Origin of the sequence: Streptomyces sp. NPDC060366, assembly GCF_042725135.1 — a bacterium.
Classification (GTDB): Bacteria; Actinomycetota; Actinomycetes; order Streptomycetales; family Streptomycetaceae; genus Streptomyces.
Genome location: NZ_JBHXDC010000001.1, coordinates 346988 through 577673, shown reverse-complemented (window position 1 = coordinate 577673; position 230686 = coordinate 346988). Strand labels below are relative to the sequence as shown.

At 70.8% G+C, this 230686-nt stretch carries 195 protein-coding genes, 1 tRNA gene and 2 pseudogenes (2 of these 198 cut by a window edge); 123 read left to right on the top strand and 75 right to left on the bottom strand.

Annotated elements, in window-relative coordinates:
* Window positions 1-362, bottom strand: the start of a protein-coding gene (locus tag ACFWHU_RS02395) for a LacI family DNA-binding transcriptional regulator (RefSeq protein ID WP_385799448.1). Its footprint begins 673 nt before the window's first position; the window shows 362 of its 1035 coding nt (coding positions 1-362); its start codon is at window positions 360-362; its stop codon lies beyond the left edge, outside the window.
* Between the two features lie 251 nt (window positions 363-613).
* On the opposite strand from ACFWHU_RS02395, the gene ACFWHU_RS02390 reads away from it, so the two are divergent.
* Both ACFWHU_RS02390 and ACFWHU_RS02385 read left to right on the top strand, forming a co-directional pair.
* Window positions 614-1357 (top strand): VOC family protein, encoded by a 744-nt coding sequence (locus ACFWHU_RS02390; protein ID WP_387223352.1) that lies wholly within the window; start codon window positions 614-616, stop codon window positions 1355-1357.
* Between the two features lie 98 nt (window positions 1358-1455).
* Window positions 1456-2640: a winged helix DNA-binding domain-containing protein gene (locus tag ACFWHU_RS02385; RefSeq protein WP_387223350.1), complete on the top strand. Its 1185-nt coding sequence runs from the start codon at window positions 1456-1458 to the stop codon at window positions 2638-2640.
* A gap of 23 nt (window positions 2641-2663) precedes the next feature.
* On the opposite strand, the gene lysA is transcribed toward ACFWHU_RS02385, so the two are convergent.
* The 3 genes from lysA to ACFWHU_RS02370 all read right to left on the bottom strand — a co-directional run bounded on the left by lysA (window position 2664) and on the right by ACFWHU_RS02370 (window position 5441).
* The gene (gene lysA / locus ACFWHU_RS02380; protein ID WP_387223348.1) at window positions 2664-3995 is read right to left on the bottom strand and encodes a diaminopimelate decarboxylase; all 1332 of its coding nucleotides are present in this window, start codon (window positions 3993-3995) and stop codon (window positions 2664-2666) included.
* A complete protein-coding gene (locus ACFWHU_RS02375) occupies window positions 3992-4378 on the bottom strand; it encodes an SAV_915 family protein (protein WP_387223346.1) in 387 nt (128 codons plus the stop codon). The genes lysA and ACFWHU_RS02375 overlap by 4 nt, the downstream gene beginning before the upstream one ends.
* 232 nt (window positions 4379-4610) lie before the next feature.
* Window positions 4611-5441, bottom strand: coding sequence for a response regulator transcription factor (locus tag ACFWHU_RS02370; protein WP_385799534.1), 831 nt, complete (start codon window positions 5439-5441; stop codon window positions 4611-4613).
* 154 nt (window positions 5442-5595) lie between these two features.
* On the opposite strand from ACFWHU_RS02370, the gene ACFWHU_RS02365 reads away from it, so the two are divergent.
* Window positions 5596-7332, top strand: a complete 1737-nt coding sequence (locus ACFWHU_RS02365; protein WP_385799440.1) for an AMP-binding protein — start codon at window positions 5596-5598, stop codon at window positions 7330-7332.
* 18 nt (window positions 7333-7350) lie between these two features.
* Here the strand turns inward: ACFWHU_RS02365 and ACFWHU_RS02360 are convergent, their stop codons facing one another.
* Together ACFWHU_RS02360 and ACFWHU_RS02355 are read right to left on the bottom strand one after the other, a co-directional pair.
* Complete coding sequence (locus ACFWHU_RS02360) at window positions 7351-7866, bottom strand: GNAT family N-acetyltransferase (RefSeq protein WP_385799439.1); 516 nt, start codon at window positions 7864-7866, stop codon at window positions 7351-7353.
* Between the two features lie 73 nt (window positions 7867-7939).
* Window positions 7940-8560, bottom strand: a complete 621-nt coding sequence (locus ACFWHU_RS02355; RefSeq protein WP_387223344.1) for a hypothetical protein — start codon at window positions 8558-8560, stop codon at window positions 7940-7942.
* Between the two features lie 237 nt (window positions 8561-8797).
* Between ACFWHU_RS02355 and gcl the strand changes: the two genes are divergently transcribed.
* The gene (gene gcl / locus ACFWHU_RS02350) at window positions 8798-10585 is read left to right on the top strand and encodes a glyoxylate carboligase (protein WP_387223342.1); all 1788 of its coding nucleotides are present in this window, start codon (window positions 8798-8800) and stop codon (window positions 10583-10585) included.
* 69 nt (window positions 10586-10654) lie between these two features.
* Here the strand turns inward: gcl and ACFWHU_RS02345 are convergent, their stop codons facing one another.
* The 3 genes from ACFWHU_RS02345 to ACFWHU_RS02335 all read right to left on the bottom strand — a co-directional run bounded on the left by ACFWHU_RS02345 (window position 10655) and on the right by ACFWHU_RS02335 (window position 13319).
* Window positions 10655-11005 carry a hypothetical protein gene (locus tag ACFWHU_RS02345; RefSeq protein ID WP_387223340.1) on the bottom strand — a complete coding sequence of 117 codons (351 nt, stop codon included), beginning with the start codon at window positions 11003-11005 and terminating at the stop codon, window positions 10655-10657.
* Between the two features lie 464 nt (window positions 11006-11469).
* Window positions 11470-12360 (bottom strand): 2-hydroxy-3-oxopropionate reductase, encoded by an 891-nt coding sequence (locus ACFWHU_RS02340; RefSeq protein WP_387223339.1) that lies wholly within the window; start codon window positions 12358-12360, stop codon window positions 11470-11472.
* A 92-nt stretch (window positions 12361-12452) separates the two neighbouring features.
* Entirely contained in the window at window positions 12453-13319 is an 867-nt protein-coding gene (locus ACFWHU_RS02335; protein WP_387223337.1) for a TIM barrel protein, read from the bottom strand.
* Between the two features lie 125 nt (window positions 13320-13444).
* On the opposite strand from ACFWHU_RS02335, the gene ACFWHU_RS02330 reads away from it, so the two are divergent.
* From ACFWHU_RS02330 to ACFWHU_RS02300, 7 genes are all read left to right on the top strand, one after another.
* Window positions 13445-13696, top strand: a complete 252-nt coding sequence (locus ACFWHU_RS02330; RefSeq protein WP_164253454.1) for a hypothetical protein — start codon at window positions 13445-13447, stop codon at window positions 13694-13696.
* The gene (locus tag ACFWHU_RS02325) at window positions 13693-14061 is read left to right on the top strand and encodes a helix-turn-helix domain-containing protein (RefSeq protein ID WP_387223334.1); all 369 of its coding nucleotides are present in this window, start codon (window positions 13693-13695) and stop codon (window positions 14059-14061) included. Before ACFWHU_RS02330 ends, ACFWHU_RS02325 begins: the two co-directional genes overlap by 4 nt.
* 119 nt (window positions 14062-14180) lie before the next feature.
* Entirely contained in the window at window positions 14181-14699 is a 519-nt protein-coding gene (gene uraD, locus ACFWHU_RS02320) for a 2-oxo-4-hydroxy-4-carboxy-5-ureidoimidazoline decarboxylase (RefSeq protein ID WP_387223332.1), read from the top strand.
* Between the two features lie 4 nt (window positions 14700-14703).
* On the top strand, window positions 14704-15156 hold the full coding sequence (gene uraH / locus ACFWHU_RS02315; protein WP_387223330.1) for a hydroxyisourate hydrolase: 453 nt from the start codon (window positions 14704-14706) through the stop codon (window positions 15154-15156).
* A 3-nt stretch (window positions 15157-15159) separates the two neighbouring features.
* Window positions 15160-16092: a factor-independent urate hydroxylase gene (pucL, locus tag ACFWHU_RS02310; RefSeq protein ID WP_387223328.1), complete on the top strand. Its 933-nt coding sequence runs from the start codon at window positions 15160-15162 to the stop codon at window positions 16090-16092.
* A 167-nt stretch (window positions 16093-16259) separates the two neighbouring features.
* Entirely contained in the window at window positions 16260-17636 is a 1377-nt protein-coding gene (locus ACFWHU_RS02305; protein ID WP_385799419.1) for an 8-oxoguanine deaminase, read from the top strand.
* 325 nt (window positions 17637-17961) lie between these two features.
* Window positions 17962-19416 carry a nucleobase:cation symporter-2 family protein gene (locus tag ACFWHU_RS02300; RefSeq protein WP_387223326.1) on the top strand — a complete coding sequence of 485 codons (1455 nt, stop codon included), beginning with the start codon at window positions 17962-17964 and terminating at the stop codon, window positions 19414-19416.
* Between the two features lie 477 nt (window positions 19417-19893).
* Here ACFWHU_RS02300 and ACFWHU_RS02295 read toward each other — a convergent pair whose 3' ends face one another.
* Window positions 19894-20505, bottom strand: coding sequence for a DUF998 domain-containing protein (locus ACFWHU_RS02295; protein WP_387223323.1), 612 nt, complete (start codon window positions 20503-20505; stop codon window positions 19894-19896).
* A gap of 405 nt (window positions 20506-20910) precedes the next feature.
* Here ACFWHU_RS02295 and ACFWHU_RS02290 point away from each other — a divergent pair, with 405 nt between their 5' ends.
* From ACFWHU_RS02290 to ACFWHU_RS02280, 3 genes are read left to right on the top strand one after another with little or no spacing between them, the layout of a single operon-like run.
* Entirely contained in the window at window positions 20911-21291 is a 381-nt protein-coding gene (locus ACFWHU_RS02290) for a hypothetical protein (protein ID WP_387223321.1), read from the top strand.
* A gap of 32 nt (window positions 21292-21323) precedes the next feature.
* Window positions 21324-22466: a polymorphic toxin type 44 domain-containing protein gene (locus tag ACFWHU_RS02285; RefSeq protein ID WP_387223319.1), complete on the top strand. Its 1143-nt coding sequence runs from the start codon at window positions 21324-21326 to the stop codon at window positions 22464-22466.
* 20 nt (window positions 22467-22486) lie between these two features.
* Window positions 22487-22774: a hypothetical protein gene (locus tag ACFWHU_RS02280; protein ID WP_387223317.1), complete on the top strand. Its 288-nt coding sequence runs from the start codon at window positions 22487-22489 to the stop codon at window positions 22772-22774.
* Window positions 22775-22977: 203 nt separating this feature from the next.
* Here ACFWHU_RS02280 and ACFWHU_RS02275 read toward each other — a convergent pair whose 3' ends face one another.
* Complete coding sequence (locus ACFWHU_RS02275; protein ID WP_387223315.1) at window positions 22978-24339, bottom strand: hypothetical protein; 1362 nt, start codon at window positions 24337-24339, stop codon at window positions 22978-22980.
* A gap of 97 nt (window positions 24340-24436) precedes the next feature.
* Complete coding sequence (locus tag ACFWHU_RS02270) at window positions 24437-25294, bottom strand: chitosanase (RefSeq protein ID WP_385799416.1); 858 nt, start codon at window positions 25292-25294, stop codon at window positions 24437-24439.
* A 149-nt stretch (window positions 25295-25443) separates the two neighbouring features.
* Between ACFWHU_RS02270 and ACFWHU_RS02265 the strand changes: the two genes are divergently transcribed.
* On the top strand, window positions 25444-25821 hold the full coding sequence (locus ACFWHU_RS02265) for a VOC family protein (RefSeq protein ID WP_355179998.1): 378 nt from the start codon (window positions 25444-25446) through the stop codon (window positions 25819-25821).
* A gap of 27 nt (window positions 25822-25848) precedes the next feature.
* Here ACFWHU_RS02265 and ACFWHU_RS02260 read toward each other — a convergent pair whose 3' ends face one another.
* A complete protein-coding gene (locus ACFWHU_RS02260; protein WP_387223311.1) occupies window positions 25849-26679 on the bottom strand; it encodes a chitosanase in 831 nt (276 codons plus the stop codon).
* A 171-nt stretch (window positions 26680-26850) separates the two neighbouring features.
* Here ACFWHU_RS02260 and ACFWHU_RS02255 point away from each other — a divergent pair, with 171 nt between their 5' ends.
* Entirely contained in the window at window positions 26851-29130 is a 2280-nt protein-coding gene (locus ACFWHU_RS02255) for a hypothetical protein (RefSeq protein ID WP_387223309.1), read from the top strand.
* A gap of 56 nt (window positions 29131-29186) precedes the next feature.
* Here ACFWHU_RS02255 and ACFWHU_RS02250 read toward each other — a convergent pair whose 3' ends face one another.
* The 6 genes from ACFWHU_RS02250 to ACFWHU_RS02225 all read right to left on the bottom strand — a co-directional run bounded on the left by ACFWHU_RS02250 (window position 29187) and on the right by ACFWHU_RS02225 (window position 34978).
* Complete coding sequence (locus ACFWHU_RS02250; protein ID WP_387223306.1) at window positions 29187-29801, bottom strand: TIGR03086 family metal-binding protein; 615 nt, start codon at window positions 29799-29801, stop codon at window positions 29187-29189.
* A 77-nt stretch (window positions 29802-29878) separates the two neighbouring features.
* Entirely contained in the window at window positions 29879-30496 is a 618-nt protein-coding gene (locus tag ACFWHU_RS02245; protein ID WP_387223304.1) for a GNAT family N-acetyltransferase, read from the bottom strand.
* Window positions 30497-30593: 97 nt separating this feature from the next.
* Window positions 30594-31253: a peptidoglycan recognition family protein gene (locus ACFWHU_RS02240; protein WP_387223301.1), complete on the bottom strand. Its 660-nt coding sequence runs from the start codon at window positions 31251-31253 to the stop codon at window positions 30594-30596.
* Window positions 31254-31372: 119 nt separating this feature from the next.
* Window positions 31373-32239, bottom strand: coding sequence for a lysozyme (locus tag ACFWHU_RS02235; protein ID WP_385799404.1), 867 nt, complete (start codon window positions 32237-32239; stop codon window positions 31373-31375).
* Between the two features lie 292 nt (window positions 32240-32531).
* Complete coding sequence (gene aceB, locus ACFWHU_RS02230; RefSeq protein WP_385799402.1) at window positions 32532-34154, bottom strand: malate synthase A; 1623 nt, start codon at window positions 34152-34154, stop codon at window positions 32532-32534.
* A 212-nt stretch (window positions 34155-34366) separates the two neighbouring features.
* On the bottom strand, window positions 34367-34978 hold the full coding sequence (locus tag ACFWHU_RS02225) for an NTP transferase domain-containing protein (RefSeq protein ID WP_385799400.1): 612 nt from the start codon (window positions 34976-34978) through the stop codon (window positions 34367-34369).
* A gap of 295 nt (window positions 34979-35273) precedes the next feature.
* On the opposite strand from ACFWHU_RS02225, the gene ACFWHU_RS02220 reads away from it, so the two are divergent.
* Window positions 35274-35558, top strand: a complete 285-nt coding sequence (locus ACFWHU_RS02220) for a DUF5955 family protein (protein ID WP_385799399.1) — start codon at window positions 35274-35276, stop codon at window positions 35556-35558.
* Between the two features lie 170 nt (window positions 35559-35728).
* Here the strand turns inward: ACFWHU_RS02220 and ACFWHU_RS02215 are convergent, their stop codons facing one another.
* Window positions 35729-36550 carry an IclR family transcriptional regulator gene (locus ACFWHU_RS02215; RefSeq protein WP_385799397.1) on the bottom strand — a complete coding sequence of 274 codons (822 nt, stop codon included), beginning with the start codon at window positions 36548-36550 and terminating at the stop codon, window positions 35729-35731.
* A 389-nt stretch (window positions 36551-36939) separates the two neighbouring features.
* On the opposite strand from ACFWHU_RS02215, the gene allB reads away from it, so the two are divergent.
* Together allB and alc are read left to right on the top strand one after the other, a co-directional pair.
* Complete coding sequence (allB, locus tag ACFWHU_RS02210; RefSeq protein WP_387223957.1) at window positions 36940-38304, top strand: allantoinase AllB; 1365 nt, start codon at window positions 36940-36942, stop codon at window positions 38302-38304.
* Window positions 38305-38306: 2 nt separating this feature from the next.
* Window positions 38307-39497 (top strand): allantoicase, encoded by a 1191-nt coding sequence (gene alc, locus ACFWHU_RS02205; RefSeq protein ID WP_387223295.1) that lies wholly within the window; start codon window positions 38307-38309, stop codon window positions 39495-39497.
* 25 nt (window positions 39498-39522) lie between these two features.
* On the opposite strand, the gene ACFWHU_RS02200 is transcribed toward alc, so the two are convergent.
* Window positions 39523-40278, bottom strand: a complete 756-nt coding sequence (locus tag ACFWHU_RS02200) for a 3-oxoacyl-ACP reductase family protein (protein ID WP_385799396.1) — start codon at window positions 40276-40278, stop codon at window positions 39523-39525.
* Between the two features lie 409 nt (window positions 40279-40687).
* On the opposite strand from ACFWHU_RS02200, the gene ACFWHU_RS02195 reads away from it, so the two are divergent.
* The 4 genes from ACFWHU_RS02195 to ACFWHU_RS02180 are packed head-to-tail and all read left to right on the top strand — an operon-like array spanning window position 40688 to window position 44321.
* Window positions 40688-41914, top strand: a complete 1227-nt coding sequence (locus tag ACFWHU_RS02195; RefSeq protein WP_387223292.1) for a sensor histidine kinase — start codon at window positions 40688-40690, stop codon at window positions 41912-41914.
* The gene (locus ACFWHU_RS02190; RefSeq protein WP_385799393.1) at window positions 41911-42585 is read left to right on the top strand and encodes a response regulator; all 675 of its coding nucleotides are present in this window, start codon (window positions 41911-41913) and stop codon (window positions 42583-42585) included. The genes ACFWHU_RS02195 and ACFWHU_RS02190 overlap by 4 nt, the downstream gene beginning before the upstream one ends.
* A gap of 58 nt (window positions 42586-42643) precedes the next feature.
* Window positions 42644-43855 carry a cytochrome P450 gene (locus ACFWHU_RS02185; RefSeq protein ID WP_387223288.1) on the top strand — a complete coding sequence of 404 codons (1212 nt, stop codon included), beginning with the start codon at window positions 42644-42646 and terminating at the stop codon, window positions 43853-43855.
* A gap of 43 nt (window positions 43856-43898) precedes the next feature.
* Window positions 43899-44321 (top strand): PaaI family thioesterase, encoded by a 423-nt coding sequence (locus ACFWHU_RS02180; protein ID WP_385799389.1) that lies wholly within the window; start codon window positions 43899-43901, stop codon window positions 44319-44321.
* Window positions 44322-44352: 31 nt separating this feature from the next.
* On the opposite strand, the gene ACFWHU_RS02175 is transcribed toward ACFWHU_RS02180, so the two are convergent.
* The gene (locus ACFWHU_RS02175) at window positions 44353-45357 is read right to left on the bottom strand and encodes a Gfo/Idh/MocA family oxidoreductase (RefSeq protein ID WP_385799387.1); all 1005 of its coding nucleotides are present in this window, start codon (window positions 45355-45357) and stop codon (window positions 44353-44355) included.
* 253 nt (window positions 45358-45610) lie between these two features.
* On the opposite strand from ACFWHU_RS02175, the gene ACFWHU_RS02170 reads away from it, so the two are divergent.
* From ACFWHU_RS02170 to ACFWHU_RS02120, 11 genes and pseudogenes are all read left to right on the top strand, one after another.
* Window positions 45611-46330, top strand: coding sequence for a GntR family transcriptional regulator (locus ACFWHU_RS02170; protein WP_385799529.1), 720 nt, complete (start codon window positions 45611-45613; stop codon window positions 46328-46330).
* A 155-nt stretch (window positions 46331-46485) separates the two neighbouring features.
* Window positions 46486-47496 (top strand): sugar ABC transporter substrate-binding protein, encoded by a 1011-nt coding sequence (locus ACFWHU_RS02165; protein WP_385799385.1) that lies wholly within the window; start codon window positions 46486-46488, stop codon window positions 47494-47496.
* A 181-nt stretch (window positions 47497-47677) separates the two neighbouring features.
* Window positions 47678-48673, top strand: a complete 996-nt coding sequence (locus tag ACFWHU_RS02160) for a sugar ABC transporter substrate-binding protein (RefSeq protein ID WP_385799384.1) — start codon at window positions 47678-47680, stop codon at window positions 48671-48673.
* Window positions 48670-49749, top strand: a complete 1080-nt coding sequence (locus tag ACFWHU_RS02155) for an ABC transporter permease (RefSeq protein ID WP_385799383.1) — start codon at window positions 48670-48672, stop codon at window positions 49747-49749. The genes ACFWHU_RS02160 and ACFWHU_RS02155 overlap by 4 nt, the downstream gene beginning before the upstream one ends.
* A gap of 23 nt (window positions 49750-49772) precedes the next feature.
* Window positions 49773-50687, top strand: coding sequence for an ATP-binding cassette domain-containing protein (locus ACFWHU_RS02150; protein WP_387223955.1), 915 nt, complete (start codon window positions 49773-49775; stop codon window positions 50685-50687).
* A gap of 274 nt (window positions 50688-50961) precedes the next feature.
* Window positions 50962-52107, top strand: a pseudogene (locus tag ACFWHU_RS02145) (ROK family glucokinase); the annotation flags it as partial.
* 224 nt (window positions 52108-52331) lie between these two features.
* Window positions 52332-52901 carry a hypothetical protein gene (locus ACFWHU_RS02140; protein ID WP_385799379.1) on the top strand — a complete coding sequence of 190 codons (570 nt, stop codon included), beginning with the start codon at window positions 52332-52334 and terminating at the stop codon, window positions 52899-52901.
* Window positions 52902-53057: 156 nt separating this feature from the next.
* Window positions 53058-54377: an alpha/beta fold hydrolase gene (locus ACFWHU_RS02135; RefSeq protein WP_385799378.1), complete on the top strand. Its 1320-nt coding sequence runs from the start codon at window positions 53058-53060 to the stop codon at window positions 54375-54377.
* A gap of 111 nt (window positions 54378-54488) precedes the next feature.
* Window positions 54489-55121, top strand: a complete 633-nt coding sequence (locus tag ACFWHU_RS02130) for an MBL fold metallo-hydrolase (protein ID WP_385799376.1) — start codon at window positions 54489-54491, stop codon at window positions 55119-55121.
* 75 nt (window positions 55122-55196) lie between these two features.
* Window positions 55197-55976 (top strand): exodeoxyribonuclease III, encoded by a 780-nt coding sequence (locus tag ACFWHU_RS02125; protein ID WP_385799374.1) that lies wholly within the window; start codon window positions 55197-55199, stop codon window positions 55974-55976.
* 111 nt (window positions 55977-56087) lie between these two features.
* Window positions 56088-56528, top strand: a complete 441-nt coding sequence (locus ACFWHU_RS02120) for a DUF6278 family protein (protein ID WP_385799372.1) — start codon at window positions 56088-56090, stop codon at window positions 56526-56528.
* 653 nt (window positions 56529-57181) lie between these two features.
* Here ACFWHU_RS02120 and ACFWHU_RS02115 read toward each other — a convergent pair.
* Window positions 57182-57925: a hypothetical protein gene (locus ACFWHU_RS02115; RefSeq protein ID WP_147874931.1), complete on the bottom strand. Its 744-nt coding sequence runs from the start codon at window positions 57923-57925 to the stop codon at window positions 57182-57184.
* 201 nt (window positions 57926-58126) lie between these two features.
* On the opposite strand from ACFWHU_RS02115, the gene ggt reads away from it, so the two are divergent.
* From ggt to ACFWHU_RS02080, 7 genes are all read left to right on the top strand, one after another.
* On the top strand, window positions 58127-59956 hold the full coding sequence (ggt, locus tag ACFWHU_RS02110) for a gamma-glutamyltransferase (RefSeq protein WP_385799370.1): 1830 nt from the start codon (window positions 58127-58129) through the stop codon (window positions 59954-59956).
* Window positions 59957-60024: 68 nt separating this feature from the next.
* Entirely contained in the window at window positions 60025-60405 is a 381-nt protein-coding gene (locus tag ACFWHU_RS02105) for a PPOX class F420-dependent oxidoreductase (protein WP_385799368.1), read from the top strand.
* 226 nt (window positions 60406-60631) lie between these two features.
* Window positions 60632-62257, top strand: a complete 1626-nt coding sequence (locus ACFWHU_RS02100; protein ID WP_385799366.1) for a hypothetical protein — start codon at window positions 60632-60634, stop codon at window positions 62255-62257.
* Window positions 62258-62512: 255 nt separating this feature from the next.
* A complete protein-coding gene (locus ACFWHU_RS02095) occupies window positions 62513-63355 on the top strand; it encodes a nitrilase-related carbon-nitrogen hydrolase (RefSeq protein WP_387223279.1) in 843 nt (280 codons plus the stop codon).
* An 86-nt stretch (window positions 63356-63441) separates the two neighbouring features.
* A complete protein-coding gene (locus ACFWHU_RS02090; RefSeq protein ID WP_385799527.1) occupies window positions 63442-64713 on the top strand; it encodes an aspartate aminotransferase family protein in 1272 nt (423 codons plus the stop codon).
* 61 nt (window positions 64714-64774) lie between these two features.
* Entirely contained in the window at window positions 64775-66178 is a 1404-nt protein-coding gene (gene hydA / locus ACFWHU_RS02085) for a dihydropyrimidinase (RefSeq protein WP_385799363.1), read from the top strand.
* Between the two features lie 20 nt (window positions 66179-66198).
* Window positions 66199-67197: a TIGR03842 family LLM class F420-dependent oxidoreductase gene (locus ACFWHU_RS02080; RefSeq protein ID WP_387223276.1), complete on the top strand. Its 999-nt coding sequence runs from the start codon at window positions 66199-66201 to the stop codon at window positions 67195-67197.
* Between the two features lie 334 nt (window positions 67198-67531).
* Here ACFWHU_RS02080 and ACFWHU_RS02075 read toward each other — a convergent pair whose 3' ends face one another.
* The 3 genes from ACFWHU_RS02075 to ACFWHU_RS02065 form a co-directional block, all read right to left on the bottom strand.
* On the bottom strand, window positions 67532-68584 hold the full coding sequence (locus ACFWHU_RS02075) for a biotin/lipoate A/B protein ligase family protein (protein WP_387223274.1): 1053 nt from the start codon (window positions 68582-68584) through the stop codon (window positions 67532-67534).
* Window positions 68585-68690: 106 nt separating this feature from the next.
* On the bottom strand, window positions 68691-69368 hold the full coding sequence (locus tag ACFWHU_RS02070) for a permease prefix domain 1-containing protein (protein ID WP_387223272.1): 678 nt from the start codon (window positions 69366-69368) through the stop codon (window positions 68691-68693).
* Window positions 69365-69715: a helix-turn-helix transcriptional regulator gene (locus tag ACFWHU_RS02065; RefSeq protein WP_359807211.1), complete on the bottom strand. Its 351-nt coding sequence runs from the start codon at window positions 69713-69715 to the stop codon at window positions 69365-69367. Before ACFWHU_RS02065 ends, ACFWHU_RS02070 begins: the two co-directional genes overlap by 4 nt.
* A gap of 84 nt (window positions 69716-69799) precedes the next feature.
* Here ACFWHU_RS02065 and ACFWHU_RS02060 point away from each other — a divergent pair, with 84 nt between their 5' ends.
* From ACFWHU_RS02060 to ACFWHU_RS02035, 6 genes are all read left to right on the top strand, one after another.
* Window positions 69800-70258, top strand: a complete 459-nt coding sequence (locus tag ACFWHU_RS02060) for a DUF2269 family protein (RefSeq protein ID WP_385799356.1) — start codon at window positions 69800-69802, stop codon at window positions 70256-70258.
* A 232-nt stretch (window positions 70259-70490) separates the two neighbouring features.
* A complete protein-coding gene (locus ACFWHU_RS02055) occupies window positions 70491-72302 on the top strand; it encodes a gamma-glutamyltransferase family protein (protein WP_387223268.1) in 1812 nt (603 codons plus the stop codon).
* Window positions 72303-72392: 90 nt separating this feature from the next.
* Window positions 72393-73271, top strand: coding sequence for an inositol monophosphatase family protein (locus ACFWHU_RS02050; protein WP_387223265.1), 879 nt, complete (start codon window positions 72393-72395; stop codon window positions 73269-73271).
* Between the two features lie 109 nt (window positions 73272-73380).
* Complete coding sequence (locus ACFWHU_RS02045) at window positions 73381-74796, top strand: phytoene desaturase family protein (RefSeq protein WP_385799350.1); 1416 nt, start codon at window positions 73381-73383, stop codon at window positions 74794-74796.
* A 298-nt stretch (window positions 74797-75094) separates the two neighbouring features.
* On the top strand, window positions 75095-76579 hold the full coding sequence (locus ACFWHU_RS02040) for an AlkA N-terminal domain-containing protein (protein WP_385802030.1): 1485 nt from the start codon (window positions 75095-75097) through the stop codon (window positions 76577-76579).
* Between the two features lie 13 nt (window positions 76580-76592).
* Window positions 76593-77114: a methylated-DNA--[protein]-cysteine S-methyltransferase gene (locus ACFWHU_RS02035; protein WP_385802032.1), complete on the top strand. Its 522-nt coding sequence runs from the start codon at window positions 76593-76595 to the stop codon at window positions 77112-77114.
* A gap of 45 nt (window positions 77115-77159) precedes the next feature.
* On the opposite strand, the gene ACFWHU_RS02030 is transcribed toward ACFWHU_RS02035, so the two are convergent.
* The 3 genes from ACFWHU_RS02030 to ACFWHU_RS02020 all read right to left on the bottom strand — a co-directional run bounded on the left by ACFWHU_RS02030 (window position 77160) and on the right by ACFWHU_RS02020 (window position 79986).
* Window positions 77160-77885 carry an NAD-dependent deacetylase gene (locus ACFWHU_RS02030; protein WP_387223261.1) on the bottom strand — a complete coding sequence of 242 codons (726 nt, stop codon included), beginning with the start codon at window positions 77883-77885 and terminating at the stop codon, window positions 77160-77162.
* 65 nt (window positions 77886-77950) lie between these two features.
* Window positions 77951-79306: a hypothetical protein gene (locus ACFWHU_RS02025; protein WP_387223258.1), complete on the bottom strand. Its 1356-nt coding sequence runs from the start codon at window positions 79304-79306 to the stop codon at window positions 77951-77953.
* Window positions 79307-79485: 179 nt separating this feature from the next.
* Window positions 79486-79986, bottom strand: coding sequence for an NUDIX domain-containing protein (locus ACFWHU_RS02020; RefSeq protein WP_387223255.1), 501 nt, complete (start codon window positions 79984-79986; stop codon window positions 79486-79488).
* A 174-nt stretch (window positions 79987-80160) separates the two neighbouring features.
* On the opposite strand from ACFWHU_RS02020, the gene ACFWHU_RS02015 reads away from it, so the two are divergent.
* On the top strand, window positions 80161-81315 hold the full coding sequence (locus ACFWHU_RS02015; RefSeq protein ID WP_385802040.1) for a glycerate kinase: 1155 nt from the start codon (window positions 80161-80163) through the stop codon (window positions 81313-81315).
* Between the two features lie 373 nt (window positions 81316-81688).
* Here ACFWHU_RS02015 and ACFWHU_RS02010 read toward each other — a convergent pair whose 3' ends face one another.
* Window positions 81689-82888 (bottom strand): PucR family transcriptional regulator, encoded by a 1200-nt coding sequence (locus tag ACFWHU_RS02010; RefSeq protein ID WP_387223252.1) that lies wholly within the window; start codon window positions 82886-82888, stop codon window positions 81689-81691.
* Between the two features lie 219 nt (window positions 82889-83107).
* On the opposite strand from ACFWHU_RS02010, the gene ACFWHU_RS02005 reads away from it, so the two are divergent.
* Genes ACFWHU_RS02005 through ACFWHU_RS01985 form a run of 5 tightly spaced genes read left to right on the top strand, consistent with a single transcriptional unit; the run spans window position 83108 to window position 88079 of the window.
* Window positions 83108-83908, top strand: a complete 801-nt coding sequence (locus tag ACFWHU_RS02005; protein ID WP_385802044.1) for an ABC transporter ATP-binding protein — start codon at window positions 83108-83110, stop codon at window positions 83906-83908.
* On the top strand, window positions 83905-84810 hold the full coding sequence (locus tag ACFWHU_RS02000; protein ID WP_387223248.1) for an ABC transporter ATP-binding protein: 906 nt from the start codon (window positions 83905-83907) through the stop codon (window positions 84808-84810). The genes ACFWHU_RS02005 and ACFWHU_RS02000 overlap by 4 nt, the downstream gene beginning before the upstream one ends.
* Window positions 84807-85697, top strand: a complete 891-nt coding sequence (locus ACFWHU_RS01995; RefSeq protein WP_385802048.1) for a branched-chain amino acid ABC transporter permease — start codon at window positions 84807-84809, stop codon at window positions 85695-85697. The genes ACFWHU_RS02000 and ACFWHU_RS01995 overlap by 4 nt, the downstream gene beginning before the upstream one ends.
* Window positions 85690-86799: a branched-chain amino acid ABC transporter permease gene (locus ACFWHU_RS01990; RefSeq protein ID WP_385802050.1), complete on the top strand. Its 1110-nt coding sequence runs from the start codon at window positions 85690-85692 to the stop codon at window positions 86797-86799. Before ACFWHU_RS01995 ends, ACFWHU_RS01990 begins: the two co-directional genes overlap by 8 nt.
* Complete coding sequence (locus ACFWHU_RS01985) at window positions 86796-88079, top strand: ABC transporter substrate-binding protein (protein ID WP_385802052.1); 1284 nt, start codon at window positions 86796-86798, stop codon at window positions 88077-88079. The genes ACFWHU_RS01990 and ACFWHU_RS01985 overlap by 4 nt, the downstream gene beginning before the upstream one ends.
* A 72-nt stretch (window positions 88080-88151) precedes the next feature.
* Here the strand turns inward: ACFWHU_RS01985 and pssA are convergent, their stop codons facing one another.
* The 10 genes from pssA to ACFWHU_RS01935 all read right to left on the bottom strand — a co-directional run bounded on the left by pssA (window position 88152) and on the right by ACFWHU_RS01935 (window position 101636).
* Window positions 88152-89006 carry a CDP-diacylglycerol--serine O-phosphatidyltransferase gene (gene pssA, locus ACFWHU_RS01980; protein WP_385802054.1) on the bottom strand — a complete coding sequence of 285 codons (855 nt, stop codon included), beginning with the start codon at window positions 89004-89006 and terminating at the stop codon, window positions 88152-88154.
* Entirely contained in the window at window positions 88993-89640 is a 648-nt protein-coding gene (locus ACFWHU_RS01975; RefSeq protein ID WP_385802056.1) for a phosphatidylserine decarboxylase, read from the bottom strand. Before ACFWHU_RS01975 ends, pssA begins: the two co-directional genes overlap by 14 nt.
* A 169-nt stretch (window positions 89641-89809) precedes the next feature.
* Window positions 89810-91015, bottom strand: a complete 1206-nt coding sequence (locus ACFWHU_RS01970; RefSeq protein WP_385802058.1) for an acyl-CoA dehydrogenase family protein — start codon at window positions 91013-91015, stop codon at window positions 89810-89812.
* Window positions 91016-91018: 3 nt separating this feature from the next.
* Entirely contained in the window at window positions 91019-91531 is a 513-nt protein-coding gene (locus ACFWHU_RS01965; protein WP_387223242.1) for a MaoC family dehydratase, read from the bottom strand.
* Window positions 91532-91534: 3 nt separating this feature from the next.
* Complete coding sequence (locus ACFWHU_RS01960; RefSeq protein ID WP_387223239.1) at window positions 91535-92527, bottom strand: HpcH/HpaI aldolase/citrate lyase family protein; 993 nt, start codon at window positions 92525-92527, stop codon at window positions 91535-91537.
* Window positions 92524-94566, bottom strand: a complete 2043-nt coding sequence (locus ACFWHU_RS01955) for a protein meaA (RefSeq protein WP_387223236.1) — start codon at window positions 94564-94566, stop codon at window positions 92524-92526. The genes ACFWHU_RS01960 and ACFWHU_RS01955 overlap by 4 nt, the downstream gene beginning before the upstream one ends.
* A 1-nt stretch (window position 94567) precedes the next feature.
* Window positions 94568-95905, bottom strand: a complete 1338-nt coding sequence (gene ccrA, locus ACFWHU_RS01950) for a crotonyl-CoA carboxylase/reductase (protein WP_387223234.1) — start codon at window positions 95903-95905, stop codon at window positions 94568-94570.
* Between the two features lie 363 nt (window positions 95906-96268).
* Window positions 96269-98866 carry a hypothetical protein gene (locus ACFWHU_RS01945; RefSeq protein ID WP_387223231.1) on the bottom strand — a complete coding sequence of 866 codons (2598 nt, stop codon included), beginning with the start codon at window positions 98864-98866 and terminating at the stop codon, window positions 96269-96271.
* Window positions 98867-98908: 42 nt separating this feature from the next.
* The gene (locus tag ACFWHU_RS01940; RefSeq protein ID WP_383839966.1) at window positions 98909-99748 is read right to left on the bottom strand and encodes a TetR family transcriptional regulator; all 840 of its coding nucleotides are present in this window, start codon (window positions 99746-99748) and stop codon (window positions 98909-98911) included.
* Between the two features lie 97 nt (window positions 99749-99845).
* Window positions 99846-101636, bottom strand: a complete 1791-nt coding sequence (locus ACFWHU_RS01935) for a 3-hydroxyacyl-CoA dehydrogenase family protein (RefSeq protein WP_387223227.1) — start codon at window positions 101634-101636, stop codon at window positions 99846-99848.
* Between the two features lie 483 nt (window positions 101637-102119).
* Here ACFWHU_RS01935 and ACFWHU_RS01930 point away from each other — a divergent pair, with 483 nt between their 5' ends.
* Entirely contained in the window at window positions 102120-102731 is a 612-nt protein-coding gene (locus tag ACFWHU_RS01930) for a HEAT repeat domain-containing protein (protein ID WP_387223953.1), read from the top strand.
* Here ACFWHU_RS01930 and ACFWHU_RS01925 read toward each other — a convergent pair.
* From ACFWHU_RS01925 to ACFWHU_RS01915, 3 genes and pseudogenes are all read right to left on the bottom strand, one after another.
* Window positions 102715-103002: pseudogene (locus ACFWHU_RS01925) on the bottom strand (GNAT family N-acetyltransferase); the annotation flags it as partial. The gene ACFWHU_RS01930 and the pseudogene ACFWHU_RS01925 overlap by 17 nt on opposite strands.
* Window positions 103003-103193: 191 nt before the next feature.
* Window positions 103194-103700 (bottom strand): O-acetyl-ADP-ribose deacetylase, encoded by a 507-nt coding sequence (locus tag ACFWHU_RS01920; protein WP_385802072.1) that lies wholly within the window; start codon window positions 103698-103700, stop codon window positions 103194-103196.
* A 24-nt stretch (window positions 103701-103724) separates the two neighbouring features.
* Entirely contained in the window at window positions 103725-104762 is a 1038-nt protein-coding gene (locus ACFWHU_RS01915) for an Rv2578c family radical SAM protein (RefSeq protein WP_387223225.1), read from the bottom strand.
* A gap of 130 nt (window positions 104763-104892) precedes the next feature.
* On the opposite strand from ACFWHU_RS01915, the gene ACFWHU_RS01910 reads away from it, so the two are divergent.
* From ACFWHU_RS01910 to ACFWHU_RS01835, 16 genes are all read left to right on the top strand, one after another.
* Entirely contained in the window at window positions 104893-105351 is a 459-nt protein-coding gene (locus tag ACFWHU_RS01910; protein WP_385802157.1) for an SRPBCC family protein, read from the top strand.
* A 278-nt stretch (window positions 105352-105629) separates the two neighbouring features.
* The gene (locus ACFWHU_RS01905; RefSeq protein ID WP_387223222.1) at window positions 105630-108062 is read left to right on the top strand and encodes an MFS transporter; all 2433 of its coding nucleotides are present in this window, start codon (window positions 105630-105632) and stop codon (window positions 108060-108062) included.
* A gap of 170 nt (window positions 108063-108232) precedes the next feature.
* The gene (locus ACFWHU_RS01900) at window positions 108233-110707 is read left to right on the top strand and encodes a SpoIIE family protein phosphatase (protein WP_387223220.1); all 2475 of its coding nucleotides are present in this window, start codon (window positions 108233-108235) and stop codon (window positions 110705-110707) included.
* 50 nt (window positions 110708-110757) lie between these two features.
* A complete protein-coding gene (locus ACFWHU_RS01895) occupies window positions 110758-111477 on the top strand; it encodes a class I SAM-dependent methyltransferase (RefSeq protein ID WP_385802080.1) in 720 nt (239 codons plus the stop codon).
* A gap of 32 nt (window positions 111478-111509) precedes the next feature.
* Window positions 111510-112340, top strand: coding sequence for an IclR family transcriptional regulator (locus tag ACFWHU_RS01890; protein ID WP_385802082.1), 831 nt, complete (start codon window positions 111510-111512; stop codon window positions 112338-112340).
* A gap of 171 nt (window positions 112341-112511) precedes the next feature.
* Complete coding sequence (locus ACFWHU_RS01885; RefSeq protein ID WP_385802084.1) at window positions 112512-113381, top strand: ABC transporter substrate-binding protein; 870 nt, start codon at window positions 112512-112514, stop codon at window positions 113379-113381.
* A gap of 14 nt (window positions 113382-113395) precedes the next feature.
* Window positions 113396-113521 carry a hypothetical protein gene (locus tag ACFWHU_RS01880; protein ID WP_385802086.1) on the top strand — a complete coding sequence of 42 codons (126 nt, stop codon included), beginning with the start codon at window positions 113396-113398 and terminating at the stop codon, window positions 113519-113521.
* A gap of 259 nt (window positions 113522-113780) precedes the next feature.
* Window positions 113781-114806 (top strand): ABC transporter substrate-binding protein, encoded by a 1026-nt coding sequence (locus ACFWHU_RS01875; protein ID WP_387223216.1) that lies wholly within the window; start codon window positions 113781-113783, stop codon window positions 114804-114806.
* A gap of 7 nt (window positions 114807-114813) precedes the next feature.
* A complete protein-coding gene (locus ACFWHU_RS01870; RefSeq protein WP_387223213.1) occupies window positions 114814-115686 on the top strand; it encodes an ABC transporter permease in 873 nt (290 codons plus the stop codon).
* Entirely contained in the window at window positions 115683-116417 is a 735-nt protein-coding gene (locus ACFWHU_RS01865; protein WP_385802092.1) for an ABC transporter ATP-binding protein, read from the top strand. Before ACFWHU_RS01870 ends, ACFWHU_RS01865 begins: the two co-directional genes overlap by 4 nt.
* A gap of 112 nt (window positions 116418-116529) precedes the next feature.
* Window positions 116530-117435: an ABC transporter substrate-binding protein gene (locus tag ACFWHU_RS01860; protein ID WP_387223211.1), complete on the top strand. Its 906-nt coding sequence runs from the start codon at window positions 116530-116532 to the stop codon at window positions 117433-117435.
* A gap of 138 nt (window positions 117436-117573) precedes the next feature.
* Window positions 117574-118728, top strand: a complete 1155-nt coding sequence (locus tag ACFWHU_RS01855) for an MFS transporter (protein WP_387223208.1) — start codon at window positions 117574-117576, stop codon at window positions 118726-118728.
* Between the two features lie 45 nt (window positions 118729-118773).
* The gene (locus ACFWHU_RS01850; protein WP_385802098.1) at window positions 118774-119607 is read left to right on the top strand and encodes a M55 family metallopeptidase; all 834 of its coding nucleotides are present in this window, start codon (window positions 118774-118776) and stop codon (window positions 119605-119607) included.
* Window positions 119608-119689: 82 nt separating this feature from the next.
* Complete coding sequence (locus ACFWHU_RS01845; protein WP_387223951.1) at window positions 119690-120997, top strand: M20/M25/M40 family metallo-hydrolase; 1308 nt, start codon at window positions 119690-119692, stop codon at window positions 120995-120997.
* 12 nt (window positions 120998-121009) lie between these two features.
* Window positions 121010-123025, top strand: a complete 2016-nt coding sequence (locus ACFWHU_RS01840; protein WP_387223205.1) for a prolyl oligopeptidase family serine peptidase — start codon at window positions 121010-121012, stop codon at window positions 123023-123025.
* A complete protein-coding gene (locus ACFWHU_RS01835) occupies window positions 123022-123987 on the top strand; it encodes an LD-carboxypeptidase (RefSeq protein WP_387223202.1) in 966 nt (321 codons plus the stop codon). The genes ACFWHU_RS01840 and ACFWHU_RS01835 overlap by 4 nt, the downstream gene beginning before the upstream one ends.
* A 14-nt stretch (window positions 123988-124001) precedes the next feature.
* Here ACFWHU_RS01835 and ACFWHU_RS01830 read toward each other — a convergent pair whose 3' ends face one another.
* The gene (locus ACFWHU_RS01830) at window positions 124002-124349 is read right to left on the bottom strand and encodes a DUF6204 family protein (RefSeq protein ID WP_387223199.1); all 348 of its coding nucleotides are present in this window, start codon (window positions 124347-124349) and stop codon (window positions 124002-124004) included.
* Between the two features lie 67 nt (window positions 124350-124416).
* Between ACFWHU_RS01830 and ACFWHU_RS01825 the strand changes: the two genes are divergently transcribed.
* Together ACFWHU_RS01825 and ACFWHU_RS01820 are read left to right on the top strand one after the other, a co-directional pair.
* Entirely contained in the window at window positions 124417-125313 is an 897-nt protein-coding gene (locus ACFWHU_RS01825) for an arginase family protein (protein WP_387223196.1), read from the top strand.
* 107 nt (window positions 125314-125420) lie between these two features.
* Window positions 125421-127406, top strand: a complete 1986-nt coding sequence (locus tag ACFWHU_RS01820; RefSeq protein WP_387223193.1) for a DUF5107 domain-containing protein — start codon at window positions 125421-125423, stop codon at window positions 127404-127406.
* Between the two features lie 49 nt (window positions 127407-127455).
* Here the strand turns inward: ACFWHU_RS01820 and ACFWHU_RS01815 are convergent, their stop codons facing one another.
* From ACFWHU_RS01815 to ACFWHU_RS01800, 4 genes are all read right to left on the bottom strand, one after another.
* Window positions 127456-127815, bottom strand: coding sequence for a VOC family protein (locus ACFWHU_RS01815; RefSeq protein WP_385802110.1), 360 nt, complete (start codon window positions 127813-127815; stop codon window positions 127456-127458).
* 58 nt (window positions 127816-127873) lie between these two features.
* Window positions 127874-128683 (bottom strand): class I SAM-dependent methyltransferase, encoded by an 810-nt coding sequence (locus ACFWHU_RS01810; protein WP_387223190.1) that lies wholly within the window; start codon window positions 128681-128683, stop codon window positions 127874-127876.
* Window positions 128684-128803: 120 nt separating this feature from the next.
* A complete protein-coding gene (locus ACFWHU_RS01805) occupies window positions 128804-129361 on the bottom strand; it encodes a GNAT family N-acetyltransferase (RefSeq protein WP_387223188.1) in 558 nt (185 codons plus the stop codon).
* Between the two features lie 78 nt (window positions 129362-129439).
* Window positions 129440-130942, bottom strand: coding sequence for a bifunctional phosphatase PAP2/diacylglycerol kinase family protein (locus ACFWHU_RS01800; RefSeq protein WP_385802116.1), 1503 nt, complete (start codon window positions 130940-130942; stop codon window positions 129440-129442).
* 117 nt (window positions 130943-131059) lie between these two features.
* On the opposite strand from ACFWHU_RS01800, the gene ACFWHU_RS01795 reads away from it, so the two are divergent.
* On the top strand, window positions 131060-131647 hold the full coding sequence (locus tag ACFWHU_RS01795; RefSeq protein WP_387223185.1) for a TIGR03086 family metal-binding protein: 588 nt from the start codon (window positions 131060-131062) through the stop codon (window positions 131645-131647).
* Between the two features lie 54 nt (window positions 131648-131701).
* Window positions 131702-132952 (top strand): aminotransferase class I/II-fold pyridoxal phosphate-dependent enzyme, encoded by a 1251-nt coding sequence (locus tag ACFWHU_RS01790; protein WP_387223182.1) that lies wholly within the window; start codon window positions 131702-131704, stop codon window positions 132950-132952.
* Window positions 132953-133187: 235 nt separating this feature from the next.
* Here ACFWHU_RS01790 and ACFWHU_RS01785 read toward each other — a convergent pair whose 3' ends face one another.
* Both ACFWHU_RS01785 and ACFWHU_RS01780 read right to left on the bottom strand, forming a co-directional pair.
* Window positions 133188-133883 (bottom strand): DedA family protein, encoded by a 696-nt coding sequence (locus tag ACFWHU_RS01785; protein WP_385802161.1) that lies wholly within the window; start codon window positions 133881-133883, stop codon window positions 133188-133190.
* Between the two features lie 11 nt (window positions 133884-133894).
* Complete coding sequence (locus ACFWHU_RS01780) at window positions 133895-134686, bottom strand: MBL fold metallo-hydrolase (RefSeq protein WP_385802122.1); 792 nt, start codon at window positions 134684-134686, stop codon at window positions 133895-133897.
* 289 nt (window positions 134687-134975) lie between these two features.
* On the opposite strand from ACFWHU_RS01780, the gene ACFWHU_RS01775 reads away from it, so the two are divergent.
* From ACFWHU_RS01775 to ACFWHU_RS01760, 4 genes are all read left to right on the top strand, one after another.
* A complete protein-coding gene (locus ACFWHU_RS01775) occupies window positions 134976-135380 on the top strand; it encodes a hypothetical protein (protein ID WP_385802124.1) in 405 nt (134 codons plus the stop codon).
* Between the two features lie 140 nt (window positions 135381-135520).
* Window positions 135521-137647 carry a phage holin family protein gene (locus tag ACFWHU_RS01770; protein ID WP_385802126.1) on the top strand — a complete coding sequence of 709 codons (2127 nt, stop codon included), beginning with the start codon at window positions 135521-135523 and terminating at the stop codon, window positions 137645-137647.
* Between the two features lie 142 nt (window positions 137648-137789).
* Window positions 137790-138161 (top strand): hypothetical protein, encoded by a 372-nt coding sequence (locus ACFWHU_RS01765; RefSeq protein WP_387223178.1) that lies wholly within the window; start codon window positions 137790-137792, stop codon window positions 138159-138161.
* 77 nt (window positions 138162-138238) lie between these two features.
* A complete protein-coding gene (locus ACFWHU_RS01760; protein ID WP_387223176.1) occupies window positions 138239-138412 on the top strand; it encodes a hypothetical protein in 174 nt (57 codons plus the stop codon).
* 59 nt (window positions 138413-138471) lie between these two features.
* Here the strand turns inward: ACFWHU_RS01760 and ACFWHU_RS01755 are convergent, their stop codons facing one another.
* Window positions 138472-139299 (bottom strand): helix-turn-helix domain-containing protein, encoded by an 828-nt coding sequence (locus ACFWHU_RS01755; RefSeq protein WP_387223174.1) that lies wholly within the window; start codon window positions 139297-139299, stop codon window positions 138472-138474.
* Window positions 139300-139503: 204 nt separating this feature from the next.
* Between ACFWHU_RS01755 and ACFWHU_RS01750 the strand changes: the two genes are divergently transcribed.
* The 4 genes from ACFWHU_RS01750 to ACFWHU_RS01735 all read left to right on the top strand — a co-directional run bounded on the left by ACFWHU_RS01750 (window position 139504) and on the right by ACFWHU_RS01735 (window position 142944).
* Complete coding sequence (locus tag ACFWHU_RS01750) at window positions 139504-141348, top strand: transketolase (protein WP_387223171.1); 1845 nt, start codon at window positions 139504-139506, stop codon at window positions 141346-141348.
* 71 nt (window positions 141349-141419) lie between these two features.
* Window positions 141420-141953 (top strand): type 1 glutamine amidotransferase domain-containing protein, encoded by a 534-nt coding sequence (locus tag ACFWHU_RS01745; protein WP_385802136.1) that lies wholly within the window; start codon window positions 141420-141422, stop codon window positions 141951-141953.
* Between the two features lie 124 nt (window positions 141954-142077).
* Window positions 142078-142350 carry a DUF5133 domain-containing protein gene (locus ACFWHU_RS01740; RefSeq protein ID WP_385802138.1) on the top strand — a complete coding sequence of 91 codons (273 nt, stop codon included), beginning with the start codon at window positions 142078-142080 and terminating at the stop codon, window positions 142348-142350.
* Window positions 142351-142398: 48 nt separating this feature from the next.
* The gene (locus ACFWHU_RS01735) at window positions 142399-142944 is read left to right on the top strand and encodes a bacterioferritin (protein ID WP_385802140.1); all 546 of its coding nucleotides are present in this window, start codon (window positions 142399-142401) and stop codon (window positions 142942-142944) included.
* 137 nt (window positions 142945-143081) lie between these two features.
* Here ACFWHU_RS01735 and ACFWHU_RS01730 read toward each other — a convergent pair whose 3' ends face one another.
* Entirely contained in the window at window positions 143082-143696 is a 615-nt protein-coding gene (locus ACFWHU_RS01730; RefSeq protein ID WP_385802142.1) for an LAETG motif-containing sortase-dependent surface protein, read from the bottom strand.
* A 337-nt stretch (window positions 143697-144033) separates the two neighbouring features.
* On the opposite strand from ACFWHU_RS01730, the gene ACFWHU_RS01725 reads away from it, so the two are divergent.
* The 6 genes from ACFWHU_RS01725 to ACFWHU_RS01700 are packed head-to-tail and all read left to right on the top strand — an operon-like array spanning window position 144034 to window position 149777.
* Window positions 144034-145431, top strand: a complete 1398-nt coding sequence (locus tag ACFWHU_RS01725; protein ID WP_385802143.1) for a PQQ-dependent sugar dehydrogenase — start codon at window positions 144034-144036, stop codon at window positions 145429-145431.
* Window positions 145421-146374 carry a LamG-like jellyroll fold domain-containing protein gene (locus tag ACFWHU_RS01720; protein WP_385802145.1) on the top strand — a complete coding sequence of 318 codons (954 nt, stop codon included), beginning with the start codon at window positions 145421-145423 and terminating at the stop codon, window positions 146372-146374. Before ACFWHU_RS01725 ends, ACFWHU_RS01720 begins: the two co-directional genes overlap by 11 nt.
* Before the next feature lie 40 nt (window positions 146375-146414).
* Complete coding sequence (locus ACFWHU_RS01715; protein ID WP_387223166.1) at window positions 146415-147743, top strand: NAD(P)/FAD-dependent oxidoreductase; 1329 nt, start codon at window positions 146415-146417, stop codon at window positions 147741-147743.
* A 3-nt stretch (window positions 147744-147746) separates the two neighbouring features.
* Window positions 147747-148049: a 4a-hydroxytetrahydrobiopterin dehydratase gene (locus ACFWHU_RS01710; protein WP_385802149.1), complete on the top strand. Its 303-nt coding sequence runs from the start codon at window positions 147747-147749 to the stop codon at window positions 148047-148049.
* Between the two features lie 45 nt (window positions 148050-148094).
* The gene (locus ACFWHU_RS01705) at window positions 148095-149057 is read left to right on the top strand and encodes an AraC family transcriptional regulator (protein ID WP_385802151.1); all 963 of its coding nucleotides are present in this window, start codon (window positions 148095-148097) and stop codon (window positions 149055-149057) included.
* A 57-nt stretch (window positions 149058-149114) separates the two neighbouring features.
* Window positions 149115-149777 (top strand): hypothetical protein, encoded by a 663-nt coding sequence (locus tag ACFWHU_RS01700; protein ID WP_387223162.1) that lies wholly within the window; start codon window positions 149115-149117, stop codon window positions 149775-149777.
* A gap of 67 nt (window positions 149778-149844) precedes the next feature.
* Here ACFWHU_RS01700 and ACFWHU_RS01695 read toward each other — a convergent pair whose 3' ends face one another.
* From ACFWHU_RS01695 to ACFWHU_RS01685, 3 genes are all read right to left on the bottom strand, one after another.
* On the bottom strand, window positions 149845-150684 hold the full coding sequence (locus ACFWHU_RS01695; RefSeq protein ID WP_385804024.1) for an aldo/keto reductase: 840 nt from the start codon (window positions 150682-150684) through the stop codon (window positions 149845-149847).
* A gap of 113 nt (window positions 150685-150797) precedes the next feature.
* Window positions 150798-152597, bottom strand: a complete 1800-nt coding sequence (locus ACFWHU_RS01690; protein ID WP_385804027.1) for an AMP-dependent synthetase/ligase — start codon at window positions 152595-152597, stop codon at window positions 150798-150800.
* Window positions 152598-152939: 342 nt separating this feature from the next.
* Window positions 152940-153857, bottom strand: a complete 918-nt coding sequence (locus ACFWHU_RS01685) for a LysR substrate-binding domain-containing protein (protein ID WP_387223949.1) — start codon at window positions 153855-153857, stop codon at window positions 152940-152942.
* A gap of 146 nt (window positions 153858-154003) precedes the next feature.
* On the opposite strand from ACFWHU_RS01685, the gene ACFWHU_RS01680 reads away from it, so the two are divergent.
* Window positions 154004-155116 carry a bile acid:sodium symporter family protein gene (locus ACFWHU_RS01680; RefSeq protein WP_387223159.1) on the top strand — a complete coding sequence of 371 codons (1113 nt, stop codon included), beginning with the start codon at window positions 154004-154006 and terminating at the stop codon, window positions 155114-155116.
* A gap of 122 nt (window positions 155117-155238) precedes the next feature.
* On the opposite strand, the gene fdhD is transcribed toward ACFWHU_RS01680, so the two are convergent.
* From fdhD to ACFWHU_RS01655, 5 genes are all read right to left on the bottom strand, one after another.
* On the bottom strand, window positions 155239-156078 hold the full coding sequence (gene fdhD / locus ACFWHU_RS01675; protein WP_385804033.1) for a formate dehydrogenase accessory sulfurtransferase FdhD: 840 nt from the start codon (window positions 156076-156078) through the stop codon (window positions 155239-155241).
* Between the two features lie 57 nt (window positions 156079-156135).
* Window positions 156136-156996 (bottom strand): 2Fe-2S iron-sulfur cluster-binding protein, encoded by an 861-nt coding sequence (locus tag ACFWHU_RS01670; RefSeq protein ID WP_385804036.1) that lies wholly within the window; start codon window positions 156994-156996, stop codon window positions 156136-156138.
* The gene (locus tag ACFWHU_RS01665; RefSeq protein WP_387223156.1) at window positions 156993-159044 is read right to left on the bottom strand and encodes an NAD(P)H-dependent oxidoreductase subunit E; all 2052 of its coding nucleotides are present in this window, start codon (window positions 159042-159044) and stop codon (window positions 156993-156995) included. Before ACFWHU_RS01665 ends, ACFWHU_RS01670 begins: the two co-directional genes overlap by 4 nt.
* Window positions 159045-159050: 6 nt before the next feature.
* Entirely contained in the window at window positions 159051-161009 is a 1959-nt protein-coding gene (locus ACFWHU_RS01660) for a molybdopterin oxidoreductase family protein (protein ID WP_387223153.1), read from the bottom strand.
* 274 nt (window positions 161010-161283) lie between these two features.
* Window positions 161284-162255, bottom strand: coding sequence for a 2-dehydropantoate 2-reductase (locus ACFWHU_RS01655; protein WP_376501434.1), 972 nt, complete (start codon window positions 162253-162255; stop codon window positions 161284-161286).
* 187 nt (window positions 162256-162442) lie between these two features.
* Between ACFWHU_RS01655 and ACFWHU_RS01650 the strand changes: the two genes are divergently transcribed.
* The 20 genes from ACFWHU_RS01650 (at window position 162443) to ACFWHU_RS01555 (ending at window position 190347) form a co-directional block, all read left to right on the top strand.
* Window positions 162443-163852: an OFA family MFS transporter gene (locus ACFWHU_RS01650; RefSeq protein WP_387223151.1), complete on the top strand. Its 1410-nt coding sequence runs from the start codon at window positions 162443-162445 to the stop codon at window positions 163850-163852.
* Entirely contained in the window at window positions 163815-163961 is a 147-nt protein-coding gene (locus tag ACFWHU_RS01645) for a hypothetical protein (RefSeq protein ID WP_381792294.1), read from the top strand. The genes ACFWHU_RS01650 and ACFWHU_RS01645 overlap by 38 nt, the downstream gene beginning before the upstream one ends.
* A gap of 137 nt (window positions 163962-164098) precedes the next feature.
* The gene (locus tag ACFWHU_RS01640) at window positions 164099-165046 is read left to right on the top strand and encodes a beta-ketoacyl-ACP synthase III (RefSeq protein WP_385804049.1); all 948 of its coding nucleotides are present in this window, start codon (window positions 164099-164101) and stop codon (window positions 165044-165046) included.
* A gap of 90 nt (window positions 165047-165136) precedes the next feature.
* On the top strand, window positions 165137-165820 hold the full coding sequence (locus tag ACFWHU_RS01635) for a GntR family transcriptional regulator (RefSeq protein ID WP_385804052.1): 684 nt from the start codon (window positions 165137-165139) through the stop codon (window positions 165818-165820).
* 320 nt (window positions 165821-166140) lie between these two features.
* Window positions 166141-167322: an ROK family transcriptional regulator gene (locus ACFWHU_RS01630; protein WP_078074231.1), complete on the top strand. Its 1182-nt coding sequence runs from the start codon at window positions 166141-166143 to the stop codon at window positions 167320-167322.
* Between the two features lie 196 nt (window positions 167323-167518).
* Window positions 167519-169051, top strand: coding sequence for a sugar ABC transporter ATP-binding protein (locus ACFWHU_RS01625; RefSeq protein WP_385804055.1), 1533 nt, complete (start codon window positions 167519-167521; stop codon window positions 169049-169051).
* Window positions 169048-170118 carry an ABC transporter permease gene (locus tag ACFWHU_RS01620; protein WP_385804057.1) on the top strand — a complete coding sequence of 357 codons (1071 nt, stop codon included), beginning with the start codon at window positions 169048-169050 and terminating at the stop codon, window positions 170116-170118. Before ACFWHU_RS01625 ends, ACFWHU_RS01620 begins: the two co-directional genes overlap by 4 nt.
* Before the next feature lie 93 nt (window positions 170119-170211).
* Entirely contained in the window at window positions 170212-171243 is a 1032-nt protein-coding gene (locus ACFWHU_RS01615; protein ID WP_385804060.1) for a substrate-binding domain-containing protein, read from the top strand.
* 52 nt (window positions 171244-171295) lie between these two features.
* Window positions 171296-172522, top strand: a complete 1227-nt coding sequence (locus ACFWHU_RS01610) for a Gfo/Idh/MocA family protein (protein WP_385804062.1) — start codon at window positions 171296-171298, stop codon at window positions 172520-172522.
* Window positions 172523-172534: 12 nt separating this feature from the next.
* Complete coding sequence (locus ACFWHU_RS01605) at window positions 172535-173539, top strand: sugar phosphate isomerase/epimerase (protein WP_078074226.1); 1005 nt, start codon at window positions 172535-172537, stop codon at window positions 173537-173539.
* A gap of 351 nt (window positions 173540-173890) precedes the next feature.
* Complete coding sequence (locus ACFWHU_RS01600) at window positions 173891-177595, top strand: ThuA domain-containing protein (protein ID WP_385804065.1); 3705 nt, start codon at window positions 173891-173893, stop codon at window positions 177593-177595.
* A 273-nt stretch (window positions 177596-177868) separates the two neighbouring features.
* Window positions 177869-181546 carry a ThuA domain-containing protein gene (locus tag ACFWHU_RS01595; RefSeq protein ID WP_387223947.1) on the top strand — a complete coding sequence of 1226 codons (3678 nt, stop codon included), beginning with the start codon at window positions 177869-177871 and terminating at the stop codon, window positions 181544-181546.
* A 130-nt stretch (window positions 181547-181676) separates the two neighbouring features.
* Window positions 181677-182804 carry an inositol-3-phosphate synthase gene (locus tag ACFWHU_RS01590; protein ID WP_385804070.1) on the top strand — a complete coding sequence of 376 codons (1128 nt, stop codon included), beginning with the start codon at window positions 181677-181679 and terminating at the stop codon, window positions 182802-182804.
* Window positions 182801-184339: a UbiA family prenyltransferase gene (locus ACFWHU_RS01585; RefSeq protein WP_387223142.1), complete on the top strand. Its 1539-nt coding sequence runs from the start codon at window positions 182801-182803 to the stop codon at window positions 184337-184339. Before ACFWHU_RS01590 ends, ACFWHU_RS01585 begins: the two co-directional genes overlap by 4 nt.
* Window positions 184336-185181 carry a sugar phosphate isomerase/epimerase family protein gene (locus tag ACFWHU_RS01580; protein ID WP_387223139.1) on the top strand — a complete coding sequence of 282 codons (846 nt, stop codon included), beginning with the start codon at window positions 184336-184338 and terminating at the stop codon, window positions 185179-185181. The genes ACFWHU_RS01585 and ACFWHU_RS01580 overlap by 4 nt, the downstream gene beginning before the upstream one ends.
* Window positions 185178-185828, top strand: coding sequence for an EboA domain-containing protein (locus ACFWHU_RS01575; RefSeq protein WP_387223137.1), 651 nt, complete (start codon window positions 185178-185180; stop codon window positions 185826-185828). Before ACFWHU_RS01580 ends, ACFWHU_RS01575 begins: the two co-directional genes overlap by 4 nt.
* Window positions 185828-186676 (top strand): TatD family hydrolase, encoded by an 849-nt coding sequence (locus ACFWHU_RS01570; protein WP_385804079.1) that lies wholly within the window; start codon window positions 185828-185830, stop codon window positions 186674-186676. The genes ACFWHU_RS01575 and ACFWHU_RS01570 overlap by 1 nt, the downstream gene beginning before the upstream one ends.
* A 4-nt stretch (window positions 186677-186680) precedes the next feature.
* Window positions 186681-187850, top strand: coding sequence for a metabolite traffic protein EboE (gene eboE, locus ACFWHU_RS01565; protein WP_385804082.1), 1170 nt, complete (start codon window positions 186681-186683; stop codon window positions 187848-187850).
* Window positions 187847-189268 (top strand): alkaline phosphatase family protein, encoded by a 1422-nt coding sequence (locus ACFWHU_RS01560; RefSeq protein WP_387223134.1) that lies wholly within the window; start codon window positions 187847-187849, stop codon window positions 189266-189268. The genes eboE and ACFWHU_RS01560 overlap by 4 nt, the downstream gene beginning before the upstream one ends.
* Window positions 189269-189285: 17 nt before the next feature.
* On the top strand, window positions 189286-190347 hold the full coding sequence (locus ACFWHU_RS01555) for a sugar phosphate isomerase/epimerase family protein (protein WP_387223131.1): 1062 nt from the start codon (window positions 189286-189288) through the stop codon (window positions 190345-190347).
* A 66-nt stretch (window positions 190348-190413) separates the two neighbouring features.
* Here the strand turns inward: ACFWHU_RS01555 and ACFWHU_RS01550 are convergent, their stop codons facing one another.
* The 4 genes from ACFWHU_RS01550 to ACFWHU_RS01535 all read right to left on the bottom strand — a co-directional run bounded on the left by ACFWHU_RS01550 (window position 190414) and on the right by ACFWHU_RS01535 (window position 197162).
* Window positions 190414-191802 (bottom strand): OFA family MFS transporter, encoded by a 1389-nt coding sequence (locus tag ACFWHU_RS01550; RefSeq protein ID WP_078074216.1) that lies wholly within the window; start codon window positions 191800-191802, stop codon window positions 190414-190416.
* Window positions 191803-192049: 247 nt separating this feature from the next.
* Complete coding sequence (locus ACFWHU_RS01545; protein ID WP_387223945.1) at window positions 192050-194149, bottom strand: acetate--CoA ligase family protein; 2100 nt, start codon at window positions 194147-194149, stop codon at window positions 192050-192052.
* Between the two features lie 47 nt (window positions 194150-194196).
* A complete protein-coding gene (gene frc, locus ACFWHU_RS01540) occupies window positions 194197-195468 on the bottom strand; it encodes a formyl-CoA transferase (RefSeq protein ID WP_385798929.1) in 1272 nt (423 codons plus the stop codon).
* 11 nt (window positions 195469-195479) lie between these two features.
* Window positions 195480-197162 (bottom strand): thiamine pyrophosphate-binding protein, encoded by a 1683-nt coding sequence (locus ACFWHU_RS01535; RefSeq protein WP_078074214.1) that lies wholly within the window; start codon window positions 197160-197162, stop codon window positions 195480-195482.
* A 181-nt stretch (window positions 197163-197343) separates the two neighbouring features.
* Here ACFWHU_RS01535 and sucC point away from each other — a divergent pair, with 181 nt between their 5' ends.
* The 6 genes from sucC (at window position 197344) to ACFWHU_RS01505 (ending at window position 202489) form a co-directional block, all read left to right on the top strand.
* Complete coding sequence (gene sucC, locus ACFWHU_RS01530; RefSeq protein WP_387223127.1) at window positions 197344-198477, top strand: ADP-forming succinate--CoA ligase subunit beta; 1134 nt, start codon at window positions 197344-197346, stop codon at window positions 198475-198477.
* Between the two features lie 51 nt (window positions 198478-198528).
* On the top strand, window positions 198529-199416 hold the full coding sequence (gene sucD / locus ACFWHU_RS01525) for a succinate--CoA ligase subunit alpha (RefSeq protein WP_387223124.1): 888 nt from the start codon (window positions 198529-198531) through the stop codon (window positions 199414-199416).
* Between the two features lie 280 nt (window positions 199417-199696).
* Window positions 199697-201238 (top strand): aldehyde dehydrogenase family protein, encoded by a 1542-nt coding sequence (locus tag ACFWHU_RS01520; RefSeq protein WP_385798935.1) that lies wholly within the window; start codon window positions 199697-199699, stop codon window positions 201236-201238.
* Window positions 201239-201398: 160 nt separating this feature from the next.
* Window positions 201399-201839: a helix-turn-helix transcriptional regulator gene (locus ACFWHU_RS01515; RefSeq protein WP_387223121.1), complete on the top strand. Its 441-nt coding sequence runs from the start codon at window positions 201399-201401 to the stop codon at window positions 201837-201839.
* 10 nt (window positions 201840-201849) lie between these two features.
* The gene (locus ACFWHU_RS01510; protein ID WP_387223118.1) at window positions 201850-202260 is read left to right on the top strand and encodes a VOC family protein; all 411 of its coding nucleotides are present in this window, start codon (window positions 201850-201852) and stop codon (window positions 202258-202260) included.
* 141 nt (window positions 202261-202401) lie between these two features.
* Window positions 202402-202489 (top strand) — tRNA-Leu (locus ACFWHU_RS01505).
* 125 nt (window positions 202490-202614) lie between these two features.
* Here the strand turns inward: ACFWHU_RS01505 and ACFWHU_RS01500 are convergent.
* The 9 genes from ACFWHU_RS01500 to ACFWHU_RS01460 form a co-directional block, all read right to left on the bottom strand.
* Complete coding sequence (locus ACFWHU_RS01500) at window positions 202615-206079, bottom strand: CARDB domain-containing protein (protein WP_387223116.1); 3465 nt, start codon at window positions 206077-206079, stop codon at window positions 202615-202617.
* 187 nt (window positions 206080-206266) lie between these two features.
* On the bottom strand, window positions 206267-208540 hold the full coding sequence (locus ACFWHU_RS01495) for a DEAD/DEAH box helicase (protein WP_387223114.1): 2274 nt from the start codon (window positions 208538-208540) through the stop codon (window positions 206267-206269).
* Between the two features lie 104 nt (window positions 208541-208644).
* Window positions 208645-209793, bottom strand: a complete 1149-nt coding sequence (locus ACFWHU_RS01490) for a ricin-type beta-trefoil lectin domain protein (protein ID WP_387223111.1) — start codon at window positions 209791-209793, stop codon at window positions 208645-208647.
* A 240-nt stretch (window positions 209794-210033) separates the two neighbouring features.
* Window positions 210034-211329, bottom strand: a complete 1296-nt coding sequence (locus tag ACFWHU_RS01485) for a D-arabinono-1,4-lactone oxidase (RefSeq protein ID WP_387223108.1) — start codon at window positions 211327-211329, stop codon at window positions 210034-210036.
* A 103-nt stretch (window positions 211330-211432) separates the two neighbouring features.
* Window positions 211433-211567 carry a hypothetical protein gene (locus ACFWHU_RS01480; RefSeq protein WP_387223998.1) on the bottom strand — a complete coding sequence of 45 codons (135 nt, stop codon included), beginning with the start codon at window positions 211565-211567 and terminating at the stop codon, window positions 211433-211435.
* 57 nt (window positions 211568-211624) lie between these two features.
* Window positions 211625-214516 carry an NHLP bacteriocin export ABC transporter permease/ATPase subunit gene (locus ACFWHU_RS01475; protein WP_387223943.1) on the bottom strand — a complete coding sequence of 964 codons (2892 nt, stop codon included), beginning with the start codon at window positions 214514-214516 and terminating at the stop codon, window positions 211625-211627.
* Between the two features lie 109 nt (window positions 214517-214625).
* On the bottom strand, window positions 214626-216746 hold the full coding sequence (locus ACFWHU_RS01470; protein ID WP_387223941.1) for an NHLP family bacteriocin export ABC transporter peptidase/permease/ATPase subunit: 2121 nt from the start codon (window positions 216744-216746) through the stop codon (window positions 214626-214628).
* 200 nt (window positions 216747-216946) lie between these two features.
* Entirely contained in the window at window positions 216947-217753 is an 807-nt protein-coding gene (locus tag ACFWHU_RS01465; RefSeq protein WP_387223106.1) for a hypothetical protein, read from the bottom strand.
* A gap of 168 nt (window positions 217754-217921) precedes the next feature.
* A complete protein-coding gene (locus ACFWHU_RS01460; RefSeq protein ID WP_385798952.1) occupies window positions 217922-218149 on the bottom strand; it encodes a type A2 lantipeptide in 228 nt (75 codons plus the stop codon).
* 954 nt (window positions 218150-219103) lie between these two features.
* On the opposite strand from ACFWHU_RS01460, the gene ACFWHU_RS01455 reads away from it, so the two are divergent.
* The 3 genes from ACFWHU_RS01455 to ACFWHU_RS01445 all read left to right on the top strand — a co-directional run bounded on the left by ACFWHU_RS01455 (window position 219104) and on the right by ACFWHU_RS01445 (window position 224124).
* A complete protein-coding gene (locus ACFWHU_RS01455) occupies window positions 219104-219874 on the top strand; it encodes an antibiotic biosynthesis monooxygenase (protein ID WP_387223103.1) in 771 nt (256 codons plus the stop codon).
* Window positions 219875-219985: 111 nt separating this feature from the next.
* Complete coding sequence (locus tag ACFWHU_RS01450) at window positions 219986-221287, top strand: hypothetical protein (protein ID WP_387223100.1); 1302 nt, start codon at window positions 219986-219988, stop codon at window positions 221285-221287.
* A 167-nt stretch (window positions 221288-221454) separates the two neighbouring features.
* Window positions 221455-224124, top strand: a complete 2670-nt coding sequence (locus ACFWHU_RS01445) for an ATP-binding protein (RefSeq protein ID WP_387223098.1) — start codon at window positions 221455-221457, stop codon at window positions 224122-224124.
* On the opposite strand, the gene ACFWHU_RS01440 is transcribed toward ACFWHU_RS01445, so the two are convergent.
* Together ACFWHU_RS01440 and ACFWHU_RS01435 are read right to left on the bottom strand one after the other, a co-directional pair.
* Entirely contained in the window at window positions 224109-224336 is a 228-nt protein-coding gene (locus ACFWHU_RS01440; RefSeq protein ID WP_387223095.1) for a hypothetical protein, read from the bottom strand. The genes ACFWHU_RS01445 and ACFWHU_RS01440 overlap by 16 nt on opposite strands.
* Before the next feature lie 30 nt (window positions 224337-224366).
* Window positions 224367-225749, bottom strand: coding sequence for a D-alanyl-D-alanine carboxypeptidase family protein (locus ACFWHU_RS01435; protein ID WP_387223093.1), 1383 nt, complete (start codon window positions 225747-225749; stop codon window positions 224367-224369).
* A gap of 414 nt (window positions 225750-226163) precedes the next feature.
* Between ACFWHU_RS01435 and ACFWHU_RS01430 the strand changes: the two genes are divergently transcribed.
* The 5 genes from ACFWHU_RS01430 to ACFWHU_RS01410 all read left to right on the top strand — a co-directional run.
* Complete coding sequence (locus ACFWHU_RS01430) at window positions 226164-227936, top strand: sensor histidine kinase (protein WP_387223090.1); 1773 nt, start codon at window positions 226164-226166, stop codon at window positions 227934-227936.
* Window positions 227933-228340 carry a roadblock/LC7 domain-containing protein gene (locus ACFWHU_RS01425; protein ID WP_078074197.1) on the top strand — a complete coding sequence of 136 codons (408 nt, stop codon included), beginning with the start codon at window positions 227933-227935 and terminating at the stop codon, window positions 228338-228340. Before ACFWHU_RS01430 ends, ACFWHU_RS01425 begins: the two co-directional genes overlap by 4 nt.
* The gene (locus ACFWHU_RS01420; protein ID WP_385798964.1) at window positions 228337-228708 is read left to right on the top strand and encodes a DUF742 domain-containing protein; all 372 of its coding nucleotides are present in this window, start codon (window positions 228337-228339) and stop codon (window positions 228706-228708) included. The genes ACFWHU_RS01425 and ACFWHU_RS01420 overlap by 4 nt, the downstream gene beginning before the upstream one ends.
* On the top strand, window positions 228689-229300 hold the full coding sequence (locus ACFWHU_RS01415; protein ID WP_385798966.1) for an ATP/GTP-binding protein: 612 nt from the start codon (window positions 228689-228691) through the stop codon (window positions 229298-229300). The genes ACFWHU_RS01420 and ACFWHU_RS01415 overlap by 20 nt, the downstream gene beginning before the upstream one ends.
* 127 nt (window positions 229301-229427) lie before the next feature.
* On the top strand, window positions 229428-230686 hold the 5' portion of the coding sequence (locus ACFWHU_RS01410) for a cytochrome P450 (protein WP_387223087.1). It continues 331 nt past the right edge of the window; the window shows 1259 of its 1590 coding nt (coding positions 1-1259); its start codon is at window positions 229428-229430; the stop codon falls past the right edge of the window.

Genomic DNA, 230686 nt, shown 5'->3' with positions numbered 1-230686 from the left:
CGCCGGCGCTCGTTCTCGTTCCGTACGAGCGTGAGCAGCAACTGCATCTCGGTGTCGGCGAGACCGGTGCCGACGCCGTGGAGCACGTCGGAGAAGTACGGCTCCGCGAAGAACCGCTTCTCGGTCTCCGGGATCACCAGCGCCACCGCGTCGGTACGGCTCCCGGCGAGCGCGCGGGCCGCCCGGTTGGGTACGTAGCCCAGCTCGGCTATCGCGTCCTGGACGAGCTGCCTGGTGGTGTCCCGCACGCGCGGCGAGTTGTTGATGACGCGGGAGACGGTGCCGCGCCCCACGCCGGCGAGCGCCGCCACCTCTTCGAGCGTGGGCTGGCTGGGCCGGGTCGTGCGTCCCCTTGCCACCATCGTGCGACCTCCGTCCACGCTTCGTCGGGACCTTCATCCAACCACTGGGAGCGCTCCCACATTAAGTGGTTGATCATATCGCGGACACTCCCCGTCCGCCGCGCTGCATTACCTTCAAATACATTCAAAGGTGTCTGGCGTGCACGTAAGGGCACTAGCCTTCCGGTGCGGTCGTACCGGATCGCGGTTGAGTCGCTATGAAACGGAGTGGAATGCCGAAAGCACAGGGAGTCGCGGGAGCACCATGCTGGGTGAGCCTGCTCGCACGTGAACTGCCGGGCGCCCAGGACTTCTACGGCAAGGTCCTCGGCTGGACCTACCGGCGGGCCGGGCTCGGCGACGACTTCTCCGTGGCACTCATCGACGGCCTGCCCGTCGCCGGTATCGGAGCACTCGCCTCCTCGCTCCAGGTGGCCGTCTCCTGGACGCCGTACTTCAACGTCACGAACGTGGACGAGGCGGCGGCCCGCATCAGGGAGCGCGGCGGAACGGTCGGCGTCGGCCCGCTCGCGTTCCACACCGGCCGCGCGGCGCTCGCCGTCGACCCGGACGGCGCCGTCTTCGGGATCTGGGAAGGTTCGGTGCGCTCGGACTGGTCCGTGGGGCGCGGCAGCGGCTCCGCCTCGCTGGAGCTGCGGACCAGGGACGCGGTCACGGCGGGGCGCTTCTACTCGCTCACGCTCGGCTGGGAGCCGGAGGGCGAGGGGAAGCTGCGCCTGGCGCGCGAAGAGGACCGGTCGGTGCTCCTCGACGGCGACGAGCCGCTGGCGCTGATCAGGGGCGGGGCCGTACAGGCGGCGCCCGACCCGCAGATCCGGCCGCGCTGGCACGTGCACTTCAGCGTGAAGGACGTGGAGGCGGCCGTCGAGACGGCGCTGGCCTCCGGCGGCTCGCTCGTGCCACGCCCGGACGCCTCGGCCGAGGTGGACGATGCGGCCGAGGCGACGCTCCGGGATCCGGACGGGGCCCTGTTCACGGTCACCGCCGCGGCCTGACCACTCGGGTTCTTCCCGGTCGCCGGACGGGCCGTATTCACGGCCCGTCCGGCGGTTGAGGACAGAAGGTGTCCGCAAGTCTGAGTAACGTGCGGAGCATGGCTTCGAAGACGACGCACCCGCTCCCGCACCCCGTGCTCAGTACCCGTGCGCTCAACCGCGCCACCCTGGCGCGGCAGCTCCTCCTGCGGCGCGCGGCCATGTCCGCCAAGGACGCCGTGACACATCTGGTCGGGCTCCAGGCGCAGAACGTGAAGCCGCCGTACGTCCAACTCGCCGCCAGGCTCGACGCGTTCGACCCCGAGGAGCTCTCCGGGCTGATGGCATCCCGCGAGGTCGGGCGGATGGTCACGCTCCGCTCCACCATCCACACCCACACCGCAGAGGACTGCCTCGCGTTGCGTCCGTTCGTCCAGCCCCTGATCGAGCGGGAGTTGCGCATCTTCCGCGACGGTCTCGTCGGGGTGGACCTGGACCGGCTCGCCGCCCTCAGCAAGGAACTCGTCGAGGAACGGCCCGTGCCGCTCAAGGAGTTGAAGGCGTCACTGGTCGAGCGGTGGCCCGACGCCGACCCGCTCGCCCTCTCCGTCGCCGCGCGGTGCCTGCTGCCGCTCGTACAGGTCACACCGCGCGGGCTCTGGGGCCACAGCGGTCAGGTCACGCTCACGACGGCACAGAAGTGGTTCGGTGCCGAAGCGGCCGAAGCGGCCGACGGCCGCGACGCGGCGACATCGCCGGGCATCGCGCCGGAGGCCGCCGTCCTGCGCTACCTCGCCGCCTTCGGACCCGCCTCGGTCAAGGACATGCAGACCTGGTGCCGGCTGACACGCCTCGGCCCGGTCTTCGAGCGGCTGCGGGACCAACTCCTCACCTTCCAGGACGAGTACGGCGTCGAGCTGTTCGACCTCCCCGACGCGCCCCGGCCGGACGCGGACACCCCCGCCCCGCCGCGCTTCCTCCCCGAGTACGACAACCTGCTGCTTTCGCACGCCGACCGCACCCGCGTCGTCCCCTTCGAGTACCGCAAGCGCACCTGGAACGGCAACCAGGGCTACCGCACCTTCCTCGTCGACGGATTCCTCGCCGGAATCTGGCGGTTGGAGGACGGCGCGGAGGGCGACGGGCACGGGACGCTGACCGTGCAGGCATTCGGCGGGCTCACCCGCGCACAGCGCGACGCGGTGGCCGAGGAGGGCGTCCGGATGCTCGGATCCCTCTCCTCGGCCGCCTCCCCCTCGTACGCCGTGCGCTTCGCGGAATTCTCCGGACCGGCCGCCAAGTAGCTTCAGGCGGCGGCCGGTTGAGATCAGAGACCCACGTCGCGCCGCCGCTGGTCCTCGAACGTCTCGCGCCGCACCAGCAGGCGCGGGAGTCCGTCGGCGACGGCCACCACCGGCGGCCGGCCCGTCATGTTGTAACCCGAGGCCATCGACACCTGGTACGCCCCCGACGCGGGCACCGCGAGTACGTCGCCGGGCCGTACGTCCTCCGGCAGCTCCACCCCGTCCGCGAGCACGTCGCCCGCCTCGCAGTGCCTGCCGACCACCGTGGCCGTCCGCATCGGCGCCGCCGAGGCGCGCCCGACACGGCGGACCGTGTAGCGGGCGCCGTACAGCGCCGGGCGCGGGTTGTCGCTCATGCCCCCGTCGACCGCCACGAAGACCCGGCAGCCCGAGCGCTTCACCGCGAGCACGCGGTACAGCGCGATCCCGGCCGGCGCCATGATCGAGCGGCCGGGCTCCACGGTCAGCCGCGGGACCGGCAGGCCCGCATCGGCGCAGGCGCCGGTCAGCGCCCGCCTGATCCGCCGCCCGTAGACGGCGGGCGCCGGGGCCGCGTCGCCCGGCAGGTACGCCGCGGCGAAGCCGCCGCCCAGGTCCAGCTCGGGCAGGACGACGCCGAACCGGTCCCGTATCCGTACGAAGAAGGAGACCAGCTCCCGTACGGCCCGCTCGTACGGCTCGGGAGAGCTGATCTGCGAGCCCAAGTGACAGTGCAGACCGGTCAGTTCGAGCTGGAGCTGGCCCAGGATCCGGGCCACGGCGTCCTCCGCGTCCCCGTTCGCGATCGACAGCCCGAACTTCTGGCCCTCGGCCCCCGTACGGATCTTCGGATGGGCGCCCGCCTCGATCCCGGGCAGTACCCGCACCATCACCCGCTGCGCGTCGTGCGCCGGCACCTGCGCGGCGAGCCTGGCTATCTCGCAGTCCGCGTCGATGACGATCCTGCCGACGCCGAGCCGCAGCGCCGTCCCCAGATCCCGCGGCGATTTCGCGTTCCCGTGCAGCACGATCCGCTCGACCGGGAAGCCCCGGGTGGCCGCCAGCTCCAGCTCGCCCGCCGAACAGACGTCGAGCCCCAGGCCCTCCTCCTCCATCCAGTCCACGACCGCGCGGCACAGGAACGCCTTCGCCGCGTAGACGATCTCCGCCTCGGGCAGCGCGCGCAGCCAGGCCCGCGCCCGGGAGCGCACCTCGCCCTCGTCGAGTACGTAGGTGGGAGTGCCGTAGCGCTCGGCCAGCTCCAGGAGGGAGACGCCCGCGACGCTCAGGTCACCGCCGGGCGCGGAGACGGCCGACGCGGGCCAGACCGAAGGGGTGCTCAACTCGTTGACGACGAGCAGCGGTTCGGTGGTCACGCGCCCACCGCCAGCGGCATCCCGCCGGTGTGGCGCAGACACGGCCTGACCGTCGCTCGGGCCGGGGCGGTCGGCGCGGGCGCGGGCGTCCGGTCGACCGGCGGGGCCGCGAGCTGGGGATCGATCGTCACGAGGACGACGCCGAGCGGTTCCGAGAGGGCCCGCAGGCACGGTTCGGCGAGTCTGATGTACGGCTGCCGCGCGCCGAGCGCGGCCGTCAGCCGCCGGACGTCGGTGAAGCCGACGGCGGTCCGTGCGCCGAGCGGGGTGCGCATGAAGCGCAGCTGCCGGCCTCCGGCGGAGCCGAGCCGTACGGGTACGTACAGCGGACCGGCCGGCCCGCGTTCGTCGGGGTCCGCGTCTTCGGGAGTGGTGCTGTCCATGGTGTCCTCCGCAGGGGAGTCGTCGCTGTCTGACACCAGGAAGCTATGCCCGGCCCGTGGTGGTTCGGGTGCTTCATGACGCGGCGTTGATCGGTCGGCCCGATTATTTGACGCCGCCCTGACGCCGCCCCCGACGCCGCCCTGACGCCCCTGACGGCGCCGCGCCACGGGCCCGACCGCCGCAGCCTCCCCGTCTTCCGTCACCTGCCCCGCGAAGATCCGCCGGACAGGTCTACGGCAGCAGTCCCGCCCGGCGGGCCGCCACCACCGCCTCCAGACGGTTGTGGGCGCCCAGCTTGCGCATCGCGGCCCGCAGATACCCCTTCACCGTCTCCGGCCGCAGCCCCAGACGCTCGGCCGCCGCCGCGTTCGTCGAGCCCGCCGCCACGCACGCAAGCACGTCCACCTCGCGCGGAGCCAGCGCCACGGCCCGTCGCTCGCGGTGCCCGCCCTGGTCGCGCCAGTCCTGCGGGGCGCCACCAGCGCCCGCCAACCGGCCGCAGACGGCGTGCAGTTCGCTCCGCAGCCCGGCGTCCACGATGCGCGGCGCGAGCGCCCGCAGTTCGCTGTGCGCCTCGCGGACCTCCTCCCACGCCTCGGGCCGCCCCCGCACCGGCTCGCGGGTCACGGCGAGCAGCCGCTGCACCTCGTCCCGTACGGCCAGCGACTGCTCCACGTCGCGGGCGGCGGCCACGGCGGCGTCGAAGACCCGCTCGCCCATCGGCAGCGGATCGCGCAGCGCGCCGTACAGCACGCCACGGACCCGGCGCCGCACGATCACGGGAACGGCGACCACGGAGCGCAGGCCCTCGGCGGCCACCGCCGCGTCGTACTCGTGGCTGATGTGCCGCGCCTGCCGGTAGTCGGTCACCGCGCACGGCCGCAGCAGCGCGATCGACTTGCCGCCCAGCCCGTTCCCGACGGAGATCCCGAGCCCGCGCAGCGCACCCGTCGCCGTGCCGTTCAGCTCCGCGATGCGTACCTGGCGCGCATCGTGCAACAGCCCGCCGAACGCCACGGGCAGCCCGGTCGTACGGCGCAGCGTCAGCAGCGCAGTCCGCATCTCGACCGCTTCGACCGCCTCAGTCACAGCGCCTTCCTTCTCTTCGGCTCGTTCCGCCGGTACGACGAGTTCGGTTCACCCCCGTCAGGGGGTGGTGAGACGTACGTCACCGGTTACACGATGCTAGTGAACGTGCGAGTGATGAGGAGGGCACATGAGAGCAGTCGACGCGACCGAGCGGTTCCGCGCCGCCAGGGATTTCCTGCTGCGACACCGGGAGGACTACTCCGCGGCGTACGAAGGCTTCGTCTGGCCCCGGCCCGCGCTGTTCAACTGGGCGCTGGACTGGTTCGACGTGATCGCCGAGGGCAACGACCGGCCCGCGCTGCACATCGTCGAGGAGGACGGCACCGAGTGCGTCACCTCCTTCGCCGAGATGTCCGGGCGCTCCGCCCAGGTGGCCAACTGGCTCCGCGCCCAGGGCGTGGTGGCCGGTGACCGCGTTCTCGTCATGCTCGGCAACCAGACCGAGCTGTGGGAGACGGCGCTCGCCGCGATGAAACTCAGGGCCGTCGTCATCCCGGCGACGCCGCTGCTCGGCCCCCTGGACCTGCGGGACCGGATCGAGCGCGGTCAGGTGCGACAGGTGATCGTCCGGGCCGGTGACACCGCGAAGTTCGCCGACGTGCCGGGGGAGTACACCCGGATCGTGGTCGGTGGCGACGGTGCCCAGGTTGACGCCACTGGCCCGGACGGCGGCCCGCACGACGGCTCGCGCCCCGACGGGACCGGTTGGCGGGCGTACGAGGCGTCCCACCAGCACTCCACGGTCTTCGAGCCCGACGGGGACACCCGCGCCGACGACACCCTGATGCTCTACTTCACCTCCGGCACGACCGCCCACCCCAAGCTGGTCGAGCACACCCATGTCTCGTATCCGATCGGCCATCTCGCGACGATGTACTGGATCGGGCTGGGGCCCGGCGACGTGCATCTGAACATCTCCTCACCCGGCTGGGCCAAGCACGCCTGGTCCAATCTCTTCGCGCCCTGGAACGCCGAGGCGACCGTTTTCATCCACAACTACACGCGCTTCGACGCCGTCCGGCTCATGGCCGAGATGGACCGCGCCCGCGTCACCAGCTTCTGCGCGCCGCCCACCGTGTGGCGGATGCTGATCCAGGCCGATCTCAAGCTGCTGCGCAACCGCCCCCGCGAGGTCGTCGCCGCCGGTGAACCGCTCAACCCCGAGGTCATCGAGACCGTCCGCAGGGAGTGGGGCGTGACGATCAGGGACGGCTTCGGCCAGACCGAGACGGCCGTCCAGGTCGCCAACTCGCCGGGGCAGCTGCTGAAGGCCGGATCGATGGGCCGGCCGACGCCCGGCTTCGTCGTGGAGCTGCTCGACCCGGTCACCGGCGCGCCCGGCGCGGCCGAGGGCGAGATCTCGCTGGACCTCGCCAACGCCCCGGTCGGACTGATGACCGGCTACCACGGCGACCCGGAGCGCACGGCCGAGTCCATGGCGGACGGGTTCTACCGCACCGGCGACATCGGCTCACGCGACGCCGACGGCTACATCACGTACATCGGGCGCAGCGACGACGTATTCAAGGCGTCCGACTACAAGATCTCGCCGTTCGAGCTGGAGAGCGCGCTGCTGGAGCACGAGGCCGTGGCCGAGGCCGCCGTCGTCCCGGCGCCCGACGCGCTGCGGCTCAACGTGCCGAAGGCGTACGTCGTCCTGGCGGACGGCTGGGAGCCGGGACCCGACACGGCGAAGCTGCTCTTCGAGCACTCGCGCGCGGTCCTCGCCCCGTACAAGCGCGTGCGCCGCATCGAGTTCGCCGAACTGCCCAAGACGGTCTCGGGCAAGATCCGCCGTATCGAACTGCGCGAGCGGACGGCCGAGGGCTCGGGCGCGGAGTACGAGGAGGGCGACGGGCGCTGACGTCCCGGCGCCCGCCGGTCAGCCGACGGCCGTGGCGCGGCGCATACAGACGCGGGGCCAGTGGTCGAGACCGTGCGCGGCCTCGGCGCGTCTGATCTCCCGCAGCCCGTCGGTGAGTTCGTTCTCCGCGAGGGTGCGGAAGCCGAGCCGGGTGTAGTACGGCGCGTTCCACGGCACGTCCGCGAACGTGGTCAGGGTGAGCCCGGCCAGACCGGCGCTCTGTGCCCGTCCGGCCAGATGCTCGATGAGGGCGCGGCCGACCCCGCGCCCCGCCGCCGTGGGGTGGACGGAGACCTGCTCGATATGGGCGGCGCCGTCGACCTCGTCGTAGATCAGATACGCGACCGGGTGCCCCGTGGCGTCCTCGCTAACCCAGGCGTGGCCCGCGCGCAGATAGCGGTCCAGGAGATCGATGGCCGGGGGTTCGTCGTCGGCGATCGCCGCCATGCCGACGGCGCGGAAGGGTTCACCGGCGGCCCTCTCGATGTCCTGGAGTAGGGGGAGATCGGCGGGGACCGCGGGGCGGATTCGCATGGAGAAAGTATGCCCGCGCGGTGCGCGCGCGGTTCGGAGTTCGGGGTTCGGGGTTCGGGGTTCGCGGTTCCGCTCAGGCGTGTGAGCGACCCAGGTCGGCGGCGGGGCCGTTGACCGGTCGCGGGACGCCCGTCGGGTCCAGGAGGAAGAGCGGCACCCCGAGGGTGTCGGCGCGCTCGCGCGCCTCGTCCGCGTAACCGGCCAGGGAGAAGAACGCGCTCACCGCCGACTCGGTCAGCGCGCTCAGCCACAGACACTCGACGGCGCGCGAATCGGCGGGGCGGGTGCCCAGGTCGACCTGGGCCACGATCCCCGGCCCGCGCAGGTCCACGCCGGCCTCCGGCCGCTCGCCGGACCGAAGGACGTCCGGGAAGCCGATCCCGCGCAGATAGAGCGCGGCGGCGTGCACGGCGTCACGCCCGCTCCCGAACGTCACCGGCCTGACCGGTATCCGCAGCATCGCCCCGCACGGGCAGCCCAGCTCCGGCTGCGGCCACTGATCCCGCCGTCCGCACCCGGTGCAGCTGACGGTCACCCACTCCTCGTCCCAGGTCCGGCGCAGTATGCGGGTGGGAGGCGCGCCCGCGACCAGGGGCGCCGTGACGGCCGATCCGCAGGGGCAGGGGTAGGCCGACGCCGTGAACACATGGCTGTGTCCGCAGTCGGGACAGCGGACAGGAACGCTCTCTCCCACTCGCCGTACCCCCTTGTGCCGCCCTCGCGCGCCGCGCCTGCCCGCCCATCGTCCATCACCGGCGGGGCCTTGGGGAGGGTCTTCCGCCATCCCTTGACGGCAGGTGGCAGGCACTTTAGATTGATTCCACATAGCAGAACATGCTTTTCGCATTGTGGAAAGAGTGGAATCGACGGAATCGACGCTCTCAGGTGGCGCGACAGAGCCCGAGTCCACCAGCCGAAGCAGGAGCACTCCATGCCTCGTATGACCGCTGCCCGAGCGGCAGTTGAGATCCTCAAGCGCGAAGGCGTCACCGACGCGTTCGGTGTGCCGGGCGCGGCGATCAACCCCTTCTACAAGGCCCTCGAAGAGGCCGGTGGCATCGACCACACGCTCGCCCGCCATGTGGAGGGCGCCTCCCACATGGCCGAGGGCTACACCCGCGCGAACCCAGGCAACATCGGTGTCTGCATCGGCACTTCGGGCCCGGCCGGCACCGACATGATCACCGGCCTGTACTCCGCGATCGGTGACTCCATCCCGATCCTGTGCATCACCGGTCAGGCACCGACCGCGGTGATCCACAAGGAGGACTTCCAGGCCGTCGACATCGCGTCGATCGCCCGTCCCGTCAGCAAGGCGGCCACCACCGTCCTGGAGGCCGCGCAGGTCCCCGGCGTCATCCAGCAGGCGTTCCACCTGATGCGCTCCGGCCGTCCCGGCCCGGTCCTCGTCGACCTGCCGATCGATGTGCAGCTGACCGAGATCGAGTTCGACATCGAGACGTACGAGCCGCTGCCGGTCTACAAGCCGTCCGCTACCCGCGCGCAGATCGCGAAGGCGCTCACCATGCTGGCCGCCTCCGACCGTCCGCTGATCGTCGCCGGCGGCGGTGTCATCAACGCCGACGCGTCGGACCTGCTGGTGGAATTCGCCGAGTTGACCGGCACGCCGGTCGTACCGACGCTGATGGGCTGGGGCACCATCGCCGACGACCACGAACTGAACGCCGGCATGGTGGGCATCCAGACGTCGCACCGCTACGGCAACGAGACGTTCCTGGCCTCGGACTTCGTCCTCGGTATCGGCAACCGCTGGGCCAACCGGCACACCGGCGCGCTCGACGTCTACACGGCGGGCCGCACGTTCGTCCACGTCGACATCGAGCCCACCCAGATCGGCAAGATCTTCGCGCCGGACTACGGGATCGCCTCGGACGCCAAGGACGCGCTGAAGCTCTTCGTCGAGGTGGCGAAGGAGCTGAGGGCGGCGGGCGAACTGCCCGACCGCACCGAGTGGATCGCGTCCGTGCTGGAGCGCAAGGGCAGCCTGCACCGCAGGACGCACTTCGACAACGTGCCGATGAAACCGCAGCGCGTGTACGAGGAGATGAACCGCGCCTTCGGTCCCGACACCCGGTACGTCACCACCATCGGTCTCTCGCAGATCGCCGGCGCGCAGATGCTGCACGTCTACAAGCCGCGGCACTGGATCAACTGCGGTCAGGCGGGCCCGCTCGGCTGGACGATCCCGGCCGCGCTCGGTGTCGCGAAGGCCGACCCGGACACCACGGTCGTCGCGCTCTCCGGCGACTACGACTTCCAGTTCATGCTCGAAGAGCTGGCCGTCGGCGCGCAGCACCGGATCGGTTACGTCCATGTGCTGGTGAACAACGCCTACTTGGGGCTGATCCGGCAGGCACAGCGCAATCTCGACATCAACTTCCAGGTCAACCTGGAGTTCGAGAACATCAACTCACCGGAGCTGGGCGTCTACGGGGTCGACCATGTCAAGGTCGTCGAGGGCCTTGGCTGCAAGGCGATCCGGGTCACCGATCCCGACCAGCTGCTGCCGGCCTTCGAGCAGGCGAAGAAGCTCGCCGCCGAGTACCGGGTGCCGGTGGTGGTCGAGGCGATCCTGGAGCGGATCACCAACATCTCGATGGGCGTGCGGATCGACCAGGTGAACGAGTGGGAGGAGCTCGCGACCGAGCCCGGCCACGCGCCGACCGAGATCAGGCCGCTTGTCCGACCCATCGTTTGACGGTCCGTCACAGCACCGTGCCCCCGTCCGGAACTCCGGGCGGGGGCCGCTGTCGTGTACGCGCTGGCGTCAGCCGCCGCAGCCGCAGCCTCCACAACCCCCGCACCCGCCGCCGTCTCCGCCCCCGCCGTCTCCGCCGCCGTCCCCACCGCTCGCGTCCGCCGTGTCACCGCCGTGCGTGTGCCCGTCGGCCCACCAACTGGCCGCCGCGACAGCCCCGGTGGCGCCGACGGCGGTCCCCGCGGCGGCGGCGCCGCCGGACGGCCGCCGTACCGCCTTCGGGGCCTTGGGCGACCCGAACGGAGAGAGCCCGAGGAACAGGAACACGGAGACCGGGGCGATCAGCCAGGAATAGTCCTTCTGGACGATCGCGAGGGCGACGGAGGCGGCGGTCAGGGCGAGGAACGCGGCTAGACGCATGCTTTTCAGTGTGCCGACGCGGTGACGGCGCACAAGAGCCCGGCCGAAGAAACGGCCGGGCTCTTGTCGGGTATCGGCGGGTCGGGCTGGAGACCGTCCGGCGGTGCGAGGCCGGCGCGACTGGGCGTTCGCACCGCCGGACGGCGTTCTGCGGAGCCTCGGGAGAGGCTGTTGGGACCGTGGCGACGGCGACGGTGAACGCCGGACGGCCTTCCCTCTGGTCAGGAGGGCCGCCGTCGCTCCCCTCACCACCGCACTGGCTCGCGCGCCGCCACGGTCCCGGGGATGTCCCTCCCACCGGCCACCCCTCACGAGGGCCGTTGGAAGAGACGGCTGTTGGCCGCTCGCCGCCGGAGGCCGGTCCTCGCTCCGGGGCGCGCGGGTGGTTCCCGGGCTGCGGCGGCGCCTGGGCGCGACAGGACAGTTGTCAGCGCCGCCACAACCCGGAGTCGGGTGGGTCCGGGTCAGACCTGTTGGCCGGACAGCCGCTCGACGGCACGCAGCAGCGCCGAGTGGTCGAGACCGCCGTCGCCCTGCGCGCGCAGCGAGGCGACCAACTGCGCGACGACCGCGCCGACCGGCAGCGCGGCACCGACATTGCGGGCGGCGTCGGTGACGATGCCCATGTCCTTGTGGTGCAGGTCGATCCGGAAGCCCGGAGCGAAGTCGCGGTTGATGAAGTTGTCCTTCTTGCGGGTCAGGACGGTCGAGCCGGCCAGACCGCCGTTCAGCACGTCCAGCGCCGCGCTCAGGTCCACACCCGACTTCTCCAGGAAGACGACGGCCTCGGCGCACGCCTGGATGTTGACGGCGACGATCAGCTGGTTGGCCGCCTTCACCGTCTGGCCCGCGCCGTGCGGACCGCACAGGACGATGGTCCTGCCGAGCGCCTCGAAGACAGGCTTGGCCTGGTCGAAGTCGGCCTGCTCGCCGCCGACCATGATGGAGAGAACCGCCTCGACGGCCCCCGCCTCGCCGCCGGACACCGGCGCGTCGAGGACACGGACGCCCTTCTCCCGGCCCGCACCGGCGAGATCGATCGAGGTCTGCGGGGTGATCGACGACATGTCGATCAGGAGGGCGCCCTTCCTGGCGTTCTCCAGGATGCCGTCCTCGCCGTAGGCGATGGCCTCGACGTGCGGGGAGGCGGGCACCATCGTGACGATGACATCGGCGCCCTCGACGGCCGCGGCGATCGACGGCGCCACGGTGCCACCGTTGGCCGCGAGCCGGTCCAGCTTCTCCCGCTCCAGGGTGAAGCCGGTGACGGAGTATCCGGCCTTGATCAGATTCTCGGCCATGGGGGACCCCATGATGCCGAGGCCGATCCAGGCCACCTTGGGAAGAGTGCTCATCGGGGGTGCCTCTCTCGCATACGTGTTTGCGTCGTCTCCGCGTGGTGCCGGCGGCCGGCGGTGTGGGCGTCGGCCGGGCCCTGGAACCTGTCCTAGCGCGCCGCCCGTGCGTCGGCGGGCAGCCACTCGAAGGACTCGGCGCTCGGGCGGTCGCCGGGCTTGTACTCCAGGCCGACCCACCCCTCGTAACCGGCCTTGTCGAGCCGGTCGAGCAGGTCCTGGAGCGGCAGCGTGCCGGTGCCGGGCGCGCCCCGGCCGGGGTTGTCGGCGATCTGTACGTGTCCGGTCCTGGCCGCGTACGTGTCGATGACCTCGGTCAGCGCCTCGGCGTCCAGACCGTTCATCGACAGGTGGTAGATGTCCAGGAGGAACGCGGCGTTGCCGAGGCCCGTGGCCTCGTTGACCCGGTCCACGACATCGATCGCGGCCTCGGCGCTCACCAGCGGATAGTGCGGCGACTCCGGCCTGTTGAGCGCCTCGATCAGCAGGGTCGCCCCGATCCGGTCGGCCGCGCGGGCGGCGAGGACCAGATTCTCCAGGGCGAGCGCGTCCTGCGTCCGCGCGTCGACACCGTCGACGCGGTTTCCGTACAGCGCGTTGAGCGCCGTGCAGCCGACCGACGCGGCGAAGTCGGCCGCCACGTCGATGTTCGCGCGGAAGCGGTCCGACTCCTCGCCGGGCAGCGACAGCGCCCCGCGGTCGGGGCCGGGCAGTCGGCCGGCGTAGAAGTTGAGTCCCACGAGCTGGGTGCCCGCGTCGTCCAGGGCCTTCTTCAGGGCGTCGAGCTCGGCCCGCGGCGGAGTGGGGGTCTCGATCCAGGGCCACCACAGCTCCACCGCGGTGAAGCCCGCCGCGGCGGCTGCCGCGGGGCGCTCCAGGAGCGGGAGTTCGGTGAAGAGGATCGACAGGTTCACATCGAAGCGCTGCTCGGAGCCGGGCTTGTTCGTGAGGGGGGCCATGAGAGGTTCTGCGCTCCTTCCGTATTGCGGAAGTTAGTTTCTGCTTAATGGAAGATTGCCTGGGATTCGGGAGGGCTGTCAAGAGGGCGGCCCTGATTTCGCCCCTCGCGCAGTAGGTTGTCCGCGTGCGACTGAGAGTGGAATTCACGACCGAGCCGTTCGATCTGGACGAGGCCCCCGGCCATGCCGTGGTGGCCCGGGAGGTCATCCAGGCGGCCGAACTGGACGCCGTGGACGTCGGGCCCTTCGGCAACACCGCCGAGGGCGGCGCCGACGCCGTCATCTCGGCCGTCGACGCCCTGCTCCGCCGCTCCCTGGAGGCGGGCGCCACTCGTGTCTCGCTCCAGGTGAACGTGATCGCGGAGGACGAGCGGTGACCGAACCGTCCGACCACCCGCTCCTCGCGGCGGTGAAGCCGCTCGTCGACGCCATGGGGGCCGAGACGGTGGCGCCCGGCCTGGCCGAGCCCGACGACGTCGTGCTGAGCTGGGAGGGCGAGGAGGTCGTCGCCGTACGCCTCCCGCAGCTCTCCGAATCGCTCGACCACATCCTCGTCGCGCTGGAGCGCCGGCACGGCATGCCCCTGTCGGAGCTCGACCGCAAGGCCAAGCAGTCGGTGGTGCGGTCGCTGGAGGCGCGCGGGGCCTTCTCCGTACGGCACGGTGTGGAGACCGTCGCGAGCGCCCTCGGGGTCAGCCGGTTCACCGTCTACAACTATCTGAACCGGTCCGAGACGAGCTGACGGGGCCGGGCCGGGGCGACGGCGGTCCGCCGGACAAAGAATTCAACAAAGTGTTGACGTGATGTTCGTGAAGGCGTTAGCTGTCCCGCAGCCCGTCAAGCACAGCCACGGAGGCTCCCGTGACGACCGACCCGCCGCCGGGTCTCACCCGGTTCAACACATCCTCCGACAGCGCGGCGCTGACCGCACTGCACGAGGTGTGCGCCAGTACGGCATGGGGGAGCGCGCTGCTCGCCCACCGCCCGTACGCCACCGCCGACGCGCTCCTCTCCGCCAGTGACACCGCGACGGCCGAACTGACCGCCGACGATCTGGCGCAGGCGATGGCGGCGCACCCGCCCATCGGCCGCCCGAAGCCGGGCGACCCGACCTCGGCCCGCGAACAGCGGGGCATGGCCGGGGCGTCCGACGCACTCAGGGCGGAACTGCTCGAACTGAATCTGGCCTACCAGGACAGGTTCGGCCACGTCTTCCTGATCTGCGCCACCGGCAGGACCGGTGAGCAGATGCGGGACGCGGTCCGCATACGGATCGGCAACTCGCCCGAACAGGAGCGGGCCGTCGTCCGCACCGAACTGGGCAGGATCAACCGCATCCGGCTGACCCGTCTCGTAGAAGCAGCAGAAGTAGGGGAGTGAACCCGTGAGCACGGAATCCACCGCATCGGTGTCCACGCACATCCTGGACACCAGCGTCGGACGCCCGGCCGCCTCCGTCGCCGTATCGCTCTCCGCCCGCAGCGGCGCCCGGGAGCTGTGGGTGGTACTGGGCCGGTCGGCGACCGACGCGGACGGGCGGTGCAGAGACCTGCCGGCGCTGCCGGCGGGAACGACCCACGTACGTCTCGACTTCGAGACTGAGGCGTACTTCCACAGCCACAGCCACAGCCACAGCCACAGCCAGAACCAGAACCAGAACCCGAGTCAGCGACAGAGTCAGAAGCAAGCCGAGGCACAGCAGGACGCCCCCGCGCCACGGGACAGCGGTGCGTTCTTTCCGGAGGTGGCGATCACGTTCGCCGTCACGCCCGGCGAGCACTATCACGTACCGCTGCTGCTCAACCCGTTCGGCTACTCCGTATACCGAGGGAGCTAGCAGATGCCGACCATTCTCGGCCAGAACCAGTACGGCAAAGCGGAGAACCGCGTCGTCAAGATCGTGCGGGACGGCGACACCCACCACATCAAGGACCTGAACGTCTCCGTCGCCCTCTCCGGCGACATGGAGGAGGTCCACTACTCCGGCTCCAACGCCAACGTCCTGCCGACCGACACCACCAAGAACACGGTGTACGCGTTCGCCAAGGAGCACGGCATCGAGTCCGCCGAACAGTTCGGCATCCATCTCGCCCGGCACTTCGTCACCAGCCAGGAGCCGATACACCGGGCGCGGATCCGGATCGAGGAGTACGCCTGGGAGCGCATCGCGGCCCCGGACGCCGGCTCCGAGGCCGTCGGCGCCGAAGAGATCAAGCACTCCTTCGTACGCAAGGGCCAGGAGACCCGCGTCTCGCAGATCACCTTCGACGGCGAGAAGTGGGAGATCATCTCCGGCCTCAAGGACCTGACGGTGCTGAACTCGACCAACTCCGAGTTCTGGGGCTACGTCAAGGACAAGTACACGACGCTCCGCGAGGCGTACGACCGCATACTCGCCACCGACGTGTCCGCGAGGTGGCGCTACAACTGGACCGACGACACGGCGCCGATGCCCGACTGGGATAATTCCTACGAGCAGGCGCGGGGGCACCTGCTCCACGCCTTCGCGCAGACGTACTCCCTCTCGCTCCAGCAGACGCTCTACCAAATGGGCTCGCGGATCATCGACAGCCGCGGCGAGATCGACGAGATCCGGTTCTCGCTGCCCAACAACCACCACTTCCTGGTCGACCTCGAACCGTTCGACCTGAAGAACGAGACCCCCGACGGAGCCGTCTACTTGGCCGCCGACCGCCCGTACGGCCTCATCGAGGCCACCGTGCTGCGCGACGGCGTCGAACCGCGGATCCCGCTCGACATGACCAACCTCTAGCACCCAGCCGTACCCCCGACGCGCGCGCCGGCGTCAAGTCCCCGAAGAAGAGGGCGATACGGGGGAAGAGCGGGGGCATCTGCGCACCGACACCACCGCGGACCCGGTCGTCACCCCGCTCGACCCCCGGATCCGTCCACCCCACATGGGAAGAACGAGGACCCGCCATGGCGGCTTCGCGCATCGTCATCGAGAACTGTGCCATCGCGACAGTGGACGCGAACGACACCGAGTACGCCTCCGGGCACGTCGTCGTCGCGGACAACCTCATCGAATCCGTTGGCGCCGGCCGCGCCCCGGCCGGGCTGGAGAACGTCGTACGGCGGGTCGACGGCACCGGCCATCTCGTCACCCCCGGCCTGGTCAACACCCACCACCACTTCTATCAGTGGATCACCCGCGGACTGGCCACCGACCACAACCTGTTCGACTGGCTGGTGGCGCTCTACCCGACCTGGGCGCGCATCGACGAGTCCATGGCACGCGCCGCCGCCCAGGGGTCACTGGCGATGATGGCGCGCGGTGGAGTCACCACCGCGATGGACCACCACTACGTGTATCCGCGCGGCGCCGGCGATCTGTCCGGCGCCATCATCGGGGCCGCATCGGAGACGGGCGTACGGTTCACCCTCGCCCGCGGCTCCATGGACCGCGGCGAGTCGGACGGCGGTCTGCCGCCGGACTTCGCCGTCGAGTCGCTGGAGGACGCGCTCGCCGCCACCGAGGCGACCGTCGACCGGTACCACGACGCGTCGTTCGGCGCGATGACCCAGATCGCCGTCGCGCCGTGCTCGCCGTTCTCCGTCTCCACCGAACTGATGCGGCAGGGCGCGGAGTTGGCGCGCCGTAAGGGCGTACGGCTGCACACCCACGGCAGCGAGACGGTCGAGGAGGAGCAGTTCTGCAAGGAGCTGTTCGGGATGGGTCCCACCGACTACTTCGAGTCGACGGGCTGGCTCGGCTCCGACGTATGGATGGCCCACTGCGTCCATATGAACGACTCGGACATCGCCGCCTTCGGCCGCACCGGCACGGGCGTCGCACACTGCCCGTCCTCCAACGCCCGCCTCGCGGCCGGAATCGCGCGCGTACCCGACATGCTGAAGGCGGGTGTTCCCGTCGGCCTCGGCGTGGACGGCACCGCGTCCAACGAATCGGGCGAACTGCACACCGAGTTGCGCAACGCGCTGCTCATCAACCGCCTCGGCGCGCACCGCGAGTCCGCCCTGACCGCCCGTCAGGCGCTTCGTCTGGGTACGTACGGTGGCGCCCAAGTCCTCGGCCGCGCCGACCAGATCGGCTCGATCGAGACCGGGAAACTCGCCGACCTGGTGCTGTGGAAGCTGGACACCCTGGCCCACTCCTCCATCGCCGACCCGGTGATCGCCCTGGTCCTCGGGGCCGCCGCGCCCGTCACGCTCTCCCTCGTCAACGGCAGGACCGTCGTCGAGGACAACCACCTGACCACGGTGGACGAAGACGCCGTCGCCCGCTCCACGCGGGCCGAGGCGCGTCGCCTGGCGCGGATCGCGGCGGCGGGCTGACGCCTGACCGTGGCGAGCCCGACCGCTGCGAGTCCGTCGCGCCGAGCCCGGTCGCGACGGCGGGCCGAAGTTCCTTACAGATCCCGCGTGTTCACGGACCCGACCGGTCCGGCCGTGGATCTTCCCGGAAGTCCGGTCGAGGGGGACGGCCCTCGACCGGCGGCCACGGGACCCGAGCGGGGTTCCTGGCAGCCGCGTCCGGGTGGTGGCGTACCGCACGGCGGTGCCCCACCACCCGGGACGGTGACTCGTGTACGTAACCGATCTTCCGCACCTCCCTGACACCCGCGTCGCCGCCGACGCGTAACCGACCGGAGGAACACCCGTGGCAGCCGAGCCCAGGCTTCGCAAAGACGTGCCCGCTCCCGACGAGATACCCGAGCAGGACCCCAGGCACCCGGTCGACCGGACCCTGCCGCCCTTCAAGATGTTCACCAGCGGCCTTCAGCACGTGGCCGCCATGTACGCGGGCGTCGTGGCGCCGCCGATGATCGTCGGTCCCGCCGTCGGCCTGAACGCCCGTGACACCGCCTTCCTGATGGGCGCCAGCCTCTTCACCGCCGGCATCGCCACGCTGCTCCAGACCCTCGGCTTCTGGAAGGTCGGCGCGCGGCTGCCGTTCGTCAACGGCGTCTCCTTCGCGGGCGTCACGCCGATGGTCGCGATCGGCCGCGAACGCGGTGCGGAGGGCATCACCGTCATCTTCGGCGCGATCATCGTCGCCAGCGTGCTCGGGTTCATCCTCACGCCGTACTTCTCCAAACTCGTGCGGTTCTTCCCACCCGTTGTCACCGGCACCGTCATCACCCTGATCGGTGTCTCACTGCTCCCGGTTGCCTTCAACTGGTCCCAGGGCGGCGATCCCACGGCCGACGGCTACGGCTCCATGAAGAACATCGGGATGGCCGGTCTCACCCTGCTGATCGTGCTGGTCCTGCGGAAGGTGCTGCGCGGCTTCCTCCAGCAGATCGCCATCCTGCTGGGGCTGGTCGTCGGCACCGTCGTGGCGGTCCCGATGAACATGACCGACTTCGACGCGATCAAGGACGCCGGCCTCGTCGGCTTCCCGACGCCGTTCCACTTCGGCGCACCGCAGTTCGAGATCGCCGCGATCATCTCCATGTGCATCGTGATGCTCGTCTGTATGACGGAGTCCACGGCCGACATGCTGGCACTCGGCAAGATCGTGGACCGGCCGGCGGACGAGCGCGTCATCGAGGGCGGACTGCGCGCCGACACGCTGGGCAGCGCCATCAGCCCCCTGTTCAACGGATTCATGTGCAGCGCCTTCGCGCAGAACATCGGGCTGGTCGCCATGACCAAGGTCCGCAGCCGCTTCGTCGTCGCGGCAGGCGGCGGCATTCTCGTCCTGCTCGGCCTGTGCCCGGTGCTGGCCTCGGTGATCGCGCTCGTACCGCTGCCGGTCCTCGGCGGCGCGGGCATCGTGCTCTTCGGCTCGGTCGCGGCGAGCGGCATCCAGACGCTGGCGACCGCCGCGCTGGAGAAGGGCGAGAACGCGCTGATAGTCGCAGCCGCCGTCGGTATCGGGCTGATACCGATCGCGGCGCCGGAGTTCTACCACGCGTTCCCGCAGGACCTGCTGGTGGTGCTCGACTCCGGGATCAGTACGGGCTGTGTGGTGGCGATCGTGCTGAACCTGGCCTTCAACCACTGGGGCAGAAAGGGAAGTTCGGGTACCCCGGGCACTTCGGAGACGGAGACGGAAGCCGATGCCCCCACCGGAGCCGACCGGGCACCGGCCCCCGCGCCACCGCACTGAGCACCGCCGGGCGCGAGCGCGAGTGACGGCCCGGCACCGGGCCGTTGACCGGACTACCGCAGGACATGCCGGGAGCGGGTGCGTCCCACGCTTTGCGTAGTCGGGAGATGTTGCGCATCCGATTGACGAGGGAGCGCGGCGACTTGAACGAGTGCCGTGACATCCGGGCCATCCAGTTGCCGAAGTGGGGATGGGTGGCCGCCGATCCCGGGGTCGTGCCCTGGCTGGTCTTTGATGAGGAGGGGAAAGCTGTGCTGCCGGTCCGCAGGTTCCTGATCGACTTCATCGCCCGGGACAACGCGGTGATTCGCAACTGTAGGACTTCTGGATCGAGTCCGGCGACGGACCGCTGGTCAATCCTGTGCCGCTTGCGCGGAGCGACGGCCGCCGCCCGCGCGCCCACCTCAATCCTCTGGAGCCAGGTCACCGGCGAGGCGGTCGATGTCCGAGGGCGGACCAGGGCCTACACGGCAACCATCAGGTGTGCAGGATGCGCAGGGCGAGCAGTGTCTGCCAGGTCCAGCCGATCGTGAGTGAGAGGCGCTGGATCAGTCCGCCGAGGTCGACCCAGCGTTGATGCTGGCTGAACGCGGCACTGGCCAGGGCCATCGTTGCTGCGAAGAGCACGCCGCTGGCGATCGAGTAGATGGCCCACCCGGGCGAGTAGGACAGGGCGAATACGAAACAGGCCACCGTAAGGGCGAGGAATCCGATGAGCGAGAACAGGTCATGCAGCGCCCCTGCGCGGGTGTGGTGCTGGAGCTGATCAGGGGTGCCGGGAGGGTAGCCGCTCACCGGATCCGTCCGGAAGGCGCCCGCACCCAACAGGCCCACCGCCCACACCCCCATCAGCAGAGCACCCCAATGGGAAGGCCCTGCACGCCACAGGCCCACCGTGAAGATCAGCGACAGTAAGCCCGTGAGGAGGAAGTTGACGGTCTGCGCCCACCCGGCGCGGCCGAGGGAGAGCGAACTGACGGGATGACGGAACGGTTGGTAGTCCACACGGCTGGCACCTTCCAGTAGATACGTGACGGTGAACACAGGGCCAGCGGCCATCCCGCAGGCAAGAAGCGCTTGATTACCCATCGTGTCAACATAGGTTGACGAGGTGGGCGTGTCAACCTATGTTGACATGAGGGTGGCTCGTGGGGAGCGGGAGGCCGCCCATGATGTGGGCGATGTCGACGTAGTAGGCGTAGTCACCGTCGCGGGTCAGGTCACGGAGCCGGGCGATACCGGCCGTCAGGCCGTCGTGCGTACCTCGGACCGCATGGTGGTAGCGCCCGGCCAGGTCAATCAGGTGGAGGTGGCTGCCGTCCGCTGGACTCCCTGCTCACGCCGGATCATTGGGGCGATGACCGACGCCGCTTCCTCCCGTTCGCGACGGCTACTTTGCCTGGGTGGTGCACTTTCGGCCTTGGCGAATAACAGGGACTGGGGCACCAGTCGTTCTGCATATGATCTGAGCCGGGTTCAGGAAGGGGGCTGATCGTGGCATGGGATGAGAGCGGCGCGGGTGGTGCACCGGTCGGCCCGTTGGCTCCGGGTGGCGGGGATCTGTTCGGCTCGTCACCGGCGGAGAAGAAGTCGGCGGCCAACGACATCGAGACTGAGTTGGAGCCGGACACCAAGAGGGCCTCGGGTGGGGCGAAGGAGAGCACGAACACCGCGGCCAGGACGCTTGACGGCTGGGAGACTGCCTCCGGCCTGAAGAAAGTAGTGGGGACCTGGGACCAGCAGGTGAAAGTGTTGATGGGACGACTCGGCGCGGAAAAGGCCTCTCTACGCAGCGCCTCTGGCGTGTTCTTCCAGATCGATGTCGGCACGGGCGACGAACTCCGACGTGTCAGATCCAATCTTGACGAGCTGTAGAGGGTCGGCCCGTGTTGACCTACCAGGAAATCATGACGACCGATCTCAGCGTTCTGACGACGGCTGCCGAGAAATGGGAAACCATGGCTGCCGAACTCGCGAAGGTCGAAAAGCGTTACGGGGAGACCGTTCAGAAGATCACGCTGGGACAGAACTGGCATGGGCTCAGCTTGGAAGCGGCGCACACGAAGTTCGCGACGACCCGACGCGAATACAAGTCCGCGCAGACCGAGGCAAAGTCGGTAGCCAAGATTCTGACAAACGCGCACGCCAGTTTCGCGGACCTGAAGAAGAAGGTCGAATCGGCCCGGGACGACGCAGTGGCCGCAGGCATGGCGGTCTCGACAGCAGGACGCGCAGCCTTCGACTTCACACGGCTCCAGGAGCCTGCTCAGGAACAGGCCCTGCGACGCGACCCGGAACTGAAGAGTGTGGAGGAGTCCTGGACCTCGCATATCGCTTCGGCGGTGCGCGCCATGGACGAGTTCGACAAGGCCGTCAAGCAAGCGCTCGAAGCCGTGGTTGTGGACGGAAACCTGATCGACGGCACGATCGGAGGCTTCAACGCCACCGCCACGCCTGTCATCCCCCCGACAGGGCAGGCGCGCAGTGAGCAGAAGTTCACCGACGCGGAGAAGTGGATCTTTGAGGAGATGAAGCGGAACGCGAAGTCGGACACCGTCGGCAACATAAAGACCCTGCTCGATGAGCCTGAATGGTATGAGTTCGGGCGGAATTATGGATCCGACATCAACACGGCGATGGTGATGTGGGGCGCGAAGGTGGCCCCGGGCCAGGACTGGGACCACAAGCCCCAACTCCAGCAGCGGTACGACCTCCAGACCATCGACGACTACTACTTCAAGCAGCCGGGAACGAACCGCGAAGTCTTCTACGACATCTACTCCAACGTTCACTACGGATACGTGGGTCGGGCCGCCGGCTTTGACACGGACACCCTGATCCAGGGGGCCTCTCTCGGAGAAACAGTACTCACGGGAGACGACGACCAAGGCGATCAGATCACGATGCGGGTTGGGGTCGACCTCTACGAGAAGTACGGAGACGACCTGACCGAGGAACAGCTCCGGCAAGGAATCAACGACGCGATGGACCAGATGGAGCAGGCGCAGCGCGACGGCGAGAACGTCCCGCAGGTCAGGACCCGGAAGTGACGCGCGGGCAGTGGGGCTGCGTGGCCGCCCCCGTAGGCGGCCTGGCCACGGGCGTGCTCGGGTCTGTGCTTCTCGCGGCTGCCTGGCGGGCATGCGACGTCGGAGTGAACGGGGCGGCCAACGGCCTTGCCCTGATTTTCTACGGGGCTCTGCTCGCGATCATCTCGGCGGTGTGGTGGGGTGTGCTCATCGGCTACGTAGGACGTTGGAACCTCGCGGTTGCCCTCCTTGGTGGCACGGTCGGCGCCGCGGTCATCGTCTGGATCTTCGTCGCCCTTCTCCACGTTCCGAACGGCTACCGCTGCTGACTACCGGGGTGTACGAGAGCTGATCAGCACGGCAAGCAGGTCAGCCTCGACGCCGCCACCACCAAGCTCAACAGCCTCGGTCGGGCCCCGGCCGACGGCCGACCCCAGCTGGTCCACCTCGGCATGCCCGTCCTCACAGACCCCGCACCGCAGCTCCGCGAGAACCGGGAGAACACGGGCCCGGACCTGCGGCTCTTCTGGAGTCACAAGCCGGAAGCAGTGAGGATTCGGTACATCTGGGGCGGCCGCAGGGCGGAGTTGGCAGCGGCATCGTCGGCTACCTGGGGGTCTGGGTCAGAGAGCAGATGCTCCAGCAACGCGTCCGTGATGTTGGGGTGACGGGCGACCCCGCGGCGGAGGAAGGACTCGGCAGCGGCGGCGAGTTGCTGAAGCTCTGGCATAGGTAGTTCTGGGTCTTGGAGGGCGAGGTAACGCACGTTCGGGCTTGGTTCGTCGACGAACGTGCGCAGCGTGTGACGGGGGAAATTGGGGTGGTCGACGAGTGGCGGTCGGATGTGGAATACGTCGCTGTGTGCGCGTACCAGCCCTTCCAGGACGTCCGGTGGTGTGTCCGGCCGACGGGCGGCAGCACGACGGACCAGGAGTTCCGGGTCGTTGTCCAGCCGGCGCCATGCCTCTTCAGGTAGGTCGTGACAGGAGGCCAGTACGCGCCGGAATGTTGGGTACTGGCAGTCCAGGTAGGTCATCCTCTCGTTGAGGGGCGCTTCGCGCAGCCAGTCCGGTTCGGCGAAGTTCCAACTCAGCGCTACCTCGGCCTCGATGCTTCCGTCCGCGCGTTCGGCTTCTACGAGCGCATACAGCCGGTCCCGGGTTTCGGCGTCCACATGGCGACTCTGCGCGGCCGCGACCCGCACGAGCGGGTCGTCGATGTCCAGTAGCCGGGCAACCATCTCTGTCGATAGATGAGGGTTCCCGGCGACGGCCTGTTGGACCTCCTCTTCCTCGCTCCGCATGAGCTGCGCAAACTGCTCTGACGTGAGCGGGACGTAGCGCGCCACGTTGATGCGCACGGCAGGGTCGGCAATGCAACGCTCCCTCCACTCAGGCGGGACACCCGGTTGCCTGTGCTCGGTGGCGGCTGCACGGACCTGCGGGTCCGGGTCGGCGAGTAGTTCTACTTGCACGGCGAGAGGCCGGTCGTACCAGGTTCGCGCGACCGCTGCGCGCAGGCTCGGACTCGGCGCGCTGACGAGCGCCGTCCGAGGCCGGCCGTAGGCTTCCTCCAGGTCATCGATGCCGATCGGCACCTTGCGCTCCACCATGTCGCGGACAAAGTCTGCGTACGCGTCACGGATCGCCGGATCGGGATGCTCGGCGATCCTTCGGCGCATCTCCGGGGAAATCCGGTCCCCGTGAAGGCTCACCGCGGTGTCGTCGTCGCCATGCGTCAGCAGAGCCTCGACAACAGCGTCCTCCAGCCGCCCGCGACGCAGCGACATCCCGTGTCGGCCGGCCTTGTGTGTGGCCAGGCGTATCAGGATGTCCTGAGGGGCTGTTGGGTTCCGCCCCAGCCCGGACAGCTGGGGGTGATCGAGGCTTGTCATGCGCTCAACCTAGACGGACCGCTGCGTGCCGGCCTTCCGTCGGTCCTCAGTCCGGAAAAGGACCGCCACTCACACCGAAGGTCTTGCGCGGGAGCGGTCAGCCGATGTGGAAGTCCTCCCCGTACACCTTCCAGTCGAGCGGTGGGTCCAGGTTCAGATTGCCGGCGTCGAGGAAGACGCGTTGCGCGGTGTCCACCCGGCTGGTGTCCTCGTGTGCCTCCTCCTGCTTCATCGCCCAGACCCGCGCGTCGAGGAAGGCGTTCAGATACGCGGTCTCGTCGCCGCCCTCCGACGGCGGCCGGGCCTCGTTCAGGGCGCGCTCGCGGATCCCGCTGAAGCTGGTGTCGGAGTTCCCGTCACCGTGCATCACGATGGCGTCGTAGTAGGCGAACTGCCCGAGTGTGCCGACGCCGTCCTCCTTGCCGCGGTTGAGGGCCGGGTTGAAGTAGACGCGGTCGCGCTCGTCGTTCTGCGCGGTCCGGAACGCGGGATCCGCCGCCGCCTCGCGCCACGCGTCGGGGTAGCCGGGGTCGAGCCCTTCGTGCGAGTCCGTGCCGTCGACGGCACGCAGGGCGGGGAGGTAGGAGGCGAGGGGATTGTCCGGCGAGCGCTCCGTGTAGAGCTCGACCAGATCCAGCATGTCGCTGGTGCCGGAGCAGAAGCCGATGATGCCGGCGGTGTAGCCGCGGCCGTCGCCGATGTCCTCGATGTAGCCGTACTGGCCCTTCCAGTCGAGCGAGGAGTTCTCGGCGCTGGAGACCAGTTGCATGGCGATCTCCTTCTTCGCCGGGTCGTCCAGACCGGGGGCGGCCGGGACGGATGCCGTGGCGCCCGCCCGGTCCGCTCCGGGCGCCGCGTGCGCGACGGCCGTGACGGGACCGGCGACGAGGACGAGACCGAGCAGGACGCGGGGAACGAGTCCGAATGTGCGGGTGCGCGCGTGGGGGGTTGGCACCGGACCTCCATGGGGGGAGTTGATCGAAGCCGATCGGTTCGGTTTCTGTTAGGAAGCTTTCCTACCGAAAGTTGAGGGTGACGTACACCCATGGCGCGTCAAAGAAATCGATGATGCGCGGAGGAACGGGCCGGGCGCATACTGCCCCAATGCCCGTGACCCTGCACCACATCGTCGTCGACACGCACGATCTGCCCGGCCTCGCACGCTTCTGGGCGGCGGCGCTGCGCTGGCGGGTGCTCTCCGAGCGCGAACGGGAGGTGGTCATCGGGCCCGACGAGTCCGCGCCGGTCGGGATGTGCTTCATGCCGGTGCCCGCGACGGAGCGCAAGACCGTCAAGAACCGCCTCCATCTCGATCTGACGACGGGCGCGGAGGACCGCGAGGCCGAGATCGAACGGCTGATCGCGCTCGGCGCGCGCCGGGTCGACGTCGGCCAGAGCGGCGAGGAGTCGTGGACGGTGCTGGCGGACCCGGAGGGGAACGAGTTCTGTGTGGTGCGGCCGAAGGCGACCCTGATCGGCTAGCGAGGGGGTGGGCCAGGGCCGCAGGTGTCAGCCGCCGTCGATGCGGTAACTGTCCCCGTACAACTGCCACTTGAGCGGCGGGTCCAGGTTCAGATTGCCCGCGTCGAGGAAGACACGCTGCGCCGTCTCGACGCGGCTGGTGTCCGAGTGCGACGGCTCGCGTCCCATGGCGGCGACCCGTGCGTCGAGGAAGGCGTTCAGATACGCGGTCTGGTCCCCGCCCTTCGCCGGTGACTCGGCCTTCTTCAGGGCCTGTTCGCGGATCGTACGGAAGCCGACCGAACCGCGCGCGTCGCCGAACCCGTGCATCACGTAGGCGTCGTAGTAGACGAACTGCCCCAGCGCGCCCAGCCCGTCGGCCTTCGCCGCGTCCACGGCGGGGTCGAAGTAGATCCGGTCACGCTCGTCGTTCTGCGTCTTCCTGAACACCGGATCGTCGTCGGCCGCCCGCTGCCAGGCGGTGGTGAACGCGGCTCCGAGTCCGTCGTGCGAGTCCCCGCCCCGGACCGCGCGGAGCGCCGGGAGGAACGGCTCGAGTACGTTGCCGTCCTTGCGCTCGGTGTAGCGCTCGACCACCTTGAGGAGATCGCCGCAGCCGGTGCAGAAGCCGACGATGCCCGCGGTGTAGCCGCGGCCGTCGCCGATGTCCTCGATGTAGCGGTACTGCGCCTTCCAGTCGAGCGAGGAGTTCTCGGCGCTGGAGACCAGCTTCATCGCGATCTCCTTCTTCGCCGGGTCGTCCAGAGCCGTGGGGTCGCCCTCCCGCGCGGAGGCGCCGCACGCCGTGCACAGCGCGGCGAGCGCCAACAGCAGTGCGAGCAGCGGCGCGAGCAGCGGGCGGCGGAGCGCGTACGGCATGGAGCGGCCTTTCCTCATGGCCCGCGGTCCGGCACGGCCCGGCCCCGGTCACACCGCCCAGTCAACAGCCCCGGCGGCGCCGACGCACAGGTGATCCATGTCCGTCTACCTCGACCGACCGCCCGGACCGCGTGGATCCCGTTGTCAGAGGCTCGTGCCAGGATTCTCACCATGGATCTCGCACAGATTTTCGTTGACCTCGACACGCAGCCATGGGCGGAGTGGGAGCACGCCTACGGAAGCGCCGACGATGTCCCGGGCCAACTGCGGGCGTTGGCGAGTGACGACGCCGAGGAGGCGGAAGAGGCGCTGTACGAGCTCTACGGAAACATCATTCACCAGGGGTCGGTCTACGAGGCCACGGCCTACGCCGTGCCGTATCCCGCCCGGCTGGCGGCCGCGGGGATCAGGCCGGCCGACATGCTCATGCTGCTCGGCTGCATCGCGGAGAGCGAGGACGAGCGCAGTGACACACCGGGCGTGTGCCGGGTCGCCGTGACCGCCCAACTTCCCCTGATACTCCCGCTGATCGAGGCGACCGACACCGCCGTACGGCAGGCGGCGGTCTGGGCGGCTGCCAGGACGGGCGCCGCCGAGCAGGTGCTTCCGGCGCTGCGGCGGTGCTGGGAGAGCGAGTTGGACCCGCTGGTGCGGGTGGAAGTGCTCGCGGGGACGGCATGGCTCGACCCGGCGGGCGCGGAGGAGTTCGAGAAGGCCGTGCTGGGGGAGACGTCCGCGGGCGCGGGCGACGGTGCGCATGATGCCGGGCACGGGGTGGAGGCCGCGCCGGTACGGCTGGCGGCGCTGCTGGCCTGCGTGGACGCGGACCTGCCATGGACCCCGGTCCATCACGGCGCGCTCATCTCCCTGCTGCCGGCCGGTCCACTGGTCGCGGGCCGGTTCGACCAGGAGCAGACCGAGCCGTTCCGGTACGTGGTCGAGGGGCTCCTGGAGCGGGACACGGACGAGGCGCGAGAGGCCGCGTTCACACTGATCGAGGCCGGGCTGCGGCACCCGGACGCCGACGCGCGCGGCGAGGCGGTCGCGGCGGCCGAGCACGCCTGCCAGGTCTCCCGCGCCGCGACGGGCCGTCTCGCCGGGCCGTTGACCGTACTGCTCGACGATCCGTCGTCGGCGGGCGCAGCCCTCTCGGTCGTCGATCAGCTCGGCCGCCGGGCGGCGCCCGCCGTCCCCGCGCTCGAAACCATCGCCGCCGAAGGGGGCGAGCTGGCCGACCGCGCGCTGGCAGCGCTCGTCCTGACGGACCCGGAGCGGGCGGCCCCGCTGCTGGCGGCGGACCTGACCCGGCGGCCGAAAGCGCTCGACGCCGCGGCGAAACTGAGCCCCGCGTCGAGGACCGGGGACGCCCGCGCCGGGGACCCCGACCCGTTCCCGTACACACCGGAACTGCTGGACGCCGTCCGGGCCCGGCTCGCGGACGACGACATCGACTGGAACGGGTCGATCCACCTCGGCCTGGTCCTGTCCGGCTGGGGGCACCGCGCGGCAGCGGCCGTGCCCGACCTGCTCGCCGCGCTGGACCGGTATCCCTTCGTCGTCCTGCGCACCCTGCCCGCCGTCTGCCCGCCGGAGGAACGGGCCCGCGCGGTCACGGCGCTGCGCGACGCGGACCTCAGCGGGCAGAACCCGGTCGACATCGGCTCGGCGCTGCACCGGCTCTCGGGCGGAACGGACGGCACGGGAGACAGGGGCGACACCGGGGCGGTGCTGTCGGCCGTCGTCGAGGCGCTGGCCTCCGGCGGCCGGGACATGACCGAGGCGGCGAAACTCGCCGGAGAGCTGGGCGGTTCGGAGACATCGGCCTCACTGCTCCCACACCTGCGTGCCGCGTTGAGCGATACCGCCCGCAGGACGACCGACCCGGCTTCCGACACTTCAGGAGCGGGGCGCACGAACCCCGACCTCGACAGCGACACCGAGATCGCCCGCGCGCTGTGGCGGCTCACGGGAAGCGCGGACGAGGCCCTGCCGATCATCGCCGGTGTGCTGGAGGAGGCCGACGGGGACTGGCACCGCTGGCAGAACGTACGCGCCGCGCGGGCTGCCGGCGCGCTCGGCGAGCGGGGCCGGCCGCTCGCCCCGCTCCTGGAACGCAAACTCGCCCATCGCGAGCACGCGGCGGCAGCCGCGCTGGCCCTCCTCGCCGTCGACCCGGCCGGCCAGGACCACGTCCGGCTGGCGGACGCGGCCCTGGCATCGGCCGAGACCGACTCCGACCCGCTCACCGCCCTGGACGTCCTACGGGCGGTCGGCACAAGCGACTTGACGGATGATCAGCACCGTCGGCTGACCCGCCTGGTGGAGCGGGACGCCCACGTCTTCATACCCGGCTTCCCGCACGCCCCGGCGGCGGCGGACGCCCGCTTCCGGGAGGAGGCACGGGCGCTGCTGCGCACCGATCCGCAGAGCGCGCCGACCCGTCCGGCCTGACAAGGGCCTGTCCGGCAGTTCTTCGTGGATCAGCCCGCCGAGACGGGTGCGTCGGCCTACGCTCCGGGCCGCCAGTCCGGCCGGCGACCGCTCAACCCGATCACCCGGTCGAGCAGCGGCGCGTCGGCCGGTACGGGGACGGGCCGGCCGAACAGCCCGTCCGGTCCCTCACCCGTCTCCGCGCTCGCCGCCGCCGGTTCGAGGAAGGGGATCACCGCCTCCAGGCTCGCCGTGTCGACCTCGTACGCCTGGCCCGTGCTGCGCGCCAGGTCCCAGCCGTGCACCAGCAGCTCGTTCAGTGCCACGAGTCCCGCCACCTCGGCCGGCAGGTCCACGCCGCCGGCCCGGGTGAACCCCTGCCAGGCGTCGGGCGAACGCCAGGTCTCGGCGAGTTCGTCGAGCTGACCGGGGAGCGCGGTCCGCCAGCCGTCCTCCAACTGGGGCAGCCCCTCGGTGGGCGGGCTGTCGGTCGTCGGCCCCAGTGCCTTCTTGCCCGCGTCGCGGAAGGCGACGGTCAGCCCCACCAGATGCGCGAGCAGTTCCCGCACGGTGTAGTCCGGGCACGGCGTGGGTCCCGCGAGGTGCCTCTCCTCGATGCCGTCGATCAGTCCGGCCACGCTGCGAGAGACGGGGCCGTGGTCGGGAAGTTTCGGATCGGTGTCGGTGTCCATGACGGGTAGACCTCCCGGACCACGAGAACTCATCGGTCCGGTGAGCCCGGCAAGATCCGCAAGACACGCTCAAGAGGTCAGCGCGTCGTGCCACGCCCCAGATACGTGATGTCGTCCGCCGCGTCCGGCACGGTGATCTCGTGGAAGCCGACGCGGTCGTAGAACGCGCGCGCCCCGGTGTTCGCGATCAGCATCGACAGATGCAGGGCTCCGACGCCCTTGGCGCGCAGCGCGTCGAGGAGCGTGTGGATCAGCGACCGGCCGTACCCCCGCCCCTGCCACTCCGGCAGCAGATCGATGTGCAGATGCGCGGGATACGCCGTGAGTTCGGCCAGCACCATCCGCTCCGGATCGTGCAGCAGACCGGCCATGACCTCGCTCGGTGTCCGCTCCCCGTCCCCTTCCGGCACGGGGTACCTGTCGCCGACGGCCGGCAGCCACTTCTCCCGGAACGCCGTCACGAACCGCCCGGTGTCCGCGACCCCGAGCACATATCCGACGGGCCGCCCCTCCCCGTCGTCGAGCACGAACGCCAGGTCCGGCTCCAACTCCACGTAGGGACCGGCGAAGATGCTGGGCACCAGTTCGCCGTCGGGGTACAGCTGCCGTGAGTCCCCGCCCGCGTCGGCGGTCCGCACACAGATGTCGTACACGGCGTCGCGATCGCCCAGACGGTAGGAGCGTATGAAGGCCATGCCCCGAGTCTGTCGTGCCTGAGAGCGCTCTCGCAACGGTCTTCCCGGCCGACCGGGCCCTGGTCTGGCGGTTCGGGTGGTTCGGGTGGTTCGGGCGTCAGCCCATGCTCGCGGCCACCTCGCTGCGCAGTTGCGGCAGCTTGTCGTGGATGACGCCGGGGCAGAGCGTCGTGCCGAAGTCCTTGTGGCCGAAGATCTGGCTCGGTGCGATGCCGTACTGCCCGCACACGTACGCGCAGAGGGTGACGAGCACGTCCCACTGTGCCGGCGGCGGCTGCGCGCCGTCGTGGTACGCGCCCTCGTTGGCGATGCCGATGGACTGCTCGTTCTGCCCTGACGTGTGCGAGGCGAGTACGAAGCTGCTGCCCCCTCGCAGGGTGCTGAGGCTGCGGTGCCGCCCCTCGGTGATCCAGCCGCCCCGGCTGACGACGAAGTGGTAGCCGCTGTCCAGCCACCCGTTGTCGTCCATGTGCAGGTCCTGGACCCAGTGGGCGTGCGTATGGGCCTGGGCGCGGGAGAAGACGGAGGTGTTCGCGCTCACGGTGTGATGGACGACGATCTTGACCGGGCGCTTGTTCAGCACGCTCACGGGGCTTCGGGGCGGCCGGGCGTTCCACTGCGCGGTGGTGTCGATGTCCGGCTCGACGCCACGCGCGGCGCGGGCGGTGGCGTGCGCGGTGGCGGGCAGCGCGGCGGCGACCAGCCCGCCGGAGCCGGCGAGCAGGATGTGACGGCGGCTGGGCTTGCGAGAGCTCATGGTGGTGCCTCCTGGTCCGCGGTGTCACCGAGTGTTCGGGGGCGGGGGCCACCCGGTGCCGGGAGTCGCGCTGTGGGGGCTTCCCGGCACCGAGTGGCATCGTGAGGAGGTGGGGGCGGCTATGTGTTGTTGGCGAGAGCCACGAGCCGGTCCATGGAGCCGTTGAACTTGTTGCGGTCCACATCACCCGAGACACCGCTGACCCGGCCGGTCGCCGTGTACTGCCAGATCGTCCAGGTGGGGAAGCCGGCCGGGATGTTGGGGCTGGTCGTGCCCCAATGGGCCACCCACAGGGGCGACTTGGCGGCCATACCGGTCCAGTTTCCGGTGCAGCTGTTCCACCAGCTGGCCGTCGTGTAGATGACGACGTCCCGGCCCGTGCGGGCCTTGTAGGTGTTGTAGAAGTCGTTGACCCAGGTGCGCATCTGGGTGGTGGACAGGCCGTAGCAGGAGGCGCCCGAGGGGTTGCCCTCGATGTCGAGGACGCCGGGGAGCGTCTTGCCGTCCTTGGACCAGCCGCCGCCGTTGCTGGCGAAGTAGTTCGCCTGGGTGGCCCCGTTGGAGGAGTTCGGGCGGGCGAAGTGGTACGCCCCCCGGATCAGGCCGGCGTTGTAGGAGCCGGTGTAGTTCGCGCTGAAGCGGGCGTCCTTGAAGTTCGTGCCCTCGGTGGCCTTCATGTAGGCGAAGTCGATACCCGCGGCCTTCACCGAGGTCCAGTTGATCGCGCCCTGCCAGTGGGACACGTCGATGCCCTGCACGCCGCTGGTGTCCATCGGGGCCGGGGCGGGCGTGGGGCCCTGCTCGAGGCGGGTTCCCGCGCCCATCCACGCCTGGCCGGGCCGCACGGTCTCCTCGGGGCCGGGAGGTGCGGCGGACGCCGGTCCGGCGCCGGTCATGAGCAGCGCGGCGACGGTGGCGAGAACGCCTGGGACCAGGACGCCCTTGGATCTGATGAGTCGTCGGTACGGAGAGCTGTGCACGGACATGGCTGCCTCCGGGACGTGGTGGGGGTGTGGGTGCCCGGCCTCCGTCTCTCCGGAATGCCATGGACACGACATGAGTAACGCACGCGTCAACTACGCGCGTAAAGGGGGTACGGGAACGGCCCGTGGTGTAGTCCTGTGACGCCGCGCATGAGCTGCGCCGACGCGCCGTGGCGGCAATAACTTTCACTCCTGAAGCCACCCGAACCACCCGGCGGGGACACGCCGCACCCCCGGCGCCGTGGAGCGGTGCCGGGGGTGCGGGGGTGGGGTGCGCCTGGGTGAACTACCTTGCTCAGCCCCGCAGTTGTTCGTAGGCCGGGAGCGTCAGGAATTCCTCGTAGTTCTCGTCCAGCGCCACCGTCAGCAGCAGGTCGTGGGCCTGTTGCCACCTGCCGGCCGTGAACGCCTCCTCGCCGATCTCCTCGCGGATCGCGGCCAGTTCCCCGGACGCGATCTTGCGGACCAGGTCGGCGGTCGCCGTCTCGCCGTTCTCGAAGACGACACCCGCGTTGATCCACTGCCAGATCTGGGAGCGGGAGATCTCGGCCGTCGCCGCGTCCTCCATCAGGTTGAAGATGGCGACCGCGCCGAGGCCGCGGAGCCAGGCCTCGATGTAGCGGATGCCGACCTGGACCGCGCCGATCAGGCCCTGGTAGGTGGGCTCGGCTTCGAGGGAGTCGACCGCGATCAGTTCGGCGGCCGTCACCGAGACGTCCTCGCGAAGGCGGTCCTTCTGGTTGGGACGTTCGCCGAGGACGGCGTCGAAGGAGGCCAGCGCGATCGGGACCAGGTCGGGGTGGGCGACCCAGGAGCCGTCGAAGCCGTCCGCCGCCTCACGGTCCTTGTCGTCCTTGACCTTGGCGAAGGCCACCTTGTTGACCTCGGGGTCGCGCCGGGAGGGGATGAAGGCCGCCATGCCGCCGATCGCGTGCGCGCCGCGCTTGTGGCAGGTGCGCACGAGGAGTTCGGTGTACGCGCGCATGAACGGGGCCGTCATCGTCACCGCGTTGCGGTCCGGCAGTACGAACTTGGGACCGCCGTCGCGGAAGTTCTTGACGATCGAGAACAGGTAGTCCCAGCGGCCGGCGTTCAACCCGGAGGCGTGGTCGCGGAGTTCGTAGAGGATCTCGTCCATCTCGTACGCCGCGGTGATCGTCTCGATCAGTACGGTCGCGCGGACGGTGCCCTGGGGGATGCCCACGTAGTCCTGCGCGAAGACGAACACGTCGTTCCACAGCCGTGCTTCGAGGTACGACTCGGTCTTCGGCAGATAGAAGTACGGGCCCTTGCCCAGCTCGATGAGCCGCCGGGCGTTGTGGAAGAAGTAGAGACCGAAGTCGACCAGCGCGCCGGGGACCGCGCGGCCCTCGAACTGGAGGTGGCGCTCGTCCAGGTGCCAGCCGCGCGGACGGGTGACGACCGTCGCGAGTTCGTCGGCGGCCTTGAGGGCGTACGACTTGCCGGACACCGGGTCGGTGTAGTCGACCTTCCGGGCGTAGGCGTCCATCAGGTTGAGCTGGCCGTTGATGACGTTCTCCCAGGTGGGAGCGGAGGCGTCCTCGAAGTCGGCGAGCCAGATCTTCGCGCCGGAGTTGAGCGCGTTGATCGTCATCTTGCGGTCGGTGGGCCCGGTGATCTCCACCCGGCGGTCGTTCAGCGCGGGAGGGGACGGCGCGACCCGCCAGGAGTCGTCCTCGCGTACGGCCGCGGTCTCCGGCAGGAAGTCCAGCGTCGAGGTGCGGGCGATCTCCGCTCGGCGTTCGTGCCTGCGGGTCAGGAGTTCGTCACGCCGGGGGGTGAACCGCCGGTGCAGCTCGGCCACGAAGGCGAGAGCCGCGGGGTCGAGGACCTCGTCCTGCCGGGGCAGGGTGTCGGCATCGACGACGGCCAGCGGGGACGGCGCTGGTGCGGACATGAGCTGTCACTCCTTACGGGCGGTGCCGGCGACCGCCGGGTCACCGTCGGCGGCACTGGGTGCCGCGGCTCCGGACTGCGGTCGCGGGCGCCTTCCGGTGGATCGGGCGCTTCTGACCTGTGGATAGTAGTTTCCTCATGGTGGAACTTCAATGGTTTGTTGATGTCGAGATTCTCCGGGTCGACAGACCGCGGCGCTCAGTGCCAGGGCTCTCACTCAAGGTGCGACAGATCCTCCTCCGTGTCGATGTCGTACCCATCCGCGACATCCCCGCACTCGACGAAGGCGATGTCCCGCGCACGGGACCTCAGATACCCACGTGCCCCCTGATCGCCCGTCGCATCCGCCGCGACCGCGGCCCAGTGGCGCGCACCGAAAAGCACCGGATGGCCGCGCTCGCCTCCGTAGGAGGCCGCGGCGAGCGTGTCGGGGGAGCCGTACGCGGCCAGCACCCGCGCCACCGCCGCCGGGCCGATTCCCGGCTGGTCCACCAGCGTCACCAGGGCCGCGGAGTGGATCGAGGCCGCGGTCAGCGAGGCCAGCCCCGCCCGTAGCGACGAGCCCATGCCGCTTCGCCACTGCGGGTTGTCGACCAGTACGCAGCCCGGCAGTTCGGCACGGGCCCGCACCTCGTCGGCCGCGGCGCCGAGCACCACATGGACCCGCTCGCAGCCGCCCTCCCGCAGTGACCGCACGGCGTGCTCCACCAGCGGGCGCCCCCGGTGCGGCAGCAGCGCCTTCGGCCGCCCGCCCAGCCGGCGTCCGCCGCCCGCCGCGAGCAGCAGCCCCGCCACCGGCGACTCTGCGTGATCGTTCTCGTCCATGGGTTCTCCTTACCTCACAGGCCCCCTCGCGCGCCCGCGCGCCCCTGCCGCGCGCCGTCCATCGGACGGACCGTCAGGTCGTACTGCGGCCCCGACCTGGCGATACGTCAGTTGGACAGTTGAATATTGTCCATCCAGTGGCGCACGGCCGCTCAGGTGGCGTTTACTGTCCCGCGTCTCGCGGCGCCTGGCGTGTGAGAAGAGAGGCGCCGGAGGGGCGAGCACCATGCCGAAGGCACATGCACCATGGCGTGCGAGGGGGAGAACTTTGTTGCGGAGCGTGGGGCATACGCGAGTGACAGAGAAGGTTGAGGATCCAAGACTGACCGGCCTGCGGTTCGCCGTGGCCCGGCTCAGACGTGAACTCGCCTCGTATCCGAGTGAGTTCAGGGACAGAGGAATCGCGGAAGAGGAACTGGCCGCGCTGGCCGCGATGGTGGCGGGAGGCGATCCGGAGATTCGGCGGATGCGTCGCTCGCTCCTGCTGATCGTGGGCTCGATCGGTTCGGTGAGCGCGTTGGCGCCCACCCTGATGGATGTCAGGAGGGCGGTCGACCTCTTCGGAGAGTTAGCGCACTGAGTACGACCAGGGCCGGGCACCAGTAGCCCGGCGGGCGCCGCCAACCCGGTCTTTCAGGTACCGGGTACCGGAGCCGATCGGTCCGGGCGCCGTACGTCCCAGGGGATTGGGACGTACGGCGCCCGGACCACGAATGGACGGCGGACGGACCGGGCCCGCGAGCGCCGGTCTCACCCCTGCTGGTGCGCAGCCGCCGTGCTCGCCAGTGCCTCGGAGAGATCCCGTGCCACTTCCTGGAGTATCGGCACGATCCTCTCGGTGGCCGTCTCCGTGACCCGCCCGGCCGGTCCCGAGATCGAGATCGCCGCCGGGGTGGGGGAGTTGGGAACCGGCACCGCCAGGCAGCGGACCCCCATCTCCTGTTCGTTGTCGTCCACCGCGTAACCGGCGCCGCGCACCAGCTCGAGCGCTTCGAGGAAGCCGTCGGGCGTCGTGATCGTTTTCTCCGTGGCCGCCGGCATGCCCGTACGTCCGAGCAGTGCCCGCACCTCGTCGGCCGGCGCGTCCGCGAGGAGGGCCTTGCCCACGCCCGTCGAGTGCGGGAGCACCCGTCGGCCGACCTCGGTGAACATCCGCATCGAGTGCTTGGACGGCACCTGCGCGACGTACACGACCTCGTCGCCGTCGAGCAGCGCCATGTTCGCCGTCTCGCCGGTCTCCTCGACCAGCCGCGCCAGATACGGCCGCGCCCACGTACCGAGCAGCCGCGACGCCGACTCGCCGAGCCGGATGAGGCGCGGGCCGAGCGCGTAACGGCGGTTCGACTGCTGGCGTACGTAGCCGCAGGCGACGAGCGTCCGCATCAGCCGGTGGATGGTCGGCAGGGGCAGACCGCTGCTGGCCGAGAGTTCGCTCAGGCCGACCTCGCCGCCCGCGTCCGCCATCCGCTCCAACAGATCGAACGCGCGCTCAAGGGACTGGACGCCGCCGCTCGCGGATGCGGGCTTGGCTGCGTCGGTGGCGCTGGCGCTGGCGGCGCTGGACGTCGGCACAACAACGGTCCTTTCGGGACGTAGGGACGACAGATGGGCGAGTCAGCAGTTTACCGGGCGGTCCATGGGGCGCCCGGCGGTCGGACCGGCAGCTCCGTGCCACGTTTTCGCCGGTCAGGGGGTGTCTGTCCGGGTGTCGTCCGTCACCCGCCGTGATCGGTTTGTACGGTGGGCGAGTGGGTCGGCTTCTGTCTTGCGAAAGTCGATTTTCACTGTGTGGAAATACTTGAGTGTAGTGCAGGGTGCCCGTTCCGGGGCGGAGCGGCCTTGACGGACCCCGGTCCGGCATGAAGACTCCTTCAACAGTTCGTTGAATTTTCGTGCGGACATGACGACGGAGACGACGGAAGTGAGGGCTGCCGGTGACCGACCTGGACCCGGACCTGGGCATGGACCGCGCCGTGGACCTGGTGCTGCGCTCGACGCGCGTCGTCACCCCCGAGGGCACCCGCCCCGCGTCGGTCGCCGTCGCGGACGGCACGATCGCGGCGGTCCGCCCGTACGAGCGGCCCTACGGACACGCGGACGGCTCCGGACCGCCGCCCGGCGCCCGGCTGGTGGACGTCGGCGACGATGTCGTCCTCCCCGGCCTCGTCGACACCCATGTGCATGTGAACGACCCCGGCCGCGCCGAGTGGGAGGGCTTCTGGACCGCGACGCGAGCGGCGGCGTCCGGCGGCATCACCACGCTGATCGACATGCCTCTCAACTCCCTGCCGCCGACCACCACGACGGCCCATCTGCTGATCAAGCGGGCGGTCGCGAGCCGCAAGGCGCACATCGACGTGGGCTTCTGGGGCGGCGCGCTTCCCGACAACGTCGGGGACCTCAAGTCCCTTCACGACGCCGGGGTGTTCGGCTTCAAGGCGTTCCTGTCACCGTCCGGGGTGGAGGAGTTCCCCGAGCTGGACGCCGCACAGCTCGACCGGTCCCTCGCCGAGATCACCGGCTTCGGCGGGCTGCTCATCGTGCACGCCGAGGACCCGCGTGAACTGGCCGCAGCGCCGCAGCGCGCAGGCGCGAAGTACGCCGACTTCCTCGCCTCCCGCCCCCGCGACGCCGAGAACGCCGCGATCGGGGGGCTGATCGCGGCGGCCCGCCGGCTGGACGCCCGCGTCCACGTCCTGCACCTGTCGTCCGCCGACGCGCTGCCGCTGATCGCCGCCGCCAAGCGGGAGGGCGTACGGCTGACCGTCGAGTCCTGCCCGCACTTCCTCACCCTCACCGCCGAGGAAGTCCCCGACGGCGCTACCGAGTTCAAGTGCTGTCCGCCCATCCGCGAGGCGGCGAACCAGGACGCGCTCTGGCGGGGGCTGGCCGACGGGACGATCGACTGCGTCGTCTCCGACCACTCGCCCTCCACCACCGACCTCAAGACCTCGGACTTCGCGACCGCGTGGGGCGGTATCTCCTCCCTCCAGCTCGGCCTGCCCGCCATCTGGACGGAGGCCCGCCGGCGCGGTCACTCGCTGGACGACGTGGCGCGCTGGATGTCGACGGCCCCCGCCGCGCTGGCCGGACTCGACAGGAAGGGCGCCATCGAAGCCGGCCGCGACGCCGACTTCGCGGTCCTGGCGCCCGACGACTCGTTCACCGTCGACCCCGCCGCGCTCCAGCACCGCAACCGCGTCACCGCGTACGCGGGCAGGACGCTGTACGGCGTCGTCAGGTCCACCTGGCTCCGAGGCCGGCGGATCGTCGCCGACGGAGCCATCGCCGAGCCCTCCGGCCGACTGCTCGAAAGGAACAACTGATCGTGGTCACAAACCCCTTGTCCGCCCCTGAGGCTTCCTCCGCCGCCCCTGCCGCGCCCTTCTCCGCCGTGCCCTCCTTCACCGGTGACGCGAGCCCGTACGGAGGCGGCGACCCGTACCGCGACTACCGCTCCGCCGACCTCCCCTTCACCCACCTCGTCGACCTCGCCGACCGCAGGCTCGGCGCCGGGGTCGTCGCCGCCAACGACGAGTTCTTCGCCGAGCGCGAGAATCTGCTCAAGCCCGGCCCCGCCGAGTTCGACCCGGAGCGCTTCGGACACAAGGGCAAGATCATGGACGGCTGGGAGACCCGCCGCAGGCGCGGCGCGTCCGCCGCCCGGCCGCACCCCACCGACGACGACCACGACTGGGCACTCGTACGGCTCGGCGCCCCCGGCGTCGTACGCGGAATCGTGGTCGACACCGCCCACTTCCGGGGCAACTACCCGCAGGCCGTCTCCGTCGAGGCGACGTCGGTACCCGGCTCCCCGTCCCCGGACGACCTGCTCGCCGACGACGTCAAGTGGACAACGCTCGTACCCCGTACGGCCGTTGGCGGTCACGCGGCCAACGGGTTCACCGTCGGCACCGAGAAGCGCTTCACCCATCTGCGGGTCAACCAGCATCCCGACGGCGGCATCGCACGCCTGCGGGTGTACGGCGATGTCGCCCCCGACCCCGGATGGCTCGCCGCGCTCGGTACGTTCGACCTCGTCGCCCTGGAGAACGGCGGCCGGGTCGAGGACGCGTCCGACCGCTTCTACTCACCCGCCACCAACACCATCCAGCCGGGCCGCTCGCACCAGATGGACGACGGCTGGGAGACGCGCCGCCGCCGCGACAAGGGCAACGACTGGATCCGCTACGAGCTGGCGGAGCAGGCCGAGATCCGGGCCGTGGAGATCGACACGGCTTATCTGAAGGGCAACTCGGCGGGCTGGGCGGCGCTCTCCGTACGCGACGGAGAGCCCGGAACCGGATCGGAGGCGGCGGGCTGGACCGAGGTCCTCCCCCGCACCCGCCTCCAGCCCGACACCAACCACCGCTTCGTCCTCGACAGCTCCGTGACGGCCCGTCAGGTCCGGATCGACATCTTCCCCGACGGCGGCATCTCCCGACTGCGCCTCTTCGGCTCGCTCACCGATGAGGGAGCGGCCCGACTCTTCCTGCGGCAAAGGGAGTTGGGCGGCTGACCGCGCGGGCAGGGCAGGTCGCCCGCTACGCCGCGTGCCCGCCGTCCACCGAGAACTCGGCGCCCGTCACGTACGCCGCGTCGTCACTCGACAGGAACGCCACCATCGACGCCACCTCGTCGGCGGCCCCGAACCGGCCGAGCGCCGTCATCGCGCTCTGACCCGCCGCGTACGGGCCGTCGGCCGGGTTCATGTCCGTGTCGATCGGACCCGGGTGGACGATGTTCGCCGTGATCCCCCGCTCACCCAACTCGCGCGCCAGCGCCTTGGTCAGCCCGATCAGCGCGGCCTTGCTCGTCGCGTAGAGCGTCCCGCCGGGACCGGGCACCCGCTGGGCCATGCAGCTGCCGATGGTGACGATCCGGCCGCCGCGTGTCAGCTTCGTGGCCGCGGCCTGGGTGGTGAGGAAGACCCCCTGGACGTTCACGGCCAGTAGTTGGCCGACATCGGCCACCGGGAAGGAGTCCAGGGGGCCGAGCAGACCGATCCCCGCGTTGTTCACGAGGATGTCGAGCCGCCCGCCGAGACCGGCCACGGCTTCCTCCACGACGCCCGCCGCCTCGGCCGGGTCCGCCGAGTCGGCGCGCAGCGCGAGGCCGCGCCGACCGGTCGCCTCGATCTTCCGTACGACCTCCTGAGCGGCCTCCTCGTTCGCGACGTACGTGATCGCGACATCAGCGCCCTCCTGAGCGAGCCGCAGGGCGATCGCCGCGCCGATACCCCGGCTGCCGCCGGTGACCAGCGCGGTGCGGCCGGCCGGCGCGGAACTCGTTACAGACATGTGGTGCGTCCTTCGGTCGATCGCCCGCGAGGGGCGGGCGATGAGTGGGTGCGGATGTCTTCGATCAAACCGGCGCGGCCCGTGCGCCACCGGCGGGAATCGGACGACGACGACCGGCGGGGGTTGTCCTCGATCGCCGGACGGGCTGAAGTGCTGCCCTCAATCGCCGGGCGGGCTCAAACGCTGCCCTCAATCGCCGGGCGGGCTGCATTTCCAGCCCGTCCGGCGGACATCTCAAGCCCGTCCGGCGATTGAGGACGCCGCCGGACGCGGCGGAACGCATCCAGCCCGTCCGGCGATTGAGGACGCGCCCTCCGGCCGGTGACCTAGGTCGATGACCCCGTGACTTTGGTAGCCGTCGTTGCCCACGACGCGCCACCCCACCCGCCACCTGCATAGATTGGTCCGTATGACCCGTACGGAATACCCCTGGCTGCTGCCGTCGGCGATGGCGGCACCCGACGATCCCGGCCCCGCCGGGAATCCGGGCGGGCGGCGTCGGCCGCGGCGTACCGTGCGCGACTGGGTCGTGGACCTCCTCGCCTTCCTCTTCGCCGTCTTCATCGGCATGGTCGCGCTGGACACCGCCGACCAGGCCGGCAACAGCGAAGGCCTGCTCATGGCCGACATGCTGGTCGGCCTGGCGGCCTGCTGCACCCTCTGGTCGCGGCGGCGCCGGCCGGTCGGACTGGCCGTCGGCCTCAGCGTGGTGCAGGTCGTGTCGCCACTGGCGGGCGGCGCCGCCCTGGTGGCGCTCTTCAGCCTGGCCGTCCACCGGCCGTTCAAGCCCGTCGCCGTCGTCGGGGCCGTGGGCCTGGTCGGCATGGTCGGCCAGGCGTATCTGCCACCCGACCCGACCCTGTCGCATCTGACGGCGATCATCCTCGGAGCGCTGGTCGTCCTGCTCTTCGTCGCCGCGGGCATGCTCGTACGGGCCCGCCGGCAGCTCGTCGTGGCGCTGCGCGAGCGCGCCGTACGAGCGGAGAACGAGGCGGCGCTCCGGGCCGAACAGGCGCAGCGCCTGGCCCGCGAGGCCATCGCGCGCGAGATGCACGACGTACTGGCCCACCGCCTCACGCTGCTCAGCGTCCACGCGGGCGCGCTGGAGTTCAGACCCGACGCGCCGCCTCCCGAGGTGGCGCGGGCGGCGGGTGTGATCCGCGACAGCGCGCACGAGGCGCTCCAGGACCTGCGCATGATCATCGGCGTGCTGCGCGCGCCCGGCGACGAGGGCGAGCGCCCCCAGCCCACGCTCGTCACCCTGGACGCCCTGGTCGCCGAGTCCCGTGACGCCGGGATGAAGGTCACCCTCGACAGCGGCGTCGACGACCCGGCCGCCGTACCGCCCACCACCGGCCGCACCGCCTACCGCATCGCGCAGGAGGGTCTGACCAATGCCCGCAAGCACGCGCCGGGCACCGGCACGACGGTCCTGGTGAGCGGCGGCCCGGGGGACGGTCTCACCGTCGAGGTACGCAACGAGGCGCCCATCGGCCCGGTCCCGAACGTGCCCGGATCCGGCCAGGGGCTGATCGGACTGACCGAACGCGCCACCCTGGCCGGTGGCCGGTTCGAGCACGGCCCGACGGACGACGGCGGATTCGCCGTCCGGGCGTGGCTACCGTGGTCCCCATGACCACCACGATCATCCGGCTGCTCATCGTCGACGACGACCCGCTCGTGCGCGCGGGACTGACCTTCATGCTGGGCGGTGCGGACGACATCGAGATCGTGGGGGAGGCGTCCGACGGCTCCGAGGTCGACGCGCTCGTCCGTGAACGCACGCCCGACGTCGTGCTCATGGACATCCGGATGCCCGTCATGGACGGCCTGACCGCCACCGAACAGCTGCGGGCCCGCGCCGAAGCGCCCGAAGTCCTCGTCCTGACCACGTTCCACGCCGACGAGCAGGTGCTGCGGGCGATGCGCGCGGGCGCCGCCGGATTCGTCCTGAAGGACACACCGCCGGCCGAGATCGTCGCGGCGGTACGGCAGGTGGCGGCGGGCGAACCCGTGCTCTCCCCGGCGGTCACCCGCCAGTTGATGCACCATGTCGCGGGGGCGCCGACCGGCGTGCGCAAGGACACGGCGACCGGCCGGCTGGCCCGGCTCGCGGAGCGCGAACGGGAGGTGGCGCTCGGCGTGGGACGCGGCAGCTCCAACGCGGAGATCGCGGCGGAACTGTTCATGAGCGTCCCCACGGTCAAGGCGCACGTGTCCCGCATCCTGGCCAAGCTCGACCTCAACAACCGTGTGCAGATCGCCCTGTTGGTGCACGACGCGGATCTGGTGACGGACGGCGACTGAGGGGCGGGCCCGGCCACCGCGGTCGGTGGCGTACGCCGGAGCGACGTAACCTGACGCGATGACCGTTGTCGATCTGGGCGTGTATGGGCCCGATTTCACCGCCGACCCGTACCCGTACTTCGCGAAACTGCGCGAGTCGGGCCCGGTTCATGAGGTGCGTACGCCGCACGGTGAACGGCTCTGGCTGATCGTCGGGCACCGGGAGGCGCGGGCCGCGCTCGCCGATCCCCGGCTCTCCAAGTCACCGGCCACGGTGGGCGCCACCATGCTCGACGAACGGGTCATCGGACCGAATCTGCTGCTCGTCGACCCGCCGGACCACACCCGGCTGCGCAAGCTCGTCGCCAGCGAGTTCACCGCCCACCGAGTCGCCGGACTGCGGGAGCGGATCCAGCACATCACGGACGAGCTGATCGACGCGATGCTTCCCGCGGGCCACGGCGACCTGGTCGAGTCGCTGTCGTATCCGCTGCCCATCACCGTCATCTGCGAACTGCTCGGTGTGCCCGCCGCCGACCGTGCGGTCTTCCGCGCCTGGTCGACGGAGATCGTCGCACCCACCGACCCCGGCGGCGAATACACCGCCGTGCACGAACTCGGCTCTTACTTCGACGAGTTGATCGAGGACAAGCGCTGCGCCGGCCCCTCCGGCGATCTGCTCTCCGCCCTGCTGCGCACCCGTGCCGAGGACGGCGACCGGCTCTCCGCCCCCGAACTGCGCGCCATGGCCTACCTGTTGCTGATCGCCGGTCATGAGACGACGGTCAATCTCATCACCAACGGCATGCGCGCCCTGCTCTCCCACCCCGATCAACTGGCGGCCCTGCGGGCCGACTTCGGCCTGCTCGACGGCGCCATCGAGGAGATGCTGCGCTACGAGGGCCCGGTCCTGAACAGCACCGTCCGCTTCACCGGCGAGCCCGTGACGGTCGGCGACACGGTCATTCCCGCGTGCGAGGCGGTGCTGGTCGGTCTCGGCGCGGCGGGCCGGGACCCCGCGCGCTACCCGGAGCCGGACCGCTTCGACATCCGGCGTACGGCGACGGCCACGGCGACCGGCGCCAAGGGCCGCAACCACGGACATCTCGCCTTCGGACACGGCATCCACCACTGCCTCGGCGCGCCGCTCGCGCGCCTGGAGGCCCGGATCGCGGTCCGAACCCTCCTCGAACGCTGCCCCGGCCTGACCCTCGACCCGGATACGGGGCCGCTCGACTGGCTGCCCGGAATGCTGATCCGCGGGGTGCGGGGTCTGCCGGTGCGGTGGTAGGGATAGAGAGTGCCGTGCGGGTACGTTCCGGAGGAGTTCGACCATGCAGGAGTTCGACATTGTCCTGGCGCGGAAGGTGCTGGACAGCCAGCCCTTCAGCAGCCTGCTCGGTACCCGGGTCATGGTCTTCGGTGACGGCGAGGCGGAGCTGGAACTGGACATCCGGGAGGACCTTCAGCAGCAGAACGGCTATCTGCACGGGGGAGTGCTGGCGTACGCGGCGGACAACAGCATCACGTTCGCGGCGGGCTCGGTGCTCGGTCCCGCCGTGCTGACGGCGGGCTTCTCCATCCAGTACATGCGCCCCGGCACGGGCCGCACGCTGGTCGCCCGCGCGTCCGTCGTCCACGCGGGCCGGCGGCAGGCGACGGTGCGCTGCGATCTGTTCACGGTGGCGGACGACGGTACGCAGACGCTGTGCGCGGTGGCGCAGGGCACGGTGCTCCCGGTGCCGAAGCCCGCCTGAGGGGTCGTCCCCGATCGCCGGGCGGGCTCGTTCAGCCGCCCGGGATCTCGTCCAGCCGTACGGGCCGGTGCTCCAGCCGGGACAGCTCGCACGCCTCGGCGATCCGCAGGGCGTGCAGCGCCTCGTGGCCGTCGCAGGGATTCTCCAGCTCGCCGCCCACGACGCGGATGAAGGCGTCCAGCTCCGCCTCGTACGCCGGGGCGAACCGCTCCAGGAAGCCCGGCCACGGGTTGTCGCAGCGCGGCGGGCCCTTCGGTTCGGTCGAGGTGATCGGCGTACGGTCGTCGAGGCCGACCGCGAACTGGTCGAGCTCGCCCGCCAGTTCCATCCGTACGTCGTACCCCGCGCCGTTGCAGCGGGTCGCCGTGGCCGTGGCGAGCGTCCCGTCGTCCAGGGTGAGGACGGCGGCGGCCGTGTCGATGTCCCCGGCCTCGCGGAACATCGCGGGGCCGGCGTCCGAACCGGTCGCGTACACCTCCACCACCTCGCGCCCGGTGACCCAGCGCATGATGTCGAAGTCGTGGACCAGACAGTCCCGGTAGAGCCCGCCGGACAGCGGCAGATACTCCGGAGCCGGCGGCGCCGGGTCGGAGGTGATGGCCCGGACGGTGTGCAGCCGGCCCAGCGCACCGGACCGTACGAGATCGCGGGCCGCGCCGTAACCGGCGTCGAAGCGGCGCATGAAGCCCAGTTGCAGGACGGTGCCGGCGGAGTCGACCTCCTTCAGCGCGCTCAGCGTGCCCTTGAGGTCCAGCGCGATCGGCTTCTCGCAGAATGCGGGCAGCCCCGCCCGCGCGGCGCGGCTGATCAGATCGGCGTGGGCGGAGGTGGCCGAGGCGATGACCACGGCGTCCACGCCCCAGGAGAAGATCTCGTCCACCGAGGGGGCCGCCGTCGAGCCCGTACGGTCGGCGACATGTGCGGCGCGAGCCGCGTCCGTGTCGGCGACGACCAGGGAGCCGACCTCGCGATGGCGGCTCAGCGCCTGGGCGTGGAAGGTGCCGATACGGCCCGTGCCGATGAGTCCGATGCGCATGGCCCCCAAGGTGGCCTTCGCCTCGTCGTCATGTCAAGCGTTTGTCCTGACATTTAGACCTGTTGATGATCTTTGCAATGATCTTTGCTCGGACGGTACCGATCTCCGACCGTCCGCTTCACTTGTCCTGACAACCGAACTACAGGACTTTCCGTCAACATCTCACGGGGCTACGCTCGCCCACGTGTCCAAACAGCCGGAGCAGGAGCAGCCGAGCGGGTCGGCCCCCCGGGCCGCCGCGCTCCAGCTCGGTGTGGACCGCACCAGCCCCGTCCCGCTCTACTTCCAGCTGTCGCAGCAGCTGGAGGCCGCCATCGAGCAGGGCGGTCTCGCGCCGGGCAGCCTCCTCGGCAACGAGATCGAGCTGGCGGGCCGGCTCGGCCTCTCCCGGCCCACCGTCCGCCAGGCCATCCAGTCGCTCGTCGACAAGGGCCTGCTGGTACGCCGCAGGGGCGTCGGCACCCAGGTCCTGCACAGCCAGGTCAGACGCCCCCTGGAGCTGAGCAGCCTCTACGACGACCTGGAGGCGGCCGGCCAGCGCCCCGCCACCCGCGTCCTGCGCAACACCGTCGTACCGGCCACCGCCCAGGTCGCCGCCGCCCTCGGCGTCGCGGAAGGGGCGGACGTACGCCTCGTCGAACGCCTCCGCTACGCCCACGACGAACCGATGGCCCGGCTGCGCAACCATCTCCCGCTCCAACTGCTCGACTGCGACACCGCCCAGCTCGAATCCACCGGCCTCTACCGGATGATGCGCGCCGTCGGCATCACGCTGCACAGCGCGCGCCAGTCGGTCGGCGCTCGTGCCGCCGACGCCGGGGAGGCGCGGCTGCTCGACGAGGCGACGGGCGCGCCGCTGCTCACGATGGAGCGCACCACCTTCGACGACACGGGGCGCGCCGTCGAGTTCGGCGCGCACATCTACCGGGCCTCGCGCTACGTCTTCGAGTTCCAGCTCCTCGTCCGTTCGTAGAGCCGCCGCACGGCCACCGGTACGGCTCCCCGTACGGCTCCTGGCCGTCCAAATCTTCGTAAGAATGTTCGGACAAAGTATTGACGGGGCCGCGCGACCGCCGCTAGAACTCCCCCAGCCGCAACGGGGCGGCCGGGAGAGAAGGCGGAACCACCATGCGTACCAACCGAAAGGCGGCGGGCCGCACGGCGGCGGCGCTGCTCACCGCTTGCGCGCTCGCCCTCGTCGCCGGATGCAGCGGCTCCGGAGGCAAGGACTCCGAGGACAAGGCTGACGACGGCGGGGGCGGTACGGCGGCCAAGACCCCGCGCATGAAGATCGCCATGGTCACGCACTCCGGCGAGGGCGACACCTTCTGGGACATCGTCCAGAGCGGCGCCAAGGTCGCGGCGGCCAAGGACAACGTCCAGTTCCTCTACGCGGCCAACAAAGAGGGCAAGGAGCAGGCCCAGCTGATCCAGAGCTACATCGACCAGGACGTCGATGGGCTCGTGGTCAGCCTCGCCAAGCCCGAGGCGGTCAAGGCTGTCCTCGCCAAGGCCACGGCCGCCGGTATCCCCGTCGTCACGATCAACTCCGGCGCCGAGTTCTCCGAGCCGTTCGGCGCGCTCGGCCATATCGGACAGGACGAGGCCATCGCCGGTGAGGCGGTCGGCGAGGAGCTGAACAAGCGCGGCAAGAAGAAGGCGCTCTGCGTCATCCACGAGCAGGGCAACGTCTCGCTCGAAGGCCGCTGCGCCGGTGTCAAGAAGACCTTCGAGGGCACCGTCGAGAATCTGAACGTCGAGGGCACCAACATGCCGGCGACGACGTCGTCGATCGAGGCGAAGCTCCAGAGCGGGAAGGACATCGACGCGGTCGTGACGCTCGGCGCGCCCTTCGCCGCCGCGTCCGTGAAGGCCAAGGAGAGCGCCGGGTCCGGCGCCGAGATCAACACCTTCGACCTCAACGAGGACGTGGTCAAGCAGCTCAAGGCCAAGGAGATCGGCTTCGCCGTCGACCAGCAGCCCTACCTCCAGGGCTATCTCGCCGTCGACGAGCTGTGGCTCAACAAGAACAACGGAAATGTCATCGGCGGCGGCAAGCCCGTACTCACCGGACCCGCCCTCGTCACGGAGAAGGACGTCCCCGCGCTGGAGAAGTTCACCGCACGCGGCACCCGATGACAGACAGCCGTCACCGCCCGATGACATGCACGTGCCCGTACCCGATGAACAGGCCCCGAACAGCCATGACCGATACTTGGGCCGCCGGGCCGGGTCCCACCGCGCCCGGCGGTATCGGGAAGTACGGCAAGAAGGGCACTGCGTCGTGGCAAGGGGTCGAACAGGGGTACGTCGGACAGGGGTGCGCGCGACGGGCGCGGTGCTGGCGGCGGTTCTCGGGGCGGCGTCCCTGGCGGGATGCAGCAGCACCGGCGGCAAGCGCGCCGAGGAGCGGGCCGCGGCGGCCGAGGCACAGGGGCGGGCCGCGGTGAGCACGCCGAAGTGGACCTTCGCCATGGTCACCCACTCGGGAGACGGCGACACCTTCTGGGACATCGTCCAGAAGGGCGCCAAGCAGGCCGCGGTCAAGGACAACATCAACTTTCTGTACGCGCACAGCGACGAGGGCCAGCAGCAGGCCCAGCTCGTCCAGTCGTACATCGACAAGGGCGTCGACGGGCTGATCGTCACGCTCGCCAAGCCCGACGCGATGAAGGCCGTCGTCGCCAAGGCCACCAAGGCCGGCATCCCGGTGATCACCGTCAACTCGGGCTCCGAGCAGTCGAAGCAGTTCGGCGCGCTCACCCACATCGGCCAGGACGAGTCGATCGCCGGTGAGGCCGTCGGTGACGAACTGGACGAGCGCGGCCGGAAGAAGGCCCTCTGCGTCCTGCACGAGCAGGGCAACGTCGGCCACGAGCAGCGCTGCGCCGGGGCGAAGAAGACCTTCGACGGCACGATGCAGAATCTTTACGTCGACGGCACCAACATGCCGGACGTACAGGCGTCCATCGAGGCGAAGCTCCAGACCGACAAGAGCATCGACGCCGTCGTGACGCTCGGCGCGCCCTTCGCGGACACCGCCGTCAAGGCGAAGGAGACGGCGGGCAGCAAGGCCGAGATCGACACCTTCGACCTCAACGAAGCCGTCGCGGGCTCGCTCAAGGCGGGCCGGCTCGGCTTCGCCGTCGACCAGCAGCCGTATCTCCAGGGGTACGAGGCCGTCGATCTGCTCTGGCTCTACCGGTACAACGCCGATGTACTCGGCGGCGGGCTCCCGGTCCTCACCGGCCCGCAGATCATCAGCAAGCAGGACGCGGCCGAGCTGGAGAAATACGCGGAGCGAGGGACCCGATGACCACAACCGCACCACCCGTGAAGGACCGGCCGGGCGACGGCGGGCAGGGCAGCCCGGCCAAGGACGAGCGGCTGCTCGGTGATTCGCCGCTGCGCAAGCTGCTCGGCAGGCCCGAACTGGGCGCGGTCGTCGGCGCCTTGGCGGTGTTCCTCTTCTTCGCCGTCGTCGCCGACTCGTTCCTCAAGACATCCAGCTTCGGCACCGTCCTGTACGCGGCGTCGACGATCGGGATCATGGCGGTGCCGGTGGCGCTGCTGATGATCGGCGGCGAGTTCGACCTGTCCGCCGGTGTGCTGGTGACCAGCTCGGCGCTGATCTCCTCGATGTTCAGCTACCAGATGACGGCCAACATCTGGGTCGGCGTGTTCGTGTCCCTGCTGGTCACCCTGGCCATCGGGGTGTTCAACGGCTTCATGCTGACACGGACGAAACTGCCGAGTTTCATCATCACTCTCGGCACGTTCCTGATGCTCACCGGTCTCAACCTCGGTCTGACCAAGCTGATCAGCAGGACCGTCTCGACCAAGAGCATCAGCGACATGGAGGGCTTCGAGTCGGCCCGTAAGCTCTTCGCCTCCGAACTTAACCTCGGCGGCGTCGAGTTGAAGGTCACCATCCTCTGGTGGGCGGGCCTGGTCGCCCTGGCGACCTGGATCCTGCTCCGGACCCGCTTCGGCAACTGGATCTTCGCGGTCGGCGGCAACGCCGAGGCCGCCCGCGCCGTCGGCGTCCCGGTCCGGCTGACGAAGATCGGCCTCTACATGGGCGTCGGTTTCTGCGCGTGGGTCTCCGGCCAGCACCTGCTCTTCTCGTTCGACGTCGTCCAGTCCGGCGAGGGCGTCGGCAACGAGCTGATCTACATCATCGCCGCGGTCATCGGCGGCTGTCTGATCACCGGCGGTTACGGCTCGGCGATCGGCTCCGCGGTCGGTGCGTTCATCTTCGGCATGACCAGCAAGGGCATCGTGTACGCGGAGTGGAACCCGGACTGGTTCAAGTTCTTCCTCGGAGCGATGCTCCTTCTGGCCACCCTGCTCAACGCATGGGTCCGCAAGCGCGCGGAGGCGACCCGATGACCAGCACGCCCAGCACGCCCGGCATGTCCACGTCCGGCACGTCCGCGACCGGCGGCACGGCGACCACGACGCCCCTGGTCGAGCTGGACGACGTCAGTAAGTACTACGGCAACATCCGCGCCCTCGAAGGCGTCTCGCTGGAGGTGTACGCGGGTGAGATCACCTGTGTCCTCGGCGACAACGGCGCGGGCAAATCCACTCTCATCAAGATCATCGCGGGGTTGCACCGGCACGACGCGGGCGAATTCCTCATCGAGGGCCGCGGGACCACGCTCGGCTCGCCGCGCGAGGCGCTGGACCTGGGTATCGCCACCGTCTACCAGGACCTCGCCGTCGTACCGCTCATGCCGGTCTGGCGGAACTTCTTCCTCGGCTCCGAGCCGACGAAGGGCGTCGGCCCCTTCAAGCGCCTCGACGTCGAACAGATGCGCCGCACCACCCGCGAGGAACTGCTGCGGATGGGTATCGACCTGCGCGACGTCGACCAGCCCATCGGCACCCTGTCCGGCGGCGAACGGCAGTGCGTGGCGATCGCCCGCGCCGTCCACTTCGGCGCGAAGGTCCTCGTCCTGGACGAGCCGACCGCCGCGCTCGGCGTCAAGCAGTCCGGAGTCGTACTGAAGTACGTGGCCGCGGCGCGCGACGCGGGTCTCGGCGTGGTCCTGATCACCCACAACCCGCACCACGCGTATCTCGTCGGCAACCGATTCGTGCTGCTCAAGCGCGGTGTGATGGCCGGCAGCCACACCAGGGAATCGATCACCCTGGACGAGCTGACGCGCCAGATGGCGGGCGGGTCGGAGCTCGAGGAGCTCAGCCACGAGCTGGCCAAGGCCCCCACCCCGGCCCACCTCGGTGGCCGTCCGGTGGACGACAACGGGCATCTGGTCGACAACGACGAGAAGGGCGAGCCGTCCGGCGGCACCGCCAAGCCCTGACCCACCTCCGTACCGCCCGGATGGCAGAATCGGCGGTGGTGGACAACCGTCCACCGCCGCCGTCCCGGACACCCGGTTCGGTGCGCCCCCGATCCGCAGGGACGACACGACACGTGCGAGCACCCAGGCCGCGTTCCGGTAGCAGCGCCGACCGTCCGGCCGGCGGCCCCGGGACCCGACGGACACAGCCCAAGGCGTGTCGTCACAGCCCCCGCGCCGGTTCGGCGGACCCCCGGCGTACGGCGGCTCCCCGGCACGTGAGGGGGCCGGTCCGATGAGTACCTACCGTGATCTCACCCACCGGGGCTCCGCGCGCGCCACCGTCCTGCGGACCGTCGGCACCCGCGAACGCCGCTCCCACGCCTCCGCGCCGCGCGTGCCCACCGTCGGGATCGACATCGGCGGTACGAAGGTGATGGCCGGCGTCGTGGACCCGGACGGCAACATCCTGGAGAAGATCCGCACCGAGACGCCGGACAAGTCCAAGAGCCCGAAGGTCGTCGAGGACACCATCGTCGAGCTGGTGCTCGACCTCTCCGACCGGCACGACGTGCACGCCGTGGGCATCGGCGCCGCCGGCTGGGTGGACGCCGACCGTGCGAAGGTCCTCTTCGCCCCGCACCTCGCCTGGCGCGACGAACCGCTCAGGGACTCGATCTCCTCCCGGCTCGCCGTCCCGGTGATGGTCGACAACGACGCGAACACCGCCGCCTGGGCGGAGTGGCGCTTCGGCGCCGGACGCGGCGAGGACCACCTCGTCATGATCACGCTCGGCACCGGTATCGGCGGCGCCATACTGGAGGACGGCCGGGTCAAGCGCGGCAAGTACGGCGTGGCCGGCGAGTTCGGCCATATGCAGGTGGTGCCCGCCGGCCACCGCTGCCCGTGCGGCAACCGAGGCTGCTGGGAGCAGTACAGCTCGGGCAACGCGCTCGTCAGGGAGGCCAGGGAGCTGGCCGCCGCCGACTCCCCGGTGGCGTACAACCTCATCGAACGCGTCAAGGGCCACATCCCCGACATCACCGGACCGCTGATCACCGAGCTGGCCCGCGAGGGCGACGCGATGTGCGTCGAGCTGCTCCAGGAGATCGGCCAGTGGCTCGGCGTCGGCATCGCGAATCTCGCGGCGGCGCTCGACCCGTCCTGCTTCGTCATCGGCGGCGGCGTCAGCGCGGCGGACGATCTGCTGATCGGCCCCGCCAGAGAGGCCTTCCGCCGCCAGCTCACCGGGCGCGGCTACCGGCCCGAGGCCCGTATCGCCAAGGCGCAGCTCGGCCCCGAGGCGGGCATGGTCGGCGCGGCCGACCTCTCCCGGCTCGTCGCCCGCCGCTTCCGCCGGGCCAACCGTCGCAGACTTGAGCGGTACGAGAAGTACGAGCTGTACGCGGAGGCCATCCGCACCGGCCGGATGCCGCAGGACCTGCGCGAGGAGCAGGAGCTGCGCGAGGCCGAGGAGTCCCGCGCCGCGGCGGTCCGCGAACGGCAGGAATCCGCCGCGGCGGCCCAGCCGAAGCCGGACGCGACACCGGAAACGGCGACGGATCCGGGGACACGGGCGCCCGACGCGCCGGAGCCGTCCGACCCGCCGCGAGAACACCGTACGAGTCCCAGCCGAGCCCCCCGCACCAGCCAGGAACCTCCTTCATGACCGTGCCCCGACAGTCGACGCCCGACGACGCGAAGCCGCCGGAGAACCACCGCCATATGGTCCGCCGCCGGTGGGTGACGGCGATAGTGATCGTGCTGCTCATCGGCGTCCCCGCCGGTTATCTGGTGATCTCGGCCGGCCAGAGCAGGCGCAGCGGACTCGACAAGGAGCTTGAGTCCTCGGCGACCGGCCTCACCGACGCCGTGCCGTCCCGGATGAAGCAGCGGGTCTTCGAGGTGCCGATCCCCGCGCGCGCCACGAACGTGCGCTACTACGAGACGAGCAACTGGAAGTCCAGCCGGCTGTATGTGCAGTTCAACGTGACGTCCGGCCGGCTCGACACCTTCCTCACCGAGCTGGGCTCGCACCGCTCGGAGCTCAAGGAGGGCAACGTCACGATCGCGCCCCGCGATTCGCGCACCGTCGGCTGGAACTTCGTCCCGACCCGAGTGTGGTCGGGCACCACGCACAAGCAGAAGGACCCACGTCCCACGCAGGACATCACCGTCGACCTGAGCGATCCGGCGATGCCCCACGTGTACGTGGTCTCCACGACGACCCCGTGATCGCGGTCGCCCCGTGACGGGCACCGGCGTGCGGGGCGGCGAGTGGAGTCGCCACCGTGTGAAGGATCTCCGTCCGGCGGCCGGTACTTGGGGAGGTCCGGCGAGTCTCCCCGACCCCCTCCCGTGCGGAAATGCGGGATGTGGGAGCGTGAGCGGGTGAGCGAGACCACCACGAAGACCTTGCAATACCGCGTCGACGGGCCAGAAGACGCACCGACCCTGATCTTGGGTCCCTCTCTCGGCACGACCTGGCACATGTGGGACAGGCAGACGCCCGAGCTGGCGAAACACTGGCGCGTACTCCGGTTCGACCTGCCCGGTCACGGCGGCGCGCCCGCCCACCCCGCCACCGGTGTGCCCGAGCTGGCGGACCGGCTCCTCGCCACGCTCGACGGGCTCGGCGTGCAGCGCTTCGGCTACGTCGGCTGCTCCATCGGCGGCGCGATCGGCGCGGAGCTTGCGCTGCGCCGCCCCGACCGGGTGGCCTCGCTCGCCCTGGTGGCCTCGTCGCCGCGGTTCGGTACGGCGGACGAGTTCCGCCAGCGCGGCGTCATCGTCCGTACGAACGGACTCGACCCGATGGCCCGCTCGGCGCCCGAGCGCTGGTTCACGGCCGGTTTCGCCGCCGCGCAGCCCGCGATCGTCGAGTGGGCGGTCCAGATGGTCCGCACGACCGATCCGGGCTGCTACATAGCCGCGTGCGAGGCCCTGGCGGCCTTCGACGTACGGGCGGAGCTGGGCCGGATCGGTGTGCCGACGCTCGTCCTGGTCGGCGCCGAGGACAAGGTCACCGGCCCCGCCGAGGCCCGCACGCTGGTCGCCGGGATACCGGACGCCCGCCTCGCGCTGGTGCCCGGAGCCTCGCACCTGGCGCCCGTCGAGCAGCCGGCCGCCGTCACGGACCTGCTCGTACGCCATTTCTCCACCGCCTGGCAGAACCCCTCCGACACCTCGACCGGCCTGACGGTGCTGCCCGACTGGGCCACCTATGCGGGTCCGGGCACGCCCGCCGGCCCGCCGACCCTGTCGCCGATGACCGCTCCAGTCGCCGAGATCGCCTCCGCCGAGCAGCCGCAGGCCGTGGCGGCCGTACGCCCGGATCAGTACGAGGCGGGCATGCGGGTCCGCAGGGAGGTCGTCGGCGACGCCCACGTCGACCGGGTCATGGCCGACACGGACGGCTTCGCCGGCGACTTCCAGGAGCTCCTCACCCGCTACGCCTGGGGCGAGGTGTGGAACAGGGAGGGTCTGGACCGCCGCAGCCGCAGCTGCGTGTCGCTGACGGCCCTCGTCGCGGGCGGTCACCTCGACGAACTCGCCGTCGAGACCAGGGCCGCCCTGCGCAACGGGCTGACCCCGGCCGAGATCAAGGAAGTACTGATCCAGGCCGCCGTCTACTGCGGCTTCCCGGCGGCGACCGCGGCGTTCCGCGTCGTCGCCGCGGTGGTCCAGGAGGAGACCACCCCCGAGCACTAGGGGATGTCACTCCCGTTTGCCGTACCGGGGGCGCGTGTCGACCATGGGAGGTGCGATACCGGTGGTCGTATCGGAACGCCGTCCAGGAATCCGCAACACGAGGTGGTCACGGTGAAGCTCACCAAGAAGTCCCACTCCTGCGTCCGGCTGGAGAAGGAGGGGCGGACGCTCGTCGTCGACCCCGGCGTCTTCAGTGAGCAGGACGCGGCGCTCGGCGCCGACGCCGTCCTCGTCACGCACGAGCACCCCGACCACTTCGACGAAGGCAGGCTGCGGGCCGCCCTCGAAGCGGACCCGGCCACCGAGGTCTGGACCCTGCGCAGCGTCGCCGAGCAGCTCTCGGCGGCCTTTCCGGGGCGCGTGCACACCGTGGGGCACGGCGACACGTTCACCGCGGCGGGCTTCGACGTGCAGGTGCACGGCGAACTCCACGCGGTGATCCACCCCGATCTGCCGCGGGTCACCAACGTCGGGTATCTGGTGGACGATTCGCTCTTCCATCCCGGCGACGCGTTCACCGTGCCCGACCGTCCCGTCGAGACGCTGATGCTCCCGGTGCACGCGCCGTGGAACAAGATCTCCGAAGTGATCGACTACGTACGCGAGGTCAAGCCGCGGCGCACCTTCGACATCCACGACGCGCTGCTCACCGATCTGGCGCTGCCTCTGTACGACGGCCATGTCGGCCGCCTCGGGGGTGCGGGCCACGCCAGGCTGGCGCCCGGTGAGGCCACCGACCTGTGAGGCCACCGACCCGTGAAGCCGTCCCGGTGGTCGCCGGAACGGGCACTGTCGGACCTCGCGGATAGGCTGTCGTCCATGCGCATCGCCACCTGGAACGTCAATTCGATCACTGCCCGGCTGCCGCGTCTGCTGGCCTGGCTGGAGAGCACGGGCACGGACGTGCTGTGCGTCCAGGAGACCAAGAGCACCCTGGAGCAGTTCCCCGCCGACGCCCTGCGCGAGCTGGGTTACGAGTCCGCGGTCAACGCCACCGGCAGGTGGAACGGAGTGGCGCTGATCTCTCGCGTCGGTCTCGACGACATCGTCAAGGGCCTGCCCGACGGCCCGGAGTACGAGGGCGTCGAGGAGCCCCGCGCGATCTCCGCGACCTGTGGTGACGTCCGGGTCTGGTCGGTCTATGTGCCCAACGGCCGCGAGGTCGCGCACGATCACTACGCGTACAAGCTGCGCTGGCTGGAGGCGCTGCGCGCGGCGGTGGCCGAGGACAGCGCGGGGGACAGGCCGTTCGCCGTCCTCGGTGACTTCAACGTCGCGCCGACCGATCAGGACGTGTGGGACCCGGCGCTCTTCGAGGGCGCCACCCATGTCACCCCCGCCGAGCGTGCCGCTCTGACGGCTCTCCGTGAGGGCGGTCTCTCCGATGTGATGCCGCGACCGCTCAAGTACGACCAGCCGTACACTTTCTGGGACTACCGCGAACTCCGGTTCCCGAAGAACCGGGGTATGCGGATCGACCTCGTCTACGGCAATGGGCCCTTCACCGCCGCCGTCAAGGACAGTTATGTCGACCGTGAAGAGCGCAAGGGCAAGGGAGCTTCGGACCATGCTCCGGTCGTCGTCGATCTCGACCTCTGATGTTCCGGAGGCCGGGTCGGCATCGTCGGGTCTGGCCCCGGGCATTCTGCCTCTGATACCGCCCGCGTGCCCTGAGGTGCGCGGGTACGGGGAAATGGCAGGCTGAGTGGTATGAACATCCCTTTCTTGGACAACTGGCGCAAACGCAACGGTGCTGATGAGGGGGCGTCGTTGGCATCCGTCGTCGGAAGCGATGCGGAAGGCGTGGCCGAGCTGCTCTCCGAGTGTGAGCTGCTGCGTGTCCGGGCAGGGCAGTCCGGTCTCGAACTGGACGATTCCCCGGCCTCGTTGGAGGCTCTGGACCAGTTGCCGCCGCACTGGCGCGACGACCCGGAGGAGCTGCCCTGGCTCGGCAACGACGCGGGGCTGTATCTCGGTACGGTCATCGTGCGTACGGTCGCGGGGGCGGCCTGGCACATCTGGCCCGGCGGTCACCCCGTCGTACGCCTCGTCTCCGGCCGGGAGATCCAGGTCGTGGAAGCCGGTCTGGACTGGGCCGTCAGCGGTGCGCCCGAACTGTCGCAGGTGTACGCGGAGGCGGCCGAGGCGTGATCGCAACTCCACTCTCTGGACGTTAATACGGCTTATGCCCGATTTATGCGTGTCGGGTGTGAAGTCCCTTGCCGGGCTGGATAGTTTGCGCTGACCGCGACATTGCCGAGAACGGGGAGGGCAGCGCATGGCCGTCGACCACGGTCCGACGGGCAGTCCGCGGCGGGAGCCGCAGTCGATTCCACGACCCACCCGCACACAGCCGACCGGATTCCCCGGTCAGGGAGTTCGGATGCGCGGACGCGCTCATCGCGCCGAATCTGGACTACGATTTGTCGTTCATCCCCACAGTGACGGTGGTCTCGACGGCAGAGGCCACGGATGCCGCGCCGGCCTCGGGTGCCACCCGGGAGTCCGTACGCGTCCGCCGTGCCCCGCGCACGCGGGGATGGTCCCGCCGCCGCCCGACGCGCGGTAGCTCAAGGGACACGGCCCGCCTCCCGCTCTCGCGGGGGGACCCTCTGGCAGCAGCCGGAGATCACTTCTCGCGCCGCGGGACCGACCGGCACCATGGGTCGGACGTGGACGGGGAGAAGGTCAGCTGCGCGCCGGGAGGGCCGTGCTCGACATGGAGCGGGCCCGCGTCGTCGCCACGTACGACGAGGGTGCCGCTCCTCCCTCCCCCCCCATCGGCTCCCGCACGGGGCCGCCCCTCAGCCGGCCGCCCGGTGCGAGGTGCGTACGACGGGAGCGGGCTCCTGCGCCGCCCTGGTGACGTCCGAGACCAGCTCGACCACATCGGGGCCGTACGCCTGCGAGTTGACCACCTTCAGCAGCAGACAGAACGAGTCGCGACCGTGCTTTCGCGACAGCTTCTCGTGGTGCCTGGCCAGATAGCGCGAGGCCGCCTGGTTGGTGATGGCCCGCTGCCCGCAGAAGAGGAAGACCGGCCGGGACTCCTGGCCGGCGGTCAGGCGCGCCAGGATGACGTACTCCGCGACGCCCGGCTCCGCGCGGTAGCGCTCGCTGCCTATCTGGAAGGCCCCGCGGTCCGGGCCCGGATCCGGATCCGTGTTGATCTTGACGCCGGGCAGCAGCGAGGACAGATGGGCGGCCATCCGGCGGTTGGACGCCGGACCGCCCAGACAGAACTCCGTACGCTCCCCGAACCCCTGCTGTGCGGAGTCGTGCTGGACTATCTGCGCGTGCGCGCCGCAGTCCTTGATCAGCGCGGACATCTCCAGCAGCGCGAAGACGTCATGACGGTGGACGGCGCCGTCGCCGCCCGCCTCCCGGTTGACGACCAGCAGACACTCGGAGTTGCCCGGCAGCCCGAAGAACGCCTGCTTCCTGCGCAGCTTGCGGCGCCAGAGATAGGTCCGGGCCATCCAGCCGAGGGCGGCGCTGATGCCGGTGGCGAGCACCCCGAGAACGATGTTGCGTACGTCGTCTGTCATGGGCGCGCATGTTAGCCGGACGACGCCGTCCCGGACATGGCACGCGGACTTCACGGGCCGCGAACACGGCCGGTCCGGTGACGAGGACGAACCGGCCGGCGGACGGCCCCGATGAACCGTTCATTTCATAGCACCAATGGTTCTGGCGGGGCGCGAGCGGTGAAGTTACGCTCCGCGGACGGACGTCCACCGGAGGTACAGATGCGCCGCCCCGCCGCACGCACCGCACGCACCGTCTCGGTCGTGGCTCTCGCCGCCGCCATGCTCTCGGTGGGCGCCGCGGCGCCTCCTACGAAGGCACCGGCGAAACCGCCCGCCAAGACCCCCGCCAAGACCCCCTTCGCCGTCGGCCACGGCGGAGCCGTGTCGAGCGTCGACACGGACGCGTCCGCCGCGGGCATCGAGGTGCTGCGGCGCGGCGGCAACGCCGTTGACGCGGCGGTGGCCACCGCCGCCGCACTCGGTGTCACCGAGCCCTACTCGGCCGGTATCGGCGGTGGCGGCTACTTCGTCTACTACGACGCCGCGTCCCGCTCCGTCCACACGATCGACGGCCGCGAGACCGCGCCCAAGTCCGCCGACGCCACCCTCTTCCAGGAGGACGGCAAGCCGATCCCCTTCGCCGAGGGCATGACGAGCGGACTCGGTGTCGGTACGCCCGGTACCCCGGCCACCTGGGAGCGGGCGCTCGACTCCTGGGGCAGCAGCTCGCTGCGGCAGCTGCTGAAGCCCGCCGAGCGGCTGGCCAAGGACGGCTTCACCGTCGACGAGACGTTCCGCTCCCAGACCGCGTCGAACCAGGCCCGGTTCGCCGACTTCCCGGCCTCCGCGGAGCTGTTCCTGCCCGGCGGCGAACTGCCGGTGACCGGTTCGGTGTTCAAGAACCCCGACCTGGCGCGTACGTACGCGGAACTGGGCAGGCACGGCACCGACGCGCTCTACCGGGGCGACCTCGCCCGCGACATCGTGCGCACCGTCCGCACCCCGCCCGTGGACCCGGACGCCACCCGCAACGTGCGGGCGGGCGATCTGACGACCGGCGACCTGGCCGCGTACCGGACGAAGCGGCAGACGCCCACGAAGGTCTCCTACCGGGGGCTCGACGTGTACGGCATGGCGCCGTCGTCCTCCGGCGGCACGAGCGTCGGTGAGGCGCTCAACATCCTGGAGAACACCGATCTGACGAGGGCCTCGCAGAAGCAGTATCTGCACCGCTTCATCGAGGCGAGCCGGATCGCCTTCGCCGACCGGGGGCGCTGGCTCGGCGACCCCGCCTTCGAGGACGTCCCCACCAAGGGCCTGCTGTCGCAGCGCTTCGCCGACTCGCGCGAATGCCTCATCAAGGACGACGTGGCCCTCAAGAGCCCGCTCGCGCCCGGGGACCCGGCGAACCCCGTGGCGTGCGCGCCGGGAGGTACGGCGGCGCCGACGACGTACGAGGGGGAGAACACGACCCATCTGACGGCCGCCGACAAGTGGGGCAACGTCGTCGCCTACACACTGACCATCGAGTCGACGGGCGGCAGCGGCATCACCGTGCCCGGCCGGGGCTTCCTCCTCAACAACGAGCTGACGGACTTCTCGTTCGCCGCCGCGAACCCGGCCGTCCACGACCCGAACCTGCCCGGCCCCGGCAAGCGGCCGAGGTCGTCCATCTCCCCGACGATCGTGCTCGACGACCGTGACCGGCCGCTCCTGGCGCTCGGCTCACCCGGCGGCGCGACCATCATCACGACCGTCCTCCAGACGCTCACCGGCCATCTCGACCGGGGTCTGCCGCTGGTCGACGCGATCGCCGCACCCCGCGCCAGCCAGCGCAACTCCGCGACGACGGAGCTGGAGCCGGGCCTCTACGACAGCCCGCTGCGTGGCCAACTCGAAGCACTGGGGCACGCGTTCACCAAGAACCCGGAGATCGGCGCCGCGACGGGCGTCCAGCGGCTGCCCGACGGCCGCTGGGTGGCGGCGGCGGAGAAGGACCGCAGGGGCGGCGGCTCCGCGATGGTGGTCCACCCGGCGAACCGGCCCTGACGCGCCCGTCCACGATCGCCGGACGGGTTCATGAAGCCCGTCCGGCGGCGCGGCATAGTCTCAGGGGTATGACTCTCGACGCGCTCCGCCGAAGCCGCTACGTCAGCCTCACCACGTACCGGAAGGACGGCACCGGGGTGGACACCCCGGTCTGGCACGCCGTGGAGGGCGGCGTGCTGTACATCTGGACCCGCAGCGACTCCTGGAAGGTCAAGCGGCTCCGTAACAACAGCCGTGTCGTCGTGACGGCGTGCGACGTGCGCGGGCGCATCGTGCCGGGCGCCGCGACCGCCGAGGGCACGGCGCGGCTGCTCGAAGGCGAGGAGGCCGCCCAGGTCAACAAGTTCCTCGCCCGCAAATACACCTGGCAGTTCTGGCTCGTCGCGAAGCCGGCCGCGCTCGTACGCCGCGGTAAGCGCGTGCACACCGGAATCGTGGTGACTTTCTGACGCCTCTTCGGCGCGCCGACTTGTGAAACAACCTTGAGCCGTAACCACATTTTTTCCTCGGAAACGTGACGTCGCCCACTCAGTGAGCACATACTTGAGTGATCGCACCGCACCGTGCGCGAAAATCCCGCGTAGCCGTCACGTAACACGGCTGCGGTTTCATGCCGGCGGGCCGGACGGTTGGCTCAAGGCAGTGCGCGGCAGGGCAGGGGCGGGAAAGACAGCGATGACTAGGCACGAACTTCCGGCGGAAATCGGGGCTTTCGCGCGGTACTTCCGCGGGATGACGGCGCTCCTCGACCCGGACGGCGGCTGGTACGCCGTGTTCAGGCAGCGGGACCCCGAAGGGCTCAGGGCCTGCCTCGACGGTGCCGAAGTACCGCCCTGGGACGTCGTGGAGTCGCTGCTCCACGACCTCGCCGCGAGCCACGAGAACCGGCCGGTCGACCGCGAGACGGCGCGGGCGAGCAGACTGCACGCCGCGTCCGCCGCGGCGCACGACCGGCGCCCCGGCGGCCCCGACGCGCTGGGCGAGCGGCTGCGGCTGATGCAGCACGAACAGGCCACGGCGGCGAGCCGTGCCGACGAGGTGATGCGCCGCCTCCGACTGGTCGGCCAGGGTTCGCCGGAGGCCGACCAGCTCGAATACGACCTGGCTTGGGTCCGCGACGACTACGCGCGCGCCACGGCCCGCTGCACCGAACTGCGCGAGCGCCTCGCGGCTGTCGAGCCGTCGAACGCCCAGGCCGCACACTCCACACACGCCACGCGGGGCGGATCCGCCCCGCGCCCCTCCTCGCCCGCGCACGCCGCACCGGCCGGCCCGGAGTACGGCTCCCCGGAGGCGAGACCCACGGCCGCCGAGGGGTGGTACCGGGCCGAGGAACCGACGGTGGACGACCAGTCGGTATTCGGCCGTCCCGACGGCGGCCGGCCCACCGCGCCCGACGAGTGGTTCCGCCCCGAGCCTGGCCGCACCGGCGAGGCCGGCGGCGGGGACGGCGGACGCGACTCCGCGTCCGCGGGCTGGGGCGGTCCGGACGGCCGCCGAGGCGCCGGTGACCCGAGCGACACGGGCTCCAACCCCGCCGTCGGCCCCGAGGATTCGCAGGAAATGGCGCAGGTGCCCGGCCAGCGCCGTAAGCAGCGCAAGCAGCGTGGCGCGCGCTTCGCCTTCACCGAAGGCACCGATCCGGCGGCCGCCCCCCTCGTACCGCCCGCCGCCACCGCACCGCCGCGCGGCGCCCGCTTCGGCGGCTCGTCGGGCTCCGAGCGGACCCGTACCGACGGGCCCGACAGCGGCCTGACACGGGAGCAGGCCGAGGCGCGCCGCGCCGCCCTCGACACGGTCGCCGTGCTCGTACGGCTGCGGGCCGCGGGCCGCAGCGGTGAGGCGCACGTGGCGCTCTGCGAGGCGGCGGCCAGGCCCGCCGAGCAACTGCCCTTCCTCGCCGCCGAACTGCACCGCGCCGAACTCGGCGCCGACTGGGCGTCGGTGCTGTGGGAGGCGTCGTCCCTGCCGCCGGACCGGCTCGCGGCGGCGGCGAGCGCGCTCGCCATGGCCGGCCGCGACGCGGACTGCGGTGTGCTGCTGCGCCAGGGCGTCTCCCGGCCCGCCGAGGACATAGGCCACGCGGCGGTCGCCCTCGGCGACGCGGGCCGCGCCCAGGAGGTCCAGGCGCTGCTCGGCGCGTTCGTTCGCGCCCGTACGCCCGAGGACGCGGCACGCGTCGCGGCGGTGGACCCCTCGCGCCTGGTCCCGTGGCTGCTCGAAGCGGCGCGAGCCGTCTCCACCGGCCACGAACGCGATCTCGCCCGTGCGCTGCGGAGCGCGGGCAAGGGCCGGGCCTGACGCGGACGGCTACGCCGGGCTCCGGCCCGGTCCGGCCGCCTCGAAGACGGGGCCCGGAAGCTCTGTGGACCGGGTGGGTGCGAATCATGATCGACTCTGCGGCTTAACAGCGATGGTCTTGCCCCCGTGGGGCGGCGGGCTTAGGTTCTCCTCCTACGCACCGTATCTACGGGCGTAGAAAGCGCTCGGAAAGCGCTTGGAACGCGCTCGGGAAACGCCCAGCAAACGCTCGACCTTCCGCCGAAGGAGCAGCTCGTGGCCAGAGTCGTACGCGCCGCACTCGTCCAGGCGACCTGGACCGGCGACACCGAATCCATGATCGCCAAGCATGAGGAGCACGCCCGCGAGGCGGCCCGGCAAGGCGCCAAGGTCATCGGTTTCCAGGAGGTGTTCAACGCCCCCTACTTCTGCCAGGTGCAGGAGCCCGAGCACTACCGGTGGGCCGAGGCCGTCCCCGACGGGCCGACCGTGACGCGGATGCGGGCACTGGCGCGGGAGACCGGAATGGTCATCGTCGTGCCGGTGTTCGAGGTCGAGCAGTCCGGGTTCTACTACAACACCGCGGCCGTGATCGACGCCGACGGCTCGTACCTCGGCAAGTACCGCAAGCACCACATCCCGCAGGTCAAGGGCTTCTGGGAGAAGTACTACTTCAAGCCCGGCAACGCGGGCTGGCCCGTCTTCGACACCGCCGTCGGCAAGGTCGGCGTGTACATCTGCTACGACCGGCACTTCCCGGAGGGCTGGCGCCAACTCGGCCTGAACGGCGCCGAACTGGTCTACAACCCGTCGGCCACCTCGCGCGGTCTCTCCAGCTATCTGTGGCAGCTCGAACAGCCCGCGGCCGCCGTCGCCAACGAGTACTTCATCGCCGCGATCAACCGCGTCGGCCAGGAGGAGTACGGCGACAACGACTTCTACGGGACGTCGTACTTCGTCGACCCGCGCGGCCAGTTCGTCGGCGACACCGCGAGCGACAAGGCCGAGGAACTGGTCGTCAGGGACCTGGACTTCGGGGTCATCGACGAGGTCCGCCAGCAGTGGGCGTTCTACCGGGACCGCCGCCCGGACGCGTACGAGGGGCTGGTGCAGCCGTGACCGAGGCACCCGCGAACCCGGCCGCCGCCGCGGCCGGCCCCGGCCCGGCGTCCCACGACGCGGGCGTACGCCTCCCCGCCACCGACCTGCACGGCCGGCACCGCGCGGTCCTCCCCGACTGGCTGGCCCTCTACTACAAGCGGCCCATCGAACTCACCCACGGCGAGGGCCGTCACGTCTGGGACGCCGAAGGCAACCGCTACCTCGACTTCTTCGGCGGCATCCTCACCACCATGACCGCCCACGCCCTCCCCGAGGTCACCAAGGCGGTCGCCGAGCAGGCCGGGCGGATCATCCACTCGTCCACGCTCTATCTCAACCGTCCGATGGTGGAGTTCGCGGAGCGCGTCGCCGCCCTCTCCGGCATCCCGGACGCGCGGGTCTTCGTCACCACCTCCGGCACCGAGGCCAACGACACGGCCCTGCTGCTCGCGACCGCGTACCGCCGCTCCAACCAGATCCTCGCGATGCGCAACAGCTACCACGGCCGGTCCTTCTCCACCGTGTCCATCACCGGCAACAGCGGCTGGTCCCCGACGAGCCTCTCGCCGCTCCAGACGCTGTACGTGCACGGCGGCGTCCGCACCCGGGGCCCGTACGCGCACCTGTCCGACACGGACTTCATCGCCGCGTGCGTCGCCGACCTGGAGGACCTGCTCGGGCACACGCGCGTGCCCGCCGCGCTGATCGCCGAGCCGATCCAGGGCGTCGGCGGCTTCACCTCGCCGCCGGACGGTCTGTACGCCGCGTTCCGCGAAGTCCTCGACCGGCACGGCATCTTGTGGATCAGCGACGAGGTGCAGACCGGCTGGGGCCGCACCGGAGACCACTTCTGGGGCTGGCAGGCGCACGCCGAGAACGGTCCGCCGGACATGCTCACCTTCGCCAAGGGCATCGGCAACGGCATGTCCATCGGCGGTGTCGTCGCCCGCGCCGAGATCATGAACTGCCTGGACACCAACTCCATTTCGACCTTCGGGGGCAGCCCGGTCACGATGGCCGCGGGCGTCGCCAACCTCTCCCACCTCCTGGAACACGACCTTCCCGGCAACGCGCGCCGCGTCGGCGGCCTGCTGATCGAGCGGCTGCGCGCCGCCGGCGCCGGTGTCCCCGCCGTACGGGAGGTGCGCGGGCGCGGCCTGATGATCGGCATCGAACTCGTGAAGCCGGGCACCGACGAGGCGAACCCGGAGGCCGCCGCGGCGGTCACCGAGGCGGCACGCGAGGGCGGCCTGCTGATCGGCAAGGGCGGCGGGCACGACACCAGCGTGCTGCGCATCGCACCGCCGCTGTCCCTCACGGTCGCGGAGGCCGAGGAGGGCGCGGCGATCCTCGAACGCGCCCTGGACAGCGTCTAGTCGCCGATCGCCCCAGCCCGTCACGCACGTCCACTTTCCGTCCTGTCACGGAGGCCATGTCATGAGTAAACGCACGCTCGTCCGGGGCGGTCTGGTCATCACCGCCGCCGACGAGGTCCACGCCGATGTGCTGACCGAGGACGGCCGTATCGTCGCGCTCGCCGCCAACGGCTCCGACGTCGCGGCGAGTTGGACCGCGGACCGGGTCATCGACGCCACCGACAAGTACGTCATCCCCGGCGGTGTCGACGGCCATACGCACATGGAGATGCCGTTCGGCGGGACCTTCGCCGCCGACACCTTCGAGACCGGCACCCGCGCCGCCGCCTGGGGCGGCACCACCACCATCGTGGACTTCGCCATCCAGTCGCCCGGCCAGGCGCTGCGCGAAGGGCTCGACGCCTGGTACGCCAAGGCGGACGGCAACTGCGCCATCGACTACGGCTTCCACATGATCCTCGCCGACGTCAACGAGGACTCCCTCAAGGAGATGGACCTCCTCGTCCAGGAGGGCATCACCTCCTTCAAGCTGTTCATGGCCTACCCCGGCGTGTTCTACAGCGACGACGGCAAGATCCTGCGCGCCATGCAACGGGCCTCCCACAACGGGGGGTTGATCATGATGCACGCCGAGAACGGCATCGCGATCGACGTCCTCGTCGAGCAGGCCCTCGCCGCCGGACGCACCGACCCCCGCCACCACGGCGAGGTGCGCAAGGTGCTGCTGGAGGCCGAGGCGACACACCGCGCGATCCAGCTCGCCCGCGTCGCCGACGCTCCCCTGTACGTCGTGCACGTCTCCGCCGAGGAGGCCGTCGCGGAGCTGGCCGCCGCCCGCGACAAGGGACTTCCGGTCTTCGGCGAGACCTGCCCGCAGTACCTCTTCCTGTCCACCGACAATCTCGCGGAGCCGGACTTCGAGGGCGCCAAGTACGTCTGCTCGACCCCGCTGCGGCCCCGCGAACACCAGGCCGCCCTCTGGCGCGGACTGCGGACCAACGACCTCCAGGTCGTCTCCACCGACCACTGCCCGTTCTGCTTCAACGGGCAGAAGGAGATGGGCCGCGGCGACTTCTCCAAGATCCCCAACGGGCTGCCGGGCGTCGAGCACCGGATGGACCTTCTCCATCAGGCCGTCGTGGAAGGGCACATCACCCGGCGCCGCTGGATCGAGATCGCCTGCGCGAGCCCGGCCAGGATGTTCGGTCTGTATCCCAAGAAGGGCACCATCGCGCCGGGCGCCGACGCCGACATCGTCATCTACGACCCGCACGCCGAACAGACCTTGTCCGCCCGGACGCACCACATGGACGTCGACTACTCGGTGTACGAGGGCAAGCGGATCACCGGACAGGTCGAGACCGTGCTCTCCCGCGGCGAGGTCGTCATCGACGGCCGCAAGTACACCGGGCGCCCGGGGCACGGCAGTTACACCCCCCGCTCCACCTGTCAGTACCTCACCTGAAAGTTGGGAGTGGCCCCGCCATGGACTTCGGACTCGTCCTCCAGACCGACCCGCCCGCGTCGGCGGTCGTCGGCCTCATGCGGCGCGCCGAGCGCAACGGCTTCCGGTACGGCTGGACCTTCGACTCCGCCGTGCTCTGGCAGGAGCCGTTCGTCATCTACAGCCGCATCCTCGAACACACCACCAAACTGATCGTCGGGCCGATGGTCACCAACCCGGGCACCCGCACCTGGGAGGTGACCGCGTCCACCTTCGCCACGCTCAACGAGATGTACGGCAACCGCACCGTGTGCGGCATCGGCCGCGGCGACTCCGCGATGCGGGTCGCCGGCCGCGCGCCCAACACGCTCGCGCGGCTCGGCGAGGCCATCGACGTCATCCGTGAACTCGCGGAGGGGCGCGAGGCGTTGGTGGACGGCAGTCCGATCCGGCTGCCCTGGGTGCGGGACGGGAAGCTGCCGGTGTGGATGGCCGCGTACGGGCCGAAGGCCCTGGCCATGGCTGGCGCGAAGGCGGACGGCTTCATCCTCCAGCTCGCCGACCCCTATCTCACCGAGACCATGGTCAACGCTGTCCGTACGGCCGCGTCCGACGCCGGACGCGACCCGGACTCCGTCACCATCTGCGTCGCCGCCCCCGCCTATGTCGGCGACGACCTGGCGCACGCGCGCGACCAGTGCCGGTGGTTCGGCGGCATGGTCGGCAACCACGTCGCCGATCTGGTCAGCCGCTACGGCGAGCACTCCGACCTGGTGCCCGACGCCCTCACCACGTACATCAAACAGCGCGAGGGGTACGACTACAGCCACCACGGCCGCGCCGGGAACCCGTCCACGGACTTCGTCCCCGACGACATCGTGGACCGCTTCTGCCTGCTCGGCCCGGCCGAGGCGCACATCGAGAAGCTGAAGACGCTACAGGCCCTGGGCGTCGACCAGTTCGCCGTCTACAACATGCACGACGCGAAGGAGACGACGATCGACACGTACGGCTCCGAGATCATCCCGGCGCTCAACTGAGCCCCTGTCGGGGCGGCGGCCGGCTCGGTGACGTTACGCCGACTTTTCGACCGGGGCGGTGACGTCGCCGGTCACCGCCGCCTCGACCCGCTCCACCGCGCAGATCGCGCCGAACGCCACCGGATGCACCAGACAGTGATCGGTACGCGGCGGGATGAGCCACGCCGCCAGGTCCTCGTCAGTGACGCGGTACGGGGCGAGGACCGGGCACCGGACCGACCGGTATACGCGAGCGTGTTCGCCTACGAGTCGGGGCTGGTAGCACCGCGCGAGCGGCGGGGCTGAGGCCGGGGGAGGGGCCCCGCGCCCGGAGGTGGGCTCCGCCGGACAGTGCCTACGGCACCCGCGTCGTCCACTGCGCCGTGCCGAACTTCGTCTCGGCCAGCTCCTGCGCCCGTGCCATCTCCTCGTCGGTGACCTTGCCCTCCGTCAGGCCGTACCGCCCCCGGAAGGATCCGATCATCCGCTCGATGACCGCCTCGCGCGGCAGCCCCGTCTGGCGGCGCAGCGGATCCACCCGCTTCGCGGCGCTGCGTGTGCCCTTGTCGGAGAGCTTCTCCTTGCCGATGCGCAGGACTTCGAGCATCTTGGCCGCGTCGATGTCGTACGCCATCGTCACGTGGTGCAGTACGGCGCCGCCGCCCACCACCCGCTTCTGCGCGGCGCCCGCGATCTTGCCCGCCTCGGTGGCGATGTCGTTGAGCGGCTGGTACCAGGCCTTGACCCCCATGTCGCCCAGCGCGCCGAGCACCCAGTCGTCCAGATACGCGTAACTGTCGGCGAACGTCAGGCCCTGTACGAGGGCGTCGGGGACGGACAGCGAGTACGTGATGGTGTTGCCGGGCTCGATGAACATGGCGCCGCCGCCCGAGATCCGCCGTACGACCGTCACGCCGTGCCGCTCGGCGGCCTGCGGGTCGACCTCGTTGCGCAGCGACTGGAAGCTGCCGATCACCACGGCGGGGGAGGCCCATTCCCAGACCCTCAGCGTCGGCGCGCGGCGCCCCGCCGCGACCTCGTGCGTCAGGACCTCGTCCAGGGCCATGTGGAGCGCGGGCGCCTGCGGCTCCATGTGGATGAGCTGCCAGTCGTAGTCGGTCCAGTCGGTGGCGTGGGCCAGCGCACGCCGCACCGCGATGCCGATGCCGTCACTCGTCAGCCCGTACATCTGGGTGTCGGGCGGCAGCGCCGTCTGGATACGGGCGGCGAGAGAGGCCGCGTCGAGATCGGCGGGCGCGCCTTCGAGCGCCCGGTCGATGACATGGATCGCCTCGTCCGGCTCCAGGAAGAAGTCCCCGGAGACCCGGACATCACGCAGGACGCCGTCGCGCGCGTCCAGATCCACGACGACGAGCTTGCCGCCGGGCACCTTGTACTCACCGTGCACCGCTCCGCCTCCACCTCTTGTTGTCTGTGCGCTGCAACGCGGACGGGCGGGCGGATCATCCCGGACCGGTCCTCGGTGATCCACCCGCCCGTCCGCCCGTATCGCGCTACGCCACCGGCAGGCGCGCGCAGCGACGGCAGGCGCGGGCCGAGGAGGCCACCATGCCGTGCGAGAGGGCGGTGACCATGGCCGCGAGGGTGACCAGCGGCCAGTTCGTGGCCAGCGGTGACAGCACGGCCAGCGCGAGGGTGGCGACCACCATCGCCACACCCGCCGCCGTGCCTGCCCAGGCGACCGCCAGCGGCAGCCGCTCAGGGGTCCGCAGCCCGCGGGCCAGCGCGCCCGTGGCGGCCAGCGCCGCCGCGGCGAGCAGCGTGGCGACGGCCGCGACGGCCGCCAGCTGGACGGCGAGGAGCTGCGCCGTGTGGTGGAGCTGCCAGCCCTGCCCCGCGGTCCAGATGAGATGCCAGCAGGCGATCAGGAACGGGACGGTGAGGGTGACCGACAGGGCGGTCCGCCGGGTCTGCGCGATGGTCAACTCCCGCTGGCAGCTGGGCACCAGCTCCTCGGGGGTGCCGAACTCCCGCACCGCCAGGCGGGCGGCCTCGTCGTGGGGCAGCCCGTCGCGGGTGTGCGCCTCCACCGTGTCGGTGAGTCCGTCCCGTATCTCCTGGAGCATCCGGGACTTGGCCCGGACCGGGCCATGCAGCGCGGCGGACAGGGTCGCGACGTGGTCCGCGACCGGGTCGTCGGACGTGGTGCTCACGTCGTTCATGTCGTTCATGTCGCGGGCCTCGGCGCCGGGGCGGTGGCGGCCGGGTTCAGGACCGAGCCGATCGCCGTCGTGAACTCGCGCCACGCCGTCCGTTCGCTCTCCAGACTGCCGCGCCCGGCGTCGGTCAGCCGGTAGCAGCGCCGTCGCCGTTCGCCGACGGACTCCCAACTGCTGCCGAGCAGTCCGAGCCGCTCAAGCCTGTTCAGGGCCGGATAGATCGTGCCCGTACGGAGCTGGAGCGCGCCCTCGCTCCGCTCCTGGACCGCCGCGATGATCGCGTAGCCGTGCAGCGGGCCGGGTTCGAGCACGGCCAGCAACAGTCCGTCCAGGTGCCCACGCACCGCGTCTGTCTTCATGGGTAGCCAGCCTACCTATAGAACGCATTGGCGTGGTACCTATTGGCAGCCAACTTATCCAAGTGCTCTCCGAAGGGCCCCGCGGTGACCAAGCTGCTGCTGTCCATCCATGTCCTCGCCTCGATCCTGGTGGTCGGGCCGATCGCCGTCGCGGCGTCGATGTTCCCGCGCTACGCGCGCCGGACAGGGGAGGGCGGCGGCTCCTCCGGCGCCGCGGCGCTGCTCCACCGGATCTGCGCCGGGTACGCGATCGTCGGGGTCGCCGTACCGGTCTTCGGGATCGCCACCGGCGCGCAGCTCGGCGTCCTCACCGACGCCTGGCTCATCGTGTCGATCGTGCTGACGGCGATCGCCGCCGCGATCCTCGCGCTGGCGATTTTGCCCGGCCAGGAGAGCATGCTCGAGGCGTCGGAGAAGGGGGAGGGCGGTGACATGGCACGCGCAGCCGCCCGGCTGTCCGGGCTCACCGGCGCCTTCAATCTGCTCTGGGCGGTGGTCGTGGTGCTGATGATCGTGCGCCCCGGTTCCACGACCAGCGCCTGATCCGCTGCCCGAACTTCCGCCTGATCCGCCGTCCGGTCCGCGGCCTGATCCGCTGCCGGGTCCCCGCCGTTGGGTGCCTCGGGTCCGAGAACCCTTGCCGAGTAGCCTGCCGGAGGAGCGGACGGAGGGGGAGGGTCCGGGCTCGGGCCCCCTCCCCGGATTCTCCCCAGGAACCGTCCCGCGCGCCGACCGGTCCGGCCAGGCGCGAGGAAACAACGAGGTGAGAAGCCGTATGTTCACCACCCGCCCCACCCTCCAGGGCACCTTCGGCATGGTGTCCTCCACCCACTGGCTCGCCTCCCAGTCGGCGATGGCCGTCCTGGAGGACGGCGGAAACGCCTACGACGCTGCCGTGGCCGCCGGGTTCGTCCTGCACGTCGTGGAGCCGCACCTCAACGGGCCGGGCGGCGAGGTACCGATCATCCTCGCCCCCGCCGGCGGTGAGGTCCGGGTGCTCTGCGGCCAGGGACCCGCGCCCGCCGGGGCCACGGTCGAGCACTACCGGTCCCTCGGCCTCGAACTCGTCCCCGGCACCGGACCGCTCGCCGCGGCCGTGCCCGGCGCGTTCGACGCGTGGATGGTGCTGCTGCGCGACCACGGCACCAAATCCCTCGCGCAGGTGCTGCGTTACGCCATCGGCTACGCCGAGGACGGCCACGCGCCCGTCGAGCGGGTCGGCCAGACCGTGGAGAGCGTCCGCGAGCTGTTCGAGACCGAGTGGACCTCGTCGGCCGACGTCTACCTGCCCGGCGGCCGGGCCCCCGCCCCCGGAGAGCTGTTCCGCAACCCCGCCCTGGCCGCCACCTGGCGCCGGCTGACGGCCGAGGCCGAGGAGGCGGGCGGCGACGACCGCGTCGCGCAGATCGAGGCCGCGCGCTCCTTCTGGCGCACGGGATTCATCGCCGACGCGCTGATACGCCAGTCCGACCGCCCCACCCTCGACACCAGCGGCTCCCACCACACCGGCACCCTCACGGCCGCCGACCTGGCCGCCTGGTCCGCGACGTACGAGGCGCCCGCGACGTACGACTGGAACGGCTGGACCCTCTGCAAGGCCGCCGGCTGGAGCCAGGGGCCCGCCTTCCTCCAGCAGCTCGCCCTCCTGCCGCCCGTGCCCGAGCTTCCGGCGTACGGCTCCGCGGAGTACGTCCACCTCCTTACGGAGGGCTGCAAGCTGGCCATGGCCGACCGCGAGGCCTGGTACGGCGACGCCGCCGACGTACCGCTCGGCACGCTGCTCTCGGAGCCGTACAACACGGCACGTCGCGCCCTGATCGGGGAGAAGGCCTCCTACGAACTGCGGCCCGGCAGCCCCGACGGACGCACGCCCCTCCTCAGCGCCCACGCCACCGCCGTCGCCGCCGGAGAGGCCGACTTCGACGCCCTCGGCGTACCGGCGGCGGGCGCGGGCGAGCCGACCGTCGCCCGGAACGGCGCGACCCGCGGCGACACCTGCCACCTCGACGTCGTGGACCGCTGGGGCAACATGATCGCCGCGACGCCGAGCGGCGGCTGGCTCCAGTCCAACCCCGTCGTGCCCGAACTCGGCTTCCCGCTCGGCACCCGCCTCCAGATGGCCTGGCTGGAGCACGGGCTGCCCAACTCCCTCATGCCGGGTCGCAGGCCGCGCACCACGCTCACACCCTCCGTCGCCCTGCGTGACGGCACACCCGTCCTGGCCTTCGGCACCCCCGGTGGCGACCAGCAGGATCAGTGGCAGCTGCACTTCTTCCTGGCCGTCGCGCTGCGCCCGCGCGTATGCGGCGGACTCGACCTCCAGGGCGCGATCGACGCGCCCAACTGGCACAACGACAGCTTCCCCGGCTCCTTCTATCCGCGCGGGATGCGGCCGGGCAGCGTCACCGTGGAGCCCGCCATGGACGCGGCCGTCGTGGAAGGACTGCGCGGCCGGGGCCACGACGTCACCGTCGGCGAGCCCTGGTCGGAGGGGCGGCTCTGCGCGGTCGCCAGGGACCCGCGGACGGGAGTGCTGTCCGCCGCGGCCAACCCGCGCGGTATGCAGGGGTACGCGGTGGGCCGGTAGCCGCCACGTGGTGGCCGGACGCCCAGCGGCCATCGAGCCGTCATCTCCGCTCCCACCTGCGTTGTCACCCCTCTGTGGTTCTCTTGAGGCATGATCGATGACTTCCTGAACGGTGACCTTTCCGCTGTCGAGGCGGCGGTGCGCGATGCCGCCGCCGCCGAGATCATGCCGCGCTACCGGCAGCTCGCCGCCCACGAGATCGTCGAGAAGTCCGGCCCGCACGACCTGGTGACGAGTGCCGACCGGGGCGCCGAGGAGCACCTGACCGCAGCCCTCACGGCGCTGCTGCCCGGCTCGGTGGTGGTCGGCGAGGAGGCGGTGCACGCCGACCCGGCCGTGTACGGGGCGCTGAGCGGCGACGCGCCCGTGTGGATAGTCGACCCCGTCGACGGCACCCGCCAGTTCGTCCGGGGCGAGCCCGGTTTCTGCATGCTCGTCGCGCTCGCCCTGGGCGGTGAGGTGCTGGCCTCCTGGACGTACGCGCCCGCGACGGACGAGATGGCGACCGCGGTACGGGGCCGGGGCGCCCTGCTGGACGGTGTCCCGCTGCGCTGCGGCTCCCCCGCGCCCGACGCGGTGCTCGACGTCGCGACGTCCCACCCGGACTACACGACGCCCGAGGAGAAGCGGGCGCTGCTGGGCGTCCGGAGCGCCGACGACATCGCCGCGCGGCCGTGCGGATCGGCGGGGCTGGAGTATCTGGACATCGCGCGCGGCGCGCTCGACGCCGTCGCCTTCAGCTGGGAGCTGGCCTGGGACCACGCGGCGGGCCTGCTGCTGGTGACGGAGGCGGGCGGCGCGCAGACGACGCTCACGGGCGAGCCGTTCCGGATCACGGGAGGCAACGCGCTGCCGTTCACGGCGGCGCGGGACGCGACGACCGCGCGGCGGGTGCGGGAGCGTCTGCTGGCGGGCGCACCGGCGGAGGCCGAGGCCGAGGCGGGGGCCGGAGCGGGTCCGGGAGCCTGACGGGCCTGGTGGCCCGTGGATCGGGCCGCATCCGTCGCCCCGCCGACGGCTTGTCAGCGGCCAGGAATATCCTGGTTCCTCTGCCATCGGCTGACGAAGGAGTCCGAAGGTGCCGTCGATGCTCGATGCCGTCGTCGTGGGGGCGGGACCCAACGGGCTGACCGCCGCGGTCGAGCTGGCCCGGCGTGGATTCTCCGTCGCCGTGTTCGAGGCCTGTGACACCGTGGGCGGGGGAGCGAGGACCGAGGAGCTGACGCTGCCCGGCTTCCGTCACGACCCGTGTTCCGCCGTGCACCCCCTGGGCGTCGGCTCGCCCGCGTTCAACGACATGCCCCTCGGGCGGTTCGGCCTGGAGTGGCTGCACCCCGAGCTGCCCATGGCCCACCCCTGGGACGACGGCACGGCCGCCGTGCTGTCCCGTTCCGTCGCCGAGACCGCCGCCTCCTTCGGGCCGCGCGACGCGGGTGCGTACCGCCGGCTCCTCGCCCCCTTCCTCGGTAAGTGGGACGACTTCGCACGGGACTTCATGGCGCTGCCCCCCAGGGGCCTGCCGCACGACACCCTCACGCTCGCGCGCTTCGGGCTCGCCGGGATCCCGTCGGCGAACGTGCTGATGAGGCGCTTCAAGGACGAGAAGGCCAAGGGCCTGTTCGCCGGTCTCGTCGCCCATGTCATCGCCCCGTTGAGCGGGATCGCCACCGGCGGGGTCGGGCTGATGTTCGCGCTCGCCGCGCACGAGAACGGCTGGCCGCTGCCGCGCGGCGGCTCCCAGTCCATCTCGGACGCGCTCGCCGACTATCTGCGCGACCTCGGCGGCACGGTCCACACCGGATTCGAGGTCAAGAGGCTCGACGACCTGCCCCCGGCGCGCGCGTACGTCTTCGACACCACGCCGACCGCGCTCGCCCGTATCGCGGGCCTCGGCAGGGTGTACGACTCGTACAAGTACGGCCCCGCCGTGTTCAAGATCGACTACGCGCTGGACGGGCCCGTGCCCTGGACGGCGGAGGCCGCGCGCCGGGCCGGCACCGTCCAGGTGGGGCCCACGAAGGGGGAGATCAGCACCGCGCTGAACCTGGCGTACGGCGGCAGCGCCCCGGCGACGCCGTTCCTGATCACCGCCCAGCCCAGCCTGGTGGACCCCTCACGCGCCCCCGAGGGCAAGCATGTCTTCTGGGCGTACGGCCATGTCCCGCACGCCTGGGACGGCGACCTGACCGACGCGATAGAGCGGCAGATCGAGCGTTTCGCGCCGGGCTTCCGGGACCGTGTCCTGGCCCGCGCGACCGCCGGCCCGCCGGAGCTGGCCGCCCGCAACGCCAACTACGTGGGCGGGGACATCGCCAGCGGCTCCGTAGCGGGTCTGCGACTGCTGGTGCGTCCCAAGCTCTCCCTGTCGCCGTACAGCACCCCGCACCCGGCGGTCTTCATCTGCTCGTCCTCGACCCCGCCGGGGCCGGGCGTGCACGGCATGTCGGGCCAGAACGCGGCGAAGGCGGTGTGGCGCAAGCTGCGGGCGGGCTGACAGCGTCGGCGCCCAGCCCGCAGCCCGAGCCGATGCTCGGCGGGCGCGGCCCGTGCGAGACGCCCTGCGCGATGATGCCGGTCCCTCGGCGGCATGGTGCCCTCGCTGCTCGTCGGAGTGGCTGCTTCGTCCTCAATCGCCGGACGGGCTGCAAATGCAGCCTGTCCGGCGATTGAGGACGAAGCGCGGCCCACGGGCCGTGCAATCCAGATCGGGGGCTGCCACGAGTCCTGGCAGCGTGAGGTTGATGTCGGATTTCCGCCAGCCTCACCAACCCCGTGTGACCGATGCTTGACGCATGCACACCGACACCGAGCGCTGCTTGCGTGCCGTCCGGTCCAAGGACGCGCGATTCGACGGATGGTTCTTCACGGCCGTCCTGACCACCGGTATCTACTGCCGTCCCAGCTGCCCGGTCGTGCCCCCCAAGGCCGAGAACATGGTCTTCCACCCGAGCGCGGCCTCCTGTCAGCAGGCCGGATTCCGCGCCTGCAAGCGCTGCCGGCCCGACACCAGCCCCGGCTCGCCCGAGTGGAACGCCCGCGCCGACTCCGTCGCCCGCGCCATGCGGCTCATCCATGACGGGATCGTCGACCGTGAAGGCGTCACGGGCCTCGCCGGGCGGCTCGGCTACTCGCAGCGGCAGATCGAACGGCAGCTGCTCGCCGAGCTCGGCGCCGGGCCGCTCGCCCTGGCCCGCGCCCAGCGGGCCCAGACCGCGCGGCTGCTCATCGAGACGACCACCCTGCCGATGGCCGAGGTCGCCTTCGCCGCCGGCTTCTCCTCGATCCGCACCTTCAACGACACCGTCCGCGAGGTGTTCGCGCTCGCCCCGACCGAGCTGCGCGCACGCGGCGCCCGGCGGTCGGACGCCGCCGCCCCCGGACCCCGGACACCCGGCGTGATCAGCCTGCGGCTGCCCTTCCGCGCACCGCTGACCCCCGACAACCTCTTCGGCCACCTGGCGGCGACGGCGGTCCCGGGCGTCGAGGAGTGGCGGGACGGCGCGTACCGGCGCACGCTCCGTCTTCCGTACGGACACGGCATCGTGGCCCTCACGCCGCGCCCCGACCACATCGGCTGCCGGCTCGCGTTGACCGACCCGCGCGATCTCACCGTCGCCATCAGCCGCTGCCGCCGCATGCTCGACCTGGACGCCGACCCGGTTGCCGTGGACGAGCAGCTGCGCACCGATCCGCTGCTGGCCCCGCTGGTCGACAAGGCGCCCGGCCGCCGGGTGCCGGGCACCGTCGACGCCGCCGAGTTCGCCGTACGCGCGGTGCTCGGCCAGCAGGTCTCGACCGCCGCCGCGCGCACGCACGCCGCCCGTCTCGTCACGGCGTACGGCACACCCGTGGACGATCCCGAGGGCGGTCTCACCCATCTCTTCCCCACGACCGACGCGCTGGCCGCGCTGGACCCGGAATCCCTCGCGCTGCCGCGCAGCCGCCGCACCACGCTCACGACCCTGCTCGCCGCGCTGGCCGACGGCACGCTTCCGCTCGGTACGGACAGCGACTGGGACGAGGCCAGGGCGCGGCTCCACGCGCTCCCCGGTTTCGGCCCCTGGACCGTCGAGGTGATCGCGATGCGCGCGCTCGGCGACCCGGACGCCTTCCTGCCGGGCGACCTCGGTGTCCGGCGGTCCGCGCAGGCACTGGGCCTGCCGTCGACACCCGCCGCGCTCACCGCGCGCGCCGCCGCCTGGCGGCCCTGGCGCGCGTACGCCGTGCAGTACCTCTGGGCCACCGAGGACCACGCCATCAACATCCTTCCCGCATAAAGGAGTTCACCGCATGACCAGATCACACACCGTGATCGACAGCCCGTACGGGCCGCTGACCCTCGTGGCGACCGAGGGGGTGCTGAGCGCCCTCTACATGACCGAGCAGCGCCACCGCCCGCCGCAGGAGACGTTCGGCGAGGTGGACGCGCGCCCGTTCGGCATCGTGATCGACCAGCTCGACGAGTACTTCGCGGGCGAGCGGACCGAGTTCGACGTGCCGCTGCGGCTGAACGGAACGCCGTTCCAGCGCGGCGTCTGGGAGCAACTGCTGGCGATCCCGTACGGCGAGACCCGGTCGTACGGCCAACTGGCCGACGCCCTGGGCAAGTCGGGGGCGTCGCGCGCGGTCGGACTGGCCAACGGCAAGAACCCGGTGGGCATCATCGTGCCGTGCCACCGGGTGATCGGTTCGACGGGCAGCCTCACCGGATACGGCGGCGGACTGGACCGCAAGCAGCGCCTGCTGGCCTTCGAGGGCGCGGGGCGCGTGGGTACGGAGCCGGGGACGGGCGCGGCGGGCACGCTGTTCTGACCCGGCGGCCGGCCCCGCCCGTTCCTGTCCCCGCCGCCGTCCCCTTCAGCTCGCGTGGAACCGCGTCAGCAGCGTGGGCAGGGCCGTACCGATCGGCTCGCGGATGATCTCGTCGGCCTGCTCGTCGTACGGCGTCGGCTCGGCGTTCATCACGATGAGCCGTGCGCCGTGCTCGGCCGCGATCCCCGCCAGTGAGGCGGCGGGCTGCACCTGGAGGGTCGACCCCACTGCGATGAAGACATCGCACGCCTTGGTGATCGACACCGCCTGCCCGAGGACCTGCGGGTCGAGCCGTTCGCCGAACATCACCGTCGCCGACTTGAGGACGGCGCCGCACACGGTGCACGGCGGATCGTCCTCGCCCGCCTCGACGCGGGACAGCGCCTCCTCCATGGAGGACCGTGCCCCGCACCCTGTGCAGACCACCGCCCGCGCCGTGCCGTGCAGTTCGAGCACCTTGCGGGCGGGGGTCCCGGCGAGCTGGTGGAGACCGTCGACGTTCTGCGTGATCACCCGGACCGCGCCGTCGCCCACCCGGTCGAGCTCGGCGACGGCACGGTGCGCGACGTTCGGCTCGGCGCGGAAGGTCGGGCTGTCACGGCGCATCCGCCAGGAGCGGCGGCGGATCTCCGGGTCGTTCATGTACGAGTCGTACGTCACCAGCTTCTCGGCCGCGGGGTCACGCCGCCACACGCCGTTGGGCCCGCGGTAGTCGGGAATGCCGGAGTCCGTGGAGATCCCGGCGCCGCTGAAAATCGCGACGAGAGTCATGCCGCGAGGGTATGCGGCGGAGCCGGGGACGGGCGACCCGATTGCTGTCCGACGGCCGATGCCTGCTAGCGGAGGTTGTCGAGGTGACCCGGGTGGGGCGCGTGGCCGGCGTAGTCGGACGGCTCGGTGACGCTGTCGGAGAGGACAGTGGCGACCGGGGAGAAGGGGGTGGGGGTGCTGCCGGTCCAGTGGTTCATAACGGCCTTGCCCGTCTGCTTGGTGACGCCGTCCTCCACGACCGTGCCGGCCTCGGCGAGGTAGTAGCGGCCGTCGTCGAGCGACACGAGCCCGTACTGACCGGTCGACTCCCAGCCGTGGATGCCGGACGGCGGGTGGTGGAGCCCCCGCGCCAGGAGCGGCAGCAGCCGCCCGCGCTCCGGTGTCGGCTGGCCGCTGACGGGTCCCGTGACCGGGCGCTTCGAGCCGTCGAGCACGAAGAGCGAGTAGTTCGGGAACTGCGTCTTGGTGCCCTTGTACGCGGCCAGCAGCCAGTTGCCGGTGTGCGCGTCGTAGTCGAGGTTCTGGACGCCGTAGGTGGTGTTGCCGGTGTAGCTGAAGTACTTGCCGTCAGGCGATCCGGGGCCACTGGTGTGCGGGTCGGCCTCGGTGAGCGGGCGCTCGTACTTCTTCCACCGCCGGATGTCGTACTGGAGCAGCACCTGGTTGTCGTTGTCCTGCCGGGTGGTGTTGGCGTAGACGCCGTACGCGACGGTGAGCAGCTGCGTACGCGCCGGGCCCAGCCCGTCTTCGCGGGGCTTGTCGTCGAAGGCGGGGCCGAACGCGACGCCGTCGATGCCGCTGCATCCGTAGCGGTGGTCGGCGGTCTTGGCGGTGTTGCCGTCGAAGACGCCGTTGCCGTCCATGTCGGCCGTGTAGTCCTCCACGACCTCCTTCAGATGGACGGTGGAGACGACATCGGTCGTCTGGGCGTCCATGTCCATCTCGGTGATGCGGTCACCGTCGAAGATAGCGATGTAGAAGGCCTCCGCCGCCTTGTACTCCAGGGAGCCGTAGACCCTGCCGTCCTTGGTGTTGAAGTCCAGGTCCCCGAGGTGCCCGGTGAAGCCGGTGACCGAGCCGACCGGCTTGCCCGTCAGGTCGGTCTTGACGAGGAGGTTGGTGAACGAGAAGTACACGAAGCCCTTGCGGCGGTCGACGGCCATGCCCTGGACATGACCGGACTTCCAGGCGCCGCCGTCCACGGTCGCCGGGAGCTCGGGGAACTTGAGGGGCTCGGGGGGCTTGGGGAGTTTGGGAGGCTTGGGTGCGCCGCGCCCGGGGCCGGTGCCTGTCGCCGGCGTGAAGGCCGCGTCCGCCGCGTCCGCCGCTTCCGTCGTCTCCGCCGACGCGGTCACCGCGCCCGCCGCCACAACCGCCGTGGTGAGCACGGCTGTCAGCCAGCCGCGAATCTGCCGTCGCATGTTCCCTCCGGTGTCCTGGGCCTGGGATTCTGGATCATGCAGGGCGCGCGTGCACGGCGAGCCAACGCGATATGAACCGACGTCAACCGCGGTCGGACGGTAGTGCGGCGCGTACATGACATATGAGAGCAGCTCGTGCCGCACCCGTCACCACCGCGCGCGTCGGTGACCCGCCCCGGTCACCCGACCCGGAGGCCGTTCTCCAACTCCACGGCGCCCGTGCCGGCTTCGAGCACGTCGAGCCCCGCGAGGACGCGGCCACCGAGCGAGCCGATCATCAACTCGGGGATCCTGGCGCGGTCCACCAGCCGCCAGGAGAGCAACTCCTCGTGCTGGAGCCGGATATCGCCGAGCCGCTCCTCGTCCAGCACGCCGCCGTCGTACAGATACGCGGCGATGGGCGGCCGGTCCGGCGCCTGCGACCAGTCCACCACCAGCAGCCGCCCCAACTCGACGTCCAGCCCGATCTCTTCGAGCGTCTCGCGGCGCGCGGCCTGCCGTGGCGTCTCGCCCTCGTCCGACTCGACGGTCCCGCCGGGCAGCGCCCAGCCCGGTCGGTAGCCGGGCTCGACGATCAGCACCCGCCCCTCCCGGTCCCGGAAGAGCACGGCGGCACCGGCGAGCACGCGGGGGAGCCCGGCGATGTAGGTGAGGTAGTCGGCATCGCGAGAGGTCGTCACGCGGAAAGCCTAGATCAGAGGCCCCCTTCGGGCGCTGTGACCGCACTCATGTCTATGGAAGGTTTGTCAGCCTTTTCGCGCTCCGTCGGCGTGCGGTGCCCATGGGCAGGAAGCCGCGGGGCCGGATAGGGTCGGTGCGGCGCGACTGCCTGTTCGAAAGCAAAGGATGACAAGGTGACGGACGGAGCAGTAACCGAGGCCGCGCACGTGCTCGTCGCGGCGGACAAGTTCAAGGGCTCGCTCACCGCCGTGGAGGTCGCCGAGCGGGTGACGGCCGGGCTGCGCCTGGTCGCCCCCGAGGTGACGGTCGAGGCGCTGCCCGTCGCGGACGGCGGTGACGGCACCGTGGCCGCGGCCGTGGCGGCGGGGTTCGAACGGCGTGAGGTACGGGTCACCGGCCCGCTCGGTGAGGAACTGACCGCGGCGTACGCGCTGCGCGACGGCACGGCAGTCGTGGAGATGGCCGAGGCGTCGGGCCTCCAGCACCTCCCGAAGGGCGTCTTCGCACCACTCACGGCCGGTACGTACGGCTCCGGCGAACTGCTGCGCGCCGCGCTCGACGCGGGCGCGCGCACCATCGTGTTCGGCGTCGGCGGCAGCGCCACGACGGACGGCGGCGCGGGCATGCTGGCGGCGCTCGGCGGGCGCTTCCTGGACGCCGGCGGGCAGCCGGTGGGGCCGGGAGGCGGCGGGCTGCGCGATCTCGCGACGGTGGATCTGTCCGGGCTCGATCCCCGTATCGCCGACACGGACATCGTCCTCGCCAGCGACGTCGACAACCCGCTGACCGGGCCGAAGGGCGCGGCGGCGATCTACGGCCCGCAGAAGGGCGCCTCCCCCGAGGACGTCGACGCGCTCGACGCGGCTCTCGCGCACTACGCGCGCGTCCTGGAGAAGACCGTCGGGGCCGGGGCGGCCGAGCACGCGCTCTCGCCCGGTGCCGGCGCCGCGGGCGGTATCGGCTACGGCGCCCTCGTCGGGCTCGCCGCGAGCTTCCGGCCCGGTATCGAGGTCATGCTCGACGTGCTGGGCTTCGGCCCCGCGCTGTCCCGCGCGACGCTCGTCATCACCGGCGAGGGGTCCCTGGACGAACAGACGCTGCACGGCAAGGCCCCGGCGGGCGTGGCGGCGGCGGCCCGCGCGCGGGGCATCGAGGTGATCGCGGTCTGCGGCCGTCTGGCGCTGCCCGCGGAGGCGCTCGGCCGCGCGGGGATCCGCCGCGCGTACGCCCTGACGGACCTGGAGCCGGACCCGGCGCGCTGCATGGCGGAGGCGGGGCCGCTGCTGGAACGCATGTCGACGGGTATCGCCCGCGACTTCCTGACGTGACGCTGCGGGCCCGTCCGCCGTGGGGGGGCTCGTCACCGGGGTCGCCCGCCCGCAGGCCGGGCTCGTCCTCAATCGCCGGACGGGCTGAAGATTGCCCCGACACGTGAGGTTGTCGTCGATCGCCGGACGGGCTCGAAATGCGGCTCGCCGCACCGGGTTTGTCCTCGATCGCGGACGGCTCGAAAGTGCCCGCCGCGCGGGTCGGGCTCGTCCTCAATCGCCGGACGGGCTTGAGATTGCCCCGCCACGCAGAGGTGTCCTCGATCGCCGGACGGGCTTGGCATGCGGCCCGCCGCAACGGGGTTGGGGTTACCGCCGGGCAGGGGCGAATCAAGCCCGTCCGGCGATTGAGGACACAACCAACCAGCCACCCTCACCCCGGCGTCAGGCGGAACGCGTCGAGGGCCAGGGTCATTTCGATCAGGTCCCGGGGGCGGGACAGGGAGCGCGATGTCAGTTGTTCCAGGCGGCGCAGGCGGTTGAAGACCGTGTTGCGGTGGCAGTACAGACGCGTCGCCGCGCGGCCCGCCGAACCCCCGTACTCCAGCCACGCGTCCAGCGTCTCCAGCAGCACCGCCCGGTCCGCCGGGTCCAGGTCGAGCAGCGGGCCGAACACGTCGGCGATCAGACGCGCCGCCAGTTCCGGCTGGCTGACCACCAGCGCAGTCGGGAGGCGTTCGTCCAGCCGGACGATGCTCTGCGAGTCCGGCGGGAGCGTACGCAGCGCCGTCTCGGCCAGCCGGCGCGCCTGGCCCAGGCCCGACAGGCTGTCCACGACCGGGCTGATACCGCCCGGCCCCTGGCAGGGCCGCACCAGCTCCGCCGTCAGCTCCGCGAGACCCGCCTCGCCGTCCAACGCGACGACCGCGATCTCGCAGTCCGTCCGCATCCGCCAGAAGAAGCGCATCCCCTCCGCCACGGCCAGACGCCGGAACGGCTCCCGCCCGTCCCGTCGCTCCACCCGGAGGACCACCACCGCGTAACGCCCCTGCTCCGGCAGGTCGAGACCGGCCGCCGCTCGCGCCGCGAGGCCCGGCGTCGAGCGGCCCTCCAGCAGCGCGTCGAGCAGGGCCTGCACCCGCTCGTCGCTGCGCCGTCGCATCGACTGCTCCGTGCTGCGGTACGCCTCCGCGACCGTCGTCGCCTGCCGGTCGACGCCCGCCCACATGTGGGACGCCGTGTGCAGGAGCATCGGTAAGTCGTCGGGGTCCTCCTCGCCGACGATCCGCAGCAGTTCGTCCCACACCAGATAGCCGGCGTGCCGGTACGCGTGCAGGAGCAGATCGAGCGCCAGACCCTGCTCCGCCCGCTGCCGGCCCAGCTGTTCCGCGTACGTCAGATCGCGGCGCGGCGCCGTACGCGGGGCCGCGATCGCCTCGATCCCGTACCGCATCGCCTCGTTGATCTGCCGCCAGTGCTCGTCGCGCGGCACGGCCGCGTCGAACTGCGCTGAGTGGAGCGTGAGTTCGTCCATCAACTGGTCGGTCAGCGCCGGTACGCGCTCCAGCAGTACCCGGGACGCGGTCACCAGGACCGACCACTCACGATCAGTGCGCGCTCTGCGGCCACCCATGGCTGGTGAGGATGCCACCGGGAGGCGCGGTGCGACAGCCCTTGTGCGCGTGCACAATCCGGCCGCCGCACCGCTGGTCATCGGCAGCGATTCGGCTCCACGCCGTGGACGGTGCCCCGGCCCGGTGCTGAGGTGTGCCTCCACGGCATGTCAGGACATCCGAATCAGCCGAGTCCGACGACATCCGAAGAACGCCCGGCGCAACGCAGAGGAGAATGCATGGCCGCGCTCGAAGTGCGTGCCCTGTCCGTCGGTTACGGCCCGGTACGCGCCCTGCACGAGGTGTCTCTCGACGTACCGTCCGGCGGGATCACCGCGGTGCTCGGCGGCAACGGCGCGGGCAAGTCCACGTTGCTGAGAGCCATTTCCCGCACCCTCGGCTTCCACCGGGGCACGGCGGGCGGCGGCACCGTCCACTTCGACGGCCGGCCCCTCGGCGGGCTGAGCGCCGCCGGTGTCGTCGCGGCCGGTGTCGTCCAAGTCCCGGAAGGGCGGCAGGTGTTCGCCCGAATGACGGTCGCCGACAACCTCCGGGCCGGCGCACTCGGCGCATCAGGTGGCCGCAAGCGGTACGCGGCGTCCCTCGCCGAGGTGCACGAACTGTTTCCCGTGCTCGCGGACCGCGCGGGCCAGCGCGCCGGACTGCTCTCCGGCGGCGAACAGCAGATGCTCGCACTCGGCCGTGGCCTGATGGCACGCCCCCGGCTGCTCCTCCTGGACGAACCGTCCCTCGGGCTCGCCCCCCTCATGGCCGCCCGGATCGGCGAGACGATCCAGCAGATCAACGCAAGGGGCACGGCCGTCCTGCTGGTCGAGCAGAACGCGGCCATGGCGCTGCGGCTGGCGTCCCGCGCGTACGTCCTGGAGGTCGGCGAGGTCACGCTCGAAGGGGACGCCGCCGAACTGGCCTCCTCCGACGAGGTGCGCCGCCGCTATCTCGGAGTCGTCGACGAGACGGCCGCCGAGGACGCGGGCCTGGCCCAGGACTCCGCGCCGGTGCTGCGGAGGTGGAGCGCGTGACGGACTCCGAGAAAAGGCCGGCCGCCCCGGCGGGCCGCACATCGGCCGGACATCCCGAACGGACGGTCGGGCACACCTCCGGCCACCGGGGCGTCCCCGCCGAAAGCCCGGCCCTCACCGTCACCGACGTCACCGTCCGGTTCGCCGGACTCACCGCGCTCGACGCCGTCTCCTTCACCGTCGAACCCGGCAGCGTCCATGCCGTCATCGGCCCCAACGGGGCGGGCAAGTCCACCTGCTTCAACGTCCTGTCCGGCGTCTACCGCGCCACCTCCGGCAGCGTCCGCCTCGGCACGGCCGAACTCACCGGGCTCGCCCCGCACCGTATCGCCGCGCTCGGCGTCGCCCGCACCTTCCAGAACCTCGCGCTCCCGCCGCACGCGACCGTCGCCGACAGCATGCTGCTCGGCCGCCACCGCCTCACCCGCGCCGGCTTCCTCGCCACCGGGCTCCGTCTGCCGTCCGCCGCCCGCGAGGCCCGCGAACACCGGGCCAGGGTCGGCGAGATCGCCGAGTTCGTGGGGCTGGCCGACGATCTGGACCGGCCGGCGGGAGCCCTCCCGTACGGCAAACAGAAGCTCGTCGAGCTGGGCCGCGCCCTGTGCATGGAGCCCACGGTGCTGCTCCTGGACGAACCCGTCGCCGGGATGACCGCCGACGAACGGCGCCGTACGGCCGCCGTCGTGGCCGGCGTACGCGACAGCCTCGGCATCTCGATCGTGCTGGTCGAACACGACATGGGGGTGGTGATGCGGCTCGCCGACGCCGTGACCGTACTCGACTTCGGACGCCGGATCGCCGGCGGTACGCCCGCCCAGGTGCAGAGCGATCCGGCCGTCGTCCGCGCCTACCTCGGCGAGAGCGCCGGGAACAACCCTGCCAACGAGGAGGCCACGTCATGACCACCTTCGTCGAACTCCTCCTCGGCGGACTCTCCATGGGTTCCGTCTACGCCCTCATCGCCCTCGGCTTCGTCGTCATCTTCAAGGCCACCGAAGTGGTCAACTTCGCCCACGCCTCGCTCCTCCTCGCGGGCGGCTACGTCACCGCCGTACTCCACGACGACATCGGCTTCTGGCCCGCGCTCGCCGTCGGCATCGCGGGCGCCGCCGTCGTCGGATCGGCCGTCGAGTACACCGTCATGCGCCGCTACCGGGGCTCCGACCACAGCGTCCTCGCCATAGTCACCATCGGCGTCGACATCCTCCTCACCACCGAACTCACCCGCCGCATCGGCACCGACGTCCTGGCGCTCGGCGACCCCTGGGGCGACAAACTCCTCACCGTCGGGGACATCACCATCGCCCAGACCCGCGTCGCGGCCTTCGTCGCGGCGGCGCTGCTGATCACCGCGTTCCTGCTCGCCTTCCGCTACACCACCTGGGGCGTCGCGATGCGCGCGGCGGCGGAGAACCCGCAGACCGCCGCGCTCATGGGCGTACGCCTCGGCCGGGTCTCGCTCTCCGCCTGGGCGGTCGCGGGCTCGCTCGCCGCCGTCGCCGCGCTCTTCCTCACCGTCTTCCCGACCCCCGGCCTCGAACGCGCCACCTCCCTCGCCGCGCTCAAGGCCTTCCCCGCCGCGATACTCGGCGGCCTCGACTCCACGACCGGAGCGCTCGCCGGGGGACTCATCGTCGGCGTCACGGAGTCCTTCGCCACCGGATACCAGAGCGATCTGACCTTCCTCGGGCGCGGCTTCGGCGACCTCGCGCCGTATCTCGTGATGGTCGTGGTGCTGCTCGTCCGGCCCGCGGGGCTCTTCGGTACGAAGGAGCTCGCCCGTGTCTGACACGACGGAAGCACCGGTCACGGCGCGCTCACGCGCCCTCGTCCGCCACCCCCGCGCCTACGCCTGGCTCGCCGGTTCCCTCCTGCTCCTCGCCCTGCCCTTCTACCTCGACCGTTTCTGGCTCCAGGCCGGACTCTTCGCCATGGCCGCCGCCATCGGCGCCATCGGCCTCAACCTCCTCACCGGCGCCACCGGACAGCTCTCCATGGGCCACTCCTTCTTCCTCGCCGTCGGCGCCTACGGCTACTGCGTCCTCGCGGGCGAGAGCGGCGAGGAGAACGGCCGGCAGCTCACCGGACTCGGCCTGCCGACCTGGCTCGCGGTCGTACTGGCCGTACTCCTCGCGGGCGCGGCGGGCGGCATCTTCAGCCCCATCGCCGGTCGGCTGCGCGGCGCCTACCTGGGCATCGCGACCCTGGCCCTGATCTTCATCGGGCAGCACGTCCTGTTCAACGCGGGAGGTCTGACCGGAGGGTTCAACGGCCGCGACGTCCCCGTGCTCTCCCTCTTCGGTTTCGCCTTCGACGACACCGAGGTCGTGATCGCCGCCGTCCCCTTCGGGGCGTCGGAGAAGCTCTGGTACGCGGGCCTGTTCGCCCTCCTCGTCGGCGGGCTCTTCGCGCGCGGCGTGCTGCGCGGCAGGCCCGGCCGGGCCATGAACGCGATCCGAGACCACCGCATCGCCGCGGGCGTGATGGGCGTGCCGGTCGCCCGCTACCGGGCCGCCGTGTTCGTCCTGTCCTCCATGTACGCGGGGCTGGCCGGGGTACTGATCGCGCTGATCTTCCAGCGGACCGTGCCCGACTACTTCGGCATGATCCTCGCCCTCGAATACCTCGCCATGATCGTCATCGGCGGTCTGGGCACGGTCGCCGGCGCGGTCGTCGGCGCGGCCTTCGTCGCCCTGCTGCCACAACTCCTCACCCACTACAGCGACTCGCTCCCGCTGGTCGCCGACCCGGGCTCGGGCGGCGTCACACCGGGCGAGGCGTCCCGCTATCTGTACGGCGCCGCGATCGTCGCGGTGGTCCTGTTCCTGCCCGGCGGACTCACCCGCCTGTCAGTTCCGATGGTTCGACGGCTCTCACGGGAGAAGACATGAAGCGACGCGCACGTCACACGAACGCACCGAGGGCCGGCGCGGCGCTGCTGGTCGTGCTCGCCCTCGCGCTCGCCGGGTGCAGCGGCAAGGCCACCGAGGGCGACGACAAGGCCGACGGCGGGGGCGCCGGAGGAGTGAAGACCGGGGAGGGCGTCAGCGACAAGACGATCTCGCTCGGTGTGCTCACCGACATGACCGGTGTCTACGCCTCGCTCGGCAAGAGCGTCACCCAGGCCCAGCAGCTGTGGGCGGACCAGACGAACAAGGCGGGCGGTATCTGCGGCCGCACGATCGAGCTGACGGTGCGCGACCACGGCTACGACCCGCAGAAGGCCGTCGCCGCCTACACGGAGCTGGAGCCGGACGTGCTCGGCTTCGCCCAGTTCATCGGCTCGCCGTTCGTCGCCGCCGTCGAGAAGCGGATCGACGGGCAGGACAAGGGCCTCGTACTGCCGCAGGCCTGGTCGGCCAATCTGCTCGGCAGCCCGTACGTACGGGTCGTCGGCGCCACGTACGACATCGAGACCATCAACGCCATCGACTACCTCCTCACCCAGAAGCGCATCACCAAGGGCGACAAGATCGGTCATGTCTACTTCGAGGGCGACTACGGCGAGAACGCGCTCGTCGGCTCCGAGTACGCGGCCGAACAGGCGGGTCTCACCGTCGTCGAGCAGAAGATCAAGCCGACCGACAACGACATGTCCGCGCAGGTCGCCGCGCTCAAGAAGGCCGGTGTCAAGGCGATCGTGATCAGCGCCGGACCGCGCCAGGCGGCCTCATTGGTGGGTGTGGCCGCGGCCGGCGGATTCAATGTGCCGGTCGTCGGCAACAACTCGGCGTTCGCGCCGCAGCTCCTCGCCACGGCGGCGGGCCCGGCGCTGATGAAGGACTACTACATCGCCTCCTCCACCCTGCCCATCGGCTCCGACGAGCCGGCGCCGAAGAAGCTCGCCACCGAGTACGCGGCGGCCTACCCGGACGACGGCCTCGACAACGGCGTCGTCTCCGGTTACACGGCCGCGACGCTCTACGGCGAGCTGCTGAAGACGGCGTGCGAGAAGAAGGACCTCACCAGGGCGGGCATCGACAAGGCGCTCCTCGGGCTCGACGCGTTCTCCACCGGTTTCGGGATCACGCACGACTTCTCGGACCCGGCGGCGCCCTCCACCCGGCAGTCCGTGATCATGAAGCCGGACTCGAAGGTGCCCGGTGGTCTGAAGGTCGTCCAGGAGGCGCAGGTCGCGAAGCCCGCGGAGTCGTTCACCTTCGGCGGGTAACCGGTCATCCGGCACAGGGAAGGGCCCGGACGCCTGAAGCGTCCGGGCCCTTCCCTGTGCCATTGCCCGCCGCTACGGAAGCTGCGCGGCACGCGCCTCGCGGCGGTTGTCCCTGAACGTGTTCACCCGTCGTGCCGTGGCGAAGAGCGGGATCACCGCGCCCGTCACCACCTGGAGCGCACAGCCCGTCTGGAGCAGGAGCTGGCCACCCGGCGCGTCGAACGCCCAGGCCGCCAGGAGCCCCATCGCGGCCACGATCCAGCTGAGCATCGCCACCGCGAGGACACCCCGCGGCTTCGGATACTCGACCCGGCTCACCATCAGCCACGCCACGCCGATGATGGCGAGCAGCGTCGGTACGAAGGGGAGCTCCAGCAGCACGATCGAGACGACCGTCAGGGCGCCGAAGGGGCTCGGCATGCCCTGGAACATGCCGTCCTTCAGCGTCACACAGGAGAATCTCGCGAGCCGCAGGACCACCGCCAACAGCACCACGATCGCCGCCAGCGCCGACACCCGCTGATGCGCGTCGTCGGCGACCATGCCGTACACGAGCACGAAGTACGCGGGCGCCAGACCGAAGCTGATCAGGTCGGAGAGGTTGTCCAGCTCCGCGCCCATCGGCGAGCTGCGGAGCTTGCGCGCCACGAGTCCGTCGAAGAGGTCGAAGACCGCGGCGCAGAGCATGAGGATCACGGCGGTGGCCGCGGAGTGCCGCGCCATGCCGGTCTCTTCGCTGCCCGTGAGGTGCGGGATCAGGATGCCGGTGGTGGTGAAGTAGACGGCCATGAAGCCGCAGGTCGCGTTGCCGAGAGTGAGGGTGTCAGCTATCGACAGCCGCATGGAAAGCGGCATGTCTTCGGCTTCGTCCTCCTCCTCGGCCTCGGCGACCCAGCCGGCCGGTGTGTCGGGATCAATCACGGTCAATTCGAGTCACCCCTGCGGTCGTCGTCTGGCCGACCTCGACGGCTACCTCGACACCTTCCGGAAGGTAGATGTCGACGCGCGAGCCGAAACGGATCAGGCCGATGCGCTCGCCTTGCTCCAGTTTGGTCCCCTGCGGTACGTACGGAACGATCCGTCGGGCGACGGCGCCGGCGATCTGCACCATCTCGATGTCACCGAGCTCGGTGTCGAAGTGCCAGACGACGCGCTCGTTGTTCTCGCTCTCCTTGTTGAAAGCGGGAACGAAGCCGCCGGGGATGTGCTCCACGGACGTCACCGTGCCCGCGAGGGGGGCACGGTTCACATGCACGTTCAGCGGGCTCATGAAGATCGCGACGCGGGTGCGCCCGTCCTTCCACGGCATGATGCTCTGCACCACTCCGTCGGCCGGTGAGATGACCCGGCCCTGTGTGATCTCTCGCTCGGGGTCGCGGAAGAACCACAGCATGCCTGCCGCGAGAGCGGTGGCGGGCACAGCGAAGGCGGCGGCGCGCTTCGATCGGCGCGCACGGACCAGGCTGAGTGCTGCGGTGGCGACGGTCGGCAGAAGCCACGGCGATGCTCCGCGCGCGAGGCGGACGCTGCCGCGTGGTGCGGAGGTTTGGCTGTGGGGCATGGATGACCTTCGTAGCGGATGGAGCCGCACGGGCAACGGGGGACGGCGGCTTTCCGTCGATGGTATCGGTTGCCGGGTGCAACTGGGCAATGCAGAAGCCGAGTCGGCGGCCGGAAGACGATGACGCGGTGTGATGTTGTGGGTGGTCAAATGGGATCAAAGGCCGTGATCAGCCTTGGAATCGGTACTCCTCGAGCAATCGGCGGCCAATGATCATTTTCTGAATCTCGGCGGTACCCTCGCCGATCAGCAGCATCGGCGCCTCACGGTAGAGACGCTCGATCTCGTACTCCTTGGAGAAGCCGTAACCGCCGTGGATACGGAAGGCGTCCTCGACGACTTCCTTGCAGTATTCGGAGGCGAGGTACTTCGCCATCCCTGCCTCCAGGTCGTTTCGTTCCCCGGAGTCCTTTTTGCGTGCCGCATTCACCATCATGGCATGCGCCGCTTCGACCTTGGTGGCCATTTCCGCCAGCTTGAACTGGATCGCCTGGTGCTGGGCGATCGGTTTGCCGAAAGTATGGCGCTGCTGGGCGTACGAGACACCGAGTTCGAAGGCACGCTGTGCGACTCCGCAACCACGCGCGGCGACGTTCACGCGGCCCACTTCTACACCGTCCATCATTTGGTAAAACCCTCGTCCGGAGGCGCCGCCGAGTACCCGATTGGCCGGAATGCGCAGTCCGTCCATGATCAACTCGGTGGTGTCGACGCCCTTGTAACCCATCTTGTCGATCTTGCCGGGGATGGTGAGACCGGGCCGCACCTCACCGAAGCCGGGCTCCTTCTCGACCAGGAAGGTGGTCATCGACTTGTGGGGCGCCGTGCCCTCCGGGTGTCCTTCGTCACTGCGGCACAGAACGGCGACGAGCGTGGACGTGCCGCCGTTCGTCAGCCACATCTTCTGGCCGTCCAGCACGTACTCGTCGCCGTTCCGCACGCCCTTCGACGTGATCGCCGACACGTCCGAGCCGAGCCCCGGCTCGGACATCGAGAACGCGCCGCGCACCTCGCCGGCCGCCATCCGCGGCAGGAAGGTGTCCTTCTGCTCCTCGGTGCCGTGCTGCTTGAGCATGTACGCCACGATGAAATGCGTGTTGACGATGCCCGAGACGGACATCCAGCCGCGGGCGATCTCCTCCACGCAGAGCGCGTACGTGAGCAGGGACTCACCCAGACCGCCGTACTCCTCGGGGATCATCAGCCCGAACAGGCCGAGTTCCTTCAGCCCTTCGACGATCCGCGTCGGGTACTCGTCGCGGTGCTCCAGTTCGGTGGCCACCGGAAGGATCTCTTTGTCGACGAAGTCCCTTACCGTGGAGAGGATCTCCCGCTGAATGTCGGTCAGGTCCGCGGTCTGGGCGAGACGGCTCATGGGTCAGCTCTCCTGCGTCGTCGGCTCGGGGCGGCCGGGCTGTTCGCCGCCGCGCTTGTCGATGTAGGTCGCGGTCGGCACCATCACCCTGCGGCGGAACACACACACGACCGTGCCGTCCTGCTTGTAGCCCTTGGTCTCGACATATACGACTCCCCGGTCGTCCTTGGACCGTGACGGCGTCTTGTCCAGGACGGCCGTCTCGCCGTAAAGCGTGTCGCCGTGAAAGGTCGGCGCGATGTGCCGCAGCGACTCGACCTCCAGATTGGCGATGGCCTTTCCGGAGACGTCGGGCACCGACATACCGAGCAGCAGCGAGTAGATGTAATTGCCCACCACCACGTTCCTGCCGAAATCGGTGCTCTTCTGGGCGTAGTTGCTGTCGAGATGGAGCGGATGGTGGTTCATGGTGAGCAGACAGAACAGGTGGTCGTCGTACTCGGTGACGGTCTTTCCCGGCCAGTGCTTGTAGACGGCCCCGACCTCGAACTCCTCAAAGGTGCGTCCGAATCGCATCTCTCACGCCTCCGGGGCTTCGAACTTCGAGGTCCGCCGCAGACCCGCCGCCCGGCCCTTGCCGGAGACGACCAGCGCCATCTTGCGGCTCGCCTCGTCGATCATCTCGTCGCCGAGCATCGCCGACCCCTTCTTGCCGCCCGCCTCGGACGTCGCGTAGTCGTACGCGTCGAGGATCAGCTCCGCGTGGTCGTAGTCCTCCTGCGACGGCGAGAAGATCTCGTTCGCCGCGTCGATCTGGCCCGGGTGCAGGACCCACTTGCCGTCGAAGCCCAGCGCGGCGGCGCGGCCCGCGACCTCGCGGAACGCGTCCACGTCCCGGATCTGGAGGAACGGCCCGTCGATCGCCTGGAGATCGTGCGTACGAGCCGCCATCAGGATCCGCATCAGGATGTAGTGGTAGGCGTCCGCGCCGTAACCGGGCGGCTGCTGCCCGACCACCAGCGTCTTCATGTTGATCGACGCCATGAAGTCGGCGGGGCCGAACACGATGGTCTCCAGCCGCGGCGACGAGGCCGCGATCTCGTCCACGTTCACCAGACCCCTGGCGTTCTCGATCTGCGCCTCGATACCGATCCTGCCGACCTCGAAGCCCATCGTCTTCTCGATCTGGGTCAGCAGCAGATCGAGCGTCACGACCTGCTGCGCGTCCTGGACCTTGGGCAGCATGAGGCAGTCCAGATTGTGGCCCGCGCCCTCCACGACCGTGATCACGTCGCGGTACGTCCAGTGCGTCGTCCAGTCGTTGACACGTACGACCCGGGTCTTGCCCGTCCAGTCACCCTTGTTGAGCGCGTCCACGACGGTGTGCCGGGCGCCCTCCTTGGCGAGCGGCGCGCACGCGTCCTCCAGGTCGAGGAAGACCTGGTCGGCCGCCAGTCCCTGGGCCTTCTCCAGGAAGCGCGGGTTCGAGCCGGGCACGGCCAGGCACGAGCGCCTGGGGCGGAGCCTGTTCGCGGGCGTGTCCGACGCGGCTGACGTGGGCGACGTGGTCATGCGGAGACCTCCAGGGGGTCGAGCTTGTTCGCGTGACGGATCTCGTCGACGATACGGCCGATGATCTCGGTGATCCCGAAGTCCTTCGGGGTGAAGACGGCGGCCACTCCGGCGGCCCGCAGCGCCTCGGCGTCGGCGCCCGGGATGATCCCGCCGACGACGACCGGGATCTCCCCGGCCCCCTCCTCCCGCAGCCGGCCGAGCACGTCCGGGACCAGCGCGGCGTGCGAACCGGAGAGGATCGACAGGCCCACGCAGTGCACGTCCTCGGCGACGGCGGCGCTCACGATCTGTTCGGGCGTCAGCCTGATGCCCTGGTAGACGACCTCGAACCCGGCGTCCCGCGCGCGTACGGCGATCTGCTCGGCCCCGTTGGAGTGCCCGTCCAGCCCCGGCTTGCCCACCAGCAGCCGCAGCCGCCCCGAGCCCAGTTCGGCGGCCGTACGGGACACCTTCTCCCGTACGGCGGCGAGCGGCGTCCCCGCCTCCGCGGCGACCGCGACCGGCGCGCCGCCCACCCCGGTCGGCGCGCGGAACTCGCCGAAGACGTCCCGCAGCGCCCAGGACCACTCACCGGTCGTCACACCGGCCCGCGCGCACTCCACGGTCGCCGCCATCAGATTGCCGGTGCCGGCCGCGGTCCGCTTCAGGGCGCCCAGCGACTCGCTCACCCGCGTGTCGTCCCTGTCCGCCCGCCACTCCTGCAACGCGGCCACCACCCGGGCCTCGTTCGCCGGATCGACCGTCATGATCGCGGTGTCCAGATCGGCGGTCAGCGGATTGGGCTCGGTCGCCTCGAAGCAGTTGACGCCGACGATCTTCTCCTCGCCCGACTCGATACGGGCCCGGCGCTCGGCGTGCGACGAGACCAGCCGCGACTTCAGATAGCCGGACTCGACGGCCGCCATCGCGCCGCCCATCTCCTCGATGCGCGCCATCTCCGCCAGCGAGTCCTCGACGAGGGAGGCCACCTTCGCCTCCACGACGTGCGACCCGGCGAAGATGTCCTCGTACTCCAACAGATCGCTCTCCAGGGCGAGTACCTGCTGTATGCGCAGCGACCACTGCTGGTCCCAGGGCCGGGGGAGCCCCAACGCCTCGTTCCAGGCCGGGAGTTGTACGGCGCGGGCGCGGGCGTCCTTGGAGAGCGTGACGCCCAGCATCTCCAGCACGATGCGCTGCACGTTGTTCTCCGGCTGCGCCTCGGTCAGCCCCAGGGAGTTGACCTGGACGCCGTAACGGAAGCGCCGCTGCTTCTCGTCGCTCACCCCGTACCGCTCGCGGGTGACCTGGTCCCAGATGCGGCCGAAGGCGCGCATCTTGCACATCTCCTCGACGAAGCGCACCCCGGCGTTCACGAAGAACGAGATCCGGGCGACGACGTCACCGAACCGCTCGGCCGGCACCTGCCCGCTGTCGCGCACCGCGTCCAGCACGGCGATCGCCGTCGACATCGCGTACGCGATCTCCTGGACCGGGGTCGCCCCCGCCTCCTGGAGGTGGTAGCTGCAGATGTTGATCGGGTTCCACCGGGGGATGTGCGCCACCGTGTACGTGATCATGTCGGTGGTCAGCCGCAGCGACGGCACCGGTGGGAAGACATGCGTCCCGCGCGACAGGTACTCCTTCACGATGTCGTTCTGCGTCGTCCCCTGGAGCAGGTCGCTGTCCGCGCCCTGCTCCTCGGCGACCACCTGGTAGAGCGCCAGCAGCCACATGGCGGTCGCGTTGATCGTCATCGACGTGTTCATCCGGGCGAGCGGGATGTCCTGGAACAGCCGCCGCATGTCGCCGAGATGGGAGACGGGGACACCGACCCGGCCGACCTCGCCGCGCGCCAGGACGTGGTCGGGGTCGTACCCCGTCTGCGTCGGCAGGTCGAAGGCGACGGAGAGACCGGTCTGACCCTTGGCCAGGTTGTTCCGGTACAGCTCGTTGGACGCCTCGGCGGTCGAATGGCCGGCGTAGGTCCGCATGAGCCACGGCCGGTCCTTCGGGCGCCTGCCGCTCGCCTCGCGGCCCGGTTCCGCTGACGGCATGTCACACGTCCCGGAAGCGGTTGATGGCGTCGATGTGCTGTTCACGGGTCGACGGGTCGCCGACCCCCAGCCCCTCGCGGGGTGCCAGCGCGAGGACGCCGACCTTGCCCTGGTGCCGGTTGCTGTGGACGTCGTACGCGGCCTGGCCGGTCTCCTCCAGGGCGTACACCTTCGACAGGGTCGGGTGGATCTTTCCCTTGCCGACGAGCCGGTTGGCCTCCCACGCCTCGCGGTAGTTGGCGAAGTGCGAGCCCACGATCCGCTTCAGCGACATCCACAGATAGCGGTTGTCGTACTCGTGGGTGTAGCCGGACGTCGACGCGCAGGTGACGATCGTGCCGCCCTTGCGCGTGACGTAGACGCTGGCGCCGAAGGTCTCCCGGCCCGGGTGCTCGAAGACGATGTCGACGTCCTCGCCGCCTGTGAGTTCGCGGATGCGCTTGCCGAACCGCTTCCACTCACGCGGGTTCTGGTGGTGCTCGTCCTCCCAGAACCGGTAGTCCTCGGCGGTACGGTCGATGATCGCCTCCGCGCCCATGCGCCGGCAGATCTCGGCCTTGTGGTCGCTGGAGACCACACAGACCGGATTGGCGCCGCCCGCGAGCGCGAACTGGGTGGCGTACGAGCCGAGTCCGCCGCTCGCCCCCCAGATCAGCACGTTGTCGCCCTGCTTCATCCCGGCGCCGTTGCGCGACACCAACTGGCGGTACGCGGTGGAGTTGACCAGACCGGGGGCCGCCGCCTCCTCCCAGGTCAGATGCCGGGCCTTGGGCATCAGCTGGTTGGACTTGACGAGCGCGATCTCCGCCAGGCCGCCGAAGTTGGTCTCGAAGCCCCAGATGCGCTGCTCGGGGTCGAGCATCGTGTCGTTGTGCCCGTCCGAGCTCTCCAACTCCACGGACAGGCAGTGCGCGACGACCTCGTCGCCGGGCTGCCAGGTGTTCACGCCGGGGCCGGTGCGCAGCACGACCCCGGCCAGGTCGGAGCCGATGACGTGGTACGGCAGGTCGTGGCGCCTGGACAGCTCGCTGAGCTTGCCGTAGCGCTCCAGGAAGCCGAAGGTCGACATCGGCTCGAAGATCGAGGTCCAGACGGAGTTGTAGTTGACCGAGCTGGCCATGACGGCCACCAGGGCCTCGCCGGGCCCGAGTTCGGGCACCGGCACGTCGTCGATGTGGAGCGACTTGCGCGGGTCCTTCTCGCTCGATTCGAGACCGGCGAACATCTCGGTCTCGTCCTTGTGCACCGTCACCGCCCGGTACGTCTCGGGCAGGGGCAGTGCGGCGAAGTCGGCGGACGTGCTGTCCGGCGACTGGATGGCGTCCAGGATGTCCTTCACGATGTGGCCTCCGGCGAAGCGTGTTGCGGGAACGCTGAACAGGTCCCTGAGGGATGGGACGAGGGGTCGCGCTGTGCGCGTGGTGCGGTGGAGGTGTGCCGTCGGTTCGGCGCGTGGTGGTGCTCGGCGACGCCGGGTGGGCGCGTGGGATGCCTGTGACGCAGGCGTCCGGGCACACGGGCCGGGTGGCTCGCGGGGACAGACGGCGTACGAGAGGTCTCGGTACGCCGCCCGCCCGGACACACACAACGTATGGCACGCCGTGTCGTTGGACAAGGCACTGCGTGCCAAGAATTTGTCTCAGTTGTCATCCGGCGGACACGCATGAGCGCCATGGGATCACGCGGGGTGAGGCGTGGCGACTCAGCGTGCGGTGTGGAGCCGGGACCGTACCCATTTGTACGGGCGCTTCATGAGATGGCGCGGGCCTCCCCAGACGAGCGTCATCTGAACCAACAGGAGGCAGGCGGCGGTCACCGTCATGAGCGTGGTGGGATCCGGCTCGGTCGCCAGGAGCGCGATGGCCGACAGAGCGCCCATGATGAGCGCCGGGACGACCACTTGGGACGCGACGGCCAGCAGGTTGAGCCTTCCCCGCGCGATGCCGCGGCGCCAGTAGTGCCGGGCCGCCCAGGCCCCGACGACCGTCAGCCCCAGATGGGCACTCCACAACGCCGCCGGTCCGCTTCCGTCCACCACCGTGCCGGCCACCAGGCACCCGGTGGCCCAGAGAATGGTGGACCCCGGCAGGATCAGCATCCTGGCCCGGTCACGGAGGGTGAGCAGCTCCGAGGAGAGCGTAGGCGGCGGCGGAACGTCGGGCGGCGCGTCCCGTGCCTCCTGGGCCTCGACGAGGGGCCGTATGGAGTCGAGGAGCTCCGAGCCCAGCTCGATCTCGCCGCTGTCGAGGTAGAGCCTGACCAGCATGAGCTGGCAGTTGGTCTCCTCCCCCCGCAACTGGTGAGCGCGCGCCAGCTCCAGGGCGTCACCCAGCAGGGGCGCCGCCGCGTGGGGCGCGGATGCCAGCAGCTCCGTCTCCGCGCGGGCGCGAACCGCCACCACCGTGGCCCGCACATCCGCGGAGCGCACGGCGAACTCCTGCGCGGTGACACCGTGCGACCGGGCCGCGTCCCACTCCCCGCGATTCTCCGCGTTCTTCGCCAGCCGGCGGTGGGCTCGCGCCGCCCGGACGGGGTGGCCGGCCGACTCGGCGAGATCCGCGGCGTCCCGGTGGACGCGCCGGGCGTGGTCGGGGTGTCCGGCTTCCGTGAGGTGGTCACCCAGTGCGATACGGGAGTCCAGTTCCCTCTCGGTGTTCCCGTCCCACCGCCACAGGGAGACCGCCTTCCGCCGCTGCCTGATCGCACCCATGAGGTCGCCCTTCATCGCGGCCGCGTCGGCGTTGACGTCGTGCCAGTCCCGCACCCGGACCGGGTGGCGGACGTTCACCAGGTTGGCGACGTCGAAACACGTCATCCCATGGTCCCAGCAGGAGAGGTCGCCGTAGCGCGCCGCCATCGTGCCCAGCAGCTCGATCTGGCGCGCGAACTTCCTCTCCCGCTGCGCGGAAGCCACCAGATCGCCCAGCAGGTGCAGCGACTCCACCAGTTGGGCGCGCTTCGTCAGGAAATCCAGCAGCGGGTCCCCGATCGCCGCCACCCGCTCGTGGGCGTCCGCCGCGACGGCCATGGACACGGCCTTGGCGGCGGCAACCGCATGGTGTTCGAACCAGGGGCCGGGGTGCGGCGCTCCCGCCTCGTCGGCGTAGTGGTCCAGCAGCCGGCTCAGTGCCCGGGCGCGGGCCTCGTCCGTCTCCTCCTCGGCGAGACGGGCCCGCGCGTACAGCCTGGTCAGATCGTGAAAACGGAAGTGCCCGGAGGCGCCACCGGGCAGCAGCAGATGGTCGTCGCGCAGCCGGTCCAGCGCCCGCCTCGTCCGCGCCGGGGACAGCCCGCTCAGCGCCGACGCCGACGCGGCGTCGAGTATCTGGCCCGGATGCAGGCCGAGCAGCCGCAGGAGCCGGGCCGTCGGCTCGTCGAGCTTGCGGTAGCTGAGGTCGAAGGTGGCGTCCAGCCCCAGTTCGCCGAGCCGGTCGCGCTGCGGACGCAGCGCGCTCAACAGCGGTGCGGCATCGTGCTCCTCCCGGTCCAGGCGCGCCCGTACGACGTCGAGCGCGAGGGGCAAATGGCCGCACAGGCCGGCGAGTTCGTCCAGTTCGTCGTTCTCGCCGGAGTCTTGGGTCGCACTCAGCAGAGCCCGTGAGTCCCGTGCGGCGAGGACGTGCAGCGGAAGTACGGCCAAGTCCCGGGTTTTCGGCCGGGTGCGCGCGGTGACCAGCAGCCGGTGCCGTGGGTCGGCCGGCAGCAGCGGCGTGAACTGGGTCCCGTCCGCGGCGTTGTCGAGCAGGACCAGTACCGCCCCGTGCTCGTCGCCGTGCGTCTTCAACTGGGACCGGAAGAGCGCTTCGAGACCGATACGGTGCGGCGGGAGTTCGCCGCCGGGGACACCCAGCATCCGCAGAAAGGCGCTGAGCAGCTCCTCGGGCCCCGGCGGGCGGTCCGCAGGGAGAGTGCCCGCGTCGGCGTACAGCACTCCGCCCGGGAACCAGCCCCGCTCCAGGGCCTGATGGGCTGCGTCCAGCGCGAGCGACGTCTTGCCCACACCGCCCTGGCCCGTGACCACGACACCGAGCGGGTCGGTGGAGGAGCGGTCGGGGCGGTCGGGGCGGTCGGGGCCGAGGAGGGCGAGCAGCGACCGGGTCGGTGCCTCGCGGCCCACGAGGGGGGCCGGCCGGGCCGGGAGCCCCGCGAGCGCCTGCCGGGGCGCGGGGGCGGCGTTCGTCCCGTACACGTTCACGAGGTCGGCGCGGCCCACCTGGACCACGGTCTTCGCGCTGCCGCTGAACTCGTTCCGGAAATCCTGCTCCCCGGACACCAGCGCCCCCTCCGTCGGTCCCGGCATCGAACTGACTGCCTATCACGGAAGCCGCGGCGGGTGGCAGGGTCAGCGGTTTCCCAGTGCCTGCTTGATCGTGCGCATGACCTCGTCCAGCGGTGCGTCGGTACGGGCCACCGCCACCAGGACCTCGCCGCTCGTGCTCACCGTGGCGGCGGGACTCGCGCCGCCGCCCATGGTCCGGCCCGCGCCGATGCCCGAGCCGAAGGTGTCGCGGACGATCGCGAAGGCGTGGTCGAGCTGTGTCTCCACGTCGCCCTGGCCGTCGGCCCGCAGCCAGCGGCGCAGCACATGGTTGTGCGCGGTGACGACGGCGGACGCGGCCACCTCGGCCAGCAGCGGGTCGTCGTTGCCGTCGGGGTGCTCGTGTTCGTCGAAGTGGCCCAGGAGATAGCGGGTGAACAGCCGCTCGTAGCGGGCCACCGAGGCGATCTCGGCCTCGCGCAGCGTGGGCACCTCGCGGGTGAGCTGGTAGCGGGCCACGGACAGGGTCGGCGAAGCCGCGTACATCCGCATGACTTCCTTGATGCCCCGGCACACGGTGTCGAGGGGGTGCTCGTGCGCCGGCGCCGCGTTCAGGACCGCTTCCGCGCGGACGAGGGTGTCGTCGTGGTCCGGGAAGATCGCCTCTTCCTTGGAACGGAAGTGCCGGAAGAACGTCCGGCGCGCGACCCCGGCCGCCGCGGCGATCTCGTCGACGGTCGTCGCCTCGTACCCCTTGGTGGAGAACAGCTCCATCGCCGCCGCCGACAGCTCCCGGCGCATCTTCAGCCGCTGCGCCGCCGCGCGGCCGCCCGCCGCGCTCTCCGGCGCGTCGGCAGTGGTGTTCGTACGGGCGGGCCGTCGGGCGGAGTCAGCGGGCTGAGCCATGACCCGAACGTACTGCATCCGCGCAGGAGGGCGCGCCCGTGGGGGCCGCGCCGGGACGGGCCGCGAAAGGCGGCCCGCCCGGCGATCGAGTCCACGGCACGCTCAAGACGGGCTCCTAGCTCCGCGCCGCGTACTCGCGGAAGCCGCGTCCCGTCTTGCGGCCCAGGCAGCCCGCCGCCACCAGGTGTTCCAGCAGTGGCGCCGGTGCCAGCCCCGGGTCGCGGAACTCGCGGTGCAGGACCTTCTCGATGGCCAGCGAGACATCGAGACCGACCACGTCCAGAAGCTCGAACGGCCCCATCGGATAGCCGCCGCCCAGCTTCATCGCGGCGTCGATGTCGTCCAGCGTCGCGTAGTGCTCCTGGACCATCTTCACCGCGTTGTTCAGATACGGGAACAGCAGCGCGTTCACGATGAAACCGGCCCGGTCGCCGCAGTCCACCGGGTGCTTGCGGATCGTCGCGCACACCTCGCGGACAGTGGCGTGCGCCTCGTCCGACGTGAGGACGGTACGGACCACCTCGACCAGCTTCATCGCCGGAGCCGGGTTGAAGAAGTGCATGCCGATCACGTCCCGCGGGCGCGTCGTGGCGCGGGCGCACGCGACGACCGGCAGCGACGACGTCGTGGTGGCCAGCACGGCGCCCGGCTTGCAGACCTTGTCGAGCGCCGCGAACAGCTCCCGCTTGACCTCCAGGTCCTCGGCCACCGCCTCGACCGCGAGATCGACGTCGTCGAACGCGTCGAGCGAACCGGCCGGTGTGATCCGCGCCAGGGCGTCGTCGCGCGCCTCCCCGGTCAGCCGCCCCTTGTCCACGGAGCGGCCCAGGGACTTGGCGATCCGTGCCTTGGCCGCGTCCGCCTTCTCCCGGCTGCGGGCGGCGAGCACCACGACGTAACCCGCCTTGGCGAAGACCTCGGCGATCCCGCTCGCCATCGTTCCCGAGCCCGCGACACCGACCGACCGGACCGCCGGGCGCCCGCTTTCGCCGCCGCGCCCGTCGTCCAGCGGGGTCAGCGCGTCGCGCACCACCGTGCCGCTGCCCGGCGCCTCGTACGTGTAGAAGCCGCGTCCCGACTTACGGCCGGTGAGCCCGGCCTCGCTGAGCTGCCTGAGGATCGGCGCCGGGGCGTGCAGCCGGTCGCGCGACGCCGTGTACATGGCCTCCAGGACCGTACGGGCGGTGTCGACGCCGATCAGGTCGAGCAGCGCCAGCGGGCCCATCGGCAGACCGCAGCCGAGCCGCATCGCGGCGTCGATGTCCTCGCGCGACGCGTACTTCGCCTCGTACATCGCGGCGGCCTGGTTCAGATAGCCGAAGAGCAGCCCGTCGGCGACGAAGCCGGGCCGGTCGCCCACGGCGACGGGCTCCTTGCCCAGCTCGCGCGCCAGCGCGGTGACGGCGGTGACGGCCGTCGGCGCGGTCAGCACCGACGACACGACCTCGACCAGCTTCATCGCGGGGGCCGGGTTGAAGAAGTGCATGCCGAGCACGCGCTCCGGATGGGCGGAGTCGGCGGCGAGCCGGGTGACAGACAGCGCGTTCGTGCCGGTCGCCAGTATCGTGTCGGGGCCGACGATCCCGTCCAGCGCGCGGAAGACCTGCTGCTTGATCTCGTACGACTCGGGGACGACCTCGATGACGAGATCGGCGTCCGCGGCGGCCTGGAGGTCGGTGAACGTACGGAACCGGGCGAGCATCCCGCGCCGCTCCTCCTCGGTGATCCGCCCGCGCTCCACGGCGCGGGCCGTGGACGCTTCGAGCGCGGCGACCGCGTGGGCGGTGGCGATCTCGTCGATGTCGATGCCGATGACCTCGCGGCCGGCGCGGGCGAGGACCTCGGAGATACCGGTCCCCATCGTGCCGAGGCCGACGACGGCGATGGTGGAGAGAGGGATGTCCATCACGGGACTCCAAGGGGATGAGTGACGACTGAAGAGGGGGACAGGCGCGTTGCCGTTGCCGTGCGCAGGGGCCGCCGCACTCGAAGTGGGCGCGCCGCACGGGCGTTGTGGATGTCGGAGTGAGAAGTCGGCGGACCCTGTCCCGGAGTCGCGCCGTGCGTGTGCAGAACCGACGGGCACTCACGGTGGCTGCGTCACCAGGCCACCGGGAGCCGCGGGGGTTTCCCGCTCACTTGAGATTAACCGGCGAGTAACGAGCGCGCCAGCCCTGGGGAGATGTGCGGTGCGTCACCGGCGGAAACCGGCCGTTCGGGCACCGGACGGTCACGGAGAGCGTCCTGTCGGACACGGAGCGCGGATACCCTGCCCGGCATGAGTGAGCTGGAACGGCAGGCAGGACCTGCGGATGTGGCGGGGGCGGCCGAGGTGGCGGAGGCGGTGGGGGTGACCGAGGGGGCGGGAGTGACTGAGGCGGTGGGAGTGATCGGGCCCCGCGCCTCGGTCACTGCCCGTGCCAATCGGGCGGTCACCGACGACGAATCACGCGTACTCGCCGACCGGGTACGGGACGAGTCCGGCGACTCGGCCACGTACCGGCGGCTGATCGCCACCGAGAACCACGAGGAACTGGCAGACGTCCTCGTCGCCCCCCAACACCCCCTGTGGGCACGGGAGATCGCCGCCTTCCGGCTCGGCTGCGCGGGCGACCGGCGGGCGTTCGAGACGCTGGTGCTGCTCCTCAACCACCGCGACGCCCAGCGCTGCCTGTCGGCCTCCCACGCGCTGACCCAACTCCGCGACCCCCGTACGCCGCGCGCCGCCGCCGCGCTCGCCACCAATGTGCTGCGCACCGCGTACGCCCTCTACCCGGTGCGGCTGCTGGCCGAGCTACGGGCGCCGGAGTCCGTACCGGCCCTGATCGCCACCCTGGAGCGGCTGCTCGCGCCGAACGAGACCCACTGGCGGGTGGCGCTCGCGTGTGTGGAGGGCCTCGGGCGCCTCGGCGACCGACGCGCCCTGCCCCTGCTCCGGAGCGCCCGCGCACACCCCCGACTGTCCGCCGCCGCGTCGGAGGCGCTCAGACGCCTCGGGTGAGGGGCCGCGCGTAACGCACCTCGGGCACCGCGACACCCTCGACCTCGAACGGCTCCTCGGCGCCGTCGGGTCTGAATCCGGCCTTTTCGTAGAAGCGGCGGGCGCGGTGGTTCTCCCTCAGGACCCAGAGGAGGAGGCGGGAGTGGCCGTTCGCCGCGGCGCGCTCCAGCAAGGTGTCCAGCAGGCTCCGGCCGACGCCGGTCGCGACATGACCGGGACGCACGTACAGCGCGTACAACTCACCCGCACCGTCGGGTACGTCCTTGTCGCGGCAGCGGGCGGTGTCCTCAAGCGCCGGACGGGCTTGAAGTGCTTGCCAGGCGGAGGGAAGTGCCCGCCGGGGGGCCGGACGTGCTCGTTGGGCCGGCTGCAAACGCAGCCCGTCCGGCTATTGAGGACAGGCGTGGCCCGCGAGTCGCGCAACCCGGCAACGCTCTCCGGCCCCGGCCTCGGCGTGGTCGGCTACTCCTCGGAGACCGCCGCCGTCAGCAGGCGGTATGTCGGCTTGTCGAACGCCATCAGTCTGATCCGTTCGACATCCGTCCGCGTCGACCTCAGCGTGTCCACCGCGATCCGGGCCGCCCGTTCCGGCGGGAAACCGAAGATGCCCGTCGAGATCGCCGGGAACGCCACACTCCTGGCTCCCACTTCGTCCGCCACCTCCAGGCAGCGCCGGTAGCAGGAGGCCAGGACCTCCGGCTCGCCGCGGTCGCCGCCCTTCCAGGTCGGGCCCACCGTGTGGATCACGTGCCGGATCGGCGGGGGGAGGTCGAAGCCCGGGGTCGCCTTCGCGTCACCCCGTGCGCAGGGCGCGATCGCCGCGCCCGCCTCGGCGAGCCGCGGGCCCGCGGCCCAGTGGATCGCGCCGTCCACCCCGCCCCCGCCGCGCAGCGACTCGTTCGCCGCGTTGACGATGGCGTCCGTGTCCTGGTGAGTGATGTCGCCCTGTACGACCTCGATCACTGTCATCCCCGGATGATCGCGCACCTGGCACTACAACAGCGTCAGCTGTGTCGGCCCCGTCTCCGCCTCCGGGGCCGGTGTCTCCGGGGCCGGTACGCGCCGCCGTGGTGCCCGCCCGGCCGGGCCGATTCCGAACTCGTCCGCCAGTTCGTGGACCTGGCGCGTGATGCGGCGCTGGTACCACTTCGGCGCGTACGCCCCCTCCGCGTACAGCCGCTCGTAGCGCGGCACCAGATACGCGTGGTGTTCCCGCAGCCACCGCATGAACCACTCGCGCGCGCCCGGCCGCAGATGCAGCACCAGCGGGGTCACCGACGTCGCCCCGGACGCGGCTATCGCCCGTACCGTGGCCCGCAGTTGGTCCGCGCTGTCGCCGAGGAAAGGGATGACGGGGGCCATCAGGACCCCGCAGGCTATGCCGCTGTCGGTCAGGGTGCGGACGGCGTCGAGACGGCGTTCCGGCGAGGGGGTGCCCGGCTCGACCGTGCGCCACAGCTCCTGGTCGGTGAAGCCGACGGAGACGGACACGCCGACGTCCGTGACCTGCGCGGCCTCCCGCAGCAGCTCCAGATCGCGCAGGATCAGCGTGCCCTTGGTCAGGATGGAGAAGGGGTTCGCGTGGTCGCGCAGCGCCGAGATGATGCCCGGCATCAGCCGGTAACGGCCCTCCGCCCGCTGGTAGCAGTCGACGTTCGTACCCATGGCGATGTGCGCGCCCTGCCACTGGCGGGAGGCGAGCTGCCTGCGCAGCAGCGCCGGCGCGTTGATCTTGACGACGATCTGCGAGTCGAAGCCGAGGCCGGTGTCGAGGTCCAGATAGCTGTGGGTCTTGCGGGCGAAGCAGTACACGCAGGCGTGTGAGCACCCCCGGTACGGGTTGACCGTCCACTCGAACGGCATGCGCGACGCGCCCGGTACCCGGTTCACGATCGAACGGGCGCGGATCTCGTGGAACGTGATGCCGCGGAATTCGGGGGTGTCGAAGGTCCTGGTGGTCACCGCGTCCGTACCGAAGAGCGCGGCGTCGCGGGCCGACGTGGGGTTCTCGGCCAGATTGTCCCAGCGCATTTGCGCCTCCTCAGTTGTACTGACCACAGAATAGAACACGTGTTCCCATGATCGATGCAACCCCGGATTTGGGCGCGCCCCGTGGAGATGGTTGGCTTGCCGCCCGGAGAACCGAATGCTGGAGGAAGCCATGGCGCAGGTCGAAGCCACGACGGAGCGGATCATCGCGGCGGACGCGGAGACGGTGTTCGACGCGCTGGCGGACTACCAGGAGGTACGCCCGAAGGTGATGCCCGGGCAGTTCAGCGAGTACGAGGTCCGCGAGGGCGGCGACGGCGAGGGGACCCTCGTCCACTGGAAGCTCCAGGCCACCAGCAAGCGCATCCGCGACTGTCTGCTCGAAGTCACCGAGCCCACGGACGGCCAGCTCGTGGAGAAGGACCGCAACTCCTCCATGGTCACCACCTGGGTCGTCACCCCGGCGGGCGAAGGCCGTTCGAAGGCCGTCGTCACCACCGTCTGGGACGGCGCCGGCGGTATCGGCGGCTTCTTCGAGAGGACGTTCGCGCCCAAGGGTCTCGCCCGTATCTACGACGAGCTGCTCGCGAAGCTCGCGGCGGAGACGGAGAAGGCCACCGAGGCGTCCTGAACCGTCAAGTCCCCCCTGGCCGGGGCGTCCTGAACCTCGACAACCTCGACGGACGACAGCCCCGGCATCACTGATTCGAGTGGTTTTCCCCGCGACGCGTGACGTGCGCCCGCGCACCACGCGTCGCGGGAAAGCCGCTGATGAGCGCCCCCGACCGCTCCTCACAACCCCGTGCCACGGTGCGCCGTACCTCTTCTCGGTGAAGCGCCCGGCTTGCTCCCGCTCTGCGCGCAATGTGAAGAATTACGCCGCGCAGACGCGACGAAGGGGAGCAATTCGTGGGTGGGATCACGCTGGTGAAGGACGACGAGCAGGCCACCGTGCCCGCTCCGGCCGCGACCGAACCGCCCCCACCCCCCACCGGCGCCGCCACCCCGGGCGGTGAACTCTCCCCGCGCCGGGTGCGGTTGGTCTTCACCGGCCTGATGCTCGCGCTGCTTCTCGCGGCGCTGGAGCAGATGATCGTCGCCACCGCCCTGCCGAAGATCGTCGGGGAGCTCAAGGGCCTCGACCGGATGCCCTGGGCGATCACCGCCTATCTGCTGACCTCCACGATCGGCCTGCCGATCTACGGCAAGCTCGGCGATCTCTTCGGCCGCAAGGGCGTCTTCCAGTTCGCCATCGTCGTGTTCGTCGTCGGATCGGCCCTGGCCGGCTGGTCCCGCACCATGAACGAACTCATCGCCTTCCGCGCCCTCCAGGGCGTCGGGGCCGGCGGACTCATGATCGGCGTCCAGGCGATCATCGCCGACATCGTGCCGCCGCGTGAGCGCGGGCGCTACATGGGCCTGATCGGCGGCGCGTTCGGCCTCGCCTCGGTCGCCGGACCGCTGCTCGGCGGCTTCTTCACCGACCACGTCTCCTGGCGCTGGTGCTTCTACTTCAACGTGCCGTTCGGCCTCGTCACGCTCGCCGTCGTCACCGTCGTACTCAAGCTCCCCAAGCCCAGCGGCAAGGCGCGGCTCGACGTCATGGGCGCCGTGCTGCTCGCCGCCGCCTCGACGTGCCTGGTCCTGCTGACCAGTTGGGGCGGCACGGAGTACGAGTGGGGCTCCCGCGAGATCCTCGGCCTCGCCGCCGGCGCCGTCGTGACGGCCGTCCTGTTCGTGGTCGTCGAGCACTTCGCACCCGAACCGATCATCCCGCTGCGGCTGTTCCGCGACTCGGTCTTCAACATCACCGGACTCGTCGGCGCGGTCGTCGGCATCGCGCTCTTCGGCGCCGCCAGCTATCTGCCGACCTTCCTCCAGATGGTCGACGGCGCCTCGGCCACCGAGTCCGGCCTGCTGATGCTGCCGATGATGGGCGGCATCGTCGTGGCCTCCGTCGTCTCCGGCCAACTCATCAGCCGCACCGGCCACTACCGGATCTATCCGATCCTCGGCAGCGCCGTCTCCGCCGTCGGCATGTGGCTGCTGTCCCGGCTGGAGACCGACACGTCCCGGCTCGAATACAGCGTCTGGCAGGCCGTCCTCGGTATCGGCATCGGCCTGGTCATGCCGGTCCTGATCCTCGCCGTGCAGAACTCGGTCCAGCCCTCCGACCTCGGCACCGCCACCAGCGCCAACAACTACTTCCGGCAGATCGGCGGCAGCGTCGGCGCCGCGATCTTCGGCACGCTCTTCGCCGACCGGCTCACCGACGCGCTCGTCGAGCGCATCCCGTCCGGCGCCGGGCTGCCCAGCGCCGAATCCATCACCCCGCAGATGGTGCACGCGATGCCGCCCGCGCTGCGGGACGGCTACATCCAGGCGTACGCGGACGCGATGCCGCGGATCTTCCTCTATCTCGTGCCGGTGCTTCTGCTCGGCCTGCTCATCGCCTGCTTCCTCAAGGAGAAACCGCTGGTGTCCCACAACGCCTCCGCCACCGAGTCCACCGCCGTCCCGGCCGCCCGCACTCCCGGCTCCGCCGCCGCCTCCGCGAACGGCGCGGCCCCGCACGCGTACACACCCGGTGTCCCCGTCTGCGGCACCGTCCAGCACCACGACGGCAGCACCGTCCCGCGCGCCGCGCTCACCCTCATCGACGTGCAGGGCACCCAGATCGGGCGCGGGGCCAGCGGCGAGGACGGGCGGTACGCGCTGAGCGTGCCGGGGGCCGGTTCGTACGTGATGATCGCCGCGGCGGGCGGACACCAGCCGCAGGCCGTCACCGTCACCGTCGGGGAGCGCCCGATCGAGCTCGACGTGGTCCTCGGCGGCGCCGGTCGCCTCGCCGGATCCGTGCTGACCGCCGACGGCACGCCCGTGCGCGACGCGGCCGTCACCCTGACCGACGTACGCGGGGACGTGGTCGCCTCCACCCGCAGCGGGCGCGAAGGCGGCTATGTGATCTCGGAGTTGGTGGCGGGGGAGTACACGCTCGCGGCCAGCGCGCCCGCCTTCCGGCCGGCCGCGCTCCTCGTCAGCGTCCAGGCCTCGCGCGAGACCCGGCAGGACATCGAACTGGCCGGCGGGGCGGTGCTGCGCGGCACCGTACGGGCCGGGGGCGGCCGTCCGGTCGAGGACGCGCGCGTCACCCTGCTCGACGCCGCGGGCAACGTGGTCGACACCCTCACGACGGGTGCGGACGGGACATTCCGCTTCGTGGATCTGTCGTCCGGCGAGTACACGGTCATCGCCGCGGGTTACCCGCCGGTCGCCACCGTGCTGCGGATGGCGGGCGGCGGGCGCACCGAGAGAGACCTGCAGCTCGGCCACGCGGACTGACCGGATCGGCGAGTGGATCAACAGGCGTGCTACTGACTGAATTTCAGTCAACTTTCCGGCGTGCGCGGGCGCACAACCTAATAGTTCATTGCCCGGCGCATTGCGTGTTCGGAGCCGTACCGTGGGTGCACAGCCGCAGATCCCGGCGGCGGGGAAGGAGCCTTCCACCCATGGACAGTGGCACTCCGCCGCTCCGGTCACGGCGCGGTCGCGCCGCGACCGGCCGGATTCCGCTTGCCGTGGTCGTCGTGGACGCCGACGGCCTCGTGTCGCACTGGTCGAGCGGCGCACGGCGGCTTTTCGGCCATTCCAAAAAAGCCGCGGTCGGGCAGCCGGCCGGCGATCTGATGCCGGTCTCAGGGGCACTCACGGAGGACCGGACGGGACGGGTCAACGGCGCCTACGACACGTACGGCGCCGACGACGAACTGGGCCCGGAACTGCACGGGCGCAGCTCCTACCCCACCGCAGGCCGGGCGAAGCTCTCCGACCCGGGACGCCCCCGGCTCGACGTGCTCTGGTGGGCCTACCCGCTGGCCGGGCCGGGAGCCGGCCGCCATCTCGTACTCGCCGCGGACGTCGACCAGTTCCGCGGCGAGGTCGGCGACGCCGACAGCGGTCGGATAGCGCCGAGCTTCTCGCTGCACACCGAATTCCCCGACTCCCAGTCACTCGCCGGCCAACTCCCGCACATCCTGCCGAACATGAGCGTCTCCGAGTCGGAGCGCATCGTCGCCCAGGTCCTCGAACTCGGCTATCCCGTGCTGGAGTTCAGCCACCACGACCGGGTCCCGGTCACCCCCGACTGGGGTGTGCCGCGACGCGTCGCCGGACGGCCGGCCAACGCGTACGGTACGGCGGAGCCCGGCGCGGCGGGTTCCGGTCCCGTCTACGGCCACCCCGCCGACCGGCCCGTGCCCGCGCCCGACCCCGAACTCGACCTGGAGTACGCGGCGGTCCGCGAACGGCTTGAGTTCCTCAACGAGGTCAGCGGACTGATCGGCTCCTCCCTCGATCTCGCGCGCACCATCCGCGAGGTCACCAGCGCCGCCGTGCCCCGCTTCACCGACTTCGCCGGCACCCATCTGCGCGCCGCCGTCCTCGCGGGAGAGGGATTTCCCACGGGGCGCCCCGACGTGACCACCATCTGGCACCGGGTCTGGGTCGAGCACAACGACGAACCGGGCCGCTGGGACGACACGGTGCCGGTCGGCGAGGCCATCGCCTTCCCCGAACACACGCCGTTCTTCCAGTGCATGGTCACCGGCGAACCGGTCCTCATCCCACGGCTCAGCGAGGAGGACGGCGACCGGATCTCCGCGCAGTTCGAGAAGCGCGACCTGCGCCCGCTCATCAACAACCGCTCCATGCTGCTGGTGCCGCTCAAGGCGCGTGACGTGGTGCTCGGCTTCATGGTGCTGATGCGGCGTCAGGGGCGGCAGCCCTTCGACGACATGGACCGCACCACCGGCGCCGAACTGGCCGCCAGGGCCGGGCTCGTCCTCGACAACGCCCGGATGTACACGTATCAGGAGAACGTCGCCGACACCCTCCAGGACAGCATGCTGCCGCAGGTCGCCGCACGCATGGCGGGCTGCGACATCGCCACCCGCTATCTGCCCGGCGCCCGGCTCGGCCGGATCGGCGGCGACTGGTTCGACTCCGTCAAACTGCCCGGCTCACGCACCGCGCTCGTCGTGGGTGATGTGATGGGCCACGGCCTCAACTCGGCGGCGATGATGGGCCAGTTACGGACGGCCGTGCAGACGATGGCGACGATGGAGATGCCGCCCGCCCAACTGCTGCGCAATCTCGACGACCTGGCGCAGCGCCTGGGCGAGAACTATCTGGCGACCTGTCTGTACGCGGTGTACGACCCCATCCGCTCCGAGCTCCAGATCGCCAACGCCGGACACATCCCGCCCGTCCTGGTCCGCGCCGCGGACGGCCGCAGCGAACTGCTCGACCTGCCGACCGGCGCCCCCATCGGCGTCGGCGGCGTGCCCTTCGAGACCGCGACGGTACGGGTCGGTCCCGGCGACCGGCTGGTGCTGTGCACCGACGGTCTGGTCGAGGTGCGCGGCCAGGACATCGGCGCCGGTCTCGCGGCGCTCTGCGAGTCGGCCGCGCATCCGGCCGCCTCCATGGACCGCGCCTGCGACACCATCATCCGCGCGCTCAACACCCAGGGCGGACGCAAGGACGACGTGGCCCTGCTGATGGCCAGGCTGAACGGCATACCGGACGGTGACGTCGCCGAGTGGCAGCTCGCGCTCGACCCGCGCGAGGTGGCGCGGGCCCGGCGCCTGGTGCGCGGCAAGCTGTACGACTGGGATCTGGCGGGCGCCGTGGAGAACGCGGAGCTGATGGTCGGCGAGCTGGTCACCAACGCCGTACGGCACGCGCGCATCCGCCATGTCGGGCTGCGGCTGGTCCGTACGGACGCCCTGCTCTGCGAGGTCACCGACGACGAACCGGCCCCGGCGAGCCTGCTGGGCGCGACGGCCGACGACGAGTTCGGGCGGGGTCTGCGGATCGTGAGCCGGCTGGCCCGCGGCTGGGGGAGCAGTAGTTCGGCGCAGGGCAAGACCGTGTGGTTCGAACAGGCCCTGGCGGGCAAAGGGGCGTACGTGGCGCGGAAGTGACGCGTCGTCAATTCGCCTCTGACGGGGCCGAATTCGGGAGGTCGTCACAGATGGGCGTTACGGAGCGCTACCGGGATTCATGGGAAGGCTACTGGCGCGGGACCTCCGACGCGCCGGGCGAGGCGATCTGGGACTCCGACCCGTCCCTGACCGCCGAACCGCACTGCGACATACTTCTGCCGCACGCCGACCCGTCGCTGCCCGTGGCCGACCTCGGCTGCGGCAACGGCACCCAGACCCGCTATCTCGCCACCCGCTTCCCCCGCGCCCTCGGCGTCGACCTCTCGCACGCGGCGATCGAGCACGCCCGGTGCGCCGACACCGAGAAGGTGGCCGAGTTCGAGCAGCTCAGCCTCGTGGACCACGAAGCGGTCCGGGCGCTGTCCGCGCGGGTCGGCGACACCCATGTCTATATGCGCGCCGTCATCCACCAGAGCGAACCGCAGGACCGGCCCGCCGTCGCCGGGTCGGTCGCCACGCTGCTCGGTGAGCGCGGCACGGCGTTCGTCGTGGAGCTGACCTCCGGGTCCAAGGCGGTGCTCCAGCGGGCAGCAGCGGATCCCGGCGGACCGCCGGCGAAGCTGCGACGGGTCTTCGACCACGGACTGAAACCGGCCGGGGCCGCCGACGACGAAGTGCCGCGGCTGCTGGGCGAGGCGGGCCTGCGGATCATCGACAGCGGGGACACGACGCTGCCCCAGACGGAGTATCTGGCCGACGGCACCCGGATCGACCTGCCCGCGAGATGGTTCGTCCTGAGCCCTGCCTGACGCGCCCCGCGGGGCCGGGTTAACGTCGGCGGATGAGCCTTTCGACTTCCTCCGCCGTCGAGCCCGACTCGCCGGCCCGTGGGGCACGTACGAGTGGTGTGCAGTCCGTGGCCAGGGCCGCGCGGCTGCTCAGCGCTGTGGTCGACAGCCCTTCGGGGGCCACCCTGACCGAGTTGTCGAAGACCACCGGGCTCAATGTGAGCACCGTGCACCGGCTGCTGGGCACGCTGACGGCCGAAGGGCTGCTGTGCCGTTCGCGGGAGAGCGAGCGTTTCCTGCCCGGTCCCGTACTGCTGCGGCTGGGGCGGCGTTCGCTCTCCTCCAGCGGTCTGCCCGATGTCACCGCCGTACTCAAGGAGTTGGCCGATCTCACCGGGGAGACCGCGAGTGTCGGGGTGTGCCGCGGAGACACCGTGCTGACCCTGATGAGCGTGCAGTCGGAGCAGCCGCTGCGGTACTTGGGGGAGCCGGGCCGCTCCGTACCGCTGACCGACTCCGTGATGGGGCTCGCCATCGCCGCCTTCGACCCGGACCGCGACCGCGCACCCCTGACCGGAGCCGGCCCCGGAGACGGTACGTACGGCGACGACGACGGTGACCGCGAACGCTGGTCGCTGGGTGTCGAACTGCTGGCCACCCGCTTCCGCGGTTACGCCGTCCTCGACGATTCGGGCGGCAGCGGACTCCGGGGGATCGCCGCCCCCGTGCAGAGCGGATCGGCGTACATCCGGCTCGCGGTGGACATCCAGGGACCCGCGAGCCGGATGGCGGACGACGACCTCGGACGGCTGGGCTCCGCCGTGGTGGCCGCGGCGGAGAACCTGCGCGGGCTGCCCGTCGCACTCGCCCTGGGCCAGCTCTGAGCGCCCTCCCCGGGCCGCCTCCGAAGCCGGTCGACTCGCACCCCTTCGCTCTTTTCGCAGAGTGAAAACTCATCGCGCCATGTGAAAAGCGGCAGTTGACGCGTGATGCGGGCTGCCTTAAAGTCGTCCTCGCGATACCACGACCACGGTGCGAAGGGAGCGGACGACGACATGGCCCCACGACACGACGGCGCTCTCGTCATCTCCCGCAACCACCCGGTCTTCGACCTCCCCGAGATCGTCGCCGTCGAGCGCGGCCTGTTCGCGGACGCCGGTCTCGACGTGCGCTTCGCGGACGCGGGCACCGCCGGCGAGAGCGACGTCAGGGACCCGATCGCCCGCCGCAAGGAAGCGCTGTTCGAGACCGAGCGGACCGATCTGTTCAATCTCTGCGAATGGGGCGGCATCGACCGTCTGGAGCGCAACAGCCGTGGCGGGTACATCGGTTACCTCCGCCCGGCCGTCGTCGCCCAGGCGCTGGTGAGTTTCGATCCCACGCTGAACGAGCCGCACGACATGAACAACGTGCCCGTGGGTGTCAACGAGTTCACGGGCTCGCACTACACCGCCCTGCATCTCCTGGAGGGCACGGTGCCCCGGGAGCAGATCAAACTGGAGCATGTGGGCCCGCCCGCCGCGCGACTCGAATCCGCCGCGCGCGGAGAGCTGCGCGCCGTGATGCTGATGGAGCCCTTCCTCAGCCTCGCGCTGGAGCGCGGCGCCCATCTGCTCGGCTGCTACTTCTACCGGGGCGCGCAGGTCGTCGCCCCGCACCTGACGGCGGAAGATCTCGACCTCTTCATGTCGGCGGTCAACTCCGCCGTGGACATCATCAACGCGGACCGGCAGTCGTTCGCCGCTCATGTGGTCGAGGAGGTGGCGGGCGCCCTCGCGCCCGAGCGGCTCCGTCCGGAGTACCACCGCTTCACCCACGCGACGCCCTTCACCCAGGAGCGTTTCACGGAGAGCTACGCCTGGATGAGGTCCTGGCAGCTCACGGACGGCCGCAGTGGCTACGACACTCTTCTGGCACTGAGGTAAGGGGGCGAGTGACCATGACCATTGAACTGGCGCACGCGCCGCGCCTCACCCGGCGCTACCACCTCGACCTCTGTCTCCTCGCCGGCGGGCTGTGTCCGGGCGATCCCGGCTGTCTCACCCCCTGCCGTCAGACACGCTGACGCCTCGTACGGTCCGGCGCGCACGCACGAGCCGGCTTCCCGTCCCATCGGGCGCACCCTTCTGAACGGCGGCCCCGCCGCTGTCCGTCGCTGAACTCCTTCACGCGACAGCCCACCGTTCACCTCCGCTGCTCCGTCGGCCCACCGTCGTGCCGCCATGCCATGCCACGCCGCGCCCCGGTACGCCCCCGCACGGCGCGCGCTCCGCCCGCCTTCCCGCGCGGCCCCCTTGACCGCAACACCCTCCGAGGAGACCTCCATGCATCCCGCACACCCCTTTCCCCGGCCCATGAGCCGCCGGGGTCTGCTACGCGCCGGCGGTCTCGGCCTGGCCGCCGCCGGCCTCGGCCCGCTGCTCTCGGCCTGCGGGAGCGACGACTCCGGCAGCGGGGGCGGCCTGTCCGCCAAGGTCGAGGACACCCAGGCGGGCACCGCCGGCGCGGTCATACGGCCCATCAGCGAGAAGCAGAGCCTGGTGGGAGCGCTGAAGCTGTCGTACGTCGCCGGAACCGGCCCCGGTGATGTGCAGAACAAACTGCTCTCGGGCGCGCTGGACGTCGCCAGCATGGGACCGATCGGAGCCGCCGTCGCGCTGGAGGCCGGGGCCGACGTCGTGATCTTCTCCGCGAGCCTCGCCAACCACGTCCGCTGGCTGGTGCCGGAGAACAGCCCGTACCGGACGATCGAGGATCTGCGCGGCAAGAAGATCGCCACCCCGCCGAAGAACAGCGACGCCTACCGCTCGACCCAACTGTCCACCGCCGTCAACGGAGTTGATTTCGAGTCGGAGTACCAGGCCCATCCGGGCGCGGTACTCGCCGGTCTGGCGCTCTTCGAGCGCGGCGACGTCGACGCCATCATCACCATCGAGCCCAACGCCACCCGGCTCGTCGCCAAGGGGGCCAGGCAGCTCTCCACCATCACCGAACTGTGGCGCAAGGGCACCGGATCGGACGCCCAGCTCCTGCTGAACGGCCAGGGCGGCGAACGGAGTTGGGTGGACGCCAACAAGGAGACGGCCGCCGCTCTTGCCGCGCTGCGCCTCGGCGCCCACCACTACATCGCCGACCACCCCGAGGTGCTCGCCGAGCTGCACGCCTCGTACGGCGTTCCGGCCACCGAGAAGAAGGCCATCGCGCTGCTGCCCGAGCGGCTCGCGGGGATCTATCCGCAGGAGTGGAACGAGACCTCGTTCGCCAACCTGCGCGAGCAGTTGAAGGTGGCCGCGCGCACCGGGCTCATCAAGTCCGTACCGGACAAGACCGTCTATCGCTCGCTGGGGTGAACCGGACGTGACATCGAATCTGCTGAAGAGTCCCCGGACGGCCGCACCCGCCGCCGTCCCCCCGAACGATCCGCCCCGTCCCGGTCCCCGTCCACGCGCCCGCCGGCCGGCCCCGCTGACCCGGCTGGCCCGCCGCGTCCTCCCCGTCATCGCGTTCTTCGTCGTCCTCATCGGCGGCTGGCAGGTGCTCGCGCTGCGCGACGACAGCCCGCTCATGCCCCAAGTACCGGTCATCTGGCAGGCGTTGACCAGCGCGGTGGCCGACCCGGTGTTCTACGAGTCGCTCGGTGTCACGATGCTGAGGGTCTCCCTCGGCTTTCTGCTGGCCTTCGCCGTGGCCGTGGTCGTGGGCATCGCGATGGGCCGCGTCGAGTTCGTACGCCGTTTCTTCGAGCCCGCCGTGCTGATCGGCCTGACCGTGCCCGGCCTCGTCTGGGCACTGCTGTGCGTCATGTGGTTCGGGATCTCACTGACCAACCCGGTGGTGGCCGTCGCCCTGTCGGCGGCGCCCGCACTGACCCTGAGCATCTACCAGGGCACGCTCGCCATGGACGGCGACCTGCGCGAGATGGCATACGTCTACCGCTTCCCGGCCCGCTACAAGCTCCGCTATCTGTGGCTGCCCGCGCTGCGTCCGGCGCTGCTGTCCGGGGCCAGGCTCGGGCTGTCGCTGTCCTGGAAGGTAATCGTCCTGGTGGAGATGTTCGGAATGTCCAGCGGGATCGGCTACCAGCTCAACAACCAGTTCGCCGCCCAGGACGTCGCCGCCGTTCTCAGCTGGACGCTGCTGTTCGCACTGGTCATGGGGGTGCTGGAGTACGGCGTCCTGCAAGGTCTCGAACGGCGGCTGAACCGCTGGCGGAAGGTGACCGCCGTATGAGCACGCACTCCGCGCGCCTCGTCCTCGACGGCGTGACCAAGGGCTTCACCACCGGCCGGACCGGACAGCGCGAGACCGTCTTCGAAGACTTCGGGCTGCGCGTCGAGGAAGGCGAACTCGTCGCCGTCGTCGGTGCGTCGGGCACAGGCAAGACCACACTGCTCCATCTGGTCGCCGGGCTCGAACAGCCCGACGCGGGACGGGTGGAGACCGGCGGGAGCCAACAGGGTCGGCTGGGCGTCGTCTTCCAGCAGCCCCGTCTGCTGGACTGGGTCTCCGTCCGCCGGAACGTCGAACTGGCCCTGCACAGCGCGGGTCTCGACCCGGCCGGGGCGGGGCCCGCCCTGGCGGACGTAGGGCTCGCCGACTACGCGGACCGCTATCCCTCCGTACTCTCCGGCGGGCAGCGCCAACGGGCCGCCGTGGCACGCGCGTTCGCCGTTGAGCCGGAACTGGTGCTGCTCGACGAGCCGTTCAGCGCCCTGGACCAGCTGACCGCGCGGAGGCTGAGACTGCTGCTCCAGGACCTGTGGACCGCGAGGCCCCGGACGGGACTGCTGGTCACCCACAACCCGCTGGAGGCGGCGTTCCTGGCCGACCGGGTGATCGTCCTGGACGGCAGGCCGGCCGTCATACGCGAGGAGTTCACCGTCGGCCTGCCACGCCCCCGGCTGCCCGAGGACCCCGCCGTCTTCGATCTCCACAGCAAGATCCTCGCCGCGCTGGGCTGACCGCCCGCGCCCCACCGTCACCGCGCGGGCCCACCGCGCGGACAGGTGCCCCTCCCGGCACCGGCACAGGCCCCGCCCCGGGTCCTGCCCACCGAGACGAAAGGTGTCCGTCATGGCGCCCAGGAAAAAGATCACCATGGAGACGCTCTCCCTGGTCTTCTCCCTCCCCCAGCTCGTTGCCAAGGAGGAGGGCTACTACGAGGAGGAGGGGCTGGACGTCGACTTCGTGCCCAAGGGGTACGAGGCCGCCGTCACCTTCCTCGACGACCACGAACTCGTCAGCTCCTTCGGCACCGTGCGCTCCAACTTCGAGAGCGGCGACGCCTCCCTGTACCGCGCCTGCGAGTGGGGGCAGATACGCCGTTCGCACGACACCGAGGTCGGCGGCCGCGTCGTCGGCAAGCGGGCGGCGGTCGGCAGCCAGGCCATCTTCGTACGGCCCGACTCCCCGGCCGTGCACCCGCAGGACCTGGCCGGTGAAGCGGTCGCGGTGAACTTCCACCACGGCTCGCACTATCTCGCGCTCCAGGCCCTGGAGGGCTTCCTGCCGCGTGAGGAGATCAAGGTCGTGCACGTCGGCGGGCCGCAGCAGCGGTTCGAGGCGCTGCGCGACGGGCGTGTGCCGGCCGCCGCCCTGATGGAGCCGTGGATCACCGTGGCGCAGAAGCAGGGGTACCAGCTGCTCACCGAGGCGTTCTACGTCGGCTCGGAGATCGCCTCCCCCGAGGTCGACGCGGACACCTACGACGCGCTGAACCGCGCCGTGGTCAAGGCCGTCCACAAGCTGAACGAGGACCCTTACCCCTATCTGCACCACCTCATCGGCGAGGTCCCGGCCTCGATCGACCCGGACCTGAAGCCGACGGACTTCGCGCGGTGGCGTCTGCGGTTCGTGGAGCCCTCGCCGTACCCGCAGGGGCAGTTCCAGCGGACGTTCGACTGGATGCGCACCTGGGACCTCATCAAGGAGGACGGCTCCTCCTACAACACGCTGGTCGACAATCTGCTGCCGGCCTGATCCGGACGACAGGCCCCGAGGCGCGGCCCGCGACGCGCGGGGGCCGTACGGCGCTGGAACCGCCGTACGGCCCCCGCGGGTCTGCGCGCATCCTCCCATCCTCCCTGCCCCTTCCCCTTTCCCGACAGAGGTCCGACTGTGCGTGAGCTACGGGTGTGGCCCCTGTACGTGGGCGGATTCCTCGGCCCCTACGGCAGCACGATGGTCACCCCGATCGTGCACGAGGTCGCCGCCGGGCTGGACAGCACGCCCGGACTCGCGGCCGGCGCCGTCACCGCGTACATGCTCCCGTTCGCCGCGCTGATGCTGGTCAGCGGCACACTGGCGGAGCGGTGGGGGCGCGGGCGTGTGATGCGCGTGGCGCTCGCCGGGTTCGTGGTGGCGACGGTGCTGTGCGCCGTGGCTCCGACGATGGAACTCTTCCTGACCGCCCGCGTACTCCAGGGCGCGGCCAACGCCTTCACCACCCCGCTGCTGGTCGCCGCCATCTCCGACCTCGTCGGCGGGGCGCGGCTGGGCCGTGCTCTGAGCTGGTTCGCCGCCGCGCAGGCGGCCGGACAGGGAATGAGCCCGCTGTTCAGCGGGATGGGCGCGGCGGTGAACTGGCGCCTCGCGTTCGTGGTGCCTCTGCTGTGCGGACTGCTCCTGGTGTGCTTCCCTCCGTCGGCCGCGGCCACCCGGCGGGTCGCGACCGCGCCCGCCTCGTGGCGGTCCCTGGCCAACCGGCGTCTTGCGCTGGCCTGTTCGGTGTCGTTCCTCTGTTATCTCGCGTCGGTCGGGCTGACCGTGATGCTGGTGCTCCGTGCGCGGGACCGGTTCGGGCTGGGGCCGGTGGAGACCGGGCTGCTCAGTTCGGCGTTCGGGCTGGCCGGGATCTGCGCGGCGCCGGTGGCGGGCCGTCTGCTCGCCGGGAAGGGGCCGCACCTCTCCGGCATCTGGTCCAACGCGCTGCTCGTCACCGGGTTGGTGACGGCCGCCCTCGCGACGAGCCTGCCGGTGCTCCTGACGGGCGTGGCGCTGGTCGGCGCGGCGGTGACGGGCCTGCGTTCGGTCACCAACACGCTGGCGGTGACCAGCGCACCCGACAACCGGGGCGGCGCCGCGTCCCTCGCCCTGTCGGCCCAGTTCTTCGGAGGGGCCGCGGCGGCGCCGGTGTGGCTGCCGATGTACCACGCGTACGGGGACCTGGGGTTCGCGGCGGCGGCGGGTGCGCCCCTGGTGGCACTGGCCGTACTCGTCACATCGGCACGGAGCACGTCCGGGAAGGTTCGGACCGCTCCGCGACCTACGTGAAAAGATCCTTGGCCCGGGAATTCGGCGGCGGGTACCGTGGGCGAAATGAAGATCCTGATCAGCGCCGACATGGAAGGCGCCACCGGTGTGACCTGGCCGGGCGACGTCCTGCCGGGGACGCCGCAGTGGGAGCGCTGCCGCACCCTGTTCACCTCGGATGTGAACGCCGCCGTCCTCGGCTTCCTGGACGGCGGCGCCGACGACGTGCTGATCAACGAGGCGCACTGGTCCATGCGCAACCTGCTGCTCGAGGAGCTGGACGACCGGGCCCAGCTGCTCACCGGGCGGCACAAGTCGCTGAGCATGGTCGAAGGCGTCCAGCACGGTGACGTCGACGCCATCGCCTTCATCGGCTACCACACGGGCGCGGGCACGGAAGGCGTCCTCGCGCACACGTATCTCGCCAACTCCATCACCGGGGTGTGGCTGAACGGCGCGCGCGCGAGCGAGGGGCTGCTCAACGCCCATGTCGTCGCCGAGTACGGCGTCCCCGTGGTCCTCGTCACCGGCGACGACCTCACCTGCCGGGACGCCGACGGGTACGCGCCCGACGCCCGCAAGGTCGCGGTGAAGGACTACGTCTCCCGGTACGCGGCGGTCTGCCGCACCCCCGCGCGTACGGCCGCCGACATCCGTGCGGCGGCCCAGGAGGCGACCGCACTGGCCGTACGGTACGAACCGGTCGACGGCGGCCCGTTCACCGTCGAGCTGGAGTTCGACGCCGAACATCTCGCCGGGGCCGCCACGGTCGTCCCCGGAGTGGTCAGCAGCGGCGAACGGCGTGTCGCTTACACGACCGAGACGATGTACGACGGCATTCGCAGCTTCAAGGCGGTCACCACGATCGTCTCGGCCGCGGTGGAGGAGCAGTATGGCTGACATGACGCCCGACCAGACACCCGCCGGTTCACCCGGCACGACGCCCGCGGACGCGAGCACCGACCGGGCCGACGCCGTCGACATGGTGGCCCTGGACGAGGTGGTGTCCTTCACCTCCGAGCTCATCCGGATCGACACGACCAACCGCGGCGACGGCGACTGCTTCGAGCGCCCCGCCGCCGAGTACGTCGCCGAGCGGCTGGCCGCGGCCGGACTGGAGCCCACGCTCCTCGAACGCACCCCCGGCCGTACCAACGTGGTCGCGCGCATTCCCGGCAGCGACCCGACGGCCGACGCGCTCCTGGTCCACGGCCATCTGGACGTGGTACCCGCCGAGCCCGCCGACTGGTCCGTGCACCCCTTCTCCGGTGAGGTCAAGGACGGCGTCGTCTGGGGCCGCGGGGCCGTCGACATGAAGAACATGGACGCGATGATCCTCTCGGTCGTCCGCGCCTGGGCCCGGTCCGGGGTCAGGCCGCGCCGCGACATCGTCCTCGCGTACACGGCCGACGAGGAGGCCAGCGCGATCGACGGCTCCGCGTTCCTCGCCGACCACCACCCGGAGCTGTTCGAAGGCTGTACGGAGGGCATCAGCGAGTCCGGCGCCTTCACCTTCCACGCCGGACCCGGCATGGCGCTCTACCCCGTCGGGGCGGGCGAGCGCGGCACCGGCTGGCTCAAACTCACCGCGCACGGCAGGGCAGGCCACGGATCCAAGGTCAACCGGGCCAACGCGGTCAGCAGGCTCGCCGCTGCCGTCGCCCGTATCGGCCAGCACGAATGGCCGCTGAGGATCACCCCGACCGTCCGCGCCGCGCTGAAGGAAATCGCCACGCTGCACGGCATCGACGTCGACGTCCACGACGAGCACTTCGACGCGGACGCCCTGCTCACCAAGCTCGGCCCCGCCGCGGCCCTGGTCGAGGCGACCGTGCGCAACAGCTCCAACCCGACCGTCCTGGAAGCCGGTTACAAGGTCAATGTGATCCCCGGTCAGGCCGTCGCCTATGTCGACGGGCGGATGCTGCCGGGCACCGAGGACGAATTCCGCGCCACCCTCGACCAGTTGACCGGCCCCGACGTCGACTGGGAGTTCCACCACCGCGAAGTCGCCCTCCAGGCCCCGGTCGACTCCCCGACGTACGCCAAACTCCGGGCGGCCGTCGAGCGGTTCGATCCGGCCGGGCACGTCGTGCCGTACTGCATGTCCGGCGGCACCGACGCCAAGCAGTTCTCCCGCCTCGGCATCACCGGCTACGGCTTCTCGCCGCTGAAGCTGCCCGCCGGCTTCGACTACCAGGCCCTCTTCCACGGTGTCGACGAGCGCGTCCCGGTGGACGCCCTGCACTTCGGGGTACGCGTACTCGACCACTATCTCCAGACCGCGTAGAGGGAGTTGGGCATGGAGCAGCCGACGCCGTACGGCTCATGGCCGTCACCGATCGACGCCGCGCTCGCCGCCTCGCACGACGGGCGGCCCGAGTTCGTCGGCACGGTCGGCGACGAGGTGTGGTGGACGGAGCCGCGGCCCGCGGAGGACGGCCGGCGCGCACTCGTGCGCGGCCGGCCCGACGGCCGTGAGGAATCGGTCCTGCCCGCCCCGTGGAACGTCCGCAGCCGGGTCATCGAGTACGGCGGCAAACCCTGGGACGGTGCGGTACGGGCCGACGGCTCCACCCTCGTCGTCTTCGCGCACTTCCCCGACCAGCGGCTCTACGCCTACGAGCCGGACGGCGACATGCCCCCGCGCCCGCTCACCCCGGCCCCCGCGCCGGACGGCCGGCTGACCGGCACCCTGCGCTGGGCCGACCCGCAGATACGCCTCGACTCCGGCGAAGTCTGGTGCGTACTGGAGGAGTTCACCGGCGAGGCACCCACCGACGTACGCCGCGTCGTCGCCGCCGTACCGCTGGACGGCTCGGCCGCCGACGACCGGAGCGCCGTGACCGAACTCTCCGACGACCGGCACCGCTTCGTCACCGGACCCCGCGTGTCACCGGACGGCGGGCACGCCGCGTGGATCGCCTGGGACCACCCCCGAATGCCGTGGGACGGCACCGAGTTGCTGCTCGCCGACGTGACGGGGACGGGCCCCTTCGAGCGGGTGCGCACCGTCGCCGGGGGCCCCGAGGAATCCGTCGCACAGACCGACTGGGCCGCCGACGGCTCCCTCCTCTACGTCTCCGACCCCGGCGACTGGTGGCAGCTCCACCGGCTGCGGCTCGACCCGTCGGCGCCCCTCGGCGTGGGCGCGCCGACCCGGCTGAGCCCCGCCGTCGAGGAGGAGTTCGGCGGACCGCTGTGGAAGATCGGCCTCCAGTGGTTCCGGCCGATGGACGACGGCATGATCGCCGTCGTCCACGGCAAGGGCTCCACCACGCTCGGCATACTCGACCCCGAGACCGGTCAGCTCGCCGACGCCGCGGGACCCTGGACCGAATGGGCGGCCACCCTCACGGTCCGCGGCTCCCGGGTGATCGGTGTCGGCGCCAGCCCGCGCAGCGCGTACGAGATCGTGGAGCTGGACACGGCGACCGGGCGGGCCCGGGTCATCGGCTCGGCGCACGACGACCCGGTCGACCCCGTGTACTACCCCGAGCCGCAGATCCGCACCTTCACCGGGCCGGACGACCGCGAGATCCACGCCCACATCTACCCGCCGCACAGCCCCGACCACAGCGCGCCCGGCGATGAACTGCCGCCGTACGTCGTGTGGGCGCACGGCGGGCCGACCAGCCACTCCCCGCTCGTACTCGACCTGGAGATCGCCTACTTCACCTCGCGCGGCTTCGGCGTCGCCGAGGTCAACTACGGCGGCTCCACCGGCTACGGACGCGAGTACCGCGAACGGCTGCGCGAGCAGTGGGGCGTCGTGGACGTCGAGGACTGCGCGGCCGTCGCCCGCGCCCTCGCCGACGAAGGCACCGCAGACCCGGCGCGGCTCGCCGTACGGGGCGGCAGCGCGGGCGGCTGGACCAGCGCCGCGTCGCTGACCGGCACCGACGTCTACGCCTGCGGCACCGTCATCTATCCGATCCTCGACCTGTCCACCTGGGCCGAGGACGGGACCCACGACTTCGAGTCGCGCTATCTCGAATCGCTCGTCGGCCCCGTCGCCGAGGTCCCGGCCCGCTACCGCGAACGCTCCCCGATCAACCACGTCGACCGGATCACCGCCCCGTTCCTGCTGCTCCAGGGCCTGGACGACGTGATCTGCCCGCCCGTCCAGTGCGAACGCTTCCTCCAACGGCTGGCCGGGCGCGGCATCCCGCACGCCTACATCACCTTCGAGGGCGAGGGCCACGGCTTCCGTAGGACGGACACCATGGTCCGCGCGCTGGAGGCCGAACTGTCCCTGTACGCCCAGACCTTCGGGATCGACCGCCCCGACGTGCCCGTGCTGGAGCTGAAGAAGTGACCCCCGCGCCCGACCCGACCACCGCACCCCTGGCGCCACTCGTACGCGCGCCCCGGCTGCGGCCCGGCGCGAAGGTCGCCGTCGTCGCCCCCAGCGGCCCGATGCCCGCCGAACGCCTCGAAGCGGGCCTGGACATCCTGCGCGGCTGGGGCCTCGATCCCGTCGTGGCACCCCATGTCCTGGACACGCACCGGGAGTTCGGCTATCTCGCGGGGACGGACGAGGCACGCGCCCGCGACCTCCAGGACGCCTGGTGCGACCCGACGATCGAAGCCGTCCTGTGCGCACGCGGCGGCTACGGCGTCCAGCGCATGGTCGACCTGCTCGACTGGGACACCATGCGCGCCGCGGCCCCCAAGGCCTTCGTCGGCTACAGCGACATCACCGCGCTGCACGAGGCGTTCGCCGTACGGGCGGGCGTCTCCACGCTGCACGGCCCCATGGTCGCCGCACTGACCTTCCTCAAGGACCCCGCCACCCAGGAGTCGCTGCGCGCGACGCTCCTCGAACCCGACACGGTCCGGGTCATCGGCCCGGACACGGCACGCGCCCTCGTTCCCGGCCGGGCCCGCGGGCTCACCCTCGGCGGCTGCGTCAGCCTCCTCGCCGCCGACCTCGGCACCCCGCACGCCCGCCCTTCCGCCACGGGCGGGCTGCTGCTGATCGAGGACATCGAGGAGGAGCCGTACCGGCTGGACCGGATCCTCACCCAACTCCTGCGCTCCGGCTGGCTGGACGGGGTCGCCGGCATCGCGCTCGGCTCCTGGGCGGGCTGCGGCCCGTACGACGACGTGCGGACCCTGATGCTCGACCGGCTCGGCGGCCTCGGCGTCCCGGTCATCGAGGAACTGGGCTTCGGTCACGGCCCGACGAATCTGACGGTGCCGCTGGGCGTCCCCGCCGTCCTTGAGACGACGGCCGCCGGCGCCACACTCACCCTGGAGGTCCCGGCGCTGACGTAGCGCCGGCCCATCGGTCAGCGGCTCTTGCGGTTGATCTTCATGGTGTCCATGTCCGTCACCGACGACCGCAGCTCCCCGAAGCCGACACCCGCGCCGCCGACGAGAGCCTTCAGCGCCGACTCCGCCCGGTCCTCGGCGAGCGCCGCCGCCATCTCATCGCCGTCGGCCGCGTCGGAGAGGACGACGAAGCGGAACGAGAAGTGCTTGAGCACCCGGTCGTAGGTGAGCGACCCCTCGGGCGTGAACCGCATCCGGCTCAGCCCGTGCTCCTCGACCTCGTCGAGCAACCGGGCCCGCGCCTCGTCCGTCAGCTCCCGGAAAGTCCCGCGCACGATCACCCGATACGTGTGCTGCGTGGTCATGGACGTGCCGCCTTCTCACCGAGTAACCAGATTGAAGAACGAGCGTACGACGCCGAGGATGGATCGCATGCGGAATATCGTGGTGATCGACGCCCCCTCCAACCTCGGCCTCCGGCCACCCGCCCCCGGCACCGTGCCCGGCTGCTACAAGCTCGCCGGCGCCATGCGCGAGCAGCGCATCGTGCAGCGGCTCGGCGCCTTCGAGGGCGGGGTCGTCGTACCGCCGCGCTACGACCGGGGCGACTGGAAAGAGGGCGACGGGGTCTTCAACGCCGCCGCCATCGCCGCGTACACACCCAAACTCGCGGACCGGATCGAGCGCCACGTACGGGCCGGCGACTTCCCCCTCGTCCTCGGCGGTGACTGCTCCATCCAGCTCGGCGCCTCCCTCGCGCTGCGCCGGATCGGGCGGTACGGCATCGCCGCGATCGACGGCTCCGCCGACTTCCGGCACACCGGCAACTCCCCGTCCGTCGGCGCGGCCGGCGGCGAGGAACTGGCCATCGCCACCGGTCGCGGGCAGAGCGACCTCAGCGACATCGAGGGACTGCGCCCCTACATCCGCGACGAGGACGTGCGCCTCTTCGGCATCCGCGACTACGACGAGGACCGCGAGGAACTGGCCCGGCTGAGGATCCCCACCGTCTCCGTCGGCGAACTCCGCGAATGGGGCACCGCCGACATCACCGGCGCCGTACTCGGGACGCTGGAGCTCCCCGAGACCGACGGCTTCTGGGTGCACCTGGACGCGGACGTCCTCGACCCCGAGGTGATGCCCGCCGTCGACGCCCCCGACGCCGGGGGACTGCTCCCCGACGAGCTCCGGACGCTGCTGACGATCCTGGTGCGCTCGGACCGCTGCGTCGGGCTCAACCTGACCATCTACGACCCCGACCTCGACCCCGACGGCACCGCCGGCGCGCTGCTCGCGGACATCGTTGTGGCGGCCCTCACCCAAGACTGATCTCCAGGTCCTCTGTTCGGCGCGCACTCGACCGTGTTCCATGGTCATCGGGTGCGCGCCGGCCAACCGAGCCCCGGCGGCCCCAGCGAGCGAAGCGAGGTTTGCCTGTGGCCACGAGCGTGCGACGTGCCGTACTGACCCTGCCTGCCGCCCCTTTGGGGCCGGAGAACCCCCTGCCCGCGATGCGGCCGCTCGACGAGACGCACTCCATAGACGAACGCGCCAAGCGGGAGCTGCCCCGCGACATGGCACGGCAGATCGGTTACGAGCCGCTGCGCACCCTGCTGCCGGTCCGCGTCCTCGACGGTTACGGACGCGACCGCGAGCCGACCGACTTCGACGCGATCGTCATCGAGAACGACCGGCTGCGGGCCACCGTCCTGCCGGGCCTCGGCGGCCGGATCCACTCCCTGCACCACAAGCCCACCGGACGCGAACTGCTTTACCGCAACCCGGTGTTCCAGCCCGCCGACTTCGCGCTCAACGGCGCCTGGTTCTCCGGCGGCATCGAGTGGAACATCGGCGCCACCGGCCACACCACGCTCTCCTGCGCGCCTGTGCACGCAGCCCTCGTCCCCGCGCCCGACGGTGGCGAGATGGTCCGGCTCTGGGAGTGGGAGCCCCTGCGCGGCCTGCCGTTCCAGGTCGATCTGTGGCTGCCCGACGACTCCGACTTCCTGCACGTCGGCGTCCGCATACGCAACCCGCACCAGGGGCCGGCGCCCGTCTACTGGTGGTCCAACATCGCCGTCCCCGAGGACGAGCACACCCGCGTCCTCGCACCCGCCGATGAGGCGTGGCACTTCGGGTACGAACGGAGCCTGCGCCGGGTCCCGGTGCCCGAGTACGACGGCGTCGACCGCACGTACCCGCTGCGCGGCGAATACCCCGCGGACTACTTCTACGAGGTCCCCCTCGACGCCCGGAAGTGGATCACCTCCCTCGACGCGGACGGCCACGGACTCGTCCAGACGTCCACGGACACCCTGCGCGGACGCAAGCTCTTCCTCTGGGGCGCCGGGCGCGGCGGGCGGCGCTGGCAGCGGTGGCTCACCGAACCCGGCACTCCCGGCTACGCCGAGATCCAGGCCGGGCTCGCCCGTACCCAGCTCGAACACGTCAAGCTCGAAGGCCACGACGACTTCAGCTGGCTGGAGTCGTACGGCCCGCTCGAAACCGACCCCGCCGCGGTGCACGGCGCCGACTGGGACGCCGCCCGCGCGGAGGTCGCCGACCGCCTCGAACTCGCCCTGCCCCGCGCGGATGTCGACGCCGCGTACGAGGCGTGGCTGCCGTACGCGGACAACGAGCCCGGCGAACGCCTCGCCACCGGCTCGGGCTGGGGCGCGCTCGAAGTCCTGCGCGGCGCGATGCGCGGCGGATACCAACTGCCCGGCACACCGTTCGACGAGTCCATGCTCGGCGAGCAACAGGCGCCGTGGGTCGAGCTGTTCGCCCAGGGCACGCTCCCGAAGCCGCGCGAGATCGTGCCGCCGGGACCGACCCTCGTCGCGCCGCACTGGCGCGACATGCTGGAGACGGCGCCCGCCGAGCCGCTGACGGAGTATCACCTCGGTGTCACCCAGTGGCACGCGGGCGATCTGGCCCAGGCGGTACGGAGTTGGGAACGCGGCCTCAAACTCGCCTCCTCCCGCTGGCCGTTGCTCCGCTGCCTGGCCGTCGCCGACCGCGAGGGCGGCAACCCGGAACGGGCCGCCGACCAGTACGCGGAAGCCTTCGACGACCTCTGCCGCGAACGCGCCGACGAGGGAGAGTCCTGGACGGCGGCCACGGCGTCCCTGGCGCGCGAGGCGATCGCCGCGCTGCTCACCGTCGACCGCCCACGGGACGCGCGCCGCGTCTGGGACCGCCTGTCGGAGGCGACCCGGCAACGGGGCGCGTTCCGGCTGATAGAGGCCCAACTCCTGCTCGCCGAGGGCGAGAAGGCGGCGGCCCGCGCACTGTTCGACGCGGGCTTCGAGGTGGCGGACCTGCGCGAGGGCGCCGAGACGCTGAACGAGGTGTGGTCGTCCCTGACGGACGACCCGCTGCCGGAGGCGTACGACTACCGGATGCGTCCTGCGGCCGGCTGACGAGCGGAGTTCTCGGACGGGCCGCGCGCACGGCCCGTCCGACGTCCCGTCAGCCGTTCTGGACCGGGTTGCGGTCCACGTACTCGAAGATCGAGCCGTCCGGGTGGACGGCGATCAGGTTGCGGCCGGCCGGTGTGGGGACCGGGCCCGCGACGACCTGGGCGCCGACGCCCGTGAGCGCGGCGAACGCCTCGTCGACGTCCTTGACGGCGATCGTGGCGGTGACCTTGCGCAGCACCTCGATCTCCTCGGCAGGACCGCTCATCAACAGGAAGCAACTGACGGCGGCGACGGAGACCCCGCCGCGCTCGAAACGGAGCGCGGGGCTACCGGTCAGGCGTTCGTAGAACGCGACCGAGGTCTCCAGGTCGTCGACGCAGATGCGCAGCGTGGTTCCCAGGATTTCCATACGGGTGAGGGTAGCGAAGCACCCTCACCCGCGACCATGATCTCGAAGGACCCAACCCTCAGACCCGGCACAGGACTTCGCCGTGCGGGACCATGAACCACGCGTCGGGGTCGGCGCCCCACACGCGCCACGCCTCCGCGATGGCGGTGAGGCGCTCGTCCGTCGCGTGGCCGCCGCGCACCGCGAGCTCTGCGTAGACCGACGCCGTCGTCCGCTCCGCCCAGAGGCCGCTCCACCACGCGCGTTCCTCCGGGGTGGCGAAGCACCAGGCCGTCGCAGTGGACGTGATGTCCGTGAAGCCCGCGTGGCGGGCCCAGGAGCGGAGCCGGCGGCCCGCGTCCGGTTCGCCGCCGTTGGCGCGGGCGACCCGGCGGTACAGCTCCTGCCAGCCGTCCAGCTCGGGCGACGACGGGAACCAGGTGAACGCGCCGTAGTCGCTGTCGCGCGCCGCCACAACGCCTCCCGGCCTGCACACGCGGCGCATCTCGCGCAGGGCCTGTACGGGGTCGCCGACGTGCTGGAGCACCTGGTGGGCGTGGACGACGTCGAAGGAGTCGTCCGGGAAGTCCAGCGCGTGGACGTCGGCGACCGCGAAGCGGACGTTGTCCAGGTCGCGCGCCGCGACCGTCTCCGCGGCCCGCTCCAGCACGTCCGCCGCCGCGTCGACCGCGGTCACCGTGCCGGGCGCCACCAGCTCCGCCAGGTCGGCCGTGATGGTGCCGGGACCGCAGCCCACGTCCAACACGTCCAGGCCGGAACGGAGTTCGGGGAGGAGATACGCCGCCGAGTTCGCCGCCGTCCGCCAGCGGTGCGAGCGCAGGACCGACTCGTGGTGGCCGTGGGTGTAGACGGCGGTCTCTCGTACCATGACCGGGCTCCCTCTCGTGAAGTGGTCCCGTCACGGTACGCCGCGATGTCGGAATATGAGACCCGTGTCTCGCGATGTGGTCAGAGACGTCAAGGGGCGTCAAGGGGCGACAATGGGGCCTCACTCGCCGGCCGTGCGCCGCCACTCCTCACGCGTGAGCCCGTACTCCACGTCCCCCCGCTCCGAGCCCTCGATGACCTCCGGCCAGTCCTCGAAGTACGTACGGAGATACGTCAGCCCGGCCTTCTCCAGCACCCGCCGGGAGCCCGTGTTGACCGTCATCGTGTTCGCCGTGACCCGCTCCGTGCCCAGCTCGGTGAACGCCTTGCTTACGAGCGCGCGAGCCCCCTCCGTCGCGTACCCCCGGCCCCACACCGCCCGGTGCAGCCGGTAGCCCAGCTCCACCACCTCCCAGCCGGCGTCGTTCAGCGGCCGTAGCTCGAACCAGCCCAGCCACTCGCCGGTGGACCGCTCCTCGGCCGCCCAGAAGCCCCGCCCGAGGAGCCGGGGCAGGACCTCGGCCCGGAACGTCCCGGGCGCGGCCGGCACGCCGCCGTCGATGAAGCGCTTCACGCCGGGGTCGTTGTCCAGCGCGAGGAGACGGTCGAGGTCGGCCTGGACGCAGTCGCGCAGCCGCAGCCGCGGGGTCTGAAGAAAGGGCGGGGTCTCGGAGTCCATGTCCGGGATCCTCGGCCGAGGGCCCCGGGCCGCGCCAGCGATTTCGGCCGGGCGGGACTTCGCGGACACGAACCGGAGTCACTGGAAGGCGCGCGGGCGGTAGACCGTCAGCCCCTCGTTCGCCTTGTCGATCGTCAACTCGACCGGCGACTCCGCCACTTCGCCGTCGAAGGCCAGCGGCGTACCGGGCGCGATCCCCTTGATCCGTACCCGCCGCATCCGCTCCGCCGCGTGCACCGGCGACCGGCTCAGCGGACCGGCCGCCGCCGCGGCCAGCAGCCGCAGGCTCGGGAAGCTGCCGCCGTGCACCACCCGGACGTCCAGCAGACCGTCCGCCAGGTCGAGCCGGTGGCCGGGCGTGAACCCGAAGCGCTGGTAGATGCCGTTCCCGGCGAACAGCATCCACAGGGACCGCTGCCGGCCCTCGAACTCCGCCTCCAGCTGATGCTGGCCACGCAGCACCTTCACCGCCGCCAGCACCCCGGCGGGCCAGCCGCCGATCCGCGGCCCCCAGTGCTCCCGTACGCGCACCAGCTCCGGGTAGACACCCAGGCTGAAGGTGTTGAGGAAGTGCCCGCTGACCCCGTCGGGACCGGTGAACCGCCCGAGGTCGACGCGGACCGCGTCACCCTCCGCCATCGCGCGGCACGTGTCGTGGAAATCCTCGATCCCCAGGTCGTACGCGAAGTGGTTCAGCGTGCCGCCGGGGAACACCGCCAGTGGCAGTCCGTGCCGGGCGGCGACCACCGCGGCCCGGTTGACCGTGCCGTCACCGCCGACGATGCCCAGCGCGCGGCACCGCTCCGCCGCCTTCTCCAGCTCCGTGTTCACCTCCTCGGGATCGCACTCCACGAACTCCGCGAGCGGCAGCGCGTCGTGCAGCGCGCCCGCGGCGTCCGACGAGCCCGACGCCCGGTTGACGACGATCACCATGTCCTCGCCGCCCGGCAGGACCGGCGCCTGCGCGTGCGGCCGGCCCGGCGAGGGCAGCTGCGAGCGGGTCGGCACGATGCCCCGTACCGCGTACGCCGCCCCCACCCCCAGCGCGGCGCCCACCAGCACGTCGCTCGGGTAGTGCACACCCGTGTAGACGCGGGACGCCGCGACGGAGAACGCGATCGGCGCCACCACCGCGCCCCAGCCCTTCGACTCCAGGGCCACCCCGGTGGCGAAGGCGGCGGCCGACGCCGCGTGCCCGGACGGGAAGGAGGTGGTGATCGGCTGCCGCTTCAGCTGCCTGATCACCGGTACGGCGTCCAGGACGGGCCGCCGGCGGCGTACCGACCGCTTGCCGACGGTGTTGATGGCCGCCGACGCGACGGCCAGCGACGCCACCCCGCGCAGGGCGGCACGCCGGGAACGCTGCCCGCGCCCGATGAGGGCGATTCCGGCGGCGGCCCCGAACCAGAGGAGACCGTGGTTGGCCGAGCGGCTGAGCCGCGGCAGCACAGGGCCGGCGCCGGGCCAGTGCCGGTCCGCCGCCGAGCTGAATACCTGCTGGTCCCAGCCGGTGAGCAGGGCGGCGATCCGGCTCCGGGTGCCGGGATCGGCCGGGGTGCGGCCCGCGTAGATGTCAGACATGGAACGCGAGTACCCCGTACCACGTGGCGCCACGCAGAACCCGGGCCGGACGCGAAAGGCCGGACACGTGTTCGGCCGGACTCGCGTTCGGCGGGGCGGCCGGGGAGAGTGGGAGACATGGACGATTCACTGCTGGACAGGCACGGCGAGGCGCTCGACCTCTTCACGGACCGGGTGCACGCCGTCGGCGCCGACCAGTGGCGGGCGGGCACGCCCTGCGCCGAATGGTCCGTACGCGACCTGGTCAACCACCTGACGGCCGAGCAGCTCTGGGTGCCCCCGCTGGTGAGCGAGGGCCGGACCATGGCCGAGGTGGGCGACGCCTTCGACGGCGACGTACTGGGCGAGGACCCCGTCGCCACCTGGGACCGCGCCGCGGCGGCGGCTCGCGCCGCGTTCGCCGAGCGGGGCGCGCTGGAGCGCGCCGTTCAGCTCTCGTACGGCAGGACACCGGTCGCCGCCTACTGCGCGCAGATGGTGCTCGACGCCGTGGTCCACACCTGGGACCTGTCGCGCGGGATCGGTGTGAACGAGCGGCTGCCCGGACCGCTGGTGGACTTCGCGCTGGCGGAGGTCGAGCCGTACGCGGGCGGCCTCTCAAGCAGCGGCCTGTTCGACGCCCCGCTGAAGCCACCGCCGGGCGCCGACGCGCAGACCCGCCTGCTGGCGATGCTCGGCCGTAAATCGGGCCCGTCGGCCGGCTGACCACATCCGGCCGGACGGTCGGATCAAGGCCGATGAGGGCGGGAGGTGGCGGGCATGGGCTCGATCGGTACGACGGGGTCTGCCGGGCTGATCCATGAAGGACACGGGCCCGTGCGGTACGGGCCGTCGGCCCCGGACATGGGCCTGCCCGCGCTGCCCGAACTCGTCGCCGTACTCGCGGACGCGGCAGGACAGACATCGCCCGAGCCGCCCGGCGGCGGCCCCGTCCTGCGCGAGGCCGCCTGCGGCTACTGGTCCAGACGCGGCCTGCCGACACATCCCCAGGAGGCGGCGGTGGCGGCCGGCCCGCAGCCGCTGCTTCTCGCGCTGCTCGCCGCGCACGGCGGCGACATCCTCATGCCCCGCCCGCACCCGGCCTCCTGGGCGCCGCAGGCCAGACTCCTGGGCCGGCCCGTGTTCCAGGTGCCGACGCCCGCGGAGTGCGGCGGCGTACCCGATCCGTACGCCCTCCTGGAGACGGTGCGCCGGGTACGGGCCGAGGGCGGCACGCCACGCCTGCTGCTGCTCTCGATCGCCGACGACCCGACCGGCACCGTCGCCCCGCCCGAGCTTCTCAGGGAGGCGTGCGAGGCCGCCGTCGGCGAGGGCCTGCACATCATCAGCGACGAGACATGGCGTGACACCCTGCACCGGCCGCACGAGACGGTGCCGCTCAGCCCGGCCGAGATGTGGCCCGACGACGTCACGGTCTTCTTCGACCTGGCGGGCGCGTTCACCCCGGCGTCGTGGCCCGCCGCCGTCGCGCGCTTCCCCGCCACGTCGGGCGGCGCCCTGCGCCGGGCCAGGACGCTGGACCGTCTCACCGCGCTGGGCGCGCTCGTCGCGGGGCCGGTCGCCGCCGCTGCCGCCCACGCCTTGGACGAGCCGACGGCCGTGACCGAGCGGGCCGCCGCCGCGACGGCGCTGCACGCGCGCGTGGCCGGCGCCGTACACCACGCCGTTCTCAGCGCCGGGGCGCTGACCAGGCCGCCGCAGGCGGGCCGCCATCTCTACGCGGACCTCGGGCCCGCGCGCCGCGCTCTCGCCGCACGCGGGGTCGGCGACTCCATGGAACTCGAGGAGTTCCTGGGCGAACGGCTGGGCGTTCAGGTGCCCGGCGGGCACCGGTTCGGGGACGAACTGGGCGCGTTGCGGGTGCGGCTCGCCACCGGACCCCTGCTCGGGTCGACCCCGGAGGAGCGCATGGAGTCCCTCAACGCGGCGGATCCTCTGGAACTCCCGCACGTCGCCGAAGCGCTCGGCATTCTGACGACGGTTCTGGCAGAGGCGCGCGAACCGCGCTGAACGGGATTTCCCCGACGGAACCCGGCCGGGACGGGGAGACGGCGCGCACCGCGCCGGGCCCCGCCGACCGTCTGCGTACCGCCCTGGAGGGCCTTGCGACGAACCGCCTTCGCACCGCGCGGAACGAGCCTCGATGCCTGAACTCGGCCTCGGCGGCTGCCTCCCCGTGCCTCCGCCTTCCGAGCCACGGTCGACACGGACATCAGCCGCTGTGCGGCGGACGCTCCCGTGACGCTCACGCCTGTCGGCCGTCCGGCTCCGTCGGGCCGTCGGCGACCGGGCGACCGCCCGCCGTCGCCGGGCCGTCCGGCCCGCTCTTCCCGTCCGAGCCCTTGCCGCGCCCCCGCAGCCTTCGCCACAGCGCCGGCCCGCCGCTGATCAGCACCGTCAGCGCCACCGCCGCGACCACGCCCTCCCACGGCTCCGCGAAGAGCGACCCGCCGAGGATCCCGATCAGCTGGTACGTCGCCGCCCAGGCCAGGCACGCCGGCAGCGCGCCCTTGACGAAGCGCGTCGTCGGCCACCGGCTGAGCAGACACGCCAGCATCACCGGGATCCGCCCCGCGGGCACCAGCCGCGACAGCACCAGCACCGTCACGCCGTGCTCCCGCAACTTGCGCTGCGCCTCTTCAAGAGTGTCGTCGGCGACCCGCCGCTCCAGCGCCGCCAGCCAGCGCGAGCCGTTCTTCGAGTTGACCCCGCGTCGGCCCAGCCAGTAGAGCGCGATGTCGCCGAGGAACGCCGCGAACGAGGCGACGACGAATATGTAGAGCAGCGCGAGCGGCGCCGTCTGGTGGAAGGCGACCACGGCCGCCGAACTCACCACCGCGCCCGTCGGTACCACCGGCACCAGGGCCCCCAGCGCCACCAACAGGAACAGCGACGGATAGGTGACCGCCTGCTGCGCCGACTCCGACGGCAACTGGCTCATGAGCTGGTCGATCACAGGGTGGCTCCCGGCCGCACACTCTCGCCGTGCTGAAGCCGGTGCACGGCGACTCCGGGCGCGCGCCGGGCCGCCAGGCGGACGAACTCGTCGCCCGGCGAATGGAATTCGTGCGGTCTGACCCCGTCCATGCCGATCGGCCAGAACGTGCCGTAGTGCACCGGCACCGCGGCGCCGGGGGCGAGGCGGGTCAGCGCCTCGGCCGCCCGGTCGGCGTTCAGATGACCGTGGCCCAGATGCGGCCCCCAGCCGCCCACCGGCAGCAACGCCACGTCGACCGTGCCCACTGCGTCCGCCATCTCGTCGAAGAGTCCGGTGTCGCCCGCGAAGTACGTCCGGCACTCACCGGTGATCACATAGCCGAGCGCGGGGGAGCGCTGCGGCCCCACCGGCAGCCGCCGCCCGTCGTGGTACGCGGGCACCGCCCGTACCCACAGCGGCCCGATCTCCACCTCGTCGCCCGCCTCGACCTCGGTGATCCGCAGACCGCCCGTCCGTCTGACGGCGTCCAGCCGCCGCAGTCCGGGAACCGCCCGCCGCGCGCCGCGCGGCACGATCAGCCGGGTGCCCGGCGCGAGCTTCGCAAGCGACGGCAGATGCAGATGGTCGGAGTGCAGGTGCGAGACCAGCACGGCGTCGGCCACGGCGGCCTCCGGCGGCGGCACGTCACCGCGCCGACGGCGCAGATGCGCCAGCCGGCGTGCGAAGAGGGGGTCCGTCAGCACCCGGACGCCGGAGTCCTCGACGGTGCAGGTGGCGTGACCCCACCAGGTGATGACATTTCCCAAAGCGGGACCTCAGCTCCGTCCGTATCAGGCCTTCAGCGTACGGCGGCCGGGCGGCGGCCGGGCGTGGGACGGGCAGGAGGCGGCTCGCGACCCCCGACCCCGCGCCCCTGACCTGCGCGCCTGACCCCGCACGCCCGAGGGCGTGCGCCCATGGCACATCCATGCGCCCACCCGTGCCCGGTACGCGCCTCCTTAAGCAGGCCCGATCGGAGTAGGGTCGTCGAACACCGGGGGACAGGGGGCGGCTTCGGGGGAGCGGTCGGGTGCAGCTGAGCGGGGGGCCGGAAACATGGGCGATTTACGAGTGGCGGCGATAGCCAGCCTCACCCCGCTCGAAGAACTCGACCGCGAGCCGTTCCTGGTGGACATCCGCGGCCAGCAGGCGATGTGCGCCCGCTGGGCCGCCGACAAGGGATACGTCGTCACACGGCAGCTGCTCCTCTACAGGATGCGCTCCGACCACTACGGGCTCTGGGTCGACGTCGACGCCGGTCTGGTGGACGCGTTCGTCGTCCCCAACGAGCGGGTGCTCGACCGGGCGTTGGCCTCCGTCCCGGCCTTCTACGCCGAGTGCGAGCGTCGCGGCGTCCCCGTGGAGACCGTGGGGACGGACGAACCTCTGTACGACGCGACGTCCAAGGCCAAGGTCCACCGCAGGCTCTCCATGCCCACCGCCGGGTACGACGGCTGCTGAACACTCCGTCGCCCGCCCTTCGGTCCACGCCCCTTGCCGGCCCCCGCCCCTTAAAGAGGACCGGCCCCGCCGCGCGCTGTGTCAGGCTGTGGAGCAGGCCCGTGGACGTGTGCGGGCCCTGGACGTGAGGTGAAGACGCGGTGTTCAAGGGGCGATGGCGGACGGCCGGCAGGGCCCTGGTGCGGGTGGTCGTCGTATGGGCGGTCTCCACCCTGACCATGCTGGCGCTCGCCGGCATCCTGCCCGACTTCCAGCTCCAGGGCGCCGACGACAGCCTCACCAGGACCGCGCTCACCGCTGCCTGGGGAGCGGGCGCCTTCGGCCTGCTCAGCGCGCTCGTCTGGCCCTTCCTGGTCCGCGCCCTGCTGCTCGTCCCCGCCCTCGTGCTCGGCCTGCTGGTCTTCTTCCTCAACGGCTCCCTGCTGCTTGTCGCGCTCAAATCCACCCCCGACGGCGGGGGCGCCGCCAACCCCGAGAACGCGATCGTGGTCGCCGCCGTCATGTCCGCCGTCGCGTCGGCCACCTCCACCGCCCTCGCCGTACGCGACGACAACGCCTACCGCCGCAGGCTCTCGCGCCTCGCCGAACGCCGTAGGCGCCGCAGCGGTGAGGACAGCGCCCGGCGCGGCTACACGGCGTCGCCCGGCACGCTCTTCCTCCAGCTCGACGGCGTCGGACACCAGGTGCTGCTCGACGCCGTCGCCGACGGTCACATGCCCACCGTCGCCGGCTGGCTCGGCGAGCGCCCCACCCACCGGCTCACCCCCTGGCGCACCGACTGGTCCAGCCAGACCGGCGCCAGCCAGCTCGGCATCCTGCACGGCAGCAACCACGATGTCCCCGCTTTCCGCTGGTACGAGAAGGAGAGCGGGCGGATCATGGTCAGCAACCGGCCCGCGAGCGCCGCCGAACTCCAGCGCCGGGCCATCGAGCACACCCGCGACGCCGGGCTCCTCACCCTCGACGGCGCCAGCCGCGGCAACCTCTTCAGCGGCGGCGCCGACCAGCTCGCGCTCGTCCTGTCGATGGCCGCGCGGCGCGGCAGGGCGACCCGCTCACGCGCCGGCTACTTCGCCTACTTCACCGACCCGGCCAACGCCGTCCGTACGGCCGTCTCCTTCGTCGCCGAGGTCTGCCGCGAGATAGGCCAGTCGACGCGCGCTCGGATCCGCGGCGACCTGCCGAGGGTCGGCCGTGGCGGGCTCTACCCGTTCATCCGGGCCTTCGCGACCGTCGTCGAGCGGGACGTCGTGGTCGCGGCGGTGATAGGGGACATGCTGGCCGGGCGAGCCGCCGTCTACGCCGACCTCGTCGCGTACGACGAGGTCGCCCACCACTCGGGACCGCACAGCCGCGACGCCACCCGCGTCCTGGAGCGGCTGGACCGCTCGATCGCACTGCTGGCCAAGGTCGCCGACCACGCGCCGCGCTCGTACCGGCTCGTACTCCTCTCCGACCACGGCCAGAGCCCCGGCGAGACCTTCCTCGGCGGGTACGGGCTCACGCTCCGGGATCTCGTACGGGCCGGCTGCGGACTGCCCGTGCCGCGCCGCGCGGTGCGCACCAAGAGCGGCGCCGAGGCGCGCGACGCGGCCCGTGACGCCGTGCGGACAGCGCTCCACCGCCCCGTCGAGGAGGGCGAGGAGGGAGACGAGAAGCGGTCGGCGCGCGGCTCCGACCCGATAGTGCTCGCCTCCGGGAATCTGGGGCTGATCTCCTTCCCGGACGTCCCGGAGCGGATGAGCCGCGAACAGATCGACGAACGTCACCCCGCGCTGCTGCGGACCCTCGCCAACCATCCGGGCATCGGCTTCCTCCTCGTACGGAGCGAGGCGAACGGCTCCGTCGTGCTCGGCCCCGCCGGGGCGGAGATCCCGGTCGCCAAGCTGGACGACACGGGGCTGCTCGCCACGATGGGTCCGGGCGCCGCCGACGCGGTCCGGCGCACCGACACCTTCCCCCATGTCGCGGACATCATGGTCAACTCGATGTACGACCCGGCGACGGGCCGGGTGCACGCGTTCGAGGAGCAGATCGGCTCCCACGGAGGACTCGGCGGCGAGCAGTCGAACGCCTTCCTGCTGTCGCCGCTGACCCTGCCGCCGCCCGTGCCGGGCGGTGGCGAGCTGGTGGGCGCGGAACAGGTCCACACGGTGCTGAAGCGCTGGCTGTACGACGGTCTGGGACCGCAGGTCCCCCTCGGTCTGACGCCGGCCACGGCGGCCGTGCCCCGGGAGGAGACGGAGCCGAGCCCCGAGGGGACCTGAGCCCCGGGGCCCGCTCCCGGCGCCCGAAAGGGCCCTGCCCGGGTCGGCGTAACCCGCGTCCGCCAGGAGAGCGGTTCTCGCCCTTCCGGCGCGCACGGCGGCGTCCACGGGCACAGGATGCACGATCAGGAGGTCGTGCCGAGTGAACAGCGCCCTGGAACCGCGCAGCCCCCGGCCCGCCAGCGCGGGCCGTCCCCCCGCCCGCGCCGTCGTGCTGCTGCTGGCGCTGCTCGCCCTCCTTGGGATGTCGCTCGACCCGTGCGCGTCGGCCGCGCGCGGCGCGGAACCCCGGCCGGCCGCCTCGACGCCGCCCGAGCCGGCGGGGGAGGGGCACCACGACACGGCGATGGCGACGCAGACCGCGTCGGCCAGGACCGGGCGCGGGGCGGCGGGCCCACGCGCCGAAAAGGACAGCCGGCCGTCGCGGCCTCCGTACGGAGGGGCCGCCGTCGCCTCGTCGAGGAGCGGGCCGGTCGCGGCGCCGCCCGTCCGCCGTGTGGTGCTGCGCTGCTGAGAGGTCCGGCACGCCCGCGTGCTTGTCGACCCCATTCAGCAGCCGGTCAACCCCCATCGCACCGCGAGGACACAGCCATGCCCATCGACCCCTTCGCCGTACTCAACGCCCTGCTGCGCGCCGAGGCGGCGCGCTCCGCCGAGCACGAGACCAAGTCGCCGACGACCACCCCCGCCGCGCCCCCGGCCATCCCCGACAGCGACCTGCCCACCGAGCCGCGCCCACGCCGGGAGGGACACGGCAGGTCTTAGCGACTCGGCCGTTCCCGGCGCCGGAACCGCTCCGGTGCCGGGGGCCGGGCGCGACGTGATCAGCCCAGTGCCGACATCAGGTACTTCGCCGTCGCGGGATCGGCCGGCAGGAACGTCTCGATCGCCAGCTCGGCGACCGTCACGTCCATCGGTGTGTTGAACGTGGAGATGGACGACAGGAAGGTCAGCACCTGCCCGCCGTGCTCGATGCGCAGCGGCAGCGCGAAGGTCCCCAGCGCGAACGCCGCCGCGTCCTCGGCGTCCTCGCCCCCTTCCGGCCCGTCGTCGACTCCCTCGGGCGGCGGATACGCGGCGACCTCCTCGTACAGCGCGCGCAGCTCCTCGGAGCGGGCGAGCGCGATCTGCCGCTCCATCTGGTGCAGCAGATGGAGTCGCCACTGCCGGAAATTGCGGATGCGCGGCGCGGCGCCCTCCGGATGCAGGATGACCCGCATCGCGTTCACCGGCGGCACCAGCAGATGCTCGGGCACGCCTTCCATGAGCAGGGCGAGGCCCCGATTGGCCGCCACCAGTGTGTACGTTCCGTCCACGACGAGGGCCGGATACGGCTCGTACCCCCGCAGCAGCCGCTCCAGCCCCTCCCGCACCACCGCCATCGACGGGTCGTCGATCGCGGTCTCGGTGAACCGCGGCGCGTAACCGGCCGCCAGCAGCAGGGTGTTGCGCTCCCGCACCGGTACGTCCAGATGTTCCGACAGCCGCAGGACCATCGCCTCGCTCGGCCGGGACCTGCCCGTCTCGACGAAGCTGATGTGACGGGCGGACGAGTCGGCGCGCAGGGCCAGCTCGAGCTGGCTGATCCGGCGCTGTTCACGCCAGCCTCTGAGGAGCGGACCGACCTCGGTAACCGACGCGCGAGATGTCATACGTGGACGGTAGCCGGGTCCGGGACGGCGCCCGCCCCGGACCCGGTGTTCTGCGGGCTCCTCCCAGGTGGGGCAATCTGGTTGTCAAGGGGCGAAACCTGGCGTGACTCCCGTTTGCCGTCGCTGTCCCCGGGCACGCGGGCAGCCGGGAAGTCCACGGTCCGCCCGTCCGGCCGCACCCGGTCGCATCCGGTGAGGAGTGACATGCGTAGCGAACTACTGACAGAACTGGCGCAGCAGCTCAGGGTGGACTCGGTCCGGGCCGCCGACATGGCGGGTTCCGGACATCCGACCTCGTCGATGTCCGCGGCCGACCTCGCCGCCGTACTGCTGGCCAATCACCTCACGTACGACTTCGACCGGCCCGACCATCCGGGGAACGACCGGCTGATCTTCTCCAAGGGGCACGCTTCGCCCCTGCTCTACTCCATGTATCTCGCTGCCGGTGCCGTGGACGAGTCGGAGTTCCGCACCTACCGCCGGCAGGGCAGCCGGCTCGAAGGCCACCCCACGCCCCGCCTCCCCTGGGTGGACGTGGCGACCGGCTCGCTCGGGCAGGGCCTGCCGGTGGGCGTCGGCATGGCGCTCGCCGGGCAGCGGCTGGGCAAGGTCCCGTACCGGGTCTGGGTCCTCTGCGGTGACAGCGAGATGGCCGAGGGCTCGATCTGGGAGGCCGCCGAGCACGCCGGATACCAGCATCTCGACTCGCTGACGATGATCCTCGACGTGAACCGGCTCGGCCAGCGCGGCCCCACCCGCCACGAGCACGACCTCGGCGCTTACACCCGCAGGCTGCACGCCTTCGGCTGGCACACCATCGAGGTCGACGGCCATGACATCGACGCGATCGACGCCGCCTGCAACGAGGCCCGCTCGACCGTCGGGGAGCCGACGGCGATCATCGCCGCCACCAGGAAGGGCCGGGGAGTCGCCGCCGTCGAGGACAAGGAGGGCATGCACGGCAAGCCCCTGCCGGACGCGGCGAGCGCCATCGAGGAACTGGGCGGCCGGCGGAATCTGCGGGTCGAGGTGCGCAAGCCCGACCCGGCGGCCACCGACCCCCGTACCGAGGTCGGCCATCTGAACCTGCCGCGCTTCGACGTGGGCGACGAGATCGCCACCCGTGACGCGTACGGCCAGGCCCTGACGGCCCTCGGCTCCGCGCGCGGCGACATCGTGGCGCTCGACGGCGAGGTCGGTGACTCGACCCGTACCGAGTTCTTCTCGAAGGAGCACCCCGAGCGGTACTTCGAGCTCTACATCGCCGAGCAGCAGCTGGTGGCCGCCGCCGTCGGCATGCAGGCGTGCGGACAGATCCCGTACGCCTCCACCTTCGCGGCCTTCCTCACCCGTGCGCACGACTTCCTGCGGATGGCCACGGTCAGCCGGGCGTCGATCAGCGTCGTCGGCTCGCACTCGGGGGTCTCCATCGGCCAGGACGGTCCCTCCCAGATGGGCCTCGAAGACCTCGCCATGTTCCGTGCCCTGCACGGCAGTACGGTGCTCCAGCCGTGCGACGCGAACCAGACGACCCGGCTCGTCGCCGCGATGGCCGAACTGGAGGGCGTCTGCTATCTGCGCACGCTGCGCGGGAAGACACCGGTCGTCTACGGCCCCGACGAGCAGTTCCCGGTCGGCGGCAGCAAGGTGCTCCGGCACTCCATCGACGACCGGATGACGCTCGTCGGCTCCGGGATCACCGTCCACGAGTGCCTCAAGGCGGCCGACCTGCTGGCCGCCGAGGGCATCACGGTGCGGGTCGTCGACATGTACTCGATCAAACCGGCCGACGAGGTCACCCTCCAGGCCGCCGCGGCCGACACCGGCTGTCTGATCACGGTGGAGGACCACCACCCGCAGGGCGGCCTCGGCGACGCCGTGGCGGAGGTGTTCTCCGACGGCAGGCCGGCGCCCCGGCTGGTGCGGCTCGGTGTGCGGAACATGCCGGGTTCCGCGACCCCCGCCGAGCAGTTGCGCGGCGCGGGCATCGACGCCGACTCGATCGCCGCCGCCGTGAAGCTGCTGACGGGCACGGCCGTGGTGCGCTGACGGAGATCGCGGAAGCACCGACCGAGACCGCGGAAAGCGCCGGCCAGACAGCACAGGAGGAGTGAGCACTCATGCGCGTCGCGTTTCTGATGGCACCCGAGGGCATCGAGCAGGTCGAGCTGACGGAGCCCTGGCAGACGGTGGTCGACGCCGGTGGTGAGCCCGTCCTCATCTCGACCCGGGCGGGCGAGGTGCAGGCCTTCAACCACCTGGACAAGGCCGACACCTTCCCCGTGGACGCGACGGTGGCCGACAGCTCGGTCGACGGTTTCGACGGACTCGTCCTGCCCGGCGGCGTGGCCAACCCGGACGCGCTGCGGACGGACGAGGGGGCGGTCGCCTTCGTGAAGGGGTTCTTCGACGCGGGCAAGCCGGTGGCGGCCATCTGCCACGCCCCCTGGACGCTGGTGGAGGCCGGCGTGGTGCGCGGCAGGACCCTGACCTCCTGGCCGAGTCTGCGGACGGACATCCGCAACGCGGGCGGTACCTGGGTGGACGAGCAGGTGCAGATCTGCACCGACGGGCCGAACACTCTCGTCACCAGCCGCAGGCCCGACGATCTGAAGGCGTTCGACTCCGTCTTCCTCGACGTCTTCGACGTCTGAGAATTCATCACGGAATGCGCCCGTTTGCGTACACCGTGCGATCGGCGCAGTGTGGATGAGCCGGACAACGTCTGTCGGGCGTCCGCCCGGGCAGCCGGGCCGACCTCGGAATCGGGAGACGAGCATGCTTCTGCCGGACAAGGCCCGGCTCGCCCAGCTTCTGCGCCGCTACCGGATCTGGGAGCAGCTGGTCCTCCAGGAGCCGCACAACTCGGTGCGCAGGCGACGGCTGGACGACGCCGCCTACACCCTGTGCGTGCTGATGGGACACCGCACCGCGCACGAGGCGATCCGTGCGGCGGAGTCGTATCTCGGCAGAAGCGACCGGGGTGTGCGGGCGCGCAAAGGGGCCCGGGCGCGCAGGGCGACCGAAATCTCCGGGGCCGGCGAATTCTGAGGCCCGGCCGACAACACCAGCAGCCGGAAAGAAAGGGTGTGAACGGGCATGGCCGAATTCCTCACCGACATCCAGACGATTCGCGAACGCGCGCGCAAGGAGATCGGGAAAGGCCCGGTGACCGATGCCTACGGGGCGGATGTCGGCCGTGTCATCCAGGTCCTGAACGAGGCGCTGGCCACCGAGATCGTCTGCACCCTGCGCTACAAGAGGCATTACTACACGGCGACGGGGCTGTACGCGGAGCCGGTCGCGGCGGAATTCCTGGAGCACGCGGGGGAGGAGCAGCAGCACGCCGACAGGCTGGCCGAGCGGATCGTGCAACTCGGTGGCGAGCCCGACTTCAACCCGGAGACGCTGACCAGGCGCTCGCACGCGGAGTACGACGCGAGCCTGGACCTGATCGAGATGATCAAGGAGGACCTGGTCGCCGAGCGGGTCGCCATCGCGGCGTACACGGAGATCGCGCAGTGGCTCGGGACCGGTGACCCCACCACACGCCGCATCTTCGAGGATCTCCTCGCGCAGGAGGAGGAGCACGCGGACGACCTTCGGGGACTGCTGGAGCGACTGCCCGGCAGCGCCAAGTCCTGACCGGAGGGCGCGCCGCCGTGACGACACCGCCGCCGGCCGACGGGCACTCAAGTGCCCGCCGGCCGACGGCGGTTCCGCGTCCGTCGGCGGTGGTACGGCCTTCGGTCGGCGGTCGTCGGCGGTGGTCGCGCGGTGGGTCAGTGACCCACGGTGCGGCGCTTGCGCGCGGCCCACGTGATGCCCGCACCGGCGACGAGTATGACGGCCGCGGCGCCCGCGATCAGCGGGGTGGTGCTGGAGGAACCCGTCTCGGCGAGGTCGTCACCGGCGGGGCTCGGCTGCGACGACGGCACGGCTGCGGCAGTCGTCTTGCTCGGCTCCGGCTTCGGCTCCTCCGCGGGCGGCGTGGGCTCGTCCGGAGGCGTCGTCGACGGCTCGGGCTCGGGCTCGGTGCCTTCGCAGACCGGCGCGGTCTTGGTGTCGTTGAGCGAACCGTCGTTGCCCGAACCGTCCACCACCACGAGGTTGAGCTTCAGTTCCTTCGTGTGCTCGGGCAGTTCGATCTTCTTGTGGAACTCGCCACCGAACTTCTCGGTGGGCAGCAGCTCCTTGCCGTCGACGGTCAGGGTCACCGTGTTCTCGGCGCCGGCGGTGTAGTTGACGAGATCGACGCTCACCTCCGAGCAGGTCACGGCCCAGGCCGGGGTGTGCGCCACCGCCGGGCCGGCGAAGAGGCCGACGCCGAGCGCACCCGCCGCCGCGACCGTCACGAGCGCCCCGGGGCGTCGCCACGATCTGTTGAATACAGTCACTGAAATCCTCCGCGGGAACTGCGCCGGCCGGGATGGCGGCGCGCGCGCACAGTACCGCCATTCGGGACCCACTTCGCACGCGCCCCTGCCGACTTGACCGTCCCATGGGGCTGTTGTGCCCGAAATCGATGCCCACGCCACTTTGCTCGCTCCCGGCCCCTTGCCGCGCCCTTGTCTCGTTTGTAACTTGGCGCAGATGCTTCGTAGGAAGCGCTTTCTGCGCGGTCCGGGGTCACACTGTCCGGACCGCACCGTCCGAGCCGATGAGGTGAGCGGGATGCCCAAGCCCGGAACAACAGGCAGAAGTCGACTGGCCATTGCGGCGGGGGTGCTGCTGATGGCGCTTTTCGTGCCACCGGCCGTGGCGCGGGAGGACGGGCCGGTCGCCGATCCGCTGCCCGACCCGACGCTCTCCGAAATTGGCCTGGTTCTTGACGAGTTCTCGACCCTCCCCAAGTCCGAACCGGTACCGCCACCGACCGACGACCGGCTGAAGCGCTGGGCCCGGATCAACTTCGTCGGTGAAGTCCCGGACAGCTCGGGCCGGTTGTACGTCCCCGACCTCAACGGCAAGCTGCATCTGCTGGACGACGCGGGCACACCCACCGAGTACCTGGACGTCGGCGCCGCCTTCGGCCCCGACTTCTGGTCCCACCAGGGGCTCGGCAGCGGCTTCGGATTCGTCGCCTTCCACCCGGAGTTCGCGGACAACGGCAAGTTCTACACCGTCCACACCGAGGCCAGGGACGCGCTCAAGAAGCGTCCTGACCTGCCCTCCGGCGGAGTCACGGTCGTCCACAGCGTGGTCACGGAGTGGACGGCCGACGACCCGGCCGCCACGACCTTCGACGGCTCGCGCCGCGAGGTGATGCGGCTCGGCTTCCAGAGCACGATCCACGACATCCAGGAGATCAACTTCAACCCCAACGCCCGCCCCGGCGACGAGGATTACGGGCTGCTCTACATCGCGGCCGGCGACGGGGGAGCGGGCTGGCGCAGTTCCGTACCGCAGGATCTGTACGTACCGCAGGGCAAGATCCTGCGCATCGACCCGAGCGGCCACAACGGCCCCGGCGGCAAGTACGGCATCCCGCCGTCCAACCCCTTCACACACCGGCAGTACGTGCTCGGCGAGATCTACGCGTACGGCTTCCGGGACCCGCACCGCTTCAGCTGGGACTCCGCGGGCAGCGGACAGATGTTCGTCGGGAACATCGGGGAGCACCGCATCGAGTCCGTCTACGACGTCAGGGCCGGTGACAACCTCGGCTGGAGCGACCGCGAGGGGCCCTTCGAGTACCGCAAGGAGGGGAACCCGACCTGTGGCGTCTACCAACTCCCCGACAACGACGAGCAGTACGGCTACACCTATCCGGTCGCGGCCTTCGACCACGTGCCGCCGCCGGCCACACCGTGCGCCGACAGCGGCAACGCGCTGATCGGCGGCTTCGTCTACCGAGGCGCGGAAATCCCGGAGTTGCGCGGCAAGTACGTCTACGGCGAGGGCGTCGGCGGCCGGATCTTCTACTCCGAGGTGGCGGACATGCGCCGTGGCGGGCCGCTCGCCGAGGTGCACCAGTTCAAGGTCATCGACGCGGCGGGCGCGACGACCTCGATGGCGGAACTGGCCGGGGACGACCGGGTCGACCTCCGGTTCGGCACGGACCGCGCCGGTGAGCTGTACGTGCTCGCCAAGGCCAACGGGAAGATCTGGAAGGTGACCGATGCGCGCTGACACACCGGGACGCGGCCGACTCGCCCTGGCACTCGCCTCCGCCGCGACCCTCCTGGTCACGGGGTTCGTTCCGGCGGGCGGGCCCGCGGACCGGGCGTCGGTCGGGCCCGCGCACACGCCGCGTCCGGTCGCCGCGTACGACTTCGAGCACCCCGTCCCCGGTGACCCGGCCCGCGAGCGGGACCGGGGCAGGTCGGGCACCGCGCTCGAACTCGTCAACGGCGGCGCGCAGTCACGGGTGAGGGACGACGAGCGGCCCGGCCGGGTCCTGCGTACCCGACAGGTCTCGCCCGGGACCGCCGGCACCGACGACTGGAAGGCGGGCGTGTACGGCCCGCAGGGGGTGCCGACCCTCGGCGCCTTCAACGGCGTGCGCGAGACCACCGTCATGGGCTGGTTCAGGATGACCGCCGACAATCCCTCGCCGAACTCCAACACCGCCGATCCGGACGACCGTTACAACGCGATCGGCCTCGCCGGGATCCTCTCCGGCACCTCGCAGGGCCACGATGTGCGAGCCCTGCTCGAACTCATCACGGTCAACGGGGAGATGAAGGTCGTCGCGCTCGGCCGCCGGCTGGACAACGGGAGTTCACAGACGTTCGCGGCCGACGCCGACTGGCGGCAGATCCTGCCGCCCGACACCTGGGTGTCACTCGCCGCGACGTTCGACTTCGACAACGGCACGATGGCGCTGTACCGCGACGGCCGCCCGCTGCCCGGCCGGCACGTCGTGGCCGGTGACCCGTGGGCGGTGGACGGGCCACCGGAACCCGACGCCGCGTCGCCCACCGATCCGCGCGGAATCAAGATCGGCGGCAGCTATCCGCAGAACACCCAGGAGGGCAATCCCTGCGACTGCCGGATGGACGACCTGATGTTCTTCGACCGGGCGCTCACGCCCGCCGAGATCATGTCGCAGTACCGGCGCACGCGAGGATAATGGGGCGGACGGGGCAGACAGCCACAGTTCGGAGCCGAACGTGAGCCGTACAAGCCGTCCGCGCGTCGTCGTCGTGGGAGCCGGATTCGCCGGATTCGAGGCCGCCCGTACGCTCTGCCGGAGCGTACGGGACAAGGCCGAGGTCGTCCTGCTCAACCCGACCGACTACTTCCTCTACCTACCGCTCCTGCCCCAGGTGGCCGCCGGGATCCTGGAGCCACGCCGGGTGACCGTCTCCCTGCACGGGGCGCTGCCGCGGGTACGCGTCGTACTGGGCGAGGCGGACCACGTCGACCTGGCGAAACGGCTCGTGCGGTACACCGGCCCCGAGGGCGAAACCGGCGAGCTTACCTACGACCGGCTGGTCCTCGCCGTCGGCAGCGTCAACAAACTGCTGCCGATCCCCGGCGTCACCGAGAACGCGCACGGCTTCCGGGGCCTGCCCGAGGCCCTGTACCTGCGCGACCACGTCACCCGCCAGATAGAACTCGCCGCGGCCGACGACAGCGCCGTGAGCAGGGCGCGCACCACCTTCGTGGTGGTCGGCGCGGGCTACACCGGCACCGAGGTCGCCGCCCAGGGCAAGCTCTACACCGACGCCCTGGTCCGCAAACAGCCCGGCAGCAAGCACCGGCCCGCGCCGCGCTGGCTGCTCGTCGACATCGCGCCCAGGATCCTGCCGGAACTGGACCGCAGGCTCTCCGAAACCGCCCAGCGCGTACTGCGCGGACGCGGAGTGGACGTCCGCACCGGCACGTCCGTCACGGAGGCCACACCGAAGGGCGTCCAGCTCGACGACGGGGAGTTCGTCGAGACACGGACCCTCGTCTGGTGCGTCGGCGTCCGGCCCGACCCGCTGGTCAGCGAGGTCGGACTGCCCGTCGAACGCGGCAGGCTGCGGGTCGATCCGCGGCTCAACGTCCCCGGTCACCCGGAGGTCTTCGCGTGCGGCGACGCCGCCGCCGTACCCGACCTGACCAGACCGGGGGAGTACACCCCCATGACCGCGCAGCACGCGTCCCGCCAGGGCAGGGTGGCCGGCCACAACGTGGCCGCGTCCCTCGGTCACGGGGAGACGCGCACGTACGCGCACCACGATCTCGGCTTCCTCGTCGATCTCGGCGGGGTCAAGGCCGCCGCCAACCCGCTCGGGGTGCCGCTCTCCGGCCCGCTCGCCGGAGCCGTCACCCGCGGTTACCATCTGGCGGCCATGCCGGGGAACCGGGTCCGCGTCGCGGCGGACTGGATACTGGACGCGGTGCTGCCCCGGCAGGGCGTACAGCTCGGGCTCGTACGCTCCTACACCGTGCCGCTCGACACCGCGTCTCCCGAACTGGCGAGGGTCCCCGGCGGACCTCGTAAGGAGTGACCCATGGCGAAGAACTCGCTGACGTCCCAGGAGATCGAGGACCGGCTCGCGGCGCTGCCCGAGTGGTCCGTCGAGGACGGGAAGATCGCCCGTAGCTACCGGCTCGCCGACCACTTCGCGGCGGCGGCGATGGTCGTGCACGTCGCACGCATCCAGGAGGAGCTGAACCACCACTCCGATCTCACCCTCGGCTACAACACCGTCGACCTGGCCGTGAACTCGCACGACGTGGGCGGGATCACCGACCGCGACTTCGATCTGGCGGCACGGGTCGAGGAGATCGCACCCGTGCACGGGGCGGGCTGAGGCAGGTCTCCGGCCGTCCACGGCGGCGCGTTTAGTCTGGCCGGTATGGACGCACTCGCCGGACTTCTCGACGGACCCCGCGCCCGAGGGGCCTTCCTGTTGCGCATGGTGATGGAACCGCCGTGGTCCGTACGGATCGAGGACCACGCCCCGCTCTGTCTGATGTGCGTCACGCGCGGCGAGGCATGGCTCGTCCACGACTCGGGCACGGAGCCCGTCGTACTGCGTCCCGGCGACATCGCGATCGTGCGGGGCCCGGAGGCGTACACCGTCACCGACGCTCCCGGCAGTGCGCCGCACGCCCTCATCGGTCCCGGCGGCACCTGCCACACCCTGCACGGCGAACCGCTCGCCCAGTCCATGAACCTCGGCGTACGGACCTGGGGCAACGCCCCCGACGGGTCGTCGACGATGCTCGTCGGCACCTACGGGATGGACGGCGAGGTCAGCCGGCGGCTACTCGACGCGCTGCCCGACGTGCTCCACCTGCCCGCCGACGCCTGGGACTGTCCGCTGCTGCCGGTCCTGGACGACGAGATCTCACGGGACGACCCCGGCCAGAGCGTCGTGCTCGACCGGGTGCTCGATCTGCTGCTGATCGCCGCGCTGCGCACGTGGTTCTCCCGCCCCGACGCGGCGGCGCCCGGCTGGTACCGGGCTATGGGCGACCCGGTGGTGGGCCAGGCGCTGCGGCTCCTCCAGAACGAGCCCGCCCAGCCCTGGACCGTCGCGTCGCTCGCCGCGAAGTGCGGGGTCTCCCGCGCGGCGCTGGCCCGCCGTTTCACCGCGCTGGTGGGCGAGTCCCCGATGGCGTATCTCGCCGACTGGCGGCTCTCGTTGGCGGCCGACCGGCTTCGGGAGACGGACGCCACGGTCGAGTCGATCGCCCGGCAGGTCGGCTACGGCGGCTCGTTCGCGCTGAGCGCGGCCTTCAAGCGGGTGCGGGGCATCAGCCCGCAGGAACACCGCACGGGGAAACCGGAGTTGGCGACCGGGGGAAAGCCCTAGGGACGTCCGGGTGCCGCCCCGAGTGACGTGACATCGGGCCGCTGGGAAGGTTCGAGCATGAACCTGACGAACATGAAGCGCCCGAGTACCAGTGTGCTGTTCGCGGCCGCGCCCGCGCTCTTTCTCGGCGGCTGGCTGCTGATGCGGCCGATCGACGGCCGGTCCGAACCGGGCGGCTGGTGGACGGCCGCGCACGCGGTGTGGCTCGCGGGATTCGTCCTCTTCGCCGCGATGAGCCTGCGCTTCCGTGAGATCACCGGGGCGCGGACCGCGGGGCAGCGGATCGCGCTGACCGCGAGTGTCGGGGTCGTCCTGCTCAGCGCTTTGGCGAACATGGTCCAACTGTCCATCGACCTTGTCGGCGGTTTCACGTCGGCGAACAGCGCCGAACTCAAGGACGCCTTCGCCGGGGTGAAGGACATTCCCGGCGCCGAGGCGATCGTCTACGGCATCGGGGCGCAGGTGATCTTCGTCGGGCTGGTCGTCTTCGCGATCCTGGCCGCGGTCGTACGGCGCGGTACGCCCGCGTCGGCCGCGCTGGTGACCGCCGGGACGGTGGTGATGGCGGTCGGCATGGGCTTCGGCCGCAACCACTGGAGCGTGCCCGCGGGCATGATCTGCCTTCTCGCGGGGCTGACGCTGCTGGGGCGTGAGGTGGGTGGGTACCGGGGGAGCGTGGCGCGCGGGTCGCGCCTGTCCTCGATCGCCGGACGGGCTTAGTGCTTTGTCCTCGATCGCCGGACGGGCCGCATTCGCGGCCCGTCCGGCGATCGAGGACAGCGGGGCCTCAGCCGTCGTACGTGTCCGGGTTGAAGCCCAGACGTGTTCCGGAGTCCAGCGCCGCGAGCGCCGCCAGGTCCTCCGCGTCCAGCTCGAAGCCGAACACCTCGAAGTTCTCGGTGATCCGCGACGGCGTCACGGACTTCGGGATCGCCACATTGCCCAGCTGAAGGTGCCAGCGAAGCACGATCTGCGCGGCCGTCCGCCCGTGCTTGCGGGCGATCGCCAGCACCGTCGGGACTTCGAGCAGCCCCTTGCCGGAGCCGAGCGGCGACCAGGCTTCCGTCACGATGCCGTGTTCGGCGTTGACGGCGCGGACCTCGGTCTGCTGGAACAGCGGGTGCAGCTCCACCTGGTTGACCGCGGGTACGACCGACGTCTCGTCCAGCAGCCGCCGCAGATGCGCGGGCTGGAAGTTGGACACGCCGATCGCCTTCGCCCTGCCGCTCCCGGCGATCTCCTCGAACGCGCGCCAGATGGTCAGGTAGTCGTCACGCACGGCGCGCGGCCAGTGGATCAGATACAGGTCGACGTGGTCGAGACCAAGCTTCGACAGGGACGTGTCGAACTCGCGCAGGACACCGTCCCGTGTCCAGGTCTCTTTCTTGCCGTTCCACAACTTGGTGGTGACGAAGAGGTCTTCGCGGGCGATCCCGGAGGCGCCGATCGCCTTGCCCGTGCCCTCTTCGTTCCCGTAGATCGCCGCCGTGTCGATGCTGCGGTAGCCGGCCTCCAGGGCCGTACTCACCGACCGCGTCGCCTCGTCGTCGGGCACCTGCCAGACACCGAACCCCAGTTGGGGCATTTCGACGCCGTTGTTGAGGGTGAGGGAGGGGACCTTACTCACGTGCGGTCGATCCTTACGTCGTCGGTTGATTCTCAGGGGCCCAACGAACGCGGGCGCGCCCGCATTCCCGTATTCCCACTCGTACGTCCGCACGAGTCCCACCCGCGCCCCGGTCAGCGGTAGAGCGCGTCCACCTCGACCGTGTACGCCGTCTCGATCGCCTTGCGCTTCAGCTTCAGCGACGGTGTCAGCAGCCCGTGCTCCTCGCTGAAGGGATGCGCCAGGATCCGGAACGTACGGATCGACTCGGCCTGCGACACCAGCGTGTTGGCCGCCACCACCGCGCGCCGGACCTCCAGTTCCAGATCCGGGTCGCGCACCAGGTCCACCGGGCCCAGTGGCGGCTTGCCCTGAATCGCGAGCCAGTGGTCCACGGCCTCCTGGTCGACGGTGACCAGCGCGGCGATGTACGGCCGGTCGTTGCCGACCACGATGCACTGCGCGACCAGCGGATGGGCCCGTACGCGCTCCTCCAGGCCGGCCGGCGACACGCTCTTGCCGCCCGACGTCACCAGGATCTCCTTCTTCCGCCCGGTGATGGTCAGATAGCCGTCCTCGTCGAGCGCGCCGAGGTCGCCCGTGGCGAGCCAGCCGTCCCGCAGGACGGCGTCGGTGGCCTTCGGGTCGTTCAGATAGCCCGCGAAGACGTGCTCGCCGTGCAGCCACACCTCGCCGTCCTTCGCGATGTGCACGGTGGTCCCGGGAATCGGCTGGCCGACGGTCCCGTACCGGGTGCGCTCCGGCGGGTTGGCCGTCGCCGCCGCGCTGGACTCCGTCAGGCCGTACCCCTCGAAGACCGTGACGCCGGCGCCCTCGAAGAAGAGGCCGAGCTGCCGGTCCATGCCCGAGCCGCCCGACATCGCGTGCCGCACCCGGCCGCCCATCGCGGCGCGGACCTTGGAGTACACGGCCTTCTCGAAGAACTGGTGCTGGATCCGCAGCCCCGCCGACGGGCCGGGGCCGCTCCCGAACGCCTTGTGCTCCATCGCCTCCGCGTGCCTCACCGCCACGTCCACGGCCTTGTCGAAGGGCCCCGTCCTCCCCTCACGCTCCGCCTTTCGGCGCGCCGCGTGGAAGATCTTCTCGAAGATGTACGGCACGGCCAGGATGAAGCTCGGCCGGAACGCGGCCAGATCCGGGAGCAGTTCGGCCGCCCGCATCACCGGCTGGTGGCCGAGCTTCACCCGGCCCCGGACCGCGGCGATCTCGACCATGCGGCCGAAGACGTGCGCGAGGGGCAGGAAGAGGAGCGTCGACGCCTCGTCACCGCGCTTGGAGTGGAAGACCGGCTCCCAGCGGGCGATCATCGTGTCCGTCTCGAACATGAAGTTCGCGTGCGTGATCACACAGCCCTTGGGGCGGCCGGTGGTGCCCGAGGTGTAGATGACCGTGGCCGTCGAGTCGGGTGTCACCGCCCGGCGGTGCCGGTGCACCACGTCGTCGTCGATGTCGACGCCGGCGGCGTTCAGTTCGGCGACCGCGCCGGCGTCGAGCTGCCACAGCCGCTTGAGGCGGGGGAGCCGGTCGATCACCGAGCCGACGGTCATCGCGTGGTCCTCGTGCTCGACCATGCAGGCCGACACCTCGGCGTCGTACAGCATCCAGAAGACCTGCTCGGCGGACGACGTCGGGTAGACCGGCACGGAGTGGGCGCCGACCGACCACAGCGCGAAGTCGAAGACCGTCCACTCGTACCGGGTGCGGCACATGATCGCGACGCGGTCCCCGAACCGGACGCCGTGTGCCAGCAGTCCCTTCGCCAGGGCCAGCACCTCGTCGCGGAACTCGGCCGAACTCACGTCCCGCCAGATGTCGTCGGGGCCTTTACGGCCGAGCGCGACGCGGTCGGGATCGTCCAGGGCGTGATCGAATACGACGTCCGCCAGCCCGCCCACATGGGGCGCAGACGCCATGGGTCGGACAGTGAACTCGCGCAATGACCTGCTCCTTGTGGCGCTCCGCACGGCGCCGTGACGGTACCCCAAGGGGAGGTCCGGCGGGAGGGAGCGGACGGAAGTGGTGTCTTGCCGTATCGCACCAGGTCAGAGGCGTGGGAGGAGTTCCGGGGGAAGGCGCCGGGACGGCTTCTGACCGTAGAGTAAGTGCGCTTGGCGGGAATCTCCACCGAATCTGTACGGTGCGATTACGGTCCCCGCCAGGCACGGAGGGCTTGGCCTGTACCACCGCCTCGGTGTGGCGGGTTCTCGTCGGTTGCGGATGTGGTGGCTGAGCCGTGAGCGGCGCGCCTCGGCGCCTCAGCGCGCGTCGGCGGGGCGGTGCAGCCGGTCGCCGCCCGCCAGGATGGCGGCGGCGAGCGCGTCCGCCGGGCTCCGGTCGGCCCCTCCCGGGACGCCCGCCCGCCGTCCGTGCCCGCCGCGCCGTCCGTGCAGCAGGACGAAGTCCACATCACCCAGCTCCGGCAGCCCCGCGCGGGCCGGCACCGGCACCAGGCCCGGCGGGATCAGACCACGGGTGTGGGCCATCACGCCCAGCCCCGCGCGGGCCGCCGCTACCAGCCCGCTCAGGCTCGCGCTCGTACAGGCGATGCGCCACGCGCGGCCGTCCGCCTCCAGCACCTCCAGCGCGCGGGCGCGCGTGATGCCGGGCGCGGGGAACAGGATCAGCGGCACCGGACGCTCGGGGTCGATCCGCAGCCGCGGCGCCCCGATCCAGGTCAGCGTGGACTGCCACACCAGTTCGCCGTGCGTGTCACCGCCCCGGCGCTTGGCCAGCACCAGATCCAGCTCGCCGGCCGCCAGCCGCTCATGGAGCGTGCCGGAGAGTTCGACGGTCAGCTCCAGATCGACCTCGGGGTGGTCGGTGCGGAAAGACTCCAGGATCTCGGGCAGACGCGTCAGGACGAAGTCCTCGGAGGCGCCGAAGCGCAGCCGGCCCCTGAGGCGGGTCCCGGAGAAGTACGCCGCCGCCCGCTCGTGGGCCGCGAGGATCGTACGGGCGAAGCCGAGCATGGCCTCACCGTCCTCGGTCAGCTCCACGCTGTGCGTGTCCCGCGTGAAGAGCTGCCGGTCCCCGGCCGCCGCCTCCAGCCGCCGTACGTGCTGGCTGACCGTCGACTGCCGTACGTCCAGCCGCCGGGCGGCCTGCGTGAAGCTCAGGGTCTGTGCCACGGCCAGGAAGGTGCGGAGCTGGACGGGGTCGTACATGCGGCCCAGGGTAGCTCCCGTCATCGCGGAACGTGATGACAGTCAGAGCCGTATGCGGGATTCCCGATCAAGCTCGGACCCTGGACGATGGAGAGCGCGCGATCCGTCCCGGAACCCGGACAAGATCCAGAGCAGAGCAAGAGCCAGTGGAGCACATGAACCGCCGCACCTCGTCCCCCCGTCCGCGCCCCTTCCGCCGTCGCCCGGCCTCCTCCTCGTCCCCGGCATCATCGGCCCCCCGTACGGGGTGGCGCCGGTTCGCGCGTCTGCCGGTCGACCCGTACATCCTCGTCCTCCTCGGCACCGTCGCCCTCGCGGCGCTGCTGCCCGCGTCCGGCACCACGGCGGACGTCGCCGGCGGGGCGACGACCGGCGCGGTCGCGCTCCTGTTCTTCCTGTACGGCGCCCGGCTCTCCACCCGTGAGGCGCTGGACGGCCTCAAGAGCTGGCGGCTCCATCTGACCGTCCTGGCCTGCACGTTCCTGGTGTTTCCGCTGCTGGGGCTGGCCGCGCGGGGACTCGTGCCCTTCGCCTTGACACCGGAGCTCTACAGCGGGCTGCTCTTCCTGTGCCTGGTGCCCTCGACGATCCAGTCGTCCATCGCCTTCACCTCCATGGCACGCGGCAACGTGCCCGCGGCGATCTGCGCCGGGTCCTTCTCCAGCATCGCGGGCATCGTGGTGACACCGCTGCTCGCCGCCCTCCTGCTCGGCGGCGGCGCCAACGGGTTCTCGCCCGACTCACTGCTGCGGATCGTGGCGCAGTTGCTGCTGCCCTTCGTGGCGGGGCAGTTGCTGCGCCGCTGGGTCGGCGGATTCCTCACCCGGCACCGCACGCTGCTGGGCCGGGTGGACCGCGGATCGATCCTGCTGGTCGTCTACACGGCCTTCAGCCAGGGCATGGTGGCCGGCGTCTGGAGCCGGGTGACTCCGGGGAGGCTGGGCGCGCTGTTCGCGGTCGAGGTGGTGCTGCTCGCGGCGATGCTGACGGTCAGCTGGTACGGGGCGCGCCGGCTGGGCTTCGACAGGGCGGACCGGGTGGCGATCCAGTTCGCCGGGTCGAAGAAGAGTCTCGCGGCGGGGCTGCCGATGGCGAGTGTGCTGTTCGGCGCGCAGGCCAGCCTGGCGGTGCTGCCGCTGATGCTGTTCCACATGCTGCAACTGGTGGTCTGCGCGATGATCGCGAAGCGCCGCTCGCGCGAGCCCCTGCCCGACGAATCGCTGTCCGATGCCCCATCCGCGGACCGGCCGACCCCCGTGCGGGCCTGAACACCGGGCGAAACCCAGGCGAACCGAGCCCCACAAAAAAGCAGGAGGGACCCCGGCCGGCGCAGGGGGCGCTCCCCGCCGGCCGGGGCCTTGTCCCGTGTATCCCGTGCCGCGGCGGCGCGTCACACCTCGCTGTGGAGGGCGATGCGCTCGTCGCCGGCATACACGTTCATGGAGGGGCCGCGGAGGAAGCCGACCAGGGTCAGCCCGCTCTCCGCGGCGAGGTCGACGGCGAGGGACGACGGTGCGGAGACCGCCGCCAGGATCGGAATCCCGGCCATCACCGCCTTCTGGGCGAGTTCGAAGGACGCTCGCCCCGACACCAGCAGGATCACCCGTGACAGGGGCAGCAGACCCTGCTGGAGGGCCCGGCCGACAAGCTTGTCGACCGCGTTGTGGCGGCCCACGTCCTCCCGGATGTCGAGGAGTTCTCCGTCCTCGGAGAACAGGGCCGCCGCGTGCAGACCCCCGGTCCGGTCGAAGACCCGCTGTGCCGCCCGCAACCGGTCGGGGAGGTCGGAGAGCAGAGCCGGTTCGACACGGACCGGGGGAGTGTCGGCGATCGGGAAGCGCGCCGTGGTGCGTACGGCGTCGAGGCTGGCCTTGCCGCACAGGCCGCACGAGGACGTGGTGTAGACGTTGCGTTCCAGCGTGATGTCCGGCATCGGGACGCCGGGCGCGAGCTGGACGTCCACCACGTTGTACGTGTTCGAGCCGTCGTCCGTCGCACCGGCGCAGTACACGATCGACCGGACGTCGTCGGCCGAGCCGAGGACGCCCTCGCTGACCAGGAATCCGGCGGCGAGCGCGAAGTCGTCGCCCGGTGTGCGCATGGTGATGGCGAGCGGCTTGCCGTTCAGCCGGATCTCCATGGGCTCCTCGGCGACCAGGGTGTCCGGGCGGGTGGTGACAGCCCCGTCCCTGATGCGGATGGTGCGGCGGCGCTCGGTGACGCGTCCCACGGTGATCCTCCCCTTTCCTCGCTCGATCCGGCTCTGCTGGTGCTGGTCCCGATGCCGCTACTGGCGCTGTTGCGCGTGCTGGTAGCCGAAACGGCCCTTGATGCACAGGTTGCCGTGGGTCACCGGGTTGTCGTGCGGTGAGGTGACCTTGACGATCTCATTCTCCTGCACGTGCAGCGTGAGGTTGCAGCCGACGCCGCAGTACGCGCAGATCGTCGTGGTCTCCGTCTGCGCCGACTCGTCCCAGGTGCCCGCCTCGCGCATGTCGAACTCGGACTTGAAGCTGAGCGCGCCCGTCGGGCAGACCTCGATGCAGTTGCCGCAGTAGACGCACGCCGATTCGGGCAGCGCCACGGCGTGCTCCGTGGAGATACGGGCGTCGAAGCCGCGCCCGGCAACGGAGATGGCGAAGGTGTTCTGCCACTGGTCGCCGCACGCGTCCACACACTTGTAGCAGAGGATGCATTTGTCGAGGTCCCGGACGTAGAGATCGTTGTCGATCTTCGGCGTCTCGTTGACGCGGGCCGCGTCGGGCCCGAACCGGTCGGGCTTCGCCTCGTACTCCTTGATCCACTCGGCCGCGCGCGGTGTCGTGGACAGGTCGGTCGACGACGCGAGCAGCTCCAGGACCACCTTGCGGCTGGTCCGTGCGCGCTCGGAGTCCGTACTGACCTTCATCCCGGCCTCGGCCCGGCGTGAGCACGCCGGCGCCAGCGTTCGGGCGCCCTCGACCTCCACGACGCAGACTCTGCACGCGTTCTTCGGCGTGAGCGTGTCGCCCTCGCAGAGCGTCGGGATGTCCTTGCCGGCGGCCCGGCAGGCGTCCAGGATCGTGGAGCCCTCGGGGACCCGGGTGGGCTCGCCGTCGAGTGTGAACTCAAGCAGACGGCGCGGCAGTTGAAGAGGAACAACGGTCACTTGAAAGCCCCCAGACGGTCGATGGCGGATTCGACGGCGTTCCACGCGGTCTGTCCGAGACCGCAGATGGAGGCGTCGCGCATGGTCTGACCGACTTCGCGCAGCAGCGCGACGTCGTCCGAGGCCGCGGCGCCCGTACGGTCCTTGATGCGGTGCAGCGCCTCCTCCTGGCGGACGGTGCCGACCCGGCAGGGCACGCACTGACCGCAGGACTCGTCGCGGAAGAACTCGGCGATGCGCAGCAGCGTCCTGGGCAGGCCGACGGTGTCGTCCATGACCAGGATCACGCCGGAGCCGAGGGTGGTGCCGGCGGCCCTGGTCCCCTCGAAGGTGAGCGGGATGTCCCGCTCGTCGGGCCGTACGAAACCGCCGGCCGCGCCACCGAGCAGGATCGCCTTGATCTCGGTCGGTGTGCCCGCGAGATCGAGCAGTTCGCCGAGCGTGGCGCCGAACGGCAACTCGTAGATGCCGGGCCGCTCGACGCTGCCCGAGACGCAGAACAGCTTGGGCCCGGTGGAGTTCTCGGTGCCGATCGCCGCGTACGCCTCGGCGCCCATCGTCAGGATGGGCAGCACGTTGATCAGCGTCTCGACGTTGTTGGCGGCCGTCGGCTTGCCGAACAGCCCCTTCTCCACCGGGAACGGCGGCTTGGAGCGCGGTTCGCCGCGGAAGCCCTCGATGGAGTTGAAGAGGGCCGTCTCCTCGCCGCAGATGTACGCGCCGGCGCCCCGGCGGATCTCGATGTCGAAGGCGTAACCCTGGCCGAGGACGTCGTCACCGAGGAACCCGCGCAGACGGGCCTGGGTGAGGGCGTTCTCCAGTCGGTGCAGGGCGCGCGGGTACTCGCCGCGCAGATAGAGATAGCCGACGTGGGCGCCGGTGGCGTAACCGGCGATCGTCATGGCCTCGATCAGGGCGAACGGGTCGCCCTCCATGATCACCCGGTCCTTGAAGGTGCCGGGTTCCGATTCGTCGGCGTTGCAGACCAGATAGTGCGGCCGGTCGGGCTGGGACGCGGTGGCCTGCCACTTGCGCCCGGTGGGGAAGGCCGCGCCGCCCCGCCCGAGCAGTCCGGCGTCGGTGACCTCCCGGATCACTCCGGCCGGGCCGATGTCGAACGCCCGCCGCAGGGCGGCGTATCCGCCGTGCGACCGGTAGTCGTCGATGCTGAACGGGTCGACGACGCCGACCCGTTGGAGCAGCAGCAGACCTTCCTGCCCGGCCTGCGGTACGGCCATGGCGGCCGAGGGCTCATCGGGGGCGTCCTCTGGAGCCGTGGCGGCGTCGACCAGTGTGTCGACCGTGGCCGGCGCGATGACGGCGAACGCCTGGCGCCGGGGGGCGGGTTCGGCCGGCGAACCGTTGGCGTGCGTTCGCAGGGGTGTGACCGGCGCGCCGTTCGGCGAGTCCCCCGTGCCGAGATCCGCCCGGATGGGGGTGACTTCGGCGTGGACGGGCGCGTCCTTGTCGTCCGGACGGCCCGCCCGCGCCGATGCGCCGACGTTCCTCAGCCGGGGGTCCCGCTGCGCGGGCACGGTGTCGGACGGGGTGCCCGCCTGCAACAGCAGTGCCGCCGGGGCCCGTTCGCACAGCCCGAGACAGGGGCTCGACTGCCAGGTGACACCGTCGGACGCCGAGCCCGCCGCCCCCATCCGTTCCTCCAGGTCCGCGCAGAGCTTCGCGGACCCGTTCCCCGCGCACGCCAGGTCGGTGCAGACGTGCAGCACCTTGGCGGGGCGGGGCTTGACCGCGAACATCGCGTAGAACGTGGCCACGCCGTACGCCTCCGCCGGCGGCACCGTGAGCCGCCGGCACAGGTAGGCGAGCGCGCCCTCGCTGATCCAGCCCACGCGGTCGTTGACGGCGTGCAACCCCGGCAACAGCAGGTCGCGCCGTTCGCGTGCCTCGCGACCACCGCGGGCCCAGCGCAGATCCACGTCCGACCGGTCCGCCGCGCCTTCCCACGCCGACGTCGCGGGACCGAGCAGCGAGTCGACCGCCGCGCGCTCCTCGTCCGTCGGTTCGCTGTCACCGAAGTGCAGGTCCACTGATTCTCAGCTCCTCACTGCTGTCGCCGACATCTCTGTCACGTCTCCGGGCAACTTCTCGATCCGGATGGCCGACGCCTTGAACTCGGCCGTGCCGGCGATCGGGCAGTTCGCCTCGATCGTCAGCTGGTTGGTGTCCACCTCGTCCGGGAAGTGCATGGTCATGAAGGCCAGGCCCGGACGGAGTCCGCGGTCGATCCACACCGGCGCCCGCACCGTGCCGCGCCGTGAGGAGATCTGGACCTCCTCGCCGACCTCGACCCCGTACGTCCGCGCGTCCTCCGGGCACAGCTCCAGGTACTCGCCGCGCCGCAGCGGGGAGGCGAAACTCCCGCTCTGCACACCGGTGTTGTACGAGTCGAGCCGGCGCCCGGTGGTGAGCCTGATCGGGTACTGATCGTCCGTCAGATCCACCGGCGGGTCGTGCTTCACGATGCCGAACGGGGCGAGCCTGCCGCGCCTGGCGGGGTCCGAGTCCCACAACCTGCCGTGCAGATAGGTGGGTTCGATGCGCTCGGTGTCTGGGCACGGCCACTGGATGCCCTGGTGCTCGGCCAGCCGGTCGTACGTCATCCCGAAGTGGTCGGGGGACAGGGCGCGCAGCTCGTTCCAGACGGTCTCCGCGTCCGCGAACTTCCAGTTGTGTCCGAGCCGGCCCGCGATCTCACAGATGATCTCGATGTCCTCGCGCGCCTCGCCCGGCGGGTCGAGCGCCTTGCGTACGCGCTGGACCCGGCGCTCGCTGTTGGTGGTGGTGCCGTCGGTCTCGCACCAGGCGGCGGTGGCGGGCAGGACCACGTCCGCCAGTTCGGCCGTCCTGGTGAGGAAGATGTCCTGCACCACGAGGAAGTCGAGCGCCTTCATCCGGGTCACGGCCTGCTCGCTGTCGGCCTCGGACTGGGCCGGGTTCTCGCCGATGCAGTAGACGGCCCTGAGGTCGCCGGTCTCCATCGCCTCGAACATGTCGGTCAGGTTGAGGCCGTAGTGGGGCTGGATCACGGTGTCCCACGCGGTCTCGAACTTCCGCCGCACATCCGTTTCCAGGATGTCCTGGAAGCCCGGCAGCCGGTTGGGGATGGCCCCCATGTCGCCGCCGCCCTGCACGTTGTTCTGGCCGCGCAGGGGCTGGACCCCGGAGCCGTACCGTCCGACGTGCCCGGTGAGCAGCGACAGGTTGATCAGCGCCCGGACGTTGTCGGTGCCGTTGTGGTGCTCGGTGATGCCGAGGGTCCAGCACAACTGGGCCCGCTCGGCGCGGGCGTAGGCGTGGGCGAGGTCGCGGATCGCCTCGGCGGGTACGCCCGTCACCTTCTCGGCCACGGTGAGGGTCCACGGCTCGACCTCGGCCGCGTACTCCTCGAAACCGGTGGTCGCCTGCTCGATGAACTGCTTGTTCTGGAGGCCCGCGTGGATGATCTCGCGGGCGACGGCGTGGGCGAGCGGGATGTCCGTGCCGACGTTGAGGCCCATCCAGCTCTCGGCCCATTCGGCCGTGCTGGTGCGGCGGGGGTCGACGGCGTACATCCGCGCGCCGTTCCTGATGCCGCGCAGGACGTGCTGGAAGAAGATCGGGTGCGCGAAGCGGGCGTTGGAGCCCCACATCACGATCAGATCGGTGTGCTCGACCTCCTCGTACGAGGAGGTGCCGCCGCCGGAACCGAAGGCCGCGGAGAGTCCGGCGACGCTCGGCGCGTGGCATGTCCTGTTGCAGGAGTCGACGTTGTTGGTGCCCATCACCACTCGCGCGAACTTCTGCGCGACGTAGTTCATCTCGTTCGTGGCACGGGCGCACGAGAACATGCCGAACGCGCCGCGTGCGGCGCCCAGTCCCTCGGCCGCCCGGTCAAGTGCCTCTTCCCAGGTCGCCCGCCGGAACGGGCCGCCCTTCTCGTCCCGCACCAGCGGGTATTCGAGCCTGGCATAGGTCTTCGGCGTGCGATCCCGCCTTCTTGCGCTGCTTTTCACGCTGCGCTCCCTCATGAGTCATGGCTTGTGGCCGCGCCATTGCATACAGTATCCCGGTGGGCCGTGGGAAGTGGAAGCCTTGCGTATGGGTTTTGTGCGGGCGGGGGAGTGGCGGGTCCGTCCGGCGGGCCGGTTCGTCCCGCGGGGTCCGTCCGTCGGGCCGGTTCGTCCTCAATCGCCGGACAGGCTCAATCGAGCCCGTCCGGCGATTGAGGACAGGTGCGGCCAGCGAACCGCGCAACCTGTTGAACGCTCCGGTCGCGCGGCTACGCGGCTACGCGGCCACCCCGCGGGCCAGCAGGTCGGAGATGGCGTCGACCGTGCGGAGCGTCGGCACCTCGATGTCGCACATGGCGGCCAGTTCGACGACGGCCGCGAGCAGCACGTCCAGCTCCATCGGCTTCCCCTTCTCCAGGTCCTGGAGGGTGGAGGTCCGGTGGTCGCCGACCCGTTCGGCGCCGGCCAGCCGGCGCTCGACGGAGATGTCCGGGTGGCAGCCGAGTGCCTCGGCGACCCGGAGCGTCTCCCTCATCATCAGTTCGATGACTTCCCGGGTGCTGCGGTGCAGGCACATCTCCCGCATCGTGGCGCGGGTCAGCGCGCTGATCGGGTTGAAGGAGATGTTGCCGAGGAGTTTGATCCAGATCTCGTCGCGCAGTTCGGCCTCGACCGGACACTTGAGTCCGCCCGCCCGCATGGCCTCGCCGAACTCCTTGGTGCGTGGTGAGAGCGATCTGTCCGGCTCCCCGATGGAGAACCGGGTGCCTTCCAAGTGCCGTACGACGCCCGGCCCTTCCAGCTCCGTCGCCGCGTAGACGACACAGCCGATGGCGCGCTCCGGCGGCAGCACGGCGCTGACCGAGCCGCCGGGGTCGACGCTCTCTATACGGCGGCCGTCGTGCGGGCCACCGTGCCGGTGGAAGTACCACCAGGGAATGCCGTTCTGGGCGGCGATGACCGCCGTGTGGTCCTGGAGCAGAGGCGCGATCAGCGGCCCGCACGCCGCGTACGAATTCGCCTTCAGGCCCAGGAACACGTAGTCGACCGGCCCGATGTCGGCCGGCTGATCGGTGGCGTGCACCCGCGCGGTCCAATCGCCGCGCGGGCTGTACACCCGGACTCCGTGCTGCCTCATGGCCGCCAGATGCGGTCCACGGGCGATGAGATGGACTTCGGCGCCTGCGCGATCGAGCGCGGCACCGACATAGGCGCCGATCGCACCGGCACCGACGACTGCGACTTTCACCGTAGGGCTCTCCGTTCGCTTTGAGGGTGTTGAGAGAAGCGCGGAAAGGAGCACACTTTGCCGACGATATATTGTCTACAGTATGGAATAACTGCCGACAAGACTTCTGTCGTCGGCATACGGTCGACGTGAACAACGAGTGAAAGATCTTCCCAAACGGTCGGGACGGTTCCTAGAGTTCGCGACCATGACCCCACCACTCGCCCCGGTCGGCTGGAGCCGCTGGCTGGTACCCCCCGCAGCGCTCTCCGTGCACCTCTCGATCGGACAGGCCTACGCCTGGAGCGTGTTCAAGCCCCCGCTGGAATCCGCTCTCGGCCTCTCCGGCACCCAGAGCGCCCTCCCCTTCCAGCTGGGCATCGTGATGCTCGGCCTCTCCGCCGCCTTCGGCGGCACCCTCGTCGAACGCAACGGCCCGCGCTGGGCGATGACCGTCGCACTCGTCTGCTTCTCGTCGGGCTTCCTGCTCTCCGCGCTCGGCGCCGCGACCGAACAGTTCTGGCTGATCGTCTTCGGCTACGGCTTCGTCGGCGGCATCGGACTCGGTATCGGCTACATCTCGCCGGTCTCGACGCTGATCAAATGGTTCCCCGACCGGCCGGGCATGGCGACCGGCATCGCGATCATGGGCTTCGGCGGCGGCGCGCTCATCGCCTCGCCGTGGTCCGCGCAGATGCTGGAGTCGTTCGGCTCCACGAGCGACGGCATCGCCAAGGCGTTCCTCGTACACGGCCTGGTCTACGCGGTGTTCATGCTGCTCGGCGTCCTGCTGATCCGCGTACCACGCCCCGACGCGGCGCCGAAGGCGGCTCCGGCCCCCGCGTCGGCCCTGATCACCACCGCGCAGGTCTCCGCCAAATCGGCCGTCCGCACACCGCAGTTCTGGCTGCTGTGGATCGTCCTGTGTATGAACGTCACCGCGGGCATCGGCATTCTGGAGAAGGCCGCCCCGATGATCACCGACTTCTTCGCCGACACCGACACGCCGGTCTCCGTCTCGGCCGCCGCCGGTTTCGTCGCGCTGCTGTCGGCGGCCAACATGGCGGGCCGCATCGGCTGGTCGTCCACCTCCGACCTCATAGGCCGGAAGAACACCTACCGCCTCTATCTGGGCGTCGGCGCCCTGATGTACCTGCTGATCGCCCAGTTCGGCGACGCGTCCAAACCCCTCTTCATCATCTGCGCGCTCGTCATCCTCTCGTTCTACGGAGGAGGCTTCGCCACCGTCCCCGCGTATCTCAAGGACCTGTTCGGCACCTACCAGGTGGGCGCGATCCACGGGCGGCTGCTCACCGCCTGGTCGGCGGCCGGCGTCCTCGGCCCGCTCATCGTCAACCGGGTCGCCGACAGCCAGGAGGAGGCGGGCAAGAGCGGGCCAGGTCTGTACGGGCTCTCGCTGACCATCATGATCGGGCTGCTCGCCATCGGGTTCGTGGCCAACGAGCTGGTGCGCCCCGTACACCCGCGCCACCACCGGCCCGCGGACACCGCCGCGCCCGCGAACGTCCCCGCGCCCGCGAACACGGCCACGAAGCCGGAAGCACCGAAGGAGGCCCCCGATGACCACAGCACCGGAGAGCGGGAACGCAGTGCCTGAGTCCCGGCGAACCGCGCTGATCGTCTTCGCCTGGCTCTGGGTGGGCGTCCCTCTCGCGTACGGTCTGTACGAACTGGTCCGCAAGGCCACCCAGCTGTTCACCGGGTGATGCCTTCGGACGCCGCCGGATGATCCGGAGTCTCCAAGAGGAGGCGGGGAATCCTGTTGGGTCACCTGCCCCCTTACTCGTGAGTCGCTGACGAGACTGGGGATCTCCTGACGTCGACCGAAGAGGGGGTCCCGGGCATGACCGGCACTCGTATCGCCGCGCTCGGGCACTATCAGCCCGCCAAGGTGCTCACCAACGACGACCTGGCGGGCATGGTCGACACCAGTGATGAGTGGATCAGGAGCCGTGTCGGGATCAAGACCCGGCACGTGGGCGGGCCCGACGAGCCCGTGGACGAGATGGCGGCGCACGCCGCGGCGAAGGCGCTCGCCGCCGCCGGTCTGACCCCCGCCGACATCGACCTCGTACTGGTGGCCACGTCCACGGCGATCGACCGGTCGCCGAACATGGCGGCGCGCGTCGCCGCCCGGCTCTCCATGGGCTCACCGGCCGTGATGGACCTCAATGTGGTCTGCGCCGGCTTCACCCACGCGCTCGCCACCGCCGACCACGCCGTACGGGCGGGCGCCGCCACCCGCGCGCTGGTCATCGGCGCCGACAAGATGGCCGACATCGCCGACTGGACCGACCGCTCCACCTGCGTCCTCCTCGGTGACGGCGCGGGCGCCGCGGTCGTCGAGGCCGTCCGGCCGGGCGAGGAGCCCGGCATCGGCCCGGTGCTCTGGGGCTCGGTGCCCGAGATGGGCAACGCCGTACGGATCGAGGGCACCCCGCCGCGCTTCGCGCAGGAGGGCCAGTCCGTCTACCGCTGGGCCACCACGCAACTGCCGCCGATCGCCCGCAAGGTCTGTGAACGGGCCGGAATCGCCCCCGAGGACCTGGCCGCCGTCGTACTGCACCAGGCGAACCTGCGGATCATCGAGCCCGTCGCCCAGAAGATCGGCGCGGTCAACGCGGTCATCGCGCGCGATGTGGTGGACTCCGGCAACACCTCCGCCGCGTCCATCCCGATGGCGCTGTCCAAGCTCGTGGAGCGCGGCGAGGTGGAATCCGGCGCTCCCGCGCTGCTTTTCGGCTTTGGCGGAAATCTCTCTTACGCCGGGCAGGTCATCCGCTGCCCCTGACCGCTACGGTTCTCGGTAGACTGTAGACGATAGCCAATCGTCGTGCCGTTGCCGCGCCCGTTGCCGTAGCCGGCCAGGATGGGGGACCGCATGTTGTCCGCAGGACTGCCACAGGGCTCCGTGCCCAAGCTCGAACGCCCCGGCCCGCTGCGCGAGCGCGTCTACGAGGCGCTGCTCGAACTGATCACCGTGCGCTCGCTCAGGCCCGGACAGCATCTGGTCGAGAGCGAACTCGCCGGCCATCTCGGGGTCTCCCGCCAGCCCGTACGTGAGGCGCTCCAGCGCCTGAACACCGAGGGCTGGGTCGATCTCAGGCCCGCCCAGGGCGCGTTCGTCCACGAGCCGACCGAGGCGGAGGCTGACCAGCTGCTCTCGGTCCGTACGCTCCTGGAGGCCGAGGCCGCGAGGCTCGCCGCCGCGAACTCGGGTTCGGCGGGCATCGCGGCGCTGGAGGCGCTCTGCGCCAAGGGTGAGCAGTCGGTCGCCGACGACGACGTGGAGCTCACGGTCGCGACGAACGCCGCTTTCCACGCGAAGGTGATGGAACTGGCGGGCAACGTGGTCCTCGCGGAGCTGGCGGCGCAGGTGGACCGGCGGGTGCGCTGGTACTACGCGCCGGTGGCGCGGCAGCGCGGCAAGCAGTCCTGGATCGAGCACCGGGCCCTGATCGCGGCGATCTCCGCGCGGGACGAACAGGCCGCGACGCAGGTCATGCGCTCCCACACGGAGCAGACGCGCACCACGTACCACCACCGCGGGGAGGCCGCGGTCTGACGTACTTTCGTACGGGCGAGGGTGAGCCCGTACGATCAGTGACGAGGCGCCTCCGGCAGGACGCGGGGGCGCCTTTGCCATGCGCCGGACCAGGTGATCGCCCACCCCGTGAACCGCCCCCGCGCCCTCGTGGATGCCCCGTGCTCACGGACGGTGAAACGTCTTTGTCCTGACTGTGGAGAAAGTTAGGAGCGATTCCTGCGCAACTTCTTCCCACTCGGGGAAAGCGCTGCTACGTTCCCCTCGAAAGCCCGTCGAAACGACAACCGACGTAGCGACGCATCACAGAGCCGAGAGGCGGGGAGGGGCGCGTGAGACGTATGACCGCACGACCCGCGAACGCTCATCAGGCGCGACTGCTCCGGCTCTTGCGTGACGGTGGTCCCAACTCCCGCGCCCAGCTCGGTGATCAGGTCGACCTCTCCCGCTCCAAGCTCGCCGTGGAAGTCGACCGGCTGCTGGAGACCGGGCTCGTCGTCGCCGACGGACTCGCCGCGTCGCGCGGTGGCCGTCGCTCCCACAACATCCGCCTCGCGCCCGCACTGCGCTTCCTCGGGGTGGACATCGGCGCCACGTCCATAGACGTCGCGGTCACCAACGCCGAACTCGAAGTCCTCGGCCACGTCAACCACCCGATGGACGTCCGCGAGGGCCCGGTCGCCGTCTTCGAGCAGGTGCTCGCGATGGCCGCCAAGCTCAAGGCCTCCGGTCTCGCCGACGGTTACGACGGCGCCGGCATCGGCGTTCCGGGACCGGTCCGCTTCCCCGAAGGTGTGCCGGTCGCGCCGCCGATCATGCCCGGCTGGGACGGCTTCCCCGTACGCGAGGCGCTCAGCCAGGACCTCGGCTGCCCCGTCATGGTCGACAACGACGTGAACCTGATGGCGATGGGTGAGCAGCACGCGGGCGTCGCGCGCTCCGTGGGCGACTTCCTCTGCGTCAAGATCGGTACCGGTATCGGCTGCGGCATCGTCGTCGGCGGCGAGGTCTACCGCGGGACGACCGGCAGCGCGGGCGACATCGGCCACATCCGGGTCGAGCCCGACGGACGCGCCTGCGTCTGCGGCAACAGGGGTTGCCTGGAAGCCCACTTCAGCGGCGCCGCACTGGCCAGGGACGCCGAGGACGCCGCCCGTACGGGCCGTTCCGCCGAACTCGCCTCGCGCCTGGAGGCCGCCGGCCGGCTCACCGCCGCCGACGTCGCCGTGGCCGCCGCGGCCGGTGACCCCACCGCCCTCTACCTCATCCGCGAAGGCGGCAACCGGGTCGGCCAGGTCATCGCCGGGCTCGTCAGCTTCTTCAATCCCGGCCTCGTCGTGATCGGCGGCGGGGTGACCGGACTCGGCCACACCCTGCTGGCCAGCGTCCGTACCCAGGTCTACCGCCAGTCACTTCCACTGGCCACCGGCAATCTCCCCATCGTTCTCGGGGAGTTGGGGCCGACCGCCGGAGTCACCGGCGCGGCCCGGCTCATCAGCGACCACCTCTTCTCCCCGGCCTGACACCGGCAACCCGACGTCAGGCCGTACGGCACACGCTTCACCCGCACTACCGAAATAACAGCAAAAAAAGCAACAAAAGCTCCAACAAAGCACCACCGTTCACCGCACCACCCGCACCGCACCATCCGCATCGCACCGCCCTGTTCCGCACGCCCGCACGCCCGCTCACCGGCCGCATCCGCCGAGGGGATACGCCATGGCACCAGCACCACCCGAAGGCAGCCTGCTCACCATGTCCGGCATCACCAAGCTGTTCCCGGGCGTCCGCGCCCTGGACGGCGTGGACCTGGAGGTGCAGGCAGGCGAAGTCCACTGTCTGCTCGGCCAGAACGGGGCCGGCAAATCCACACTCATCAAGGTGCTCGCCGGCGCGCACCAGCCCGACGACGGTGTCATCACCTGGCGCGGCGAAGAGGTCCAGCTCAAGTCACCCATCGCGGCGATGAAGCTCGGCATCGCGACCATCTACCAGGAACTCGACCTGGTCGAGGGCCTGTCGGTCGCCGAGAACATCTTCCTCGGCCACGAGCCGACCGCCGCCGGCTTCATCGTCAAGGGCGGCGAGGCCAGGACCGCGGCCACCGCGCTGCTCGGACGCCTCGGCCACCCCGAGATCCCCGCGGGCCGGCCCGTCGGTGAACTCTCCGCCGCGCACCAGCAGATCGTCTCCATGGCCCGCGCGCTCTCCCACGACGTACGCCTCATCGTGATGGACGAGCCGTCGGCGGCGCTCGACCCGGACGAGGTCGACAACCTCTTCCGAATCGTCGACACCCTCACCGCCGACGGGGTCGCCGTCATCTACATCTCCCACCGCCTGGAGGAGATCCGCCGGATCGGCGACCGCGTGACCGTCATCAAGGACGGCCGCACCGTCGCCGTGGGTCTGCCGGCGAAGGAGACCCCCACCAGCGAGGTCGTCTCGCTGATGACCGGCCGGGAGGTCGCGTACGTCTTCCCCGACCGCCCGTCGGTCGCCGACGCACCGCGCGGCGAGCCCGTGCTGCGGACCGAAGGACTCACCAGGGAAGGCGAGTTCGAACCGGTCGACCTCGAACTGCGGCCCGGCGAGATCGTCGGCCTCGCGGGTCTCGTCGGCTCCGGACGCTCCGAGATCCTGGAGACCATCTTCGGCGCCCGCAAGCCCACGGGCGGCCGGGTGCTGGTCGACGGCAAGGAGCTGAAGCCCGGCAGCGTCCGCGCCGCCGTACGCGCCGGACTCGGCCTCGCCCCCGAGGAGCGCAAGGCCCAGGCCCTGCTGCTCATCGAATCGGTCACCCGCAACGTGTCGGTGTCCTCGATGTCCCGCTTCTCCCGCGGCGGCTGGCTCGACAGCTCCGCCGAGCGCAAGGCGGCCAGGGCCGCGACCCAGGAACTCTCCCTGCGCCCCGACAACCCCGACGCGATCATCCGCACCCTGTCGGGCGGCAACCAGCAGAAGGTCGTCCTGGCCCGCTGGCTGCTGCGCGGCTGCCGGGTGCTGCTTCTCGACGAACCCACCCGCGGTGTGGACGTCGGCGCCCGCGCCGAGCTCTACTCCGTGATCCGCCGGCTGGCCGACGACGGCCTCGCCGTACTTCTCGTCTCCAGCGAGGTCCCCGAGGTCCTTGGCCTCGCCGACCGGGTGCTGGTGCTCCGGGAGGGCCGTGTCGTCCACAGGTCACCGGCCCAGGAGCTTGACGAGCACCGTGTACTCGACCTTGTGATGGAAGGGAGCCCGACGCCATGAAACAGCCTGCCTCTGAGGCGCAGCAGGGCGGGCCCGACGCCGCACCCGCCGACGCCGTAGCCGTGCCGCTGACCAAGCCCGCCGGAAAGACCCCGGGAGGTTCCGGGAGCCGGCCGCCGCTCGGGCTGCGTCTCGATTTCCGTACGCTCTCGTTGCTCGGCGTGCTCGCCGCACTGATAGTCGTCGGCGGAATCACCAAGCCCGATCAGTTCCTGGACACCAGCAATCTCCAACTGGTGCTCACCCAGGCGTCGATCATCGGTGTCGTCACCGTCGGCATGACCTTCGTCATCACCAGCGGCGGCATCGACCTGTCGGTCGGCGCGATCGTGGCCCTGGCCTCCGTGTGGGCGACCACCCTGGCGACACAGGAGTACGGCTTCGCCGGCATCCTGTTCACCGCGATCATCGTGGGTCTGGCCTGCGGTCTGGTCAACGGAGTACTGATCGCGTACGGCGGCATGGCGCCGTTCATCGCGACCCTCGCGATCATGGCGTCCGCCCGTGGTCTGGCCCTCCAGATCACCGACGGCAACACCCAGGTCGTCACGTTGAAGTCGGTCCTCGACCTCGGCTCCCGCGACTCCTACATCCTGGGCGTCCCGCCGCTCGTCATCATCTTCGCCGCGGTGACGGTCATCGGCTGGCTGCTGCTCAACCGCACCACCTTCGGCCGGCGCACCGTCGCGGTCGGCGGCAACGCGGAGGCGACCCGCCTCGCCGGCATCGACGTGCGCAGGCAGCGGCTCTACCTCTATCTGCTCTCCGGACTGTGCTGCGGTATCGCGGCCTTCATGCTGATCGTGCTGTCCGGCTCGGGACAGAACACGAACGGAAACCTCTACGAACTCGACGCCATCGCGGCGGCGATCATCGGCGGCACGCTGCTCAGCGGCGGTCGCGGCACGATCGTCGGCTCCGTACTCGGTGTCCTGATCTTCACCACCATCACCAACATCTTCGCTCTCAACAACCTGCAGAGCGACGTCCAGCAGATTGCCAAGGGCGCGATCATCGTCGCCGCCGTACTGGTCCAGCGCCGCACGGCGCGCAACGGTGAGGGCTGACCTCGTATCCCCGAGGCCCGATCTCGTACCGCTTCCCGAAGCACCGCTTCCGACGCACCGCTCCATCCGCTCTCCTGAAGGGGACGAACCGTCATGCCAGAAACGAGCCGCAGAGGTCTTCTGTTCGGTACCGCCGCCATTTCGGCCGGTGCCCTCCTCACCGCCTGCACCAGCAACGAGAAGAAGGAGCCCGCCGCCGCCAACGAGCCGGCGGTCGACGACAAGCCCGGCAAGGCCGTCACCATCGGCTTCGCCGGCCCGCAGGCCGACCACGGCTGGCTGGCCGCGATCAACGCGAACGCCAGGGCGCAGGCCAAGAAGTACTCGGACGTCACCCTCGACATCACCGAGGGCTCGAACGACACCGCCGCGCAGATCGGCCAGATCGACTCGCTGATCAACAAGAAGGTCGACGTCCTGGTGATCCTGCCGGCCGACGGCAAGGCCCTCACCCAGGCCGGTCTCAAGGCGATGCGCGCGGGCATCCCCGTCATCAACCTGGACCGGATCTTCGCCGACCCGCAGGCGTTCCGCTGCTACGTCGGCGGCGACAACTACGGCATGGGTGTCAACGCGGGCAAGTACATCGGCGAGAAGCTGAAGGACAAGCCCAACGCCACCGTCATCGAACTGTCGGGCCCCGACAGCCTGGAGCTGACCAAGCAGCGCACCCAGGGCTTCGACGACGCGCTCAAGAACTACCCCAACATCAAGAAGGTCGCCCGCCAGGCGGCCGACTTCACCGTCGAGTCCGGCCAGGCCAAGATGGCCCAGCTGCTCCAGGCGCAGTCCAAGTTCGACGCCCTGTGGAACCACGACGACGACCAGGGTGTCGGCGCGCTGCGCGCCATCGACCAGGCCGGCCGTGACGGGTTCCTGATGGTCGGCGGCGCCGGCGCCAAGTCGGCGATGGACGCCATCAAGGCCGACAACAGCGTTCTGAAGGCGACCGTGCTCTACCCGCCGATCATGGCCTCGACGGCGATCGACCTCGCCCGCGCGCTCGGCCAGGGCAAGGGTGTCAGCGGCATGGCCGGACTGGAGATCCCGGCCCAGGTCACGCTGTTCTCGGCGGTCGTCGACAAGGACAACGTCGACGAGTACCTGCCTCAGGGATTCAGCTGACCGGCTCCGCCAGTCTGCCCCCACACGCGCGAGAGACGAGGAGTAATCCCTTATGACCAGCAGGGAAGCGTCGGAGAAGGAAGCCGGCGCACCGCCGCCACTCGGTATCGGCATGATCGGATACTCGTTCATGGGTGCCGCCCACTCCCAGGGCTGGCGCACGGCGGGACATGTCTTCGATCTGCCGATGCGGCCGCACCTCGCCGCCATCTGCGGGCGGGACGAGACGGCCGTCCGCACGGCAGCCGGCAAACTCGGCTGGGCCGCCGCGGAGACCGACTGGCGGGAACTCATCGCGCGTGACGACGTGCAGCTGGTCGACATCTGTACGCCTGGGGACAGCCACGCGGAGATAGCCATCGCCGCGCTGGAGGCGGGCAAGCACGTTCTGTGCGAGAAGCCGCTGGCCAACTCGGTCGCCGAGGCCGAGGCCATGGTCCGGGCCGCCGAGGCGGCCCGGTCCCGGGGCCAGTTGGCCATGGTGGGCTTCAACTACCGGCGGGTGCCCGCCATCAGTTACGCCCGCAAGCTGATCGAGGAGGGACGGCTCGGCGCGCTGCGGCACGTGCGGGTCACCTACCTCCAGGACTGGCTGGTCGACGCCGAGTTCCCTCTCACCTGGCGGCTCAAGCGTGAGCACGCGGGATCGGGGGCGCTCGGCGACCTGGGCGCGCACATCGTGGACCTCGCGCAGTTCCTGGCGGGGGAGCCGCTGGTCGGGGTCTCCGCGATGACCGAGACGTTCGTACGGGAGAGGCCGCTGCTGTCGGGGGCGTCGGCCGGTCTCTCGGCGTCCGGCGGCGCGGAGACGGGCCCGGTCACGGTGGACGACGCCGCCCTGTTCACGGGGCGGCTCGCCTCGGGGGCGCTGGCGTCCTTCGAGGCCACCCGGATGGCGGCGGGACGCAAGAACGCGCTGCGGCTGGAGATCAACGGCGAGCACGGTTCGCTCGCCTTCGATCTGGAGCGGCTCAACGAGCTCTCGTTCCACGACCAGTCGGAGCCCGCGGTCACCGCGGGATTCCGGCGGATCCTGGTCACCGAGTCCGAGCACCCGTATCTGGACGCCTGGTGGCCGCCGGGCCACGGGCTCGGCTACGAGCACACCTTCGTACACCAGGCCAAGGATCTGGTCGAGGCGATCGCCGCCGGAACCGATCCCGCGCCCTCCTTCGCCGACGGTCTCCAGGTGCAGCGGGTCCTCGCCGCAGTGGAGGAGAGCGCGGAGAAGAACGCCATCTACACACCCGTCCCGGCCCCGGCCGGAATCGAGTCCTGAGGGAAGGTCCGTATGCCACGCCCGTTCACGCTGTTCACCGGCCAGTGGGCCGATCTGCCACTGGAAGAGGTCTGCCGGCTCGCCCGTGACTTCGGTTACGACGGTCTGGAACTGGCCTGCTGGGGCGACCACTTCGAGGTCGACAAGGCGCTCACCGATCCGGGTTATCTGGAGAGCCGCCACCAGCTGCTCGACAAGTACGGCCTCAAGTGCTGGGCGATCTCCAACCACCTGGTCGGCCAGGCGGTCTGCGACAGCATCATCGACGAGCGCCACCAGGGCATCCTGCCGTCCCGCATCTGGGGCGACGGGGAGGCCGAGGGCGTACGACAGCGGGCCGCCGCGGAGATCAAGGACACCGCCAGGGCCGCCGCCGCGTTCGGGGTCAACACGGTGATCGGCTTCACCGGTTCGTCCATCTGGCATCTGCTGGCGATGTTCCCGCCGGTGCCGCCCGGCATGATCGAGCGGGGTTACGACGACTTCGCCGAGCGGTGGAACCCGATCCTCGACGTCTTCGACACCGAGGGAGTGCGCTTCGCCCACGAGGTCCACCCGGGCGAGATCGCGTACGACTACTGGACGACGAAGCAGGCGCTCGAAGCGGTCGACCACCGGCCCGCGTTCGGGCTGAACTTCGACCCGAGCCATTTCGTCTGGCAGGACCTGGACCCGACCGGATTCCTCTACGACTTCCGGGACCGGATCTACCACGTCGACTGCAAGGAGGCGCGCAAGCGTCTCGACGGCCGTAACGGCAGGCTCGGTTCGCATCTGCCCTGGGGCGACCCGCGGCGCGGCTGGGACTTCGTCTCGGCCGGGCACGGCGACGTGCCGTGGGAGGACGTCTTCCGCATGCTGCGGTCGATCAACTACGAGGGCCCGATCTCGGTGGAGTGGGAGGACGCCGGTATGGACCGGCTCTCCGGCGCCCCCGAGGCGCTCGCCGATCTGAAGCGGTTCGACTTCGACCCGCCCACCGCGTCCTTCGACGCGGCCTTCGGCGGCGGCGAGTAGCCGACGACCCTCAAGTCGTAGCCCAACACGAGCCCGGCGGGGACAAGTTCACCGCCGGGCCGTTCGGCATGCCCGGAAGGCCCTTTGTCCTGAGACGGGAAAAAGTTGAACTTCACCGCTGCGCAAGGGCTTTCCGTCTCGGACGAACAGCGTTACGGTCACTGAGATGTACAGGACATGTTGATCTCCGGTGCGACGGCGCGCTCCGGCGAGACAGCAGACCGAGAGCAACAGATGCGGGATCACGGGTGCTTGGACGAGCACTCCCCCCATCCCCCCACCCGAGGTGAGCCCCCATGCTCCTTGTCCCCTCGGACCCGCACGTACGACAGGCACTACCGGAGGACTCTCGTGCACAGTCAACGACGTCCCAGAGGCCGCTCCTTTCTCGCACTGCTGACCGGCGCCCTGCTCGCGGGGTCGACCCTCAGCGCCGTGCCGGCCAACGCCGCCGACCCCGGAAGACAGGCCGCCGCCCCCACGTTTCAGCAGGTGACCCTGGCAAAGGGCGCCGAAGAAGCCGGTGAGCCCATGACCCTGGCGGTACTTCCCGACCGCCAGGTCCTGCACACCTCGCGCGACGGCACACTGCGTATCACCGACGAGGGCGGCACCACCAAGGTGTCCGGCACCCTCGATGTCTACAGCCACGACGAGGAAGGACTCCAAGGAGTCGGCGTGGACCCCGGCTTCGCCCAGAACCGGGCCATCTACCTCTACTACGCGCCCAAACTCGACACCCCCGCCGGCGACGCGCCCGAAACGGGTTCCGCCGCCGACTTCGCCCCCTTCGACGGGGTCAACCGGCTCTCGCGCTTCACGCTGAACGAGGACGGCACCCTCGACGAGGCGAGCGAGAAGAAGGTCCTCGACGTGCCCGCCTCACGCGGCACCTGCTGCCACGTCGGCGGTGACATCGCCTTCGACGCGGACGGCAACCTCTACCTGTCGACCGGTGACGACACCAACCCCTTCGCCTCCGACGGCTACACGCCGATCGACGACCGGCCGGACCGCAACCCCGCGTTCGACGCCCGGCGTTCCTCGGGCAACACCAACGACCTGCGCGGCAAGGTGCTGCGTATCAAGGTCGCCGACGACGGCTCGTACACCGTGCCCGACGGCAACCTGTTCGCCCCCGGCACGGAGAAGACGAAGCCCGAGATCTACGCCATGGGCTTCCGCAACCCGTTCCGGATCTCCGTCGACAAGGAGACGGGCATCGTCTACGTCGGTGACTACGGTCCCGACGCGGGCGCGGCCGACCCGGACCGCGGTCCGGCCGGACAGGTCGAGTTCGCACGTGTCACCGAGGCGGGCAACTTCGGCTGGCCGTACTGCACCGGCGACAACGAGCCCTTCAAGGACTACGACTTCGGCACCGGCGAATCCGGTGCGGCCTTCGACTGTGCGGCGCCCAAGAACGACTCGCCGCACAACACCGGCCTCACCGACCTGCCGCCGTCCCAGGCAGCCTGGATCCCGTACGACGGCAACAGCGTCCCGGAGTTCGGCGACGGCTCCGAGTCCCCGATGGGCGGTCCCGTCTACAACTACGACGCGGACCTCGACTCCCCGGTCAAGTTCCCCGAGGAGTACGACGGGAACTTCTTCGCCGGCGAGTTCGGCCGCAAGTGGATCAAGCGCATCGACCAGGGTGCCGACGGCACGGTCGACTCGATCAACGACTTCCCCTGGTCCGGCACCCAGGTCATGGACCAGGAGTTCGGCCCCGACGGCGCGCTCTACGTCCTGGACTACGGCACCGGCTTCTTCGGCGGCGACGAGCACTCGGCGCTGTACCGCATCGAGAACGCCACCGAGGGATACTCGCCGGTCGCCGTCGCCAAGGCGGACAAGACGTCCGGCACCGGACCGATGGAGGTGGCCTTCTCGTCGGAGGGCACCGAGGACGCCGACGGTGACGAGCTGACATACGAATGGGACTTCGGCGACGGAGGAACCTCCACCGAGCCGAACCCGACCCACACCTTCGAGGAGAACGGCACCTACTCGGCGACCGTCACCGCGAAGGACCCCGGAGGGCTCACCGGCACCGCGTCCGTGCAGGTCGTCGTCGGCAACACCGCACCCGAGGTGAAGCTGGAACTGCCCGCGCCGGGCACGCTGTTCAGCTTCGGTGACGAACTGCCGTTCAAGGTCACCGTGACCGACCCGGAGGACGGGGAGGACATCGACTGCTCCAAGGTCACCGTCCGTTACATCCTCGGCCACGACAGCCACGGTCACCCGATCACCTCGAAGACCGGCTGCGAGGGCACCATCACGGCGCCCGCCGACGCCGAACACGATCCCAACGCCAATATCTTCGGTGTGATCGACGCCGAGTACACCGACGGCGGGGGCGGCGGCCAGGCCTCGCTCACCGGTCACGGCCAGTCCGAGATCCAGCCGAGGCACCGCCAGGCGGAGCACGCCAACGACTCGTCCGGCACCACCGTGACGGATCGTGAGGGAGCCAACGGCGGCAAGACCGTCGGCGGTATCTCGAACGGCGACTGGATCTCCTTCGAGCCGTACCACCTGGCCGGGGCCGCCAAGCTCACCGCGCGGGTCTCCTCCGGCGGCGCCGGCGGCACCCTCGAGGTGCGGGCGGGCGCGGCCGACGGCGAGGTCCTCGGCTCGGCCGAGGTGCCCGTCACCGGCGGCTGGACCACGTTCGAGGACGTCGAGGTGGCCCTGACCGGCGCCCCGGCGGAGACGACCGATCTCGTCCTGACGTTCAAGGGCGGCGAGGGCGACCTCTTCGACGTGGACGACTTCGAGATCACCGGGGAAGCGCCCGCCGCGGCCGGCGAGCGTGTCCTGGTCTTCTCCAAGACGGCGGGCTTCCGTCACGACTCCATCGAGGCCGGCACCCAGGCCCTGAAGGAGCTGGGGGAGTCCACCGAGATCACGGTCGAGTCCACGGAGGACGCGGGCGCGTTCACGGCCGACAACCTCGCGAACTACGACGCGGTGGCGTTCCTCTCCACCACCGGTGACGTGCTGAACGCCGAGCAGCAGACGGCGTTCGAGGAGTACGTCTCCGGGGGAGGCGGTTATCTGGGTGTCCACGCCGCGGCCGACACCGAGTACGAGTGGGAGTTCTACGGTGGTCTGGTGGGGGCGTACTTCGACTCCCACCCGGCGATCCAGCCCGCCACCGTGAAGGTCGAGGACCACGAGCACCCGGCCACGGCCCATCTGGAGGACACCTGGGACCGTACGGACGAGTGGTACAACTACCGCACCAACCCCCGTGAGAAGGCACGCGTACTCGCCTCGCTGGACGAGTCGAGCTACGAGGGCGGCAACATGTCGGGCGACCACCCGATCGCCTGGTGCCAGACCTACGACGGCGGCCGGTCGTTCTACACCGGTGGCGGCCACACCAAGGAGTCGTACGCCGAACCGGCCTTCCGCGACCATCTGCTCGGCGGACTGAAGTACGCCACCGGACAGGTCGAGGCCGACTGCACACCGGCGGGCGGCACCGACCCGGACCCCGGGTACACGGACATCTTCGACGGCGAGACGCTGGACGGCTGGAAGCAGGCCGGACCGGGTCAATTCGACATCGTCGACGGTGAACTGCGTTCCCAGGGCGGCATGGGCCTGCTCTGGTACGAGGCCAAGGAACTCTCCTCGTACTCACTCAAGCTCGACTGGAAGATGGAAGGCGACGACAACTCCGGTGTCTTCGTGGGCTTCCCGGCCTCCGACGACGTCAACTCGGCCGTGAACAACGGCTACGAGGTCCAGATCGACGCCACCGACGCCGACGACCGCACCACGGGATCGGTGTACGGATTCCAGGCCGCCGACATCGAGGCGCGGGACAAGGCGCTGAAGCCGCCGGGTGAGTGGAACAGCTACGAGTTCAGGGTCGACGGGGAGCGCCTCCAGGTGTTCCTCAACGGAGTCGAGATCAACGACTTCACCAACACCGACCCTGTCCGCAGCCTGAAGGACGGCCACATCGGCCTTCAGAACCACGGCGCGGACGACCAGGTCTCCTTCCGGAACATCCAGCTCAAGGAGGGGCCTGCGTAGTCGGCACGGTGAGGTGACCGGGATGTGCCCGGCGGTGGCCAGCAGCCACCGCCGGGCCGTCCGGTCTGCCATTTCTTCCTTTGTCCTCAACCAGGAAAAAGTTGAACCCAATTGCTGCGCAAGGTCTTTCCGGCACGGACCAACCGGGCTAACGTCCAGCGAGATGTAGGGGGCACGTTGCTCGCACAGGACATGTCCCAGCACGTCGAGAGCGGCGCTTCGGCGTCCCTCGGCACCCGCACGTACGAACAGCCCCACCCCCGGAGGACTTTCGTGCCCAGAAGACGTCATAGATCCAGATCCCTCCTCGCGCTCGTGGCCGGCGCACTGATCGCCGGCACCATCTCCGCCGTCCCCGCCGCCGCGCACCCGGACGATCCCCACCCGACGGACGACTCCTTCCAGCAGGTCGCCCTCGCCAAGGGTGCCGACGAGGTCGGCGAGCCGATGTCGCTCGCCGTCCTGCCGGACCGCCAGGTCCTGCACACCTCGCGCGACGGCACGCTCCGCATCACCGACGCCGCCGGCGACACCAAGGTCGCGGGCAAACTCGACGTGTACACGCACGACGAGGAAGGCCTCCAAGGCGTCGGTATCGACCCCGACTTCGCCGAGAACCGCGCGATCTACCTCTACTACTCCCCGGTGCTCGACACCCCCGCCGGTGACGCACCCGAGACGGGCACGGCTGCCGACTTCGCCGCCTTCGACGGGTACAACCGGCTCTCCCGATTCACGCTGAAGGAGGACGGCACCCTCGACAAGGCCAGCGAGAAGAAGGTTCTCGACATCGAGACCAACCGCGGCCTGTGCTGCCACGTCGGTGGCGACATCGCCTTCGACGCGGACGGCAACCTCTACCTGTCGACGGGTGACGACACCAACCCCTTCGCCTCCGACGGCTACACGCCGATCGACGAACGCTCCAACCGCAACCCGGCCTTCGACGCCCGGCGTACCTCCGGCAACACCAACGACCTGCGTGGCAAGGTCCTGCGGATCAAGGTCGCCGACGACGGTTCGTACACCGTCCCCGAGGGCAACCTCTTCGCCCCCGGCACCGCCAAGACGCGCCCCGAGATCTACGGGATGGGTTTCCGCAACCCCTTCCGCATCAACGTCGACCAGAAGACCGGCATCGTCTACGTCGGTGAGTACGGCCCCGACGCGGGCGCGGCGTCCGAGACCCGCGGCCCGGCCGGCCAGGTCGAGTTCGCCCGCATGACGGAGGCCGGCAACTTCGGCTGGCCGTACTGCACCGGCGACAACGACGCCTACCGCGACTACGACTTCGCGACCGGCACCTCCGGCCCGGCGTTCGACTGCGCGGCGCCGAAGAACGAGTCGCCGCACAACACCGGTCTCACCGACCTGCCGCCGTCCCAGGCCGCCTGGATCCCCTACAACGGGAACAGCGTCCCGGAGTTCGGCGACGGCTCCGAGTCCCCGATGGGCGGCCCGGTCTACAACTTCGACCCGGACCTGGAGTCCGCGGCGAAGTTCCCCGAGGAGTACGACGGGGACTTCTTCGCCGGCGAGTTCGGCCGCGAGTGGATCAAGCGCATCGAGAAGGACGCCGACGGCACCGTCAACAGCATCCACGACTTCCCGTGGACCGGTACCCAGGTCATGGACATGGAGTTCGGCCCCGACGGCGCGCTCTACGTCCTCGACTACGGCCGCGCCTGGTTCGGCGGCGACGAGAACTCGGCCGTCTACCGGATCGAGAACATAGCCAACGGCCGGGCCCCGGTGGCCAAGGCCACCTCCAGCAAGACGTCGGGAACGGCGCCGCTGCGGGCGAACTTCTCCTCCGCGGGCACCGTCGACCCGGACGGTGACGAGATCACCTACGCCTGGGACTTCGGCGACGGTGGCAAGTCCACCGAGCCCAACCCCAGCTACGCGTACAAGAAGAACGGCACCTACACCGCGACGCTGACCGCCACGGACCCCGACGGGAACACCGGCAACTCGTCCGTCAAGATCGTGGTCGGCAACACCGCGCCCAAGGTGAAGCTCACCGTGCCCGCCGACGGCGCCCTCTTCAAGTTCGGCGACAAGCTGCCCTTCAAGGTCACCGTCACCGACCCTGAGGACGGTCCGATCGACTGCTCCAAGGTCACCGTCAACTACATCCTCGGCCACGACAGCCACGGCCACCCGATCACCTCGGCCAAGGGCTGTGAAGGCACCATCACCGCCCCGGCGGACGGCGAGCACGACCCCAACGCCGACATCTTCGGTGTGATCGACGCCGAGTACACCGACGGCGGGGGCGGCGGCCAGGCCGCGCTCACCACGCACGACCAGGTCCAGCTCCAGCCCCGCCACCGGCAGGCCGAGCACTTCTCCCACGCCTCGGGCATCAAGACCTACGACAAGGCGTCGGCCAACGGCGGCAAGACCGTCGGAGACATCGACAACGACGACTGGATCTCCTTCACGCCGTACAACCTGACCGGGTCCAAGACCCTCACCGCCCGGGTCTCCTCCGGCGGCTCGGGTGGATTCCTCGAAGTGCGTACGGGCTCCGCCACCGGCAAGCTCCTCGGCTCCGCGCCGATCCCGGTGACCGGCAGCTGGGACACCTTCCAGGACATCGACGTACCGCTGCGCTCGGTGCCCAAGGCCACCACGGAGCTGTTCCTCGTCTTCAAGGGCGGTCAGGGCGCGCTCTACGACCTCGACGACTTCGAGATCAGCGACCAGGCCGCCGGCAAGACCGAGAAGCGGGTCCTCGTCTTCTCCAAGACCGCCGGGTTCCGGCACGACGCCATCCCGGAGGGGATCGCGGCCCTCAAGGAACTGGGCAAGACCAGCAACATCACGATCGACGCCACCGAGACCGCGGCGCAGTTCACCACCAACAACCTCGCCCGGTACGACGCGGTGGTCTTCCTCTCCACCACCGGTGACGTCCTGAACCCCGAACAGCAGAAGGCCTTCGAGTACTACATCTCCACCGGCGGCGCCTACATGGGCGTGCACGCCGCGTCGGACACCGAGTACGACTGGGCCTACTACGGCAAGCTGGTCGGTGCCTACTTCTCCGGGCACCCGCAGATCCAGGAAGCCACCGTGCGGGTCGAGGACCACGACCACCCGTCCACCGGACACCTGGAAGACGAGTGGCAGCGCACGGACGAGTGGTACAACTACCGTGACAACCCCCGCTCGAACGTGAAGGTCCTCGCCACCCTCGACGAGACCACCTACCAGGGCGGCACGATGAAGGGCGACCACCCGATCGCCTGGTGCCAGACGTTCGAAGGTGGCCGGTCCTTCTACACCGGTGGCGGCCACACCAAGGCGTCGTACGCCGAACCGGCGTTCCGTGAGCACCTGCTCGGCGGTCTGCGGTACGCGGCCGGCCAGGTCAAGGCCGACTGCAAGCCCAACACCGGCTACCGGGACATCTTCAACGGCAAGACCCTGGCGGGCTGGAAGCAGGCGGGCCCGGGCAAGTTCAACATCGGTGGCGGCGAGCTGCACACCGAGGGCGGCATGGGCATGCTCTGGTACCAGGCCAAGGAGCTCGGCTCGTACTCGCTGAAGATGGACTGGAAGATGGACGGGGACGACAACTCCGGTGTCTTCATCGGCTTCCCGGCCTCCGACGACCCCTGGTCGGCCGTCAACAACGGCTATGAGATCCAGATCGACGCCACGGACGCGGTCGACCGCACCACCGGCGCGATCTACGGCTTCAAGTCGGCCAACATCAAGGCCAGGGACCAGGTTCTGCGGCCTCCGGGCCAGTGGAACAACTACGAGATCAAGGTGCAGGGTGAGCGGGTCCAGATCATCCTCAACGGAGTCAAGATCAACGACTTCACCAACACCGACCCCGTCCGCAGCCTGAAGGACGGCCACATCGGCATCCAGAACCACGGTGCCGACGATCAGGTCGCGTTCCGCAACATCCAACTGAAGGAACTGGCCTCCTAGTACCTCGGAGGACCACCCGGCCTCCTGGCGAACCCACCAGGAGGCCGGCCGCCAGCCGGCGGCGGGCGGGGAGGCGCCGTACCCCCCGCCCGCCGTCTACCAACACACCCACCCGGCAGGGAGGCAGCCCGTGACCACCAACGATTCGACTGCAGGACGTACCGGAGTCTGGTTCGTAGGAGCACGCGGCTCCGTCGCGACGACAGCCGTCGCCGGCTGCGCGGCGGTCACCGCGGGGCTCCATCCCGCGACCGGCATGGTCGCCGAGACCCCGCCCTTCGCGGACTCGGGCCTCCCGGCACTGTCCTCGCTGGTCTTCGGCGGACACGACACCGCGAGCTGCCCCCTGCCGAAGCGGGCCGAAGCACTCACCGCCGCGGGCGTCCTCCCGCACGGCCTGCCCAACACGATCGCCGCCGAACTCGAGGCGGCCGACGCGGAGATACGCATCGGCGGGCCGATGCCCGGCGACACCCGCGACGACGACGAACTGATAGCCGCGTTCGCCGACGACATCACCGCCTTCATCCGGCGCACCGGCGTCGTACGCGCCGTCGTCGTCAACGTCTCCTCCACCGAGCCCGAGCCCGCCGCCGACGACCCGCGGCTGCCCGCCAGCTCCCTCTACGCCGCCGCCGCGATCAAGGCCGGCTGCTCCTACGTGAACTTCACCCCGTCGACAGGGCTGCGGAGCGCGGCCCTCGCGGACGCCGTCGAGGCCAGTGGACTTCCCCACGCCGGCCGCGACGGCAAGACAGGCCAGACGCTGCTCCGTTCCGTGCTCGCCCCGATGTTCGTCCAGCGCGCCCTCGACGTCAGGGCCTGGTCGGGCACCAACCTGCTGGGCGGCGGGGACGGAGCGGCGCTGGCCGACCCGGCGGCTGCCGCCGCCAAGAACGCGGGCAAGGAGCGGGTCCTCGCCGACACGCTCGGGATCGCGCCCGAGGGCGAGGTGCACATCGACGACGTGCCCGCGCTCGGTGAGTGGAAGACCGCCTGGGACCACATCGCCTTCGACGGGTTCCTCGGCTCCCGCATGATCCTCCAGACCATCTGGCAGGGCTGCGACTCGGCGCTCGCCGCGCCGCTCGTCCTGGACCTGGCCCGGCTGGTCGCCCGCGCCCACGAGGCCGGGCTGAGCGGGCCGCTGCCCGAGCTGGGCTTCTACTTCAAGGACCCGGACGGCGGACCCGCCGCGCTCGCCGAACAGTTCGACGCGCTGCTCTCCTTCGCCGAGCGCCTGAAGGAGAGCAAGTGAGCTTGCGCGCCTGGGCCGAACTCCTGCGGGTGTCCGCGCTGTTCACGGTCCCGGGCGACGCCCTGGCCGGCGCGGCGTCCGCCGGAGTCCGGCCCAACCGCGGTACCGCGCTCGCCGTCGGGGCGTCGCTCTGCCTGTACGAGGCGGGGATGGCGCTCAACGACTGGGCGGACCGCGACGAGGACGCCGTCGAGCGCCCGCACCGCCCGATCCCCTCGGGCCGCATCACCCCGAACGCCGCACTGGCGGCGGCGGGTGGCCTGACGGCCACCGGCCTGCTGCTGGCCTCCCGCGCGGGCCGCCCGGCCCTGGCGCTGAGCACGGCCCTGGCGGCCACGGTCTGGGCGTACGACCTCCGCCTCAAACACACGGCGGCGGGCCCGGTGGCGATGGGCGCGGCGAGAACACTGGACGTACTGCTGGGAGCGACGGCGACGCGCGCGGCGTCTCGCGGCTCGAAGGCCGGCCCGGTGGTGGGGGCCGCCGCCCCGTCGCCCGCGCGGCGGGGTGTACTGGCACGTCTGTCGGCGTGGGCCGGGCCCGGTCGGACCGCGGTGGAGAGCTCGGCGAACGGACCCACCGGCTCGGTGGCCCGTCCGCCGTCCGAGCCCGCCGCCTCGACCGCCCGCCTCTCGCCGTCCATGGGCCCGGGTGTGCTGACCGGTCTGTCGGCGTGGGCGAGTGGCCCGACGCCCGGCCCGGTGGCGGAGGCCGCTGCCTCGACCTCCCGTCGTACCTCGTCGCCCGCGCGGCCGGGTGTGCTGGGACGTCTGTCCGCGTGGGCGGGTGACTCGACGGCCGGCCCCGGACGGACCTCTTTGGCGAGCAAGTTCACCGGCTCGGTGAGCCGTCCCGCGACCGAGGCCGCCGCCTCGACGGCCCGCCTCTCGCCGCCCCGCCGGGCCTCGGTCCTCGGGCAGACGAGCGGACCGGCCCCTCGGGGCCGTACGACGATCCGGGCCGGCGGCCCCGTCGAGCCCCTGGCCTCCAAGCGCGCCGTACCGGGGGCCGGTTCCGGTGTGTGGCCGACGGCGACTGCATCGCTCGACGCCGCCCTGGCAGCCGCCGCGACCGCCGCGGCGGTCACCGGATCCGGCCCGCCCTCCGGACGGCACGCCGTACCCCGTGCCGCACTCGTTCCCGCCGCACTCCTCGGCGTCCACACCGTCGCCGTCACCACCGTCTCGCGCAGAGAGGTCTACGGCGGGTCCGTCGGGGCGCCGCTCGCCGCGCTCGTCGTCACCGGGGTGCTCGGCGCCCTGGTCGGCCTGCGCCGTACCGACACCGGACCACCGGGGCTCGTCACCCCCGCGCTCGCCGCAGCCTTCGTCGCCACCGCCGGGCAGGCATTCCTGCACGCCGCGCTCAACCCGTCTCCGCAGCTCACCCAGCGCGCGGTCGGCGGTGGCATCCGGGCGATGATCCCGTTCCAGGCCGCGCTCGCGGCACGCGGCGGGGCCCCCGGGATCGGACTCGTCGTCATGGGGCTCGTGCCGCTGGCCAGGAAGCTCGCGAAGAGGGTGAGTGTGACATGACCATCCGCTACGGATACGGCACCAACGGGCTCACCGATCTGCGCCTGGACGACGCGCTCGCGCTGCTCGCCGACCTCGGGTACGACGGGGTCGGGCTGACCCTCGACCACATGCATCTCGACCCGCTCGCCCCCGAACTCGCGGCCCGCACAAGCAAGGTGGCCGCGCGGCTGACCGATCTCGGTCTGGGCGTCACCGTCGAGACCGGCGCCCGCTACGTACTCGACCCGCGCCGCAAGCACGGGCCCACCCTGCTCGACGCCGACCCCGAGGCACGCGCCGCCCGCACCGGACTGCTCGTCACCGCCGTGCAGGTGGCCGCCGACCTCGGCGCGCACGCCGTCCACTGCTTCAGCGGCATCACCCCCGACGGCACCGACCCGGACACCGCCTGGAAGCGGCTGGAGGAGTCGATCACCCCGGTTATCGACGCCGCCGAGGCTGCCGGTGTCCCCGTCGCCATCGAGCCCGAACCCGGCCATCTCCTCGCCGACATCGCCGGCTTCCACCGCCTCAGAACGCTCCTCGGCGACCCCGAACCCCTCGGTCTGACGCTCGACATCGGCCACTGCCAGTGTCTGGAGCCCGCCCCGCCCGCCGACTGCGTCCGGGACGCCGGCCCCTGGCTGCGCCACGTACAGATCGAGGACATGCGGCGCGGCGTGCACGAGCATCTCCCGTTCGGGGACGGCGAGATCGACTTCCCGCCCGTACTGGCCGCGCTCGACGCCACCGGCTACCAGGGCCTGACCGTCGTGGAGTTGCCCCGCCACTCGCACGCCGGCCCCGAAATGGCTCGCACCTCCCTGGACTTCCTGCGCTCGAAGGGAGCATCGGCATGAACCGCCTGCCCAGCCACGGACCTGACGGACCCGACGGACCCGACGGACCCGACGGATTCGACGGGCGGCTCGACGCGAAGGCCGTCGCCTGGCTCGACCAGGCACTCGCCGAAGCGGCGGAGGCGGCGGAGTCGGGCAATGGGCCCGACAACGTTGCCGTCCCCCGCTGGGAACTCCGCTTCGCCGCCGCCGGCCGCCACTGCGGCCAGGAGAACGCCGACACCGTGCGCACCCTGCTGCTCCGCCGGGCCGCCGCCGACGTCGACACCCTCACCCGCCTCTACCAGCGCGGCACCGCCGCCGAGCGCCGCGCCGTACTGCTGACGCTCCCGCACCTCGTCCCCGGCCCCGAGGCCGTGCCGCTCGTCGAGGACGCCCTGCGCACCAACGACACCACGCTCGTCGAGGCGGCCGTCGGCCCGTACGCGGCCGACCATCTCGACCCGCACGCCTGGCGGCACGCCGTACTGAAGTGCCTCTTCACCGGCGTGCCCGTGGCCGCCGTCGCCGGCGCGGAACACCGCGCCGACGGCGACACCGAACTCGCCCGGATGCTGTCCGACTTCGCGTCCGAGCGGACCGCGGCGGGCCGGTCGGTACCCGCCGACCTGCACCGCGTACTGAACATGACCGGCGAGGAGTCCTGATGCGCATCTTCGACCCCCACATCCACATGACCTCCCGCACCACGGACGACTACCAGGCCATGTACGCCTCCGGAGTCCGTGCGCTCGTCGAGCCGTCCTTCTGGCTCGGCCAGCCCCGCACCTCGCCCGCCAGTTTCTTCGACTACTTCGACGCGCTGCTCGGCTGGGAGCCGTTCCGCGCCGCGCAGTACGGCATCGCGCACCACTGCACGCTCGCCCTCAACCCCAAAGAGGCGAACGACCCCCGCTGCACCCCCGTCCTTGACGAGCTGCCGCGCTACCTCGTCAAGGACGGCGTCGTCGCCGTCGGCGAGATCGGCTACGACTCCATGACCCCCGCCGAGGACGTCGCGCTCGCCACCCAGCTCCAGCTCGCCGCCGAGTACGCGCTGCCCGCGATGGTCCACACCCCGCACCGCGACAAGCTGACCGGACTGCGCCGCACCATCGACGTGGTACGCGAGTCGAACCTCGACCCCGAGCACGTCCTGCTCGACCACCTCAACGAGACCACGGTCAAGGACGCGGCGGAGTCCGGCAGTTGGCTCGGCTTCTCCATCTACCCCGACACCAAGATGGACGAGGACCGGATGGTCGCCGTGCTGCGCGCACACGGCACCGACCGCGTCCTCGTCAACTCCGCGGCCGACTGGGGCAAGAGCGACCCGCTCAAGACCCGCAAGGTCGCCGACGCGATGCTCGCCGCCGGTTTCTCCGACGACGACGTCGACAAGGTGCTGTGGCGCAACCCCGTCGCGTTCTACGGCCTCAGCGGCAGACTCCAGCTCGACGTACCCGCGCCGGAGGCCCTGCACGAGGGCAACTCCATCCTCCGCGGCGGGGAGTGAGCCCATGCGCTTCCGCCACCCAGACGGGTCCACCGTCCATCTCTCGTACTGCACCAATGTCCACCCCGCCGAGAACCTCGAAGGCGTACTGGCCCAACTGCGCGACCACTGCGAGCCGGTACGCAGACGCCTCGGCCGCGACCGCCTCGGCATAGGTCTGTGGCTCGCCAAGGGCGCGGCCCGCTCCCTCATCAACGACCCCGCCCAACTGCGAGGTCTGAAAAGTGAGTTGGAGCGGCGGGGGCTGGAGGTCGTCACCCTCAACGGCTTCCCTTACGAAGGCTTCGGCGCCGAAGAGGTCAAGTACCGCGTGTACAAGCCGGACTGGGCCGACCCCGAGCGCCTGGCCCACACCACCGACCTCGCCCGCCTCCTCGCCTCGCTGCTGCCCGACGACGTCACCGAGGGCTCCGTCTCGACGCTGCCCCTCGCCTGGCGCACCGACTTCGACGACGCCGCGGCCCGCACCGCGCACGCCGCGCTCACCACCCTCGCCGAACGGCTCGACGCGCTGGAGGAGCTGACCGGTAAATCCATCCGGATCGCGCTGGAGCCCGAGCCCGGCTGCACCGTCGAGACCACCGCCGACGCGATCGGACCGCTCACCGACGTCGCCAGTGCCCGCATCGGCATCTGCGTCGACACCTGTCACCTCGCCACCTCCTTCGAGGACCCGGCGACCGCGCTGGGCGCCCTCGCCGAGGCCGGCGTCACCATCCCCAAGGCCCAGCTCTCCGCCGCTCTGCACGCCGAACACCCCCATCTCCCCGAGGTGCGCGACGCGTTGGCCGCCTTCGCCGAACCGCGCTTCCTGCACCAGACCCGCACCCGCACGGCGGCCGGTCTGCGCGGCACCGACGACCTCGAAGAGGCCCTGGCCGGTGAGGCGCTGCCCGACGGCGCCCCCTGGCGCTCGCACTTCCACGTCCCGCTGCACGCACCGCCCGCCCCGCCCCTGACCTCGACCCTCCCCGTACTCCAGGACACCCTCGCCCTGCTCGTCGGCGGCCCCGAACCGCTGACCCGCCACCTGGAGGTCGAGACGTACACCTGGCAGGCGCTCCCGCCCGAGCTGCGTCCCCGCTCACGCGGTCGGCTCGCCGAGGGCATCGCCGCCGAACTCACGCTGGCCCGCGACCTCCTGGTCGACCTGGGTCTCAAGGAGCTGCCATGACCGCCGACCCCACGCCCGAGCCGTCCGCCGAGCCGGCCGCGAAGGGACCCACGCCCCTGCTGGTCCTGGACGTGGTCGGACTCACGCCCCAGCTCCTCGCGTACATGCCCAATCTCAAGAAGCTGGCCGCCGCGGGTTCACACGGCCCGCTGACCACCGTGCTGCCCGCCGTCACCTGTAGCGCCCAGTCCACCTTCCTCACCGGCACCCTGCCGTCCGAACACGGCATCGTCGGCAACGGCTGGTACTTCCGCGAGCTGGGCGACGTGCTCCTGTGGCGCCAGCACAACGGACTGGTCTCCGGCGACAAGCTCTGGGACGCCGCCCGCCGCGCCCACCCCGGCTACACCGTCGCCAACATCTGCTGGTGGTACGCGATGGGCGCCGACACCGACTACACGGTCACACCCCGCCCCGTGTACTACGCCGACGGCCGCAAGGAACCCGACTGCTACACCCGGCCGCCGGCCCTGCACGACGAACTGCACGACAAGCTCGGCACGTTCCCCCTCTTCCACTTCTGGGGCCCCGGCGCCGACCTCGTCTCCTCGCAGTGGATCATCGACGCCACCCGGCACATCATCGACACCCGCCGCCCCGACCTGGCGCTGTGCTACCTCCCGCACCTGGACTACGACCTCCAGCGCTACGGCCCCGACGACCCCCGCTCCCACCAGGCGGCACGCGACCTCGACGCGGCGGTGGGTCCGCTGCTGGACGACGCGCGCGCCGAAGGCCGTACCGTCGTCGCGCTGTCCGAGTACGGCATCACCAACGTCTCCCGGCCCGTCGACATCAACCGGGCCCTGCGCCGCGCCGGGCTTCTCGAGGTCCACACCCAGGACGGCATGGAGTATCTGGACCCGATGGCGTCGCGCGCCTTCGCCGTCTCCGACCACCAGATCTCGCACATCTACGTGCGCCGCCCCGAGGACCTGGCGGCGACCCGCGAGGCACTGAAGGACCTCAAGGGCATCGAGGAGATCCTCGACGAGCAGGGCAAGAAGAACTACGGCCTGGACCACCCGCGCTCCGGCGAACTGGTCGCCGTCGCCGAACCCGACGCCTGGTTCACGTACTACTACTGGCTCGACGACGCCAAGGCGCCCGACTTCGCGCAGCTCGTCGAGATCCACCGGAAGCCCGGTTACGACCCCGTCGAGCTGTTCATGGACCCCCTCGACCCGTACGTGAAGGTCAAGGCGGCCAAGGCCATCGCCCGCAAGAAGCTCGGCATGCGCTACCGGCTCGCCGTCGTCCCCCTGGACCCCTCACCGATCCGCGGCAGCCACGGCCGCCTTCCGTTGAGCGACGACGAAGGTCCGCTCATCCTCTGCTCCACCCCCGAAGCCGTCACCGGCCGCACCGAGGCCACCGACGTGAAATCCCTGCTCCTCAATCTCGCAGGACTGCACTGATCTAAGGAGTTCCACGCATGAGCCGCAAGAAGTCAGTCGACCCGGAGCTCGCAGCCAAGCTCAGCCGCCGCAACATGCTGGGTGTGGCCGCGGGCACCGGTGCCGCCGCCATTCTCGGTCTCTCGGCCGCCACCCCGGCCGCCGCGGGCGACAGGGGGCGCGGTCACGGACACGGTCACGGCCACGGCAAGGGCCAGCCCGTCCTCACTCCGGGCCACCTCGGCATCCAGCTCTACTCGCTGCGTGACAAGATCAACTCGCTCGGCTTCGCCAAGGTCTTCGCGGAGCTGGAGCGCTTCGGCTACGACGAGATCGAGTACGCGGGCTACAGCCAGGGCAACGCCGGGGCCATCACCATTCCCCAGCTCCGCAAGCTGGCCAGGAACCACGGTCTGCGTCCGATCGGCAGCCACGTCAACTACGCCGACGACAACAACCCCGACGCGTACAGCTTCGCCCAGAACCTGGAGAAGGTGCTGGACGACGCCCAGGCGCTCGGCCTCGACCACATCGGCACCGCGTCGGGCCCCTGGCGCCACGGCGACACCGTCGACGCCTGGAAGCGGGCCGCCGAGGACTTCAACACCTACGGCGCCGCCGCCCGCAAGCGCGGCATGAAGTTCTACCAGCACAACCACGCCGAGGAGTTCTCCTTCGCCAGCGACCAGCCCGGCGTCCGCCTCTACGACGTCCTGCTCGCGGAGACCGACCCCAAGCTGGTCTATCTGGAGATGGACATCTACTGGGCGTTCGCCGCCAAGCACCGCTTCAGCCAGACCGGCGACGGCAAGCCCGCGCCCTTCGACCCGCTGAGCTACGTGCTCAAGCAGCCCAACCGTTACCCGCTCTTCCACGTCAAGGACGGCGTGAAGAACGAGGAGGCGCGCGACGGCTACGACATGGTCGACGTCGGTGACGGTGACATCGACTACAAGAAGTTCATCTCGGCCGTGAACAAGACCCACAACGGCCGCAAGGACCACCACTGGCAGGCCGAGCACGACAACCCGGTCGACTCGCTCCTGTTCGCGGAGAAGTCGGCGGACCACCTGCACTCGCTGCGGGAGCGACGCCACTGATCCCGGCGCCCGAGGAGAACCCCTGAAAGAACAGCGAAACGGCCCGGGGCCACAGGTATTGCGGAATCATTCCCCGTCGCGGCTGATGGGCGCCGGGTTGGCCTTGATCAGGCCGCCCTTGGGCCGTCCGGGCTGATGCAGGAAGAGTGCCACGAAACCGGCGAACAGCGAGATGGAACCGGCGAGCACGAAGGCACCGCTGTAGCCCCACGCGCCGACCACGACGGCGCCCATACCGGAGCCGAGCAGACCCGACACGAGCTTGGAGCTGTAGACCATGCCGTAGTTGGAGGCGTTGTTGTTCTCACCGAAGTAGTCCGCGGTCATGGCCGCGAACATCGGGAAGATCGCGCCGCCGCCGAAGCCGGAGATGCTGGAGAACACGAGGAACAGCGGCAGGTTCTCGATGTTGCCGGACCACAGGATGCCGTACTGCGAAAGGCCCAGGACGATACAGACGAAGATCAGGCACCGCTTGCGTCCGTAACGGTCCGAGAGCCAGCCGATGACACCGCGGCCGGTGCCGTTCACGATGGCCTTCAGTGACATCGCGGTCGCCACGATGCCGCCCGTGAAGCCGGCCTCGTCACCGAACGGCACCTGGAAGGCGATACCGAAGATGTTCACGCCCGAGGTGCACAGCAGGCAGAACCACATGACGGGGACGACTCGTGTCTGCCACGCCTCCTTGGGGGTGTACTGCTTCACCGCCGGCGGGTTCATCTTCAGGGCACGCCGTGCGCGCGGGTCGTCCGGCGTGCGCAGCGGGTCGACCTCCTCGGGCCACCAGTTGTTCGGCGGGTCCTTGAAGAAGTAACCGGCGACGGCGACCACGCCGGCCAGGAACAGACCGACCGAGACGAGCACCCACTTGAAGTTCGTCACGTCCATGTAGCCGGTGAACAGGAAGACGAACGGCACCGAACCGTAGGCGAAACCGCCGTTGACGAAGCCGGTCTTGCCTCCCTTGCGCTCCGGATACCACTTGCCGACCATGTTGACGCAGGTCGCGTAGACCATGCCGGCGCCCGCACCGCTGAACATGCCGAACCCGATGTACGCCACGATCACGTGCGGCGCGTACGCGAGGGACACGTAGCCGAGCAGGGTGCCGAGCGCGCCGAGCATCATCGCCCAGCGAGCGGGGAGTTTGCCGGACTCACGCAGCTTGCCCGCGGGGAAGGCCACGCCGCCCTGGAAGAGCACCCAGATACCGAGCATCCAGAAGATGTGCGCACTGTTCCAGCTGTGTGCGATGTGCAGCGTGTCCTCGGCGGAAGCGAACGCGTACTCCGCCGAGCTGATACCCATCATGCCGACCCAGGGCAGGATGACCATCCACTTGCGCTTGCGCCCCATGATGTCGACATCGGACTCGCCGAGCCGGTACATGCGCCCGTTAGCGTCCGTCACCTCCCTGTAGGGGACGGGTGCGGAGATGTTTGTCGTTGTCATTCGATCGAACCCCTTGCGTCGAAGAAGTCAGGCCAGCGCCCCCTGTCCGTTCTCTTCGTGCGGGGGGCCTGCGATGAGCGGAATCCACAGGCCCCCTGGGTCGCACCGTCAGGTCATCCGGTGCCTCCCCACAGCCTCGTCGTCGGCTCGGCTCTCACAGCAGCCCCGCCGCCCGCGCCCAGCGGCCGGTGTCGCCCCGGGGAGCAACCCCCGGACCCCCGGCCGGTGTTCGGCCGCCGTCCGTTCGTCACAGCAGCCCCGCCGCCCGCGCCCAGCGGTACTTCGCTCCGAGCACCTCGACCGGCTTCTCCGTGGTGTACGGGTACGCCACGACGCCCCGTTCGTAGAGGTACTGGCACGCGGCCTCCACCTCGACGTCGCCCGCGAGCGACGCCACCACCGGCTTCTCGATGCCGCGTTCGCGGAACTCCGCCACCACCCGCGCCGTCAGCTCGGCGAAGACCATCGGCGGGGTGACGATCGTGTGCCAGTAGCCCAGGACGAGGGAGTGGATCCGGGGATCCTCCAACCCGAGCCGGATCGTGGCCTCGTAGGTCGACGGCGGTTCGCCGCCGGTGATGTCCACCGGGTTGCCCGCCGCCCCGAAGGGCGGGATGAAGGCGCGGAACGCCTCGTCCAGGTCCGGCGGGATCTCCATCAGCGACAGGCCGTTGTCGACGATCGCGTCCGACAGCAGCACACCCGATCCGCCGGCGCCCGTGATGATCACGACGTTGTCGCCCTTGGGGGTGGGGAGTACGGGCAGCCCGCGCGCGTACTCCAGCATGTCGCTCAGCCCCGGCGCCCTGATGACACCGGACTGCCGCAGGATGTCCTCGTACACCGCGTCGTCGCCCGCGAGGGCACCCGTGTGCGAGCCCGCCGCCTTCGCGCCGGCCGCCGTTCGGCCGGCCTTGAGGACCACCACCGGCTTCTTGGGGACGGTCGCGCGCGCCGCCTCCACGAAGGCGCGGCCGTCCTTCAGATCCTCCAGGTGCATCGCGATGCAGTCGGTGTTGTCGTCCTCACCGAACCACGTCAGCAGGTCGTCCTCGTCGAGGTCCGACTTGTTGCCGAGCCCGACGATCGCCGACACACCCGTCCTGGTGGTCCTCGCGAAGCCGAGGATCGCCATCCCGATGCCGCCGGACTGCGAGGTCAGTGCCACGCCGCCCTTGACGTCGTACGGGGTGCAGAAGGTGGCGCAGAGGTCCTGCCAGGTGGAGTAGTAGCCGTAGATGTTCGGCCCGAGCAGCCGGATCCCGTTCTCCTCGGCGATCGTCACGATCTCCTGCTGGAGTTCGTGCTCACCGGTCTCCGCGAAACCGGAGGGGATCAGCACGGCGTTGGGGATGTTCTTGCGTCCCACCTCGCCCAGCGCACCGGCGACGAACTTCGCGGGAATCGCGAATATCGCCACGTCAGGCTCACCAGGAACATCCATCACGCTCTTGTACGCCTTACGGCCGAGTATGTCATCGGCTTTGGGGTTCACCGGATAGATCTCGCCCGCGAAACCTCCGTCGATGAGGTTCCGCATGACCGAATTACCGATCTTGCCGTCCTCGTTGGAGGCACCGATCACCGCCACCGAACGCGGCTCCATGAGCCGGCGCATGGAGATCAGGATCTCCTCGCGCGAGTAACGACGCCGTGCGACGGGCACCTCGTCGGTCAGCAGGATCCGTACGTCCGCCGCCATGACCCCGCTCGCCGACGCGAAGACCGGGTTGAGGTCCACCTCCGCGATACCGGGGAAGTCGGCGGCCAACTGCGAGACCCGCACCACGAGATCGGCCAGCGCGTCCCTGTCGACCGCCGCGCCGCCCCGTACCCCGCGCAGGATCTCCGCGGCCCGGATGCCGTCCAGCATCGACAGTGCGTCGTCCTTGGTGGCCGGTGCCAGCCGGAAGGTGACGTCCTTCAGCACCTCCACCAGGACACCGCCGAGACCGAAGGCCACGACCTTGCCGAAGGTGGGGTCGGTGACCGTGCCGATCAGGATCTCGGTCCCCGCGGGCACCATCTGCTGCACCTGGACACCGAGGATCCGTGCCTTCGGGTCGTACTTGCGCGCGTTGGAGACGATCGTGGTGAACGCGGAGCGCACCTCGGCCGCCGAACCGACGCCGATCTGCACACCACCGGCGTCCGTCTTGTGCAGGATCTGAGGCGAGACGATCTTCATCGCCACCGGGAACCCGAGCCGCGCCGCCACGGCCACGGCGTCGTCGGCCGACTCCGCGAGCGCCTCACCCGGTGTCGGGATGCCGTAGGCGTCCGTGACGGCCTTGCCCTCGGGGGCGGTGAGTGAGGTACGCCCCTGTGCCAGGGCGGCCTCGATGATCGCTCCGACCGCATCCTTGTCGGGCGTGAACTCAGTGCTGTCCGCCACTAGATGACTCCGTTCGTCTTCAACAGGCGCAGTTCCTCGTCGCCGAGACCCAGCTCGCCGACGTACACCTCCGCGTTGTGCTCACCGAGCAGCGGGGATGAGGTGATGTGGACGGGGGAGTCGGAGAGCTTCAGCGGGCTCCCGACCGTGGTGAAGGTCCCGCGCTGCGGATGCGCGACCTCGACGACCATGTCGTTGGCCGCGAGCGAGGCGTCCTCGATGATCTCCTTGGTGGAGAGGATCGGGCCGCACGGGATGTTGTGGGCGTTGAGCTTCTCCAGCACCTCCCACTTGGGAAGCGTCGAGGACCACTCCTCGATGAGCTGGAACATCTTGCCCAGCTTGGTGAGCCGGGCCTCGGGGGTCGCCCACTCGGGGTCCTCGGCCAGTTCGGGCCGGCCGATCAGCTCGCTGACGGGCTTCCAGCCGACCGGCTGCACGATCACGTACACGTAGTCGTTGGGGCCGCCCGGCGAGCACTTGACCGCCCAGCCCGGCTGACCGCCGCCGCTGGCGTTGCCCGAGCGCGGGACCTCGTCGCCGAAGTCCTCGTTCGGGTACTCGGCCAACGGGCCGTGCGCCAGGCGCTGCTGGTCGCGGAGCTTGACCCGGCAGAGGTTGAGCACGGCGTGCTGCATCGCGACGTTCACGCGCTGCCCGCGCCCGGTGGCGGTCCGCTGGTAGAGCGCGGCCAGGATGGCGGCCACCGCGTGCATGCCGGTGCCCGAGTCGCCGATCTGCGAGCCCGTGGCCAGCGGCGGCCCGTCCTCGAAGCCGGTGGTCGACATCGAGCCGCCCATGGCCTGCGCGACGACCTCGTACGCCTTGAAGTTGGTGTACGGACCCTCGCCGAAGCCCTTGATCGAGGCGTACACAATCTTCGGGTTGATCTCCTGGATCTTGTCCCAGGTGAAGCCCATCCGGTCGACCGCGCCGGGGCCGAAGTTCTCGACCATCACGTCGGAGCGGCGGATGAGTTCGGTGAGGATCTCCTTGCCGCGCTCGGTCTTGGTGTTGAGGGTGACGCTGCGCTTGTTGCAGTTGAGCATCGTGAAGTACAGCGAGTCGACATCGGGGATGTCGCGCAGCTGCTTACGGGTGATGTCTCCCGTCGGCGCCTCCACCTTCACCACGTCCGCGCCGAGCCAGGCGAGGATCTGGGTGGCCGAGGGGCCGGACTGCACGTGCGTCATGTCGAGGACACGGACACCGCTCAGTGCCTGGGGGTTCGTGTCGGGGGAGTTCTCCGGGGCTACTGGAGCCTGGGTCATCATGGCCTCCCTTACTTGTACATGGTCTGGTTCATGGTTCCGGGGGCGTACGCGTCGGGGTCGACCCAGACGTTGATCAGCGAGGGCAGTCCGGACTCACGGGCCCGCTGGAGCGCGGGCGCGATGTCGGCCGGGTCGCGGACCTCTTCGCCGTAACCGCCCAGCATCTGGGCGAACTTGTCGTAGTGGACGTCGCCGAGGGTGTTGCCGATCCGCTCGCGCTCGTCGCCGTACTTGGCCTTCTGGCCGTAACGGATCTGGTTCATCGACGAGTTGTTGCCGATGATCCCGACGAACGGCAGGTTGTAGCGCACCAGCGTCTCGAAGTCCCAGCCGGTCAGGGAGAAGGCGCCGTCGCCGAAGAGCGCGACGACCTCCTTGTCGGGCCGTGCCTTCTTCGCCGCGAGGACGAAGGGGACGCCGACGCCGAGCGTGCCGAGCGGGCCCGGGTCCATCCAGTGGCCCGGCGACTTGGGCTGTACGACCTGGCCGGAGAAGGTGACGATGTCGCCGCCGTCGCCGATGTAGATCGAGTCCTCGGTGAGGAAGTCGTTGATCTCGCTGACCAGGCGGTAGGGGTGGATCGGCGAGCTGTCCTTGCGCAGGTTCGGCAGCCGCTTCTCGATCGCGGTCTGCTCGGCGGCCCGCAGCTCCTCCAGCCATGCCTTGCGCTTGACGGAGCCGCCGTTGATCCGGCCGCTCGCCGCCTCGGTGACCGACTTCAGGACGAGGCCGGCGTCGCCGACGATGCCGAGGTCGATGTCGCGGTTCTTGCCGACCGTCCGGTAGTCGAGGTCGATCTGGACGACCGTGGCGTCCGGCGAGAGGCGCTTGCCGTATCCCATCCGGAAGTCGAAGGGGGTGCCGACGATGATGATGAGGTCGGCGTTGGTGAAGGCGTAGCGCCGGGAGAGCTGGAAGTGGTGCGGGTCGCCGGGCGGCAGTGTGCCTCGCCCCGCGCCGTTCATGTAGGCGGGTACGTTCAGCGTCCGTACGAGCTCGATGGCGTCGTCCGTGGCCCGCGTCGTCCATACCTGGCTGCCGAGCAGGATCGCCGGCTTCTCGGCGTGGACCAGCAGATCGGCGAGCTTCTCGATGGCCGCGGGGTCACCGGGCGAACGGGTCGAGGCCCGGTACTGGCCGGCCTTGGGTACGCGTGCTTTGTCGGCCGGGACCTTCGCGTCGAGGACATCGCGCGGAATCTCCAGGAAGGACGGGCCGGGAGCGCCGTTGTAGCACTCACGGAAAGCCATGGAGACCATGTCGGCCGCGCGGGCCGTGTCGGGGACGGTCGCCGCGAACTTGGTGATCGGCGTCATCATGTCCACGTGCGGCAGGTCCTGGAGCGAACCCATCTTGTGCTGGGTGAGCGCGCCCTGGCCGCCGATGAGCAGCATGGGTGACTCGGCACGGAACGCGTTGGCGACACCGGTGACGGCATCGGTCGTGCCCGGTCCGGCGGTGACGACGGCGCAGCCGGGCTTGCCGGTGATGCGCGCGTAACCGTCGGCGGCGTGGGCGGCGACCTGCTCGTGGCGTACGTCGACGACTTCGATGCCCTCGTCGACGCAGCCGTCGTAGATGTCGATGATGTGGCCGCCGCAGAGGGTGTAGATGACCTCGACACCTTCTGCCTTGAGTGCCTTGGCGACCAGATGACCACCGGAGATGAGTTCCTGGCTGTCGTCGGGCATGAGGTTGTCCTGTCCCTTCGTAGGGGAGGTCGGGGGGCTCTTGGGGGTGCTCCCGAGTGCTCCCGCGATGGATTGCATACAGTCGACGAATACTGTATGAAGCTTGTTATCCCGCATCCGGTGGGTGGTGTCCAGGGGGCGTGCGGCACTTTCATTCCTTTCTGTTGCAGTGGGAGCCGGCATGGATCTGTACGAGCACCAAGCCAGGGACCTGTTCGCGGAGTACGGCATCGCCGTGCCGGAGGCCGAAACAGTCGAGTTCGCGAGGGAGGCCGCGCTCGCGGCGGAACGGCTCGGCGGCCGGGTCGTCGTCAAGGCACAGGTGAAGACCGGAGGCCGGGGCAAGGCCGGCGGGGTGAAGCTCGCGGCCGATCCGGCCGCGGCGGAACTGACCGCCCGCCAGATCCTCGGCATGGACATCAAGGGCCACACCGTCGCCAAGGTGATGCTGGCCCAACCGGTCGACATCGAGACCGAGTTCTACGTCAGCTACGTGCTCGACCGCGCCGCGGGGACCTTCCTCGCGATCGCGTCCGCCGAGGGCGGCATGGACATCGAGGAGGTGGCGGCCACCCGCCCCGAGGCGGTGGCACGGATCCCCGTCGACCCGGCCGAGGGCGTCACCGCGGCCAAGGCCGCGGAGATCGCGGCGGCGGCGTCGCTGCCGCCGGAGACCGCCCCCGTACTCGAATCCCTCTGGCAGGTCCTGATCAGGGAGGACGCCCTGCTCGTCGAGGTCAACCCCCTCGTCAGGACCACCGACGGCCGCATCCTGGCCCTCGACGGAAAGGTGACCCTGGACGACAACGCCCGGTTCCGCCAGAGCCGTTGGGGCGACGAACAGCAGGACCCGGGCGCCGACCCGCTGGAGGCCGCGGCAGCCGCCAAGGGCCTCAACTACGTCAAGCTCGACGGCGAGGTCGGCATCATCGGCAACGGCGCGGGGCTCGTCATGTCGACCCTCGACGTCGTCGCCGGCTGCGGCGCCCGCCCCGCCAACTTCCTCGACATCGGGGGCGGCGCCTCGGCCCAGGTCATGGCCGACGGACTCTCCGTCATCCTGTCCGACCCCGACGTGAAATCCGTGTTCGTCAACGTCTTCGGCGGGATCACCGCCTGCGACGCCGTCGCCGACGGCATCGTCCAGGCCCTGGAGACCGTCCGGTTGACCAAACCGCTCGTCGTACGCCTCGACGGCAACAACGCCGCCCGGGGCCGGGCGATCCTCGCCGACCGCGCGCATCCGCTCGTGGAGCAGGTCACGACCATGGACGGCGCCGCGCGCCAGTCCGCCGTACTCGCGAACGCCGGATAACACCGGACAGCCACGGACAACGCGGACAACGGAGAAGAGGGAGAAGAGACCATGGCGATTTTCCTGACCAAGGAGAGCAAGGTCCTCGTCCAGGGCATGACCGGTGCCGAGGGCATGAAGCACACCCGCCGGATGCTGGAGGCCGGCACCGACGTCGTCGGCGGGGTCAACCCGCGCAAGGCCGGCAAGAGCGTCGACTTCGACGGCCGGGCGGTACCCGTCTTCGGCTCCGTCGCCGACGGCATCGCGGCGACCGGCGCGGACGTCACCGTCGTCTTCGTGCCGCCGCCGTTCGCGAAGGCCGCGGTCATGGAGGCCGTTGACGCGGGCATCGGCCTCGCCGTCGTCATCACCGAGGGAATCCCCGTCCATGACGCGGTCGTCTTCCAGGCGTACGCTGAGAAGAGCGAAACCCGGATCATCGGGCCGAACTGCCCCGGACTCATCAGTCCGGGACAGTCCAACGCCGGCATCATCCCGGCCGACATCGCGACCAAGCCCGGCAAGATCGGGCTCGTCTCCAAGTCGGGCACGCTGACGTACCAGTTGATGTACGAGTTGCGCGAGATCGGCTTCTCGTCGGCGGTCGGCATCGGGGGCGACCCCGTCGTCGGTACGACGCACATCGACTGCCTCGCCGCCTTCGAGGCCGACCCGGACACCGAACTCATCGTCCTCATAGGCGAGATCGGCGGCGACGCGGAGGAGCGTGCGGCGGCGTACATAGCCGACCACGTGACCAAACCGGTCGTCGGCTACATCGCCGGCTTCACCGCGCCCGAGGGCAAGACCATGGGCCACGCCGGAGCGATCGTCTCCGGCTCGTCGGGCACCGCGGAGGCGAAGAAGAAGGCGCTCGAAGCGGCGGGCGTACGCGTCGGCTCGACGCCCTCGGAGACGGCGCGTCTGGTGCTCGACCGCATCGCGGTCACGGCCTGACCCGACACCGGCCCCCGGCCGGGGACGGGACGTCGCCCGTCCCCGGCCGGGGGATGCCGCCCGGCGACCACCCCCGGCCCGCCCGGCGACCACTTTCAGCCCGTCCGGCGTTCACGCGCCGGGCGAGCGGAATCCAGCCCGTCCGGCGTTCGAGGACGAACCGGCTCCGGGCGGGCCCGGTGAAAACAACACGCACCACCCCGCCGTACCGGACGACCCGTGCACGTCGTCCGGCAACCGCGCTCACGCGCCCCGCCCCCTTTCGAGCGGAGTTCCCACCATGGCACCCACCCTCATCCTGAAGCCGGGCACCGCCTGGTCCGACGCCTGGCAGCACTCTCTCGCCGTCGCACCCGAGGCCTTCCGGGACGACCACGTCCTCAACCTCTGGGGCGCCTCCTGGCAGTCCGGCGGCCGTACCCTCCCCGCCTACAGCCCCGTCGACGGCAGCCCGATCGCCGGTCCGCCCCGGCTCGACGCCGAGACCGCCCAGCGGGCCGTACGCGCCTCGCTCGACCAGCACAGCGCCTGGCGGCACGTCCCGCTGCCCGAGCGCCGTGCCCGCGTCTCCGCCACCCTCGACGCCCTGACCGAACACCGCGAACTGCTCGCCCTGCTCCTCGTCTGGGAGATCGGCAAGCCCTGGCGCCTCGCCCGGGCCGACGTCGACCGAGCGATCGACGGCGTGCGCTGGTACGTGGACGGCGTCGAACCCATGCTGGAGGGCCGCAGCCCGCTGCCGGGCCCGGTCTCCAACATCGCCAGCTGGAACTACCCGATGTCCGTCCTCGTCCACGCCATGCTCGTCCAGGCGCTGGCCGGCAACGCGGTCATCGCCAAGGCGCCCACCGACGGCGGCGTCGCCTGTCTCACCCTGGCCGCCGCCCTCGCGGTCCGCGAGGGACTGCCGATCACGCTGGTCAGCGGCAGCGGCGGAGAGCTGTCCGAGGCTCTCGTCCGCTCACCGGAGATCGGCTGCGTTTCCTTCGTAGGAGGCCGCGACACCGGCGCCCGGATCGCCACCACCGTCGCCGACCTCGGCAAGCGCCACATCCTCGAACAGGAGGGCCTCAACACCTGGGGCGTGTGGAACCACACCGACTGGGACGCGCTCACCGCAGTCATCCCCAAGCTGTTCGACTACGGCAAGCAGCGGTGCACCGCGTACCCGCGCTTCGTCGTCCAGCGCTCGCTGTTCGCGGACTTCCTCGGGGCCTATCTGCCCGCCGTCCGCTCCATCCGGCTCGGTCACCCGCTGGCCGTCGAGCACCCCGACGACCCGCTGCCCGAACTGGACTTCGGCCCGCTCATCAACGCGGCCAAGGCCAAGGAACTGAACGACCAGGTGGCCGAGGCCATCGACCGCGGCGCGGTCCCCCTCCACCACGGATCGCTCGACGACGGGCGCTTCCTGCCCGGCCAGGACACCTCCGCCTACTTCGCCCCGGTGACACTGCTGGGCCCGCCGCCGTCCTCGCCGCTGCACCACGCGGAGCCCTTCGGCCCGGTCGACACGATCGTCCTGGTCGACACCGAGGCGGAACTCCTCGCGGCCATGAACGCCTCCAACGGGGCACTGGCCGCGACGCTGGCGACCGACGACCCGGAGACCTACGCGCGCCTCTCACCCCAGATACGCGCGTTCAAGGTCGGCCACGGACGGCCCCGCTCACGCGGCGACCGCGAGGAGTTGTTCGGCGGCTTCGGCTCCTCCTGGCGGGGCGCCTTCGTCGGCGGGGAACTGCTCGTCAAGGCGGTCACCAACGGCCCGGACGGGGAGCGCCCGCCGGGCAACTTCCCGGACTACCACCTGATGCCGTGACGGTGAACCCGGTACGGCCCTGAACCGGGATCGGCTGAGGTCGCCCGGACCCCTCCTCAGCCGATTCCTCGGGCCGTTCCCGCGCCCGCCCGCCCAGTGGTGGATCGTGCGTATTCCCAGGTCAGCGGCGCTGTCGGTGGCCCGGTGTAGCGTCGTACTCATGAACTCGAACGATCTCGCCAACCTCGCGCACCTCCGGCGAGCCCGAGATCTGATCGACCGAGAGTACGCGCTCCCGCTCGACGTGCCCACGATGGCGCGCCACGCCCTGATGTCACCGGCCCACTTCTCCCGGCAGTTCCGCGCGGCCTACGGCGAGACCCCGTACAGCTACCTCATGACCCGCCGCATCGAGCGGGCCATGGCGCTGCTGCGCACGGGCACGAGCGTGACCGACGCGTGCATGGCCGTCGGCTGTACGTCGCTGGGCTCCTTCAGCTCGCGCTTCACCGAGATCATGGGGGAGACGCCGAGCGCGTACGCCGCCCGCGAGCACGGCGCCGTCACGGCGATGCCCGCGTGCGTGGCGAAGGTGAACACCCGGCCGACCAGGGACGCACCGAGCAGGATCCGAGAAGCGGGCCGCGAAACAGCCGCCTAGCGTTGGTGACATGACCATCGCACTCCAGTACAGCCACATCACCGTCAACGACCCGGACGAGTCACTCACCTTCTACCGGGACGCCCTCGGCCTCGAGGTGCGCAACGACGTCGCCTCGGGCGGCTTCCGCTGGGTCACCCTCGGCAGCGTGGACCAGCCGGGCCTCGAAATCGTCCTCTCGGAACCGCACGCCGGCCGCTCCCGGGCCGACGGCGACTCCCTCCAGGAACTGCTCACCAAGGGCGTCCTGACACAGGTCGTCTTCCGCACCGACGATCTCGACGCGACCTTCGAGAAGGTCCGCGCCTCCGGCGCCGAGGTGCTCCAAGAGCCCATCGACCAGCCCTGGGGCCCCCGCGACTGCGCGTTCCGCGACCCCTCGGGCAACATGGTCCGGATCTCGCAGGAGCCGAAGGCGTAGCCGCGGCGAACCGGGGTCGCACGGAGCGGCGAAGATCCGTCCGTGCGCCCCGGACCACGGGATATGCGGGTGAAGAGCACTCCCGGGCCCTGGTATCGTTCTTTACGTCAGCCCGGCGGAAACGTTGAGGCTCGACCACTCGTCCGGGTGGCGGAATGGCAGACGCGCTAGCTTGAGGTGCTAGTGCCCTTTATCGGGCGTGGGGGTTCAAGTCCCCCCTCGGACACCAGTGCAACACCAATGAGTTCGGCTGAGACCCCGCTTCGTGCGGGGTCTTTCGCGTTGTGCGCGTGACGGCGAACAGGTGCGGATCGAGGTCTTCTCCGATCCGCACCTGTCGCCACTACGGCACGGTTACCGTCGGCCACCGCCCGTCACTCTGCTCGACGCCGGCGCCGCCGCCGGGCCGCCCGTGATCACGAAGCCCGAACCCGGCTGGGTGACGATATGGCCGTCCGCCGAGTTGGTGATGGTCACGTCGGACAGTGTCGCGCTGCCGCGGGCGCCGCTCATGGCCAGGATGCCGGCGCCGTTGTTGGATTTGTCGATCTTGACGTTGTCGATCACGACGCCCGGCATGGTGCCGCCGCCCGTCTTGAACTGGATGCCGTCGTACGTCGAGTCGTAGATGTCGGTGTCCCTGATCGTGACGCCGGGGATGTCCCGGCTCGCCGCGAACAGGGTGATGGCACCGAACTCCTGGTCCTCGTTCCAGAAGGCACCGCCCGTGCGGTGGAGCGCGTTGTTGGCGATCAGGGTCTGCCCGGAGAAGGGCAGCGGGTCGTGGTCGGTCGCCAGCATGATGCCCGGGTAGTTGGCCGTGTCGGAGACGATGTTGTTCTCGATCTTGTTGCCGTAACCGCCGTAGACCGCGATGCCGGTCGCGCGCCAGGGCAGTTGGATGGTGTTGTTGGTGAAGGAGTTGTCGTGCGCGACGTCGACCGACGTGTCCTTGACGTACCGGTTGGCCCAGACCGCCAGGGAGTCGTCGCCCGTGGTGCGGAACGAGGAGTTGAACACCTTTGAGTTCCGGGTGCCGTTGGTGAAGTTGATGCCGTCCGCGTAGGTGTTGCGGATCCGCATGCCGGTGAATTCGAGCCCGTCGGCGGGGCCCCAGAGCGACGGGATGTTGTCGTAGTCCCGGCCGACCCAGGCACCCACGTTGGCGTGCTCGATCCAGACGTTGGAGATCTTGGTGTTCTTGCCGAACCGGCCGTTCAGGCCGACTCCGCCCTCGGCGTTGCCGTCACCGCCGCGGATCCGGCCGGAGCCGAAGATGGCGATGTCCGAGATCTTGGTGTTGTCGTCGATGTCGAAGCCGAAGTTGCCCTCGTGCGGGTGGTTGATCCCGCCCGCGTTCTGCGGCTCGGTCAGGGTGTAGAGCTGTGAGTGCCACATACCCGCGCCGCGGATGGTGACGTTCTTGATGCCGATCTGGTTGAACTGCCCCTGGTTCAGAGGGTCGTCGGTCAGGATCTTCTTCTCCTGACGCCACTGGCCCGCCGGGATCCAGACGCATGCGATGGTGCCGTTCTGGTCGGCCGTGACCGCCGCCTGGATGGCGGTCGTGTCGTCGATCCCGTCGCCCGGCACCGCGCCGTAGTCCGTGATCGAGGTGCACTCGGCCGGCTTGCTCGCCGGGGCCGCGACCTGCTCCAGATCGATCAGGTCGATGTAGTAGAAGGACGCGTTGTCACCGGCGTCGCGCTGGAGCTTGAACTTGGTGCCCGCCGGATAGGTCGTGGACAGCAGCGAGTTGGCCTCGTCGAACAGCCGGCGGGCGTCGGCCTGCGGCGTGTTCGTCAGAGCCTCGGGGCCGTCCGTGTCGCCGTACAGCCAGCTGTGCTTCGAGGAGAGGTTCAGCTTCTTCACGAAGGTGTCGTTGGCGTACAGGCTGATCGTGGCCTCGGTGCCGCCGCCGTTCGGGGCGTCCGGGATCGAGTTGCGAACCACGATGGAGTTCGCGGGGTTGGTGGAGGTGAACTCCACGAACTGGCCCGTGCTGCCCAGGCGTACCGACTTACGGCCCGAGGACTCGGAGCCGAAGTTGGTGTGCCCGAAGGTGCGCACCGCGTCGGCCTCCACCAGGGTGCCCTGGTAGCGGCCGGCCTCGGCCTCGTACTCGACGTACGGGACCGCCGCCCCGCGCCCGACCACGATCGAGCGGGAGAACGCGTTGTTGGTCTCGTTGGTCTCCGTCACGACGTTCGTCGCGTCGGCGGTGGCCACGATGTTGGCGCCGCCGCTCGTGGCGGTCCAACTGCCGTTGACGCTCACGTTCGTCGTCGCGCCGGCCGCGATCGACGGGGTGTTGGTGTTGAGCGTCGTGCCGCCCACCGCCACCCGGGTGACCGTGGTGGCGCCGGTCGCGGTGGTGCCGCGGTTCTGCAACGCCACGGTGAACTGGACCGAGGCCCCGACGGCGGGGTTCTGCGGTGTGGAGCTGACGCTCAGCACCTGGAGGTCGGGGCCGGGTGCCTGCCCCACGACCAGCGATCCGGCCGCGGTGAAGCTGTTGTTGTCGTTGTCCTGCTCGACGACGGTGTCGGTCGGGTCCACCACCGCCGTCACCTTGTAACTGCCCTCGGCGCGCTTGCCTGCGGCGACCTGGACGATCGCCGAGGCGCCCGAGTTGAGGGCGCCGACGGCTGCGCTCCCCGCGACCGTCCCACCGATGCTGACGTTGACGGTCGTCGGACCGGACGCGGCCGTGCCGACATTGCGCACCGTCGCGCTCACGGTGGTCGCGTCGGTCTCCACCGGGGAGGTGGGGGACCACGAGAGCGCGGTGACCGTGAGGTCCGGGTTGGGCGCGGGCCGCCCGATGACCTGGAGCTCGGCGACCTGGCCTCCCTGCGCACCGGTGTTGGAGAAGATCTGGAGCTGTACGTCGGCGACCCGGCCGGTGACCGGGATCCGCACCGAGTTCTGGTTGCTCGCCGGGTTGAAGCTGTAGTCCGCGCGGGCCTTCAGCGAGGTGAAGCCGGTCGCGCCCTGGGCGCGGCCGAGCACCTGGATGTTCTGGGTCCGCGTCCCCCACGCGGAGTCGGGGTTGAGCTTGACCACGACGGAGGTGATGTCGGCCTCGGCCCCGAGCTTGACCGTCAGGTTCGACGGGTGCCCGGTCGACTCCCAGTAGGTGTTGAGCTTGTCGTCGTTGGCGTTGGCCGCGACGAACGTGTGGATCGTGGACGACGCCTCGATCGGCTTGCCGCGCGCCAGATCGGTGCCGTCGTCACCGGGGTCGGGGTCGCCCGGATCGCCGGCCGCGGGGCCGTAGATCCCGAACTCGGAGATCTGCGCCGCCGGCCAGCCCGTGTTGCCGGTGATGTTCAGCCGTACGTAACGGACGGCGGTGGAGGGGAAGTCGATGGTGACGGTGTTGGCCGACGAGGGGGTGAACAGCCGCCCCTGCGAGGCGGAGAGGGTGCTGTAGCTGTTGCCGTCGGTGCTGCCCTGGACGCTGAGGGCCTGGGTACGGGCCTCCCAGGTGGTGGGGAGCTTGAGCACCACCTGATCGACGGCGACGCTCTCGCCGAGGTCGATCCTCAGCGTCTGCGGGAACGCGTTGTTCGGTCCCTCCCAGTACGACGCCTGGTTGCCGTCGGTGACGTTGGAGGCCGGATGGTTCCCCTCGGACCCGCTCGCCGACACGCTCTTGCCGATCGACTGGTTGGGGCGCTCGGCCGCCGTGGCCGAGAGGGGGGTGAGTCCGACGACGATCAGACCGGCCATGACGATGCCGGTGATCAGCCGCCGGGCGAACCGCGTGGGTCTGGGCCGCGTGGGCTGTGTGGGTCTGAGCTGCTTCCGTCTCATATGGTCCTCTGTCCGGTTGGAACGAGGTGCGGGGGAGGCGGTGCGATGAAGTTGCGAGGTGAGGCTCAAAAATTTGAGTCACTTGCTTACTTTTTTGCGATTCACAGGGTGCAATCGTGCCCGGAGGTTGTCAACGGTTTTCGCACAGGTAACAAGTGCGCGCATGCCCGATGCGGGCGACGGTCCGTCAGACAGCGGGCGACGCGGGGCCCGGGGCGAGCGCCATCCGCTCCTGCTCCTCCGCGACGATCAGCCGCGCCAGCGACTGCTCCGAGATGTCGACCGCCTCGGGCGTGGACTCCGCGACCTCGCTGAGGCGCGCGTACGCGTCGAAGAGTCGCTGCTTCGTGCCGAGCAGCTGGAGCATGCGCTGGTCGACACTGTCCGCCGTCAGCAGCCGGTGGACCTGGACATGGCGGAGCTGCCCCATGCGATGGGCGCGCGCGATGGCCTGGGTCTCCAGCGTGGGCTTGACCTGCGGCTCGCACAGGATGACCACGGAGGCGGCCTGCAAGTTGAGACCGGTGCCGCCCGACTGGATCTGGCTCAGCAGGACCGCGTGCCCGGACGCGTCGGCGAAACCGTCCACCAACTCCTGCCGCCGGGCCGCCGGCACCCGGCCGGTGAGCGGACCGAAGACGGTGGGCGAGCCGGGGGCGGGGTCAGGGCCGGGGTCCGGGCCGGGCTTCGGGACGAGTGCCTCCTCCGCCGCCGCCAGCACCTCGCGGAAGAAGGAGAAGACGACGACCTTCAGACCGTTCGACGCCGCTTCGGCGACGAGTTCACGCAGCCGCCGGAGCTTGGCCGACGTGGCGGGGTCCGCGTACGCGGCACGGCGCATCGCCATGAAGTTCCCCGCCTCGACGGCCTGTCGGTAGGCGGCGCGCGCGGCCGGACTGAACTCCTCCCACTCGTCCACCTGTTGCAGCTCGGGCAGCTCGGTGAGCACGTCCTGCTGATTGCGGCGCAGATACGCGGGCGCGACGGCCTTGCGGAAACCCTCGGAGCCGATGGCAACGTCGTGGTACTCGATACCGGGCAGGAGCGCCGGCTGGAGATGACGCACCAGATTGCGGAACTCGCCGACCCTGTTCTCCATGGGCGTCCCGGTCATGAACAGGACGCGATCCGTACGCGCCGCCCAGTCCTTCACGGTCCGTGAGCGCCGGGTCCCGGGATTCTTGACGTAGTGCGCCTCGTCCACGACCAGCATGCCGAGCGTCGTGGCGTCGGGGACGGCGAGGGAACCCAGGACGTCGTACGTGGTGACCGCGACGTCCCCGTGCCGCGTCCACTGCGCCAGCGCCACGGCACGGTCCTGACCGTGCACCCGGTACGCGCGCAGCGTGCTGCGGGACTCGATCTCCCGGATCCAGTTGATGACCACGCTGGCCGGGCAGACCACCAGGAAGTGCGTCCGGCCCTCCGCCTTGAGGTGCGCGAGGGCGGCGATGGCCTGGATCGTCTTGCCCAGCCCCATCTCGTCGCCCAGGATCACCCGGCGCTGGGCCAGCGCGAACCGGGCCCCGAACGCCTGGTAACCACGCAGCGACACCCGCCGGTGGGTGTCGTCCAGCCGCTGCGCGCGGACGCGTTCGGAGATGTCGCCGGGCAGGAAGCCCTCGGCCGCGTCCAGGTCCGGGGACAGCTCGGAGAGTTCGGCGAGCAGGACCAGATAGTCCGCGGGACGCACCTGGAAGTCGAGCCACGCCTCGTCCGCCGGAGCGGCGGGCCGCAGCAGATCCGTGGCCGCCTGCGCGAGGAGGAGCGGGACCTCGCTGTCGGCGGCGTCGGCGAGGAACGCGTCGACCGATCGGACGGCCCGCTGCGCCTGTTGCCGGCGCCGCTTGCCGGTGAGCAGCATGCGCAGCCGGTCGCCGGCCGGACGGGCGGGTGGCAGCAGCGGGGTGAGGCCGGCGTCGATCCGCTTCGCCGCCGCCACCGCGCGGGGGATGTCGGGACCGGCGTTCACCATCCGGTTCAACGCGACGACCAGCGCCGTGGAGTTGGGGTCGGCGTCCTCGGCGTCGTCCGCGTCCAGGCGGACGACGACATGCTCCGCCATCGCCTCCGCGAGCCGGCGCGCGGCGACGATCGCCTGTCCGGCGCTCCGCGTGCCGATGCCGGGGACGTGACAGAGCTCGTACGCCGAGGAGTCGAGTACCTTCCGCACGTTCGTGTACCCGGCCTGTTCGAGCGCGCCGAGCCGGAGCCGGCCCTCGGTGACATCGGCGAGCCGGGAGAGGGGAACGCCGTCCAACTCCTGGCGGACCAGCGCGTCGCGCAGCGGAGTGATGGCCTTCAGGACACCGTTCCGTACGTCGGCGTGGTCGCCGACCACCCGGCGCGCGGCGGCGAGGAGGCGGTCTGCGCGGTCGAGTACGGTCCGGGCGCCGCTGCCCAACGGCACCGGTACCCGCACCTGTACCGGCTGCCGCCCAGCCCCTGCCCCGTCGTCCATGACGCCTCTCGTGGTTCACCACATCCGGTCGAGCGACATGATTCCACGGGGGTACGACATCGCCGGGCGGGCCGGATCCGGCGCGCCCGGCGAATCGTTGTGGACTACGCGGCCATGGTCCAGCGCTGGCCGGCGTCACCCGTGCAGGTGCGCAGCTCCAGCTTCGTACCGTTCGCCGTTCCGCCGGCCGCGGGCGTCAGGCACTTGCCGGAGGCGACGCCGACGACGGAGCCGTCGGTGTTGACGCGCCACTGCTGATTGGCCGTGCCGCGGCAGTCCCAGATGATGACGGGCGTGCCGTCGGCCGTGGCGGCGCCGCGCGCGTCAAGGCAGCGGTCGCCGTACACGCGCAGTTCGTCGGAGGCCGTACGGGCCCACTGCTGGTTCGTCCTGCGGTGGCAGTCGTAGACGATCGTCCCCGCGCCCGTGGTCGTCACGGCGCCCTCGACGTCGAGGCAGCGGCCCGACCGCGCGTTGACGAGGGCGCCCTGGCCGGGCGCGTCGAGCGGTACGAGACTGGCGGGCACCGAGCGCAGCGCGTTGTACCAGACGGTCGCCATCTTGGCGTAGCCCGCGGCGTTGGGGTGGACGCCGTCGGCGAGGTCGGCGACCGTCAATGCCTTGTACATGTCAACCAAGTGGACGCGTGGGCCCTTGCTGTTGACGATGCCGGGCAGCGCCGCGTTGAACGTCTTGACCCGGGCCTCCAGGTCGGGGCTCGACTCCGGGGTGATCGTCGCCACGAACAGCTCGATCCGCGGCTTCTGTTGGAGGATGCGGTCGATGAGGTCGGAGAGCCGGGCCGGGGCGTTCGCCAGGTCGTAGTTCTGGTTCACGTCGTTCGTACCGATCTGGAGCATGATCGTGCGCGGGTCACTGGCGGCGAGCCAGCCGTCGATGTTCGAACGGAGCTGGTCGATACGCCAGCCCGAGTGACCCTGGTGGTCGTGGTCGCCCAGCTCCGGCGGCCCGTTGAACTGCGAGCCGACGAAGTCGACCGTGTAGCCACCGGTGGCGAGGTGCTGCCAGAGGTTGATGCGGTAGCCGCCGGGGATGTTGTGCCCGTGGGTGATCGAGTCGCCGAGAGGCATGATCCGGACTCCGCCGTTGGACTCGGCGGGCGCGGCCGGAGCCTTGGGTGCGGTCGGCGCGGCGGTCGCGGCGGTCTGGGTGAGCGTCATCAGGGCCGCCGTCATGGCGAACACCAGGAGACTGAGCAGGACTTGGACACGGCGTGAGGCGTTTCTTCGCAAGGCGGGGCCTTCCCTTTGGGCCGCCGGGAAATGGGGGGTGCGCGTGGTGCGTCCGGTGGTGCGTCCGCGCGTGGAGGGAGGTGCGGGGGGTGAGTGGCGGCCATGTTGTAGATACCACCGGTCGATCCCCTCGGCGAGGGATTGCGCAACGGTGTTGGCAAATTGGCGTCGTTCCGGCCAACGGCCGATGGCCTTCCGGCCAGGAACGAACGCAAAGGGCCAGGGAGCGGAAGGCCGTGATCAGTCCTCGAACAGCAGTCGGCGCAGGAAGTTGTTCATGAACTTGCCCGCCGGATCCAGGGAGCCGCGCAGCGCCAGGAAGTCCGCCATGTGCGCATAGCGGCCGCGAAGTTCCGCGGGCGCCGTCGTGAACACCTTGCCCCAGTGCGGCCGCGCGTCGAGACCCTCCAGCGCCGCCTCCAGGCGCCTGATCACCGGCACCACGGAGGCGGTGTCCTTGATCCAGGTGAAGTGCAGCGCGACCGTCTCCCGACCCTCGGCCGGACTCAGCCACAGCCCGTCGGCCGCCACGGTGCGTACCTCACAGACCTGGAGCACCGGCGCCATCACCGTCCCCAGCGCGGCCACCGCCCGCAGCGCCGCGACGGCGTGGTGGCGCGGGAGAAGATACTCGGACTGGAGCTCCGAACCGTTGCTGGGGGTGAACTCGGCGCGGAAATGCGGCAGTCGGGCGTGCCACGGCCCCGGCACTCCGTGCTGCTCGGTGCAGTGTCTCGCGGGCATTCCGGGCACGGGGTGCATGGCCTCGTTCGCCGGGGCGGCCCAGGGGAAGTCCGGTTCCGGAGAGTCCGAATCGGTACCGGCGAGCCGCTTCAGCCAGACCTGACCGAAGCGCGGGGCCCGCCAGTCGGTGAACAGGCTCACGCTGTACGCAGCCGAGGTGATCGCGTCGAAGTGCTCCTCCAGCACGGCGAGCGGCAGCCCGGTACGGACGGACTGGCGCATCTCGAAGGCCGGGACCAGATCCAGGGTGAGCGATGTGACCACGCCGAGAGCGCCGAGCGCGACCACACAGCCGGCGAAGCGCTCGCCGTCCTTCTCGCGGTCCAGCGTCAGCGAGTCACCGTCCGCGGTGACCAGTTCGACGGCGCGTACGGCGGTCGCGAGCGACCCGGCCGCGTCACCGGAACCATGCGTACCGGTGGCGACCGACCCGGCCACCGAGATGTGCGGCAGGGACGCCATGTTGTGCAGGGCGAGCCCCTGGGCGTGCACTGTCCGGGCGAGTTCCGCGTACCGTACGCCGCCCCCAACGCGGACCGTACCGGCCACCGTGTCGATGTCGACCGTCCGCGGCAGCTCGGCGAGCGAGACCAGGGCGCCGTCGGTGTCCGCGATGCGGTTGAACGAGTGCCCACTGCCCAGCGCCCGTACGCGGGGGCTGCCCGCGACGATCGCGCGCAGCGCGTCGAGCGTGCCCGGCCGGTGCACCCGGTCGGCCGAGAAGACGATGTTCCCGGCCCAGTTGGCCCCCGCACCGCCGGCCACTGCCCCGCCGGCCACTGACTCCGTCAACTGTCCGCCCTCTTCCGGTCCCGGCCCGCTCCGAGCTTGGAGTATGCGCCGACGGTGTGATGATCTTCAACAGTTCTCGGTCCGAGAAAGGCACCGTCCCCGCTCACTGCCGGCTGACCGCGCGTGTCACACCGGCGATGATCGTCGTGGCCAGGATCCACCCGGTGATGATCAGGAAGTACGCCAGCCCCTGATGCCGGCCGCAGCGCGGGGCCGCCGTCAGCATGTTGATCTCCATTGCCGCGACTCTCGGGTGGCCATGGGGAGGTGTCAACAGCCTCCGGGAGCGGGCGGCTCACGCGAGCTGACGGCGCACCAGCTCGTGCAGCCTGCCGCCCGCGTCCGCCAACAGGGCGGCCGGCGGGCCCTGTTCGACGATCCGGCCCGCGTCCATGACCAGCACGCGGTCCGCGTCGAGGACCGTGGACAGCCGGTGGGCGATGACCAGCCGGCCCGCGTTCAGCTTCCGGGTGCTCTCGATCACGATGCGCTGGGTCTCGTTGTCCAGCGCGCTGGTTGCCTCGTCCAGGAAGAGCAGTCGCGGACGCCGGACCAGCGCCTGGGCGATCATCAGCCGCTGACGCTGACCGCCGGAGATGGCGCCGCCTCCCGCGATCATGGTGTGCAGCCCCATCGGCATCCGTTTGATGTCCTCGGCGAGCCCCGCCATCCCGACGGCCTCCCACACCTCCTCCTGCGAGAACGTCTCGGCGCCGCAGACGCAGTCCCAGATGGAGCCGGTGAGCGGCTGCGCGTTCTGTAGGACGACACCGCACTGGCGCCGTACGGCCGCGCGGTCGAGAGCGGCCAGGTCCTGGCCGTCGTAGAGCACGCTGCCCGTGACCGGCCGGTCGAAGCCGATCAGCAGCCGCAGCAGGGTCGACTTGCCGCAGCCGCTGGGGCCGACGACCGCCACGAACTCACCCGGTTCCATCCGCAGCGACACGTCGTCGAGCACCAGCGGGCCGTCGTCGGAGTAGCGGAAGGAGAGCTTGCGGGCCTCGATCGCGCCGGTCAGCACACCGGGCTGGGACCCCGTGTCGCCGACCTCGGGCGCCTCGTCCAGGACCGGCTTGATCTGCTCGAACATCGGCAGCGCGGCGGCGACCGACACGAGCGCGCCGGTCAGTTGGGTGACGGCGGTCAGCAGCATGGTCACGGCGGTGTTGAACGTCAGGAACTCGCCCGCCGACATCGTGCCCCGCGCCGGCCCGGCCAGCAGCATGAACATTACGAGGGAGCAGAACGGCAGATAGACCGCGTCCAGCACCGTCGTCAGATTCTTGATCCGGCCCGCCCGCTGCTGGAGTTCGCGCGAGCGCGCGAAACCGCGCGCCCACGCCGCGTACGCGAAGCCCTCGGCCGCGGCGACGCGTAGCTTCGGGAGCCCGCGCAGGGTCTGGAACGCCTGGTTGTTGAGCTTGTTGCCGAGTTCGACCAACTGCCGTTGCCAGCGCAGCTGCCACAGCCCCATCCCGAGGAACACGACCGCGATGACGGCCAGCATCCCGATCGCCGCGAGCGCGAGCGGAACACTGTGCGCGAACAGCAGCACGAGGCTCATCGCGCCGACCGCGGCCGACTGCACGATCACCGGGCCGATGCCCGACAGCACCCGGCGGATACCGCTGACGCCCATCGCCGCGCTCGCCAGTTCACCGGTGGAACGCTCGGCGAAGAACGCCGTCGGCAGCCGCAACAGCCGGTCCCACACGGCGGGTTGGAGCGTGCTCTCGATACGGCCCTCCATCCGCAGGATGGTCAGGCTCTGCATCAGCATGAAGGAGGCCGACACGATGCCGGTGATCATGACGGCGAGCGACACCTGCGTGATCAGACCGGTCTGCGCGCTCGGCACGTAGTCGCCCAGCACCCGCCCCGTGGCGATCGGCACCAGCGCTCCGAGCCCCACCGTGACAAGGGTGGTCAGCAGGAGATTGCGCAGATCGGTCCGGTTGCCGCGCAGCCCGAACCGCAGCAACCGCCAAGGTGTCAGGGGCACTTCGGGCAGCGGCCGGTAGAACATCACGGCGCGCGGCTCGAAGTCGTCCGCGTTGTGCTCGCCCACGCGTAGCCGCGCCTCGGTGGCCGGGTTGACCGCCTCGTAACGGCCGCGCCGCCACAACAGCGCCACGGGCGCGCCGGACTTGGCCCGATGACCGACCAGCGGCCCGGAGTCGGTCCGCCACCAGCGGGCGTCGAGCCGGACGGCGCGGGTACGGACCCGCGAGGCGATCGCGATCCGTTCGACCGGGTCGACACGGTCGTCGAGCGGGGTGCCCGCGCCCCGTGAGTGGTCGGAGAGGGTGATGCCGGAGGCCGCCGCGACCAGATGGCAGACCGCGAACGTCGCGTCGCGGGCGGCGTCGTCCGTCGCGCCGTCGGCCGTGCCCCTCGCGCGGCCGGTCCCGCCGGTCCCCGTTCCGGGGCGGCCGATCGACGCCACCAGCGCCTCGTCCGCCCGCGCCCGGACCGCCTCCCCGGCCTTGATCCCGGCGGCGGTCCGGTCCTCGTGAGCGCGCTCCTGCCGCTCGATCCAGTGGTCCACGGCCGACAGCAGCCGGTGCTGCTGGTTGACCATCCGCTGCCACATGGCCCCGTCGACCAGCAGATCGCCCGCCGCGTCCGAGCTGTACGAGGCGCCGTACCGCACGCTGCCGGGGGACACCGGCATCCACAGCACGTCGTCGTCGGACACGGCGCCGTCGGTGTGCGGGCGGGTGTCGAGCGGGGTCTGGAACAGCGCGCCGAGCCCGCGCGCGGCGCCGAGGGCGAAAGCGTGCTCCAGGGGCGTCGGGACCGGGGGAGAGGACGGCGAGGTGTGGGCGGTGCCGTACGGGTCGGTGTACGGATCGCTGTACCCGTCGCCGTACTGCGGGGCGTACGGATCCGGGTACGCGGGCGCGTACAGCTCCCGCAACGCGATCCGCCGCAGCGCGCAGTCCTGCGAGGGCCTGCTCAGCAACGTGTGACGGGGGCCTTCGACCGGGCCGAGGAGCAGCGTTCCCGCTTCGAGGCGGCCGAGGAAATGCCACTGACCGTGCTGCGCCGCGTCGACGGCGAACAGGTCGAGCGACCCTCCGACGACGAGCCACAGCACATGCGGGCCCTCCAGCGGCACGTTCCGCAGACCGGCGCAGTCGACCGGGGTACCCAGCGCGCCGAGGGCGTGGACGACCGGATCGATGCCGGCCGCCGGTCCGACCTCCTGCCCGGCCGCCGTTCCGCCGGTCGCTCCGGCCGTCGCACCGCCCGCCGTCCCGGGGCCGGCCGGCGGCGGCTGCGTGGAGGCCACGTCAGTACTCCTTGACCAGTTGGGCGTACGGACCTCCGGCGGCGACCAGGTCCTCGTGCCTGCCGCGCTCCACGACCGCGCCGTGGTCGAGCACCACGATCTCGTCGCTGTCGCGCACCGTGCTCAGCCGGTGGGCGATCACCACGCACGCGCAGCCGCGCCGCCGCAGGTTGTCGATGATCAGGCGCTCCGTCTCCGCGTCCAGCGCGCTCGTCACCTCGTCGAGGACCAGGATGCTCGGCCGCCGGACCAACGCACGGGCGATCTCCAACCGTTGACGCTGACCGCCGGAGAAGTTGCGGCCGTCCTGCTCGACCCTGCCGTGGATCCCGTCGGGGCGGCGCGCGATCACGTCGTCGTACAGCGCGGCGTCCCTGAGGGCCGTGACGACGGCGTCGTCCGATATCGACGGGTCCCACAGCGCCACGTTGTCGCGGACCGTGCCCTCGAAGAGGAAGACGTCCTGGTCGACGAAGGACACCGAGGAGGCGAGCGCGCTGCGGGAGATGTCCTCCAGGCGCTGACCGTCGATGCGGATCGTCCCCTCCCACGGGCTGTAGAGGCCCGAAATCAGCCTGGAGACGGTGGACTTGCCGCTCCCCGAACCGCCGACCAGCGCGACCTGCTGCCCCGGCCCCACCGTCAGTGAGAAGCCGTTCAGCAGCGGCGCGTCCAGCGGGCTGTAGCCGAACACGACACTCTCCAGCTCCACATGGCCCGTCAGCCGGCGGGTACTGGCGTCCGGCCGCTGCCGTGAGTAGAGCGGATCGACGGGGAAACTCTCGACGTCCTTCAGCCGGGCCACGTCCGCGGCGAAGTCCTGGATCCGGCCCGCCACCCCGTTCAGCCGGGTGATCGGCGCGGTGAACCGCACCACCAGCGCCTGGAACGCGACGAGCAGACCGATCGAGATGGCCCCCTCCACCGCCCGCAGCCCGCCGATCCACAGGATCAGCGCGCTGTTGAGCGTGGCGAGCGTGGGCGCGACCACGGCCAGCGCCGCACTGGGCACACCCAGCTTCTGCTGCTCCTCCAGAGTCGTCGCGTGCTGCCCGGCCCATCGGCGGAAGTACCCGTTCTCCCCGCCGGTCGCCTTCATCGTCTCGATCAACTGAAGGCCGGTGTAGGAGGTGTTGGTCAGCCGCGCGCTGTCCGCCCGGAGCTTGCGTGTACCGGTGGAGCGCAGATGGATCACGATCCGCATCGCGATCACGTTGAGCAGCGCCATCAGGACGCCGACGACGGTCAGTTGGGGGTCGTAGGACCACAGCAGCGCGGCGTACAGGATCACCACGACCCCGTCCACACCGGCCGCCGCCAGGTCCCGCGCCAGTGTCTCGGCCACCGCGTCGTTGGACTGGAGCCGCTGGACGAGATCGGCCGGGCTGCGCTGGGCGAAGAACGTGACCGGCAGCCGTAGCAGATGCCGCATGAACCGGGCACCGCTGAGGGTGGAGGAGATGATGCGCCCGCGCAGCAGGTTCGCCTGCTGGAGTCCGGTCAGCAGGGCGGTGAGCACCAGCATCACGGCCATCGACGCGAACAGCGGTCCCAGCAGCGACGTCTGACCGCCGATCAGGAACATGTCGATGTACGTACGGCTCAGGGCGGGTACCGCCGCGCCCACCGCCACCAGCAGCAGGCTGGCGAGCAGCGCGGCCAGCAGGGTGGCGGCCGTGCCGCGCATCCGCGCGGGCATGGCGCTCATGACGCCGGGCTTGCGGCCGCCCCGGCGGAAGTCGGCGGTGGGCTCGAAGACGAGGACCACACCCGTGAAGCTGGTGTCGAAGTCCTCGATCGGGACGAAACGACGGCCCTTGTCGGGGTCGTTGATGTGCACGCCACGGCCGGCCAGCCGACGGCCCATTCCGTCGTACACGACGTAGTGGTTGAACTCCCAGAACAGGATCGCGGGCGCCCGCACCTCGGCGAGTGCTTCGGTCTCCATCTGCATGCCTTTGGCCTGGAGGCCGTAACCGCGCGCCGCTTTCAGGACGTTGGAGGCGCGCGACCCGTCGCGTGAGACACCGCACGCGATGCGCAGCTCCTCCAGGGGGACGTGGCGGCCGTAGTGGGCGAGCACCATGGCGAGGGAGGCCGCGCCGCACTCCAGGGCCTCCATCTGGAGGACGGTGGGGGTGCGGACGGTCTTGGGCCTGGGGGTCCTGGCGGCGGGCCGGCCGCGTTTGGCGGCTCGGCGCCGTCCGCCGCCGGTACCCGTACCGTCGCCGGGCTTCTCGTCGGGCCGGTGCCTGCGGCGCCCGGCGGGAGGCAGTTGCTGTTGCTTCCGAGGGGCCGGAGGAAGCTGGTGCCGGCGCGGGCTCACGGGAGCAGCCAATCGATCGGGTGCTGTTCGGCCAGCCGGACGGAACCGGTGGCCAGGGTCATGGATTCGACGGCGTACGGCGGCCCGTCCGGCGACGACCAGGTGTATCCGGACTTGGTGACTGACGACTTGTCGAGTCGTACCAGCACGGCGACGGGTGGCCCCTCGCGGGAGAACTGCTCACCCAGCTGCGTGCTGCCGAGGAACCCGGTGATGCGCCGGCTGCTCTCGGCGACGCGGCCGACGGCTTTCACCTTCCCGCGCAGTACGCCGTAGCGCTGCTTGGGCACCGACTGGACGGTGACATCCACGGAGGCGCCGACGGAGACGGTCGCGCCGCTCTCGGCGGGTGCGTACAGCATCACGCTCAGCGGGTCGTCGGTCTTCTCGATCCGTTCCACCGCCGCGACATCGGCACCTGTGGTGATCACGGAGCCCACGGCGGCCACCAGGGTCGTCAGCCGGCCCGCGGCGATGGTGCGGACGACGGTGTCGCCCTCGGCCGTACGGACCTTGACGAGGGGGGAGTTGGCGGGTACCCGCTCGCCCTCCTCGGCGAGCACCTCCGTGACCTGACCGGCGACGGGGCTCTGGAGGACGTAACTGCCTTGCGCGTAAGTGAGGATGCCGGGGGCGCCGAGGGTGGACGACACGGTGCCCGTCACCGCCCAGACCGCGGCGGCGACCATGGCGACCACGGTGACGCCCAGCACGAGACAGCCCTGGGGCCGGGCGAGGCGCACCGGCAGATCGATTTCCTCGGGCGACTGGAGCTTGGAAAGGGCCTGTTGACGGAACTGCACGACACTCTTCCCTGGTTGCTCTCGTAGCTCGGTGTCTCCGGCGCGCACGGCCGGCCGGCGTACAGCCGTCTCCCGTGTCCCGCGTCCCGTGTCCCACGACCAGCGCCGCGCCGGCCGTGTGCCCGGGACCCGGACACACGGCCGACGCGGCTGAGCTGGAGTCTCAACTCAGAGGCTGGAGACCACGCCGGTGGCGAGACCGGTCACGCCCGACGTGTTGATGCCGGTGGCACCCTCGACGGTGCCGACGACGCCGCCAACCGTGCTGGAGACCGGGACGACGGAGTCGACGGTGCCCGTGACGGTGCCGACGAGGCCCCCGACGAGACCGCCCGACACGTTGTCGAGGTCGGTGTCGGAGATTTCCTGGGTCTCAACCTGGGGAGAGCGGTTCATGATGTGAGATTCCCTTCGCATGGCTATTCATAATGGCCACGACCGGCCTCCGCCGTACTGGCGGCACCGGACCGTCGCAGCGGTCGTCGAGGCACTCCCGCGGATTTTCCGAGTATCAGGATTCGGAAATCCGCCGAATGGTGCCGGTGACTTCCCGCGGTGCGAAGGATCAAAGCACGCGGGCCAGTGGAGTAGCCACTCGAAAGTCGAACGCCCGGCCCGGACCGTGGCGTTGGAGTACGCCGAAGTGCCCGGCCGTCCATGGCTTGGTGGCATCTTCTTCACTTGATCGACCACCCCGAAGTGGACATTCCAGCACCAAAGTGCTCACGGGCGGGGTGTCGCAGGTACGGACCTGGCGGTGGACTGTGCCCACCTGCGTATTCGGTGTGCAGATTCACCGCAGGAGGCAACCGCCCGAAAGTCCGCCGCCGGCCGCGCCGATTGCCTCGTCATGGTATTTCCGGGGAAACGGCGCGGCTTCCAGGAGAAGGCAACATAAACGCATAACGGCGTTGCGCCGGACGCGGGGGAAATGGCCGTCTTCCGTCCGGTCACCGCCCGGTTCGACGCCTTCGGCGTCGTCTGTCGGTGGATGCCCGGAATCTGCGCCTGTGTCAGGTCTGTGCCGGCCGGATCGTGAGCCTCGGCCGTCAGCGCGTACGCGATGTGCGGCTCAGTGGCACGCACCGCCGTGCGCGCCACGAGCCCTGTCGTTCCAGTTCGCGAAGGTGCCGCGGCGGCTGTCTTCTCCCTTTCTCCGTGACGCCGTTCATCGGCCGACGGATCCGCGAAAAGCGGAGGCACTCATTCTCCTTGAGGTGTGCCAGTACCACCGGCGATTCCCCACTCCTGTCGCCGAGCGGCCCGGCGACACGGAGACCAGACGCCCAAAAGTGGCTACCCCGGGGCCCGGAAAGTTCTGTGTATTCTCGCTGCCGGAGGTGGGGACACATGATCCTCGAATACATTCGCTACCGAATTTCCGAGAACCGCACGGCCGAATTCGAAGCGGCCTACGCCCGCGCGGCCGGCCCGCTGGGCCGCTCGCCCGTCTGCCACGACTTCGAGCTCTCGCGCTGCGTCGAGGAGCCCGACCGCTACATCCTCCGGATCCGCTGGGAGTCGCTCGACAAGCATCTGAAGGACTTCCGGTCCAGTGCAGAGTTCCGTGCCTTCTTCGCCGAGATCCGTCCCTATGTCGACGCGATCGAAGAGATGCGGCACTACACCCCGACCGAAGTCGCCGGAATCGGCGCCGGCACATCACAACCCCCGACCCTCTATGAATGGGCCGGGGGCGGCGAGGCCTTCGATCGGCTTTTCAGCCGCTTCTACGAAATCGTCGCCACGGACGAATTGCTCGCACCGATGTTCGCCGGCATGAGCGCGGACCATCCGCACCACGTGGCGCTCTGGGTCGGCGAGGTATTCGGCGGCCCGTCCGAATACACGGCTCACCACGGCGGTTACGAGAACATGCTCGCCCACCACATCGGCAAGGCCATCACCCCGCGGCAGCGCCGACGCTGGGTGGACCTCCTCACCGACGCGGCGGACGACGTCGGCCTCCCCGCCGACCCGGAATTCCGCGCGGCCTTCATGAGCTACCTCGAATGGGGCACCCGCATCGCCCTGGAGAACTCCCGCCCGGACGCGGCCCCGGTACCCCGCGCCCCGGTCCCGCGCTGGGGCTGGGGAGTGGCGCAGCCGTACCGGCCGTGATCCCGTGACACGGGTCCCCGCCGCCCCAACTGCCGCGCGGTAACCTCCTGATGACTGACCGGGGAACCCGAGGAGGACCGTGGAGCGGCGCCAGGAGCGAGGGCGGCAGCGATGACCGACGCCGGCCGCACCCTCGAATCCGTCACCGGCGCACGCCAGACGCTCACCGTCGTCCTCCCGGTCCGGCTGCACCGCACACCCGACATCCGCTCCGGGTGGAGCCAGGGCCCGTACCCCTTCGTGCAAGGCGGCCGCCGCACCGACACCGCCACCCGGTCCGGATACTTCGCACCGGCCTCCGCCCGCGTCCTCTACGGGACACCGGACCGCCCCTGCCGCTGGCACCGCGCCCTCGCCGTCACCCATGACGGCCTGCACCTCGCCGGCCTGGAGATCCTGCGCACCGCCACCGCCCGCGACCCCCGACACGCCCTCGCCGTACTGCACTTCGCCGTCGACGGGCCGCTGCTCCCGGTCCTGCGGGCCATCGGCCACCGCCCCACCGCCGGACCCGAACCGCTCAGCGGCCCCCTCGACCCCGCCGCCCTTCTGGACGGGGTCGCCGAAGTACGCGACGGAGCAGGCACGTTCGCCCTCGCCCGCCCCTACACCGTCGCGTTCCTGACCCCCGAGGCCCACCACACGCCCGCGCTGCGCCCGGACCCCGAAGCGATGCTGCCGCCCACGGCCGACCGCTGGCTCTGGCAGCTCGCCTCCCGCTCCGCCCCGGGTGACTTCCCCGTGGCACCGGAGAGCGCCCCGCACCACGACGCCTCAACCGTGCGGATATCCGCCGACTGGAGCGCCCTCGTCCTGCGGCACGGCGCCGCGTTCCTCGGACACCGGGCGGACAGCGGGGACGGCGACTTCTACGACTTCGGCGCCCTGCACGCCCGCACCGTCTACCTCGACGCACTGCTTCTCGGGTCGCTCCAGCGCGATCACATCGACGAACTCACCGATGAACTCTCCGAGGTCTTCGACTCCGAACGCCTCACTCGCCGGGTGACCGCGCTGGAGAAGAACATCGCCCGCTTCCGCAGCACCTACTGGCGCCAGCACCTCACCGCCCACGGTCCCGCCAACGGCCTGCTGCGCGCCTTCCAGCAACAGCACCGGCTCCCCGAGCGATTCGCCGAGATCCTCGCCGAGGCCGCCGATTACAGCCGGCTGGTCCAGACCCTGGAGAGCCAGCAGATCAGCGGCGCGCTGGGCGTCCTCACCATCCTCGGACTCCCGCTCGGCACGGCGCTGAGCGTCCTACAGGTCCTCGGTGACGAATCGGTCCCCCATCTCCTCGTCGCCCTCGGTCTGTCTGTCGTCGTGACGGCCGCCGCGCTCACCACCCGCTACGGCCGCCTGGTCCTCGCCTCCCTCCGCGGCGGCACAACGGCCCCTGACAGACGCCGCTGACGGGCCGGCCTCGGGGCCGTCCGAGGCGTGCACACGATCGACGCGTTTACACGATCGATCAGCATCGGCCGAAAACGTTCGAATCCGCGCTGATCTCTGCCCATCCGTAGGACGAGCGGACTAGTGTCGTGACCTGACCTGCAAGCCCGTTCACCTCAAGGAGGGTGATGGTGCCCGCGTCGGAGCACTCGGTCGGCCTCCCGCTCCTCGAACGCGAGCCGGAGATCGCCGCGGCCGCGCACGCCGTCGACGGGCTCTTCGGAGCCACACCGTCCGGCGGACTTCTCGTCTACCGCGGCGCCGCCGGACTCGGCAAGACCGCGCTGCTCTCCGAGGTCCGCCGCATGGCCGCAGGCCGCTGCACGGTGTGGTCGGCCCGCGGCGGCGAGACCGTGACATCAGTGCCCTTCCTCGTCGTACGGCAGCTGCTCCAGCCCGCTCTGACGGAACGTCAGCCCGACGAGGTACGGGAACTGCTCGGCGACGGGTACGACATCGTCGGCCCCGCCCTCGGAGTCGCGCCGCCCGGCGAGCGGCACGCCGATCCGCAGGGCGTCAGGGACGGCCTCGAAACCCTGTTCCGCAAGCTCGCCCAGGCACTGCCCCCGCTCGTCCTGATCGTCGACGACGCGCACTGGTCCGACCTCGAATCCCTCGCCTGGCTGGCCTCCTTCGCCCGGCGCACTGGCGGCCCGCCGATCCTGGTCGTCGTCGCGTACCGCATCGAGGACGCGATCGGCGAATGCGCCCACCTCCTGCGGGCCCTGGGCGAGAGCGCCAGACTCCTCGTCACCCTGAAGGCGCTCACCTCTGAGGCCACCGCCAAGCTCGCCCGCGCCAGCCTCGGAGAGCACGCGGACGAACCATTCTGCCGCGAGGTGTGGGAAGTCACCGGCGGCAACGCCTTCGAGACAGTCGAACTGCTCGCCAAGGCGCGCGACCAGGCCCTGGACCCCGTCGGCAAGTCCGCCGACGCCCTCAGCGCGCTCGGCGCCGCGACACGCGGCACCGGCCTCATCGCCCGGCTGGAGGAACTGGGCACCACCACGACCCGCTTCGCCTGGGCCGCCGCGATCCTCGGCACCGACATCTCGCCCGAACTCGTCGTGTCCCTGGCCGGAATGGGGCCCGCGGAGGCCGCCGACTGCGCCGAACGGCTCCGACTGGCCCGCATCCTCGTCGGCACCGACCCGCTGGAATTCGTCCACCCCCTCATCGCCACCGCCGTCTACCGCGCCATCCCGCCCGCCACCAGAACCGCCTTCCACGGCCGGGCCGCCTGGCTCGTGACCCGCAGCGGCCGGGGCGCCGCCCTCGCCGCCCGCCACCTCCTCGAAGTCCACCCCGACAACGACGCCGAACTGGTCGAGCAGTTGCGTGAGGCAGCCGCCGAACACCTCGCGGTCGGCGCCCCCGACGCCGCCCGCCGCTGCCTCGAACGCGCCCTGAAAGAACCGCCGTTGCCCCGCGTACGGGCCGAAGTGCTGTACGAACTGGGCTGCGCGACCCTCCTGTCGTCACCGGCCACCACCGTCGGCCATCTGCGCGCGGCGATCGACACCCAGCTCCTCGACGACGCGCTGCGCGTCGACGCGGTCTTCCGGCTGTCCCAGGCCCTGACCCACAACGACCAGACCCGGGAAGCCGCCCAGGTCGTCGCCGCCGAAGCCGCCCGCACCGCGCCCGGACCCGCCCAGATGCGCCTCAGAGCCGCGCACTTCCTGTGGGAAGGCGTCCAGGACGCCGAGGACGACGGCAGGGAACGCTCCCGCCGCCTCACCGGGACGGCGGCAGGCCTGAGCGGACGCGACAACACCGAACGCGTCCTGCTCATGCTGCGTGCCTTCGACGCCACGGCACGCGGCGAGAGTGCCGAGGAGATCGTCCAGATCGGCGAACGCGCCCTGGTCGACGGCGCGCTCGCCCCCGGCACCGGCTGGACCGGCACGGCCTGGGGCTTCGAACCACCCGCCCTGCTCGCGCTGTCCTTCGCGTTCGCCGACCAACTCGACCGCGCGGAGAACCTGTTCGACGAAGGCATGCGGGCCTTCGAGATCTCCGGCTGGAGCGGCGGCCATCTCGCCTTCGCCCATACGCTCGTCGGCTACGCCCACCGCAGACGTGGCCGCCTCGCCGACGCGGAGGCATATCTGCGCGAGAGCCTGCGCCTGGCCGACCGGGTCGGCGACCGCCTGCCGATGCACTGGAACGGCATCTGCATGCTCGTCGACACGCTGCTCGCCCGGGGCCACGTCGAAGAGGCGCGTGAAGCGGCCGAGCGTTACGCCCTCGCACCGCCGTACGCCTCCTCCATCGCCATCCCCGACGCCCGCTCCGTACGCGGTCGGCTGCTGCTCGCCCTCGGCCGCACGGAGGAGGCGATCGCCGAACTCGAAGGCACGGGGCGGGCGTTGACGGCTCGTGGCAGGCACAACGGGGTGATGGCGCCCTGGGCGTGCGACCTCGCGCGGGCACTCGCCGACGTGAATCCGGTCCGTGCGGCCGAACTCGCCGCGTACGCCCGCGACCGGGCCGAGCGCTTCGGCACGCACACCGCGATCGGCGTCGCGCTGTGCACGTCGGCCGCCCTCACCGAAGGGCCGGCCGCCGTCGAACTGCTGGCCGAGGCCGTCACCCATCTCGAAGCGTCACCCTGTACATACGAGCTGGCGGTCGCGCGGGTCGAGTACGGCATCGCCGCACGCTCGGCGCCCGACCTCGGCCGTGGCCGGGTGCTCGCCGAGACGTGCGGCGCGGACGGACTGGCGGAGCGGGCCCGGCTGGCGCTGGAGGGGACGCGCACGGCGGGCGACGGCGCGGGTCACCGCCAGGACTGAGGGCCGCCGCCGCGCCACTCGACCGTGCTCGTGTCGGTCATCCGCGCGGGATTGATACCGGCCCGGCGCAGCAGCTCCGCCACGTCGGCGGCCCGGCGCGCGCGACCGGCGTCGCGGCCCTCGACCCAGACCCCTCCGTCCGCCGCCGCACGGGGGCAGGACGACAGCCAGAACTCGACGCTCCACGCGTTCATCCTGCGTGCTGCCGCCACCGCCCGCATCCGCGCCTCGACGCACCGCACTCATTGCGGCGACTGCGTCGGGTACGGCTCCGACGGATCCCGGCGCCGCCGCGTGGCGCGCCGTACGGCGAACAGCGCCAGCGCGGCGAGGCACGCGGCCCCGATGAACACGATGGGCCAGACGTACCCGGACGGCGCGGACGGCCGGTCCGACGGCTCGGCCCGCGCGGCGGCGGCATGGCGAGCCGCCCCCGCGGCGTGCGTCGGCCCCGCCGCCCGCACGGTGCCCGTAGCCGTAGCCGTAGCCGTAGCCGTAGCCGTGGCGGTGGCCGCGACCGCTTCGGGTCCCGCCGCGCGGCCGGCCCGCGCGATCGGTCCCCGCTTCTCCTCCTCGGCCACCTGGCGTGGCGGGCTCGGCGGCCGGGGCGGCTCCAGCGACCCCACGGGCGTCACCGCGGGCGCGGCCTTGAAGCCCCAGTCCAGCAGCGACCGGGCCTCCTCGTACACCGCCTGAGAGGCCCCGGACTGCGGATTCATCACCGTCGCCAGCAGCGTGCGGTCCCCACGCCGGGCCGCCGCGACCAGCGTGTTCCCCGCGTTCGTGGTGTAGCCGTTCTTGACACCGATCAGCCCCCGATAACGCCGTACGCCGTCGGCACCCGTCAGCAGCTTGTTCGTGTTCCGGATGCCGAAGGTCGAGCCGCGGTCGCCGGGGAACTGGGCGTCGACGGTCGAGCAGTGCTCCGCGAACGCCGGAATCTTCAGCCCGGCGCGGCCGAACACCGCGAGGTCGTACGCCGACGACACCTGCCCCGGCTCGTCGTAGCCGTCCGGTGAGACCACGCGGGTGTCGCGGGCCCCCAACTCCTTCGCCTTGGCCTGCATCTGCTTGATCGTCGACTTCCAGCCACCGTTCATCCCGGCGAGGACCCGCACCGCGTCGTTGCCCGAGCTGAGGAAGACGCCCCGCCACAGATCGGCCACGTCGTACGTCCGCCCGGAGGTGATGCCCACCATGCTGCTGCCGGCGCCGATCCCCGTCAGATCCGCCTGGGTCACTCTGTGCCGGGTGCTCGCGGGGATCCGGGGCAGCGCGGTGACGGCGAACAGGGTCTTGAGCGTGCTGGCGGGCGGCAGCTCGCGGTGCGCGTTGTGCGCGGCGAGCACCGCGCCCGTGCGCGCGTCGGCGACGACCCAGGAGAGAGCGGAGACATCTTTGGGAGGCGCGGGCGCCCCCGACGTCGCGCGTACATGGGTGCCGGGCCGGTACAGCAGCGAGGGATCGGCCCGCGGGAGCGCGCCGGCGGTGGAGGCCGTGGCGGTCGCGGCGGTGGCCGCGGGTCCGGACACCGCTACCGGGAGAAGGGCCAGCAGGCCGGACAGCCCGGTGGTCAGAGCCACGGTGCGGGCGAACGCGGGGCGCGGAAACCATCTGATGATCATTCAGTCACCGTAGAAACGGGCGACCTCCCCCGCACGGCCGCCTGAGCCGACCGGAGGTATCCCCGTCCGACGTCGCCCCCGCCCACTTCGGCGTGTTGCCGCGTCTCCCGGGTGCGGCCGATGGGGCGACTGCGCCCGGTCGGCCCGGTCGCGGTCGGCACGGGTACAAGACCGCGCAATTCGAACAGATGTCGTCACTATCCGTGCTGCCAACGAAGCGCTCCGTGCAAAACGCGCGAGTCTATGCCTGCCGCACCGGTCCGCGCACGAGGTTGGTGAATATGCCGTTGCGCGGTTTCGCCCGCACTAAGCTCTCGCGGAGCGCGCCGAGTTGATACGAAATCAGGCGCTTGTTCCCATGTGCCGCAATAGTTTCGATCACCCGATCCCTGAATCGACCGCCAGAGGGCTTACATGGTTCGTGTTGAAGCACCCATGAATGATCAAGCGTCACCCACCGTTCGCGCGCTTCTGCTCTCCGCGGCCCTGATGGCGACAGCAACGGCCGTCGTCGTGGTCTTCGTCGCCGACGCCGCCCGGATTCCGGTCGCGGCGTACGGCGCGGTCGTCACCTTTCTCGTCAGCTGGGGGGCCGTCGAGATCGCCCGCCGGGGGCAGGCGATTCGCGCTCTGCATGTGCGGTACGGGCATCAAGTCGCCTTCCTGGAACGGCGCATCGCCGAGCACGACGACCAGAGTGTGCGCCTCGGCAAGGAACTGATGCCGCTCGCCATCCACCAGCTCCGCCGGGGGAACTCGCCCCAGGAGGTCATGCACGTCATCGTCGACGGCGACGAGCGCTACCGCGAACTCCCCGGCTCGCAGCGCGCGTTGCTCCGCGCGATCCTCGACATCGTCGACGACGAGGAAGCCATGCGCGAGTCCGCGCAGCGCTCCTTCGTCAACATCGCCCGACGCGTCCAGTCCCTTGTGCACCAACAGGCCAGCGAACTGCGCGAGATGGAGGAGCACCACGGCCGTAACCCCGAGGTCTTCGACGACCTGCTGCGCATCGACCACGGCACCGCCCTGATCGGGCGGCTCGCCGACAGTGTCGCCGTACTCGGCAAGGCCCGCCCCGGACGCCAATGGCCCAGGCCCGTACCGCTGTTCAGTGTGCTGCGTGGTGCGATGTCCCGGATCCTGGAGTATCAGCGCGTCGATCTGCACTCGATCGCCAAGGTCGCCATCGTCGGTACGGCCGTCGAGCCGCTGATCCACGCGTGCGCCGAACTCCTCGACAACGCCACCCGTTACTCGCCCCCGCAGACGCGTGTCCATGTGACCGCCGTCGAGGTGCAGACCGGTATCGCGATCGAGATCGAGGACGGCGGCGTCAGCCTCAGTGAAGAGGCGCGGACCCGGGCCGAGCGGATGCTCGCGCAGGCGCAGGCCGGTATCGATCTCAACGACCTCGGTGAGAGCCCGCGGCTCGGCATGGCCGTCGTCGGCCGGCTCTGCCAGATGTACAACCTCCAGGTCTCGCTGCGGCAGTCCGCGTACGGCGGCGTCCGCGCCGTCCTCGTCGTACCGCGTGACGTGGTCACCACCGGGCCCGCGCCCGGTATCGCCCACGGCATCGGCGCGTCCGCGATGGGCACCGGCGGCACCGAGCTGCCCGAGATGCGCCGCCCGCGCACCATCGACGCGGCGCGTACGGCCGCCGTCGGCGGCACGCCGGACCCGGGGAACGGGGCCCCCGCCTCGAAACCCGCGCCCGCCCCGGCCGCCGTTCCCGCTCCCCGCCCGGCCACCGGCCCGGTGCGGTCGGCGCCCGTCAGGGCCGCCTTGGAGGACGACGTCCCCGTCGTCACCGAGTGGACGGCGAACGGTCTCCCGCAGCGCCGCAGCCGTGGCAGGGCTCCGCTGGGCTCGCACAACATCGTGCGGACACCGGCGCCGCAGCGCTCGAACGGCACCTCCGCCGGTACTCCGGGGACGACCGGCGCTCCGAGCGCGCCGGGCACCTCGAACGGCACCGGGGAAGCGGGGAAACCCGGCCCCGGCATCTGGCTCGAAGCCTTCACCAAGGCGGTCAACGGCGACCCGCACCCGCAGGGGCCGCCGACAGGCACCACCGGCACGACAGGCGTCACAGGTGCGACAGGCACAGGCGACGCGCCGCCGGACCGGCCCGGCGAGCGCGGGGAATCAGACGACATGTGGGGCAAAGGGGACCTGAAGTGATCCAGCAACGTGCCAACTTGGACTGGATGCTCAAGGAGCTCGCGGACGGCGTTCCGCAGGTCCAGCAGATCGTCGTACTCTCCGCCGACGGACTGCGGATCGCCAGACACGGCGGCGACCCCGATGTCGCCGACCGTCTCGCCGCCGCCTGCGCGGGACTTCAGAGTCTCGCCGCCGCGGTCGCCGCCGAAATCCCTTTGAGCGACGGCCGGATGAGGCTCGTCGTCATCGAAGTGAGCGGCGGGTTCTTCTACTTGATGGAAGCGGGTACCGGCGCCTACCTCGCCGTACTCGCCGACGAGACGGTGGACGCGGGTCTCGTCGGCGCCCGGATGCGGGACATGGTCGTGCGGATCGGTGCCCATCTGACGAGTCCGCCGCGACATGACGGGCAGACCGGATGACTCCTCCCCGACGAGAACGCAGGCTGCCCGGGGCGGACGTGGGGGACCCCGAACGGCTGTACGTGATCACGGGTGGCCCGGACGGCGCCAAGCGCGCCTCGCTCGACCTCGTCACCATGATCGTGGCACGCGAGGCCCCCTCGCCGACGGTGCCGCCCGAACAGGCCGCCATCCTGCGGCTCTGCGGGGCGCCGCTGTCCGTGGCCGAGCTGTCGGCGTATCTCAGGCTGCCGTTCAGCGTGGTGACCGCGCTGCTGACCGACCTCCTCACGACCGATCTGGTCGAGTCACGCGCGCCCGTCGCCCGCGCCACACTCCCCGACAGGTCCCTTCTCGAAGCGGTGATGCATGGACTCCAGAAGCTCTGACACGATCACAGGCCCCAGGAGCGAGGACGTACTTCCCACCACGGCGACATCCGCGGTGAAGGTCGTGATCGTGGGTGGATTCGGGGTCGGCAAGACCACCATGGTCGGGTCGGTGAGCGAGATCCGCCCGCTCACCACCGAGGAGACCATGACCCAGGCCGGCGTCGGGGTGGACGACAACTCCGGGGTCGAGAGCAAGACCGCCACCACCGTCGCCATGGACTTCGGCCGGATCAGCATCAGCGAGCAACTGGTGCTCTACCTCTTCGGCACCCCCGGCCAGGAACGCTTCTGGTTCCTCTGGAACGGGCTTTTCGAGGGAGCGCTCGGCGCCGTCGTCCTCGTCGACACCCGGCGCCTGGAAGTCAGTTTCGACGTGATCGGGCGGCTGGAGGAGCGCGGCGTGCCCTTCGTCGTCGCGGTCAACACCTTCCCCGACGCGCCGAGCCATCCCGTCGAGGCGCTGCGCACCGCGCTCGACCTGCCCGACGAGGTGCCGATGGTCGACTGCGACGCGCGGCTGCGGGCGTCGAGCCGCGACGTCCTGCTGACCCTCATGCGCTATCTGCACTCGCTGGCGCTGCCGGTCTGAACCCCCCTGCGGCCTGAACCTTCTCCGGTCTGAACCCCCTCCGGCGGCCTCAACCCCCTCCGGCCTCAACCCCCTTGCGGCCCGACCCCTCCGGCCCGATCCCCCTCCTCCCATCCCTGGAGTGACCGTGACAACGCCCTATTCGCACCGGCCGGGAACGGACGACCACGCCGCGCCGCCGCCGGGCTGCCCCGCCCACGGACTGGTCGCCGACGCCTTCGGCGACCACCTGGCGCCCTCCGGGCTGCGGCGGCTCTACGGCCCCGAGGCCGAGAACGACCCGATGGGCCTGTACGAGAAGCTGCGCGCCGAGCACGGCTCGGTGGCACCGGTCCTGCTGCACGGCGACGTACCCGCCTGGCTCGTCCTCGGCCACAGCGAGAACCTGCACATGACGCGCACCCCGTCCCAGTTCTCGCGGGACTCCCGCCGCTGGCGCGCGGTCAACGACGGCAGCGTGCCGCCCGACCACCCCCTCGCGCCGATCTTCACCTGGCAGCCCATCTGCGTCTTCGCGGACGGCGCGGACCACGAGCGGCTGCGCGGCGCCGTCACCGACTCGATCGGCCGGATCGACCACCGGGGCGTACGGCGCTTCATCAACCGCTACAGCAACCGGCTCGTCAACGACTTCTGCCAGGACGGCAGGGCCGACCTCGTCAGCCGGTTCGCCGAGCATCTGCCGATGATGGTGATGGCCCAGATCCTCGGTATGCCCGAGGAGTACAACGAACGGCTGGTCCAGTCGGCCCGCGACATGATCAAGGGCACCGAGACGGCCGTCGAGAGCAACGCGTACGTGATGGCGGCCCTGGACCGGCTCGTGGCCCGCCGCCGGGCGGCCCCCGACGAGGACTTCGCGAGCTGGCTCGTCGAGCACCCGGCCGGGCTCACGGACGCGGAGGTCGCCCAGCATCTGCGACTGGTGCTCATCGCCGCGTACGAGACCACGGCCAACCTCATCGCCAACGTGCTCCGCATGGTCCTCACCGACCCGCGGTTCCGCGCCCAGCTCAGCGGCGGTCATATGACCCTCCCCGAGGCGGTCGAGCAGACCCTCTGGGACGAACCGCCGTTCACCACCATCTTCGGCCGGTGGGCCGTCGGTGACACGGAGCTGGGCGGGCAGCGGATCAAGGCGGGTGACGCGCTGGTCGTCGGGATCGCCGCGGCCAACGTCGATCCGGTGGTACGGCCCGACGTCAACGCCTCCATGCAGGGCAACCGCGCCCATCTGGCCTTCAGCGGCGGCCCGCACGAATGTCCCGGCCAGGACATCGGGCGCGCGATCGCCGACACCGGCATCGACGCGCTGCTGCTGCGGCTGCCCGACCTTCAACTGGACGTGCCGGAGGAGGACTTGCGCTGGTCGGCGTCGCTCATGTC

Excerpts from the sequence above, each read along its gene's own strand:
- ACFWHU_RS02385 (WP_387223350.1), top strand. The coding sequence starts at position 1,456 with ATGGCTTCGAAGACGACGCACCCGCTCCCGCACCCCGTGCTCAGTACC.
- ACFWHU_RS02375 (WP_387223346.1), bottom strand. The coding sequence starts at position 4,378 with ATGGACAGCACCACTCCCGAAGACGCGGACCCCGACGAACGCGGGCCG.
- ACFWHU_RS02370 (WP_385799534.1), bottom strand. The coding sequence starts at position 5,441 with ATGCGGACTGCGCTGCTGACGCTGCGCCGTACGACCGGGCTGCCCGTG.
- ACFWHU_RS02365 (WP_385799440.1), top strand. The coding sequence starts at position 5,596 with ATGAGAGCAGTCGACGCGACCGAGCGGTTCCGCGCCGCCAGGGATTTC.
- ACFWHU_RS02360 (WP_385799439.1), bottom strand. The coding sequence starts at position 7,866 with ATGCGAATCCGCCCCGCGGTCCCCGCCGATCTCCCCCTACTCCAGGAC.
- gcl (WP_387223342.1), top strand. The coding sequence starts at position 8,798 with ATGCCTCGTATGACCGCTGCCCGAGCGGCAGTTGAGATCCTCAAGCGC.
- ACFWHU_RS02345 (WP_387223340.1), bottom strand. The coding sequence starts at position 11,005 with ATGCGTCTAGCCGCGTTCCTCGCCCTGACCGCCGCCTCCGTCGCCCTC.
- ACFWHU_RS02340 (WP_387223339.1), bottom strand. The coding sequence starts at position 12,360 with ATGAGCACTCTTCCCAAGGTGGCCTGGATCGGCCTCGGCATCATGGGG.
- ACFWHU_RS02335 (WP_387223337.1), bottom strand. The coding sequence starts at position 13,319 with ATGGCCCCCCTCACGAACAAGCCCGGCTCCGAGCAGCGCTTCGATGTG.
- pucL (WP_387223328.1), top strand. The coding sequence starts at position 15,160 with ATGCCGACCATTCTCGGCCAGAACCAGTACGGCAAAGCGGAGAACCGC.
- ACFWHU_RS02305 (WP_385799419.1), top strand. The coding sequence starts at position 16,260 with ATGGCGGCTTCGCGCATCGTCATCGAGAACTGTGCCATCGCGACAGTG.
- ACFWHU_RS02295 (WP_387223323.1), bottom strand. The coding sequence starts at position 20,505 with ATGGGTAATCAAGCGCTTCTTGCCTGCGGGATGGCCGCTGGCCCTGTG.
- ACFWHU_RS02285 (WP_387223319.1), top strand. The coding sequence starts at position 21,324 with ATGACGACCGATCTCAGCGTTCTGACGACGGCTGCCGAGAAATGGGAA.
- ACFWHU_RS02275 (WP_387223315.1), bottom strand. The coding sequence starts at position 24,339 with ATGACAAGCCTCGATCACCCCCAGCTGTCCGGGCTGGGGCGGAACCCA.
- ACFWHU_RS02265 (WP_355179998.1), top strand. The coding sequence starts at position 25,444 with ATGCCCGTGACCCTGCACCACATCGTCGTCGACACGCACGATCTGCCC.
- ACFWHU_RS02260 (WP_387223311.1), bottom strand. The coding sequence starts at position 26,679 with ATGCCGTACGCGCTCCGCCGCCCGCTGCTCGCGCCGCTGCTCGCACTG.
- ACFWHU_RS02255 (WP_387223309.1), top strand. The coding sequence starts at position 26,851 with ATGGATCTCGCACAGATTTTCGTTGACCTCGACACGCAGCCATGGGCG.
- ACFWHU_RS02250 (WP_387223306.1), bottom strand. The coding sequence starts at position 29,801 with ATGGACACCGACACCGATCCGAAACTTCCCGACCACGGCCCCGTCTCT.
- ACFWHU_RS02245 (WP_387223304.1), bottom strand. The coding sequence starts at position 30,496 with ATGGCCTTCATACGCTCCTACCGTCTGGGCGATCGCGACGCCGTGTAC.
- ACFWHU_RS02240 (WP_387223301.1), bottom strand. The coding sequence starts at position 31,253 with ATGAGCTCTCGCAAGCCCAGCCGCCGTCACATCCTGCTCGCCGGCTCC.
- ACFWHU_RS02235 (WP_385799404.1), bottom strand. The coding sequence starts at position 32,239 with ATGTCCGTGCACAGCTCTCCGTACCGACGACTCATCAGATCCAAGGGC.
- aceB (WP_385799402.1), bottom strand. The coding sequence starts at position 34,154 with ATGTCCGCACCAGCGCCGTCCCCGCTGGCCGTCGTCGATGCCGACACC.
- ACFWHU_RS02225 (WP_385799400.1), bottom strand. The coding sequence starts at position 34,978 with ATGGACGAGAACGATCACGCAGAGTCGCCGGTGGCGGGGCTGCTGCTC.
- allB (WP_387223957.1), top strand. The coding sequence starts at position 36,940 with ATGGACCGCGCCGTGGACCTGGTGCTGCGCTCGACGCGCGTCGTCACC.
- ACFWHU_RS02200 (WP_385799396.1), bottom strand. The coding sequence starts at position 40,278 with ATGTCTGTAACGAGTTCCGCGCCGGCCGGCCGCACCGCGCTGGTCACC.
- ACFWHU_RS02195 (WP_387223292.1), top strand. The coding sequence starts at position 40,688 with ATGACCCGTACGGAATACCCCTGGCTGCTGCCGTCGGCGATGGCGGCA.
- ACFWHU_RS02190 (WP_385799393.1), top strand. The coding sequence starts at position 41,911 with ATGACCACCACGATCATCCGGCTGCTCATCGTCGACGACGACCCGCTC.
- ACFWHU_RS02185 (WP_387223288.1), top strand. The coding sequence starts at position 42,644 with ATGACCGTTGTCGATCTGGGCGTGTATGGGCCCGATTTCACCGCCGAC.
- ACFWHU_RS02180 (WP_385799389.1), top strand. The coding sequence starts at position 43,899 with ATGCAGGAGTTCGACATTGTCCTGGCGCGGAAGGTGCTGGACAGCCAG.
- ACFWHU_RS02175 (WP_385799387.1), bottom strand. The coding sequence starts at position 45,357 with ATGCGCATCGGACTCATCGGCACGGGCCGTATCGGCACCTTCCACGCC.
- ACFWHU_RS02165 (WP_385799385.1), top strand. The coding sequence starts at position 46,486 with ATGCGTACCAACCGAAAGGCGGCGGGCCGCACGGCGGCGGCGCTGCTC.
- ACFWHU_RS02155 (WP_385799383.1), top strand. The coding sequence starts at position 48,670 with ATGACCACAACCGCACCACCCGTGAAGGACCGGCCGGGCGACGGCGGG.
- ACFWHU_RS02150 (WP_387223955.1), top strand. The coding sequence starts at position 49,773 with ATGTCCACGTCCGGCACGTCCGCGACCGGCGGCACGGCGACCACGACG.
- ACFWHU_RS02140 (WP_385799379.1), top strand. The coding sequence starts at position 52,332 with ATGACCGTGCCCCGACAGTCGACGCCCGACGACGCGAAGCCGCCGGAG.
- ACFWHU_RS02125 (WP_385799374.1), top strand. The coding sequence starts at position 55,197 with ATGCGCATCGCCACCTGGAACGTCAATTCGATCACTGCCCGGCTGCCG.
- ACFWHU_RS02120 (WP_385799372.1), top strand. The coding sequence starts at position 56,088 with ATGAACATCCCTTTCTTGGACAACTGGCGCAAACGCAACGGTGCTGAT.
- ACFWHU_RS02115 (WP_147874931.1), bottom strand. The coding sequence starts at position 57,925 with ATGACAGACGACGTACGCAACATCGTTCTCGGGGTGCTCGCCACCGGC.
- ggt (WP_385799370.1), top strand. The coding sequence starts at position 58,127 with ATGCGCCGCCCCGCCGCACGCACCGCACGCACCGTCTCGGTCGTGGCT.
- ACFWHU_RS02105 (WP_385799368.1), top strand. The coding sequence starts at position 60,025 with ATGACTCTCGACGCGCTCCGCCGAAGCCGCTACGTCAGCCTCACCACG.
- ACFWHU_RS02100 (WP_385799366.1), top strand. The coding sequence starts at position 60,632 with ATGACTAGGCACGAACTTCCGGCGGAAATCGGGGCTTTCGCGCGGTAC.
- hydA (WP_385799363.1), top strand. The coding sequence starts at position 64,775 with ATGAGTAAACGCACGCTCGTCCGGGGCGGTCTGGTCATCACCGCCGCC.
- ACFWHU_RS02080 (WP_387223276.1), top strand. The coding sequence starts at position 66,199 with ATGGACTTCGGACTCGTCCTCCAGACCGACCCGCCCGCGTCGGCGGTC.
- ACFWHU_RS02070 (WP_387223272.1), bottom strand. The coding sequence starts at position 69,368 with ATGAACGACATGAACGACGTGAGCACCACGTCCGACGACCCGGTCGCG.
- ACFWHU_RS02065 (WP_359807211.1), bottom strand. The coding sequence starts at position 69,715 with ATGAAGACAGACGCGGTGCGTGGGCACCTGGACGGACTGTTGCTGGCC.
- ACFWHU_RS02055 (WP_387223268.1), top strand. The coding sequence starts at position 70,491 with ATGTTCACCACCCGCCCCACCCTCCAGGGCACCTTCGGCATGGTGTCC.
- ACFWHU_RS02050 (WP_387223265.1), top strand. The coding sequence starts at position 72,393 with ATGATCGATGACTTCCTGAACGGTGACCTTTCCGCTGTCGAGGCGGCG.
- ACFWHU_RS02040 (WP_385802030.1), top strand. The coding sequence starts at position 75,095 with ATGCACACCGACACCGAGCGCTGCTTGCGTGCCGTCCGGTCCAAGGAC.
- ACFWHU_RS02035 (WP_385802032.1), top strand. The coding sequence starts at position 76,593 with ATGACCAGATCACACACCGTGATCGACAGCCCGTACGGGCCGCTGACC.
- ACFWHU_RS02030 (WP_387223261.1), bottom strand. The coding sequence starts at position 77,885 with ATGACTCTCGTCGCGATTTTCAGCGGCGCCGGGATCTCCACGGACTCC.
- ACFWHU_RS02025 (WP_387223258.1), bottom strand. The coding sequence starts at position 79,306 with ATGCGACGGCAGATTCGCGGCTGGCTGACAGCCGTGCTCACCACGGCG.
- ACFWHU_RS02010 (WP_387223252.1), bottom strand. The coding sequence starts at position 82,888 with ATGGGTGGCCGCAGAGCGCGCACTGATCGTGAGTGGTCGGTCCTGGTG.
- ACFWHU_RS02005 (WP_385802044.1), top strand. The coding sequence starts at position 83,108 with ATGGCCGCGCTCGAAGTGCGTGCCCTGTCCGTCGGTTACGGCCCGGTA.
- ACFWHU_RS01995 (WP_385802048.1), top strand. The coding sequence starts at position 84,807 with ATGACCACCTTCGTCGAACTCCTCCTCGGCGGACTCTCCATGGGTTCC.
- ACFWHU_RS01985 (WP_385802052.1), top strand. The coding sequence starts at position 86,796 with ATGAAGCGACGCGCACGTCACACGAACGCACCGAGGGCCGGCGCGGCG.
- ACFWHU_RS01975 (WP_385802056.1), bottom strand. The coding sequence starts at position 89,640 with ATGCCCCACAGCCAAACCTCCGCACCACGCGGCAGCGTCCGCCTCGCG.
- ACFWHU_RS01970 (WP_385802058.1), bottom strand. The coding sequence starts at position 91,015 with ATGAGCCGTCTCGCCCAGACCGCGGACCTGACCGACATTCAGCGGGAG.
- ACFWHU_RS01965 (WP_387223242.1), bottom strand. The coding sequence starts at position 91,531 with ATGCGATTCGGACGCACCTTTGAGGAGTTCGAGGTCGGGGCCGTCTAC.
- ACFWHU_RS01960 (WP_387223239.1), bottom strand. The coding sequence starts at position 92,527 with ATGACCACGTCGCCCACGTCAGCCGCGTCGGACACGCCCGCGAACAGG.
- ACFWHU_RS01955 (WP_387223236.1), bottom strand. The coding sequence starts at position 94,566 with ATGCCGTCAGCGGAACCGGGCCGCGAGGCGAGCGGCAGGCGCCCGAAG.
- ACFWHU_RS01945 (WP_387223231.1), bottom strand. The coding sequence starts at position 98,866 with ATGCCGGGACCGACGGAGGGGGCGCTGGTGTCCGGGGAGCAGGATTTC.
- ACFWHU_RS01940 (WP_383839966.1), bottom strand. The coding sequence starts at position 99,748 with ATGCAGTACGTTCGGGTCATGGCTCAGCCCGCTGACTCCGCCCGACGG.
- ACFWHU_RS01935 (WP_387223227.1), bottom strand. The coding sequence starts at position 101,636 with ATGGACATCCCTCTCTCCACCATCGCCGTCGTCGGCCTCGGCACGATG.
- ACFWHU_RS01920 (WP_385802072.1), bottom strand. The coding sequence starts at position 103,700 with ATGACAGTGATCGAGGTCGTACAGGGCGACATCACTCACCAGGACACG.
- ACFWHU_RS01915 (WP_387223225.1), bottom strand. The coding sequence starts at position 104,762 with ATGCGCTGGGACAATCTGGCCGAGAACCCCACGTCGGCCCGCGACGCC.
- ACFWHU_RS01910 (WP_385802157.1), top strand. The coding sequence starts at position 104,893 with ATGGCGCAGGTCGAAGCCACGACGGAGCGGATCATCGCGGCGGACGCG.
- ACFWHU_RS01900 (WP_387223220.1), top strand. The coding sequence starts at position 108,233 with ATGGACAGTGGCACTCCGCCGCTCCGGTCACGGCGCGGTCGCGCCGCG.
- ACFWHU_RS01895 (WP_385802080.1), top strand. The coding sequence starts at position 110,758 with ATGGGCGTTACGGAGCGCTACCGGGATTCATGGGAAGGCTACTGGCGC.
- ACFWHU_RS01890 (WP_385802082.1), top strand. The coding sequence starts at position 111,510 with ATGAGCCTTTCGACTTCCTCCGCCGTCGAGCCCGACTCGCCGGCCCGT.
- ACFWHU_RS01885 (WP_385802084.1), top strand. The coding sequence starts at position 112,512 with ATGGCCCCACGACACGACGGCGCTCTCGTCATCTCCCGCAACCACCCG.
- ACFWHU_RS01880 (WP_385802086.1), top strand. The coding sequence starts at position 113,396 with ATGACCATTGAACTGGCGCACGCGCCGCGCCTCACCCGGCGCTACCAC.
- ACFWHU_RS01875 (WP_387223216.1), top strand. The coding sequence starts at position 113,781 with ATGCATCCCGCACACCCCTTTCCCCGGCCCATGAGCCGCCGGGGTCTG.
- ACFWHU_RS01865 (WP_385802092.1), top strand. The coding sequence starts at position 115,683 with ATGAGCACGCACTCCGCGCGCCTCGTCCTCGACGGCGTGACCAAGGGC.
- ACFWHU_RS01860 (WP_387223211.1), top strand. The coding sequence starts at position 116,530 with ATGGCGCCCAGGAAAAAGATCACCATGGAGACGCTCTCCCTGGTCTTC.
- ACFWHU_RS01850 (WP_385802098.1), top strand. The coding sequence starts at position 118,774 with ATGAAGATCCTGATCAGCGCCGACATGGAAGGCGCCACCGGTGTGACC.
- ACFWHU_RS01845 (WP_387223951.1), top strand. The coding sequence starts at position 119,690 with ATGGTGGCCCTGGACGAGGTGGTGTCCTTCACCTCCGAGCTCATCCGG.
- ACFWHU_RS01840 (WP_387223205.1), top strand. The coding sequence starts at position 121,010 with ATGGAGCAGCCGACGCCGTACGGCTCATGGCCGTCACCGATCGACGCC.
- ACFWHU_RS01830 (WP_387223199.1), bottom strand. The coding sequence starts at position 124,349 with ATGACCACGCAGCACACGTATCGGGTGATCGTGCGCGGGACTTTCCGG.
- ACFWHU_RS01825 (WP_387223196.1), top strand. The coding sequence starts at position 124,417 with ATGCGGAATATCGTGGTGATCGACGCCCCCTCCAACCTCGGCCTCCGG.
- ACFWHU_RS01815 (WP_385802110.1), bottom strand. The coding sequence starts at position 127,815 with ATGGAAATCCTGGGAACCACGCTGCGCATCTGCGTCGACGACCTGGAG.
- ACFWHU_RS01810 (WP_387223190.1), bottom strand. The coding sequence starts at position 128,683 with ATGGTACGAGAGACCGCCGTCTACACCCACGGCCACCACGAGTCGGTC.
- ACFWHU_RS01805 (WP_387223188.1), bottom strand. The coding sequence starts at position 129,361 with ATGGACTCCGAGACCCCGCCCTTTCTTCAGACCCCGCGGCTGCGGCTG.
- ACFWHU_RS01800 (WP_385802116.1), bottom strand. The coding sequence starts at position 130,942 with ATGTCTGACATCTACGCGGGCCGCACCCCGGCCGATCCCGGCACCCGG.
- ACFWHU_RS01795 (WP_387223185.1), top strand. The coding sequence starts at position 131,060 with ATGGACGATTCACTGCTGGACAGGCACGGCGAGGCGCTCGACCTCTTC.
- ACFWHU_RS01790 (WP_387223182.1), top strand. The coding sequence starts at position 131,702 with ATGGGCTCGATCGGTACGACGGGGTCTGCCGGGCTGATCCATGAAGGA.
- ACFWHU_RS01785 (WP_385802161.1), bottom strand. The coding sequence starts at position 133,883 with ATGAGCCAGTTGCCGTCGGAGTCGGCGCAGCAGGCGGTCACCTATCCG.
- ACFWHU_RS01775 (WP_385802124.1), top strand. The coding sequence starts at position 134,976 with ATGGGCGATTTACGAGTGGCGGCGATAGCCAGCCTCACCCCGCTCGAA.
- ACFWHU_RS01760 (WP_387223176.1), top strand. The coding sequence starts at position 138,239 with ATGCCCATCGACCCCTTCGCCGTACTCAACGCCCTGCTGCGCGCCGAG.
- ACFWHU_RS01755 (WP_387223174.1), bottom strand. The coding sequence starts at position 139,299 with ATGACATCTCGCGCGTCGGTTACCGAGGTCGGTCCGCTCCTCAGAGGC.
- ACFWHU_RS01750 (WP_387223171.1), top strand. The coding sequence starts at position 139,504 with ATGCGTAGCGAACTACTGACAGAACTGGCGCAGCAGCTCAGGGTGGAC.
- ACFWHU_RS01745 (WP_385802136.1), top strand. The coding sequence starts at position 141,420 with ATGCGCGTCGCGTTTCTGATGGCACCCGAGGGCATCGAGCAGGTCGAG.
- ACFWHU_RS01740 (WP_385802138.1), top strand. The coding sequence starts at position 142,078 with ATGCTTCTGCCGGACAAGGCCCGGCTCGCCCAGCTTCTGCGCCGCTAC.
- ACFWHU_RS01735 (WP_385802140.1), top strand. The coding sequence starts at position 142,399 with ATGGCCGAATTCCTCACCGACATCCAGACGATTCGCGAACGCGCGCGC.
- ACFWHU_RS01725 (WP_385802143.1), top strand. The coding sequence starts at position 144,034 with ATGGCGCTTTTCGTGCCACCGGCCGTGGCGCGGGAGGACGGGCCGGTC.
- ACFWHU_RS01720 (WP_385802145.1), top strand. The coding sequence starts at position 145,421 with ATGCGCGCTGACACACCGGGACGCGGCCGACTCGCCCTGGCACTCGCC.
- ACFWHU_RS01710 (WP_385802149.1), top strand. The coding sequence starts at position 147,747 with ATGGCGAAGAACTCGCTGACGTCCCAGGAGATCGAGGACCGGCTCGCG.
- ACFWHU_RS01705 (WP_385802151.1), top strand. The coding sequence starts at position 148,095 with ATGGACGCACTCGCCGGACTTCTCGACGGACCCCGCGCCCGAGGGGCC.
- ACFWHU_RS01700 (WP_387223162.1), top strand. The coding sequence starts at position 149,115 with ATGAACCTGACGAACATGAAGCGCCCGAGTACCAGTGTGCTGTTCGCG.
- ACFWHU_RS01690 (WP_385804027.1), bottom strand. The coding sequence starts at position 152,597 with ATGGCGTCTGCGCCCCATGTGGGCGGGCTGGCGGACGTCGTATTCGAT.
- ACFWHU_RS01680 (WP_387223159.1), top strand. The coding sequence starts at position 154,004 with ATGAACCGCCGCACCTCGTCCCCCCGTCCGCGCCCCTTCCGCCGTCGC.
- ACFWHU_RS01650 (WP_387223151.1), top strand. The coding sequence starts at position 162,443 with ATGACCCCACCACTCGCCCCGGTCGGCTGGAGCCGCTGGCTGGTACCC.
- ACFWHU_RS01645 (WP_381792294.1), top strand. The coding sequence starts at position 163,815 with ATGACCACAGCACCGGAGAGCGGGAACGCAGTGCCTGAGTCCCGGCGA.
- ACFWHU_RS01640 (WP_385804049.1), top strand. The coding sequence starts at position 164,099 with ATGACCGGCACTCGTATCGCCGCGCTCGGGCACTATCAGCCCGCCAAG.
- ACFWHU_RS01635 (WP_385804052.1), top strand. The coding sequence starts at position 165,137 with ATGTTGTCCGCAGGACTGCCACAGGGCTCCGTGCCCAAGCTCGAACGC.
- ACFWHU_RS01630 (WP_078074231.1), top strand. The coding sequence starts at position 166,141 with ATGACCGCACGACCCGCGAACGCTCATCAGGCGCGACTGCTCCGGCTC.
- ACFWHU_RS01625 (WP_385804055.1), top strand. The coding sequence starts at position 167,519 with ATGGCACCAGCACCACCCGAAGGCAGCCTGCTCACCATGTCCGGCATC.
- ACFWHU_RS01620 (WP_385804057.1), top strand. The coding sequence starts at position 169,048 with ATGAAACAGCCTGCCTCTGAGGCGCAGCAGGGCGGGCCCGACGCCGCA.
- ACFWHU_RS01615 (WP_385804060.1), top strand. The coding sequence starts at position 170,212 with ATGCCAGAAACGAGCCGCAGAGGTCTTCTGTTCGGTACCGCCGCCATT.
- ACFWHU_RS01610 (WP_385804062.1), top strand. The coding sequence starts at position 171,296 with ATGACCAGCAGGGAAGCGTCGGAGAAGGAAGCCGGCGCACCGCCGCCA.
- ACFWHU_RS01605 (WP_078074226.1), top strand. The coding sequence starts at position 172,535 with ATGCCACGCCCGTTCACGCTGTTCACCGGCCAGTGGGCCGATCTGCCA.
- ACFWHU_RS01580 (WP_387223139.1), top strand. The coding sequence starts at position 184,336 with ATGACCATCCGCTACGGATACGGCACCAACGGGCTCACCGATCTGCGC.
- ACFWHU_RS01575 (WP_387223137.1), top strand. The coding sequence starts at position 185,178 with ATGAACCGCCTGCCCAGCCACGGACCTGACGGACCCGACGGACCCGAC.
- ACFWHU_RS01570 (WP_385804079.1), top strand. The coding sequence starts at position 185,828 with ATGCGCATCTTCGACCCCCACATCCACATGACCTCCCGCACCACGGAC.
- eboE (WP_385804082.1), top strand. The coding sequence starts at position 186,681 with ATGCGCTTCCGCCACCCAGACGGGTCCACCGTCCATCTCTCGTACTGC.
- ACFWHU_RS01560 (WP_387223134.1), top strand. The coding sequence starts at position 187,847 with ATGACCGCCGACCCCACGCCCGAGCCGTCCGCCGAGCCGGCCGCGAAG.
- ACFWHU_RS01555 (WP_387223131.1), top strand. The coding sequence starts at position 189,286 with ATGAGCCGCAAGAAGTCAGTCGACCCGGAGCTCGCAGCCAAGCTCAGC.
- ACFWHU_RS01550 (WP_078074216.1), bottom strand. The coding sequence starts at position 191,802 with ATGACAACGACAAACATCTCCGCACCCGTCCCCTACAGGGAGGTGACG.
- frc (WP_385798929.1), bottom strand. The coding sequence starts at position 195,468 with ATGACCCAGGCTCCAGTAGCCCCGGAGAACTCCCCCGACACGAACCCC.
- ACFWHU_RS01535 (WP_078074214.1), bottom strand. The coding sequence starts at position 197,162 with ATGCCCGACGACAGCCAGGAACTCATCTCCGGTGGTCATCTGGTCGCC.
- sucC (WP_387223127.1), top strand. The coding sequence starts at position 197,344 with ATGGATCTGTACGAGCACCAAGCCAGGGACCTGTTCGCGGAGTACGGC.
- sucD (WP_387223124.1), top strand. The coding sequence starts at position 198,529 with ATGGCGATTTTCCTGACCAAGGAGAGCAAGGTCCTCGTCCAGGGCATG.
- ACFWHU_RS01520 (WP_385798935.1), top strand. The coding sequence starts at position 199,697 with ATGGCACCCACCCTCATCCTGAAGCCGGGCACCGCCTGGTCCGACGCC.
- ACFWHU_RS01515 (WP_387223121.1), top strand. The coding sequence starts at position 201,399 with ATGAACTCGAACGATCTCGCCAACCTCGCGCACCTCCGGCGAGCCCGA.
- ACFWHU_RS01510 (WP_387223118.1), top strand. The coding sequence starts at position 201,850 with ATGACCATCGCACTCCAGTACAGCCACATCACCGTCAACGACCCGGAC.
- ACFWHU_RS01500 (WP_387223116.1), bottom strand. The coding sequence starts at position 206,079 with ATGAGACGGAAGCAGCTCAGACCCACACAGCCCACGCGGCCCAGACCC.
- ACFWHU_RS01495 (WP_387223114.1), bottom strand. The coding sequence starts at position 208,540 with ATGGACGACGGGGCAGGGGCTGGGCGGCAGCCGGTACAGGTGCGGGTA.
- ACFWHU_RS01480 (WP_387223998.1), bottom strand. The coding sequence starts at position 211,567 with ATGGAGATCAACATGCTGACGGCGGCCCCGCGCTGCGGCCGGCATCAG.
- ACFWHU_RS01470 (WP_387223941.1), bottom strand. The coding sequence starts at position 216,746 with ATGGAGGCCCTGGAGTGCGGCGCGGCCTCCCTCGCCATGGTGCTCGCC.
- ACFWHU_RS01460 (WP_385798952.1), bottom strand. The coding sequence starts at position 218,149 with ATGAACCGCTCTCCCCAGGTTGAGACCCAGGAAATCTCCGACACCGAC.
- ACFWHU_RS01455 (WP_387223103.1), top strand. The coding sequence starts at position 219,104 with ATGATCCTCGAATACATTCGCTACCGAATTTCCGAGAACCGCACGGCC.
- ACFWHU_RS01450 (WP_387223100.1), top strand. The coding sequence starts at position 219,986 with ATGACCGACGCCGGCCGCACCCTCGAATCCGTCACCGGCGCACGCCAG.
- ACFWHU_RS01445 (WP_387223098.1), top strand. The coding sequence starts at position 221,455 with ATGGTGCCCGCGTCGGAGCACTCGGTCGGCCTCCCGCTCCTCGAACGC.
- ACFWHU_RS01435 (WP_387223093.1), bottom strand. The coding sequence starts at position 225,749 with ATGATCATCAGATGGTTTCCGCGCCCCGCGTTCGCCCGCACCGTGGCT.
- ACFWHU_RS01430 (WP_387223090.1), top strand. The coding sequence starts at position 226,164 with ATGGTTCGTGTTGAAGCACCCATGAATGATCAAGCGTCACCCACCGTT.
- ACFWHU_RS01420 (WP_385798964.1), top strand. The coding sequence starts at position 228,337 with ATGACTCCTCCCCGACGAGAACGCAGGCTGCCCGGGGCGGACGTGGGG.
- ACFWHU_RS01415 (WP_385798966.1), top strand. The coding sequence starts at position 228,689 with ATGGACTCCAGAAGCTCTGACACGATCACAGGCCCCAGGAGCGAGGAC.